A 230,686-nucleotide genomic window follows, 5' to 3' on the forward strand; every position below is an offset into this window, starting at 1 on the left:
ATTTGCACGTGTATTGTCTTACAAGTGCCTGCTTAAGTGGGCTTGAAGGCAATGCAAAAGGCAAAGAAAACAAAATAAAAAAGAAAGATATACTAATATGAACGTTTTAGAACTAAGCGAACAAGAGATTGTAAGAAGACAGAGTCTTCAGGAGCTGCGCAACATGGGCATTGACCCGTATCCAGCAGCCGAGTTCCCAACCAACGCCTTCTCAGAGGATATCAAGAAGGAGTTTAAGGACGAAGACGAGAAACGCGAGGTGGTTATCGCAGGCCGTATGATGGGCCGCCGTGTAATGGGTAAGGCGAGCTTCGTGGAACTTCAGGACTCAAAGGGCCGCATTCAGGTGTATGTAACACGTGATGATATCTGCCCTGGCGAGGATAAAACTCTTTATACCACTGTGTTCAAGCGTTTGCTCGACATAGGCGACTTTATCGGAATCAAGGGTTATGTGTTCCGTACACAGACAGGTGAAATTTCTGTACACGCACAGTCGCTCACTCTTCTATCGAAGAGTTTGAAGCCGCTGCCTATTGTTAAGTATAAGGATGGTGTTGCTTACGACAAGTTTGACGACCCAGAGTTGCGTTTCCGTCAGCGTTATGTAGACCTTGTTGTAAACGATGGTGTTAAGGAAACCTTCCTTCAGCGTGCTACTGTAGTGCGTACACTTCGCCGTGTGCTCGATGAGGCTGGATATACAGAGGTGGAGACACCTACATTGCAGTCAATTGCAGGTGGTGCTTCTGCCCGTCCTTTCATTACACACTTCAATGCTCTTGACCAGGATATGTACATGCGTATCGCTACAGAGCTTTATCTAAAGCGCCTTATCGTAGGCGGTTTCGAGGGTGTGTACGAGATTGGTAAGAACTTCCGCAACGAGGGTATGGACCGTAACCATAATCCTGAGTTCACATGTATGGAGCTTTATGTTCAGTATAAGGACTACAACTGGATGATGTCGTTCACCGAGAAGTTGCTTGAGACTATCTGTATTGCCGTAAATGGTAAGCCAGAACGCGAGATTGACGGCAATATCGTTAGCTTTAAGGCACCTTATCGTCGTTTGCCTATCCTTGACGCAATTAAGGAGAAGACAGGCTTTGACTGCAATGGCAAGACCGAGGAGGAGATTCGTGCATTCTGCCTTGAGAAGGGTATGGACGTAGACGAGACAATGGGTAAGGGTAAGCTTATCGACGAACTCTTTGGTGAGTTCTGCGAGGGCACATTCATTCAGCCAACATTCATTACCGACTATCCTGTTGAGATGTCGCCTCTAACAAAGATGCACCGCTCAAAGCCAGGACTTACAGAGCGTTTCGAGCTTATGGTAAATGGCAAGGAGCTTGCCAATGCCTACTCAGAGCTTAACGACCCTATTGATCAAGAGGAGCGTTTCATCGACCAGATGAAGCTTGCCGACAAGGGCGATGACGAGGCAATGATTATCGACCAGGACTTCCTCCGTGCTCTTCAGTATGGTATGCCTCCTACATCAGGTATCGGCATCGGCATCGACCGTCTTGTTATGCTTATGACAGGCAAGACATACATTCAGGAGGTATTGTTCTTCCCACAGATGAAGCCAGAGAAAAAGATGCCTCAGAGCTCTATCAAGGAGTGGGGCGAGCTTGGTGTACCCGAGAATTGGGTATACGTTCTGCGTAAGGCTGGCTTCAACCTTATTGCCGATATACGCGACCAGAAGGCTCAGGGCTTGCAGCAGAAGATTGGCGAAATAAACAAGAAGTACAAGCTTGGTTACGACAAGCCATCGGTAGACGATATCCAGAAGTGGATTGACGGTGCTGCTACAGCAGAAACTGCTGAATAATAGATATACTTTATAGGGGAAGTGCCGAATATACGGCACCTCCTCTTTAGTCTTAAATTTGAAAGACAATAAGACAAATGTATAATATCGGGAAAATTGCAATCATTGGTGGAGGTAGTTGGGCTACAGCTATTGCCAAGATTGTGGTAGGACATACCCACCACATTGGGTGGTATATGCGCCGTGACGACAGTATAGAGGAGTTTAAGCGCCTAAGCCATAACCCGAATTATCTCACGAGTGTACACTTCAACACCGATGAGATATTCTTCTCGAGCGATATCAACCGCATCGTTGAGGCTTATGATACCTTGGTGTTTGTTGTACCATCGCCTTACCTGAAGAATCACCTCAAGAAACTAAAGACCCGTCTGCGCGACAAGTTTATTGTTACGGCTATCAAGGGTCTGGTACCCGATGATAATATTGCTTGCTCTGAGTTCTTCCATGAGGTGTATGATGTGCCCGATGAGAACCTTGCTTGCATCGGCGGTCCGTCGCATGCAGAGGAGGTGGCTCTAGAACGTCTGTCATATCTAACAGTGGGATGTGCCGACCAAGAAAAGGCACATGCTTTCTGCGAAGTTCTTGACTCAGAATTTATCAAGACAAAAACCTCGTCCGACGTTATTGGTATTGAATACTCTTCGGTGCTTAAGAACGTATATGCTATTGCCTCAGGCATTTGCAGCGGACTGAAATATGGCGACAACTTTCAGGCTGTGCTCATATCAAACGCAGTGCAGGAGATGTCGCGATTCCTTACAGCCATCAATCCAATAGATCGCAGTGTATACGACTCTGTGTATCTTGGTGACTTGCTCGTTACCGGCTACTCCAAGTTCTCACGCAACCGCACCTTCGGTACAATGATAGGTAAGGGTTACAGTGTGAAGAGTGCTCAGATAGAGATGGAGATGATAGCCGAGGGATTCTTCGGAACCAAGTGTATGAAGGAGAAGAACCGACACCACCACGTTAATATGCCAATCCTCGATGCCGTATATAATATATTGTACGAGCGTATAAGTCCGCAGATTGAGATAAAGCTGCTCACCGACTCGTTCAGGTAATTAAATCTATGGGCTATGGGACAGAGAGACGAAAAGGACAAAATGAAAACACGCAAGGAGAAACTTGCAGGGTATTTTTATGATTTGTCGAAATTGATATTTACAGGCTTGGTGTTAGGAGGAATAGTCCCCGTCTTTACTGATGGAACATATACTCCTAAGTTATGGATATTAATTGCTGGAAGTATTGCTACATATCTCACAGCATTTTTTGCAAATAGAATTTTAAAGTATTAGCATAATGGAAGCATTAGGATTAATTTTCACAATAGTAATATTGGTAGTAGGAAGTCTTCTTGCTTGGACTTATACCAAGTCTGGAAAAGAGTGGCTCAAAAACTTGTAACATAATGGAAGGATTAATATTTTCATTAGTTATAGTTATTGTTGGCAGTATCCTTGCCTGGACCTACACAAAGAAGGGTGAGGAGTGGCTGAAAAACCTATAAACAAATAAATAAACTAAAATATAACCATTAAAAAAAAATAAGACATGAAAAGTATCAGCTTAGACATTACAAAGGCTGCCCAGTTCCTCTCAGAGGGCGCAGTCAAAGCTTATGAACCACAGGTTAAGGCTGCTCAGGAGGCTCTTGAGAATGGCACATGCCCTGGCAACGACTTCCTCGGATGGCTCCACTTGCCATCTTCTATCACTCCTGAGTTCATCGCCGAACTTCAGAGCGTTGCAAATACTCTGCGTGAGAAGTGTGAGGTTGTGGTTGTTGCAGGTATTGGCGGTAGCTATCTAGGTGCACGTGCCGTTATTGAGGCTCTTGGCAATTCATTTGCTTGGCTCGTTCAGGACAAGAAGAACCCGACAGTAGTGTTCGCTGGTAACAACATCGGCGAGGATTACCTCGCTGAGCTTACAACATACCTCAAGAACAAGAAGTTCGGTGTAATCAACATCTCTAAGTCGGGTACAACTACCGAGACTGCTCTCACTTTCCGTCTGCTTAAGAAGCAGTGCGAGGACCAGCGTGGCAAGGAAGAAGCTAAGGACGTAATCGTTGCTATTACTGACGCTCACAAGGGTGCAGCTCGTGCTGCCGCTACAAAGGAAGGCTACAAGACATTCGTTATTCCTGACAATGTAGGTGGCCGTTTCTCAGTGCTTACACCTGTTGGCTTGCTGCCTATCGCTGTTGCAGGCTTCGACATCACAGCCCTCGTTAATGGTGCTGCCGATATGGAGAAGGCTACAGGCAAGGATGTTCCGTTCGACGAGAACCCTGCTGCTATCTACGCTGCCGTTCGCAACGCTCTCTATGCAGAGGCAGGCAAGAAGATCGAGATTCTTGTAAACTATCAGCCTAAGCTCCACTTCATGAGCGAATGGTGGAAGCAGCTCTATGGTGAGTCAGAGGGTAAGGACGGCAAGGGTATATTCCCTGCATCTTGCGACTTTACTACCGACCTTCACTCTATGGGTCAGTGGATTCAGGAAGGCGAGCGTTCTATCTTCGAGACAGTTATCAGCATAGAGGCTCCTGAGAAGAAAGTACTCTTCCCACACGATGACGAGAACCTCGACGGTCTAAACTTCCTTGAAGGCAAGCGTGTTGATGAGGTAAACAAGATGGCTGAGCTTGGCACACGTTTGGCTCACGTAGATGGTGGTGTTCCAAACATCCGCCTTTCTGTTCCTCAGCTCAACGAGTACTACCTTGGTCAGGTTATCTACTTCTTCGAGATTGCTTGCGGTATCAGCGGCAACATCCTCGGTGTAAACCCATTCAACCAGCCAGGTGTTGAGGCTTACAAGAAGAATATGTTTGCTCTGCTCAACAAGCCAGGATATGAGGCTGAGAGCGAGGCTATTCAGAAGCGTTTGGCTGACGAGAAGTAAAAATAACTCTAACACGATAATACGTGAATCTATATTAATGAAAAACGGACTGCTCATATAATGCAGTCCGTTTTTTATTCGATAAATTGAAGTCTTACCCACAGCTTCTCCTCAATAGGGAAGGGTTGTGGAAAAGGCAGTATTATGAGATATAATATGATTAAAGATTTGATATTGGCATACAAGCTACAGCACGGCTATAGCAAGTTTGAGCCACGTTGTGTGCTATTTGATATGGATGGCGTGCTATACAATTCAATGCCAAACCATGCTGTAGCTTGGCATGAGGCTATGAAGCAGTTTGACATCCATTTTACAGCTGCCGACTCTTATGCAACAGAGGGTGCTCGCGGTGTAGACACTATACGCAAGTACGTACTTCAGCAGAAAGGTAAGGAGATAACACCGGAGGAAGCACAACGCATGTATGATGTCAAGACCGACATCTTCCACCATATGCCCGTTGCCGAGATATTCCCTGGGGTTATAGATATAATGCAGATGATTAAGTCGGCTGGTCTTACCATTGGCGTTGTTACCGGAAGCGGACAGCGCCCTTTGATACAACGCTTACTTACCGACTTTGATGGATTTCTTACCGAAGACCATATTGTTACAGCCTACGATGTGGAGCGTGGCAAGCCAAATCCCGATCCTTATCTTATGGGATTGCACAAGACAGGCAACAATGAGCCATGGCAAGGTATTGTTGTTGAGAATGCTCCACTTGGAGTGCGTGCGGGTTCGGCAGCCGGATGTTTTACAATAGGTGTAAATAGTGGACCGCTTCCCGACTCGGCTCTTGCTGATAATGGAGCAGATATAGTGCTTGGACAAATGACCGAGCTATGTGATTTATGGGGAGAAATAATAGAAGCAGCTGAATAAAAAAAATTCATATCTTTAAATACTTACACTATCTTGTACGTCGGGCAATCACTGCTCGACGTTCCATGTTTTTTATATGCCGATAGCAATCTTCGTGCTCTTTAGTTTGCCGTTGCTGTCAGCACATTTCTTTATATATATGCCCTTTTGCTGTGGCTCGCCATTAAGACGTTTTCCGTCAAGGTTGAACCAAGTTGTGGATATAATATAATTTGTGCTTATGCCATTTACACTCAACTCGGTGTTGCGTTTATGGCTAAATACCCAATTGAGTCGTTCTTTGGTGTAGCTTTTCTTGCATGTGTCTTCGTGCGACCATCCTTCTTCTGTTTCAAAGCGGTATTCGGCATTGTAGGTATCCATGTCTGCAAGAAAACTTTCTACTGTTGGTATTTTCATCAGTCTATCGGCTGTTCCCATTACGGTGAATAATGGTGTTTGGGCCACATTCTCTGCATTAAGTCCTGACGGATTGCCGGCTACAGGCATAGCGGCTGCGAAGAAATTAGGGTATAGACTCAACATATTCCAAGTACCAGTGCCACCCATAGAACCACCAAAGATATAAACATTGTCGGCAACGCCACGGTCTACAAATGTTTGAAGCATAGCCTTCACTGTAACGAGCATATCGCCTATCCATGACTTGTCTTTAGCACATTGCGGCACAACCATAATAGCTTTGCGGTTGTTTTGTGTGAGCCATTCTGTTATGTAGTTGATGCCTGGTTCTTGCAATTGGGTTTCGTTATCATCGCCCTTGCTTGATCCGCCGTGCAGATATATTATAAGTGATGCTTTGTCACCAATTCCAGGTATTGAAGCCTTGCGATAGGGTAGGGCTGTTCCGTCTGTTGCTGTAAACGACTCCTTAGAGAAAGAAGTCTGAGCAATTGCCCTGTCGACGCAGCCAAGCGCCAACAGAGCCGAAATCAAAAATCTAATTATTATACTCATTTCTACTATACAATTCTTAATTGAAGATTGTCTTTAAAAAGGAAAAGCATTATTACCTTCTTGGCATTCTTGCTCTTGCATGTCTTTTGTTAGCCAAGCGGTTGCGCATTTGTTTCTCTATCTCGTACACACGCTGTATTTGTCGTTGTGTAAGGAATGTAGAGTAGCGCTTGTAGTATTTGGCACGAAGGTCAAGTATTTTTTGACTGCGTTCAAAGTCTTGCTTTGTCTTGGCTTCTGCCTGAGCATCCGTCATCTCACCTTGCTGTCGCTTGCCAGCTCTAGGACCGATGGCCCATAACTCCTTCATATAGTTGCAATATTCGGTGGTGAACTTGGCGCTTGTCTCATCATCCAATGCCAGTTTGTTACATATATGTCGGGCTTGTGTCTCGGCAAGTTGCTCACGTGTCATGCGTTGACGTTCGGTTTTCTGAACACCTGGTTTTGTGTGCTGTGCATTTACTATAGTAGACGAAATTGTCATCATGCACATAACCATAAATAATCTTAATACTAACTTTTTCATAATTCTATAAATTTTAAAACAACTATTCTTTAATTCAAACTTGTGAAAACATCATCTTGATAGATGTTTATAAGAGCATTTTGGTCATCGTCGTCGAGATTGTTGAAAGCCTTCTCTACAGCAGCCATATTATACTGTTCCTTTTTAGCGTCATCACCTTTATTGTTAATTGTTGTGCTTATACCGAAGAACAACAGCAGTGATACGGCTATAGACAGAACCGACATTGTAATGATGCGTGCGTGTTTGTTCTTTCGCTCGCTTGGCAATGAAGCCTTGACCTCTTTCTCCAATTTATCAAAGAAATTGTCAGGAGTGGTGTAGGGCATACGCTTGCCTATTTGGTTGAAGTCAAATTTCTTTTCCATAATTATCTCTATTTCGTTGTTATATTGTTTTAATGTACGCGAACATATTATATATAATATGCTTCGGGTCATTATTTATTCATAAATGCTTCTATTTTCTGTTTGGCAGTATGATAATTGACCTTGGCACTTGCCGGTGTCGAATGCGTTATCTCGGCTATCTCTTCATACTCCAGTTCGTCATAGTAGCGCAAGTTAAATGTTGCCTGCTGTTTGGGTGGAAGCGAGTGTATTGCTTGCTGAAACTTAACAGCGATAGCATCGTCGAAATCAACGTAGTTGTCGGCTTCTATATTGCCTATGGTATGGGCAGATGTAGTGTCTATTGAGCAAGTGTCCGATCGCCTTGAGTTTATCAGTCGTAGTGCTTCGTTGGTGGCAATGCGGTATACCCATGATGTAAGACTGCATTCGCCTCTGAACTTGTCTATCGATCGCAACACCCTAACAAATACTTCCTGTGTTACATCCTCGGCATCATCGTGACTCACAACCAGACGGCGTATGTGCCAATATACTGGTTCGCGGTATCGTTGCATAAACATGGTGAACCCACGTTGCATGTCATGCCTTAGAGCGTTTAATATGTTATTATCTGTCGTTGTTTTATTCATTGTTACTTGTTGTATCGTTGTGTATATTGACGTTTCTTGCGTCGTTCTGTTTATTTGACCTGGCTAAATGGCAAAAGTAAAATTTACAGTGAAAAAAATATTTAGTTGCCTACAAATGTAATAAAAACAATTAATCCTCGTTACTATAATAAACAATGATTGCAAACTTTAAAATTGCCTATGAAACATTTTACCCCTGAAGACATCAAGCCGTCTGAAACGACGCTTAACATTATCCGGCAGATAGCCTACACTTATCGTGTTGCTAAATCGGCTGGAGCAAAAGGCAATGTGTATTGCCTTAACTAAAGTGACAACAAACCTAACAACAACTTTAAACATAATAGCAGAACATATAGAAATGGAGACTCTTATTTCCCCCTCGTTGCTTTCAGCAAATTTTCTCGATTTGAAGTCGGATATCGAAATGATTAACAACAGCGAGGCCGACTGGTTGCACCTCGACATAATGGATGGCGTATTTGTGCCCAATATTTCTTTTGGCTTTCCAGTTATTAACGCATTGGCAAAGGAATGTAAGAAGCCGCTTGACGTACATCTTATGATTGTGCATCCGGAAAACTATATAAAGCAAGTTGCAGCTACGGGTGCCATGATGATGAATGTGCACTACGAGGCATGCGTGCATTTGCATCGTACCATTCAGGAGATACATGCAGCAGGAATGAAGGCGGGCGTAACGCTAAACCCTTCTACACCTGTGTCTATGCTTGCCGACATTATCAACGATGTGGATATGGTGCTCCTGATGAGTGTAAATCCAGGTTTCGGTGGACAAAAGTTTATTCCTCATTCTGTAGAAAAAACTCGTCAGCTGCGTAGACTCATAGACAGTACAGGCAGTAATGCTCTTATCCAGATAGACGGAGGTGTAAATGGCGAGACTGCCAAGTTGCTTGTAGAAGCAGGTGCCGATGTATTAGTAAGTGGCAACTACGTTTTCAAGTCGGAAGACCCGATTGCAACTATACACGGTCTGAAAACAATTCGTAGATAGTATATATTAACTTGTACAAAGGACATTATGTCGGATTTTATGCTTACCTTTGTATAATATTAATATGTATTATCCGACATAAATAACTTATGCATACAAGAGAAGAAAAACTTAAGGCTTTCGGTCGTCTGTTGGATGTGCTCGACGAATTGCGCGAGAAATGTCCATGGGACCGAAAGCAGACCAATGAATCGTTGCGTCCTAACACAATAGAAGAAACATTCGAATTGTGCGACGCTCTGATAAAGAACGATGAGCCAAACATCTGCAAAGAACTTGGCGATGTCCTTCTGCATGTGTGCTTCTATGCCAAGATTGGTCAGGAGAACGAGCAGTTTGACATTGCCGATGTGTGCAACAAACTTGTTGACAAACTTATCTTCCGTCATCCGCATGTCTATCATCCTTCACAGGTTGGCGTGCCAGAACCAAAGCCATTGCCATATGGTGAGGATATTGACGAGCAAGACACATCAGAAGAGGTAAAGACAGCGCAGCAGGTAATAGAGAATTGGGAGCAGATTAAATTGCGCGAGAGAGACGGCAACAAGCGTGTTCTCTCTGGAGTGCCTAATGCTTTGCCTGCACTAATCAAGGCTTATCGTATACAGGATAAGGCACGCAATGTTGGATTTGATTGGGAAGACAAAGGTGATGTGTGGGGAAAGGTGCGTGAGGAACTTGGCGAATTGGAAGCCGAGATTCGAAAGGAAGATAAAGAACGTTCTACCGAAGAGTTTGGCGACTTCCTTTTCTCGCTCATTAATGCAGCACGTCTGTACAAGATAAATCCTGACACGGCTCTCGAGAAAACCAATGCCAAGTTTATAAACCGCTTCAACTATATTGAGGAGCATTCTATCCGCATCGGAAAACCACTTAAGGATATGACTCTCGGCGAGATGGATGCATTATGGAATGAGGCTAAGGCTCAGGAAAAGAAGTAATAACTAAATCAGAACCATTATGAAACACGTTGCAATGCTTTTTGCATCCATTTTGCTTATGGCATTAGTTGGATGCAATGCCAAGAAGGAAAAGCCACAGCCTTTGGCTGAGGCTCATGAGGAAATAGTAGACACAACTGTCTATGGAGTTTGTGGCGACGGCACATCTATGCACTCGCTCCAACTTGTAACCGATGCCGGTGATACTCTGACATATACCATTCTTGATGCTGAAGCCGATTTGGATGGCGAGGTTTCGGGTGGAATTGTCTCAAATGTAGAGGGCGGACTTATGTCAGGTGACAAGGTGGCTGTAACTGGAATGAAGATTGACGGCGAACTGATTGCCAATCGTGTTATAAATGTTACATCACTCTTGGGACATTGGACAAGTCTTGACAAGAACTTCGAAATAGAGGAGGGTGGCACTGTTCGCTCAAATGTCAAGGCCGAAACAAACCCTTGGACATCGTGGAAGATACTTAATGGACAGCTGTTGCTCAATCGCGACACTTTCGACATAACATCACTTGGAGCCGACTCGCTTTATATTGAGAATCAAAAAGGCATATACATTTTTAAGCGTCAGAAATAAATGGAGCCATTCAAGATACACATTCTCGGGTGTGGCTCAGCCCTCCCGACACTCAGACATAATCCGTCTGCACAAGTTGTGGAGCTTCGTGGCAAACAGTTTATGATTGATTGTGGCGAGGGTACACAGACGCAGATGCGTCGTTCTCGCATTGGTTTCAACAAGGTTGTGGCTATATTCATCAGTCATATTCATGGTGATCATTGCTTTGGACTTATTGGCATGCTCTCGTCTTTCGGATTGCTCGGACGCACTATGCCTCTTGCCATATACGCACCAAAGGAATTTAAACCCGTGCTTGACATGATGCTTAAAACCTTCTGCTACGACTTCGACTATGAGATACAGTTTCATGCTGTCGATACAACCAAACAACAGGTAATATACGAAGACCGCAGTCTTACGGTAGAGTCTATTCCGCTCAAGCATCGTTTGCCCACTTGCGGTTTCCTATTCCGCGAGAAGCCAACCTTGCCACATATACGCCGCGACATGATTGACTTTTATCATATACCAGTTTCGCAGATAAACAATATCAAGAACGGAGCTTCGTGGACTGATGAAGAAGGTCGTGAGATACCAAATTCGCGTCTTACAACTCCTGCCGATCCTGCTCGCAGTTATGCTTATTGTAGCGACACTTGCTATTTGCCGTCATTGCACGAGCGCGTTGCTGGTGTTAGTTGTCTTTATCACGAGTCTACATACATCACTGCAGATATCGACCGTGCCGAGATGTACTATCATAGTACAGCTGCACAGGCTGCACAGGTTGCTCGAGATGCTAATGTGGGTCGCTTGCTTCTTGGACATTATAGTTCTAAATACGACGATGAGCAGCAGTTGCTTAAGGAGGCTCAAGAGGTATTTCCTGAGTCGCAACTCACTGCTGAAGGTATGACAATCGACCTTAAGTGATGTTGTATTATATTACACTTTCGACCGTAAATGCTAAATATTGTTAAGTGTTCATGGTCGAAAGTGTTTCGTTAAAACAACTTGTCGAAAAAATGTATATCTTTGCATCATATAGATGTAAATGTATAAGTGCAACAAAAACCGAACGATATGGTAAAATATATACTCTCATTATTTCTTTTGACTGCCTTTGTGGCAACAATGCCGCTTAAAGCATCAGCAAGCCGTATGGCTGAGATAGAGCTTATCGACAACAACGACTTCAATAAGGTTGTTATTACCCTTAACGGCTCTAATCTGCGTGTTACGGGTGCTGAGGGTATGACGTTGTGTATATACAACATTGCTGGTGGACAGCCTGTGATGAAGGCAAAGGTTGAAAGTGCTGACAAGACGTACGACCTTACACTTCCAAAGGGAGTGTACATAGTACAGGTTGGCAATAAGGCTACAAGAAAGATTGTTATCAAATAAAAAAAACAGTAGTCAATTTCGAATACTGCAAAAGTGAACATTCATAAGATTTTTATATTGTTTCTTCTCCTGGTAGGAGTGTTTAGCTCATGCCAAGAGAAGGAATTTCGTATTCCCATAACTCTCGAATCGTTTGCTGATATGGCAGACGTTAAGTATCGTGTTGACGCCGACTTGCTTAGCGAAAGTCTGCGTCATGTTGTCTTGGCAGATACCGATCGTGAGACTCCTGATATTCAAGCTCGTCGTCATTATCTTGATGGTGGACAGCTTGTATGGGTCACTCGTAATGGCATCTCGTCAAAAGCAGATACTTTGCTTACATATTTAGCTACGGTAGACAGTATAGGCTTTTCATCCGAAAAGTTTTGCTACTCTTCTTTAAGTAGCGACCTCCAACGGGCACGAGATCTTGATTTCGATTCCGACAAGGATAGTCGTAATAATATAAATAAGGTGTATGCTCGTTTGGAGTATCGTCTTACAAAGGCTTTCTTGCGATATGTCGAGGGTATGCGTTTTGGTTTTGTCAATCCATACGATGCCTTCAATCGTCTTGATGTGCGTGACAGTAGTGGTGTTTACACATCTTACCGTTCGTTGTACGATGTTCCTACAAAGCGACCTGATGCCAAGTTTGTATCTGAGGCATTTGCTGTAATGGCTGGCAATGATAAGGCTGTAGGCACTTTTCTGGCTGCATCTCGTCCTGAGAATCCTCTTTATCATGTTTTTTATAAACGTTTACACGAGTCACTTTCTACTGCAGAGCGTTGTCTTGTGCTTTGTAATATGGAGCGTAGCCGTTGGCGTCATGGCAACTATCCGCAACAACATAAGAAGTATGTGCTGGTCAATGTTCCGTCATTATATCTTGTTGCCACTGATGGCGACGAGCATCTCACCATGCGTATAGGTTTTGGTAGCTTGAAGACAAAGACACCGTTGCTGACAAGCAAGATAAAACGAATGGACTTTAATCCGCAGTGGATTATACCTAAGAGCATCATCAAGACTTCTGTCAGGCACAATGCTGGCAATACAGCCTATTTTGACAGTCACGATTATTTCATACGCCAGCGTTCAACAGGTCGTGAGGTAGATCCTGCTACTGTTACAGGCGATATGTTGATGAGTTCAGACTATCTTGTGATACAGCGAGGTGGTGAGGGCAACTCGCTTGGACGTATCATATTCCGATTTGACAACGACTATTCTATCTATATGCACGACACGTCAAATCGTAATGTCTTCTCGCGTAGCAACCGTAGTGTGTCGCATGGTTGTATACGTGTAGAGAAGCCTTACGACCTTGCCGTCTTTATGCTTGCCGATAAGGACGAGTCGATGATGAAGAAGATAGATTATTCGATGACGGTCAAGTATGGTCGACATCGTACCGAGGACGACGATGTTAATAGTCCTATCAATCGTCGTATGATGCTTCGCAGCCTCAAGGTTGAGCCACAGGTTCCGGTGTTCATCACCTATTATACACTGTATCCTGATACTAATGGCACCCTTGTAAGGTATGATGATATCTATGGCTTCGATCCTGTTATATACCAGCGTATACAGAAGTATATGTAAATAGTCATTGCCAACTCACGTGAAGGAAGACAATTCGTCAATACAACAAATGGATATGACCGAGAAGCGCAAGCTTTTCGAGTCAATTGTTCCCCAGTACAGCGAGAAGTTGTATTGGGCGATACGTCGTATAGTGTTGTGTCACGACGATGCCAACGACGTGTTGCAGAATGTGTTTATTAAGGTGTGGAATGGCATTGACGATTTTAAGAATCGCTCTAAGTTGTCTACTTGGCTTTATCGCATTGCTGTCAACGAGGCTCTCGACTTTCTAAGGCGTAAGCGCAACGTGGCATCGCTTGATATTTCAGACAATATATCTGTGGCAGACAGCCTTGAAGCCGACCAGTATTTTGATGGCGACAGGGTTCAGGCATTGCTTCAAGAGGCAATAGCTTCACTGCCAGATGTACAGAGGGTGGTGTTCAACCTTCGTTATTATGACGAGATGAAGTATTCGGAGATAAGCCAGTTGCTCGACACTTCCGAAGGAGCTTTGAAGGCAAGTTATCATATTGCGGTGAAAAAAATAACTGCATTTATGAAAGAACATCAGTAATATTTCATTTTTGTTTTAAACCATTACGCTATACAAACGTCAAACATATAGAACTAATAAAGTAATTTGTATGGAATCTGATGAAAGATATATAGAATCATGTTTTGGCAAGAAGGCTCCTTTTACGGTGCCTGAAGGCTATTTCGACAACCTTACGCAAAACATAATGAATAGTGTTGAGGCTGCCGATAAGGTAGTGCCGCATGTACCAGAGGCAACTCAGCAGAATAAAGTCATAACAATTAATTGGTGGCACCGTTGTCGCCGTTATGCGGCAGTGGCTGCTTGTGTTGCTTTTATTGTGGGAGGTGTGTCGGTTTGGCAATTTAAGTCTACTGCAGATACAGGCAAGACACATATTGCAACAGCAACACATCACAGCACATATGATGCTTCGGCATACAATAGTGTGAGCGACGAGGAGATTAACTACTCTATGCTCGACAATCAGGATATGTATACACTTATGGCAAGCAACTGACGATTATGAGTTTAAGAAGATACATCATTTCAATATTGTTGGTATTGTGCGGCGTCTTAGCTATAGCGCAAGAACCAAAGAAGTTTGACCCGGCACAGTTCGAGGCAAACTTAGAGCAGTTTGTTGCTACAGAGGCGCGACTAACTCCTGCTGAGTCAGCCGAGTTTTTCCCTTTATACAGAGAGATGCGCAAAAAGCAAATGGCTTATTTCTGCGACCATCGTCGTTGGCATTATATTGATGAGGCTGACGACAAAGCATGTGCCGATGCTATACGCCGACTCGATAACAATGATCTCGAGATTAAACGTTTACAGCAAGCCTATCACGAGAAGTTCTTGCGTATTCTGCCTGCCTCAAAAGTTTATCGCATTATTAAGGCAGAGGACAAGTTTCACAGACAGCAGTTCAAGCGCATACATGCTAATGGCAAGCGACACCGTCAACATGGTGCCAATTAGCCTATTTTGTTTATTCAATAAGACTATTTGATAATAATGACCAGATATTTTGTGGTGTTTGCTTACGACGGCACCAACTATCACGGCTGGCAGATTCAGCCTAATGGCAATAGTGTACAAGAGGAACTTCAGAAGGCTCTCTCAATATTACTTCGTGAGAATATAGAGGTGGTTGGAGCCGGACGCACAGATGCAGGTGTGCATGCTCGCCGTATGACAGCACATTTTGAAACAGAACGCGCTGTTGATTGCGCTCAACTTACATATAAACTTGGCCGCTTATTGCCTCGCGATATATCAGTTTACGATGTATATCCTGTTGCCCCCGACATGCACGCGCGCTTTAGTGCAACGCTCCGTACATATCATTATTATGTGCACACACGCAAGAACCCATTCTTGCGTCATTATTCATGCCAGTTGCATTATGATCTTGATTATGATCTTATGAACAAGGCTGCGCAGCACCTTCTGCAAGTTGACGACTTTGGAGCTTTTTGCAAAGCACATGCCGATGTAAAGACAACGCTGTGTAATGTAACAGAAGCCCAGTGGATACGCGATGCCGATGACCAATGGCATTTCCGTATATCCGCCAATCGATTCCTCCGTAATATGGTGCGTGCTGTTGTTGGCACGCTGATAGAGGTTGGTAGACATCGTATGACGATAGATCAGTTTGATAAGGTTGTGGCAAGCGGAAGCCGTTCTAATGCAGGCGAGAGTATGCCTGGCAATGCGCTTTTCTTGGAGGATGTGCGCTATTAATATATATATATAATAAGGTATGTGGTTAATATTAGCATTTTGCTCAGCGGCGTTGCTGGGCTTTTATGATGTTTTCAAGAAATTGGCGTTGCGCGATAACGCCGTTTTACCAGTTCTCTTTCTCAACACAATGATATGTTCGTTGTTGTTTCTGCCCTTTATCTTGCTGTCTACTTATACTGGTGTGCTCGATGGCAGTACATTCTTTGTTGAGACTTGCGGATGGCACGAGCATAAGTACATCGTGTTGAAGGCTCTTATCGTATTGTCGTCATGGGTATTTGGCTATTTTGCAATGAAGAATCTGCCCATTACCATAGTTGGTCCTATCAATGCCACACGCCCCGTTATGGTACTTGTTGGTGCTATGCTTGTCTTTGGCGAGCGTCTTAACATTTGGCAGTGGTGTGGTGTGTTGCTTGCCATAGTGTCCTTCTTCCTTCTTAGTAGGAGTGGCAAGAAGGAAGGTGTCGACTTTAAGCACAACAAATGGATATTCTCACTTGTGCTTGCTGCGGTACTTGGAGCTGTCAGCGGTCTATATGACAAGTATCTTATGGCGCCACCCGACAATGGAGGAGTCGGTTTAAGCCGAATGGTTGTGCAGAGTTGGTACAATATCTATCAGCTTTTTATGATGGGTTTGACAATGCTTCTTATCTGGTGGCCCACACGCAATAAGACCACAAAGTTTCAGTGGCGCTGGAGCATCATTTTCATAAGTATCTTCCTTAGCATAGCCGACTTTGTCTATTTCTACGCCCTTAGTCTTCCGGGAGCTATGATTAGCATAGTGTCGATGGTTCGTAGAGGCAGCGTTGTTGTTAGCTTTTTCTGTGGAGCTGCTGTGTTCAAGGAAAAAAATCTACGCAGCAAGGCAGTTGATATGCTGCTCGTATTGCTCGGAATGATATTCCTTTATATAGGAACCCGATAAAAAGTAACAATCCAAACACGTTAAGTGTAGTTTTGTATGTATTTTGATACATGGTTGTTGCAAAATGTACACTCTAAATTGAAAGATGTAACAAATAATTGAAAAACTCTTTCAATTTAGAGTTTTTTCTTTGTCCGTATTGTTCTTTTCTCGATATAAAATCGTAACTTTGTAGCCAAATCGAAATATTCAAAGTTCAATATATTATGGCACGAAACATATTCAAAGGATTGGGTGTAGCCTTGGTGACACCATTTACAACCGAAGGAGAAGTGGACTACAAGGCTTTAAAGCGTCTTGTAGAGTATCTAATACAGAACGGTGCCGACTTCCTTTGTATCCTTGCAACTACAGGTGAGACTCCGTGTCTCTCTACCGACGAAAAGAACAAGATAAAGCAACTCGTTATAGATGTAAACCGTGGACGTGTGCCTATTCTTATTGGATGTGGTGGCAATAACACACGCGCTGTTGTGGAAGAGTTGAAGACTACAGATTGGACCGGTATTGATGGTATCCTTAGTGTTTGTCCCTACTACAACAAACCTTCACAGGAAGGTCTTTACCAGCACTTCAAGGCCATAGCCGAGGCAAGTCCGTTGCCAGTTGTGCTATATAACGTTCCTGGTAGAACCGGCATCAATATGAAGTCGGAGACAACAGTGCGTCTTGCTAATGATTGCGAAAATATTGTTGCCATTAAGGAGGCAAGTGGCAGTCTTGAGCAGGTAGACGAGATTATAAAGAACAAGCCCGATCGTTTCGACGTTATCAGTGGCGACGATGCCCTTACCTTCTCTATGGTGGCAAGTGGCGCTGCAGGTAGCATCTCTGTTATAGGCAATGCGTTGCCAAGAGAGGTGTCTCGAATGATTCGTCTTGAGTTCAAGGGCGAGTACGAGGGAGCACGCACTATACATCATCGCTTTACCGAACTTTATTCACTTCTGTTTGTTGATGGCAATCCTGCGGGTGTTAAGGCATTGTTGCACGAAATGGGCTTCATTGAGAACGTGCTTCGTCTGCCTCTTGTGCCTACACGTATCACCACTCTTCAGAAGATGACTGAGATTCTGAAGACATTGAAGATATAAAATCTTGCATAAGATAGTTGCTTTGAAACACGAAGCTCTAATATTTTTTATGGCTGGCATTGGTGCCGTTGCCTTGTTGCTGCTCAATGTATTTTACGGGGCGGTTAACATACCCATGTCTTCTGTGTGGAGTATCTTGTGTGGGGGCAGCGATACCAATGCCAGTTGGCGTTTCATCATACTCGAGTCGCGTTTGCCTCAAGCTGTCACAGCATTGCTTACTGGTGGCGCTTTGTCGGTATGTGGCCTTATGCTTCAGGCTGTGTTTCGCAATCCTCTTGCCGATCCTTCTATACTTGGCATTAGCTCAGGTTCGGGCTTGGGTGTAGCTCTTGTCATGCTGTTCTTTGGTGGAGGCATATCTATTGGTAATTTAAGCTTAGGTGGATTTGCTGCTGTATTGGCAGCAGCCTTCGTAGGGGCAATGCTTGTCACGCTGCTTATGTTCACGCTTTCGGGCATAATACGCAGTAATGCCATGCTGCTTATTGTCGGAGTGATGACAGGATATCTGTCGTCTTCGGTCATATTGCTGCTCAACTTCTTTGCTTCTGCCGATGGTGTAAGGGCATATATGTTGTGGGGAATGGGCAATTTTGCCAGTGTTTCTGCCGACCGTCTACCTGTATTTGCTACAGTGTCGGTAGTATGTCTTATTACATCTGTCATGCTTGTCAAACCGCTAAATGTACTTGTTCTCGGTCCACAATATGCTCGCAATCTTGGTATCAACACCCGACGGTTGCGCAATGTTATACTCTTAGTTACCGGATTGCTTACGGCTCTCACCACTGCCTTTTGTGGTCCCATAGCGTTTCTCGGTCTTGCTGTTCCACATATTGCCCGTCTGCTATTACGTACCGATGACTATCGCTTGCTTTTGCCTGCCACAATCCTTATAGGTTCTATTGTGGCTTTGCTGTGCAACTTTGCTTGTGTGCTTCCGGCTGATGGGGGAGTGATACCGGTTAATGCAGTAACCCCTATTGTAGGAGCTCCGGTTATAATATATATAATGTTAAGAAAACATCTTTAGATAATTAAAGACTAATTACAGCCTAAATTAAGGCTGAACATATAATAAAGACTAATCACTATTGTCACAATGAACGAAAAAGATCGTATACTATATCTTCGCAAAACGCTGCACGAGCATAATTACAAGTATTATGTTCTTAACCAGCCGGATATATCCGACCAGGAATTCGATTTTCTTATGCACGAACTTCAAGACCTTGAGGCTCGTCATCCCGAACTATACGATGCCAACTCACCTACATTGCGTGTTGGCAGCGACCTTAATCAGAACTTCACCCAAGTGGCGCATAAGTATCCTATGCTGTCGCTTGCCAATACATATAATGAGCAAGACGTTGCCGACTGGTACGACTCTGTGCGCCGTGGACTTGATGGTGAGGACTTTGAGGTATGCTGCGAGATGAAGTACGATGGATTGTCCATCTCTCTTACCTATGTTGATGGCAAGTTGGTGCGTGGTGTTACACGTGGCGATGGAGTGCATGGCGATGATGTAACAGCTAATGTACGCACTATTCGTTGCATTCCTCTTGTGTTGAAGGAAGGTTCGGGTTATCCCCATGAGTTTGAGATACGAGGCGAGATTCTTATGCCATGGAAGGTGTTCGAACGTCTTAATGCCGAGCGCGAGGCTGCAGAGGAACCTCTTTTTGCCAATCCACGTAATGCAGCAAGCGGTACATTGAAGAGTCAGAACTCTCGTCTTGTGGCAAGCCGACAGCTCGATTCTTACCTTTATTATCTTCTTGGCGATACTCTGCCTTCAGATGGTCATTACGAAAATTTGCAGACTGCTGCTTCATGGGGCTTCAAGATTTCGCAAGGAATGAAGAAGGTAAAGACTCTTCAAGAGATTTACGACTATATCAATTATTGGGACACCGAGCGCAAGAATCTTCCAGTTGCAACAGATGGCATAGTTCTTAAGGTCAACTCTTTGCGCCAACAGCGTTCGTTGGGCTATACTGCCAAGTCGCCTCGTTGGGCTATTGCCTATAAGTTTAAGGCAGAGAGGGCATGCACACGTCTTAATGAGGTGTCTTATCAAGTTGGTCGTACTGGTGCTGTAACACCAGTTGCCAATATGGATGCTGTTCAGCTTGCCGGCACCGTTGTCAAGCGTGCCACTCTTAACAACGAGGATTTTATACGCAACTTCGATTTGCATATAGGCGATTATGTGTATGTTGAGAAGGGTGGCGAGATTATCCCTAAAATTGTAGGAGTCGATATAGACAGACGTCCTGAGGATGCTCAGCCTGTTAAGTTTATAGACAAGTGTCCCGAGTGTGGCACACCGCTTGTGCGTTATGAGGGAGAGGCTGCTCATTACTGCCCTAATGATACTGGTTGTCCGCCTCAGATAAAAGGTCGTATTGAGCACTTTATTGCTCGTCGTGCTATGAATATCGATTCCTTGGGACCTGAGACCGTAGACGAGTATTATCGCCGTGGACTTGTGCACAACATTGCCGACTTATATACTATTAAGGTACAGGATATCAATGGCTCAGGCAATCGTGAGCGTTCTGCCCGTAAGATAGTAGATGGCATTGCAGCTTCAAAGCAGGTTCCGTTCGAGCGTGTTGTCTTTGCTCTTGGAATCCGTTTTGTTGGCGAGACATCTGCTCGTTTGCTTGCTCGTCATTTCAAGACAATGGATGCCTTGCAGAATGCTTCTATGCAGCAACTTATGGAGGTTGAGGGTGTTGGTGAGGTTATAGCCAAGAGTGTTATCGCCTATTTCCACAACCCTGTTAATCAGGATATAGTGGAACGTTTGCGTTCATACGGTCTTCAGATGCAGCTTTCTGAGGAGCAAATTACTGGTGCGAGCGACAAGCTTGCTGGTAAGTCTATTGTCATCAGTGGTGTCTTTGCCAAGCATAGTCGCGACGAATACAAGGCTCTTATCGAGCAGCATGGTGGCAAGAATGTAGGTTCTATCAGTGGCAAGACATCGTTTATCCTTGCTGGCGACAATATGGGACCGTCTAAACTGCAGAAGGCCGAGAAGCTTGGTATCCCTCTTGTCAACGAGGATGATTTTCTTGATATGATTGAAGGAGATGTCGTGGCTGATACAGAGAATGAAGCTGCTGCTGAAGATGTAGCTGCTCCCATTCAAGAAGAAAAGCCACGCGCAGATGCCAATGGTCAGCTATCGCTATTTTAAACAACTGCCACGCAATAGAGATTTCTAATAATTCTTGCCTGTGGCATCTAAAATAAAAATTTGAACTTTCGCAAGTTCAGAAGTTATAGAAATTAAAGAAGTTATAGAATTTAAAGCCGTATGTCTTATAGCTGAATATTCAGCAAAAAGAGTAATGGCTATAAATTCTAGCGACCGTAGGGAGCGCTAACTCCTTTAACTTCTGAATTCTCTGAACTTGCGAAAGTTCAGTTATATATATANAGAATTTAAAGCCGTATGTCTTATAGCTGAATATTCAGCAAAAAGAGTAATGGCTATAAATTCTAGCGACCGTAGGGAGCGCTAACTCCTTTAACTTCTGAATTCTCTGAACTTGCGAAAGTTCAGTAAAAATCATTATGCAACTCCAAGTATCCCCCGAGATGCACTCCGTCTGCCCCGAGTTTGTCGGAGCCTGCATCACTGCAAACATATCCAATACCCCTTACTCTGCCGATTTATGGGCCGAGATAGATGCTCTTGGCTCTGATTATCGTGCCACTCTTACAACCGAATCATTAAAGAGCATGACGTCCATTCAAGCCACTCGACGTATATATAAGTTATGTGGCAAGGATCCTTCTCGCTATCGTCCGTCTGGTGAGGCACTTGTGCGTCGTGTTCTTCAAGGCAAGAGCCTTTATCAGATAGATACTCTTGTCGACCTTATCAACCTTGCCAGCATGAAGTATGGCTACAGCATAGGAGCCTTTGATGCCGATAAGTTTAGTGGCGACACGCTTACTCTCGGCATTGGCAAGGAAGGCGAACCTTACGAAGGTATAGGCAGAGGAATGATAAATATTGCTGGTCTTCCGGTCTACCGTGATGCTATTGGTGGTGTTGGTACACCTACCAGCGACCACGAGCGTACCAAGGTTACACTATCTACAACTCGTCTGCTTGTGCTTGTCAATGGCTACGATGGAAGCGAGCAAGGTGTAACCGATACAGCCGAGTATATTATAAAGCTACTCAACAAGTATTGTTCGGCAACAAATTGTGAATATAAATTATATAAGTAGAAACAATATAATATGGGAATAGTAATAGGTATAGATGTGGGCATAAGCACCACTAAGATTGTAGGTATCGACGAGCATGGCAAGGTATTGTCACCCATACGCATACGTGCCACCGACCCCGTAACGTCGCTTTATGGTGCTTTTGGCAAGTATCTTCACGATAATCATATACAGCTTTCTGATGTAGAGAAGGTTATGCTTACCGGTGTAGGCAGCGCCTATATCAACGAACCTGTATACGGATTGCCTACCGACAAGGCAGAGGAGTTTGTTGCCGATGGTTTGGGAGCACGTTATGAGACAAAACTCAACCGCATGCTTGTTGTAAGTCTTGGCACTGGTACATCTATTGTCAAGTGCGATGGCGACGATATCAAGCACATTGGTGGTATTGGTATTGGTGGCGGTACGCTTCAAGGACTTTCTCGATTGCTTCTCAAGACTGATGATATCAAGCAGGTTGCTGCTCTTGCCGAAGAGGGCGACCTCTCTCATATCAACCTGTTGATTAAGGATATCTGCACCAATCCGCTTGAAGGTCTGCCTATGGATGCCATTGCTTCGCTCTTTGGCAATGCCAAGACCAATACATCTCGTGAGGATATCGCTCTCGGTCTTATATGGATGTGTCTTCAGTCTATATGTAGCGCCACTATCCTTTCGTCGCTTGGCAGTGGCATCAAGGACTTTGTCATGATAGGCAATCTTACACTTCTTCCACAGTGTCAACGTGTCTTCCCTGCTACAGAGCGTCTGTATGGTGTCAAGTTCCATATTCCGCAGTATTCTGAGTTCTGTACGGCTATAGGTGCAGCGCTATGCTATAGAAATGTGATGAAATAATAGAATTTCGGGGGGGGGAAAATTTTGATATTTGTTGATTATTTTGAAGTTTTTGGTAATAAAAACCGAAAAAATGGTAATAATGTCTATAATAATGTGTAACTTTGCAAGGCTTGTGTACAGATGGTGTCTGTGCTACAGCTAAAATGAGTTATAATCCCCCTTCATCAAAAGAACAAAAACTAAGATGTTGAAATGAAGCTATTTAGTTCCTTTTTAAATTGGTATTTTGGCAGAAATGCTTTGCCTTATTGGTGCATTGTAATTTTTGATTTCTTGCTCTGTTTCTTCGGAGCTGCGTTTGTAATGTGGTTGCGTCATCCTCTTACTGAGTTGTTGCCGCATGCTTCCGAGCTTACGCACACACTGCTTGTCTTTGGTGTTGCCAATCTTTTAGGCTATCGCATGTTCCATACCTATTCTGGAATATTGCGCTACTCGCAGTTTGTCGATTTGCTGCGTGTGCTCTATGCCACAGTCTTCTCTATGGTTTTGGCATTGCTGTTCAACTATTCGGTGCTTCGTTTTGGTTGGGCTGACATTTTCTATGCTTTGACTGGTCGCAAGATCGTCATTATATACATCTTCACAGGAGCCCTTATGGGATTTTCCCGTGTCCTCATCCGCCTTATTTTCGAGAACGTTCTCGTTAGCAAGAATGCTCAGAACGTACTTATCTACGGCACACATGCAGGCGCTATTTCTATGACCAACGAGGCTCGCAGCAATAAGCCGGTACGTTTCCTTATCGAGGGTTATATTGGCGATAGCAAGCCTCACTACAAGGAACGACTTATGGGCAAGCGCATCTACTCTACTCAAGAGGATTTGCTTGAGGTTATACAGTCTAAGAACATTAAGGCTGTGCTTGTAAGTCCGCTCAAGCACGAAATGTTCTTGCACAACCGCAAGTTGCAAGATTTATTTATCAATGCTGGTGTGCGCATCTATATAGCGCAGAATGCCGAGCAGTGGAACAAGAAGAAGGATTATAAGGAGAAGGTTCTTCTGCGCGAGGTCAAGATTGAGGACCTCCTACCACGCGAAGAAATTCAGGTGGACATGGAGAAGGTTGGTGCATTGCTCCGTGGCAAGAAGGTGCTTATCACAGGCTCAGCTGGTAGTATTGGTTCCGAGATGGTACGTCAGATTGCTATGTATAAGCCTTCTGATATGATGCTTATCGACCAGGCCGAGACTCCTCAGCACGATATCCGCTTGATGATGATGAGCAAGTTCCCCGACATACCAGCCGAGACTGTTGTAACAAGCATTTGCAAGCTCGACCGTATGGAGAAGATATTCTCTACATTCCGTCCCGATTATGTGTTCCATGCTGCTGCCTACAAGCACGTGCCTATGATGGAGGACAATCCAAGCGAGAGTATTCAGAACAATGTATACGGTACAAAGGTCATTGCCGACCTTAGCGTTAAGTATGGCGTTAAGAAGTTTGTGATGATTTCTACCGATAAGGCTGTCAACCCAACCAATGTCATGGGATGCTCTAAGCGTATTTGCGAGATTTACGTGCAGAGTCTCGACAAGGCTATTAAGGATGGCAAGATTAAGGGTATTACCCAGTTTGTTACAACACGTTTTGGTAACGTGCTTGGTTCTAACGGTTCGGTCATTCCTTTGTTCCGCAAGCAGCTTGCAGCAGGTGGACCTCTTACCGTAACCCATCCTAAGATTATACGTTTCTTCATGCTTATTCCTGAGGCTTGTAAGCTGGTTCTCGAGGCTGGCACTCAGGGCAAGGGTGGCGAGATATTCGTATTTGATATGGGCGAGCCTGTTCGCATTGCCGACCTTGCCAAGCGTATGATTTTGCTTAGTGGAGCCAAGAACGTAGAGATTAAGTATACTGGTCTGCGTGAGGGTGAGAAGCTTTACGAGGAAGTTCTCAACGAGAACGAAAACACCTTGCCTTCGTTCCATAAGAAGATTCGCATTGCTATGGTGCGCAATTACGAGTACGACGAGGCTGAGCGTGATATCGAGGAACTTTGCAATATTGCTGCCAAGTACGACGATATGCAGACTGTGCACAAGATGAAGGATATTGTGCCCGAGTATATCAGCAAGCATTCTCGTTACGAGGTGCTGGATAAACAAGAGGATAAAGACAATAAGGAATAATAAAAACAGGAGGGTGTATCAAAAGTCGCAAGTGGTACGCCCCGAAGGGGCAGAAGCTCCTAGCTCAGGGCAGCGCCCTGGGTGTAATATATCCAAAGCAAAGCGCCCTGTAAGGGTAAAAGCGTTGATAATGAACGCTTTTGCCCTTACAGGGCGTATTATTATATTATCCTAACAGATGGTACATTCCTCCTGCCATCAGCTTCACAACTCCCAACATCTCCATATTAAATAGCGCTGAGCTTGTAGCCGGGATAGGCAGTCCAGTAAGCATACTGATAGTGTTCATTTGCAAGTCGTTGTTCTTTTGCAGCAGTTCCACTATCTTCTTTTCGTTTTGGTTCAGTTCTGGGAATAGTTGTCGTTCTATTCCATTCTCCTTAGCTTTTACCAGTTCTTTGTCGTTGTCCCATCCCAGGTCGTGTATCATGTCTTCTGCCGATGTTATCAGCATAGCCTTGTTATCGCGTATTAGTTTGTTGGTGCCTTTGCAGTAAGGCATGTCAATGCTGCCTGGATAGGCAAACACGTCGCGTCCATAGTCTTGCGCCAAGTTTGCTGTTATAAGACTTCCGCCCTTTTCGGCACTCTCTATCACCACTGTAGCGTCTGCAAGTCCGGCAACAATACGGTTTCGCCTTACAAAGTTCATCTTGTCTGCGTTGGTCCCAGTCATAAACTCCGTGGCAAGTCCGCCTTGTCTTAGCATCTCGGTTGCAGTATCACGATGAGCGGTAGGGTATAGATAGTCCAGTCCATGTGCCAATACACCCACAGTGTCCATGCCGTTCTTTAGGGTGTTTCTGTGTGCGCATATGTCCACACCGTATGCCAGTCCGCTAACAATAATGGCGTCTGGGCACAATTTCTTGATATCTGCACAGAATCGTTGTATAATGTCTTGTCCGTATATCGTACAATGTCGCGTGCCAACAACCGATATTATATGTCTGTCGTTTAGGTTCGACGTGCCTCTGTAGTACAGCACAAGCGGAGCGTCCTCGCATCTTCTTAGTCGTTCGGGATAGTTATCGTCGTTAAGCACAAGTGGCACAATGTTGTGTGCCTCATCGAATGCCAGTTCTTCTTCGGCTCTTTTCATAGCTTCTGATACATCCTTCAGTGCTTCTTGCAGACGTGGCGTAGCACAAGGAAGCACCGCCTTTATATCGTGGCGGTGCTCCATTATAGCTGTTGCCGACCCTACTGTTTTATAGAGTTGCAAGCTTGTTGTAAGATTAAAATGATTGATGCGTGTCAGAGCCATCGCATACAATGTTTCTTGTGTAATGTTCATTTACAGTTTTTTGATTACCATACGTGCATTTCGCCCAGAACAAAGAGCAATGCGTAGCCCAGTACCAATCCTATGATACCCATAGTTAGGCCAATCTTCATCATCTCCTTCTGTTCTACCAGACCAGTAGAGTGGGCTATTGCATTAGGAGGTGTAGAGATAGGCAATGTCATAGCTACTGATGCTGCAACTGCAATACCGATGAGCACGGTAGGAGTTCCGCCTATGCTGTTGAGCGAGTCGCCCATACCCTTGCACACTACTGCGAGGATTGGTACAAGCAATGCTGCTGTTGCTGTGTTTGATATGAAGTTTGACAGTATGTAGCATATAATGCCCGATGCAAGCAATATTACAACTGGCGACCATGATCCGAAAGGTATGCTCTTTATAACATTCTCGGCAAGTCCCGAATCGTTAAGTGCCATACCCAATGCAAAGCCTCCTGCCACCATCCAGATAACGCTCCAGTTTATCTCTTCCAAGTCGCGTGCTTTTATTACGCCCGTGAATGCAAACACTACGATTGGAATCATAGCCACAGTATTAGAGCCAACGCCTGTCCAGCGGTCGCATATCCACAACAGTACGGTTATTATGAATGTTATAGCCACAACTGCTGTGCGCCAATTGTGTTGTACCTCGCCTTCTATATCAAGTTCGATAGTCTTCTTCTTGAACGGGAAGAATCTCTTTAGCAAGAACCATCCAATGAGCAACAGTATTATTGTCAGCGGCATCATGTACATCATCCATTCGCCGAAACCAATACCAAGGTTCAGTCCGTTTGGCGCGTTTAGGTATTTCAGTGCAATGGCATTAGGAGGTGTGCCTATAGGAGTACCCATACCACCTATATTGGCAGCTACTGGTATTGAAAGAGTCAGAGCCACACGTCCTTTACCCTCTGGAGGCAGAGCCTTGAACACAGGTGCAAGGAAGGTTAGCATCATTGCCGCTGTAGCTGTGTTACTTACGAACATTGAGAATACGCCGGTTATAAGAATAAATCCAAGCAACACATTCTCACTCTTATTGCCGAAGGGTTTAAGCAGTGTTCTGGCAAGCAGCACGTCGAGTCCCGACTTTGTTGCTGCAATTGCAAGTATAAAGCCACCAAGGAATAGGATGATTATTGGGTCGGCAAATGTGGCCATAAGGTCACTATGGTTTAGCAGTTCACTCTTGTCAATGCCCGAACGGAAAAAATGGAAAGCATTGTCTGATGTTGTCAACAGCAGCAGTCCGATAAGCGATACAGATGTTGCCCAAGGCGATATAGCCTCTGTCACCCATAATATGGTGGCAAGAGCAAACACTGCGATAACGCGCTGTTGAATAACTGTTAGTCCTTCGATTCCGAAGCTGTCGATGGGCAAATTCCAAATTATAAGGCAGATGACCACCGCTGTAGCGAAGAGGAAAGCATTCTTTTTGCTAAAGTCTCCGCTAAGAAGATTTCTTTTTTCTTGTGCCATAGGTTTTTTAGGTTAGATATTTAAATTGATTGTACAAATGTAGCACAAATAAAATAATGCGCAAAACTTTTTAGGGTTTTTATTCTAAAACCTTTGTTTTTCTTTCAAAACCTCCCGTTTTCTTTGCTTGCTTAAGTGTTTATTCTTAATTTTGCAGCCACATTATTATATATACATATATGAGAAACATCTTCGCTTGCATAGCCACTATAGCTCTTGTGGCTGTCTCTATTTCGTGTGGCCATAAAAGTTCGCCGTCTGCATCGTTGGCTGGCGATACTTTGCACTTCAAGTATGCCGAGCACATCACCATGGTACGTCATAAGGATTATACTGAGGTTTCGCTTGCCAACCCATGGAAACCTGGTTCCGAGCTTCACCGTTATCTGCTTGTGTCTCGAGCCGACTCGGCTCGTGTGCGCAATCTGCCCAAAGGCACAGTTGTATATACACCGGTGCAGCGTGCTGTTGTGTCTACTGCTCCTCATTGCTGGTTGATTGACGAGCTTGGGGCATCTGGGGTAATAAGTGGGGTATGCGACTTGCCATATATAAATATGATGTCTGTTCAGAACGCTGTGCGCGGTGGCAAGGTTGCCGATTGCGGCAATAGCATGAGCCCATCCGTAGAGCGTATAGTGTCGTTAGGAGCTCAAGCCATATTAGTATCTCCTTTCGACGGTGTGGCTTACGGTCAGCTCGACCATATAGGCGTGCCTATTATCGAGTGTGCAGAGTATATGGAGACATCGGCACTTGGTCGTGCCGAATGGATGAGATTCTATGGCGCACTTGTAGGAAGAGAGAAGACAGCCGACTCATTATTCGAGGAAGTTGAGCGCAACTATATAGAGTGGAGCGATATGGCACGCAAGGCTAAGACCAAGCCACGTGTTATAACCGAGCGTGTTGTAAGTGGCACATGGTATTGTCCTGGTGGCAAGAGCAGTATGGCACGTCTTATAGCCGATGCGGGCGGCTGTTATGTCTTTGCCGATGATAAGCATACAGGTTCGCTAACGTTATCGCCAGAGAAAGTTATCGACAAGGCAGCCTCTGCCGACCGCTGGCTTTTTGTGGGCAATGGCAAGACGCTGATGACACGTAGCCAATTGCTTGCCGAGTACAAGGGCTATGGCTTGCTGCGTGCTTTTAGCAAAGGTCAGGTGTACGAGTGTTTGCCAAGCAACAGCAATCCATATTTCGAGGAATCATCTTTCCGCCCCGATTTCCTGCTCATCGATTTTATCTGCATCTTCCATCCTGAATTGGCCAAAGGCATAGCCCCACATTATTATAAATGTATAGATAATAGGGTAGAGTAGGACTTTCAATAAAAAATAAACTTTTTATGAAAAAAGTTGACAAAACATTTGGTGGTTTCACAGAATAATACTACCTTTGCACTCGCAATTAAGAAACAGTGCTCCGGTTATAACTTTAATCGTATGGAAGTTTGGGTGAGTGGCTGAAACCAGTAGTTTGCTAAACTGCCGTACGGGTAACCGTACCGGGGGTTCGAATCCCCCAGCTTCCGCTGTTTTCTTGATTCAAATAACCGCGGTGGATTCATCTAATGGTTAGGATACAAGATTCTCAATCTTGGCATAGGGGTTCGATTCCCCTATCCACTACGCTTTAAGAACAAGCCCCAGCAGAGCTTGTTTTTTTATGCCCAAGCGGTCAGGACATATTATCATCTTTATGGTGGATTCATCTAATGGTTAGGATACAAGATTCTCAATCTTGGCATAGGGGTTCGATTCCCCTATCCACTACTTAAAAAGCAGACTTCAAATCGAAGCCTGCTTTTTTTGTGCACGCTCGGCATGAGCATTGTCTAACGGGTGCAAGTCCCAGATCCCTAATAAAAAACCTAACTTCTCAAAAAACTTTATATTCCCTACTTGCAAAATTTGTATTATACATTATAATAATGTATTTTTGCATCCTAAACCAATCAACCTAATGTCTCTCACACCCGAACAATTAGCCAAGATACAGCAAAAGGAGTCCACTCTTCCAGATGCTTTGCGCCGCGATGCTCTCACCAATTACCGCGAGGGCTATTTCTTTGTAACCATCAACACCCGAGGCTATGCTCCCATCCTTAGCTATATATCTGGACGTGCAGATGCCAATGATGGAGCAGAGGATGAACCACGCTGTGTGTATACGGAACTGGGGAAGAGGGCTCAGTGGAAAAGTACTGTGGATGTTTTTTTTGTTTCATAGTATTTTGTATCTTTGCATTATGAACATGCTTGAACAATTAGCCCGTATAGTTCTTCCCAAAGAAATACTGGACAATTTCGATATCGTCAAGATAGAAACAGATGAGTCTGATATTGACTCAATGAGTATGACCATCTATCTAGACGAGCGTATGAATGCTTATCTCCAAAAATCTGAGGACTACGAATCCAAAGGTTTTATGGATGCTGTACGCATAACTGATTTTCCGATTCGTGACCATAAAGTGATTCTTGTACTTCGTCGTCGTAGATGGAGAAACAAGGAAACAGGAGAGACATTTGTCGACCGTATTAGTGTTACCGAATCAGGAACCCGCTACTCGAAAGAGTTTGCGGCTTTTTTAAAAGAGACGTATGGACATATCCCCGACGACCTGCCGTACGCTTGAGCAATACTACCATGTAAACTCCAATACGTTGGATAAACAATACAAGGATGTCTTGAGTGACTATCGTACCTGGTCAGAACTAGAACATGCCGATGAATGGCTTGTCTTTCCTGACAACGTAGGTCGTAATTTGGCAATAGACGAGACCTCTATGTCTAACGGTGAATTGCGCACAATCGTCACCAACAGGGACAGACACGGAAAAGATCAATGTCTGGTTGCAATTGTCAAGGGTGTTAAGTCAGAGGACGTTATCAATGCCTTGAAGCATATACCGGAAGCACTTCTGAATATCGTTGAGGAGGTTACATTAGATTTGTCAGACTCCATGAGAAAGATTGTTCGCACATGCTTTCCAAAAGCAATGAGAGTAATTGATAGATTTCACATACAGAAGCTTGCTTGCGATGCTGTGCAAGAAATGCGCATTAAGCATCGTTGGGATGCTATACAAGAGGCCAATGACGACATGGAGAATGCAAAACTTGAAGGACGCGAATACGTGCCTTTTCGATATGAGAACGGAGATACGAGAAAGGAATTGCTAGCAAGGAGTAGGTATCTTCTTTTCAAATCAGGAGAGAAATGGACGCTGTCACAAAGCAAGAGAGCAGAGATCCTATTTAGAGAATATCCAGATTTGAAGACAGCTTATGGACTCTCGCATTCTTTGAGAATGATTTTCTCAAAAAATACTGTTAAGGATGCCGCAAGACTTTCTATGGCTAAATGGTACAACAAAGTGGAAGAAGCTGGCTTCCGTTCTTTCAATGTTATTGCTGCAACATTCTATGAACATTACGATGATATTCTTAACTTTTATAAAAATAGATCATCTAATGCTGCAGCTGAATCCTTTAATGCGAAAATCAAAGCCTTCAGAGCATCACTAAGGGGTATCGTTGATGAAAAGTTCTTTCTGTATCGACTTGCAAAGATTTATGCTTATCCCCACTAAATTTCCACTGACCCGGGAAGAGGGTGATGGAATGCTGGCGCAACATCCCCAATTTCTATCCTTATGCCGAGGCCATTGATTGTGAGGCTATGCCCGATCATTTTCATGGCCTTATTCATATAAGGCCTGGTGGCAAGCCGCACTTGGGCCAGATGATACGTGGGTTTATGATAGGAGGCACCCATGCCTATTGGGACACGCTGGGTATAGATTGGCGCCCGCAGCCAGGTGTTATAACACGCGATTATAGAGATCATGACCACACCCGTTCCTTCCGCGGTCCCGCCCTCTTTGTTCGTGGCTACAACGATGTAGAAGCCATAACCATTGAGCAGGTAGAAACCAAGCGTCGTTACATCCGCGAGCAGGCGCGTCGCGCTCTTATCAAGGGTTCCATGCCCGATTGTTTCCGTATCTACCGCAACTGCAATTCGTATGGCTGGACCATGGATGCCTTACGCCGTGCCTTCCTTGCCGACCGCTACCTTGCCCTTGATTCTCGTCGTATCGAATCCACCTTGCTTGCCCTCCTTCCCCGTATTCAGATGCTCCCAGGTTCCACTACCCCTGCGCAAAGCTCCAACCAATCTGCCAGCGCCCCCAATATCAAGCCCGTTCTCTCTTTCATCGGCATGCGCGCCCTATTGGCAGCGCCATGCAAGCTGCCCCTTATCTGTCATCGCAGCGACGCTATGCTCTTTGATGTGCAGCGTGATATTGTGTTGCAAGCGGCACGCAAGGGAGCTGTCATCGTCTCGGCATTTATAAGTCCAAAAGAACGAGAAATAAAAAAGCAGCTGCTCATAGAGCAACTGCCTGTTATAGAGATTGTGGACAACGGTTTTGCCGACCGTTATAAGCCCACAGGCAAAAGCTTCTACGCCTGTGCCGAAAATCGTCTCGTGCAGATATCACCTTGGACCTACGCCTACAGCAGAGACATCAAGGTGACACGCGAAATGTGTCTTGTGATGAACCAACTTGTGCGCATAATCACCAATAAGGACGATCATTGGTGGAAGAAATAAAGTTCTTTCGTCCTTATTATGTCCTTTCCTCCGACAGTTATTCCTTGTCGTCCTTGCTTGCCATATTGCCTTGCACGTCCCTATATATTCCGTCCACAATCGAGTCGGCAAGCGATATGTTAGGCACAAGAATATCTTCGCACTTAAGCGAGCGTGCTACAAGCAGGAATATCTCTGCAGCAGGAATGATAACGTCAGCGCGATCGTCCTTTAGTTTAAATTGCTCCATACGCTCTTCGAGCGAGAGAGGCGCCAGCTCGGCATACAGTTGCTTAAGCGTAGCCACTAGCAATGAGCGCGAGTCGCCTTTTATCTTGGCAAGTCGGAACAGACGGTTGATGTTACCACCCGAACCAATAATCTTAGTACCCGGAAAATCCTCGGCATACTTCTCCAACATTCTGCACATAGCATTTCTTTCCTCAGGTGTAACAGCACCAGCAAGCATACGCAGCGTTCCGATATTGAACGAGTGGCTCTCGGCAAGCACACCATCGTGCAAAAGAGATATCTCCGTAGAGCCACCACCCACGTCTACATAAGCAAAGTTGCCCACTCCGCTCTCCGTGTTCTCTACAAGATTGTTGCACAGAAGTTGTGCTTCCTCTGCACCCGGAATAATCTCCAGTTTAATGCCAGTCTCTTTCTCAATGCGTCGCATTACCTTCTTTCCGTTCTCGGCATCGCGCATGGCAGATGTGGCACAAGCACGGAAGTGCTCCACATTATATAATTGCATAAACTGACGAAACCCCTTCATCATGTGCATCATCATACGTTGGCGTTCCTTCGATATCTTGCCAAGTGCAAACACATCCTTGCCCAGACGCAATGGAATGCGTACAAACAGCTGTTTCTTAATACGCGACGATGCCGGAGCATTATCGTCAAAACTCTTTATCAGCAATCTGGCTCCGTTAGAGCCAATATCAATAGCGGCTATGTTCATAGTTGATTATAAGCTTTATGCAATTCTTCCTGCGAGCGGAACGGCTCTTCCCCTTCCTTCGCCTTCTGTATTTCATTAGTGCCACATCCATCCACAATACGTCCATTGGTTGTATCGCGCAGACCGAAGTCTACTGTGCGCATCAAATCCTTCTTCATATCCTCGTCGTACACAGGCGTAAGCACCTCTATACGATTTACCAAGTTGCGAGGCATCCAGTCGGCCGAACCGATGAAATAGCGCGGTTTGTCGTTGTTGCAGAATATCAGTATGCGCGAGTGTTCCAGATATCTGTCTATAATACCCACGATATGGATGTTCTCGCTAACTCCCTCAATGCCGGGCACAAGCGAGCAGTTGCCGCGTACCAATGCGTCTATGCGCACGCCAGCACGCGATGCCGCATACATTTTATTCACAACATCCTGGTCGGTAATATGGTTAATCTTAATTTTTACCCAAGCTGGCTTACCCATTTGAGCGTTCTTTATCTCCGTATCAAACAGGCGCAGAATGCGTGTCTTCATTGAGTTTGGCGACACAAGCAGTTCCTTGAATCGCATAGGCGAGAACGGACGGTCGATAAAGTCGAATACCTTAGCCACCTCCGACACAATGCCCTGTCGTGCCGTCATCATCAGATAGTCGGTATACACACGTGCGTTGCCCTCATGAAAGTTGCCCGTACCCACACAAGCCAGGTCGCCCTTGGTGGTCTTGATATACAGCAGCTTTGAGTGTATCTTCAACCCCTCAACGCCAAAGATAACGTTTACGCCCTCTTCCTGCATGCGCTTACTCCATTTTATGTTGCTCTCCTCGTCGAAACGTGCCATAAGTTCCACCACAGCCGTAACCTTCTTGCCGTTGCGTGCAGCACATATCAGGGCCTTAACCACCTTCGAGTCCTTGGCAAGTCTATACAATGTAGTCTTAATCTCCTTTACGCTTGGACGCAGAGCGGCCTCGCGCAACAATCGTATGTAAGCGTCGAACGAGTGGTAAGGCACATGTATGAATCGGTCTTTCTTGCGTATTTGGTCAAGTATCGACTCCTCGGCAAGAAACTCCGGTTTCATTACTGGCTGCCACTTTTCAAATTTCAGCTCCGAGTGACCACAATCGGGAAACGACATCAGGTCCCTATGATTCTGGTATCTGCCACCTGCAAGCGATGTGTCGAGCTCGCGAACATTCAGTCTGTCGAATACACGCTTCTGCATATCTCTGGGCATGTCCTTGTCGTAAATTACGCGTATTGGTTCGCCGCGCTTACGCGAGTTAACGCCCAAGGCAATCTTCTCCATAGCGCCATAATCCGAGTCGTTGTCCACCTCCATCTCGGCATCCTTGGTAAACTTAAACGAGTAGGCCTCGTAAGTAGACGGCTTTGTGCCGATGAAGATAAGTGGCAGACAGAAGCGGATAACATCGTCAAGGTACATGATATTATCAAATCCATCCGATTGTGGAATGCGTATAAATCGGCCGTACACACGGTCGGGCACCTTTATGATGGCATACTTCACCTTATGGTCGCCGTCGGTATGCGTCTTCTTAACAACAAGGTATATGCGGTTGTCCTCCAATGTGTTGAGGTCGTCTATTGCGTTAAGCCAGATAGGATTGGTCGAGCCGTTGAGTTTGTCGTAATAAAGACGCTTCAGAAACTCTTTCTGCTCGTCGTTCAGTTGCGACTCCTTAAGCAGACGTATATGATGCTCCTCAAGTTGGGCGAACACCTCCTTTATAGCCTTTGTGTATTCTGAAGAATATTCCTCGTTAAGTCTGTTTACCGTCTTCAACGTTTTCTTTATAGCCTTGCGGTTGCGTTCCGACAGGTTCTCATTATCTACAAGTCGGTTTAGCGAAGCCACACGCACGCGGAAGAACTCGTCGAGATTGTTGCTGTAAATGCCCAAGAACGACAGACGCTCAAGTAATGGAACGTTTGTCTTTTCTGCCTCTTGCAGAATGCGATGGTTGAAATACATCCAACTAACGTCGCGTTCGGTATATGTTGATTGCTTTGCCATGATTAAAAAATATTATTTTACTCGCTCAATACCAATGTGTCGCTCTCTATCGTGATATGCAGCATTTTGCGAAACTTCTTCTCCTCGCCCTCAGGCACGATAATCGACATAAGATTGTCGCAGTCGGAAAATGTTGTGCGTGCAATATGCTCGGGTACACCAAGGAATGTAACCTTCTTAAGCCCGTCGCAACTGGCGAAGGCATATGGGTCAATGGTCTTTACAGAAGCGGGTATTGTTACTTCCTCAAGAGCATCGCAGTCGGAGAAAGCGTCGCGACCTATGCGTTCCAAGCCTTCTGGCAACTGCACCTTCTTAAGCTTAGAGCGTCGGCTGAAAGCCAGACTGCCTATAGTTGTAACTGTCTTTGGGATAATTATCATAGTAGCATCGGTAAGGCAAGATATAAGGCGTGTGCGCTCGGCATTGTACAATATCTTGGCGTCTACTACAAAGGCGGCAGACTGGTTCTTCAATACCTTGCTGTCCAAGTCGACAAATGGGTTCTTGCCAAGCTTCTCCACCGTTGGCGGAATATAAACAGAGTTGAGCGAGATGCAATGAGCAAAAGCCTCGTCGCCTATCTTGGTGATAGATGCCGGCATAGCCACACTACGCAAGAAGGCGCAGCCATAGAAGGCGTTGTTGGCTATCTCCTGTGTGTCTTCCTTTACTGCATAGTCGCCCTCAATGGTTTTCTTGGCAGCTATAAGGCGCTTGCCACCCTTAGAATAAAACACTCCCCAACCATCATCGCGTGCGCCATCAGCCTGTTTCAACGCAAGCTCTAATACCTGACTTTCAAACTTGTCTGTACGCTCAAGATGCTTCTTCAGTACATCCAGAACAATCTTTTTCTTTTCTTTCATACGCTGTTGTTAATAACTGGATGCAAAGTTAGGACTAAACAGCGACAAACCGATTGCATGTCAATTACGATAAAGTTACAATAGTGTTACGGTAAATCTCCGTTCCGTGTCACCGAACGTCCGTTCCGTGTCACCGAATGTCCGTTCCGTGTCACCGAATGGCCATTCCGTGTCACGGAATAGAGAATTTGTGTGGTTTAACGATTTTAGTTGACCACTCTAAGTATTATTGATAATACAAGTTGACTCAGTTATTACTTATTTATAATTCACGTTGACTTATTTAATTTTAGTCATACTTATAGTTGACTACTTATGCCTATAGTCACAAATAAAATTACCCTTCATATCTCCGCAAAGAAACATGTTGGGGGATAATGTGTTTATTCCAATAATCTATGTGGTTTAATTGTTTTAGCCTATCACTTTATGTGTGGTTTAACGATTTTAGTTGACCACTCTAAGTATTATTGATAATACAAGTTGACTCAGTTATTACTTATTTATAATTCACGTTGACTTATTTAATTTTAGTCATACTTATAGTTGACTACTTATGCCTATAGACACAAATAAAATTACCCTTCATATCTCCGCAAAGAAACATGTTGGGGGATAATCCTGAGCGTAGCTTCCTTGGTAAGTTTGGGTTGGGCTCGATGCCCAACTCAAACTTTTTACGTTGGTGGCTTAAACCATCACGTAGTTCCTTGGTGGTGCAAAGATACAAAAAGATTCTAAGCAACCTTAGCTTTTATCGCTTTTTCTCTGTAACTTATCCATCTTTTATCAATCTCGCCTCTTTTCTTTGCAGCCTCACGAGGGGTCAAGCCGTCAAGACTCAAATGTGGACGTTCTTCGTTATAGAAGCGGATGGCAGCCTTTACTGCCACCAAGACCTCTGATATAGAAGTAAACGACATGCCTTTCAAAAGCTCGTTCTTGATAGTATTGTTGACTCTTTCTGCAACGGCATTGTCCTTGGGATTGCCTGTTTCCGTCATGCTGATTTGTATGTTGTATTGCTTGAGCAAACCAGTATATTGGTAACTTGCATACTGAACCCCACGGTCAGAATGATGAATCAGTTGGCTAAGGTCATTTCCTTTGTAGTAATCCAAAGCCATCTTAAGGGCTTCTATGGCATGAATAGACTCTAGCGTTGGAGCGACACTATACCCGACTATCTCCTTTGTATAATAGTCCGTAATGAGGGCAAGATAACAGAACTTGTACTCACCGCTCTCGGGGTCGAGATAATATGGTATATACGTTATGTCACTGACAATCAGTTGGCATGGACGGCTGGGAAGCAAATCCTTAACAATATTAGGATACAATGGAAGGTCATGGGCGGAGTCTGTTGTCTTCACCCTACGTTTTACCTTTCGTACCTTAAGGTTGTATTTCTCGACAATGTCATAAAAGCGGTTGTAGCCAACACTTCTGGATACGCCAAATTGCCTTTGGTACATGAACCAAAGCTTATTGCCGCCAATACCTGGGTCTTTCTTGCGAACGCCTTTGATGAACTCTACAACGAACGCCTCTTGCGCAACCTTTAACATGGAACTGTCACCATGTTTGTAATAGGCTTGCTTGGTTACACCAAGTAACCGACACATCGAGATGACTGGATAGAGTTTGCCATCTCGTGTGTGAAGCCTGTTTGCTACTTGGTGCCAGCTTTTTTTAAGTCAATACCATAGACTTCCTTGCCAAAGGCTACCATTTCTTCATAGAAGTCTGCACGAAGGCGCTCCGATTTTACTTGCTTCTTCAGCTCTGCTATTTCCTGAAGCAGTTGCTTATAGTCCTCAGGAATGATTTCTTTACCTTTTTTACTCATTTTTTCTGCCAATTCTGAGTTTTCGGCTTCAAAAGTACGAATTTTACGGTGAACGCTGCTAGGAGCAATACCAACGTTTTCAGAAATTTCAATCATTGTAAGGTGTTCTAAAGCATAAAGACGATAAATCTCCTTGCTTAATTCAACTTCCTTTAATGTCTCTTCTAATGATTTTTTCATTTCACTTACATTTTAGGGAGTCAACCATATTTACAAAAAGACATTGAATATTTTTGACAAGTAAACCATATGTAATTGTTATAGTTTTATGATTTTAAGCAAGTGTTCATATTTAGCTTTATATATGAGTAGCAATCTGTAGGAGGGTATGGCATCCCTGCCATACCCACTCTGCCATAAGGGTCCTGCCGATTTAGTGGAGGGTGTGTTAAAAGCCGCAAGTGGTACGCCCCGAAGGGGCAGAAGCTCCTAGCCCAGGGCAGCGCCCTGGGTGTAATGCATCCAAAAGCCAAGCGCCCTGTAAGGGCAAAAGCGTTCATTATCAACGCTTTTGCCCTTACAGGGCGTATTATTATAATATCCGTTTACCCAGGGCGTTGCCCTGGGCTAGGCGAAATTTGGGCTTTCAGCCCGCATTGTTTGAGTTTTGACACCCTTCTCCTACTTATATGTAAAGACAATTCAGAACTGTTACTTAGTTTTATGATTTTAGTGTTATATTACTATATATATCAGATAAACCAATGGTTTCCCTAATTCATTAATTTTCAATAATTTTAGTCTTAAAATCCCCCCCCCATACGAAAAATATAAAGAAATTATTAAATTTTTACGTCAAAAACTTTTGTGTTTCACGCATTGTTTGTATATTTGCAAAGTCTTATAACAACAGTAATTAACAAAATCTAATTATAAAAACAGAAGCATCAAAAACATAGACAAAACAACATACCACACCCCAACACACCACAACAACAAAACATAAACAAAAACTATACACCCCAACAAACAACGCCCAGTATCAACAACTGGAAGATAAAACAAACCAGTAAAAAAACAAAACGTAAATTAACTAAGGATTGATGTACCAACATCCACTATTCAAACAAAGGATGAAACATCGATTCTGTATATAATATAAGGTATAAAGCAGCAAAGCATGGGATAATGTGCCACAACGGTGTCTGTGGCTCACTAAAGCTGCGCCACATACATTAATATATATGTGAATTTTTATGAAGAAGTTGGCAATTATAATCGTTGCGATATTGTCAATGGCATGCTCGCAACTGTCCGCTCAGAATGTAGCCGTAAAGACTAATTTTCTTTACTGGGCTACTACTACACCTAATATCGGAGCCGAGGTTTCGATAGATAGGAATCATACAGCCCAAATGTTTTTCGGACTAAACCCTTGGAAACAGTCGGGTGGCGACCATTCTACATTGCGTCATTGGTCGTTTACGCCCGAGTATAGATACTGGTTCTGCCAGAGTTTCAATGGTTGGTTTGTTGGAGCACATCTCATGGGAGGTGAGTTTAACGTTAGTGGGGTAGACTTTCCCTTTGGATTGCTATCTACACAGAAGAACCACCGCTATGAGGGATGGTTCATTGGCGGAGGCGTAAGCGGCGGATACCAATGGCCGTTGTCAAGACATTGGAACCTTGAGACATCGCTTGGCATAGGCTACGACTTCATAAAGTACGACAAATATAAATGTGGCACATGTGGCAGAAGACTTAAGAGCAGCCACACCAACTATTTTGGACCCACCAAGGCAGCACTATCGCTGATATATGTATTATAGAACAAAGCTGAAAAACGATATGAAACTGAACTTTCTGTATATATTGCCATTGCTAATGCTTGCCGTTTGTCCATGCCGAGGACAAGAGTGCAAGGGTGTATCCATAGCCAACAGCAGCATAAAGGTGGAGAATGTAAGGGTGAGCCATACCGACAAGCAGATTACGTTGTCCATGACTCTGAACCTCGACAATCTGCAGATGCCTACTAACAACCAGTTTGTTCTTTCTCCATCCATTACAACTGCCGATGGCGATGTGGCTATGCCTAAGATTGTGGTTAACGGCAACCGACAGCACATTATGCAGCAGCGCAACCGCCACAACAACTATGGTGCTGATGCCTACATCGTGAAACGCACCAACGGCAAACCGCAGCAGATAGCCTATCTGCGCTCTGTTACCTACGACAAGAAGCTTGTTGACTATAAGGTGCGTATTAACGAGGACCTTTGCGGATGTGGCGACAACCTTGCCAACACGCAATACGAACTGATGGAGTATCGCCGACCAACTGCCAAGTTTGTAAGACCAGAGGTGGTGGCAGAGAAGATACGCGAGCTGGACAAGCGTGCATACATCGACTTCCCCGTAAACCGCACCGAGCTTAACCCACTATATAGGCGCAACCCGGAGCAGCTTGACAGTATAGTTAAGACTATCAATACGCTTAAGGAAGACAAGAACCTTACGGTGTTGGCTGTCAATATACATGGCTTTGCATCGCCTGAGGGACGATTCGAGAGCAACGACCGCCTTGCCAAGGGACGTGCGCAGACGCTTATGGAATATGTACAGCGTATGGTAAGGCTCGACGAAGACTTGTTCTCCGTATCGCATACTGCAGAAGATTGGGACGGTCTGCGCAAGTTTGTTGCCGAAAGCAACATGGAGCACAAACAGCAGATACTTGATATTGCAAACGATACTTCTATTAAGGAGGATGAGCGTGAGGCTAAGATTAAGACTGCTTATCCCGACGAATACAGATTCTTGCTTGCTGCATGCTATCCTGCTCTGCGCCACTCCGACTACCATATTAAATATAAGGTGCGCCCATTTAATGTAGAGGAGGCTAAGGCTTTGGTAAAGACCCGACCACAATTGCTCTCGCAAAACGAGATGTATATGGTGGCACAAACCTACGAGCCTGGCTCAAAGGAGTTTAACGAGATAATGGAGATAGCGGTACGTATGTATCCTGATGATCCTACAGCCAACCTTAATGCAGCTTGCATACGCCTTAATGCAGGCGATGCAGAAGGTGCAAAGCCTTATCTTGACAAGGCTGGAGACAGCGAGGAGGCTAAGGCTGCAAGAAAAGTTTACGACGAGATTAAATAACATAATTAACATAACATAAATAATTAAACTCTAAGTATTATGAAGTTCTTTAAATTTTTCCCTTTGGCATGCGCTGCTCTGATGATGAGCGCATGTAGTTCGGATGATCCAAGTAATGGTGGCGAAAAACCGAATATTGCTAGCGAAGCCCAGTATCTGGCTGTGAATATTGTTAATGTGGGTACTACGCCGACACGTGCTCTTACTGGTGATTATCAAGATGGTTCAACTGAAGAAAGCACTATCAACAAGATTCGCTTCTACTTCTTCCATAATGATGGTTCTCCATACATTTTGAATGGTACTATTCCTGATATAAACTGGCTTGAAAATAGCTCTATTACAAATAGTGGTAAAGATACCCCTAATGGTATTGAGCAAATCACAAATTCAATACTCGTTATCAATGGTACTGTTAAAACAGCTCCTGCAAAGATGGTAGCCATTATTAATCCTGAAACTTTGACAGAGCTTGATAACACTAAAAAAACTTTAGCACAATTGACAGGTTCTCTTGTGGATACAAAATTCTATAACACAACAGGAACAACACCTAATGATTTTGTGATGAGCAACTCTGTATATGCAACTTCTGAAGGATTAAAAGTTTGTGAAAACAAAATTTCGGGCTTTGTTTACTCAGATGCTACAAATGCTACTGCTCACCCTGTAGACATTTATGTGGAGCGTGTTGCAGCTAAGGTAAAAGCCAGTCTTACTGGTGCAGAATTCCAGGATGGTGCTTCTTCTACATGGGGTGCTGGTAAAAAAGGTATTAAAGTAGGTTCATATTCAACCTATGACATCTATGCAATTGTTGATGGTTGGGGTGTAGCTGACGAAAATGGTAAAGCTAACCTTGAGAAGCAAATTCAGACTTCTTGGAGCGATACAGGCTTGGGATTCTCTACTTGGACTACAGCAGACTATCACCGTAGCTTCTGGGAAACATCTGTACCATTTAGCGCTACAAACAATATTGTAAACCATAAGTTTACCGATTATTCAAAGCAGCCAGATGAGTTCTTGTATACATTGCCTAACACTTCTGCTACAGCAATTCCTGCACCTGCAACCCCTGTAAATCCTTCAGACCCTACTATATACAAAAATGACCGTACAAAGTTCTTGCTTACCGCTCATTTGATGTACAAAGATGGTACATCATGGAAGAATGCAGAATTGTGTACTTACAAGGGCATCGACTATCTTGGTGTAGACGTTTTGAAGAATCAGATTGCATTTGAGAGTGGATATTATGTAAAAACATCTGCTGGTAGTAGTACTTATCAGAGAATTACTAAGGATGATATCACATTTGTAAAACCTACAGGTAAGGCAGATTACTTGGTAGTGCCAGCTCTTGTTGATGATGCTAAGACATACTATATAAACACAGGTACAGAAGCAACTCCTACATGGGAACCTGTTACTGGCGCTGATGCAAATACAGCACTTGCCAACGAGACTGCACAGGTAAGAACTAACGGTATGGCATACTACTATATTCCTATCAAACACCTTGGTACTGACAATACTGTAGGAGAATATGGTATAGTACGTAATCATATTTATGACGTTAAGGTAAATTCTCTCAAGGGCTTTGGTACTCCTGTTTATGATGAAGGCAAAACCATTATCCCTACCATGCCTGACGATTCTAACACCTACCTCGCTGCAAGAATCAACGTTCTCCAGTGGCGCGTAGTTTCTCAGAAAGTAGATCTTGGTAAGTAATCTTATCACTCAAATAGAGTAGATGGATTGTTAAAACTATCAAGTGGTACGCCCCGAAGGGGCATAAGCCCATAGCCCAGGGCAACGCCCTGGGTGTTAACATCAAATATCAATGCGCCCTGTAAGGGCAAAAGCATTGATAATTAACGCTTTTGCCCTTACAGGGCGTACTGCTATAATTATCCATATACCCAGGGCGTTGCCCTGGGCTATGGGCAATTTGGGCTTTCAGCCCGCATTCTTTGACTAATCCATTGCCTAATATGTCACCCCTTATCTAATTGCACAGAACTCACATTTTATACTGCTTATATGAGATACTTTAAGTCTGTCTTGAACATAACAACCATAGCCGCGCTCGCTCTGTTGTTGACTTTCGCTGTTTCTTCTTGCTCGATGATGCACGAAGACATGAGCGGATGCAAGAAAGAGCTGAGAGTTAGGTTCGCATATGATATGAATATGAAGTTTGCTGATGCCTTTGCCTCGCAGGTGAAGACAGTAACCCTTCATGCCTATAACCGAAACGGCGAACTGGCATTCAAGAAGACCGAGAAGGTGAGCGATATAGCTGCAGCAGGAGGCTATATGACGCTGGATATCGACCCCTGCATTTATACTCTGCAAGTATGGGCAGAGGGCGAAGAACGCCAAACTAACTCGTACATATACAATACTGACGGCGATATAAACAACGACGTCACCAAACTCGACTGTAAGATTAACCGTACAGACAGAGACGTTAAGCACGACCTTACCACGCTATACCACGGACTGCTAAAGGATGTAGACCTGAGGATGGAGGACTATGGGGTAAAGACTGTGGTTGTGCCACTTACAAAGAATACAAATAATGTCAAGGTGGTGATACAAAACGCTATTGGCGTGAAACTGAATGCTACCGACTTTGACTTCAAGATAGAAGACGACAACGGATGGCTTGCCTACGACAATTCACCAGTTGTGGACGACTCTATTACTTATCATCCTTGGTCGCAATACGATGGAGTGGTGAACTCGACAAGCGAGGATAATACTCAGGTGTCGGCCGTTGTGGCTGAGATGACAGTTAACAGACTGTTGGCAAGCAAGCACCCACGACTAAAGGTGTACAACAATCTTAACAAGAAGATGGTGTTCAGTATTCCGCTTATCGACTATGCCTTGCTGGTTAAGGGCAACTACAACAAGCAGATGACCGACCAGGAATATCTCGATCGACAAGACGACTACAGCTTCATCTTCTTTGTTGACGACCACCTCGACTGGCTTAGTGCCACTATCTACGTAAACTCGTGGCGCGTGGTGCTGCAGAATGTAGACATGTAGATTTATAATAAAACAGTACAGTATTAAACATATCCATATAGAATAGTGCGGATGTTAACACGTTTTATCGATAAGTTCATTCAGAGGGTTGCCTTTGTCATCATGCTGTGTATGGTGATGGTAGCTTGCTCCGACAGCGATGATGATGCTGTCGGCACAGAAGACGTGTCGGTAGCATTCACACTTACCGTTGCCGATGCCACGTCTACTCGTGCCGAGAACGACGGATGGGACGACTATTCGCCTGCGCAAGATGGTATACTGAACGAGAATCTGGTGAATACCGACGATATTATTATTGCCATTTACGACGATAAAGGCAATAAGGTGGACAATGTTGAGGACTTGCGAGTTACTACGGTTAGCGACCCAAGTATTACTGGGGCTACTGTTTATGCCATTACGGGTGTATGGCGAAACGCTAAGCCTAACGTGGACAAGGCTAAGCGAGTGATGGTTATTGCCAATAGCAATGTCTCGGCATGGGGCGACCCGTCGGCGCTGACCTACGACCTTAACCCAGGTACGCGCAAGTATATACCTATGTGGGGAGTGGTTAAGATTCCAGCCACATTGACGTTGGGCAAGCAAAACAAATTGCATAATATCCAGATGCTTAGGGCTATGGCTAAGGTGAGCGTAAGTCTGCGTACAGATATGACCAAATCCGGTTACGCTATAGGCAGCATGACCGTGAACAACTATAACACCAAGGGATATTGTGTGCCAAAGACATTCAACGAGGTGGATAACACTTCAGAAGTGCAATTCGCAAATTCGCTGAATGTTTTGAATAGCCATGCCGACAAAATAGCATTACCGACCACGGCTCCGCTATACCTGCCTGAGTACGACAATTCGGGAGCTAATCCTACAACAATAACCGTTAACCTCAACCGCAATGAAACACACGAGGGTACGTATACGTTGGAGTTTCGCAACTACGATACGGATGGCAAGCCTACAGGTTCTACCTATCCTATACAGCGCAACCACTACTATCAGTACTGGATTTATAAGGAGTCGGGACAGATTATTGTTACGCTGCACGTTAGGAAGTGGAACCGACGCATATATCCCGAAAACGACGGAATAATAATGTAAAAATCTGAAGTTTCGCATGTGGTTCAAGTACGGGCTGAAGGCCCAAAAGCTCTTAGCCCAGGGCATCGCCCTGGGTATAATGGCAGTCAACAATGCGCCCTGTAAGGGCAAAAGCTTTGTAAATTGCCTGGTACTTGAAAGCTTTTGCCCTTTCAGGGCGACAAACTTGCGTCCATGATTACCCAGGGCGCTGCCCTGGGCTAGGAGCTTCTGCCCTTTCAGGGCGTGTGGAGCTCATTTGCGAAACTTGAATAAAAATCATATAAGAGAAAATAAAAGCCATATGAACAAGCTTTCGATATTCATAATGTCTGTTATTGCATTGCTTGCCTTTGCAGGCTGTACAGCCGATACTGACAACAACAACGATATAGGTGGCAATGGAAAGGTGAGGGTTAGAATCAACATCTCATCGTCGGGCATATCTTCGGCATCGCGTGCCTCGGGCGACTTGTCGTGGCATGATGAGCATGTTGAGCCAGGCGAGAAGATGAAGAACTGCTTTGTGGTTATTGTGCAGAAGGGCAAAATAATCGACTTGCTCAAGAGCGAGGAATATGCTACGGAGCAAGACTATGTGGGCAGACTGGAGTCGACGCTTGACGAGGGCGAGACTACATTTTATTCGTTTGCCAATATCTCGCCAGAAGATCTTGGATTCGTTTCTACCCCAGACTACTATACCAAGTTGCATCCTAACACACCGTTTCCTACCAACTTTGACAGCAAGCTTTATGCTGTAGCGGGCAATGTGGGGGCTGCAATAGTAAAGCCTGCTGACGAAGCGGCGTGGAGAAAGGATGTATTTAAGAAGGGCATTCCGATGAGCAACAAGCAGACTATCACAATAAAGAAGACCACACAGCAGGTGGATCTTGAGGTGATAAGAATGGTGGCTAAGATGAAGCTGAAGCTGACCAACGACACTCATAACGATATTACGCTTAAGAGCATTTCGCTGAGCGATATTACAACTGACGGTACGACGGGTGCCGAAAATCTGTATCTATTGCCCGGCAAGGATAATGGCGTAGCTGTTGAACCGCATCTAAGTCCAAAGGCTACATATAATATATATAAGGTGGATCTTTGGTCGAAGGTGGACGAAAAGGAAGAGCCTTGGATAAAGATTCCTGCCAATACGGCTACTTCAAAGAAGCCTGTGGAGGTGACATTCTACCTGAATGAGTCGGTAGCAAAATCGCCAGAATATTTTATCCTGAATCTGCAGACCGACAATCTTGCAATAAATAGACGTATCACGCTTGCCAAGTGGGACGTGATGGCACGCAACGACTATTTGGAGGTGCCTATAAAGCTTAGCGACTATCAGATAACTTTCGATGTGCAGCAGTTTACTGCCATTGGCGTGCTGCCAAGCATCAGTCAGGTTGACGATAAGTTGACGGTGAAGTTTAAGAATTATGGCGAGTTTCATCTTGTGCCTCATGTTAAGGAGTATTCTACAGGAAAAGAACTTGTTGGAGGCTCAGATGCCGTGGGCAGTTGGACTGTAGCAGGATGGTCTACGATAAAACAAGACCCTGATGGCGCTGATGGTGTGAGCATCTACGACCGCTCGCCAAATTATGTGCCTAAACGATTGACTATAGATGGCGTGATGGGCAACCGTCCAGGATATGCTGTGCACGAGATACTGATACAGATCGGCGGACTGGGATACAACATCCCATATAGAGTGGAAATAATAAAAGAATAAATCTGCTTAATATATGATAAAGAGGTTAAGATATATATATGTATGCGTAATGGCGATGTTGGCATGTTGTGTCAGCACAAGCGTTCGTGCCCAGAGTGTGTTTGAGCATTATAAAGGCGTGAATGGCAGACCGCTTCTTGCCAATCCCTATGGCATAGAGATGCAGCAGGTGCATGAGTATGAATATACTTACTATGTGAAACCAGGAACGAATGTAGACTTGCTATTGCCGTTTGCAGGATATTATAGTTCAAATTATACTACACTACTATATGACGAACCTAAGGGCTACATTCGATGGTACGACTACAAGACAGATATGATGTCTAATAGGCTTGTGAGATGGAGTCCTGGTCATGGTTTTTTGCAGGATGTAAAAGATAAGGACGGTAAGAGTAGAGGTTATTTCGGTTGGAAAAATAACACGAATTCAGAAAACGCTGGACCAACTATAGCTACACACGGTGTGCAATACGTACCACCTGCAGCTGCGGCAGATTCTGACTGGGAAGGTGAAGATATAGCTTGTGATGTGAGCAAATATACTGACTTTGATCCTGTGGTAAGTGGAACAAGCCAATATTTCACTCACGAGCCAACATTGCAGATACGCTATATCTTCCATATTCGCCCGGCAAAGGCTATGGCAGAGAATATCATCAAGACAACATCTACCGACCTTCGCACCGCTGTCTCAGACTTGACGATAGAGGACAACCGTCGTATTGTGTTTGGAGCAAAGGATAAGGATGCGAAAATGTCGATACGCGTAAATTATAAGCCGAGCAATTATTTCTTCTATGCTCTAAAACCAAAAGATGGTAAAAGACATCTTTTCTCTTCGGACGAAGCGCATAGCATAAAACAAGCCGACTACGACAAGAGCACACTATATAATGCCAATAATTTTATATGGATTGCTTATGACGAGACAAAGACCAAGTATACTTTGTTGTATTCAAGTGAAGCCAAACAAATGATTGATAAAACTGACATGGAGACCTTGAATAAAAGCAAATGGTTCGACTTGGACGGAAACAAAGCTACAGCTCCAGATATAACATTCGGAAGTATAGTATATTTTGTGGCTTATGCCTATTATAACGATATATCTGTAAAAGCTCCGATAGCCAACTTTGAGGTGCTGTATCAGAACACTTATCCAAAGACGAGGCAGCAGCTGATAGATGATGGAGATAGCGAACGCATGCTTGACTATTTTGAATCGCACTATAAGCAAGCAACAAAGCCAATATCGTTTGACGACGATAACGACGAGCTTACCGTGGTGCCTCCTACAAAGGAGAACAATATGGCGCATTATGCCTCAAGATGGGACAGACGTGCATATAGCTTTGTATACCCTCAGCTGCGCGACCAAGCAAGCCCTGGTAGGTACGCTTTAATACATGGCGAATATGGATTGTTCAAGAGTGCTAACTTGGCTGGTATTTCTGACAATTCAGTAACTTCAACTGCAGGAAAGACTTTATATAGTTGGAATGCTCCTGGCAATCCTGTGCTTTATGACCGTACTTATGCTATAACTAATCACAAGCAGTATGGATACTTCCTCTATGTGGATGCATCAGACGAAAGCCGACAGATAGCTTCTATCGACTTTAAGGCTGACCTTTGCTCGGGAGCACGTCTGATATTCTCGGCAGCAGTTACTGACTTTACAGCTTCTTCTGCTCCAGTAGAACCTCAGGTGCTGTTCAAACTATATGGCATCATAAAGGATGAGAACGACAAGGTGACACATCAGCGACTGCTGACATCATTTACATCAGGCGACTTTAACTCTAACACGGAAGGCGATAGACAAGCTGGCACGTGGTTTCAGGTGTACAGCCGAATTGTGATGAGAAAGAATTCGGGAGTGGAAAACTATTCCGACTTCCGTATTGTGCTCGATAATATGTGCTCGGGTACTCATGGTGCCGACTATGCCATTGACGATATTCGACTATATATTCAGCATGCAAAGGTGGACGTGATGCAGAATCAGCCTGCTTGTCCTGATGCTACTAACGGAAGCGTGGCTAACTCTAATATTACACTCAAGATAAGCTCGCACTACGAAAATGTGCAGGCTATAACAGGTGTGGGCAAGGAGTCGAAGCTGTTTTATCGTATATGCGATATGGATGGCAATCCGTTTGCGGGCATCGACTATAATGGCGATGGAACAGCCGACGAATATGGCGTGGTGACTATACCTGCCAACTATGATGCAAGTTCAAAGGCGTTTGAGATAGACCCTGAGGGACATGTAATATTGGTGATTGCCAACAGGCACTTCGATTTGCCTTTGGGAAAGAAGTTTTATGTTTCGGTGGCTTATCCTGATGCTAATGGCAAGCCTGAGGAATGGGGTAAGCAAACTGATGCATGCTCGTCGTATAGCGAGGAATTCAGTATTGTGCAACAGAAGGTAGCCATATCCGATGCAAACGGAAGTGTGGTTACTACGGTGAGAGTGTCGTGCGACGGCAATAGTACGCCTGATGTGGATATTACAGCAAAGCTTGAGACTGCCGACAATGTGGGCGGTGGTTCTATCTTGCTTAATAACGTGAAGTTTGACTGGTTTGTGGGAACTCCTGATGGGGCAGACAATAAGTTTTCTGCTATCACAGATTTGCAGCAGGCTTTAAGAAGATTTCGCGATAAGTATCCTGATGCGACTTCTCTTAATGCTGCATTCCAAACATCTAATCCTGACGACTATGCATTGCTTAAAAAATATATCGCAGGCGTAGATGGCGAAGGAACATTGGTATTGGCGGTAAGCAATACTCTTACGGGGTATAAGTTTAGCGAGGTGGGAACCTATAAGATTGCGGCTGTTCCTATTGCAACTAAAATAACGCAAGGAACCGTGACTTACGAAATATGTCCAGCCCCTATGTACTTCACTATTCGTATTGTGAAGGATGGTCCGAAGCTTACACTTGGTTTCGACAAAGTGGCTTATCCTAATGATGACCGTGCCGTGCGCATTGGTTTGCCTCAAATAAAGGCGATGCTGAAAAAGATCGATGATGAGACCGATAATGGCATGCTGATATTACCGGTGGCTGATCTTAATAATGGAAAAGATAAAGATATTGAGATCATATTCCGTGATAAGAATGTATTTATCTCCGACACTAATGACCCTACTTTCACTACTACAAAACAGATTGTTGGTACTTTGAAAGAAACTACTCTTAAGACAGGAGACAAGGAATTGGGACTGGTGTTTGATGATAAAGTCTGGGATATTCTGCACGAAGGATATTGGTATGAATTGAACTTCTCGTATGAGCTTAATAGTAGTACGATTGCTGCATGTCCTGGCGATATGTTTATAACATTTAAGGTGGTGCCCGAATTCCTTACATGGTTTCCTTCTGTTGCAAACAAGCTTAATGCCAACTGGAACAACGACCTGAATTGGAAGAGATCTACGGCAGCTGAGCTATTCGACAAAACTTATGAAGACTATGGTGAGGCAACTTATGACAACCAGGATTATACTAAAACAAACCTAACGAGACAACAGGCTTATACGCCAATGAAATTCTCGAAGGTTGTTATACCTGAAAACAAGTTGGTATATCCAGGTCTTGGCAATATCGTATACCGTGTGGGTAACGATATCGCTACGAAGTTGACAAACTTTAAAGGCGAGGAGGCTACATCGGGTATTGCATACGACTTTGTTGTGTCATGGAACGACAATACTGCCGACCATTCGACAGACGGAAATGGAACGTTTAAATGCGAGACTTTCCATGGTAACCTCTGCGACCAGATATTCTTCAAGGCACGAGCAGAGCTGCTCAACCAACAATACCTTATATATAATAAGGCGTATGTGGAGAAAGAGGTGACTCAGAATAAATGGAATATTATTTCGACACCATTGAAGGATGTATATGCGGGCGACTTCTTTGTACCATTAACAACAGGTAGGGAAGACACAAAAACAGCTTTCCAGACTATGAACTTCGGCGAGACTTCAGATAATAGAGTATATGCTCCAGTATATCAACGCAACTGGGATAGTAATGCCACCCAGATAGTAGATGGAGTTACTAATTATGAAGCTCATGACTATAATGGCACAAATATCAGCATTGATACTATTTCAGATGTTTCGATGAATGTTGAGTCGCTATATTGGAGCCATGTATACAATAAACTCGACGAGAAATATGAGAAAGGCAAGGGCTTTGCACTAAAGGCTGGCGACCAGTATAAACAGTTGTCGGCAAAATGGCTATTCCGTTTGCCAAAGGAGGATGTGGAATATAAATACTTCAAACCAGATGGAGGGTATTCCGACCAAACGGTTACTCTCTCAAGGAGTGATCTCTATAGGCTAAATGTGCTAACATCTAATGAGCCAGGCTTGTTGGGAGAAATATCTCTGCCGCTTACAGGCAATACTCATAGCATCAATCGCTACTACATAGTGGGCAATCCGTATACTGCATCGCTTAGTATGTATCGATTCCTAAACGGAAACCCGGGCTTTGAGCGTAAGGTGTGGACTTTAGTAGATGGGGTTCTTAAGGCACATAGCGTGCCAGAGGGTACATACAACCGCAGTCAAGATTATATCATTGAGCCAATGCAAGGCTTCTTTGTGAAGGTTAAGGAGGGCGAGACGGTTAGTCAAGCTAACTTTACTTTGATGATGACTACAGACCGCTGGATATCTGGTGGTACTGCTGTACAGGAACCTGCTGCAGTATATATCAATGTAGTTAATGATGATAATCTGTGTTCTACAGCTAAGGTTGTGGTTTGCAATGATGCCGACGACGAATTTGTTGATGATGAGGATGTTGAGTTGCTTAACAACTCTGATATTGAAGATGTTCCGCAAGTGTATACTGTCGCGGGCAATCAGGCTGCTGCTTTTAACAAACTCTCAAACATCAACTTCCTGCCGTTGGGCATCATTGCTAAGGAGAATGGAAAGGTGATGAGTAATGGCGCAGCTGTTAATGTAGAAATATCAGCAAACCGCTATGTTACTGATAAGCTGTATGTGTTTGATGCCAAGATGGGAACTTTCACTCCTGCCGATGCTCCAATATCTATTATGGCTAATGAGCATGGTAGATACTACATCACCACATCGACTTACAACTTGAAGCAACATAATGATGAGGCTAATATCAAGTGTTTCTCGCCTAATAGCGGTACTATAACGGTGAGTTCACCTAATATAGCTATTGCCAATGTGCGTATATACAATGCCGAAGGCTTGCTCGTAACATCGGCTTTAGGCATTAATCAAGCATCTTGGACCAAGAATATTGGTTGTGGCTTGTTTATTGTAAAGGCTGAAACTAAGGATGGACAGAGCAAGACATTCAAGCTAAGTGTAATGTAATACACCTATGCAGAGGGGCGAAACCATAACTTCCGATAACTATATATATAATATAAGGTGTATCTTGTGAACGAATGTTAAAAGACGACTTATTTACAAATTTATTATCGGAATGTTTTGGTAGTATGAGAAAAAGTGTTACCTTTGCATCCGCTTTCGAACTTAAAGTAAGAACTAAACAAAGCGAGATACCGATAGGAAGAAGGCAAGTAAAGAAAGAGTTCTTTGAAAAGATTTACATAAGACAGATAAAGTAGTACAAGAAGCGAGAATGATGAAATACTCATTCTTGGGTAGAAGAAAAACGAACCGTCAAGTTTGTTTGGCTTTAAACTCTAATTTGGAAGCTCGTTCTGAAACAGATACAAACAAATGCAGTCTTAGCAATAAGGCAGCAGTAAAAGATATTTTACAATGTAGAGTTTGATCCTGGCTCAGGATGAACGCTAGCTACAGGCTTAACACATGCAAGTCGAGGGGCAGCATGACGATAGCTTGCTATTGTTGATGGCGACCGGCGCACGGGTNATACGTACCTTATATTATATATAGTATGCGTTCTTAGTTGTTTGTGGGTATGTTAACTTCTGTATCATCTTCTTTTTGCTAACTTTTGTTGATATTAATCAAAAAAACTATAAAATATTTTGTTGCAAAAATAATTATTTGTAACTTTGCCAGTAGTTAATAAAAACGCTAATAGTAGCGAAGATTTTTTGATTTGTTTTAGTAGATTAGTTTTTAAGTAGTTTGTTTTTGAAAATCGGATGTCGGGAGACAGCCGATTTTTTTGTGCTTTTAATCGACGTTTCTTTTTATTATTTGTAATTTTGCAGTTGCTAATAATTTCGCTTAATTTTACTTTAAATAAAACAAAAAGATGTTCAAAGATATTTCAATTAAGATATTGGTGTCGTGTATAATAATATGTGTTGGCACTTATATACTAACTAAATCGCTATCCATAACAGCTGGAGTTGCAATCCTCTTATATTGTATTGACCGTTTGTTGTCTGCTTGGGTAGAGAAGAAAGAGCGTCAGTATTTTCATAAAAACGATAATAATGATGATAATGCCTAACTGTTAGACCAAAACTTTAGAAATAATAAAAATATATATAATGGAGAAACTTGTTGAACTATATGATATGTGGCATAATTCAATGCCTGTTAATACAGTACGCTTGGCAGGTGCTGGTAGCAATCGTGCTTATTACCGTCTTTTTGATGAGGAAGGCAATAGTGTTGTTGGTGTTGTAGGAACAAGCCGAGATGAAAATCATGCTTTTATCTATCTTTCAGAGCATTTTACTAAACGTCAATTACCGGTTCCACAGATTCTTGCTGTAAGTGATGATGGTTTACGTTATTTGCAGACTGATTTGGGTGAAGTTTCACTTTTCGATGCCATTCGTGGTGGACGAGAGGCAGGTGGACGATATAATCTTGATGAGCAAGAATTATTAAAGCGCACAATACGCCAGTTGCCTAACATCCAGATACGAGGAGCACGTGAACTTGATTGGCAGAATTGTTATCCGCAACCTGAGTTTGACGAGGACAGTGTGCTTTTTGACCTTAACTATTTCAAGTATTGTTTTTTAAAACCTTCTGATCTTGACTTTAATGAACTGAAACTTGAGGCCAACTTCCGATTGTTTGCAAAAGATCTTACTTCCGAGCAATGCGATTCATTTATGTATCGTGACTTCCAAGCTCGTAATGTGATGCTTGATGCAGGTGGCAATCCCTTCTTTATCGACTATCAAGGTGGTCGTAAAGGTCCGTTCTACTATGATCTTGCTTCTTTCCTTTGGCAAGCATCGGCAAGATATTCAAACAAGTTGCGGCGTGAGCTTGTTTTGGAATATTATAATGCTTTGCAGCAATATATTGAGGTGCCGAGCGTACGACATTTTGTAGCCAGGTTGAGTCTGTTTGTTTTGTTTCGCACATTGCAAGTGCTTGGAGCATACGGCTTCCGTGGCTATTTTGAGCGCAAGAAACATTTCCTTGACTCTATTCCACCAGCAATGGACAACTTACGTGCATTGTTGAAGCTTGGTGAGGATGTATTCCCTTATCCTTATATGATGGATATGTTGCGCCGTCTAACCGACATGCCTCGTTATGCTCACATCGAAGAACCGGCAGTATCGCGTGCGGATGGTTATAAGACCACCGACAAGAATGTTTATGCAGCACATCCACAGGATGGTCCTGCCACTTTCTCTAAGTATGATGGTAAGGGACCGTTGCGTGTTCGTGTATTCAGTTTCTCTTATCGTAAAGGTATACCGGCAGATGAGTCGGGTAATGGTGGAGGGTATGTATTCGATTGTCGCTCGACACATAATCCTGGTCGTTATGAACCTTACAAAAAATTAACAGGACTCGATGAACCAGTAATACGATTCCTTGAAGATGATGGCGAGATTCTGACATTCCTTGAAAGTGTGTATAAACTTGCCGATGCCCATGTACAGCGTTACATAGACCGTGGCTTTACTGACCTAATGTTCTCGTTTGGTTGTACTGGTGGTCAGCATCGAAGCGTATATTCAGCTCAACATCTCGCAGAGCATATACATAATAAATATGGCATAGAAGTGCATGTGTGTCATCGTGAGCAAGGTATAGAGCAGACATTAGAGGCAGAAAAGTAACTATTTTGCATGTTATATTGCTTCAATATTGGGTCTTTTCATCAAATCCCGGTAAAAAGTAGATATAAGTATGCCTATTTTACCGGGATTTTCTGTAACTTTGCATTAACATTATAAATTATCCTTATGATGCAAGCAATGATTTTCGCGGCTGGACTTGGCACACGTCTCAAACCGCTAACCGACACTATGCCAAAAGCGTTGGTAAAGGTAGGTGGTGAGCCGCTCATAAAACGTGTTATCGATAAGCTATCAGCATCGGGCGTTGACCGTATTGTTGTCAACGTGCATCACTTTGCACAACAAATTACCGATTATCTAAATGATAATGCCAATTTTGGTAAGGATATACGCATATCCGACGAGACAGATGGCTTACTCGAAACTGGAGGCGGTATAAAAAAAGCCTATCCTCTGTTTGATAGTTCTTCGCCAATATTGATACACAATGTGGATATTTTGAGCAATGTTGACTTACGTAGTTTTTACCAATTGGCAGAAAAGGCAGAAGGTAAGGACCAAGCAGTTGACGCCGTATTATTGGTAAGTTGGCGTAAGACCAAGCGTTATCTTCTATTTTCGGATGATATGCGTCTAGTGGGTTGGACCAACATAGAAACTGGCGAGGTAAAGAGTCCGTATCCGAATCTCGATCCGTCAAAGTGTCGTATGTATGCCTTTGCTGGAATACACGTGATATCGCCCAAACTTGTAATGACGATGGACGAAATGCCTGATCGATTTGGTATAATCGACTTTTATCTAAAGGAATGTGCAACACATAATATATTAGGTTATGTCAAGGACGCTCTAAAGCTGATGGACATAGGCAAGCTTGACACCTTGGCCCAGGCAGAGGAGTTTTTAGCCGAACTATAGAAACCAGTGACAACCATTGTTAAGAAAAATAATAATTAACAACTAATAATAAAACAATTAAGTAATGCAACAGAAGATTATAATTCTTGATTTCGGTTCGCAGACAACGCAGCTCATCGGCCGCCGTGTTCGCGAGCTTGATACCTTCTGCGAGATTATGCCTTACAACAAGTTCCCTAAGGACGATCCCAGTGTTATCGGTGTTATCCTCAGCGGAAGCCCTTACTCGGTACATGACGAGGAAGCCTTTAAGGTTGACTTAAGTCAGTTTGTGGGGCGTATCCCGGTGCTTGGCATCTGCTATGGCGCTCAGTTTATAAGCTACGCCAATGGTGGAAAGGTAGAGGCAGCAGATTCTCGTGAGTATGGACGTGCCAACCTTGAGCATTTCGATGCAGAAAATCCTCTATTTAAGGGATTCGTTGAGAACTCGCAGGTGTGGATGAGTCATGGCGATACCATTACTGCCATTCCTGAAGACTATAAGTGCATAGCGTCAACTGCCAATGTTAAGTTCGCTGCTTATGCTTCAACCAAGCAGCCAGTATGGGCTGTGCAGTTCCATCCAGAGGTGTTCCATTCTTTGCAAGGCACACAGCTCCTTAAGAACTTTGTGGTAGACATCTGTGGAAGCCGTCAGGATTGGAGTGCTGATTCATTTGTTGAAACTACAGTAGCCGAGCTTAAGGCTCAATTGGGTGACGACAAGGTTATCCTTGGACTTTCTGGAGGTGTAGACTCAAGCGTAGCAGCTGTATTGCTGAACAAGGCTATTGGTAGCAACCTTACATGTATCTTTGTTGACCACGGAATGTTGCGCAAGAACGAGTTCCGTGATGTTATGGAGGATTACAAGTGTCTTGGTTTGAATGTTATCGGTGTAGACGCATCAGAGAAATTCTTCAATGACTTGGCTGGTGTTACCGATCCAGAGAAAAAGCGTAAGATTATTGGTCGCGACTTTGTTGAGGTATTCAATGCAGAGGCCAAGAAGCAGATTGGTGCAAAGTGGCTTGCTCAGGGTACAATCTATCCCGACCGTATTGAGTCGCTCAACATCACAGGCAAGGTAATCAAGAGCCATCACAATGTAGGTGGTCTGCCTAAGGAGATGAATCTACAGTTGTGCGAGCCATTGAAGTGGTTGTTTAAGGATGAGGTTCGTCGTGTAGGTCGTTCTATGGGAATGCCTGAGCACCTTATCACTCGTCATCCTTTCCCAGGTCCTGGCTTGGCAGTACGTATCCTTGGCGACATCACTCCAGAGAAGGTTCGCATTCTTCAGGATGCCGATGATATCTATATCCGCGGTCTGCGCGACTACAAGGTAAAGCTTAGTGGTGAGGATGCACGCCGTGTGCTTGCTGCAGGTGTACCAGCAGATATGCATGATGGCGAGATAGAAGTATCGCTTTACGACCAGATTTGGCAGGCAGGTACAGTACTTCTCTCTACCGTTCGCTCAGTAGGCGTGATGGGTGACGAGCGCACATACGAGCATCCAGTTGCTCTTCGTGCCGTTACATCTACCGATGCTATGACAGCCGACTGGGCACACTTGCCTTACGACTTCATGGCTAAGGTAAGCAACGAGATTATCAATAAGGTTAAGGGTGTCAACCGCGTATGCTACGACATCTCTTCAAAGCCACCATCAACAATTGAGTGGGAATAATCTAAAGAAAAATGAGGAACAACAGGCTTTTGCATTGATGCCTGTTGTTCCTCATTTTTTTTGTATTAAATAATAGGTACGTTATTTTCTCGCTTTTTTTGTTATGTCCTCGAAAATAAGTAACTTTGCAATCTATATATACTTATAATTAGAAATATAAAAAATAATCAAGATATGGCAATAACAGAAGAAAAACCAGTTGAAGAGAAGAAGAGCTTGAGTTTTGTAGAACAGCTCGTTGAGCAGGACCTTGCTGAGGGTAAGAACGGAGGTCGTATACAGACCCGTTTCCCGCCAGAACCAAACGGCTATCTTCACATTGGTCATGCTAAGGCTATTTGTATGGACTTTGGTGTGGCAGAGAAATATAATGGTGTGTGCAACCTTCGTTTCGACGATACCAACCCAACAAAGGAGAACAACGAGTATGTAGAGAATATCCTTAACGATATCTCATGGCTCGGATTCAAGTGGGGCAACATCTACTATGCTTCCGATTATTTCGACAAGCTGTGGGAGTTTGCCATTTGGATGATTAAGAACGGACATGCATATATCGATGAGCAGACAGCTGAGCAGATTGCCGAGCAGAAGGGAACACCTACAACTCCTGGTATTGCTTCACCTTACCGCGACCGTCCTATAGAGGAAAATCTTGAGTTGTTCAACAAGATGAACACACCTGAGGCTGTCGAGGGTAGCATGGTGTTGCGTGCAAAGCTCGATATGGCAAATCCTAACATGCACTTCCGCGATCCGATTATCTATCGTATAATCCATACACCTCACCACCGTACTGGTACAAAGTGGAACGCATATCCTATGTACGACTTTGCCCATGGACAGAGCGATTTCTTTGAAGGAGTAACCCACTCAATCTGTACACTTGAGTTTGTGCCTCACCGTCCACTTTACGACAAGTTTATCGACTTCCTTAAGGAGATGCGTGGCGAGACAGAGAACATTCACGACTTCCGTCCACGTCAGATCGAGTTCAACCGCTTGAACCTTACATATACAATGATGTCAAAGCGCAAGCTTCTTGCTCTTGTTAACGAGGGTGTTGTAGCTGGTTGGGACGATCCACGTATGCCAACTCTATCAGGTATGCGTCGTCGTGGTTATTCACCAGAGTCAATACGCAAGTTCATTGATTCTATTGGCTACACCAAGTTTGATGCACTCAACGACATGGCACTGCTTGAGGCAGCTGTACGTGATGATCTTAACAAGCGCTCATTGCGTGTATCTGCTGTACTCGATCCAGTTAAGCTCGTAATAACCAATTATCCAGAGGGACAGACCGAGGAGATGGTGGCTATCAACAATCCTGAGAACGAGGCAGACGGAACACACACAATAACATTCTCTAAGAACCTTTGGATTGAACGTGGAGACTTTATGGAGAATGCATCTAAGAAGTTCTTCCGTATGACTCCAGGCAAGGAGGTTCGCTTGAAGAATGCTTACATCGTTAAGTGTACTGGTTGCACCAAGGATGCTGATGGCAACGTTATTGAGATTCAGGCTGAGTACGATCCAATAAGCAAGAGTGGTATGGAAGGTGCCAACCGCAAGGTTAAGGGCACACTTCATTGGGTATCTGCCGACCACTGCAAGAAGGCTCAGGTACGTGTATACGACCGCCTTTTCACTGTAGAGGATCTCGGAGCAGACGAGCGTGAATTCCACGAATTGCTCAACCCAGACAGTCTTAAGACCATAGACAACTGTTATGTAGAGGAGTATGCAGCAGAGCGCAAGCCAGGCGAGTATCTGCAGTTCCAGCGCATTGGTTATTTCATGGCCGATCTCGACTCTACACCAGACAATCTTATATTCAACAAGACTGTTGGTCTGAAGGACACTTGGGCTAAAAAGAACAAGTAGTTTATATTTAATGTTTAATGTTTAATGTTTGTAGTTTAACAGGATTGTTTCCGAAACGCCAAACATTGAACATTAAACATTAAACAATTAATTAATGGACAACAAAGAAACTTATTTCAACAGCAAAGAATTTCGCAAGATACTCCAACGTTACGAACAATCTATAAAGATGGAACAACAGGAGTATTTTGAATCGGAAGAGCTGACAGACATTGCCGAGTTCTACTATAAGGAAGGTAGAGTAGGCGAGGCTATCAGCGTTCTCGACTATGCTATACGCTTGCATCCAGGTGCAGCTATGCCTCTTGTTTTTAGAGGACGTATGGCTCTGATAGACGAGAACGATGTAGAGTCTGCACGTCATTATGTAGACATGATTGTCGACCAGCTCGACCTTGACTGCCTTTATCTGCAAGCAGAGATTATGATAGCCGAGAAGGATGTTGATGGAGCCGACCGTTTCTTGCGCTCCAACTTAGAGCGTATCGATGAAGACGATGTGCCCGACTATATTCTCGACATAGCAATGCTGTTTATTGATTATGGTCAGCCGGATAAGGCGGCAGAATGGCTTGAACGTTCTGACGAGACCGATCTTATGGACTATCGTGAGGTTAAGGCACGCATAGCATTTGCCCATGGCGATTACGAGCAAAGCGAAAAGATATTCGAGAAACTTCTTGACGAGGACCCTTACTCTGGCCGTTATTGGAACTCGCTTGCCTCTACACAGTTTATGAGCAACCGTATAAACGATTCTATAACGTCGAGCGAATATTCGATTGCTATCAACCCCAACGATCAGGAGGCTTTGCTCAACAAAGCCAACGGACTCTTTTCGCTTGGCAATTATGCCGAGGCGTTGAAGTATTATTCCCGTTTCTACAAGCTTGCCCCAGAAGAAGGAGCAGCTCCGTTGTTTATGGGTAATTGCTTGCTCAATATGGGTAAGGCTTCCGAGGCGCTGCCACATTATGAAGAAGCATTAAACTTGTTGCGCAAGCGTCAGATCAGCACTTCGGAGGTGTTGCAGTGTTTGGCATTCACTTATTCGCAGCTTGGACGTCAAGACGAAGCTCTTGCAAGTATTGACGAGGCTTTGCAGTTGTCTGATGTCAACAAGGGTGAGGTGTTGGTTGTCAAGGGACACATACTCTTGGAGAACAGCCGTGTTAAGGAAGCCATCAATTGTTTTGTAGAGGCTCTGCGTACAACCTCGTTCTCGCAAGATGTATTCTTTCGTATAGCCATCTCGGTGTTTGATTGTGGCTATCCTACAATTGCCTACCGTATGTTCAAGACATACATCGAGACCAATGACGATACTGGTGGCGAAGGGCTTGCCTATCTTGCCTCATGCTGTCTGCATCTCAACAAGAGGGACGAGTATCTTGAGTATCTTAAGTTGGCATGTGATAAAAATCCGTTAGAGGCTCGCAAGATTCTTGGCGACGAGTTTCCACAAGGTATGGAGCCGAAAGACTATTATAGTTACGCCATAAGTCGCCAATCTATTTAAAACAATAACAAATTATATCATACAGATTATGAATTCTGCAGAACTTTTTCTTTGGATTCTCAACAATCTTAACTATTGGGTTGTTACGCTTTTCATGGCTATTGAGAGTTCGTTTGTTCCATTCCCGTCAGAGGTAGTTGTGCCACCAGCCGCATGGAAGGCTATGGATCCTGATAGCGGTATGAGCTTTGTGCTTGTAATAGTATTCGCTACAATAGGTGCCGACTTTGGTGCACTCATCAACTATTATCTTGCCAAGTGGCTTGGTCGTCCTATAGTTTATCGCTTTGCCGACAGTCGTTTAGGACACATGTGTCTCATAGACCGTGAGAAGGTAGAGAAGGCCGAGGCTTTCTTCCGTGAGCATGGTGCGTCTTCTACATTCTTTGGACGTCTTGTGCCTGCTGTTCGCCAGCTTATCAGCATACCGGCTGGACTTTCTGGCATGCGTGTAGGCAAGTTCTTGCTTTACACTACATTAGGAGCAGGTGTATGGAACACTGTGCTTGCCATTATCGGTTGGGCGATATACAAGTATACCGACTATAAGACTACACATGATGTATATCTTCAGGCTGTAAAGTATAGCCACGAGATAGGATATGTACTCTTGGTGTTGGCTGTTTTGGTAGTAGGTTTCTTGGCTTATAAGGGATTGAAGAAGAAGTAAGAATACACATTATATAATTACTACCATTCTATATTACAATGATAAAGGGCTATGGCTTTAAAGCCATAGCCCTTTATCATTGTAATATCAAATATTTTTTAGTTTTCCTCAGCAAACTGTCGTATGCGCTGTTCCTCAGATAGCTTGCATACAAGCAAGGCGTTGTCCTTTTCGGCAACGATGTAGCCGTCAAGACCTTGTACCACAACCTTCTTCTCCTGGGTGGTGTGCACAATGCAGTTGTGCGAATCGTAGAAGTGGATATTGTCGCCAATGGCAGTATTACCATATAGGTCGTGCTTTGTCTGTATCATAAGTGATGTCCATGTTCCAAGGTCGCTCCAACCAAAGTCTGCCGGGCAAACAAATATCTCCTCAGCCTTTTCCATAATGGCATAGTCTACAGAGATATTCTCGCATTCAGGATATTTCTGGTCTATCATAGCCTGCTCCTCCGGAGTGCCGTAGATGTCGAGCATGCTCTCGAAAATCTTGCTTATTGCCGGGTTGTAAATACGGAAAGCGTTGACGATAGTAGATACGCTCCAGATAAATATGCCAGCATTCCAGAAGTAGTTCTTGTGCGAGATATATTCCTTTGCTGTCTGCAAGTCTGGCTTTTCGCGGAACGAGTCGATGCGGTATATCTCCTTATTGCGTGGCGAAGCTGTAGATAGGTCGGCTTGAATATATCCGTATCCAGTTTCTGGTCGTGTTGCATTCATGCCGAGTGTAACAATAGCATCAGTTTCGGCAGTAAACTTAAGGCACGAAGATATAATGCGGCGGAACTCGTCAGTATCTGTAACGATATGGTCACTTGGGGTCACCACAATGTTAGCCTTTGGATTCTTGGCCTTGATATGCCAGCTAACGTATGCAATACACGGAGCTGTGTTGCGACGGCATGGCTCAAGCAGTATATTGCCTTGTGGAATATCGGGCAATTGTTCGCGTACGATGTCAGCATACTTCTTGTTTGTTACTACCCATACATTTTCGGGCGGACATATTCCTTTAAAACGTTCGTATGTAAGCTGCAAAAGCGTGCGACCAACGCCTAGTATGTCGATGAACTGTTTAGGGCGGTCTACTGTGCTCATAGGCCAGAATCTGCTGCCTACACCGCCTGCCATAATTACCAGATGATTACTTACTTGCGCCATATATTAATTGTATTATGTTTCTAATGTTTTAAGAATAATTTTCAATATTAATATCTACAAAGATAGTCAAAATAAGTTATATAAGGTTGGTTTTATCAATAAAACATTAAAAAATAGTGTTTTTATGTGCTTTTATGCCTTAAATGTATGATTTTTATACCTTTAAATCAATGTTTATTGAGCTTTTAAGGTGTAGTTTGTTACTCTTTTAAAGCGGTATTTTAGAAGTCGAATAGTAAAATTTGTGTATTGTTTTTCTGGTTGTCTTTATAGGTATCTTCATTTTTGTCGTTGTTTTCGCCAAACTGTAGCATAAGTTTTTGCGTTTCATTCGATTTAGGATTTAGGCGATACAATCCTCTTTTCTCGCAATGTTCTACCGGAGCTGTGCTGTGTCTTGAGTTGGCAAGTAGCCATCTCTGCACGTCTATGCGCACATTGTCAAAGTCTATTGGCGAGAATAGCGTATTGCGTTGGTTGTGTACGTGTATAGCTATCTTGTGCACCGACAGTCCGTCGTTGCCAGCCTCGTACAAAGTCTCCAATATCTCCTTTTCGTATTTCATGTGGTTTAGGTCTTAAGCCGAAAAAGGAGCTGTATGCATATCGTTGTCGACATGCGTGCAGCTCCTTTTTTATAGTATAAATGTTATAGTCTCTTCTGATGTAGAGATTAAGCGAGAGTGATGAGGTATTCCTCGTTCTTCACCTTGCCTTCTTTCAAGAGCCAGCCAGTGCCGAGGTATACTTCCTCTGTGCTGATGTTGGCAGCCTTAGCGATTTCGGCTACGCTCATAGGCTTCTCGGCTGCTGCCAATGCCTGATAAACGTCACCGGCACGGAAACCAGCGTTCTCTGCACTAACAGCGATTTCTACTTTCTTGGTAGTAGTGCGCTTGGCAGTAGTTGTCTTTGTAGTTGCAGCCTTCTTTGTTGCAGTCTTCTTTACAGTTGCTTTCTTTTCTGTCATAATTTAGTATAAATACATTAAAACTCTTCTTAATCTCAACGATCTTGAAGTCTACTTTTTTTGATTATATTAAGCTGTTGTGTGTCACTTTTTCAAGTGTTGTTAGCGTTCACAACAACTAACTATGGCAAAAGTAGTCATTTATTTTCAATAAGTTGCGGTATTTTGCACAAAAAAAGCCCGATTGCTCGGGCTTTCTTTTGATAGTATTATTTTTTTTGACGTATATCAACCGTAAAATGACATATTGTATACTTGTATACGTGCAAAATATTATTATTTGGCAATATTTAGTCTTCTTTGATATTAACCTTAAGTTGCAGCTCGTCAAGTTGTTTTGGGTCGAGCACAGAAGGTGCGTCAAGCATAACGTCGCGTCCGCTGTTGTTCTTTGGGAATGCAATGCAGTCGCGTATAGAATCGAGACCAGCCATAATAGACACAAAGCGGTCGAGACCGAATGCAAGACCTGCGTGAGGAGGTGCTCCGTACTTGAAGGCATTGATAAGGAATCCAAACTGAGCCATAGCGCGCTCTTCTGTGAATCCAAGGATGCCGAACATCTTCTCCTGAAGCTTGCTGTCGTGTATACGGAGGCTTCCGCCACCAACCTCGATACCGTTGCATACAAAGTCGTATGCCTTGGCACGTACCTGCTCTGGATGTTCATCGAGCAATGGTATATCTTCTGGGTTAGGCATAGTGAACGGGTGGTGTGTAGCCATAAGGCGCTGCTCCTCGTCGCTCCATTCGAACAGAGGGAAGTCGATAATCCACAAGCACTCAAACTTGTTCTTGTCGCGCAGACCTAAACGGTCTCCCATCTCAAGACGCAGTGTGCAGAGCTGTACACGTGTCTTGTTTGCATTATCGCCTGAAAGGATAAGCACAAGGTCACCGTCCTTGGCACCAGTTGTCTCCTTAACCTTGGCAAGAACCTCAGGTGTGTAGAACTTGTCTACCGACGACTTCACTGTGCCATCCTCGTTGAACTTGATGTATACCAATCCCTTAGCACCCACCTGTGGACGCTTAACAAAGTCGGTTAACTGATCAAGCTGCTTGCGTGTATAGTTTGCGCAACCAGGTACACATATACCACCGATGTAAGCAGCATCGTTGAATACAGAGAAAGTGCCAGTGCCCTTAAGGTCGTCCATCAGTTCTACAAACTCCATACCGAAGCGCAAGTCAGGCTTATCGCTACCAAAGCGGCGCATAGCCTCGTGCCATGTCATCTGCTGCAGCTTAGCAGGCAGTTCGACACCACGTACTTCCTTAAACAGATGGCGTGCCATATCCTCGAAGAGGTTGATTACATCGTCTTGGTCAACAAACGACATCTCGCAGTCAATCTGTGTGAATTCAGGCTGACGGTCGGCACGAAGGTCTTCGTCACGGAAACATTTTGCAATTTGGAAGTAACGGTCGAAACCGCTAATCATAAGTAGCTGCTTCAATGTTTGCGGGCTCTGTGGCAGAGCATAGAACTGTCCTGGGTTCATACGCGAAGGAACAACAAAGTCGCGAGCGCCTTCAGGTGTAGAACCAATAAGAATAGGAGTCTCAACCTCAATAAAGTTCTGAGCATCGAGGAAGTTGCGTATAAGGATAGTCATACGATGACGCAGCTCCAAGTTCTTGCGTACAGTAGGGCGACGCAAGTCAAGGTAGCGATACTTCATACGGATATCGTCGCCTCCGTCTGTGTTGTCCTCAATAGTGAATGGAGGTGTTGCACTCTCAGATAGGATGTTCAACTCAGTGGCTAAAATCTCGATGTCGCCAGTAGGAAGGTTGGCATTCTTGCTCTCACGCTCGTTTACCACACCAGTTACCTGTATGCAGTATTCGCGTCCAAGCTTGCTTGCACGTGCACAAAGCTCGCTGTCGTCAGAGTCGTTGAACACAAGCTGTGTGATACCATATCGATCACGCAGGTCGACAAAAGCCATGCCGCCCATCTTTCTAACACGCTGTACCCATCCGGCAAGTGTCACTGTCTTGCCGTTATCAGAGAGGCGAAGCTCTCCACAAGTGTTTGTTCTATACATTATTTATATTGTATTTTGTATTTTCGCTATTTTAGCACAAAGTTATATCGTTTATTCTGAACTACCAAATTTATCACCCGTAATCTCACGAAAATATATTATCTTTGTAGGCAAATAGGCTAAAGCCGTACAAACCTAAGTGTAACGATAAAAAAGATAAGATATGCCAGTACAAAGTGAAGCTGCCCTCGAAAACGGACTTATAGATACTCTTCAAAAGATGAACTACGAGTATGTTCATATTGAAGAGGAGAAGAACCTGTCTGCAAATTTCAAGAAACAGTTGGAGAAACACAACAAGAAGAAGTTGGAAGAATTGGGTCGTACAGAATTTACAGAGTCTGAGTTCGAAAAAATACTTATCTATCTTGAAGGTGGCACTCGCTTTGAAAAGGCAAAGAAACTGCGTGACCTATTTCCGCTTGAACTGGAAAGCGGTGAACGCCTATGGGTGGAGTTCTTGAACCGCACTCACTGGTGTCAGAACGAGTTTCAGGTTTCCAATCAGATTACGGTTGAGGGCAGAAAGAAATGCCGTTACGATGTGACGATACTTATCAATGGTCTGCCTTTGGTTCAAATAGAACTGAAGCGTAGAGGCGTAGAGTTGAAACAGGCATATAATCAGATACAACGCTATCACAAGACTTCTTTCCATGGACTGTTTGATTACATCCAACTGTTCGTCATATCCAATGGTGTAAACACTCGCTATTTTGCAAATAATCCGAATAGCGGATATAAGTTCACTTTCAACTGGACGGATGCAGCCAATGTGCCTTTCAACGACTTGGAGAAATTTGCCACAGTGTTCTTCGACAAGTGCACGTTGGGCAAGATTATAGGCAAGTACATAGTATTGCATGAGGGCGACAAATGTCTGATGGTGCTTCGCCCTTATCAGTTCTATGCAGTGGAGAAGATTCTCGACCGTGTGGAAAACTCTAATGATAACGGCTATATCTGGCATACAACAGGTGCAGGTAAGACCTTGGCATCATTCAAGGCAGCCCAACTCGTATCAGAGTTGGACGATGTTGACAAGGTGATGTTTGTGGTTGACCGCCACGACCTCGACACGCAGACGCAAGCCGAATACGAGGCTTTTGAGCCTGGTGCCGTTGACAGTACAGACAACACAGACGAATTGGTGAAGCGTCTGCACAGTAATTCAAAGATTATTATTACCACCATTCAGAAACTTAATGCAGCTGTCAGCAAGCAGTGGTATAGCAGTCGTATAGAAGAAATACGTCATTCTCGCATCGTGATGATATTCGATGAGTGTCATCGAAGCCATTTCGGAGAATGCCACAAGAACATCGTAAAGTTCTTCGACAACACGCAGATATTCGGCTTTACTGGCACACCTATCTTTGTTGAGAATGCGGTGGACGGACATACCACAAAGGAAATCTTTGGCAACTGTCTTCACAAATACTTGATAAAGGATGCCATTGCCGATGAAAACGTGCTTGGTTTCCTTGTGGAGTATTACCACGGTAATGAGGATGTGGATAATGCCGACCAAGACCGCATGACAGAGATTGCCAAATTCATCCTTAATAATTTCAATAAGTCAACATTCGATGGAGAGTTTGACGCATTGTTTGCCGTGCAGTCAGTGTCGATGCTAATCCGTTACTACAAGATATTTAAGAGCCTCAATCCGAAGATAAGGATTGGAGCCGTTTTCACATACGCTGCCAACAGTAGTCAAGACGATGAGCAGACTGGTATGAACACTGGCGGTTTTGCAAGCGAAAGTACAGGCGAGGCAGACGAGCTGCAAGCCATCATGGATGATTATAATAATATGTATGGAACGAGTTTTACCACAGAAAACTTCCGTGCATATTACGATGACATCAACCTCCGCATGAAGAAAAAGAAGGCAGACATGAAGCCTCTTGACCTTTGCTTGGTTGTCGGTATGTTCCTTACTGGCTTTGACAGCAAGAAACTCAACACTCTCTATGTTGATAAAAACATGGAGTATCACGGATTATTGCAAGCGTTCAGCCGTACCAACCGTGTGTTGAATGAGAAGAAGCGTTTCGGTAAGGTCGTTTGCTTCCGCGACTTGAAAAGCAAGGTGGACGAGTCTATCAAACTTTTCAGCAACAGCAATAATCTTGAAGATATTGTGCGCCCACCATTTGATGATGTCAAAACCCACTATCAAGAGCTGACAAAGAACTTCTTAGAGCATTATCCAGAACCGCACTATGTGGACTATTTGCAGAGTGAGAACGACAAGAAGCAGTTTATCCTCGCTTTCCGTGACATCATCAAGAAGCATGCAGAGATACAGGTCTATGATGAATTTGAAGAGGATGATCCAGACCTCGGAATGACCGAACAGGAGTTTATGGACTTCCGCAGCAAGTATCTTGATATATACGATTCGTTTGCTGTGCAAAACAAAGAGCAGCCAACAACATACCAAGTATCAGAGGACAATCCCAGCATGGTTGGTGAACCAGACCCTCAACAAGAAGCTGCTACAGGCATGGGAGATATAGATTTCTGCTTGGAACTTCTGCATAGCGACATCATCAATGTTGCCTATATATTGGAGTTGATTGCAGACCTTAATCCATACAGTGAGGATTATTCAGAGAGGCGCAAGCACATCATCGACACAATGATTAAGGATGTCGAACTTCGTAGTAAGGCAAAACTCATTGACGGATTTATCCAGAAGAATGTGGATGATGATCGTGACAATTTCATGGCTCGCAAACAAAAGGCTGATGGTACAAGCGACCTTGAAGAACGGTTGAACAACTACATCGTCACCGAACGTAACAATGCAGTCAATACGCTTGCGAAAGATGAGGATTTGGATGTTTCCGTGCTCAATCATTACCTCTCGGAATATGACTACTTGCAAAAGGAACAGCCTGAAATCATACAAGAGGCTCTCAAGGGCAAGCACCTCGGACTGATAAAGAGACGCAAGGCATTAACAAGAATACTCGATAAATTGCGTTTGATTATAAGAACATTTAGTTGGGAATAATATATGAGTTCGATAAAAGTAATAAATACGATAAGGCTTTGTTCTAAAGGTGTCCTTGCAAAGGATGCCAATGGAAAGTATGTAAAGTTGCATAAACGCCAAGGAGATATGGATGGAGCTTGCTCTGTCTATTCTTTGGCGATGGCATTGCTGTGCCTTGGCGTAGTAACAGAGGATGACTTGAATATTTACAACAAGCCAGATAGACGGACTCAGAAAGGTAAATTTTTAAGTCATTTCCTTGAAGAACAAGGCTTGGTAAGGAACGGATATTACTTTTCAACACTTGCAAAAGAAATCAACGAACAAGACTTTGGAATTATTGCAACACGAAAGTGTCGACAAGATACCAATGACATTATAGATATAATAGCCGATACTCTTGATGAAGAAATGCCTGTTATTATATCAACCGATTTTCCTGATGGTGGGCATGCAATGCTTGCAGTTGGTTATGAAACGAACAATGAAGAAGATGCAATAACAAAAATTCTGTGCTTAGACCCAAGTGAAGAAGCACCTAATTTTTCATCGTGGAACTGCATCATTGATGTTGCACATAAATACAGCAAGTCTGAATATCCATTTGACAACATAACAAAATCCCAGTCTTACAAAGTAGCATTGGGAGATATTTTAATAATAGAAAAAAGGAAATAACGATATGAGCGAAGAATTACAACAGAAACTCCGTGACCAACTTTGGGAAGTCGCTAACAAACTGCGTGGCAATATGTCGGCAAGTGACTTCATGTACTTCACCCTTGGCTTTATCTTCTACAAGTATTTGTCGGAGAAGATGGAGCAACACGCCAATGATGCATTGGTGGATGATGAAGTTACGTTTAAAGAACTGTGGGCAATGGAGAAAGACGAAGATATAGAAGAACTTCAGGAGGTTGTCAAGACCGAATGTTTGGAAAATATCGGCTACTTCATTGAACCAAACTTCCTGTTCTCGTCTGTCATTGAGAGCATTAAGAGAAAGGAGAACATTCTGCCTATGCTCGAACGCTCTTTGAAGCGTATTGAGGACAGTACCCTCGGACAGGACAGCGAAGAAGACTTTGGAGGTCTATTCTCTGACATTGACCTTGCTTCACCCAAGTTGGGCAAGACTGCCGATGACAAGAATACTTTGGTAAGCAACGTACTTCTTGCACTTGATGATATTGACTTTGGTGTGGAGGCATCGCAAGAGATTGATATTCTCGGTGACGCCTACGAGTATATGATTAGCCAATTTGCCGCAGGTGCTGGCAAGAAAGCTGGTGAGTTCTACACTCCTCAGGAAGTGAGCCGTATCTTGGCAGAGATCGTAACCATCGGTCATGCTCGTCTGCGCAATGTCTATGACCCAACTTGCGGTAGTGGTTCGCTGTTGCTACGTGCAGCAAGCATAGGTCATGCAAACGAGATTTTCGGACAGGAGAAGAACCCTACGACCTACAACTTGGCTCGCATGAATATGCTTCTTCATGGCATAAAGTTCAGCAACTTCCGCATAGAGAATGGTGATACCTTGGAGGCTGATGCTTTTGGCGATACTCAGTTTGACGCTGTGGTAGCAAATCCTCCTTTCTCTGCCGAATGGAGTGCAGCCGATAAGTTCAACAACGATGATCGTTTCAGTAAGGCAGGACGCTTGGCACCACGCAAGACAGCCGACTATGCCTTTATTCTCCACATGATTTACCACCTCAATGAGGGTGGCACAATGGCTTGTGTCGCTCCTCATGGCGTGTTGTTCCGTGGCAATGCCGAGGGCGTAATCCGCCGTTTCCTCATTGAGAAGAAGAACTATGTGGATGCCATCATCGGTCTGCCTGCCAATATCTTCTATGGCACAAGCATCCCGACATGTATCTTGGTGTTCAAGAAATGCCGTAAGGAGGATGACAACATTCTGTTCATTGATGCCAGCAAGGAGTTTGAAAAGGTCAAGACCCAGAACAAACTCCGTCCGCAGCATATCAAGAAGATTGTTGACACCTATCGTGAGCGCAAGGAGATAGAAAAATACAGTCATCTTGCCACACTGCAAGAAGTAGCTGAGAACGACTACAACCTCAACATTCCTCGCTATGTGGATACGTTCGAGGAAGAAGAACCTATCGACATCCATGCTGTCATGAAGGAAATCAAGGACCTGGAAGGCAAACGTGCTGACCTTGACAAGGAGATTGAATGGTATTTGAAAGAGTTAGGAATTATTTAAGTGTTAAGTGTTAGTGATTAGTGATTAAGTTATGAGAGATAGTATTTTGAAAAACAAAAGTAAGGCTTTTGCTTTAAGGGTTATACGCTTATATAAATATCTGTGTGATGAGAAGAAGGAATACATTCTCTCCAAGCAACTGATGCGTAGCGGTACAAGTATCGGAGCTAACATTGCAGAGGCTTTCTATGGTCAAAGTGAAGCCGACTTTATTTCAAAACTGTCAATTGCGCAAAAAGAGACAGGAGAAACTATGTATTGGTTAGAACTCTTGCATGAAAGCGATTTTTTAAGACACAACGAATATGATAGCATATATAACGATGCCGAAGAGTTGATAAAATTATTAACTTCTTCTATTAAGACCGTGAAAGAAAAATCACGGCAAGCAAACTTAATCACTAATAACTAAAACTTAATACATAATATGACATTGGCAAGTAATAGCGAGTTTAAAAGCTGGGTCTCGCAGTTGAAAAAAGATATACGCAGCGCACAGGTTAAGGCGGCAATCAAAGTGAACACAGAATTGCTTCGCCTTTATTGGCGTATGGGTGCAGGTATTTGCGAAAAGCAGAAATCTGCATCTTGGGGCGATGGCTGGTTCAAAGAATTGAGCCGTGAGCTTATGGCGGAGTTTCCAGATATGAAAGGGCTTTCATACAGGAATCTACAATACATTAGACAATGGTATCTCTTTTATAATCAAGGAAATATAATTGTGCAACAAGTTGTTGCACAATTACAAGAAGGACATGGGCAACAACTTGTTGCCCAAATTAGCGAGGAGGCTTTCTTCTCCGTTCCTTGGGGGCACCACTTGTATATCATATCGCAATGCAAGGATGTTGATCGTGCCGTGTTCTACTTGAAAAAGACAGTAGAAAATGGTTGGAGCCGTGCTGTTCTGCTCAATTATCTTGATACCAATCTGTATGAGCGACAGGGAAAGGCAGTAAACAATTTCAATAGATTGTTGGCTAATCCACAAAGCGAATTGGCTGCTCAAACATTGAAAGACCCTTATAATTTCGATTTCCTCACACTTGATGGTGAATACAGAGAGCGAGAATTGGAACAGGGACTTACCCAAAATGTCACACGCTTCTTGCTTGAATTGGGTACGGGCTTTGCTTTTGTCGGGAGTCAAGTTCCACTACAAATTGGAGAAGATACGTTATATCCCGACTTGCTTTTCTATCATTTGGAACTGCGCTGCTATGTGGTCGTTGAGCTGAAGATTACGAAATTCAAAGCAGAACATCTGGGACAGTTGGGCGTATATGTGAGTGCAGTCAATCATATAAAAAAGAAGCCTACTGACAACCCTACGATAGGTTTGCTTATCTGCAAAACCAAGAACAATGTGATGGCTCAATATGCTCTCGAATCAACCAATCAGCCAATAGGCATCTCCGAATATCAGTTATCTAAGCTCATGCCTGAAAACATACAGAGCCAGTTGCCTACAATTGAAGATATTGAAGCAACACTTTCTGATATAAAGGAGACTAAGGATTTCAAAAAAGGGTAATGAAATGCTCAAATCTCTATATAATACGCAAATGGTATTTGTTCTATTCTTCACAAATTGATTTTTTGTACCAAACTGGTACAAAATTACAAAAGGTGGATAATGTAACAACCCCAATGCCAGACTAGCAGAATCTGTCTACCAAGTTGGTAGACAAATAAAACAATGTAACAGGCATGTAACTACCATGTAAACTGGTATGTAACAGAGCCATATTGGTGAATTAAAATTAAGGATTAAAAATGACAATGACAATAAATAACGAACATAAGAAACTCAATGTCCCAAATCTCAGATTTAAGGAGTTTCAGGGGGAGTGGAAAGAGAGTACCATTGGAGAAATGTTTGATTTGTATTCTGGCAACACCCCAAGCCGACTTAACAAAGAGCATTTCAAAGGGACTGTTAATTGGATTTCAAGTGGTGAGTTGAAAGAACATTATATATACTCTTCCAAAGAACAAATATCGGAGGAAGCAGCCAAAAGTCTAAAGCTGCTACCTGTGGGTACTTTTGTTATCGCAATTTATGGTTTGGAAGCTGATGGTGTAAGAGGGACAGGCTCAATAACACAAGAACCTTCAACAATTAGCCAAGCATGTATGTCTTTCATCCCAAAAGGAGTGATTGAAAATGAGTTTCTATATTCGTGGTACAAGAAACATGGTAATGTGATTGGCATTAGATACGCACAAGGTACAAAGCAACAAAATCTTAGTTATGACATCTTGGAGAAATTCAGAATTGCATATCCAAATACCAAAGAACAAGAAAAACTGAATAAGTTTATTTCTCTTCTTGACGAGCGCATTGCGACCCAAAACAAAATCATTGACAAATTGCAGTCCTTAATCAAGGGACTGGAGGACAATTTATTAGATAATCCTTTGTGGGAAAAGACATATTTACGTTCATTTATGCAATTCTTCCCTACCAATTCGCTATCATGGGAGCAACTGGGTTATAAAGAAGGTGCAATTAGGAATCTACATTATGGTTTAATACATAGTTTTCAGACACGTGGAATTAACTCTGCCTCTTTACCGATGATTAAAAATGAAGCAGTACCTAAGCAATATGTATTATGCCAAGTTGGAGATGTTGCTTTTGCTGATGCTTCAGAAGATACTGGCGAAATAGCTAAATCCGTAGAATTTGTTGATACTATTGAAGGTGATACAATCTGTGGATTACATACTATTCATGGTCGTGATATAAAGAACAGGACAGTTGTAGGCTTCAAAGGCTTTGCATTTAATTCACGTTATTTCCATAATCAAATCAAGCGATTGGCACAGGGGACAAAAGTGTTTTCAATAACAGCAAACAACCTTTCTTCTTGTTATGTCTATCTCCCTGATTTAGAAAAACAAAAAGCTATAGTTAAATTGCTAAGATCTTATGAAGAGCAACTTATAATTGGCAGAATGATTTTGAAACAATACGAAAAACAAAAGCAGTATCTGCTTCGCCAAATGTTCATATAAACATCTGGCGGAGCAAGTATTGCTTCTGTTTTTGATAGCATTCTCCCAATAGGGTAGCTTTCCTTTCTTTCTCTGTAATGGTATTTAGCATTTTGGCTATAGCCTTTTGTTCTTCGATTACAGGAAAACGATGCTTAGTGTTGAAGTAATCTGTTATAGAAACATTTAACAGGCCATGATTTCTCGCCCCTTCACCAGCAATATCAGACAAGCCTCTATGCCATTTAGTTGATTCGAAGTAATAGGTAAGATAATCAGAATCAACTATGGTTTCATTTATTTTGAAGCATATATAGAGAGTTGATAGAACACCTTCGTCATAATTGTCTAATCGTTTGACGGCTCCCCAATCATATCCAGCAGAGTAACTTCTGTTATAAGCAAATTCTCCTTTATGAAGCAAATAATATCCTGTAAGATTTTCGCTTGCAACGGATTTGTTAAAGAATGATTCTTGATTAACTAGACCATATTGTGCAGCGATAGTTAGCACTAATGAACACTTGGAATCCTTGTTTTTTGTAGCTATGCGAGAACTAAAGTCACTCATCTTGTAAGTAGACAGTGCTTGCTCAAATCCCTCAATACGACACATAGGATTTTTTTGGTTTGGAGAACAAAAGACCTTTTCAATAATCGCGGATTTTAGCTTCTTCAAGTCCTCAATGATTTTGTTTTGGGTCGCTATGCGCTCATCAAGCAAAGACAGAAACTTACCTATTTTCTTTTGCTCTTGTAAACAAGGCCTCTTGTTAGGCAACATTTCAAAGGCAGACTTAGATATTATGGGAACGGCTTGCACAGCAATAGATGACAAATAACGAGGAAAAGCACTCTGTATAGCGTAGTAAACAAACTCATTGTCGTTATTGTCATTGACCACAATAGAATTTATTTGCTGATTTGTTGACATTTCTTTTGTAGCCATTCCTGCTTTACCAATAGTAGAACCTATACATGTTACAAGAACGCTACCTTTTGGCAATGTCCTTGTTTTTGAAAAACCTTGGGCAGACAACATGGTCTTTGTCTCTGTAATTGACTTTATTGTCCCTAAATCAGCAGGAGAAGCCCAAAGATATGTTCCATTTTCGTAATTCTCAATATCTTTAGTTGGAGGAGTGTTGCCTGTTACTACTTTTCCGTAATCTCCCAACTTGCATTTCTCCCACTCCCCCTGAAACTCCTTAAATCTGAGATTTGGGACTTAATGGTTTTCTTTTCTCTAATTATTATATAGACCTTTAAAATTAAGGATTACAATGACAACAAAAACAATTAGAGAAATTGCGTTGGCTTGGAAAAGTGACAAGCAACGCTATGTTAAGCAGTCTACATACGCTGCTTATGTGTTAATTTTGGAGAACCACATTCTGCCATCATTTGGCGATTGTGAGGCTCTGGGTGAGAAACTTGTGCAGGAGTTCGTTTTGCAGAAACTGAATGGCGGTCTAAGCATTAAGACGGTGAAGGATATCCTTATAGTCTTGAAAATGGTGATGAAGTTCGGAGTAAAGAACGAATGGATGAACTATTGCGAGTGGGACATCAAGTACCCTACGACAGAGACCAACAAGGAAATTGAGGTACTGACGGTGGCACACCATAAGAAGATACTCGATTTCATCAAACAGAACTTCACATTCCGCAACCTCGGCATCTACATCAGTTTAACCACCGGATTGCGCATCGGCGAGATTTGCGGCTTGAAGTGGTCGGACATCAACACCGACAATGGTACTATCACTGTGAACCGTACCATTGAGCGTATCTACATTGTGGATGATGAGCGCAAGCATACAGAATTGATTACAAACACGCCAAAGACCAAAAACTCATGCCGTGAGATACCTATGAACAAGGAACTTTTAGCTATGGTGAAGCCACTAAAAAAGGTAGTCAATGCAGACTTCTATGTACTGACTAATGAGGAAAAGCCTACAGAGCCACGCACTTACCGCAACTACTATCATCGGTTGATGAAGCGTCTCGACATACCTCGGCTGAAATACCACGGACTGCGCCACAGTTTTGCTACGCGCTGCATTGAAAGCAACTGCGACTACAAGACAGTAAGTGTATTGCTCGGCCATGCCAACATAACCACGACACTCAATCTATATGTTCATCCAAACATAGAGCAGAAAAGAAAATGTATTAGCAAGATGTTCAAGTCTCTTGGAAAATAGATAAGATAAAAGGCAAGCGTTTCCTCAATCCAACAAGGTTAAAAGAATGAATAAAAGCCTTTTATTGTATAATAAATCTAAAAAAACGGGCTTATAATGTAGTCGAACTAATAGTTTTATTAATTTTGTAGCGATTTTCGCATTGATGCGATATCAACAGGTTAATATAGAGAACTTTAAACAGAAAAAATATGAAGAAGTATTTGATGATGTTTGTTATGCTCTTTGCGAGCCTGACATTCGTTACAGCACAGACAAAGCAGGCGTCAATTAAGTTTGACAAGCTCACTTATAATTTCGGTACATTCTCTGAGAAGACTCCTGTACAGAAGTGTGCATTTACATTCACCAACAAAGGCACAGCTCCTTTGGTTATCAATCAGGCTGTTGCAAGTTGCGGTTGCACAGTGCCTGCCTACACCAAGACACCTATAATGCCTGGCGAGAAGGGCGAGATTAAGGTGACATACAATGGTAAGGGTGCTTTTCCTGGTCATTTCAAGAAGACCATTACCGTTCGTACCAATGGCGAAACCGAGCTTACACGTCTCTATATAGAGGGTGTGATGGAGGAGGCCAAGTAAGGCGAAATCTTCATAAGGGACATTAAATAATAATTAATTGTTAATCGTAACGGGCGGAGACACAGCGTTTCTGCCCGTTTTCTTTTATCACATATATATGATATTCTATTTCTCGGGAACAGGAAATACACTTTGGGCTGCCCAAAAGATGGCGGCAGCTACAGGCGACTGCCTTGTAAACATTGCCGAGGCTATGCTTTCTAACGACAAGGCCTACTGTTCCAACCAATGTCTTAGCTATACTCTTGCCGATGACGAGCGCATAGGTTTCTTCTTTCCGGTGCACGGATGGCGTCCACCTCGCTTGGTGCTCGATTTTATCGACAAGCTTAATATCAATAATGCCGGCAACCATTATGCCTACATAGTGTGCACGGCAGGCGACACCGTAGGCGAGGCTGTCAGCATAATGGAGAACCGTTTGCTGTCTATTGGTATAAAGGTAGATAGTGCCATATCGTTGATTATGCCTGAGTCGTATGTCGGGTTGCCGTTTATGGATGTAGACACACCAGCCAAGGAACAGTGCAAGAAGATGGAAGCCGACACGAAGCTGTCTCGTTTTATTAGCGATGTCATGGAGCGTCGTTGTGGAGTGTGCGACATTACGATAGGACGTTGGCCGCGCATCAACAGCAGGCTTATTGGTTCGGTGTTTGTCAACCATATTGTTACCGATCGTCCCTTCCATGTTATTGCTGACCGTTGCTTGCATTGTGGCAAGTGTGCCTCGGTATGTCCGGTTGCCGATATCCACTTCGATAAGGGTAGCGAGCCTACATGGTTGCACAATGGCAAGTGTCTATCTTGTTTCGCTTGCTACCATCATTGCCCCACACATGCCATAGAGTATGGTGTAAGAACCAAGAACAAGGGGCAGTACTACTATAATAGATAGTGCAAGCTGAGGCTGATAATAAGTAAAAAAAGCATCCGGCATTCATTGTGATTAAAGTATAAATCTATACTTCAATAACCATGAATGCCGGATGAATGTTATTTATATTTCTTTGTAAACAATCCCAGTACCGTTTTTAGTACTATATAACTGGTACTGCAGTTTATATTATATGGTACTGGAGTACCAGTTATATGGTACTGCAGTTTATATTGACTGGTACTGTAGTTTCATTTAACTGATACTGCAATTGATACTGATATGCAATGTAACTTCAATTAACCAACGTATCAGTATCATTTGGATGTTGTGCCTTTAATATACTCTTTCGCCAAATATATAGGTTCCTACTCTAACCATTGTCGACTGGCATTGCACCGCAATCTTATAGTCGTGGCTCATGCCCCAAGAGCGTTCGCAGAAGCTTGGGTCGTTGGCAAAGTAGCGAGCTTTAACCTCGTCGAAGAAGTTGGCAGCCAGTTCAAATTCGCTGCGAATAAGTTGTTCGTCGTCTATATGCGACGCCATCATCATCAATCCGCAAATCTTAACATTGGTAAGGTTTCGCCATTCTCCCTCTTCCAACAGCTGTCTGCAAGCGTCGAGAGACAGTCCATATTTGGTTTCCTCCTCGGCAATGTGCAGCTCGAGCAGTACTTTTATGGTTCGGTTGTGGTTGGCAGCTTGCTTGTTAATTTCGCGAAGCAACTTCATGGAGTCCACTGCGTCAATCATCGAAATGTATGGTGCAATGTACTTCACCTTGTTTGTTTGCAGGTGTCCAATGAAGTGCCACTCTATATCTTTTGGCAGCGCTTCAACTTTCTTAGCCAATTCCTGTTCGCGGCTTTCGCCAAAGATGTGCTGTCCGGCGTTATAGGCAGCCATAATATAGTCGGCAGGATGAAACTTGCTGACAGCCACAAGTTGCACACCTTGTGGCAAGCCGTCCTTCACGTCGTGAAGTCTACGTGCAATGTCTGTTGTTTCCATATTAAGAATGTTGAATGCGTTATCAGTTAATTGTTTTAAAGGATAGGTTTATCCCTCAAATTCGGGCTTATCGTTCTTTTCCTCCTTCTTTACAGGAGCGTTGTGCTCGAATACATCCATAATCTTTGTCTCGGCAATGTTTACGATGATGTAGTCGATGGCTGTCTTGCCCATAGCCTCGTCTATATTCTTAACGGCAGCATTGAATGTTGCGGCCTGTACCAGGAAGTTCACGGCCGAGCGCTTCTCCTTGGCTGTCTTCTCGTCGAGAGTGATAAAGGAGAGCTTAGCCTTGTACCAATGGTCGTCGTTGTCGTTGTCGCTGAAGAAAATCTCGCCATACGATGCTGGTGTGATGTTCTTCACCTCAAACTCGCCGCTTACGAACGGCTCCATTTCCTTGGTAATAGCCTCTTCTGCCTCGCCAAAGCTCAAAGCGTCTACAACATATAGCTCGTTAACCTTCTTCTGTCCTGCATCTTCGGTCTGGCGCTCGTAGCGTACTGTGGTTTCAAACCAGTTTGCTGTTCTTGATCTCATTTCTTTTCGTTTTATTATGTGTCTTTTTATTTTTCGGACAACAAAAGTAATAATTTATTCTGACATATTATACAGGTGGACGTACAAATATTGCTTTTTTAAGATTTGTCATTGTCTTGTGGTTCGGCATATTTGCCTTGCCACGAGTCCATACGCTTCATATAATTGACGAAGCGGTTGGCAAACTCATAGTTCTTTAGTCCCCACTTGGGCGCCACAAGCAGTTCTTTGGGCGATTGACTTACAAATCGTTCGAGCACCATATCGGGTCTCAGGCGCTCGATATAGCGTCGGCACAGGTCTATATACTCGTCGGCTGTGTATAGATTAAAGGGTTGGCGCTCGTATTCGGCAGCAAGCTGGGTGCCGCGTATTATCTGCAGTTGGTGCAGCTTTAGGATGTCTATGGGCAAGGCAGATATGATGTCGGCTTGGCGCACATTGTCTTCTGCCGACTCGTCAGGCAGTCCTAATATAATGTGTGCACCGGTCAGGATGCCTCGGTTATGTGTTTCTATTATGGCGCGGCGCGAACATTCGAAGTTGTGTCCGCGGTTTACACGGCGTAGGGTATCGTCGCTAACCGATTCGATGCCGTATTCCACTATCATGAATGTCTGCTGGTTGAGGCTTTCAAGATAGTTCAGTATCTCGTCTGACACGCAGTCTGGTCGTGTGCCAATCACTATTCCCACAACATCCTCTGCCGATAGAGCCTCCTCGTATCGGCGTTGCAGTGTGTCGAGTGTTGCATAAGTATTGGAGAAAGCTTGGAAGTAGGCCAGGTATTTCATGTCTGGATACTTGTGTCTGAAAAACTCCTTGCCTTCAGTTATTTGCTCGGTTATCGACTTGGAAGGCTGACAATAGGATGGATTAAACGTGCGGTTGTCGCAGAAGGTGCATCCTCCGTGCGATATATGGCCGTCGCGGTTGGGGCAAGAAAAGCCTGCATCTATGGAGATTTTCTGTACGCGAAACGGAAATTGGCGTCTCATCCATGCTCCGTAGTCGTTGTATATCTGGTGTGGCATAATTGGTATGGGTTGGATTGTAAGTGTAAAGTTACGAACAAAAGTCGGTTGTACGAAGAAAAAGCCGTAAAGAAATGCCGAAATAGGGGATTTTTGGCTATATTTGTACAGCTAAAACTTAAACGAAAATAAATATGGAAAAGAAAAAGAAACACTCACTCCTTTTTATATGTCTTGGCAATATATGCCGTTCGCCGGCTGCTGAGGGCGTGATGAAGGCAAAAGTGCATGCCGCAGGACTTGATGCTGATTACTTTATTGATTCGGCTGGTATAGGCGATTGGCATGTTGGTCAGCTGCCAGACAGTAGAATGCGTGAGCGTGCATCGCTACGTGGCTATCGTCTTAACAGTAGAGCGCGTCAGATACGTGTAGAGGATTTTGACGACTTTGATATGTTGCTTGTTATGGATCGTGACAATTACCGCATCGTAACATCTAAGGCTCCTAACGACGAGGCACGTAAGAAGGTGTGTATGCTTACCGATTATCTGTCAATTCATAAAGGTACCGATGTGGTGCCTGATCCTTATTATGGCGACCTATCCGACTTCGACTATGCGCTTGACCTTATAGAGGATGCGTGTGAGGGTTTGCTCGAAATGTATTAATAGGGGTGTCTACAGTGCGCCATTACTTGCGTAGGAAGCAGTATTCGCGCACTGTGGCTCCTTGCTCGTCGGCAAGAAACTTTATGTAGCCTTGTTTGTTGATTGGGTCACCGCTTTCGGTAGCCACAAGCTTGGTTCCATCTATAAGTTTCTGTCCGTTTACACTCACTGTGATGTTATCGCCATTCACGCTTATATTGGCGGTAGACCAGTCGCCAATAGTATCGTACTTGTGCCATTTGCTATCGCCTACAAGCTTAAGTCCCTTTTCTTTGTTAAACATAAGCACAGGCATAGAGCGTAGGCTAAGCGTTAGAGTGCCTTCTGATAGCCAGTCAAAAGCAAGGTTAAAGTCGGCCAGTTGGTCGTGTATAACCCAGAAGCCTCGTTTCTCCATACGTGTCACTTCGGTATGAGCCATATTGTATCCGCCTTCGGCATGCCAGTTGTCTATTGCCGCAAGCACCTGATCGATGCGTGTGTCTACGTCCTTTTCGTCGTAGTGATGTATGTAAGACTGCTTGGCTGCATATAGCATAGCGCTTACCATACGTCCGGCATTGGCTTCGGGTTGATAGGCTATCAGCTCTGTGGTAGCTACAGCAAGCGCGTCGGCATATGCTTTGTTGCCATAGTATTTACGTAGATAGCTTATTGCCTGTGGACAATGTGTGTAGCCAAGAGCAACAATTATACGCTGGCGAATGTAATCGTCGGTTGTCAGTTCATCAGCATCACGCAGTAAAAGATACATTAAGTCACCGCTTGTTGCAGTGCGTTCGGCTGTAATAAGGAAACGTGCTATAATGGCATTGCGCTCGTCTCCTTGTTTTTTAGCTGCAAGCTTTATCAGCAAAGGCATGGCATCCTCAGGCTTATTGTCTATCAGTATTTTGTTTGCATCGTCTGTTGTCTTGCTTGCCACATCGGCTATGACCTTGTCTAGACTTTCTGTCCAGAATGGCAGAGCTTCGGGTTTGGGTTTTGTTACAATTGCAACAGGCGTCTTCTTCTTTCCGGCATGTATGTCGAGTATCTCCTTTACCTTGTTCTTTATGCCAGGTTGGGCGGCAGCAGCATCGGCTATTATGTCATCGATGTCGTTCATATTAAGAAGAATATTGTATGCGGTAGGTGCAAGTTCTGGCACCTCAAGGTACATAGCTATATGCGCAGCGTCGCCTTTTTTGACACAACGTGCAAGTTGGTTCATAATGTGTAGCTGTACGTTGGGTTCGTAGCTGCGGTCGAGAGCCTTCTTTAATCCACTTCTCACTATGTCGGTATAGCGTCGTCCGGTAGTGGTTTGGCTATAGTCTACAATATGGTCTATAAGCTTAAGACATGCAGCCGACTGGCGTTTGTCGTCAGGATCGCCCATTCGGCTAAGCATTTCCACACTAACTTCGGCATTGTTGGCAAGCGAGTCAAGAACATCAACAGTTGGCTTGCGACCGATAAGTGTTATCTGTTTAACCGCTTCGGTAGACCATCGCTCTATGGTTCGGCGACTGGTTTGAGCATTGGCATTAATGGCAAAGAGTGCGAATAATAATATGCCGATAATAGTTATCTTGTTCATCCCTTTAGTTGTTTGTCTTTTATATATATATTGCTGAGTTAGGGTAGGGGGCATTATACAATTAAAGCGGAAATTCCGTAAGGAATTTCCGCTTAGCTTAAAGAGGTACCTAGCAGAGTCGAACTGCTCTACACGGTTTTGCAGACCGTTACCTAACCGATCGGCCAAGGTACCAAATTGCATTTATTATTGAAACATTCTGTCTTGTTGTTTGTTGCAAGTAGTGTTGTTTCTTAATTGCGAGTGCAAAGGTAGTATTATTTATTCAAACTACCAAATATTTATGCGCCTTTTTCCTTAAAACATTCATATTTCTTTGTTTTAGGGTCTTTTTTAGCGTGTTTCTTCATCATTTGTTCCTTTATGGCGCATCCTTTGCATCCGTAGCATCCACTTTTCGACTCGCGAAATGTTTGTCTTATACGACGTATTGTGTATGCAATGGCAAGGAATAGGAGCAGGAAGACAATGGCGTATTGAATCATAATGTATAAAATATAGGTTAAACGTAGGAGGTACGACTTCAAGCCGTACCTCCTATTATATATGTCGCCCTAAGGCGCCTTGTTTACCAAGCAAAGAGAGGATAGTTCTTCATCGTCTCGTTAACTTTCTGGCGAACGCGTGCTATTACAGCCTCGTCCTCAGGAGCATTGAGCACTTCTTCGATAAGTTCGGCAATAAGTACCATAAGATCTTCCTTTGCACCACGTGTTGTTATGGCAGGTGTACCAAGACGTATACCAGATGTCTGGAATGCGCTGCGCGAATCGTAAGGCACCATATTCTTGTTAACAGTGATGTCGGCTGCAACAAGGGCGTTCTCGGCTACCTTACCTGTGAGGTCGGGATATTTAGAGCGCAAGTCTACAAGCATAGAATGGTTGTCGGTACCACCGCTAACTATGGTGAAACCACGCTTTATAAGCTCTTCGGCCAATACACGCGCATTGGTTTGTACTTGCTTGGCCCATGTCTTGAACTCAGGCTTTAGTGCTTCGCCAAATGCAACTGCCTTGGCAGCGATAACATGCTCAAGTGGTCCGCCCTGCTGACCAGGGAACACTGCCGAGTTGAGCAACTGGCTCATCATCTTTGTAACTCCCTTCGGTGTCTTAAGACCCCAAGGATTCTCGAAATCCTTACCCATGAGGATGATACCGCCACGTGGACCACGCAGAGTCTTGTGTGTTGTAGATGTCACAATATGTGCATACTTAACAGGATTGTCGAGCAATCCGGCAGCAATCAATCCGGCTGGGTGTGCCATATCTATCATCAGAAGAGCACCAACCTTATCGGCAATCTCGCGCATACGCTTGTAGTCCCACTCGCGGCTGTAAGCCGAACCACCACCAATAATAAGCTTAGGCTTATGCTCAATAGCAAGTTGCTCCATATGGTCGTAGTTTACACGTCCAGTCTCAGGGTCGAGGTCGTAGCCAATGGCATTATATAGAATGCCAGATGTGTTTACACTTGAGCCATGAGAAAGGTGACCGCCGTGAGCAAGGTTAAGTCCGAGGAATGTATCGCCTGGCTTAAGTACTGCCAACAGCACAGCAGCGTTGGCCTGTGCACCAGAGTGAGGCTGCACATTTGCATACTCTGCACCAAAGAGTTCCTTAATGCGCTCGATGGCAAGATTCTCTACTTCGTCCACAACTTGACAACCACCATAATAGCGTTTGCCAGGATAGCCTTCGGCATACTTGTTGGTAAGGTACGATCCCATTGCTTCCATCACTTCGTCGCTGACAAAGTTCTCTGAGGCGATAAGTTCAATGCCTCTCAACTGACGCTGGTGTTCTTTCTCGATAAGGTCGAAAACTACTTGGTCTCTTTTCATATTGCTTAGGGTTTTAAGGGTTTATATATAATAATGTAGAGAAGCTTATACCAATTCTACATTTTCTATGTATTGTTCCTTGTCGCAGTAGTGGCACTTAAGTATGCCGTGCACCTTGTCTACCACGTTGAAAACGGTGTGCATTGGCTCGTTATTGGTAATGCATTTTGGGTTGTTGCACTTAACAATGCCGCGCAGTTCGTTAGGTGTTACTACGGTTTTCTTCTCAACAACCTCATAGTCTTTGATTATGTTGAGCACCACATTAGGCGCTACAACCGATAGACGTGATATTTCTTCATCTGTGAAGAACTTGTCCGACACCTTGATAATGCCCTTGCGTCCTATCTTGCTTGAAGGATAGTTGTAGCCAATGGTTACAGGATTCTCCAATGTTTGGAGTTTCAGAAGACTAACAACCTCATAAGTCTTCTCTGCTGGAATATGGTCGATAACGGTACCGTTCTTGATAGCGGCTACCAGTCGTTCTGTCTTGTTGTTCATTTTTTTAGATTAATTGATATAATAAAATAAACATTACTACTCAATGATGGTCTTGTCGTTCTTTACATCGTCGAGCGATATACCAAGAACGTCGCAGAAGATAGCCTCGCGAGCAAACAGACCATTGCCTGCCTGCTGAATGTAGTAAGCGTGCTGGCTCTCGTCAACATCGTATGCAATCTCGTTTACACGAGGTAGCGGATGCATAATCTTCATGTTAGGCTTGGCCTTTGCAAGCATCTGGCGCTTTAGGATGTATACATTCTTTACGCGCTCGTATTCCATAAGGTCGGAGAAACGTTCCTTCTGCACGCGTGTCATATAGAGAATGTCGGCATCGGCAATGATGTCTTCGTTGAACTCGGTATGCTCAACATACTTGATACCATGGTTGCGGCAATATATTTTATATTCTTCCGGCATGGCAAGCTCTTTAGGAGCTATGAAGTGGAATGTAGGATTGAAGTGGCGCATTGCTGTGATGAGCGAGTGTACGGTACGTCCATACTTCAGGTCGCCTACAAGATAAATGTTGAGGTTGTCGAGGGTGCCTTGAGTCTTGTATATAGAGTAGAGGTCAAGGAGACACTGTGAAGGGTGCATGTGTGCACCATCGCCAGCATTGACGATAGGCACTGGAGCTACTTCGCTTGCATATTGAGCTGCTCCTTCTACATAGTGGCGCATAACGATGACGTCGGCATAGTTGGAAACCATAAGCACTGTGTCCTTCAGTGTTTCGCCCTTAGAAACGCTCGAAGCCTTTGCGTCAGAGAAACCTATAACACGTGCGCCAAGACGATTGGCTGCTGTTTCAAAGCTAAGACGTGTACGTGTGGACGGCTCGAAGAAGAGAGTCGCTACCACTTTGCCTTTAAGAAGTTCGCGATTAGGATGCTTCTCAAATTCATGTGCCATTTCAAGGAGGTACATTATCTTCTCCTTTGAAAGGTCGGCGATTGTAACAAAATCGTGTCTCATTTGTTTATTTTAGAATTAATGGTTGTTGCTTATTTTCCTTGAAAATCCTTATACGAATGCTCAAGATCCAAATAGTGGAAGTTGTGCTGTCTTTGTTGCTCTAACGGTGGTATTGCCATATAGTTGCCATACTTATTGGATAGGTATGTGTTGTAGTCGGCCACACCGTTAAGCATTGTGTCCTCGAAGGTGTAGGGTGTAGGTGTTCCAAGTGTCGACTTTAGCAATGTGCCTTTGCTGCCATCATCATAGTCGGCAACCAGTCGGCACTTGTCGTAGTCGTATTTCTGTAGCAGAGTCTTGATATGTTCCTGAATCTGCTTCATGTTATATATCTTTCGGCACAGCAGTGGAAGCCATGAACTTGGTCCGTGACCGTGCTTGTATGGGTCGCGATGTATGAGGTAGAGCACACGCTTATAATACTCGTACTTGGCGAAATGCATCTTGCGTTTAAGCCAACCTTCGGGTGCACCGTCAATAGGAAACACATCGAGGTATATGCCACCTATATATTTAAGGTGCATACGTTCGATAAGGGTTGTTGATGCATCCTGTATCTTACCAAATGGCAATGGATATTGATCGTCGTTCTCGGCACATACAAACTCGAATGGTTGCGGCAGCCACTGTTTTGCATTCTTTATAAGAAGATTGTAGTCGGCACGTGGCATAGCAATGTCAATATCGTCGTCCCATGGAATAAATCCCTTATGACGTATGGCGCCAATCATTGTACCTGCCCAGATATAGTAACGCAGGTTGTGCTCTTGGCATACCGAGTGCAGAGTCTTGGCAATGCGAAGTATATGCTTGTGTACATCGTTGATGTTGTAATTCGCCATATTGCAATAGTTTCTGTTAGACAAGTTTTTTTTCAGATGAGGCTTGCTGGTATAAGCTCATTTGCCTGATTGAAGTCTTCTACGGTATCAAGCTCTATAGAGAAGAGGTCTGTGGTGTTGACGGCACGGAACTTGTGTCCCTGAGGTATAAGGCGCTCAAAGGCTCGCTCGTAGAATATGTCTACAAGTTTCTCGTTTTCTATCATCTGCTCAAGTTCGCTATATAGCGCCTTGCTGTATACTGCGTCAATCTTCTCTATGCCAACCGACTCGCCCATTGCCTTTGCTATGTCGAGTGTCTTGCTTATCTCTGTCACCATACCGTCGGCTCCAGCTATAACCTTCATCTCTTCCTCGCCAAGCTTATGTGTATTTACGGCAAGAGCAGTGCCTTCTGTTTGTGCTATGCGTGCAACAATAGCTGGGTCGAAGAGTATGTCGCTGTCTAGTAAAATGAAGTCTTCAGCATCGACACTTGGACGTGCCAGCCACAACGAGTATATGTTGTTGGTGGTTTGGTAGTCGTTGTTCTGTATGAAGGTGAGCTTCATGTCTGGATAATGATTGGTGAGGAAGTTGCGTATCATCTCCTCGCGATAACCAGTAACAACAGTCAAATCGTTTATACCTATTGCTTTGATGCTGTCTACAGTACGCTCAAGCAATGTGCGTGAGCCAACACTAAGCAGGCACTTAGGGCATTTATCGGTAAGCGGGCGAAGGCGCGAAGCCATACCAGCTGCAAGAATCACTGCTTTCATCTTTATTTGTTGTTTAGTGCAATGCGCTTAATTACATCGCACACAAGGCGGTTCTGCTCGCGGCGTCCGAGTGTTATGCGCATATGTGTGTTGATGTCAGGCTCGTTCATAAACTTTACCTTATAGCTTTGGCTAGCAAACTCAGCCTCCAAAGCCTCCTTCAACTCAATAGGATATTTAATTAGGATGAAGTTGGCAATAGACTTGTAAACCTTAAATCCTGGCAAGGCGCCAATCTCCTCGGTATACATAGCGCGTGCCTCGTCCATTACATTGGCTATTTCGCGGTAATGGCTTTCCGATTTAATTGCGGCTATAGCCACCTCTTCGGATAGACGGTCGTAGCCGAGATATTTGTTGGCATAACGGCCAAAGCGTTCCATCATCTCGCCTTTTCCTACAAAACCAAATCCCCAACGCAAGCCAGGGAGGCCATAGAACTTAGACAGTGTGCGGCAGAAGATGATATTAGGATGGCGCTCAATCATATCTTTTATGTAGCTTATGTCGGATGTTACATACGAGGCGTAAGCCTCGTCAACAAGCATTACCGATGTTTCTGGCAACATCTGTGCAAGAAGCTCAAGCTCGTCAACGGTCAGACCGTTGCCGGTTGGGTTATTGGGCGATGCTACAAGCATAATCTTAGGCTGCTCTTCGTCTATCATCTTCTTCAAAGCTTCGAAGTCGTAGGCAAAGGAGTCGTTAGTTTCGTACACGGGATAAAGCATTGTATTACCGTTAACCTCGTCGGCTATAGACTTGTAATACCACCAAGAGAACTTTGGAATGAACATCTTGCGGTTGCCATCTTCGCCTGTAAGGAAGTAGTGAACAGCCATCTTCAGAAGGTCCTCGGCACCATAACCAAGGAGAATCTGTTTTTCGTCGATACCATAGTATTCGGCAAGAAATTCGGAGAATATACTTTTCTTACCCTCATCGTAGATACGGGTGTAGAATGCAAGCTTGCGTATGTCGAAGTTTTTTATAGCGTTCACAACTTCGTCTGATGGGGTGAAATTGAATTCGTTCCTATCGAGATAATTCAACTCTTTATTCATTATAATGATTATTTTTTATTTAGATGCAAAGGTAGTGCAATTTTCTGAGTTAGCAGTAAGTTTGCTCCGAAAAACAAAGAATATTACTGCTAAAGTCACCGAAGCAACGCTGGCGGCTATGGCAATAAGGAAGAATTGACGGTAGCCAATGTCCATTTGTATCAGTCCGGCAAACACTCCAGCTACTATTGTTGTTGTCCAAGTTAAGCTTGCTGCTGTGGCTCGCCTTAACTGGCTTCCGTCTTTTGTTGCAAACAGTTCGACAATGGCTGTATAGGCATTGCTGCCAAAGCCAATAGCTATACCGCATGCCAACATTATGCCACACACATCAAACAGTGAGTAGGCTATGTTGTTGCTTAGATTTTCGAGTAGGATGCTGTATGTAAGTAGTGCTGTAGACATTGGTATAATACACTCTTTCCATTGGCAGCGCCTTATAGCAAGTTTTCCAATCCAGCGTCCTACAAATGTGGCTACTACTCCCACTGTGCCTAAAGCCAGTCCTAACTCTTGTGGGGCAAGGCTCAACCCTCCATTGTGTGTCATATCTATAAGGAATAGGGGTACGATGATAATGGTGAGCGATAGTGGCAGCATAAATATTAAGAAGAAACATAGCATCAGTCGGTTGCGCCAGCCTTGCATCATAAGGTCTACTGCTTTGACATGGTCGTGACCATGCAATCCGAATATATCTTTCTTGGCTACTACAGGTTTCTTGCCACCTGGTAGGAATATGCTATGCCAAAGCCAGATACAGAACTCAACGCCTGCCATTATGTAGAATACAAGGCTCCACGAATAGCGCACGTTGCGCGTAACCACCTCCATATTGCCTGCCAACATTGTCATTACGCCAATGCCAAAAAGCAAGGCAAGGCTCTTGGATAATAGTGCAAACAGACGGTGTTGATGGTTGGCTGTTGCTTCGTCATCGGTGTAGAAGCGGTTGGCAGCAATGCTGTAGAACACTCCTGATACAACAACAAAAGGCATAAAACATAGTGTGCCTTGCAGCCAATATGAAGTTGGCAGCGTGAATGCAACCAACCATAGTGATAGTGCAGATATGAACTCTGCCGAAAGAATCCATACTTTGGTTGTGCCACGGAAGTAAGTTACTACCATTTCGAATAATGGTCGTAGCGTAAAAGGTATGGCTAACAACGATACGTAGAGTGCAATTTGACTGTTATTCAGTCCGTATCTACGCATCATAATAGTGGTAAGCACAAGGACAGACAGCAACATACCGTCGCCGAAGTGCAGCGACGGAAACCATGACCAACGCATACGGCGCGGTGCCGTAGTTTTGGTGTTGTTGGTTGTTGTGTTGTCTGTCATGTGGTTTGTTTTTTTATTTCTTCTTTCCGAAGTCTGGGTCTATCTTCAAGAACGCCGTAACGATGAATGTGATTAGGCAGCATGCCATGACGATGATGAAGAAGGTTTGGTAGCCTACAATATCCTTTATATATCCCGACACCATACCTGGAAGCATCAGTCCGAGATAGGAAATGCCAGTACATATAGAGTAGTGGGATGTTTGAAACTTTCCCTTGCAGTAGTACAGCATATATAGCGTTAGCACCGTAAAGCCTAATCCATATCCAAATTGTTCAACAAATAGGCACGATGATACGAGCCAAATGTTGGAGTTGAGTGTATAGCTTAGGTATATGTACACCACGTCGGGCAATGTTATGGCGCAAACCATAGGCCAAAGCCATTTCTTCATGCCGTCTCTACTAACTAATACGCCACCTATGATGCCGCCAAGAAGCAAGCCTATTATGCCTACAAATCCTTGGGCAAAACCATATTCACCAAGTGTAAGTCCGAGTCCGCCTTCTGTACTTGGGCGCATTAGAAATGTCTTGGTCATTGTATTTAGCAATGCCTCAGGAAAGCGATACAGCAAGAGGAACACCATGGCAAAGATGGTATCCTTTAATTCGAACTTGCTGAAGAATGTTATAAACATCGACTTCAGTTCTCTTGCAATATCGGACGCTTTCTTTTGTGTGGCAACATCTTCGTCAGAGCGTGGCATTACACGACTATGGTAGAGCCATATGCAGATGAACAGACCTGCAAGACCATAGAATACCAAGGTCCATGTGTACACAACACTCATATTGAAATAGTTCTCAAGCTTGTCGGCAAGTTTGGCAAGACCAGCATTGACAAACACAACGGCAAGTCTATAGAAAGTGTTTCTTAGTCCTACATATTTGGTTTGGTTGTGCTCGTCAAGCATCAGCATGTAGTAGCCATCTGCGGCTATGTCGTGTGTGGCACTGGCAAAAGCCATGGAGAAGAAAAAGAACATTGTGCCTTGAAACCAAAATGCTGTTGGCAACGTAAAGGCAATACCAGCCAATGCACCTCCAATGAGCATCTGCATTGTCAGTATCCACCAACGCTTGGTTTTTAGGATGTCTATAAACGGACTCCATAATGGCTTCAACACCCACGGCAGACAAAGCCATCCGGCATACAATGCCACGTCGGCATCACTCAGTCCCATCTGCATATACATAAATACAGACAGGGCTGTTACGATGATGTTGGGCAGTCCCTCAGCAAAATACAGTGTGGGAATCCATGCCCACGGATTGGTCTTCATCATTTGTATATCTTCTTTATCTCCGCGCCACGATAGTAGTGCAGCAAGATGTTGTCGTACTTATAACCTTTGGCACCCATAACAGCAGCACCAATCTGGCACATGCCTACGCCATGTCCCCATCCGGCTCCTGTAAGTTGGAAGGTTTGTGGCACACCATTCTTTATGTCTTCCTTGTCTACCACAAACGCACTGCTATATAGATGCGACTCGCTAAGAGCACGACGAATCTCAAGTTCCTTGCCTACTGTAAATGTACGCTCTGTGCCCACAATCTTCAGTCTACTTATACGTCCGCTTGTACCACGTTCTATTGGTATGATGTCTACAATGTCGCCGAATTCTATCTTCAACTTGTTTGACAAGAGATTCTTAATCTGTTCCTGTGTGTAGGTTACATGCCAGCGATAGAAGTCGGTTGTCTCTTGGTCGTAGTCGTTAAGCACCTCAGACAGAATCTTCTTGTCGTTGGTGTTGCAGAACGACTCAGGTGATGTGCGAATCCATTTATCAGCATTAGCCTCAATAGTTAGATCAGGCAGCTTGGCAGTATCAATGTTCTTGCCGCTGCATCCGTCTTCGCTTGTCACCCAGTCTCTTACTCCAATTAGATAAGGCTTTTTTATATTCTCCCAGCAATACTGGAACTCCTCTGTAGCACCTCCGCAACACTTGGAGAAACGTGCGTCGCATATCTCGTCGCCATCTATAAGAATCTGTCCACGAGTTTCGTGTATAGCCTGTGCAACGTTAGGACTTGTTGCCTTTGTTATACCCTGATAGCGTTGGCAGTGGTCGTCGGCACATACATCAAATATGGTATGGTCCTCACGGTCGTACCATTTTATTAGCTCGTCGTCTTTTCTTATGAACGAGAAGAATCCGTTTTGTCCGGCACCTGTCTGCTGCTTGCGTCGTTGCTCTATTTGTGATAGCAGCCAACTACGTGATATCACAGCATGAGCCTTTAGCAGTTCTAGGCTTGATGTGGCACGCATCTCGCTTGATATAACGCTTTCCAGATACGATTCAACAGGCAATTCGTTTATGGCGCACACCATATCCGAGTCGACAACAAGTCGCAGTGTTCCAAGGAATGTCTGTGTCTCCTGACGTTCCCAGTGATAATTCACGCCTATTGTAACGTCGTGTAATGAGAATGAAGCATCGGTCGACTGTGGATGGAAGGTTAGTTCTCTGTACTGGTTGCCGTTCCACATGATGCCACCCTCATGGAATTCAACAATCTGTTCGCCTTCAATAAGGTTTCCCTTAGCCATATACGGCTTATTGAGCGAGAATGATATCTTGGCTCCGCTTACAATGCCTACTGATACAGATGGTTGCTTTCCGGCAAAGTGAGCAGTAGAGCTGAGCTGGTCTTCAGCACGCATGCGCAGCTTTTCTACTGTTTCCTTGAAATCCTGCTGGCGCATACCACATTCCTTTAATATTTCAAGAGCCTCGTCGGCAGTAATGTTCTCGAAGTCTTCATGTCGTGGTGTAACGATGAATCCCGACATATCTATAGCCCCCGGGCTAATGATTCGCTTGGCATCGTCTTCGGCAAAGTAGCAGTCGGGACGATGTTTAGCACGTGGAATAACAATTGTTATATAGCTGTCACCATCGCGCCATGCCACAATATTCATCATAGGCTCGGTGTCGCCGCCGTGCATAGGCAGTACAGAATGTAGTATACGGAACAGTTGTTCGCCAGTAGCCGTGTCGGTACAGCGTATAACAAATAGCGGAATAGCAGTTGGTATAGCAGCAATCTCGCCTTTATCGTCCTTCTTTATAAGTACCTCCATATCACGGCTAAGTCGAGCCCAATCGGTCTGCAATGGTAACAAGCCTGAGCATATAGCTTGGAAGTGCATATGATCAGGTGCCGATGCTCCACACTTAGGACCGTTATAGAACACGGTTAGAGCCGGATAGATGTTAAGCAATTTGTACATTTCGCCATAGTTGATGCCAATGCTCTGTGGGCGATGTGCACGCAAGGCGATAGTGAAATGCTGCGGCATGATAGGGAATGGATTGACAAGAAGTGTAAAGTTCTTGTCTATCTGCTTCTGCATCTGTTCCTTTGGACGGTTCTGCTCACATAAGAAACAAGGACGCTGAGCTATGCTCTTCTTGTCGATACTTGCTCCGGTAGACACCATTCGTGCCGGGTTAAACTGCAACTTAATTGTTATCTCGCCGCAAGTAAGCTCGCGTGTCTTTACGTTTTGCAGGTCACGGAAGTGTTGACGTGCATCTTCCCACAACTCAAGTTGTCGGTTAAAGAAGCGTTGCAGCGAGCTGTCGGCTGTAGTATCAGTGCATCCAGACGATAGTTGCTGACGTGCGGCAATCTCAAGAGTGCGTAGACGGTCCTTATACAGATTGTTTGCATTCTGTCGTTCAATGCTAAGGGCTGCATCGCTATTGCCGTCCCAACGGCGGCATAGATACAGTTCGTCGAATATTCTGCCTATACGATACTTGCGCGAGAAGGCAAGTCCAAGGGCATAATCCTCGCCGTAGCTTGTATTAGGAAATTGTATCTGGCGCAATATTGGTGTAAAGAAAGCACGTGGAGCGCCAAGTCCGTTTATGCGCAAGGCATTGTTCGGACCATTTAGGTCGGTCCACTCGCGATGGTCTATTAGGCCTGGAGGCAATGTTTCAAGTTGGAAGTTGCACATACGATAGCTTCCTACGATCATGGCAGCCCCTTGACGATGAAACTCATCAACGATGCGCTGCAACGTTTGTGGTGATGAGTATAGGTCGTCACTATCGAGCTGGACGGCAAATCTACCGCATCGCATATCGTCTATTGCAATATTCCAGCAACCGCCAATACCGAGATCGGTGCGTGTTGGTACGATATGTACAAGGCGTTTGTCGGTTTCGGCAATAGAGTTGAGTATCTCTGTTGTGCCATCGGTAGAATGGTTGTCTACAACAATTACATTGAACTTGAATGTTGTCTTCTGTGATAGAGCCGAGTTTACGGCATCTGCCACCGTTTTAGCACGGTTGTATACAGGTATAACTACAGATGCCTCGAAGTCGAAGTCTTGCTCACTGAAGTCGGGACGTGTATAATGTGCCGTGTCTACCAATGCCCCTATGGTGTCAAGATGCTTGGTTGCCACTTGTTCCATCTCAACTTGGACATCGCGGTTGCGTGGATTTACGTAATCAAACTGACGTTCGCCACTCTTGCGCAAGTCGGTTTCTATCTGAGTATATAGATACTCGTTAATGTGGAAAATCTGTGCCTTACGACTGATGAATAGGCGGAAGTCGTAAAGTCCAGCCCATTCGTATGATGTATTTGAGCGTTGTGCTGCATATTCGTGCAACAATGACGAGCGGATAAGCAATAGCTGGCCGAAGTCAAAATCGTCGCGTATGCTTCCCACTTGATAGTCAATAGTGGGATGTTTCTCTACCTTATCCTCCTTTTTAATATAGCTGTCGGCATATACCATACCAGCTCCACTGTCTGTAGCTACGCGCAACAGGCGTTCAAGAGCATGCAAACCAAGGCTTACGGGTGTGGTTTTAAGGCTAAGAAGCACATAGTCGGCGTCGGTATGGGCGTCGATATCAAGCAATGTCTTAGTAGATGCGAGGCTGCCGATTGTAATGAAAGTACAGTCGTCGGCGCTGCTTTTGTCAAGGCTTGCATTTGCTTCATCGTCAATCAGCAGATTTATATGTTGTATGGTCTTGCTTTGTCTTAGCGTTTGCAGCGTTTCCTTTATGTCGGACAAATCGCAACAAGGCATAAAGCAGTCAATTTTCTCTCTCATTGTTATTAGTTTGTATTTATTTCGGTTATTGTATGGCAAAATTACACAAAATATTCTAAGCATCTGCCTTAACAGCGATATTATTTATTGGTGACGATGCTATTTCATTAGTTAATGTAGGTTAATAGGCTGATTTGGATTTTGGCACATTGAAATCAAAAAGCTATTTTTGTCAATGAAAAATACAAACAAACGATTTACAACATGAGGAAATATGTCTTTTTGGTATTCTTTGCGTGTTCGGCAATACTTTGCGCCCAGGATAATGGCAAATGGAGTTTGGTACGAGAACATCAGCAGAAGAGTTTTGCAAATACAATTCCACCTGGCAACTACAGCGGCATCACTCCGCTTGGCGACGATGTCTATGCGATGGTGAGTGATAAGTCGGACTCGGCTCTTTATTTTAATGTACGTCTGTATATAAGCAAACAGACTGGCGAACTGTTGCAGGCCGAATATCTTGGACCGCAAGGAAGGGTGGATACTATATCGCTCGACAACGAGGCTATTGCGCGTGTGTCCGACTCGACTGTGGTTATAGCAAGCGAGGGTAAGTATAGGTTGAAGGAGTATATGCTTAACAGCGATAATGTTGACCAAGGTCTGTGGGAATGGTCTATGCCTAGGTCTGATTTCTATCCCAACTATGTTTTCGAGTCGGCAGCTTACGATAGCGTGCATCACCGACTTTGGACTATAAACGAGAGTACTATGCTACGCGACGGAAAACCGGCTACAACGCAAGACCCGCATAACAATGTACTGCGTCTGATATCCTTCGACTGGACCAATAAGCGCAACGCTTCGCCCGTGTCGTATCTATACAAGATGGATATGCCCACAACGATGAAGAGGGCTATGACGTACGTCATGGGTGTTAGCGAGCTATGTGTCTTGCCAGATGGCAAACTGTTGGTGCTCGAACGCGAGGCTTTCATCCCTCACATTAAGCTTGGTGCTTTCTGCCAATGCAAGTTGTATGTAGTCGATCCGTATATTGAAACACCATATGCTCTTGACAAGGAATTGGAGCCTGGAGCTCCTTATGTAACTAAACATCTGTTGACATCATGGCGCACCAAGCTTGGCATAACCAAATATCAATGGGCTAATTACGAGGGCATGTGTCTTGGACCGAAGTTGGAGAATGGCGACCAGGTGGTAGTGCTTGTAAGCGACTCGCAGGACGGATATGCGGGAGTGCTTAAGGATTGGTTTAAGACTATTGTAATAAAGAAACAATAGGCGAGTCAAATCTGATATTTCTTTTTTTATTTAACGAGCTATACAAAATCGGGTCTAAAGAAAGCCAAGCGACTTTCTTTAGACCCGATAAATATTTAATGACGATTGTCTATTACATTACGCCGTCAGCACGAAGCTTCTCCTGCCACTTCCATGCTGAGCGAAGAACATCGTCGAGCTTAGCTTCAGCCTTCCAACCGAGAACCTTGTTAGCCTTCTCTACGTTGCCGAAGATTTCCTCGATATCGCCCTCACGACGTGGACCGAACTTCCAGTTAAGCTTAACGCCAGTTGCCTTCTCGAATGTGTTTACAATCTCGAGAGTAGAGTTGCCCTTACCAGTACCAATGTTGAAGAACTCTAATGGCTCAGTCTCCTCATCGAGTACGCGGCGCATTGCAGCTACGTGAGCCTTAGCAAGGTCTACTACATAGATATAGTCGCGGATACATGTTCCGTCAGGAGTACTGTAGTCGTTACCGAAGATGGTAAGCTCTTTACGTATACCCATAGCAGTCTGGGTTACGAAAGGAATGAGGTTGTTAGGCACACCGTTTGGCAATTCGCCAATCTCTGCAGATGGGTGAGCTCCTATTGGGTTGAAGTAGCGCAGAACGATACTCTTGATATTTGCACCGCTGTGGATGTAGTCGGTGATAATCTGCTCGTTGATTTCCTTTGTGTTGCCATAAGGAGATGTAGCCTTCTGATGTGGGCAATCCTCCTTTACAGGCAGGTTCTCGAGCTTAGGCTGACCGTAAACAGTGCAGCTTGACGAGAAGATAATGCCCTTGACATTATACTTAGGCATGAGCTCAAGAAGGTTGACAAGCGAGACGATGTTGTTGCGATAGTAGAGCAAAGGTTTTTGTACGCTCTCGCCTACAGCCTTTGACGCAGCGAAGTGAATGATACCCTCGATGTCTGGATACTTAGCGAAGACAGCCTCTGTGGCAGCAAAGTCGCGAAGGTCTACCTGCTCGAATGCAGGACGAACGCCAGTGATCTTCTCAATGCCGTCGAGTACCTCGATCTTTGAGTTTGACAGGTTGTCAACGATAACTACTTTGTAGCCAGCTTCGATTAGTTCTACAGTAGTGTGTGAGCCGATAAAACCGGTTCCACCAGTTACTAAGATTGTTTGTTTCATTTTGTTTAATATTAATGGTTGGTTAAAAATTAAGTCAATATGTATGTGGGGCTTTTCAGAACAATGTATGTTGCTGATATCTTTTGGGCTTTTAGCCCGTGGCGTTTAGTTGCCAAAGATAGCCTTCAGACCATTGTCTACACCGCTGAATCCCATAAATGCCAACGACAGCAAGCCTGCTGTGATGAGCACAATGCTCATGCCGCGCATGCCTTTAGGCACATTGGTAAGTGCAAGCTGTTCGCGCAGACCAGCAAACACAATTAGCGCAAGTGCGAAGCCTATGGCTGTAGAGAAAGCATACACAACACTCTCGATAAGCGAGAATTGCTTTTGTATCACAAGAATTGCCACACCAAGCACGGCACAGTTGGTTGTGATGAGCGGCAAGAATATGCCAAGAGCCTGATAGAGTGGGGGAGATATCTTCTTCAGTATAATCTCTACCATCTGCACCAACGATGCTATTACCAGGATGAACGATATGGTTTGCAGATACTCGATGTGCAGCGGAACCAGCACAAACTGCTGTAAGAGGAACGTTACTATTGTGGCAAGCGTAAGTACGAAAGCCACGGCAGCGCCCATACCCATAGCCGTGTCTACCTTCTTCGACACTCCGAGGAACGGACATATGCCTAAGAACTGCGACAAGACGATGTTGTTTACGAATATCGCCGATATGAAGATTAGTATGTATTCCATTTCTTTGATGTTGTAATGTTATGTCATTTTTATCACGCTTGTGTAGTGTTTAGCCTCTAAGCTTGTTTACTATAGCTATAAGATAGCCAAGTGTGATAAAGGCTCCCGGAGGCAATACAAACAACAATACGTTGCATGTCTCGGGCAGCAAGGCTATGCCGAACAGTGTGCCGGCACCTATCAGCTCGCGCACAGCACCGAGTAATGCAAGTGCAAAGGTAAATCCTAATCCAATGCCAATGCCGTCGCATATGCTTGCAAGTGGATTGTTCTTGCAGGCAAAAGCCTCGGCTCTGCCAAGGATGATGCAGTTTACTACTATAAGCGGTATGTATATGCCCAGCGACTTGTTGATACTTGGCAGATAAGCCTCCATAAGCATTTGCAGCGTAGATACAAAGGCTGCTATCACAACTACAAACACAGGTATGCGCACCATGTCGGGCACTACATTCTTAATGAGCGATATAACGAAGTTGCTGCATATCAGCACAAACATTGTTGCCAGTCCCATAGACATGCCGTTGATGCCCGATGTGGTGGTGGCAAGTGTAGGACACATTCCAAGGAGAAGCACAAAGGTTGGGTTCTCCTTTATAATGCCGTTGGTTATTGTTTTGATATAGTTCATACGTTCGTTGTTTTATTCTGTTGCTTCACATGCCTGTCTAACAGCCTTTAGAAAGGCTCTCGATGTTATTGTCGAGGCTGTTATGCCGTCGATGTCGCCATTGTCTTTTGATACGGCGAAGCTTTTGCTCAGTGGATCTTTACCGATGATGCTTCCCTTGCCGTCCTTCTGAAACCATTCTTCGGCTTTGATGCCTAAGCCTGGAGTCTCTGATGTTTGTCGTATGGCATAACCAAGCACCTTGCCTTGAAGGTCGAGTCCTACAAGAACTGTAAGGTCGCCTCCAAATCCCATTGTGGTACTTTCTACTGCTTTGCCCAATGGGGTGCCGTTTGTCAGGGCCACGTAGTGTACAACAAACTCGTAAGTCTTTCCGTCAAACTCTTTTGTTATGTTCTTTACGTCAGTCTCCTTTACTGTTTTGCCGCCCATAACCTTACTAATGTCGGCGGCAAGTGAACGTTGTTGCTCGGCAAGTTTAGGCGCTTCTGTTACGTGGTTTACCCAAGCAAGCAGGCCACCTGTTATCAGAGCCACACATGTCAATACTATGACCATGTTGGGCAATGTAGACTTTAGCTTCTTCATTTCTTCAGTACCTCCCCAAATCGTTTAGGTTTGCAATAGTTGTTGATAAGTGGCGTAAAGGCGTTCATTATCAGAATAGCGAACGACATGCCTTCTGGGTAGGCTCCCCAGTTGCGTATTACTATGGTTAGCAAGCCAATTGCTGTACCGTATATCAGTTGTCCGCGTCGGGTCATAGGCGATGTGGTATAGTCGGTGGCCATAAATATGGCTCCAAGCATCATACCACCGGTAAGCACAACTGATATTGGGTCGGCATAGATGGGGTTGGCTATGTGCAACACCGATGCAAATACGAATGCCGAGAGGATGATGCTCACAGGTATATGCCATGTGATAATCTTCTTCCAAAGCATAAACGCCAAACCTAACAACAAAGCCAAGGCGCATACCTCGCCTATAGTGCCTGCTCCGCCATTGACATTATTGCCAAGCAACAGATGCAGCGAGCTTGGCATAGAGTCGAGCACGGATGCGTCGCCAGAGCTGATGGCTTTCTTCATAAGGCTAAGTGGTGTTGCTCCAGTTGTAGCGTCAGTATAACTCATCTGCTGACCAACAACAGGCCACGATGTCATTTGTACTGGAAAGCTTACAAGCAGCATGCATCTGCCCACAAGAGCCGGATTGAAAAGGTTGCAACCCAAGCCTCCGAATGTCATCTTGCCTATACCTATTGCCACAACAGCTCCAAGTATAACGATGCCTACAGGCAAGTTACAGGGAAGGTTCATACCAAGCAATAGGCCTGTTATTACAGCCGAACCGTCGTCAAGAGTAGGCTTGCGGTGCAGCATATACTTGGTTATTACCCATTCGGTTAGCATACATGCTGCTATGCTTGACAGGCAGACTATTACCGAGCCTATGCCGAAATAGGCAAACGACACAATCAAGGCTGGCATTAGGGCGAATATCACGCCGTACATATTGCGCTTTGTGCAGTCGCCGCCGTGTATGTGGGGTGATAGTGAAACTATGAGGTTTGACATGCGGTGTATTAAGTGAAGAGTGAAAAGTGAAGAGTGAAGAATCCGTTTGCCGGTATTCTATGTTATGCTCTTGTTTTGTTATTGTTTTACGTTAAAGGGGTTGGCGATGAAATAATTTGTTGTCTCTTATTTCTTAGCCCTTCCCTTTATTATTGCCATTACGCTTTGCTTGCCTATGCGTATATTGTCGAGCAGCGGTCTAAATGCGGGACATGTAAACTGGCACGAGCCACACTCGATGCACGATGTTATAAGTTCTTCCTCGCACTTATCCCACATCTTCATTGATGATGCTGTTGCAAGCAGGTAAGGTTCGAGTCCCATAGGGCAGACATCTACGCACTTGGCACAACGCAAGCATGGTCCTGGCTCATGGCGTTTGGCCTCGCGTCCGCTTATTACGGTTATGCTGTTTGAGCCCTTAACGATAGGAGCGTCGATGGATATAAGTGCCTTGCCCATCATAGGTCCGCCCGACAACACTTTGTTCTCGCTTACAGGCAGTCCGCCGCAAGCCTCTATCAGCTCGCTTGCCGGTGTTCCCATGCGTACAAGAAAGTTGGCGGGCTTTGCCATCTCCTTTCCTGTTACGGTGGTGTAGCGCTCGAACAGCGGTTTATGCTTCATAACAGCCTCGTATACTGCGAATGCTGTTGCCACATTCTGCACAATGGCGCCCACATTTACCGGTATGGCAGGAGGCGCGGGCACTTGTCTGTTTATCACAGCATCTACAAGTTGCTTCTCGCCACCTTGTGGGTATTTCTGTTTCAGTTCAACAATTTCTATATTGTCATTATTCTTTGTCTTCTCCTTGAATAGGGCTATAGCTTTGGGTTTGTTGGCCTCGATGCCAATGTATCCGCGGTTGGTTTTGGCAGCCTTCATCAATAGATCCAGACCAACAAGTATCTCGTCGGCATGCTCCATCATCAATCGGTAGTCGGCTGTTATGTATGGCTCGCATTCCACACCGTTCAATATCACGCATTCGGCTGTGCATCCCGGAGGAGGCATAAGCTTTATGAAGGTAGGAAATCCGGCACCACCCATACCTGTAACGCCAGCCCATTTAATGCGGTTTACAATCTCCTCGGGTGTCAGTTCGGTGTGGTCTGCCACACGCTCAAGTTTTGTAGAGCGGTCGATAGTTTCTTCCCATTCATCGCCTTCTACGTTTATTATGATTGCAGGCTTGCGATAGCCTGATGCATCTATGGTTGTGTCAACCTTGAATACAGTGCCCGACACACTACTATATATAGGTGCCGACACAAAGCCTCCGGCTTCGGCAATGAGTGTACCTACCTTTACGTGGTCGCCCTTTTGTACTACCGGTTTGGCAGGTGCGCCGATATGTTGAGACAGAGGAAACACTGCTTGCTTAGGCAACGGGGCTGCAACAGTAGGTATTTCTGCTGATAGCTTGTTTTCCTCGGGATGTATTCCGCCTATTCTGAATGTTCTCATTATTCTGCTTGTAATGTTTTTAATGGGGGAAAGTTGACGCTCACTATTGCATGTCGTGGACATGCCTTCTCGCATTTGCGACACATGCGACACTTGGTTGGGTCGATGTAGGCCAGATTATTTTCTATAGAGATAGCATCAAAGGCACACTCCTTGGCACATTTGCCACAGGCTATGCACGATACGTCGCAAGCTTTGACTGCAGCTGGACCTCGGTCTTTGTTTTGGCAACTTACGTATAGACGTTTGTCCTTAGGACCGCGTGGCCGCAATTCGATTATGCCTCGTGGACATGCCTTTGCGCAGGCGCCGCATGCTGTGCACAAGTCGGGATCAACCTCGGGTAGTCTGGTTTCCTCGTTAATCTTTATGCCACCGAAAGAGCAGGCCTCGGCACAATCGCCACAACCTAAACAGCCATATCCACATGCTGTCTCGCCCATGCCACATGCATTCATGGCACGGCAGGTATTCAGTCCGTCATACTGGGCTATAGTCTTGCGCTTGTTGCAATCGGCCTGACAGCGCACTACAGCAATGCGTCGTTCGCCTTCTGCAACAGTCATTCCCAGTATGTTGGCTATCTTCTTCATTGTCTCGTTTCCGCCTACAGGGCATGCCAATCCTTCTATAGAGCCATTGTCAGCTGCCTTTACAATGGCGGCAGCCAATCCAGAGCAACCAGCAAAGCCGCATCCGCCACAATTGGCTTGTGGTAAGGCTTGCGCCACCTCGCCTATGCGAGGGTCCTCGGTTACGGCAAAGCGCTTGGAGCATACGTATAGCACAACAGCCGCAATAATGGCTATAGCGCCAAGAACGACGAGTGCTGTAAGGATGTAATTCATAATTGTTGTTATTGTTTCTTGGTTTAAAAATTGTTGGTCGGCGGTTCCTGTTTGTCGGTCAACTGTATATTTACGTTGGTCAACGTTTCTGCTAACTGTTCTTTATTGGCAATCGGCAAGGCGTATTTCGAAGTGCCGGTTGATGCTCTTTCTTGCCATATATATAATAAGGTAATAAACCACAAGCACACCTATTGCGCAAAATGCAGCTGTCTCGTCCTTTGCACCGGCATAGTGAATGGCAAGCAGAGAGGCTACAAATAGCAATAGTGGCAGTCCGAATCCAATAATCACGGCATTGCGTCCCGATTTGGCTGTCATCTCCACATGCACGCGGTCGCCTTTGTTGTATTTTGCAAGACGCTTGTCTTCTACGTCAACATACATTGTTTTACTGCTGTGCACCTTGCATCCGTTGCTTGCCTCGCACGTTTGACATGCCGAGGAGCGCATAATCTGTATGCGTGCGTGGGTGCCGTTTATGCTTTCTATCACCCCGCATTGGCGTATCTTGGTGGTCATATCTTAGTCGTTTATTTGGCTTTATTAAGGGTGCCGATGTGGTCGGCATACTTGTTGAACATTGCAAAAGTACGATTTATATGTGGTAATGGCAAATAAATTGTTGATATTTTGTTACTTTTGTTTGGGCTATACACTAAAAAAGTGTACATTTGCAATATAATCTAAAACACTTTAGCGAAATGATGAAACCTTCTGAACAAACAACACAACAGATTGAGCGTTTTCTTAAGAAAATTGCCCAGAAATTCCCTACCAATGAAGATACCTCTTTAGTGACGGATATTCATGTTAGGGTGTCGCAGGATAGTGGCGAAATGGTGGCATTTGATGATGACGACAAGGAGATAACTCGTTGTGTCGTTGAGCAGTGGATTGGAAACACAGACGAAGACTTCTACGACAACGTAGAGCGTGTGTTGCACAACACCATTGCTACATTCAACATACTTGCCGACAACCTCGGCATATTGAAGCCTTATAGCTTTGTGCTTGAAAACGACGATAAGGAGACGGTTGGCGAACTTTATATTGCCGACGACGATACTGTGATTATCGGCAAAGACCTTATGGAGGGGCTTGACAGCGACCTTAACTCTTTCCTTGATACATTGTTGAAGGAAAACTAAAGAGTGGGTTTGGGCTTGTCATGTTATATAAATATATGTGACTTAATGTGCTGTATATCCCTTAAAAAGTAATATATATTAAATGGCAAAGTAATATATATTAAATGACTAAGTAATATATATTGCTTTGCCAAGTGATATAGACTCATGTCAGCATTCAGAATCTACCTTACATCTGCTTATAAGCGCAAGGCTCGTTTTGGTAAACAATCCGGAACGTCCATTAATACAAAGCCTCATGTGAGTCGTTTTGCGCATATCGGCATCAAAGCTGCCATGGTACAGGCTTGTAAGTCTGCTATGCAGCATAATGCGGTAATCAAAGCATACGCACAGAGGCTGTACGCAAAAGGCAAACATGAGGGAATTGTCATGAATAATGTAAAGAATAAGGTTGTGCACATTATTTTCAAGATGATACAGACACAAACCTTATGGGAACAGGAATACCAACAAAAACACACGAAAGAGGACAAAGCTATTCCGGAAAAAATGAAATAGGAGCCACCGAAGCAGCTCCTATGATTAATGCGGCGTTGAAAACTCCTTCATCTGTTGTTGAATGCACATTTATAGAAGAACATTCTTTTCAAAAGAACAGCAAAAAAACTTCAAGTTTTTCTTGCGTAGAAACATAGAATGCACACCCTTATTGTTGCAATAATCCTCAGTTACTATGCGTAGAGCCTACGTATAGAGAGTGAGCCTTAAATTCTACAACGTTTGATTCTCGACATATAAGAACGCAATGAACCCTTGCTAACACAAAGCAGATCTGATATCTCATCATCGCTTTTGCCTATATGTTTCAACATCAAAATCAATAAATTCTGTGTAGTTAGATTATTATATTGGTGTTCCATTTGAATAAAGAAATCTGCATCAACAACTTTATAAAAAGTCAATATGTCCTCCATAGCCCTTGCATCACGCTTTTCAACAATTTTGCCCAAACATACCCCCTCATACAACTTATGCCCATGCGAAACACTCTTAATATAAGAATCCATTTTTCTCTCCATCTCTCTAATTAGAATCTTCTTCTCCTTATTGCTGTCATTTTTTATTTTATTCAAATAAGCTATTTCATTTGCATAGTTTTCAAGTTCTTTTTTCTTTGACCGTATTTCCCGATTGTTTTTTCGGTAAACTACAATAAATGTAACAGCAATCAATATCAACACACCAACTAAGATACAGAATATATACACCATTTTCGACATTTTATGTGTATTGTTTATAACTACATTCTTATAATCTGCCTTATACTGTATATCCTTCACATTTTCTTTTTGATGCTGTTGAGCTAAAGAATCCATGATATCTATTTCCTTATTGAAAAAGAAAGAAGCCTTATCGTAGTTATTTTGACACTTCATTACATTTCCTAATCCATTTAATGCCTCTGCTTCATGTCTAAGACTTACAGATTCTTTCAATTTCTTTTGGTACATTTTTTCTGCTTTCTCATAGTCCTTCATCCATAAATAATATGCGCCAGCAATTCCACACACAACTGGATCTTCACCCAATTCCAATGCTTTGTTAATATATAATTGTGCTTTAACGGTATCATTTTGAGTAATATAATATGCACAAACTTCTGCAAAATACACTCTTTGTTCTTCCTTAGTGCCATATTTTATATAAGGTATATACTGCTTTGTACATATATTAGCACTATCATGATTCCCTATCATATCAAAACTAATAGATTCGTAGTATTTAGAGAAAAGAAATCGGTCTGGACTTCTTAAATCAATAGCAATCTTACTACTTTTCTTTGCATACTCAAGAGAAATGTGATAATTTTCAGACACAAAATTGCAGAAAGCTAATGATGAATAAATCTTATATTTCACTTGTAAGCTACCTCCTTCTGCTAATTTTTCTGCCTTTTTAAAATATACGATTCCTTCGGAAACATTACCTCTATCATACAACTCACCACCTTTATAGTAATATAGTTCAGATAGTTTTGCTTTGTCGTTATATTTCTCGTAATAAACAATACAGCTATCTATAATACAATTCGGTATCGGCTCATATTTTCGCGAAAGTATCTGGATATGCAGGAGTTTTAAATAATATAATTCTTCTTCCGACATACCATTCTCGTTAATTACCGCAAGTTGTTTTTCGGCTTTATTAATACTGTCATGGACCAAGAGACTATCTACATATGATAGTTTCTGAATAGCTGAGCCTGGTCGACAAGCAAATAAAATAAAAGTAATGAGAATGATAAGTAAATGCTTCATTTTTCTTTTTTTTATACTGTATACAAAAGTAATGGATTTATCCCATCCTAACAAATTAAAGCTTAGAAATTGTTATATCATACAGAAGTCTTTATTGCAATACGTATTGCGAATAGGGGTATTTATCTATAATAAATTAAAGATAACAAACTATATATCAATACATTAATAGCTTTTCAACAATGCAACAGCAACAGTTCTTTTTACGGTCATATAATTGTGACAAAGAGATATTTTTATTAGATTTGCAACAATAACAATCAAAATAGTAAAATTATGAACAAGATTTATTTTTTAATTCTTCTATCCATGTATAGCATAGGTATACAATCTAAGGAGAATAAAATCATACATGAGCATCACGAGAAATCACTGAATGCTTATGTCGAAAACGAATACTATATCGTAATAAACAACGGTGAAAATGTTAAAGAAAAGAATAACGGACAAATCAAACGTCCTCATCGTAATCCTTCAAATGTTGGCATACTTACATTAGTTTTTAATTCGGATTTCTCAAACATATCTATCTGTATAAAGAAAAATGGAGACACTGTTTATTATGACAACGAACTATCCATTAAAACTTTTGATATTATTTCTATTAACATTAAAGAATTTGGTAGTGGTTTATATTCTGTCCAAATCAAAGAAGAAGAAAAAGTGTTATTAGAAAGAGAGATTGAAATAGACTAACTGATTCACCTTTAAAAAGGTACCGTTCAAAACAGAGTGGGGGAACCTCAAAATGCTTACAGTTTAAAACTAAAAAGCATTGAAAGGCCTCTCTGTCTGACAACTTAAATCTTAGAGATTTTTTGACATTATTTATTTTAAACTTATTTATTATGAGAAATTTAGTAATCATGCTGTTAGGATTGTTCCTTTTTTGTTCATGTTCTTCTTCGGATTCGTTCGAAAATGTTGACGTTAATAATGTAATGTCTGAAGAATCATTACAGGAAGATCAATTGGTTTCTGTACAGTCACAAATTGAATCTCTTAATCAAGAGATGTTTACATCGTCTAATGAGACGAGAGGCTTTTGGAAGTTTTTTACAAAGATAGTATGTACGGTTTTTGCAGATGCCGTAGGTGGTCTTGTTGGCGCAGGATTGAGTGGTGGAAATCCCGTTGTTGCAGCTTCGACAGCCGTTTCTGCTTCTGGGCTTGTGGCATTTGCAAATAACGACAAACTATCATTTAATGCGCATGTAAAGACAAATAAAAAAAAGAAAAATGGTATTATAGACTTAGGAATGAATCATGATACTTTGTCCATTAATGCAACATTAATACCACAAGAGTCAAAGTATAAACAATTTGTTACATTAAATGATAAGTAAGTGATCTAAATTATTTATATATATCAGTACTAATATGGTTCATTTTCCGTTTTATAGAAAAAGTAGAATTATGAAACCAATAAAAGTACTTGAATTATCAGAGGTTGATCGCCTCAAATTAGAGAAAGGCTATCATAATGGCCCTACTCATAGTTTTCGTATCAGATGCAAATCCATATTGCTGAAGTCAGAAGGTAAATCAGCTCCCAAAATAGCAGAAATGCTTGAGGTGACTGTACCTACTGTCTACGCATGGGTAAAACGTTATGAAGAAAATGGCATCAAAGGCTTGGAGACACGTCCTGGTCAGGGTCGAAAGCCTATTATGGATTGTTCTGATGAAGAAGCAGTCCGCAAGGCAATTGAGGAAGACCGTCAAAGCGTGTCTAAAGCACGTGAGGCATGGCAGAATGCGACTGGCAAAGAAGCCAGTGACATTACCTTCAAACGTTTTTTAGAAACATTGGTGCAAGATATAAGCGTATAAGAAAACGCCCAAGGGGCAAACCCTCACCGCAGCTCTACGCATACAAGAAAGAGAAGTTGCAAGAACTTGAAGAACTTGATTCCAAAGGGGAACTTGTGCTATATTATGCCGACGAAAGCCATGTCTGTACAAATGGATATGTTCCATATGGCTGGCAATTCAAGAATGAGGATGTTTACATCCCATCCGAGAAAGCTGCCCGGCTTAATATCTTTGGTATGATTACCAAAAGGAACCAATATAAAGGCTTTACCACAAAAGAGTCCATCAACGCAGACAAGATTGTGGACTATCTTGACAGATTCTCTTTCAATGTCACGAAGAAGACTGTAATTGTCTTGGACAATGCTTCTGTTCATAGAAATCGGAAGGTGAAAGAACTGAGGAAAATTTGGGAGAATAGAGGATTGTTCCTCGTCTATCTTCCACCTTATTCTCCAGAACTTAATCCTGCCGAGATTCTTTGGCGTATACTTAAGGGCAAATGGATAAGACCGATAGATTACGAGACTACGGACTCGCTTTTCTATTGTACGAACAGGGCCTTGGCCTCTGTGGGTACGAACTTATTCGTGAATTATTCATATTTGTAAAATTAATTTTGAACAGTTACTTAGTATTGGTTATTATCATAATGTTGTATTGAAAGATTTGAGTCTTTCTTTGGCTAGTAATGATATTCAAGTTGATACATTGATATCAAAAGTTGCTCTTACAACAAGTAAATATTATCAAACACCTGTTAATGATATTCTTGTGGCTTTAAAAAACAAACGTTCTTTTTTTGATGGATTGTTATATATAAAAGGCACTGCTATGGAAAAATGTAATAATCTTCATGACTTAGTTACACTTTTTAAAATGCAAAATAAAGGTTTGAATATAGAATTTGACGTTCTTGAGGAATTTTTTAAAGGTCTCGTAAACGTAGAAGTGGTTGATAATAATGGCGAATTTATGAATAGGGCTTTAATAATTGTAGATAAGTCATCATTGGACGAAATTACAAAAAATAATCTTCGTAATGCTTTTATCGTAGGAAATGCAAGTTATCAATTATGGAATACAGAAAATTGATTTACAACTAAACATCTACCCTTATAAGAATACACAAAAAAAGTAAAATTATGACACGTAGAAAAAACTCGTTAAAATCTCTGGTTATGGGATTGTTATTGGCTTTTGTATGTCCAGTATGCGCTCAAGTAACTGGAAGTAAGGTTTTCCCTTTGCATGTGGAAGCCAGTTTTGAAAGTGGCACTTCTTATCATAAGATGATGCCAATGGGCGCGGTTGCTGATTTAGGCTACTATATTAATAGGTTTTCGCTTCATGCTGTGGCGCAAGGTGATTATTTTCTTCCCAAAGAAGGCAATACATATAAGTATAATAATGCCAGTAATATAGGAGGAGGATTAGGATTTGTCCTCTTTCCCGAGAATTCAGATAATCTGGGAATTATGGAGCTAAGGGCTTTGATGACGACATCTGTGAGTGGAAGCAAGTCAATGGAAAACAATTCTTATAAAGTGGGATTGTATTGGTATGGAAGTTCAAAGTCAAGGAAAGCGGTTCCATTGGTTAGCTTAGGCTATACGATTAAGAACTTCCATAGTAATGGAGTTCCAACTTATCGTGGTGCTTATGTTTCGCTTGGAGTGCGTTTCTAATGATGTAAGTAACAGTTCTGAATTATCTTTATATAAGTAACAATTCAGAATTATCTTGCCATGTACTCCTCCTATAGAAAGTAGCTCATATATAAACCTTAATTCCGCAATACTATAAATTTTAACTTTTATATCAATATCCCGCACCACTAAGTAAGTACCGGGAATTGCTGCCGGATAAATGGAAACAAAAAAATATCGCTCAAGTTTTTATTCTTGAGCGATATTTTTTTCTGATTGTATATTCAAGTCTTTTGTTGATGCCCTGATGTCAGTCTGTCGCAAAAGCTTTGACAGATTAGTGTCAACAGCTATTGTTCTACTTCTTTACAGCCTGCTCAATATCCTCCTTATAGTTGAGGCCCTTAAGTCGGTAAATGTCATGAATGTGGAGCATACGCTGTAGGAACGAGTCGAGATTGCGTTGTTCCTTCTGTGTCCACTGAACCTCGCACAGTGCGGCAAGACGTGGCAGTAGTTCCCATTCCAGTTTCTTGCTGTCCTTAACCCATTCTGTCCAGATACAACCCTCGGCTCCAATTACGTTCTTCTGCTCTTCGGCTGTAAGTCCATCCTGATATGGATCGAGGTTGTACACGCGCTCAATGCTCGGTATGCCGGTGATTTTGTTTATGCGGAGGTTGCTGAAGTAGAAGTTCTGTATAGGAGCAATAACGGTAGGATGACCTTCCTTTGCAGCGCGAACCGTAGCCTTCGGACTTGTCCATCCAATAACGGTGATGTCCTTGGATGGAGTTCCGTCTAGAATCTCGTCCCATCCAATCATCTTTCTTCCGCGAGCACGTATGTCCTTAGCCACCTCGTCCATGAACCAAGTCTGTAACTGGTCTTCCTTAGAGTGACCTTCCATGTCCTTTAATCCCAATTCGGCAATCTTTGCCTGACAATTTGTGCACTCCTTCCAACGGCCTTTCGGACACTCGTCGCCACCGATATGGATGTACTGCGAAGGGAATATGTCCATAATCTCGTTGATAACATCCTTGGCAAATTGCAAGGTCTGAGCCTTTCCGGCACACATCACTTCCTTGATAACGCCGAAATGCTGGCACACGTCATAAGGACCACCTGTGCAACCAAGTTCGTTGTATGACGCAAGAGCCGCCTGAGTATGGCCAGGCATGTCTATTTCGGGTATCACGGTAATGTAGCGTTCGGCTGCATAGCGCACAATCTCGCGTGCGTCGTCTTGTGTATAGTATCCAGAAACAGGCACCTTGTCGTACTGTTCAGAGCGAGGAGCCGTAATGGTGCCAGAGCGCTTTGAGCCAATTTCGGTAAGCTTAGGATACTTCTTAATCTCGATGCGCCAACCCTGGTCTTCGGTGAGGTGCCAGTGGAAGTAGTTGATGTTGTGCATGGCAAATACGTCGATAAGCTTCTTCAGGTAGTCTACACTAAAGAAGTGGCGTCCACAATCTATCATGAATGCGCGGTAGGCAAAGCGTGGAGCATCGCTTATGTTGGCTGCTGGCAGCATTACCTGCTTGGCGTCTTTAACTATAGGTAGCGCCTTCATAATGGTTTGCATGCCGTAGAACACGCCTGCATGTGTGGTACCTTCCAGCACAACGGTCTTTTTAGTAACGTCAAGACGGTAGGCCTCGTTGCCTCCCGTAACGTTGGCTATGCCTAATTGTATCTGGTTATTACCCTTACGGGTTGTTGTAGCCACGTTGATGCCGGTAATCTCCTTTATATACGAGGCAAGGAATTCGGCATTGCGCTTCTGTTTAGCATCGCCGTTGGCATAATAGATAGTGGTCTTGCCACTTAGGGCGAAAGGCTGTCCGCCTGTGGTTGTCACCTGCTTGGGCAATGGTATTATTTGCCAAGTGGCTGTGGCTGCTGTCTTTGCCGAAAGACAAAGGCAGAATAATGAAACGAAAATTGTTGTGATTAATTGTTTAAACATAATAGGTTTGTTTTAGGATTAATTTTCAGTGCAAAGTTACAATAATTTGGCGGAATTATCCACTTGCTTATTATTTTATTGTGTTTGTACAAGAATTATTTGTAACTTAGTGGCATAAAAAAAGAAACGACCCAATCAAGGAGGATAAAGGTTATGGCAGAAATAAGAAAATATCCGGTAGGAATACAGACTTTCAGCGAGATTCGTGAGCGCAACTATATATATGTTGACAAGACACAGTATCTTGCCGACTTTATTGGTAATGGCTACAAATATATATTTCTGAGTCGTCCAAGACGATTCGGCAAGTCGCTCTTTGCCTCAATGATTCACTCGTATTACGAAGGTCGCAAGGAGCTGTTCGAGGGTCTTGCTATCAGTAAGAAAGAACGTGATTGGACGTGCCATCCGGTGTTGCACTTTGACATGAGTACAGCAAAGCATTGTGCAGAAGAAGATCTCAAATCAGAACTTGATTACAAACTTACTGTCTACGAGGAAATATATGGTTGCGTTGGTAAGAATGTAAATCTTAACCAACGTTTTCAAAACATCGTAAAGGCAGCCTATGAGCAAACACATCAAAAGGTAGTGCTTATTATAGACGAGTACGACGCTCCGCTTCTTGACGTTGTGCACGAGGAACAGAACCTTGCTGCATTGCGCCGAATAATGCAGAACTTCTATTCGCCTATAAAGTCGCTCGACCCGTATTTTGAGTTTGTCTTCCTTACAGGCATCACCAAGTTTTCACAGCTAAGCATCTTTAGCGAACTGAACAATCTGTACAACATATCGATGTACGACCAATATTCGGCTATTTGCGGTATAAGCAGTGACGAATTGCATACACAGATGCTTCAGGATGTAGAGAGGCTTGCCAAACATCTGCATATAAGTGTAGATGAAACCTTTGCTCTGTTGAAGAAGAAATATGACGGATATCATTTCAGTAAACATTCAGAGGATGTTTACAATCCATTTAGTTTGATTAAGGCTTTTGCTTCTGGTGATATTGGCAACTATTGGTTTGAGTCGGGAACACCAACATATATCATTAAACTTCTTCAGAAGTATAATGTCAGTCTGCGTGATGTGTCAGGGCGTGACGCAAGTGTTGAGGAGTTTGATATATCTCCTGAGAATATGACAACAGCCTTGCCCTTGCTCTATCAGAGTGGCTACCTCACCATTAAGCATTACGATCCGATGTTCGGTGTGTACACCCTTGCTTATCCTAATGAGGAGGTTGAAATGGGTATGGTGCGTTCGTTTGCAAGCAACTATCTTATACCTGCATCTGGTTCGAACAGTAGCTTTGTTGTAAAGTTTGTCAAGGCTCTTCTTGCCGATGATATGGAGGAGGCTCTTATACAGATGCGTGCTTATCTTGCTGGTTTGAGCTATCGTTTGTCAAACAAGACGGAACGCGATGTGCAGACTATCTTCTATCTGCTGTTCTCGCTTATAGGAGCTTATGTAAAGGTGGAGGAACAGAGCGCTCATGGCCGTGCCGACATCGTGATAACACTCCCTAATGTTGTGTATGTTATGGAGCTTAAGTTTGATGGTTCGGCAGATGCAGCCATTAAGCAGATTGACGATAAGGGTTATCTTGTTCCGTATATTGCAGATGGCAAGCGTATAGTTAAGGTTGGGGTGAACTATAGTAGCGAGGAACGCACTATTACGGATTGGATAATAAAGTAAAAATAGAGTTATATTAGGAGGTACGGTCTCCGAACCGTACCACTCAAGCTGCTATATATTATTGATAGCCAATTATTTGAGTGGTACGGTTTGTAGACCGTACCTCCTATTTTTCTTAAACATTGTTTGCTCGGCGAACAGTTGTCTGCTTATTCTTCTCCATTTCTAAACGCAGATGGCTGTATCTTATAGGTGTCCTTAAAGCACTTGCAGAAGTAGCGTGGCGATGAGAAACCATTGGCATAGCTCACCTCTGATATACTCATTTCTCGTCGGTTGCGCAACATATCTGCAGCCTTACGCAGTCGCATATTAAGGATAAAACCCTTAGGCGTATCGCCTGTAAGGTCTTTCCATTTGTTGAAGAACGCTGTGCGCGACATGCCAATCTCTTTGGCAAATGTGTCAACGCTAAATGACGAGTCGGTGTAGTACTTGTCTATAATCTTCATTGCGCGGTCGAGCAGGTCCTTATCCAAAGGATTCGTTGCAAGCACATCGGCCTCTGTATGCGGATGCTCGCTGAACTTGCGTTGCAACAAACGCCTTGTATTTACAAGGTTGTTACAACGTGATATCAACACATCGCTGTTGAAAGGCTTTGTAACGTAGTCGTCGGCACCCGTCTTAAGTCCTTCTATAGTCTGCTCAACAGCAGTTCGTGCTGTGAGAAGCACCACTGGAATATGGCATATAGAGAAGTCGCGTTTAATGGCTCGGCACAATTCTATACCCGACATATGCGGCATAAGCACATCGCTAAGTACAAGATCGGGCTTTTCGTCTGCTACCATCTCGAGCGCTTCTCTTCCGTCTACAGCAGTAGATGTGCGATAATAAGGACAGAACAGAGTGACGAGCAACTGTCGTATGTCGTCGTTGTCCTCGACTATGAGTATAGATGGTCTACTCTCGGCTTCTGAATCATCGGCTGATACATGCGCTTCTGGTTCTGATTGCACAGTTGTTACCGGCAGGATAGATGATTCGGCTGTATCGGTCTGCATAGCAGGTGTATCGCTAATCTCAGATGGGTTGAATGCTTCGCGCTGCATAGGTAGTATTACGGTGAAGGTAGTTTCCTTGTCTGGAGCAGAGTCAACGCTGATGGTTCCATGATGCATCTCTACGATACCCTTGGTAAGGTCGAGTCCGATGCCAGTACCTATATCAGAGAACGACTCAAGCTTGCGTGACTGATAGAAACGCACAAAGATATTCTTAAGATCGTCTGGTGCGATGCCCTTGCCAGTATTGCTAACCTTAAATATAGCCGTGCCATCGGCATTGGCTTTAGCATTCACGCTTACGGTACCTCCTTGCGGAGTGTGTTTAAGAGCGTTGGATATAAGGTTGCTTGCTACCTTCATCATCTGCTTACGGTCGAACCACATAGGCATAGATGTAGGTACATTAAGCTCGAGAGCAATATCGTTGCTTGTGGCATACTCCTTAAAGAGCATAACATTCTCGCGCAAGAAGATGGCAAAGTCGTTTTGCTGTACGTATATGCGTGTATGACCTTGCTCTTGCTTGCGGAAGTCGAGCAACTCGGATATCAGTCCGCGCAGCTGCGAACTGTTGCGGTAGATGCCAAGAATCTTGTTGTGCACGTCGTTGGCAAAAGCCGATGACTTGAGCAACGATTCTGACAGGCCTATGATAACCGTAAGTGGTGTGCGTATCTCGTGCGACACATTGGTAAAGAAGCGCAACTTAGACTGATTCTGTTCTTCTATGTCCTTGACATGCTGCTGCTCAAACTTAAGCGATTCGCCCAAGCGTATGCGGTCGCGATATTCGCGAATGAGCCACCAGCCAGCTCCGCCAATCAAGGCTATATATATAATGTATGCCCACCACGACATATACCATGGTGGCAGAATCTTGATGCGAAGACTTACTGGCTCGATGTCGCTGCCAGGGCAACTCAGTTCGAGCGTGTAGGTACCGGCACTAAGTCCGTTGAACGATATAACCTTAGTGCGGATGGTTATCCATTGGTCGGACACACCTTTCATTCTATATTGCAACGGCATGTCGTATGTGCGGATGAAGTTGGTGGTAAACGGCTCAACGCTGAATACCTTGTCGTCGTGGCTCAGCACAATCTCCTTGGTAAAGCGTAGCGCTTCGTCGAGTATGCCACTATCATCTCCAGGCTTTATCTCCTCGCCATTAACGTAGAGTTCGCCAAATCCTATATAGTAAGGTTGCGGTCTTTTGTATAGATCACGCTCATTGAACTTGGCCATGCCATCTATACCTCCAAGGTATATATCACCGTTTTTAGCTACATAGAGTGCATTTTCGTTGATGCTCTCAAGCGGAATGCCAGACGTGCGGTCGTAGTTGTGGAAGCGGTGTTCCTTGCTGTCGAACACGGAGAATCCGCGGTTGGTGATAAGCAGAATGTCACGATTGTTGAGCGATGACGGCGCTGTGGCATATACAGCATCGCCCGACGGGCCCTCGGCACCGCCATAACTACTGAATGTATCATCATTGTCGTTGTAGGTGCAGATGCTGTTGTTGGCCATGGCAAACCATAAACGTCCATTGCGGTCGACAGATATGTTGTTGATATAATTGCTGACAATGGATGTTGGAGTGTTGTGCTTATGCAGATACTGTTTGGTCTTGCCGTTCTTTGGATTGACGCAGAACACGCCGTCACCCTCGGTGGCAATCCACAGTTGCTGCTTATTGTCGACACATACACTTGGTACTGGCACGCTAAGCTTGCCTACAAGCAGAGGTGTGAAGCTATTTTGACTGAGTGTGGAAGGATTGAGCATGGCCACGCCACTTTGGGTGCCTATTACAAGTTTGTCGCCATAGGCTGTAATAGACCTAACCATATCAGAAGGTAGTGTGTGGCTGTTGCCTCTCTGATGTTTGTATACATAGGTCTTGCCAGTAGAAAGATCGAGTCGGTAGAGTCCGCCGAGGTGCGTTCCAACCCACATGGTGTTTCGCTTGCTGTCGAAATGTACAACCTTTAGATTGGCAATGTTTATACTGCCAATACGTTCAATCTTGTTGGTGCGTATATCAAGCACGTTCATGCCACCTCCCTCTGTGCATATCCACAAACGTCCACGGTTGTCCTCGGTCATGCTACCCACAACTGGGAATGACAGACCTGCATTGGAACCTGCAATGGCACGATAGCGTGTGTATATCTCGTTTTCGGGATTAAAGTAGTTTACACCACCAAAGTAGGTGCCAATCCATAAGGTTCCCTGGCGGTCTTTGATGATGCTCCAAATGCTTGAGTTGGTAAGGCTACCCGACATACCGTCGGCAGTAAACAGACGATGAGTGCCAGTGGAAGGGTTGTAGCTCATCAGTCCATGGTAAGTGCCAATCCAAATATTGCCGCGATTGTCCTCGCTGAAAGTGCGCACAAAGTTGCTCACAAGCCACTTTTGGGTGGTTGTGTTCTCTATTTTGCCATTAGGCGATATAGTCCAAAGGCCACGGTTCCAGCTGCCCACCCAAATATTGTGCTTGCTGTCCTCGTATATGGTGGTGATGTGTGCGTCGTTGATTACATGGCTCAGTTTGCCCTTGGCATAGCAATAAAGACCTCCGTTATAGGTGCCAATCCACAGACGATTGCGGCTGTCGCAAGTCATCGACTCAATTAGTTCGCCTTTAGGCAGGCGTGTAAGTACGGTGCTTTTCTTGCAGTCGGCGTCAAACTTTTGCACTACGTTGTGCGTACTCATGTATAGCACGTCCTTGAAGCATATAGCCTCGCTGCTGCCATGGTGCAGAGTGGTGAATACCTGCGTACGTATGTCGAACTGTACCACACCCTCCGAGCACACAAGGTATAGCATACGCTTGCCGTCACCCGTTATGTGGCGTATGTTGTTGCAAAATAGCGAGCGTGGATTGCCCGGCTGATAGCTGTAAACATGTATAGAGTTGCCGTTGTAGCTGTCGAGTCCAACGCGTGTGGCTATCCACAGCACACCATCGCTGTCGGCATATATGCTGTTGACAGATATCTGCGACAGGCCATCTGCAGGTGTAAGATGGTTGAAGTATGTATTTTGTGCATTTGCGCAGAGCGATACCAAAAGGCAAATCAGTGTTATGGCTTTTCTTATCATGGTCGTGTAGCCTTTTTAGTTGCGGTTTATAAATAAAAGTCGGATGTTAGGTTTATGTACCAGTCAGACCGTGAGCCATCAGGGTTCATAAGGCACTGTTCTTCGTTTGTAGCATTACTTACAGAAGAGATATGGCCGAAAGACACAAGGAGGCGTTTGGGTTGTTTTCTTGGTGTGGTTCGTATAGCGAGTCGTCTTATTGGCACAAGATGTGCAAGGTAAGCCTCGGCTATGAATGATGTAAGACAGTTGGACGGTATGATTGCACTGAATTCCCCATCCTCAGCAAGCAATCTTTTTACGGCTGTAAATAGGTCGCGATAGGGTAGGGTATCGGCATGGCGGGCTGTTGCACGCTGCGAGTCGGGGTTCTTCAAACTATCTGTAAAGAATGGCGGGTTGGGTACAATGCTGTCAAACAGTTGGGTGCCATGTACTTCCAAGTTCTGTATACTTGTTTCCACAATGCCAATGCGACTGGCAAAAGGCGAACAATTGGCATTGTTGCATGCCTGTAGTGCGGCGTTGTGATCAATCTCAACAGCCGTGACATGCGCATCGGCAAAGCGTTGTGCCATCATAATAGCCACGAGTCCAGTGCCGGTGCCAATGTCAAGTATACGCTTTCCTCCATGTGCCCATGCTCCAAGCAATACCCCATCGGTGCCCACTTTCATGGCGCACCGATCTTGATGTATTGTGAATTTTTGGAATGTGAAAGAATTGTTAGACATTGTTTATATTATTTCCAATTAAGCCACCCTTTTTTATATATAGCGGTCTATATAATATAATAAGGTGTAGATTTGTTTGCAAGATATTCCATCTTGTTTGCTTAGAGACTCAGCTTTTTCTGTATGGCCTTGCTCCAAGCCTGAAACTTGCGTGTGCTGTTGTTTATCTCTTCTCGAATGTCGTGTATTTCGTTAAACAGTTCGGCTGCGGCATTCTGTAGAGCATTAGGTTGGCGTTCGCTGCGGTCGGCAAACGAATTGACAACAATCTTTATGCCTTTAGGCTTAAGCTCAACGTCAATATCCTCGCCCGTCATGACTGGGTCGCCGTCGTAATGTATAACGCCAGGCTTGTCGCGGTGGATGTGTAGCTTTTGACAGCGAAACGACTTAATCTTAGAGTTCTTGTCGAGTGTTTTGTTGAACATCTCAATACTAATCTGCGGTGCTTGCAGCAGGTCGAACGGTTCCATAATGATGACATCCATCAGTCCGTCGCTCATAGATGCTTGTGGCGCAATATAGGCATTGTTGCCATATTGTGAAGCATTGGCGCAAGAAATTAGGAACGCCTTGTGTTGAGTTGTTCCGTTTTCGTCTTGTATGGTGTATGTCTCGGGTTTGTACTTAAGACCCTCGCGCAACACATTCTCGACGTATGTTATAGGTCCACGTTTGCCAGCCTCTGCAAACTTCATACTTACGAAGGCATCAAATCCCATTCCGCATGTACAGAAGAATGGGTAGTTGTTGATAATGCCATAGTCGAGGTCGCGTATCTCGCATGTGTTTATTATCTCTATTGCCTTACGTGCGTTAATGGGTATAAGCAGATGGCGGGCAAGTCCGTTGCCCGAACCACATGGAATGATGCCTAAGGCCGTGTTAGAGTGTACAATAGCTCGTGCAACCTCATTTACGGTACCGTCGCCACCGACAGCCACCACTACGTCAACGCCATTGTTCTTAGCCTTTTCGGCTATTTCGGAAGCGTGTCCTGCATATTGTGTTATGGCAATTTCATAGTCAAACTTGTCTCTGTCGAGTGTTGAGGCAATTATGTCTGGTATGGCAGCCTTGTCGGATGTGCCAGATTTGAGATTGATTATGAAAACAGCTTTTCTTTTCATACGTGTTGTTTAATCTACATAAAATATATACAAAGTTAATAATTTAAAGTTTCATTTTGGTTTTTTCTTGATTAAAATTACTCAAAATACCACATTTCTTAGGAAAAAGGTTATTATATTGGTTTTTATTTGTAACTTTGCACCTTGGAAATAACAATATTGGGTTTTTTGATACCTATATAAAATTAAAATGGGACAATTACAGGAAAAATACAAGAGCTATCGTCTTCCACAGAAGTACATGGCAGAGGGCGTGTATCCCTATTTTCGTGAAATAACGAGCAAGCAGGGCACAGAAGTGGAAATGGGTGGACATAAGGTCCTCATGTTTGGCTCTAATGCTTATACTGGTCTTACTGGTGACCAGCGAATTATTGATGCAGCAAAGGCGGCTTTGGACAAGTATGGTTCGGGCTGTGCTGGTAGCCGTTTCCTCAATGGTACTCTCGACTTGCATGTGCAGCTCGAGAAGGAACTTGCCGAATATATAGGCAAGGACGAGACATTGTGCTTCTCTACAGGTTTCTTTGTAAACTCGGGCGTTCTTGCGGTAGTGGTAGGACGTGGCGACTATATCATCTGCGACGACCGCGACCATGCAAGTATTGTTGACGGACGTCGTCTGTCGTTTGCCACACAGTTGCACTACAAGCACAACGATATGGACGATCTTGAGCGTGTGCTCAAGAATCTGCCACACGAGGCTATCAAGCTTATCGTTGTTGATGGCGTGTTCTCTATGGAGGGCGACTTGGCTAACCTGCCTAAGATTGTGGAGTTGAAGCATAAGTACAACTGCTCTATCATGGTAGACGAGGCTCATGGTCTTGGAGTATTTGGCAAGGAAGGTCGTGGTGTATGCGACTATTTCGGATTGACAGACGAGATAGACCTTATCATGGGTACTTTCTCTAAGTCAATGGCAAGTATAGGTGGCTTTATCGCTAGCGACAAAGATACTATCAACTATCTTCGTCATACATGCCGTACATATATCTTTAGTGCGTCTAACACTCCTGCTGCTACAGCAGCTGCTCTTGAGGCATTGCACATCATCAAGAATGAGCCTGAGCGCATTGAGAAACTCTGGAAGGTTACCAATTATGCATTGCGACGCTTCAAGGAAGAAGGATTTGAGATAGGCGAGACACAGAGCCCAATCATTCCTCTTTATGTACACGATGTAGACAAGACATTCCAAGCTACAGCTAAGGCTTTTGAGTATGGCGTGTTTATCAATCCGGTTATTCCGCCAGCTTGCGCACCTCAGGACACTCTTGTACGCTTCGCATTGATGGCTACTCATACTGAGGAGCAGGTAGAGCGTGGTGTGCAGATATTGAAACGTGTGTTCAAGGAGCTTGATATCATCAAGGACTAAGTAGAATTTCGTAAAAATAACGTATTCGTAACAACGTAATACATTATATAATATACGGATATAATATGCTGATGGGCATTAATAACTAAAATGATAGTTGTTAATGCCCATATTTTTTAAAGTTTTTGCTAATTTTTTTTAGCAAAATGTTTGGTAGATACAATTATTATTTATACCTTTGCACTCGCAATCGAAAAACGGGGTGTAGCGCAGTCCGGTAGCGCGCCTGGTTTGGGACCAGGTGGTCGCAGGTTCGAATCCTGTCGCCCCGACCTCTTTCGATGTAAAAGTCTCTTTAAGGTTTGTATTTAATGTCAGACTATAGAGACAAAAATGATGAAATCCTCCAACGGGGTGTAGCGCAGTCCGGTAGCGCGCCTGGTTTGGGACCAGGTGGTCGCAGGTTCGAATCCTGTCGCCCCGACAAACAAAAAAGGCTCTTCTTATTTAGAAGAGCCTTTTTTGCGTAGTACGCTCGGCATGAGCATTGTCTAACGGGTGAAAGTCCCGAGCAAGCCCTAATAGCGGGAATTGCATAGTCAAAGGNGTAGTACGCTCGGCATGAGCATTGTCTAACGGGTGAAAGTCCCGAGCAAGCCCTAATAGCGGGAATTGCATAGTCAAAGGCAAGGGTGTTCATCGCGAGATGAAATCTGAAGGAAGCCCAAGACAAACATCTGACCTAACGGACAGAAACTTCATATAAGGCATGTGACCGTGGGTGAGGTTGCTATTCAAACCAAAGCCCAATAGCTATTCGGAACGGTCGGTGTAAATGAAGTAGGTATAAGATGGAAAGACAACGCCCTTATCCGAGGAGGTCTCACGGACGCTTCAAATAGTTGTTTTTACGAAAGAAGTGGAGTAAAGCTTGCCGTGAGAAGTCAGCAGACGTCATAGTAGTGCAACAATCGATAACGTTGCACGAAGGGCTGAACCTAACAATTAAACGATAGTAATTGAAACATACCTTATGAAGGAAAGAATGCAGAAAACATTATCCCAAGTTAATGGCTGCCCCCAAAGAAATAGGTCGGAAACCGAATGGTATGGGGGAGTGCAGACCTTCATGTGGATGTGTGAAGACAACATCGTGGAAGTACCATTCGACAAGGAACACCTTTTCGAGCAAATTCTTAGTCCCACAAATCTCAATCGAGCATACAAAGCAGTTATGAGAAACAAGGGCTGTGGTGGTATCGACAAGATGTCGTGCGAGCAATTGTTCCCATGGCTCCTGACCAATAAGGATGAACTCACCCGTTCCTTGATGGACGGTTCTTACCGTCCGAACCCAGTAAAAAGGGTAGAAATACCCAAGGACAATGGCAAGATGCGCCTGTTGGGAATACCTACAGTAGTAGACCGTCTGGTGCAACAAGCCATCAACCAAGTATTGACTCCCATCTATGAGAACCAATTCTCCAAGACGAGCTACGGCTTCCGTCCGAGAAGAGGATGCCATGACGCACTACGAGGAGCGCGAAGGATAGTCAACGAAGGCTACATATATGTAGTCGACCTTGACCTTGAACGCTTCTTCGACACGGTGAGCCATAGCAAACTCATAGAAATCCTCAGCCGTACGATAAAAGACGGCAGAGTGGTCAGTCTTATACACAAATATCTCCGAAGTGGTGTAATGAACAAAGGTTTGTTTGAAGCGAGCGAGGAAGGAACTCCCCAAGGCGGTCCGCTAAGTCCATTGTTGAGTAACATAATGCTCAACGAATTGGACAAGGAACTTGAACGCAGAGAACTCCCCTTTGTGCGCTATGCCGATGACTCGATGATATTCTGCAAGTCCAAAAGGGCTGCAATGCGAGTGAAGGAGTCTATAACCCGATTTATAGAGAATACTCTATATCTCAAAGTCAACAAGGAAAAGACCGTAGTGTCGTATGTGCGCGGAGTGAAATACCTCGGCTACTCCTTTTATGTGATGAAAGGCGAATGCCAACTCACGGTGCACCCAAAGTCCAAAGCCAAGATGAAGTCAAGGTTGAAAGAACTGACAAACCGCAGCAATGGATGGGGATATGCCAAGAGAAAGCAGAAGCTGAAAGAATACATACGAGGTTGGGTCGGCTATTATCACTTTGCCAATATGAAGCGTCTCTTGCTTGTAACAGACGAATGGTTAAGACGTAGAATACGCATGTGTATATGGAAAGCTTGGAAGAAAGTCAAGACAAAAGTGGCAAACCTCATTAGATGCGGTATCAATAAATACCAAGCATACGAATGGGGTAACACTCGCAAGGGCTATTGGCGAATAGCTGACAGCCCTGTTCTAAAAAGGGCGATAGATAACAATAAACTACGCTCCGCAGGGTATGCTACTTTAATGGAGGCGTATCTCGAATGGTATCCAAAATAGGAACCGCCGTATGCGGAACCGCACGTACGGTGGTGTGAGAGGTCGGAAAACGAAAGTAGGAAGAAAACTGCTTCGTTTTCCTCCTACTCGATTTGTATGTTGCTATACTTATTTCATTATCTTGACAGTCTTGCTGCCTTGCTTCATGATATAGAGACCCTTGGCATTGCCATTAACCTTCATACCCTGGAGGTTGTAGAATGTTGCAGGTTCGTCGGCATTGGCATTTATACCCTTAATGGCTGTTACAGTAGCATCAACGAAAGAGTCGTATGTCACCTTCATGTATGGTAAGTATGCATCCTCGTCAGAGTCGTAATCCGACTCAATGTCTTCGGTCATCTCTCCGTGAGGTCCATCGTACTTGTATTCGTGCTTAATGCCATCAACAAGTACAGCACCAGTTTTGCTGTTTTCGGCATACATATTCTCTTCCGAAGTTTCCCATTCTTCTTGTAGGATGCTATTGCCATGGTCATCAAACTTCTCTTCAATATAGTTGGCGCTTACTACCTGGTTATAATTATAAATATACATACCATATCGGTAGCTTCCGTTGTTGTCTGTGAATTCCAACTTTTCCTCTGCATATATCACAGAAGCTGGGTATCCATCATATGTGACTCTGATGGTGAAGGCTCCATTGTCCTTTGCGTCTACATTAAACTTTAATGTAATATCGTCTTCAGGAATAGTGCATGACTTCAGTTGGTTGGTTTCACTGATAAGGTCTAACGGGTCGGTACTGGTTAATTGTCCATCCGACTTAGTCCAAGTCATGTCGGTGTATGTCTCTGTTATGCCATATGTTGCATCGTCCTCGTCATAACCATAGCATGTGATGGTTGTAGGAGCATTTCCGCCATTGGCATATTCAATCTCCATACGTTCGCTTTCGGCGTATTCGCCACCGCTCATTGTGTATTTGGTCAGTTTGGTAATATTGCCATTGCTATTTCGCTCGATAGTTGTGTAGTTGGAGCCTCTACCAGTCGTTGTGCCACCTTCTCCATCGGATACTTTAGATTCATATTTTGTGGTATATCCAGTTTGCTCGTCATATTCCTGAACACGTTCCGAGTAAGTTTCGTATGTTTTACCGTCCTCAGAAATAGACATAATTTGGTGGGTTATTTGACCTTTAGAGTTGTATGTATTCTCGAGCTTTGTAAAGTCACCACCTGCATCAAGTACCTGAGTCAGTACAAGACCTTGTGCATTGTAGGTATAATTGTTCTCTGCATCCTTATCCCAACCCTCATCGTACGAGTACTGGATGTCGTGCTGTGGTTTCCATATAGCAGCCTCATTGGCACGTTTGGCGCGCATAGTCTTAATTGTTGCCGGCATGGTTTTAACGGCATGCATATTCTTTTCAAACTTCTCAAGCAGAGCTTTAGTTTTTACTGGCAGTATGTTCTTGTCGGCAGATGTCTGTGCAAAAGCGCCAGTGGCGACGAATGTAGCCGTAAGTACGGCAAGTGTAAAATTTTTCATAAGCATTGAATTTTTTTGTTTGTGATATTGAGTTATTTTATAATCTTCTTTCCGTTTATGATGTATATGCCGTGGGGTAGTGTGGCGGTATCCGATTGAGCAACCTTTACACCTTGCAATGTGTATACTCCGTTGGCGTTATGCTTGCTTTTCTGTTGTATTGTGCAGTGGCTTATTCCTGTTGAAACATTTGTAAAATCGTCGGCAACAACCTTTGAGTCGGGCATATACTCATTGTCGTTGTAGCTGAAAGTCCATGTAGTGGTCTGGGTTATCTCGCCATGTTCTCCACCGTAAACGTATTCGTTGCGTATGCCGTCGGCAATCTTAGCGTTTTCAATGCCGGTTTGCGACACATTGCGACTTTCGTACAACACAATGTTTTTATGGTCGTCGTATGAAGTCTCAATTATTGTACCCTGATATAGATCGTCGTCGGTTGCGGCATTGCCCTCAATATTGAAATAGAAGAGATCGCTGTATTTGAAACTGCCGTTATCATCCAAAGTCTCGTATTTCTGTATTTCCTTCTGCGACTTTAGACTTTCGGCTGTGTATGTCTGCTCTACCTCATACGAGCCGTTGCCCTTGTCTGTAGCTGTTAGGAGAATATCGCCATAGCTATCGCTTTTAATAGTTGCCGACTCCAGGAAGTTGCCGTTAGTAAACCAGTTGGTAGAGTAGGCACCAAGGTATTCGCCTGTGTTTTTTGCCCATTTCAGATCCACGTATTTGGCAGATGTAGTTAGCGTGCTACCATTAGATGTTTGGTATTCGTATGAAACGGGAGCCTTGCTTGTACCATTATATGTGAACAGACTCTTTATCTGGTCAGTGTAGTGGTCGGGAGCATCAAGAATCGACTTAGTTATGCTTGTAACTCTGCCTTGGTTGTCGCGCTCAATAGTTCGTTTGTAGCAACTGCCATAAAAGTGTTGCCACTCTCCGTTGCTGATGGTACTAAAGAAAAAAGACGTGGCAAGGTCGTGGATATAAGGATCGTATGTGTATTCTTTCATCATACGAGGTTTTAGTTCGTCCGAACCATTGTCTGTGCGATAAGTGGTTTCGGTAAGAAGCTGTCCATTTTCGTCGTATGTGCTTACAATCTTTATCTTCTGTTTTCCATCGTCGGATAGTGATACAAGTATATTGCCAGATGTATTATATGTGTAATAGTGTTCAGAGTCCTTAGTCCAACTATCGTTGTCATTGGGCATATAAAGAGTTTCGTGTGATGGCTTCCATAAGTCGTTGGCTTCTTTGGCGGCCGTCTTTATCTTTTGTGTATCTATTAGTTTGCTTTGCAGTAGGCTTGGTATCTGTGCAGAAGTGCTATAAGTGCAACCCAATGCTAAAGCAACAGAAAGTGTAAATTTTCTCATAATCTTTACATTTTATTGTTTGTTGTTGGTGAACGATGATGCAAATGTAATAAAAATAATTATAAATGCAATAAAATGTAACGAAAAATATAAATAATATTGTAAATAGACATAATTATGTCTTTATGTAACAAAAAGCGGAGGCCTATGTCCTCCGCTACCTTATTATATATATTACTGAACTTGCGAAAGTTCGGTTCATAATATACAGTAGTTCATTGAATACAGTATTTCGTTAAATATAGTACTCATTGAATACAGTAGAATAAAATACCACGTGTCAAGGATTTTTATAACAATCCATTACACGTTCTTCAAGATGTCAAGCAAGTGATCCCATACCATTTGTACGGTTGGGATATACAGGCGCTCGTCTGGTGTATGAACATCGCGCAGTGTAGGACCAAACGAAACCATGTCGAGGTTAGGATAGCGCTCTGAGAACAATCCGCACTCAAGACCGGCGTGAATGCCCTTAACGATAGGCTCTTTGCCGAAGAGTTTCTTATAAGACTCAACTGCAACCTTTGTGAGTTTGCTGTCTGGGTTCATCTTCCATGCAGGATAGCCGTCGCTCATCTTAACCTCGGCACCGGCGAGTTCGAAAGCTGCCTTAACGGTGTTGGTTTCGTTCTCGAGGTTGCTCATAACGTTAGAGCGCTGCGAAGTAACGATATTTATCTCGTTATCAGAAGTAGCTACGCTTGCCACATTGTTAGATGTCTCAACCATATATGCAAGAGCCTCGTCCTGGCACATAGCAAACACGCCATTGTCAACAGCCTGCATAGCAAGTATGAAGCGATGGCTTACGCCCTTTTCGATAACGGCAGTTGCTTCTGCGCTTTCGAGATTGAACTCCATTGTTGTATCAGAAACGTGATATTCTTCCTCAACATTGGCAGTAAATACGTTCCAGTCTACACGTATAGTTTCCTTCTCGCTTGCAGGTACAGCAAATACGATAACACCATCGCGAGGAATAGCGTTGTGCAACTTGCCAGAGTTGAATGATGCAAGATGTAGATCCATCTTCTCCTGCTCCTTGTAAAGGAAGCGTGTGAGAATCTTTATGGCATTAGCGCGCTTCTTGTTGATATCGTCGCCAGAGTGGCCACCCTTCAAACCCTTGATAGAAGCCTGGAGGAAGAAGTAACCCTCAGGAGCTTGCTCGCGTGTGAATGTAAACTTGGCAGATGTTGTCTTGCCACCAGCGCAAGAGATAAAGATCTGTCCCTCGTCCTCAGAGTCGAGGTTGATAAGCATATCGCCCTTCATGAAACCAGCCTTCATGCCCATAGCACCAGTGAGGCTTGTCTCCTCATCGCGTGTGAAAACACACTCGATAGGTCCATGTTCTATATCGTCGCTGTCGAGGATAGCCAACTCAATAGCGCAGCCAATACCGTCGTCTGCACCAAGTGTTGTGCCTTTAGCTGTAAGCCACTCGCCGTCAACGTATGTCTGGATAGCATCTGTTTGGAAGTTGATGTCAACGTCTACAAGCTTGTCGCATACCATGTCCATGTGGCTCTGAAGGCTTACCATAGGAGCATTCTCGTGCCCCTTGGTGGCAGGCTTTCGGATAATGACGTTGCCAGTCTCGTCTACCTCGTGCTCAAGGTTGCGCTTCTCGGCAAACTCCTTAAGATAATCAATCATCTTCTCCTCGTGCTTAGAAGGACGAGGAATCTTGTTGATTTCAGCAAACTGCTCGAATACGCGAGCAGGTTTCAATTCACAATTACTCATTTTTTCTTAATTTCTTTATGTTGAAACAATATTAATCTGAATTTTCAATAATTTATTTTGATATGCGGCGGATTTACTATACCTTTGCAGCGAGTAATTTGTTTCGCTGTGCTTTGCCCGCTGGGGTGGGGTATGTCGAAACCATATATAATATATAAGGTATAACAAATATATTGGATGTGGTTTGCTGCATTCCGATACAAAGTTAGTAAAAATGATTAAACTTTTGCTTTTAAGCCTGTTAATTATTGCTATAGCATTTGCATTGCTTTCAATAAAGTTGCTGCTCAAGCGCAATGGTAAGTTCTCGTCACAGCACGTACACGACAATCCGGGTTTGCGTAAACTCGGAATACACTGTGTTATGGATCAAGACAGAGAGGCAAGAGACAAGAACAGAGCCTATTAAGAGTTTTGACTTTTGAGTTGAGAGTTTTAATTCAATTTGATAATAATAAATAATAGATATGAACAAGAAAAACATTTTTGGTACACTTGTCGTTGCAGCTATGGCAGCAATGACAATGACTTCTTGCGACAAGTCAAAGTCGCAGACAGATGACAAACCAGTTGCTACACAGACAGCTTCTACTGACACAAAGGTTGCCTTTGTAGAGGTAGACAGCATTATGTCACAGTATAAGTTCTGTAAGGACTATTCGCTTATTCTTCAGAAGAAGGGTCAGAATATCCAGAACACTCTTGCACAGAAGCAGCAAGCTCTTGAGGCAGCAGCTGCCAACTTCCAGCAGAAGGTACAGCAGAATGCATACACACGTGAGCAGGCACAGCAGATACAGATGTCTCTTCAGAAGCAGAACAATGATCTTCAGGCTCTTAACCAGCGTCTAAGTTCTGAGTTCCAAGCAGAGACAGAGAAGTACAACAACGCTCTGCGCGACTCTATCCAGCACTTCCTCGCTGTATACAATAAGGACAAGAAGTACAGCCTTATCCTTTCAAAGGCTGGCGATAATATCCTTTATGCTGACAAGACACACGACATCACCAACGAGGTTATCGCAGGTCTTAACAAGGCTTACAAGCAGGCTCCTAAGGAGGCAAAGGCTGCAGATACAAAGAAGAAGTAATAAATACATTATATAATAAGTAGCGCCGCCGAAGATATTATCGTCTTCGGCGGCGCTGTCTTTATAAGCTATAAGGATAAGTGGGGTGTTGTTTCTGCTGTGTGTTATTTGCTGAAGATCAGTCACTCAACGTGGTTGTGCTGCTGATCTTGTGCCCGACAGCATCGGCTAAGAAAAAGACCGACAGCCTGGAGATTGTAAAGCTCAAGAGCAAGATAGAGCATGTGATTATTACAAACGGACAACAAAAAAACAACATCATCTATACTTAAAGTAAGACGATGTTGTTTTATGTTATTCCTTATTCTGCTGCATCTTCTCGCGCAACTCCTTCAGATTGAGCTTTCGATGTGCCTTGACACGGTCGAATCCCTGTCCGTATACACCTACAACGGCCGACTGTGCTACGAAGGCATTAGGGTCTATCTCATCAATTAGTTCGAAGATAAAGTTCGACTCGCTCTTCTTTGCTATGCAGAATATCACCTTGATGTCTTTCTTCGTAAAGAATCCGCTACCGTTTAGCATAGAGCAACCTCGGTCGGCTATCTCGTTGATGGCCTCGCCTATCTCCTGATATTTGTCAGAGATGATGAAGAACTGCACACTTTGGCGCAACGAGTTTACCAAATGGTCTACAACAAACGAGATGACAAACAGTAGCACGTAGCCATATAGTACCTTCTCCCAGTCTTGCAACACTACATACGAAGATGTAATAATTGTAAGATCGCAGAACAGGATGATGTGGCCTAACGAAACATCGCGATATTTGTGTATCATAGCCGCTATAACGTCCGAACCACCAGTAGAGCCTCCTGCAGATAGACCCATACCAATGCTTGTACCCAAGAACACAGCTCCTACCATACATGCCATAAACTTTTGGTCGGCAAGCAGATGCAGTCCTGGAGGTATAACGCTCTGCAGTATAGCCGAGCCTACTGTGAATACTACTACTCCATAAATAGTTTTGGCACAAAAGTGCCATCCTAGTACCTTTAAGGCTATAATTAGCAGCACGCCGTTAAGCGCAAAGAAGGTGTTTTGTACTGGGATGCCAGTTCCCCAATACACAATCGATGCCACACCCATAATGCCGCCAGTGGTTATCTCGTTTGGCAGCAGGAATAGGTTGAGGCCGATAACGCCTAACATCATTGCGATAGTGATGATGCCATAGTCGCGCAACTGGCGCAACAACTTACCTTTGTTTCTTCTTGATTGCATAAATTGTGGTATCTTTAGATTAGTTTCATTTTTATCTCTGTATGCAAAGTTAATAAGAATAAATAAAAACGGCAAGAATTTTTGCTGACAACGTTTTGTTGGATAGTTTAATTTTCTGTTTAGGAGTTGGAAAATAATGAAATCGTAGTGTTTGGCAATATTAGTATCTTATAAAAAATATCTTTAAAGAGACGTACGTATTTCATTAAAAAGTTGTATCTTTGAAATTCAAAATACTTCCAATCAATATAATGCTATTGGATGATTACGAAAGAAGACAGATATGACAAAGAAACAACTATATACCTACGTACTCGACTATTTTCGACAGCTTCATCCCGAGGTTACAACCGAGCTTGAGTTTGGTTCCATATTTCAGTTGCTTGTAGCCGTTGTGCTTAGTGCGCAATGTACCGACAAGCGTGTCAATCAGGTAACACCCGAGTTGTTTGCACATTATCCTGACGCTCAATCTATGGCTGAGGCTGATGAGGCAGAGATATACGAATATGTAAAGAGCGTGAGCTATCCCAATGCCAAGGCACGTCATCTTGTAGAGTTGTCGCAGATGCTGGTTAATGATTTTATGGGAGAAGTGCCAGCCGACTTTGACAGCTTGCTTAAGTTGCCTGGTGTAGGTCGCAAGACAGCTAATGTTATGCAGGCGGTTGCTTTTGGACAGGCGGCAATGCCAGTAGACACTCATGTGTTTAGAGTCAGCCATCGTCTTGGACTTGTTCCGCGTACAGCCGACACTCCTTTTAAAGTAGAGCAAGAACTTGTAAAGCATATTCCGGCATCTGATCTTGCTCGTGCTCACCATTGGCTTTTGCTTCATGGCAGATATGTATGCACATCGCGCAAGCCGCATTGCGATAAATGCGAATTGGCTAATGTGTGTCCCAAGCGTATTGAAGGTTCCAAACTGCAGAAGTAATGTATATGAACAGCACGTTGCAGCTTAATCCGCTTGTCTGGGTTGTGGCAATGCTTATCTTAGGCATTGCCTTGGGCGATGTGCTTGCCGATGTTGTGGGTGTGCGTATATGGCTTGGCATCTTTGTTGTGGCTGTGGCTGCGGCATTTGTAGCCTATAACACTAATGTAAGGCCAATGGTGCAAAGCCTCATGCTTTTTGGCTGCATCATAATAGGTGGCGCTTTGCGCATGAGCATGAGTGTAGAACGGTCGCATTTCTATTTTATCCAAACCTCCGAACCTTTCTCGGCTGTAGTGTCTTCATTGCCGGTTGAGCGCACAAAGACATTGCGTTGCGAGTTGACAATAGCCGACGGACGTTTTGCCGGTCATCGTGTATATGCCTATCTACCTAAAGGCAAAGATGCGAACAACATATCTGCTTTGTCTATAGGCGATGGCATTGTTGGCTATACGCAATTCTTGGATATTGACGATTATTCAAGCCAACATGGTGCATATAATAAAGGTGGAGCATATAATATAGCAACCCACTTCGACTATCAGCGTTGGCTAAAGGTTCACGATATTGTGGCGCGTTGCTTTCTGCGTGATGGAGCATGGCAACGTGATGTTGTACAACTTGACCATTTGTCGGGAGTGCAACGTGTGCAACTTAGGTGCATGACATTGCGCGAGAAACTGCTTAAGCGTTATCGTGAGCTTGCCATATCCAATGAGGCATATGGAGTAGTGGCAGCTATGACACTTGGCGACAAGAGCAGTCTTACGGCCGAGTTGCGCGAAAGTTTCTCGGTATCAGGTGCTTCGCATGTTTTGGCACTATCGGGTCTGCATCTTGGCATACTATACGCTTTGCTTGTAATGATTTTCGGTAGAAGGAGGCATAACATACTGATGTCGGCATTCATCATTATTGCCGTATGGGGATATACAGCAATGGTTGGCATGCCATTGAGTTTGCTGCGTTCGGCTTTTATGCTCACATTGTTTACGTTTGCACAGATGTTGCAGCGCAATAATATGTCGCTCAATTATCTTGCCTTTGCAGCATTGGTGTTGTTGCTTGCCAGTCCGTGGAGCTTGTGGGATGTAGGTTTTCAGATGTCCTTCCTTGCTGTTCTTGGCATTCTGTTGTTCAACGAACGGTTGCGTGTGTTTGTAAGCCATAAATATCTTGAAACACATCCATTGGTTAATTGGTGTTTCTCTATGATAGTTGTTTCGTTGTCAGCTCAACTTATGGTTGCACCGCTCGTGGCATATTACTTTGGACGTTTCTCATGCTATTTTCTTCTTTCCAATTTCATAGCCATCCCATTGGCAACAGTCCTTATTTATCTATCGGTAGTTATGTATGCGTTGTTCTTCGTTCCATGTCTTCAGGGTTTGGTTGCAATAGCTGTAGGATGGATTGCTAAGGCATTGACATTGTCGCTTGCTTGGGTGTCATCGTTGCCGGCTGCAAGTGTCGACGGTATTGAGCTTAGCAATGTGCAGCTATGGCTTGTCTATCTTGTTGTGGCAGTGGTGTATGCCTTGCTGTTCTATTTGGAGAAGATTTATAAACCCTTTGACAATTTCCGACCGAGAGTATAATTGTTCCAATATTGCCGAACCGGCACCATTTTGTCTTGAAGCCTCATTATTTTGTTTTACGTGTTTGCCGAATCCAAACACATAGGTAGCTCCCAATTTTATATAGCAATGACTATCCACTCCATAACCAGACTGCTTGCGGTCGAAATACTTGCTGTTCATCTCATTACTTGAATTCTTCCAACTCCATGTGAATGGATTTGCAATCAAAGCTGATACATAAAACGATTATATCCTGCCGCAAATTACTAAAAAAGCATAGCTGCGGCAGAATATAGTATATTGTATTTTGCCGCAAACTATATTTTTTGTACTTTTGCGGCAGAATATAATAAGTTTTGAGACTATGATAGTAGGAAGAAAAGAGGAAATTGCAGAATTAGAAAAGTTGTATTACAGTGACCGACCTGAGTTTGTCGCCGTATATGGCAGACGACGTGTGGGCAAAACGTTTCTTATCAAACAGGCACTGAAGGATCGCATTACCTTTCAGCATACAGGGGTTTCGCCAGTTGACCAAGATAGTGACAAAAGTCGGATGAAGGTTCAACTGGAGAGCTTCTATTATGCGCTTCTTAATCAAGGACTTGAGGGATATAAACAACCTAAGTCTTGGATGGAGGCATTCTTCCAGCTGGAACAGTTGTTGCAGCACTTGGATACAGGTGAGCGGCAAGTTGTCTTTATAGATGAACTGCCATGGATGGATACGCCTAGGTCTGGCTTTCTTCCTGCTTTCGAGAACTTTTGGAATGGATGGTGCAGTGGCAGAGATAACATCATGCTGATCGTTTGTGGCAGTGCTACCTCATGGATTCTTAGCAATTTGTCGAGAAACAAAGGTGGACTTTATGGCAGATTGACTGCGGAAATCAAACTGTCTCCTTTTACCTTGCGAGAGTGTGAGGAGTATTTTGAGCATGCTCAAATCCAAATGAGCCAATATGATATCTTGCAAAGTTATATGGTGTTTGGAGGCATACCTTATTATATAAGCTATTTCCAAAAAGGATTGAGCTTCGAGCAGAATGTGGATAAGATTCTGTTTGGTAGCAAGCCTCGTTTGCGTGATGAGTTCAACCGACTTTTTGCTGCCATCTTCAACAATCCAGAGGAAAGCAAGAAGGTAGTCAGGCAGTTGGCTACTCGTCATGCAGGTTTCACTCGTGAGGAAATCAGTAAAGCCACCGGTATTCCTTTGGGTGGTGGATTAACGAATACGCTTGCAGCTTTGGTGGAGAGTGATTTTATTAAGAGATATCATCCTTATGGTAAGGCGAAGAGTGTGGAATGCTATAAGTTGATGGATAATTTCTGCCTCTTTTGGCTGAAATATGTGAAAGCTAATGCATGTGATGCAGGTTTTGCCAATGATAACATGACTTCAGACATTCTGAAGGCTTGGCATGGGGTGGCTTTTGAGGAGGTTTGTTGGCAACATATAGAGCAAATCAAGCGTGCTCTTCAGATTGCTGGTGTCAAATCTTCTGTTTCTGCCTGGAGTGTGAAGGGAGATGATGAACAAGAAGGCGTGCAGATTGACTTGTTGATTCTTAGGGATGACAACGTGGTCAATTTGTGTGAGATGAAGTTTGCCAGTGCTCCTTATCATATAAGTAAGGATGAAGAAATGCGTTTGCGCCATCGCATAGAGGCATTGAAGAGCACTTTGTCGCCCAAACAGACTGTTCATCTTACGATGATTACCACTTATGGCGTGGCGTATGGCAAGCATAGTGGAATTGTGCAGAAAGAAGTTACAATGGAGAATTTATTTAAGTGATAATATAGTATTGCCTTTGGTCTCGTCAACGCACAAATGCTATCCAAAATATTACTTGCTCATTTAATATATATTACTTGCCCATTTAATATATATTATTTGTCCATTTAATATAATATAAATTGCTAAGTAATATAAGGCTCTTTTGGGGGTAAAAAACGATAACGTTATCGTAAGCCGATGATAACGTATTCGTTTATTGAAGTGCTAATAACAAAACAGGAGGCAAACACTTGTTTGAAGTGTTTACCTCCTGTTTTGTTATTTGGCAATTGCCGTCTATTCAGCTATCAATGCAAACTCGGCAGCCGAAGCATAGTCTACGCCATAGTGTGCGCTAAGTGCACGGAAGCGTATGAAGCGTGCCTTGACAGGCTTGTCAAACATCACCTTCTTCATTTCTGCGGTGCGGTCGAATTCGCCCTTGGCAATAGGCTCACCCCAATTCTTGCCGTCGTTGCTTACATATATCTCATAATCCTTGATACGGCCATAACCAGAGTCCTGACGAGGTGTAAGCTTGAATCCCTTCATTGTCTTTTCCTCCGAAGCATCGAAGTCAATCCAGTGAGGATATTTAGCCAGCGTGATAGAGTACATAGTGTGCCATATTGTAGACTCATCGCCATCGGCAATGTTTGCGGCATCACCCTCCTCGGGCTCCTCTGACGAGGCGAAGACAACCTGCAGAGGCACAAAGTCTACCTTGTCAAATGTCATGGTTGTGCGAAGTTTCGGATTCTCCTTATACCATGTTGTTATGGTTCCACCATTACGCATGTTTATCGGTTCGTTATAAGCAACAGCTTTCTTGGCTCCATTAATGCTGTACATTATGGTGCGGTTCTGTGCCGGACTGCTAAGTGTAACCATACCAGTGGCTTTGTGCTCAATGCTTATAGGCTGTTCGCCAGAGAGCGATACTTGTGCTGCCTTAAGCATAGCCTCGTTTCCTACTGCTGTGGCAGGACGAATAACGAAGCCAAAGTTATAGTTACGTGCGTATGTGCGGTCGGGAGACAATGGTCCGCCTTGTCCACAGCTTGCACCACCAAGACCAGTTACCTTGGCATCAAGATGCAGATAGGTGCCGTCTGTCTCAGGCAATTCATTGGCATGGGCTACAACTGTCATTTGCTGAGCACTCCAAGGCAATGCCGATACAGACATGGTGTTGTCGGCTACGAATACAACTGCAGGCTTGCCGCTTTCGCTAAGTGCGCACCAGCGAACCTCTTCGCGGTTGCCCATAGATTGTGGTTTTGGCAGAATTATGTCCTGTTCGCCCACGATGCCATGGTGATGTTCAATGAACTGACCCGTTTTGCGGTCGTTGTAGTTGTTAACCGGACCACGACCATAATAGTCGAAGTTGTTGTATGTCTTAGGCAACTTCATTGCGTAGCCTATACGAGGCAGTATGACACTAGGACGGTTAGAAGAGATTGCACTTTGCAATTCTATTGAACCATCCTTATATATAGTGTATATCTGGTTGGTTGCAAACTTCAGGTCGTCCTTGCCCAGAGCGTGCTTGTCGGTATTGAAGGTGTAGGCCGACTGCGGGTCGCGGTCGCGATTGCCGTATACCTGCTTGCAACCCTCCTTGCCTTGGCTCTCCACAGTAAGGCTTATCTGCAACGCTCCATCCTTAAGCTTTGACACTATAGGCTGGCCTACCACCTTGTGGTCAAGGTTGTAAAGACCGTACTTAAACCATGCATTGGGGTAGCCAATACCGGCATCGTTGTCGGTAGGAGCGCGGAAAGCGTCGAGTTTTGGTCCGTTGCCATCGGCAAATACAGTATTTCCTGCGTACGACAGAGATTCAATTGCACCAGTCTTTAGGTCGAATGTAGCGTTGAAGTTGTCGCCCTTAACCTTTATGCTCTTTGCGTCCTGTGTGTAGTAGATATTGCTGTCGTCGGCAGCTGCAGTTGCAAGAGGCTCGTGCTTGACTGTGGCTTCCTTTACCAGAAGCTGCTCTTCCATCTGTGCGTAGCCCTTTTCTGCCCAAGGCATATCCTTGCCCTGCAGGAACTGAATCTTTACAAAGTACTCGCTCTGAGCGTCGAGTTTTGCAAAGTCATAGTCGAGAGTATACTCCTGACGTTCGCGTGGACCAACAATGTTCTTGGCTCCCATCAGACTCTTATTGCTCTCTATGCACTCGCCATCCTTCCATAGCGACCATACTATCTGGTATCCGCGCAACGGCTCAAAGTAGTTCTTGTTGAATATCTCTATTCTGCCCTTGGTCATGTCAATAGCCTTGACACCAACATTCTGGTATACCTTCTTAACTTCGAAGTACTGAGCCTTGGGCGAGAGATCAGGGCGCATAATGCCGTTCATACAGAACATACCATCGTTAGGCTTATTGTCCATGCCGAAGTCGCCACCATATCCCCAATAGCGTTTGCCGGTCTTTGGGTCGATATTGTATATTGCCTGGTCTACCCAGTCCCATATGGCACCACCCATAAAGAAGTTGGTGCTCTCGATAGCGTTCCAGTAGTCAACAAGGTTGCCTACTGCGTTGCCCATAGAGTGGGCATACTCCGAGATGTGATATGGATACTTTATGTCGTACTTGCCCTTAACAGCCTCTTGAACCCAAGGAATAGACGGATATTGGTTTGAACCCATATCCACGATATTGTTGTTGCGCTCGTACTGCACTGGGCGACTTGTGTCGTAAGCCTTGATGGCGGCGTAGCAGTCTTTAAAGGTGTCGCCAGGACCAGCCTCGTTGCCAAGACTCCATATCACAACAGACGGACTGTTAACAGTAGCGTGAACCATCTCCATATTGCGTGCTACATGTGCGTTGCGGAACTCCTTAACGTGCGACAACGATTCTTTGCCATAGTAATATTCGTGGCTCTCAATGTTGGCCTCATCCTCAAGATAGATGCCATACTTATCGCATAGGTAGTACCAATATGGAGCATCAGGGTAGTGGCAATTGCGTACGTGGTTGATGTTGCCGCGTTTCATAAGGAACACCTCATGTTGCATCTGCTCGCGCGAAACATAATGACCGGTAGCCGGATTGTTCTCGTGGCGGTTAACACCCTTCATCTTTATAGGCTGTCCATTGAGATAGTAGTAGCGGCCAGCAAGTCCAAACTCGTCCTTATCGGCAGGTGTATCCTTAATCTCTATCTTACGGAAACCAACAATGGTAGAGAATGTCTCAACTACATTACCCTTTTTGTCCTTAAGTTGACCCACTAATGTGTAGCGGTGAGGAGCCTCTGCGCTCCAAGGCTTAACGATGTTGCCAGCGTTTAGCGTAACATCGGCTGTAAGGCGACCGTTCTTGCCAACCTCGCCTACAGTAGCTGTTGCGCCGATATTTGGCACCAAAGTGTTCTCGTCAGAATACAGACGGTTTTCGTATAACTTGTAGTCAATGGTGTAGCCCTTGGCTGCCTTGGTTGTAAGGTTTCTTACCTCTGCCGAAATCTTAAGCGATGCATTGGTGAAGGTAGCGTCATAATCGGGTATAGCCTTTATGTCGCGCACCTGAACCTTAGGTTTGGCTGTGAGCGATACCGAGCGGAAGATACCCGGAAGGCGGAACATATCCTGACTCTCAAGGAATGAGCCGTCGCTATGGCGGTAAACCTCAACAGCCACAATATTCTCGCCCTTACTATTTAAATAAGGTGTAATGTCGAATTGAGCCAAGTTGCGTGAGTTCTTTGAGAAACCTACGTACTTGCCATTGATGTAGATATAGAAGAAAGAGTCTACACCATCGAAGTTGATGTATATCTCTTTGCCTTGCCAATTGGCGGGGATAGAGAACGAACGACGATACGATCCCACCTCGTTGCGGTTGCGATATGTCATCCAGTTGGTTTGTGGCGCGCGCATAACACCACCACGCCAATCGTCTACCTTTACCTTATGCTGGAAGATGACACGCTGGTTAGAGTATAGCGGATAGCCATATTTAAACTCGCCCTTATCATTCATTCCGGCTGTATTCCAGTTCATAGGCACCTGTACACGGTCCCATGTTGAGGCATCAAAATCGGTGCGGAAGAAATCCTTAGGACGTTCATCTGGGTTCTTGGCCCAATGAAATTGCCATTCACCATCAAGTGTTTGCCAAAGTGAAGAGTTTTCAGGCAACACACGTCTTGCCTCGTCGCTATTGGCAAACGAAAAGAACCATGCATGTGGTTGCTGTTTGTTGTAGGCTACAGAATCGGGACTCTGCCATTCCCATCCCGAAGGCTGGGGCATTTGTCCGTAGTAGAAGCCACCGAGCGGTGCTACTTGAGCATACATAGGTGCTGCTAAAAGGGCAGCGAGCATTGTTAAAGTAGATTTGTTCATAGGTTTAAGCTATATACGTTTTATAGTTTTGTTGCTTTTATATATACACTCTGCAAAGGTAAGCATTTTATTTCATACAGCATGCTATGCGCTGCATTACTAAACGTTAAAATACTCTTCAAGTTTTTCCTCGGCTTTGCCTTCCGAGTTGTCGAGGTTGGCTATTATCTTACCATGCTCAAGCAGAGCCACACGTGTAGATATCTCTACGGTGTGTTGCAGGTTGTGGCTCGACACAAGTATAGTGGCGCCAGTTTGTTTGTTGAAATCGGTAATAAGACGTTTCAACTGGTTTTGGCTACTTGGGTCTAAGAAGTTGAACGGTTCGTCAAGAATAACGAGTTGGGGTTGGTTAAGCAGAGCTGCAATAATACCTACTTTCTGCTTGTTGCCAGCCGAAAAGTCGCGTATGTATTTCTTCTGTTCCAACACCTCACCATTCATGAATGTGTCAAACATCTTTAGACGTTCGGCTATTACATCCTTAGATAATCCCGAAATCTTGCCAACAAACTCGAAGTATTCTTCTGCGGATAGAAAGTCGATAAGAAAGCTGGTGTCGATGTAGGCACCAGTCATAGTCTTCCAGTCTTCCGACTTGGCAGGATTTATCTCCTCTATTACTTCTACGTCTGTGTCGTTTGCTTTGGGCATCATAGTAACGCTGCCTTCGTCGGCTTTCAGCAAGTCGAGCATCAGTCGAAAGAGAGTGGTTTTTCCGGCACCGTTGTTGCCCACCAGACCAATTATCTCGCCATTGTCTATTTTGAAATCAGGAATGTCGACGGCTGTCTTATCCCCAAAGCATTTCTTTAGATTATTTATCTGTAACTGCATAGTTTCTTGTATTATAGTTTATTCTCCCAATTCCATTTTTAAGAATTTAGGCGTGTATCCTTCCTTAGACATTGCCACTTCCTCTGGTGTTCCGGCAGTCAATACACGACCTCCACCACGTCCGCCTTCCGGACCTATATCAATAATATAGTCGGCAAGTTTTATCACGTCAAGGTTATGCTCGATAATGACAACCGTATTGCCACGGTCGACAAGTTTTTGCAGTACATCCATCAGTATGCGTATGTCCTCAAAGTGCAGACCCGTTGTAGGCTCGTCGAGGATGTATAGAGTCTTGCCTGTGTCGCGCTTGCTAAGTTCGGTAGCAAGTTTTACGCGCTGGCTTTCTCCACCTGATAGAGTAGTGGATGGCTGTCCCAACTTGATATATCCCAATCCAACGTCCTGTATTGTCTTTATCTTTTGTAGTATGGAAGGAACATTCTCGAAGAACTCAACTGCCTGGTTTATTGTCATGTCCAATACGTCGGCAATACTCTTGCCTTTGTATCGCACCTCCAATGTCTCTCGGTTGTAGCGTTTGCCGTGACACACCTCGCAAGGCACAAGCACATCGGGCAAGAAGTTCATCTCTATAGTCTTGTATCCATTGCCCTTGCATGTCTCGCAACGCCCACCTTTAACGTTGAATGAAAAACGTCCCGGCTTGTAGCCACGTATCTTGGCCTCTGGCAGAGCTACGAACAGGGAGCGTATATCAGAGAATACACCCGTATATGTTGCAGGATTGGAGCGTGGAGTACGTCCAAGAGGCGACTGATCCACATTTACCACCTTATCTATATATTCAAGACCTTCCACACGGTCGTATGGCATAGGTTTCTTGAGCGAGCGATAGAAGTGTTGCGAGAGTATAGGTTGCAACGTCTCGTTAACAAGAGTCGACTTGCCCGAACCGCTGACACCAGTAACCACAATAAGCTTGCCAAGCGGAAACTGCACATCCACATTCTTTAGGTTATTTCCCCTTGCACCGTATATAGTAAGGGCTTTGCCGTTGCCCTTGCGCCGTTCGGCAGGAATGGCAATCTGTCTAACCCCGTTAAGATAATCGGACGTAATGGTGTGTTGTTTCAGCATCTGCTTTGGTGTGCCTTGGAAAACCACCTCGCCACCGTGCATTCCGGCACGCGGACCAATATCTATAATCCAGTCGGCAGCAAGCATCATGTCTTTATCATGTTCTACTACAACCACGGTGTTGCCAAGGTCGCGCAACTCTTTAAGCGAGTGGATAAGTCGCTCGTTATCGCGTTGGTGCAGACCAATACTTGGCTCGTCGAGTATGTATAACACATTGACAAGTTGTGAACCTATTTGTGTGGCAAGACGTATGCGTTGACTCTCGCCACCTGATAGCGTAACCGACTGTCGGTTGAGCGATAGATAGTCGAGACCCACATCGAGCAAGAACTTAAGACGAGTGCGTATCTCGTGCAATATCTCTGTGGCTATAGAGCGTTGCTTGTCGTCAAGATGCTCTTCGGCCTCGTCAAGCCACTCGCATAATTGCTTGATGTCGAAGGAAGAAATCTCGGATATATTCTTGTCCCATATACGATACGACAACGACTCACGGCATAGACGCATGCCATGACACTCGGGACACTCGCAAGTGGCAAGAAATTGGTCGGCCCATTTCTGGCCGCTTGTAGAGTCGTCGTTCTCTATTACTGTGCGCAGATACTTAATTACGCCGTCGAAGGTAGTGAAGTAGTCGGATGATGTATGCACTAATGCCTTGTCTATGCGCACCTGCTCGAGCGAACCATAAAGTATCTCGCTCATGGTGTCATCTGGTATCTCGGCTACAGGAGTCTTGATGTTCAGCCCTATCTTCTCAAGTATGGCGTCTATCTGCCAGAATATCATCTGGTTCTTGTATTTGCCAAGCGGCACAATTGCACCGGCATGTATTGAGAGCGAATTGTCGGGTATTACCTTCTTTAAGTCAATCTCGTTGACATAACCAAGTCCCTTACAATGTGGACAGGCACCTTCTGGCGAGTTGAACGAGAACATATTGGGTGCTGGGTCACGATAGGATAGACCAGTTGTGGGACACATAAGTCGCTTGGAAAAACTCTTGGCTTCTCCAGTATCCTTGTCAAGAATCATCACAATGCCATCGCCTTGCTTCATGGCAGTAGTAATAGTCTTTCGCAGACGGTCGTCAAAACCCTCACGCATTTGCATCTTGTCAATAACCACCTCGATATTATGGTTCTTGTAGCGGTCGGTCTTCATGCCTGGCGTTATATCCACAATCTCGCCGTCTACGCGTGCATATAGGTAGCCCTTGCGTCGCAGACTCTCAAACAATTCGCGGTAGTGTCCCTTGCGTTGTCTTACAACAGGAGCGAGTATGTATATGCGGTGTCCGGCATAATTAGTGTTTATCATTTCGACGATGCGCTCCTCTGTATACTTCACCATACGTTCGCCCGTGTTGTAGCTATATGCAATTCCGGCACGTGCGTAAAGTAGACGCAGATAGTCGTATATCTCGGTTGTAGTGCCAACGGTAGAGCGTGGATTCTTGTTGGTGGTCTTTTGCTCTATGGATATAACAGGGCTTAAGCCTGTTATCTTGTCGACATCAGGGCGCTCCATACCACCAAGAAAGTTGCGTGCATATGCCGAGAAAGTTTCAATATAGCGACGTTGTCCTTCGGCGTATATTGTGTCGAAGGCAAGCGACGACTTACCCGAACCACTCAGTCCGGTAATGACGGTAAGCGATCCGTGCGGTATCTCAACGTCGATGTTCTTAAGATTGTGGACGCGTGCGCCCCAAACACTAATCTTACCTTCTTCTTGATTGCTATTCATGAATTATATTGAATTCGATAAATTATTACCCTACTAAACAATAATGATAGTTATGCGTTGTATGTTTATTGCTCGCCTCCGTTGCCGGATGTCTCGGTATAGCCGCGCAGCAGATTGACATCCTTCTTAATGTCATATTTGCGTCCATCGGCACCCTTAGCCTTTACCAGTACATAGTATACGCCTTGCTTAACATCCTTGCCATGATACTTGCCGTCCCAACCATCGGCAGGATCGGTCCATTCGTACAGTTTCTGTCCCCATCTGTTAAAGATGTAAGCATGAAACTCCACAATACTCTGGTATCCGCTTTTAGCCTTGTATATATCGTTTATGCCGTCGCCATTGGGCGAGAAAGCGTTTGGAAATTCAAGACTACTCTCAGATATAGATACCTTTATTGGTTCTGCATCTGCCCAATAATCGGCTGTATAGGCAATGGTGTCGGTTCCGTTGACAAAGGTGGCATACAGCACAACGGTACTGACACCCGCTTCGGTGAATGTGTACTCGGTATCCTCGTCGTACCGTATGAGGTAGGGCGTGTTAGTACCTTCCTTGCAGAAACGCCATTCATAGTGTGGGGTATATATACCAATATTGGTGGCGTTGGCAGCAAAGCGCACTGTTAGTGGGGCAGAGCCCGAATAGCTTGTGCCAGTCTCCTCGCCCTCAGGTGTAAGGAATGTGGCTTGAGGGTCGATAGTGGGCACTTCATCGGCATGTACTTGAAGGGTGAGGCATGCTATGATGAAAAGTAATAATCTGATGTGGTTCATACGTGCAAAGTTATATAATATATCCCACATCACAAAACTCAATGGCTGTTTAATAACGTTATTTATAGACAAACATTTCTTTGTACAAGTTATTTTGTGTACTTTTGCAGAATAAAAACAAAACAATGTTAACTTAAAAAGTATGAACATTATGAAACGCAATATCAGATTGTTTCTTTGTCTGTGCGCTCTTGTCTTTGCTGCCGCGGTGTCGGCGCAGACAATGAAGTATCAGGACCTTTACAAGGTTAAGAAGAAGGATACCATTTACGGCATTGCCAAGAAATACAACATCACGATAGACCAGCTTATTTCTGCCAATCCGGATATGCAGAAGCCTGACTATACATTGCAGAAGGGCGACCAACTTGTTATACCTGCGCCTGTAACAACGACACCTCAACCGGTGCAGTCTACTCAGCAACCCGCAACACCGGCAGTAAAGAAGAGCAGCTCGGCTGTACGTATAGGCGTGATGTTGCCATTGCACAATGTAGATGGCGACGGTCAGCGTATGGTAGAGTATTATCGTGGCATACTTATGGCTTGCGACAGTCTTAAGGCTCATGGCATAAGCACAGATGTAAAAGCATGGAATGTGCCTATCGATGCAAATGTTCAGCAGACTTTGGCCGACAACAATGCCAAGGATTGCGACATTATATTTGGTCCGCTTTACACTAAGCAGGTAAAGTCAATGGGCGACTTCTGCCGTCGCAACAACATTAAGCTTGTAATACCGTTCTCTATCAGTGGCAACGATGTGGCATCCAACGACCATATCATGCAGGTTTATCAGTCGCCGCAGTTGCAGAACGAGTTGGCTGTTAATGCATTTGTTGAGCGTTTCAAGGGATGTCATGCCGTGATTATCGATTGCAACGACACAACAAGTCGCAAGGGTGTGTTCACATCTGCATTGCGTAAGCGTATGGAGGCAGCGGGCATAGGTTATAGCATAACCAATCTTAAATCGTCGGAGGCAATGTTTGCCAAGGCTTTCGATGCCTCTAAGCAAAACGTGGTAGTGCTTAATACAGGACGCTCGCCAGAACTTAACGTGACTCTTGCAAAGCTTAACGGACTAAAGGTTACGGCGCCTGCCATGCGCATCTCGCTATTTGGCTATACCGAGTGGCTTATGTATACCAAGGTTTACCTTGAATATTATCACCGCTACGACGCATATATACCAACATCGTTCTACTATAATCCGCTTGCTTCGCGCACAGCCAACTTGGAGCGTTCTTATCGTAGATGGTTCAAGTCTGATATGCGTCAGGCTTTGCCTCGATTTGCTATCACGGGCTACGATCATGCACAGTTCTTTATACGTGGACTGCATAAGTATGGTGGCAAGTTCACAGGCACAAGTCAGCAGAGCACATATACACCATTGCAGACTCCGTTGAAGTTTAAGTATGTGCAAGGTGGCGGTATGCAGAACTCGGCGTTTATGCTGGTTCACTATAAGACGAATCATACGATGGAGTCGATATCGTATTAAGTTGGAATATTAAGACAATAATATACCTTATTATATATATGTTATTAAGATTTAGATTAGGACATGTTGCGCTGGGTGCTGTGCTTAAGTTTGTGGCTCCAGTTGTGTTGATGCTAATGCTTCCTACTGTTATGCAGGCTCAGATAGGCGACCATCGCAACGACCTCTCGATAGGCTTCAGTGGCGGATACGTTATGAGTAACGTAGGTTTTACGCCAAAAGTGACGCAAGACAGTCATACCGGCATTACGTTTGGACTATCGATGCGATACACTTGCGAGAAGTATTTCAATACGATTTGCTCTATTGCCGCCGAGGTGAACTATGCGCGTATAGGTTGGAAAGAGAGTATATTGACTACCGACGACCAACCAGTGATAAATCCAACAACTGGCATAGCTGAGGCTTATCAGCGCGATTTAGACTATATCCAGGTGCCTATCTTTGCACATCTGGCATGGGGTAGGGAGCAGAAAGGAATGCAGTTCTTCTTTAAGGCAGGTCCGCAGTTTGGCTATCTTATTAGCGAGAAGACAAAGACCAACTTTAGTTATGACAACCGCAATACTGCCGACCGCTCCAACCAAACGGCCGAACAGTATAATATGCCAGTAGAGAATAAGTTCGATTATGGTATTGCAGCCGGAATGGGTGTTGAGTATAGTCATCCAAAGGTAGGTCACTTCCTGCTTGAAGGCCGCTACTACTATGGTTTGGGCAATATCTATGGCGACTCAAAGCGCGACTACTTTGCAAAGTCAAACCACTCAAACATTGTTGTCAAGCTGACCTATCTGTTCGATGTAATACGAAGCAAATAGATATATTCTTAAATTAATAACAACAATCAAACAAGTTTTTATGTTCGAAAATCAACCAAAAGGTCTATGGGCCTTGGCATTAGCCAACACAGGCGAGCGTTTCGGTTATTACACAATGCTTGCTGTATTCTTGCTCTACCTCCAGGCAAACTTCGGTTTTGAAACTGGTCTGGCAAGTACAATCTATTCAACCTTCCTAATGATGGTCTATTTCCTTCCGATTATTGGCGGTTTCGCTGCCGATAAGTTCGGTTTTGGACGTATGGTTACCACAGGTATCTTCATTATGTTCATAGGCTATCTCGTGCTTTCACTGCCTCTTGGCAAGGATACAGTAGCTATTGCTGCTATGGGCCTATCGCTTATCCTTATAGCCTTGGGTACAGGTCTGTTTAAAGGCAACCTGCAGGTAATGGTAGGTCGTCTATATGACGCTCCCGAGTATGCCAGCCAGCGCGACTCAGGTTTCTCACTCTTCTATATGGCTATCAACATTGGTGCTATGTTTGCACCTACAACAGCCATTAAGATTATGGACTGGGCACAGCAAAGTCTTGGCGTAAGTGTAGAGGATTCATACCATTTCGCTTTTGCTGTGGCATGTGTTTCTCTTATCATTAGTATTGCTATCTATTACATCTTTAGCTTCACTTACAAGCACGTTCTTGCAAATGAGTCAAAGGACAAGGCTGCCGACGCAAAGAAAACAGCTGTAGTAGAGCTCTCGCCTGCCGAGACAAAGGAGCGCATCATCTGCTTGTGCCTTGTGTTTGCTGTGGTTATCTTCTTCTGGATGGCATTCCATCAGAACGGTAATACATTGACATTGTTTGCACGCGATTATACCTTGACTACTTCAACTGGTATCCAGTCAATGGCGTTTGACGTAACCAACCTTGTAGCTTGTATCTTCGTTGTTTACGGTTCGTTTGGTGTAGCCCAGAGCAAGACAGGTAAGGGCAAGGGCATTTCATTGGCTATCATCGTTGCAGCTATTGCCTTCTTGTTCTACAAGTATAATGGTCTTGAGGGTGCTGTAGACGTTAAGGCTCCTATCTTTCAGCAGTTCAATCCTTGCTATGTTGTTGCTTTGACTCCAGTAAGCGTTGCTCTCTTCTCTTGGCTTAACAAGATGGGCAAGGAACCTACATCTCCTGAGAAGATTGGTCTTGGTATGCTTGTTGCAGCTCTTGGCTTTATCTGGATGGCTGTAGGCTCTATGGGTCTTGAGCTTCCATTGGCACAGGGCAACCCTGCAACTGAGGGTACACGTGTTAGTGCTAACTTGCTTATCTCTACTTATCTTATCCTTACTTTTGCCGAGTTGTTGCTTTCGCCGATTGGTATCTCATTCGTAACTAAGGTAACACCTCCTAAGTATGCAGGTTTGATGATGGGTCTTTGGTTTGGTGCTACAGCTATCGGCAACCAGCTTGTTATGGTTCCTGGCATTATGTGGGGTGCAAACTTCAGCCTTGTTACAATCTGGGGAGTTCTGGCTGGCATCTGCCTTGTATCAGCTCTCTTTATCTTCTCTATCATCAAGAAGCTTAACAAGGTTAGCTAATAAGCATTATTCAATCATTAGAAATAAAAAAAACTCGTTGTATATCCAAGCATGGATATGCAACGAGTTTTTTTTATTGATGTTTTTTGCGTTAACGCTTAATATATATATTAGGTGTTAAACACCAAATACACAAAGATAGATAGCAAATAATGCCACTGCAACGGCTAATATGGTCAATACCCAAAACAGGTATTTAGAGCATAGCTTGCGACGGCGTATGGCACGTAGGCTTTGCTCTCGAAAAATGTCAGCGTCATCCTTATGATGAGCTTTGCTCGAAGATTGATTAATAAACTTATTCATTTCAGTTTAATTAATAATGTTGTTAATTGGTTTTATGAATATAGTCTTTAAATAGGTTTTCTCCGATTTATTATATCATAAAAAAAAGGAGAAGGAGAAAATTTTGATTTTTCCCCCCCCCCCCATAAAAAATTAAGAGTCTAACTATTTTTCTGTTTCTTTAAGTCTGTTGGAAACCCTTTTAGAACTTTACGTCAAGTTCTACATCCACCATATTATAGTCGTGCTTCTTCAAGCTGCGGTCGTTTACACGCACATACTCGGCACCAATCATTATCGACTTGCCAATCCAGTAGTTGGCACCAATCTCGTAGTTGGTCTTAGATGTAGACCATTCGGCACGTGGACGATATATGTCGTAACGAGCCTTGGCATACAACTTCTTCGATACAACCGGAGCAATCATAAGAGCATAGAAGCCATCGGCCTTGTCGCCTGCTGCATAGTTTATGTTGCAGTCGGTCTCCTTGCCACTTGACATTGATTGCTTGAAACCATAACCCTGGCTATGGATATATTCAGAGCGTACTGTCCAGTCGTTTGCAGCATATTCGGCACTAAAGGCATATCGGTTTTTTGATACAGAGCGCACACCACTCTTGTCATGTGTATTGCCATTGGCGTCAACCTCAGTCCATGTACCCTTGCGTGCATACGAGCCTGTCCATCCAAATGCACCAATACGCAATCCCTTTATAGGCATAACCCATGCGCCACCGATAATATCCTTGCGCTGGTCTACATCCTTCTGGTTTGTACCTTGTCCATTGAATACACCTACCTGATAGTGTACAAGGTTGCGTCCTGCGTTATTCTTTAGGAAGTCGCCTTGAATCTGTACACCTACGTCACGACCGTTGCTTGCATGTTCGCCAACACGGTCGCTAAAGCCAGACAACTTGGTTATATTCTGAGAGTAACCCATAAATCCCTGTGTGATAGGGTGCATAGGATTCTCAAAAGAGAATGGGCGCTTAAACTGACCAGCCTTTATCTTAAAGGCGTCGTACTTCTGCCATTCGGCAAAGGCATCCACCATACGAGGCGAAGAACCAAGGTTAGATGTGTTGCCGTTTGCCTGAATCTGTACCTTCCAATAGAAGTCTTGCAACAGTCGGCCCTCAAGAGCCATACGCACCATACGTATGTTAAACGAGTTGCTTTCTTTGTCTTCCTGGTCGCTTGCCTGGAATTGTGTCATTACGTAGCCGCTGAACTTGATGTCGCTAAGCACTTGTATCTGTGGCTTTTTGTCTTGTGCCGATGCGCTGATAGTTGCGAGTGCGGCAAGAGCGAGTGAGGTTAGTATTTTCATTTTTGAATTTTGAATTTTGAATTCTGAGTTGTCGGCTTTGCCGATTTTGAATTATAAAGTTATGAGTTATAAATTATGGAGTTATGAGTTTTGAATTAATTGCCGAGAATAATTCCTAATTCAAAACTCCTAACTCCTAATTCTATTATTTCTTTTCTTCAAGTAGCACAACATTCTCTACATGTGGTGTATGTGGGAACATATCCACGGGCTGAACCTCCTTTACGCTATATGCCACATCAAGGGCTTGCAGGTCGCGTGCCTGAGTAGCAGGGTTGCAGCTAACGTATACAATGCGCTTTGGGTGAGCACGCAATATGGTCTCTATTACATCTGGGTGCATTCCGGCACGTGGTGGGTCGGTAATGATAACATCCGGACGTCCATGCTCGGCAATAAACTCGTCGTTAAGGATGTCTTTCATATCGCCTGCATAGAACTTAGTGTTGTCGATATTGTTTACCTGAGAGTTTACCTTTGCATCCTCTATTGCCTCAGGCACATACTCGATACCTATAACCTGACGAGCCTGACGAGCCACAAAGTTGGCTATGGTTCCAGTTCCTGTATAAAGGTCGTATACCAGTTCGTTACCAGTAAGTCCGGCAAAGTCGCGAGCTACAGAGTATAGATGATAAGCCTGCTCTGTATTGGTTTGGTAGAAACTCTTTGGTCCTACCTTAAAGCGCAGGTTCTCCATTGTCTCAAAGATATGGTCGTTGCCCTTGAACACATTGAGGTCGAGGTCGCCAAATGTATCGTTGCATTTTTGGTTGTCAACATACATAAGCGATGTAATCTCAGGAAACTCGTCGGCTACATGCTGCAACAATCCCATTGCACGTTCCTCATCGCCTGGCTCGTCGTAATGGAACTGTATAAGTACCATCCATTCGCCTGTATTAGAGTTGCGCATCATAATGTCGCGCAATAGTCCATGCTGCTGACGTAGGTCGAAGAAAGTCATGCCAGTAGAGAATGCATAATCGCGTATAGAGTTGCGTATGCGGTTGTGCAGGTCGTCCATAAGCCAGCACTTCTCTATAGGTAGAATCTTGTCGAATGCTCCAGTGATATGGAATCCGATGCCGTTCATATTGTCAAACTTGGTTCCTTCGGCTACCTGCTCGCGTGTAAGCCAACGCTTGTTGCAGCAACCAAATTCCAGTTTGTTGCGATATTCCTTTGTATGTACACTTCCCATAATAGGACGGAACTCGGGCAATTCAATCTTGCCGATACGTGTTAGTTGGTCGTGTACCTGCTTTTGCTTAGCCTTGAGTTGCTCCTCATAAGGCAGGTTCTGCCATTTGCATCCGCCACATACACCGAAGTGCTCGCACATAGGTACTTCGCGCACATCGCTCTTCTTAATGAATCTTATAACTTCAGCCTCGCAATAGCTGTGCTTCTTCTTGCGTACCTGTAGGTCGACAACATCGCCTGGTACTACAAAAGGTACAAACACAACCATGTCGTTGACATGTGCCAACGACTTTCCTTCGGCTGCTACAGCTTCAATCGTAACGTTTTCAAGTATAGGAAGTGGTTTCTTTTTTCTTGCCATAAACTATTTTGAAATTCTTATTAGAATGCAAAATTAGGCATTTTTATTGAGATTAACCGACTAATTGCCTCTAAATCTCGTAAATGGGGTAGAAATATTCTCTACATCACTAAGGCATTAGACAGTTGTTGCAAAGATGCTTATGCCGAGTATTACTGCCGATACAATAAAACCTATCGGCAGCAAGATGCGATACTTCAAACCAACAACAAGCGACAGAAGCATAATAGTCCATGCCGAAAGCAGCATAATATCATACTTGTTAGCCATAGGCAGCGAGCCGTTTATGGTCTTAAGCAGATACAGATAGTAGCTTATTGTGGCAAAAGCTATTAGCATAACAAGGCGCGAGGCCAATGTTATGGCTGTGTCCATACGCGATTTTCTGCCGGCACGCACGTCGTGGTTCTTCTTTAGCCAGTATTGTCTGCCCAGACGTGATATAGTATATAATAAGGTGGAAACGCCCATAGCAATGCATACGATAAAGATTATTGTGGCAAAGGGTATGTTGTTGCATGTGCGCTCGGCATGTATCTGCTTGGCAGATGGTAGTGAAGTGCCGCCATTTGCTCTTTGGTACTTTAGCATCTTGTCCACAATCAGGTCCATCTGCTTGTAGTTATTTGTCTCGGCATTGTCGAAAAGTTGTGTAAAGACCGTTTGTATAAACTCCTGGTGCTTAAAGTCCATAGCCTTTGGCAAGTCTTCGGTTGGGGCATACCATATTGTAGAGTCTTTAATGGAGTAGGGGAATATCTTGAGCGACAGTCCGCGTCGCAGATTCATAAGCAACTGTATCTTGTTGTCTACAGACATCACTTGCTTATGAAACTCGTCCTTATTACCTTTATTATATGCCTTTACATACTTGTCGATAGTGTATATACTGTTGTCGCGCTTGAAGAAGGTGTTGGCAGACACATAGTTGCGCAACATCATCCTCTGCTTCATCTCGCCGTCCTTCATCTTAAGCATAGGCTCGTCCATCCATTCCTCTCCCCAGAATATCCAGCCCGTAAGCACTTGCTCGGCAGTTAATCCTTGGTAGGTGTCCGAACCATATAGCTTCTTTGTGAAGTATATAGCGTATGTTTGCATCTGACAGATGCGGTTGTTATGTAAGATGTTAAGCTCGCCAAACCGTGCTGCTGTTTCTTCTGGCAGATAATGTGCCTTAACACTCTCTGTACCGTTGACGGCAAGGACGGTAGTGGTTGTTGTTGCCAATAAGCATACAACAAAGAGAGTACGAAGAGAGAATAATAGTTTTTTCATAATATCGTAAGCCCCACCACCAATCCCTCCCCCATAAGGAAGGGGGAGTGATATGTAGCTATTGTTTAAAAGACGTTAGGGGTGGGGCTTTTTCTTTTTTATTTACGCCTTTTTCTTCAATGGGTTGAACAAATCGAATGATGCATCCCAATCTTTCCATACAGGCTCGCGCCCTATCTCACGCAGACGACGGTCTATCTCTTTTGCTGTGCGCTCATCACTAACACTGAACTGTTCGAGTGCTTGGGGATAAGTGTGATAACCTCCAGGATTAACCTTCGACTCAGCCGACATGGTTGTTACACCAAGTGTAGCCATATTGTCGCGTATAAAGGCAGGCTCGCGTGTAGAATAAGAGATGTCTACATCATGGTCGAAGATGCGCATGGCAAATGTAGCCTGTGCAAGCTCACGGTCGCTCATATAGCAATTGGGATGGAATCCCTCGTTCTGTGCAGGACGCATACGTGGGAAGTTTACACTATACTTAGTGCGCCAGTAATGCTTCTGCAGATAACGCAGGTGATAGGCCATCATAGTAACGTCAGTACGCCAATCCTTCTCAAGACCAATAAGCACACCCATACCTATAGAATGAACACCAGCCATACCCATACGGTCGAAACCATCGCAACGCCATTCAAACTTGCTCTTCATTCCACGTGGATGATAGATGTTGTAATGCTCGCGGTTGTAGGTTTCCTGGAAACATATTACACCGTTCATGCCATGTTGTGCCAATGTGCGATAATCCTCTGTTGATAGAGGCATCACCTCTATCTTGATATTCGAGAAGTACTTCTTGGCAATGTCAATAGCCTTGGCAAGATAAGGAGTGCCTGCTTTTGCTGGATTTTCGCCAGTAACGAGAAGGATGTTCTCGAAAGGAGCGAGCTGCTTGATAGCCTTGTATTCGTCCTCTATCTGCTCAGGGGTGAGGATGGTGCGTGCCATAGGGTTCTGTACATGAAATCCACAGTAGACACACGAGTTTGAACAAGAGTTTGTTATATATAAAGGAATGAACATCGACATTGTCTTGCCGAAGCGTTCCTCGGTATATTTGCGTGACAGTCGGGCCATCTCCTCAAGATAAGGTTCGGCTGCGGGCGATAGCATAGCCATAAAGTCGTTTATATCACAATGACTCTTGCTCAGAGCACGTCGCACATCATTGGCGGTCATGCTCGCGATGCGTTCCGTGGTCTCCTGCCAACTAATCTTTTTTAATTCGTCTGAAAACATTGTTTTATTTCTTTTTTACATCTCAATTACATAACTCATCATCGTACTTAGGTCAACAGTCCAAAGCTTATCGATGAGAGGTTCGCCAAATTCAGCTGCAAGCATAAGTACTTGACATGCTTCTACACTTCCCACTACAGCAGGTGTTGTGCCGAGTACAGCTTTGCCTGGATGGGGCATACTTAATGTAGCCTCTTCGTCAGGAAGCAATGATCGATAAGTGGTATGTCCCTTGCATAGCACAGCCACTTGTCCGTCGAGTCCACGTATGGCACCATAGACATAAGGCTTGCCTTGTAGTTTGCATTCATCACTCACGATGTAGCGAGTCATGAAGTTGTCCATGCCGTCCACCACTATGTCGTAGCGACTTATCAGCTCATGAGCATTCTCCTTGGTAAGTCGATAAGGATAGGCGTCTATCTCTACCTCGCTGTTTAGAGCTTGTAGTCTGCGCTTGGCACATTCCACTTTAGGCAGTCCAGCCTCTTTCTCTGTGTAGAGAACTTGGCGATGAAGATTGGTAATATCGACAACATCATCGTCGATAATACCAATGCGTCCGATGCCTGCGCCTACAAGATAGGTGGCTATCGGAGAACCAAGTCCTCCGACACCCACAAGCAGCACCTTGGCTGTACGTATCTTCTTCTGACCCTCCTCGCTTATTTCGGGGAGCATAATCTGACGATTGTAACGATTGATTAATTCCATTTATTTCAGTTTACGCAAGTCATGAGTCAGCTTGGCTGCACAGAAGTTAGGACCGCACATTGTGCAATACTCGCCATCTGTATGACCTGCTTCCTCAAAATACTTTAGAGCCAAGTCCGGATCAAGTGATAGATGGAACTGGTCGCGCCAACGGAACTCGAAGCGAGCTTTTGATAAAGCATTGTCACGAATAGTAGCACCAGGATGACCCTTGGCAATGTCGGCAGCGTGGGCAGCTATCTTATATGTTACAACACCCGTGCGCACATCCTCCTTATTAGGCAATGCGAGGTGCTCCTTAGGAGTGACATAGCAGAGCATAGCCGTGCCAAGCCATGCTATCTGTGCAGCACCGATGGCAGAAGTTATGTGGTCGTAGCCTGGAGCAATATCTGTTACGAGCGGGCCAAGTGTATAGAAAGGAGCCTCATGACAATGGTCGAGCTGACGTTCCATATTCTCCTTAATCTTATGCAATGGCACATGACCAGGACCCTCAATAAATGCCTGTACATTCTTCTCCCAAGCACGTGTCACAAGTTCGCCCATAGTGTCGAGCTCAGCAAACTGGGCAGCATCGTTGGCATCGGCAATACATCCAGGACGCAATCCGTCGCCAAGAGAAAGGGCTACGTCATACTGAGCCACGATGTCGCAGATGTCGTCAAAATGCTCATAGAGGAAACTCTCTTGGTCGTGTATTAGACACCACTTGCTCATAATGCTACCGCCACGGCTCACGATGCCACAAAGGCGGTTGTCTGCCAAGTGTACATTGTGGCGACGAATACCTGCATGGATGGTGAAATAGTCTACACCTTGCTCACATTGCTCGATAAGTGTGTCGCGGAATACATCCCAGTTAAGGTCTTCTACCTTGCCATTCACCTTCTCAAGCGCCTGATAGATAGGTACAGTACCTACAGGCACAGGACAGTTGCGCACAATCCACTCGCGTGTCTCATGTATATTGTCTCCAGTAGAGAGGTCCATCAAGGTGTCGCCACCCCACTTGCACGACCATACTGCCTTGTCTACCTCCTCGTCTATGCTCGAAGTAGTGGCAGAGTTGCCTATGTTGGTATTAATCTTCACAAGGAAGTTGCGTCCGATAATCATCGGCTCGCTCTCAGGGTGATTGATGTTGGCTGGAAGAACGGCACGACCGCGTGCTATCTCGTCGCGCACAAACTCAGGAGTGATATTCGACTTAACACCAAGTTCCTCGCAGTTCATATTCTCGCGAATGGCAACATACTCCATCTCGGGAGTGATGATACCTGCCTTTGCATAAGCCATCTGAGTGATATGCTTACCCTCACGTGCACGACGCGGCAAGCAGATATGCTCAAAGCGAAGATGGTCGAGCGAGTGGTCGGCAAGACGTTGTTTGCCATACTCGCTTGTTATCTCTGACAGCTGCTCTGTATCGTTGCGGTCGATAATCCACTGCTCACGCATACGTGGAAGACCCTTTTTGAGGTCAATCTCTATATTAGGGTCGCTATACGGACCACTTGTGTCGTAGATGTATACAGGCTCATTAGGTGTCATGTGCGGCAGTCCCTTCTCGTCTCTGACTACTGTGGGAGTGAGGTTAACCTTTGTCATTCCTACCTTTATCTCAGGGAAGAGTTTTCCCGGCATATACGCCTTCTCTCTCTTGGCGTAAGCTTTGTTGTCGTTTGGCATAATTTATTTTAAGTGAAGAGTGAAGAACGAAGAGTGAAGAATCATATAGCTTCTACTGCGCTCTGCACTCGTTGAATAATATTTATTTTTATATATATGTGAGTGGCAATCTGTAGGAGGGTATGGCATCCTTGCCATACTCACTCTGCCATGATTGTCCAACCTGTTTTTTAGTGGGCATGGCAAGGATGCCATACCCTCCTACTATATGTAAAGATAATTCTGAACTATTACTTAACGTCCATTACACGAAATAATAATTAACGTCCATTACACGTGAATTTTATTATACGTGTACCCGTTTACATGAGGAACTGTGTGAGTGGCGAGCTTGCTTCAGCACAATCGCTTATAGCACCAAGGCCAGCCTCGTAAGCACGTCGTCCGCATACTACAGCCTCCTTGAATGCCTTTGCCATTTCCACAGGATTGCCTGCTACAGCAATGGCAGTATTAACAAGACATGCACTTGCACCCATCTCCATAGCCTCGGCAGCATGGCTCGGAGCGCCAATACCAGCATCAACCACTACAGGCACAGTAGCCTGCTCGATGATAATCTGCAAGAAGTCCTTCATGCGTAAGCCTTTATTTGTGCCGATAGGAGCGGCAAGTGGCATAACGGTAGCAGCTCCTGCCTCCTCAAGATGCTTGCATAGTGTAGGGTCAGCCTGGCAATAAGGCAACACAACAAATCCCATCTTCACAAGTTGTTCGGTTGCCTTAAGTGTTTCTACTGAGTCGGGCAACAGATAACGTGGGTCGGGATGTATCTCAAGCTTAAGCCAGTTGGTACCGAAAGCCTCACGTGCCATCTGTGCAGCAAATACAGCTTCCTCAGCATTGCGTACACCACTGGTGTTTGGCAGCAACTGGATGTTTGGGTTCTGTATGATGTGTGACAGTAGGTCGTCATGCTCGTCGTTAAGCTCAATACGCTTCATAGCCACTGTCACCATCTCTGTCTCTGAAGCCTTTATAGCTTCAGCCATAAGTGTGTTGTTGTTAAATTTTCCTGTACCAAGAAACAGGCGCGAGTTGAACTCACGTCCTGCGATTGTCAGCTTTTCCATAATTATTATTTAGTTTTTTTATTAGTTGCTTATATCGTTTCAATTCAAAAATCAAAAATCAAAACTCTTAACTCTTAACTCTTAATTCCACTATCCTCCGCACACAGCTTTGATGACAACAACATTGTCGCCTTCTTTAATTGCTGTCTGGTTCCAGTCAGTACGTGTTACCATACGGTTGTTTACAGCTACAGCCACGCCTTTCTCTGGCAACGACAATTCTGTAGCCAGTTCTTGCAACGACGTAGCCTTTACCTCCGTCTCCTTGTTGTTAATCTTGATATTCATAGTTCGCCTTAATTTGGTTATATAAACAATGTGATAAACCTCACTAAGGGTATCCGTCTTTTGGACTTTGCAGGATGTTCTCCCTACATGTATACTTTGATTGAAGTTATATCATTTTCCCTTCGGCGGCATTATCCGCATCAGGTGCTATGGGTATAATCTCAGCCGAAGACATTCGGCACCCCGTGATAGTTCTCTAAAATGCAAAGTAACAAATAATATTTCAGCTGTGCAAATTATTTAGTTTAAACTTCATTAAGTTTTTTGCTTGATTTTAGCATTTAAAGCATTTGGCTTCGCTCGGCTTTGCCGCTTGCTTGCAAGAACTTCTTAACTCCTTTAACTACTGAATTCTCTAAACTTGAGAAAGTTCAGTAAAATATGTCTTTTTGTAAATATGGTTGACTCCCTAAAATGTAAGTGAAATGAAAAAATCATTAGAAGAGACATTAAAGGAAGTTGAATTAAGCAAGGAGATTTATCGTCTTTATGCTTTAGAACACCTTACAATGATTGAAATTTCTGAAAACGTTGGTATTGCTCCTAGCAGCGTTCACCGTAAAATTCGTACTTTTGAAGCCGAAAACTCAGAATTGGCAGAAAAAATGAGTAAAAAAGGTAAAGAAATCATTCCTGAGGACTATAAGCAACTGCTTCAGGAAATAGCAGAGCTGAAGAAGCAAGTAAAATCGGAGCGCCTTCGTGCAGACTTCTATGAAGAAATGGTAGCCTTTGGCAAGGAAGTCTATGGTATTGACTTAAAAAAAGCTGGCACCAAGTAGCAAACAGGCTTCACACACGAGATGGCAAACTCTATCCAGTCATCTCGATGTGTCGGTTACTTGGTGTAACCAAGCAAGCCTATTACAAACATGGTGACAGTTCCATGTTAAAGGTTGCGCAAGAGGCGTTCGTTGTAGAGTTCATCAAAGGCGTTCGCAAGAAAGACCCAGGTATTGGCGGCAATAAGCTTTGGTTCATGTACCAAAGGCAATTTGGCGTATCCAGAAGTGTTGGCTACAACCGCTTTTATGACATTGTCGAGAAATACAACCTTAAGGTACGAAAGGTAAAACGTAGGGTGAAGACAACAGACTCCGCCCATGACCTTCCATTGTATCCTAATATTGTTAAGGATTTGCTTCCCAGCCGTCCATGCCAACTGATTGTCAGTGACATAACGTATATACCATATTATCTCGACCCCGAGAGCGGTGAGTACAAGTTCTGTTATCTTGCCCTCATTACGGACTATTATACAAAGGAGATAGTCGGGTATAGTGTCGCTCCAACGCTAGAGTCTATTCATGCCATAGAAGCCCTTAAGATGGCTTTGGATTACTACAAAGGAAATGACCTTAGCCAACTGATTCATCATTCTGACCGTGGGGTTCAGTATGCAAGTTACCAATATACTGGTTTGCTCAAGCAATACAACATACAAATCAGCATGACGGAAACAGGCAATCCCAAGGACAATGCCGTTGCAGAAAGAGTCAACAATACTATCAAGAACGAGCTTTTGAAAGGCATGTCGTTTACTTCTATATCAGAGGTCTTGGTGGCAGTAAAGGCTGCCATCCGCTTCTATAACGAAGAACGTCCACATTTGAGTCTTGACGGCTTGACCCCTCGTGAGGCTGCAAAGAAAAGAGGCGAGATTGATAAAAGATGGATAAGTTACAGAGAAAAAGCGATAAAAGCTAAGGTTGCTTAGAATCTTTTTGTATCTTTGCACCACCAAGGAACTACGTGATGGTTTAAGCCACCAACGTAAAAAGTTTGAGTTGGGCATCGAGCCCAACCCAAACTTACCAAGGAAGCTACGCTCAGGATTATCCCCCAACATGTTTCTTTGCGGAGATATGAAGGGTAATTTTATTTGTGACTATAGGCATAAGTAGTCAACTATAAGTATGACTAAAATTAAATAAGTCAACGTGAATTATAAATAAGTAATAACTGAGTCAACTTGTATTATCAATAATACTTAGAGTGGTCAACTAAAATCGTTAAACCACAATATATTATTTGTACAAACAATATAAATCTCCGTTCCGTGTCATAGAATGTGTATTCCGTGTCACGGAACGGCCATTCCACGACACGGAACGGCCATTCCGTGACACGGAATAGAACTTTAAGTTATTATCATAAGTAAGTATTCATATTTATCTTTATATATGAACAGCAATCTGTAGGAGGAGGGTGTGTCAAAACTCCCAATATAAATAACTAAAAACTCGTTGTACATCCACACAAGAACGTACAACGAGTTTTTAGTTATTTATATTGGGAGTTTTGACACACCCTCCTCCTACTATATGTAAAGATAATTCTGAACTGTTACTTTCATTATTGTCCTTATATTAACGGGACATTAATGTAGCTAATTTGCTTGTGCATTAAGCATAGCTGTGCATTCCACCCAAGAAGTAGTTCACGCCAAAGTAGGTCATGATGATTGTGCAGAATGCCACTACCATAAATATATGATACACTATGGGCTTGTGCAATTGTGGCAGCGTCTTTGGGTGCAATGCCGCTGCATACACCATAAATGTAATAAGTGCCCATACCTCTTTGGGGTCCCATCCCCAGTATTCGCCCCATGATACGTTTGCCCATATTGCTCCTACGAATATGCCTATGCCCATTGTTGCAATGGCTGGATATAGAAATAGCAATGATAGTTGCTGAAGTGCAAGCATTATATCTGCGGAATTGTGGTTGAGGTATCTCACAATAAGTGCTGTCAGACCGCAAATGAATGTCAGCGACAATAAGGCGAAGCCTATCATGATGATTGACACATGTATGCTGAGCAATGGCGAGTTGAGCACAGGCATGATGTGTGTTATCTGTGGATCCATCTCGCTAAGATGACTCACAAGCAAGAAGAATCCTGACATCAAGAAACCACAAGTAAGCAGTATACGGAACCTAAAACTTAGTGCAAGCGATACCAGCATCACAATCCATGTTACAAATAGCATTGTCTCGTATCCGTTTGCCATAGGCATGGTGCCGCTGATAGTCCAGCGCAGATACTCGCAATAGCTTAGCGATATGAATGCTGCCAGCATTATGCCACGCGATAGCCATACTATAATGATGTCGGCATGTGTGTCAAGGCTGTTGCCTGTCCTGCACTTTCGGCATAGTCGTGCTACGGTATACATAAATGTTACGAATCCCATGGTTAGGCATAACATAAAGAGGTTGTTGGCAAACGGAATGTCGTTGTATGTGCGTTCGGCTGCTACCTGATTGGCTGTAGGCAGCGATGTGCCAGCGTTGCTTGCCTGATACTTCAGCAACTTGCCTACAATTTCGTCCATCTGCTTATAGTTCTTTGCTTCGGCTTCGCTGTAGAGTAGGGCAAGTACAGATTTAATGAACCTCTTATTCTGAAGACTCATTGTTTGTGGTTGCTCGTCGGTTGGTGCAAGCCATGTTGTCTTGCCTTGTTGTGTATACGGAAAAATCTTAAGCACAACTCCGCGTTGCAGGTTGACAAGCAACTGTATCTTGTCGTCTATTGCAACAGCCTGGGTGTTAAACTTATCGTGATTGCCGTCATAATACTCCTTGACATAGGGTCCGATGGTATATCCGCCCATCTCTTTATTAAAGAAGGTGTTTGCCGATACATAGTCGGGCAGTTGTAATGTATTCTTCAGCTCGCCGCCCTTAATCTTAAGCATAGGCTCGTTCATCCAATCGTCTCCCCAGAATATCCATCCCGTCAGCACTTGCTCGGCTGTCAGTCCTTTGTAGCTATCAGCTCCATATAGTTTCTTTGTAAAGTCGATGGCAAATGTCTGCATTGGGCAGATGCGGTTGTTGTACAGTATGAATAGATTGCCAAACTGTTCGGCTGTCTCTTGTGGCAGGGATCGTGCTTTTACATCTCCCGACTTGTCTTCGGCATAAGCACCATTTTCATTAGGTGCATACATGCCAAAGAGCATCGCTATAAGCAATGCTCCACGCTTTAGCATCTTGCTGTGCAAAAGCTTACGGTATGCTCCCCTTGGGTCGAGGAGCATACCAACAAGCGATATAAAGAGAAGAGCATAGCCAGTGTATGTCACCGGAATGCCAATTGGGTCTGAATTGGTTGATAGCGATGCTCCAAGCATGTCGTTGTCGTAAGACGCCTGGTATAGTCGCATAGAACCATAACTGAAAATTTTGTTCATCGACACTTTGCCTTTTACTGACTTGCCGTCATCGTTGATAGTGAATATCGATACATAGTCTTGCGCCGCATCTGTTCCGGCATGATACTTCACTTCAAAACTGTCGAGACGTATTTCGAAGGGAAGCGTAGCCTCGTGATACTTGTTGTCTTTGTCTACAATGGTGTACTGGTTGCTGAATACTCCTTTGCGCAGGTGTATCTGGCCTCGTTGCGAACTAACATGTGTAACAAATGCACCAACAAGTATTATGACAAATGCCATGTGCAAGGCAATGCCGGTCCATGCCTTAGTCATGTGTCTTACAAAATACACTATCGACAATGCGGCAAGTACAGCCCACAAGAGCACAAACCACCATGAGCCATATATACATGATGCAACATAATCGCTGCCCATATACTTCTCTATTACTGTTGCTGCCCCCATGCACACAACGACGAGAATGTATATGGCAAACAGTAGGGTCTTTGTGGTTTTTTGCATAATGTGTGTCTTTTTTTTAGATTGAACGCAGGAACATTACCACAGCATCGCGGTCGCTCTTGCTCAGATTATAGAACTTCAAAGCCGAGTTGTAGGCATGCGAGTTCTTTGAATATGCGTGCCACATGATTGCCTCTACCTCATTGCGTGCGCGGCAGTCATGCAAACGCTCTGTACCCGAACCATTTACACCTGCCAATCCTCTTCCCCACAATGGAGTAGTGCGGCACCATGAACCATGTATATCGTTTATCATATAGAGTTTGTGTTGCATCATGTCCGAGTAAGGATAGATGGTCTGGTTGGCATAGCGCGGCAACTTCTTGTCGGCAATCATGTTTGGAGTCCAGTAATTGTCAGAACCTGTCTTCCATGACGGACGATGACAGCTTGCGCAACCTATCTCCATAAATACCTTCTTGCCCTGCTGAACGCGAGCATCATTAAGGTTACGTGCACGTGGAATAGCCAAACCGCGATGCCATACCATAAAGTCGTAGAACTTGTCAGCCGACATCTCAGGCTCGAAGTTGTGCCATTCGTTGTCAAACTGGTTAGTACCTGGCTTAAGCAGATTTTCTACCTTTGTTGCTATCTCGTCGTCGGTATTAGCCCAGAAAGGTGATGTAGGGTCTTTCTTTATATTCTCTATCACTTCCTTGTCGGCTGCCATTGCTGCTGCCCAAGCATTTGTAGTGTAAAGCTTTGGACGGTCGGGACGTGTAACGTTGGTGATATTCCATATAGCATTGGCTCCAGGTCCGTCCTGAAGTGAGGCACGTGTCAAGGCATAGGTGAAACGCTTAATCATCTTCTTGCCTTCCTCACCGTTGGCATACTTACCAGCACCTATTGTTGCTGTATACCATGCGCCGTTGGCAAAGTCGTTGGCATTGGCATCCCAGAAGTTAGGGTTTACATATTCGCTCACATCAGCCACCTTTGCAATGTTCTTGTAGTAGTTGGCTGTTGATGCATATTGTGCCTTGATATCATCCTCGGTAATGGCATCGAGCAGACCGGTACCCATAACACCTATGGTTGACTCCATACGCACAGCTACAGCCTTGTTGCCAGTATCGTATGGGTTAGGACTTGTGCGGAAAGCAGAGCGAGGGATTGTAATCTCAGGATAGATAAGTGAGTATTTCTCGCCATCGGGAAACTGCATCGGCAATCCGCTCTCCATTGCTGTCACCTCATGCCATTGGAGATTTATCTGACTCTCATCTATTGGCGCCTTAAATGGTTCTGTAGCTTGTGTCTGTGGCATGCCAGTTACTTCAGCCACATATCCTCCGTCGTTGCTGTTGGCTCCATCAGTAGGATGATAAACAGCAAGCAGATAACCATTGCCGTTGCCATACTGTGTGGTGTAAGAGTCCATACGTCTGCCATGTCCGTAGTTAGGATGGCAGTCGAGACAAGAACGGCGTACTGAAGCAGGACCAAGACCACCAAAGCCTGACGCTGCTGATGTAAACTGACGCTCAAAGAACTTCTCGCCTGCATTAAAGTTGTCGATAAGTCCCTGCTCAGTTACTGCAGGAGCCTCGTCTTCATAACAACCCGAAGTGACATTGTCGGTTGTGCCAAGCTCGCCACCTGGATACCATTCATCTTTAGAGAAGTTGCCTACAGCCTGACCTACGTACTTACCGTCCGACTCCATAGGCTCGAATTTATCCACTGGTGTAGGGTCGTCGTCATTACATGAAAGCAATGACATCGATAAGCACATTGCCAATGAACCGAAGAGGTATATTTTCTTATTCATAATGTATTATTTTATAAATGTGTTCAAATAATAATAGGTGGGTATGACATACCTGCCATACCCACGCAAGTAGTTAATATTGATTTGTTAGATAGCGTCCTGCAGGTTAATCCATGAACCGGCATTGTTAAGCTCCTCGTCAAGTGCCGATACAGCATCGATGCAATCCTTAACGCGCTGTGCTCCCGGCTCCTCAACAAACGACTTACCGCTGTTCTTGGCTGTCTCAAGTGTCTGGATAGCTGTGTTGAGTGCGTTTACAAGTTTGTCATAACCAGAGTAGTTCATCTTCTTCAGAAGGCTCAACATAGAATTCTCAGCAGGTGTTGTGGTGTTTATGTCGCGTGTGCCATATAGAGAGTTCTTGATTGAGTAGATATTGTCCTGGTAGTCGATGAACGAACGGTGGCTGTAGGGAGACTCGATATAGTCGATTGACTCCTTCTCGCCATCCTCTGTTGTGCCACCATGACCGGTAGCAACACGATAAGCCTGACCCAACTTCTGGTCGGCTACCTCAGCACAGATGTTTGAGCAACCTCCTACGAAGATTTGATTCATAGTGCCCTGCCATGAGGTATAGCCTGTTGTTGACGACGGAGAAAGCAAGTTTTGGCCAAAGCACATTGTACCATTTGAAGCAAGACCATTGTAGCGAAGTGTGCTGAACACGTAGCTACCCTCGCCGCTGAGGATTGCCTTTGTCTCGTTGCTTGCTGCGCTACCCATCCATGTAAACTCAAGAAGAGCTGTGATGTTGCGAACGTCAGCAGCTACAGCCTGAAGGAAGGCAAGCTCGTCGATACCCTTTACTGATGTAACACCTTCGTCTGTGTCATTAGCCTTAAGAGCCTCAACAGTACGATGTGCACCATTGCGGAAGAGCACGAACTCCATACCATGGAAACCAAGTACCGACTGGAACTGTGTGTTGTGCTCAGAAACAAACTTGGCAGGGTTCTCGCTCTTGAAACCTGCGATAAGGGTCTCGTTCTTGAGCGCCTTCTCAAGTTCGTCACGGTCGAGTGGCCATGAGTCAATATGTGGATCAAGCTCATTGTCTGTTGCCGAACCAAAGAGGAATGCCTCGCTGCGCTCCCACTCACGACGTGTGTTCTTGAATGCTTCGCATGCTGCATTAATCTCGTCCTGTGTCATTGTACCAGCCTCAGCCGACTTATAAAGGGTCTGTGCTGCACTATACAATGTGCGTGCGTTTGTGGCAAGAGCCTGATAAGTTGGGTAAACAACTGCCTGAACATAGTTCTTTGCCACTTTTTGCATCTCCTTGTCCTGGCTGCTTACTGATGTTGTAGCCTGACCTACTTCAGGAAGGTTGAACACTTCGTCGCCGCCGTTATCGCTGCCACATGCTGTGAATCCAAGGGTCATGGCACCAAGAAGGAATGCCATAACGAATTTCTGAATTTTTTTCATCTTTTTGCTATTAATTATTAATGTTAGTTACTTATAAGAACATTCCCTGATATGCCACGCCTATGTTTATTGCAGGCTCATCGTTGTACTGCGATTTAAACTTGCGATAGCTGTATTCTGCCTTTACACAAATCTGTGGCAATGGATAATAATTTATGCCACCTGCGAATATCTTCTTGCTTGTGTATTCCTTCGAACTGCCAAGGCACGAGTTGTAATACTCAAAGTGACCAAACACATATAGCTTTTGCTTGTCGGCGCGAAGCTTTGCTATCTGCGAGAAAATGTCGTAGCCTATCTCTATGCCTGTGGCTATAGCGTGCGATCCAAATGTCTGGTTGCTCTCGTAAGGCTTAACGTATTGTGTGCCTGGCTTGCGTATAGCGCTTATTGTCTTCGCGTCGCTTACATATCCGTAGTCGGCGTTGCCGCGTGCAATCCAGTTGTGTGCGTTGTATGTAAAGTCTACTGCTCCAAGGTAAATGTTGCCTTTAATGTTCTTGTTTTTGCCTGTCTCCATGTCGTGAGGCACGGCATTATGCATCGATTGTCCATAATATCCGCTCAATCCTACTCTAAGACCTGGGATTGTGTAGTTGTCTACTCGTGCTGAGAAGCCATATTTATTGGCTGTCTCAAACTCGAATGGCTTTGTTGTTCCTGGTTTTATCCATTGGTCGCGCGAGAATTGCCAAGCATCCAAACCTGCTATCATCTGCAACTCATAACGGAAGTCGCCCGTGCGTCCCCAAAATGAAATGCCTGTCTGATGCCATGTACATGGCAGTATGGTGTTTTCTCCCTCGGGACGATATACCGTGAAGAAGTTTAATGGCTCATGGTGAGCATTGGTCAAGCCTACTGGCACTACGATATGTCCTACACGTATATTGGCAAACCTGCCAAACGATTTCTGAATCCAGAACTGCTCAAGTTCTACCTCACCGCCACGTTCTTGTTCTTGCTCAAACTCTATAGCTTCCTCGGCCTCGTATTCTATTGCCGATCCCGTACCTCCATGCTCAAACTCTATCTCGGTGCCAAGCGTCCAACCCTTGCCAAAGTCATATCCAAGATATATCACGGCATGTGGTATGTCGAAGCGTCCATGACTTGGATCGTTCTTTCTACTGCTTGCCGAACTGTAACGGTTACCAGAGTCGCTGTAGAAGTTGCGGCTTAATGCTACCTCACCGTATCCGCCAATACTTAGTCTATTACCACTGACATGTTGCATCACACTGTCGGCAGTCGCAGTCTGTGCATTTGCGGCTAACGGAGCGCATATTGCAGCTGCGCAAGCCATAGAAACAATTGTCGATTTATTCATGATTTTTAATATTTATTTGCGACTGCAAAGGTATCGCTAATGCCTAAACATGACAATACTCAATATTTGGTAAATAGCAAAGGGGTAGTTTTATCATCATATTTAGGTAATATTGTCAAAAAACGAATTATTAAAAATATAAAATACCTATATATGATGATTGTAGGTTTCGTGTTTTTTTTGTTATTTTGCAAGTGTTATATATATAATGTATAATACATATTTATAATATACCTGCAAGTCGTATTGTGGGTACAAGGACATAACAATAGGTATAAGCATACAATAAGATGAAAAATCAGAAAATGTATGAACCCGACGACAAGATGATATCTCTTATCCGGGACAACTACAACTTGCTTCAGAGTCTTGGCAGTTTTGGTATAAGCCTTGGCTTTGGCGACAAAACAGTTAGTCAGGTGTGCGAGGAACAGCACGTTGATACATATACGTTCCTTGCTGTGGTCAATTTCACTATCAATGGTTATCGCGACTTCGACGATGCTACTCGTCTTTCCATGCCAACCCTTTTGCAATATCTCAAGGCAAGCCACGATTATTTCATAGGTTTCCAACTGCCATTTATACGCAAGGAACTTGTAGATGCGCTTGACGATAAGGATAATCTTGCTCGACTCATCCTTAAACTCTACGACGAGTATGCTCGTTCAATCACCGCTCACATGAAGTACGAGGAGAAGAATGTGTATCCTTATGTCGAGGCTTTGCTGCAAGGCAAGCCCGTTAACGACTTCGAGATAGACATGTATTCCAAGCATCATGGCCAGGAGAGTAGCAAGTTGCGCGAGCTAAAGAGTATTATCATCAAGTATCTGCCAAGCGATGGTCTGCACAACAATCAGCTATCTGCCACATTGTATGATATATATAATAATGAGGAATGGCTGTCGCTGCATGCCCAGGTAGAGGACGAGATATTTATACCTGCGGTGCGTCGTTTAGAACAGAAACTTAAGCAGAGCGATGTTACAGCCAAAATATCCAACATGATTGGCAAGAATGTAGATGGAACCGAGGCTCTTGGCGAACGCGAGAAGGATGTAATTGTGGCTCTTGTGCAAGGTATGACCAATAAGGAGATAGCCGACCATCTGTGCATATCGGTCAATACCGTTATCACTCATCGTCGTAACATTGCACGTAAGTTACAGATACACAGTCCGGCAGGGCTTACCATTTACGCAATAGTTAACAACCTTGTCGATATTAGTTCGGTTAAGTTGTAAATTAACATTGGTTTTAACAAGATTTAAGGCGGAAAATTTTTCCGCTTTTTTTGTGCTTATACTGTACGCAAGTCGTTTTTTTATAGTATCTTTGCAATCGGTTTTAAGAATGAAAGACGGGAAACTTTTTAGCCTTAAGTTTTCCAAAAGTTTTCCAAAACGGAAAACTTTTTGCATTTTAGAAACTTGAAAGTTGTCAAAAACATATTACTAAATATAATGAAAGATTTTAATATTACCAAGCGCGACGGTTCGCAAGACCGTTTCTCTTTAGACAAGATAATGAATGCCATAATCAAGGCATTCCAGTCGGTTGGACAAGATGCTGATTTAGGTGCTATCTCTAAGATTATCAGTCATTTAGATATCTATGAGGGTATTACCGTTGAGGATATCCAGAACCAAGTAGAGGAGGCTCTTATGCGTGAAGGATTCTACAAGGTAGCTAAGTCATTTATGCTCTATCGTCAGCGTCATAACGAGGATCGCGAGACTATGGATAAGTTGAAATTTTTGACAGACTATTGCAAAGAGGCTAATGCTGCAACAAGTTCAAAGTATGACGCAAATGCAAATGTTGAGCATAAGAATATCGCCACTCTTATTGGCGAGTTGCCTAAGTCAAGTTTCATCCGTCTTAACCGTCGTTTGCTCACCGATCGCATCAAGCAAATGTATGGCAAGGAGCTTGCCGACGAGTACATCGAAAAGCTCAATCATCATTTTATATATAAGAATGATGAGACCTCGCTTGCTAACTATTGTGCATCTATAACCATGTATCCATGGCTTATTGGTGGCACATCGTCTATAGGTGGCAACTCTTCTAAGCCAACTAATCTTAAGTCGTTCTGTGGTGGCTTTGTCAATATGGTGTTCATGGTGTCAAGTATGCTTAGCGGCGCTTGTGCCACTCCCGAGTTCCTTATGTATCTTAATTACTTCATTGGCAAGGAATATGGTAAGGACTATTGGCAGAATGCCGACAAGGTAGTCGACCTTTCTCTCAAGCAGCGCACAATCGATAAGATGATTACCGATTGCTTCGAGCAGATAGTCTATTCTATCAACCAGCCTACTGGCGCACGCAACTACCAGGCTGTGTTCTGGAATATTGCCTATTACGATAAACCTTACTTCGAGAGTCTCTTCGGCAACTTTATGTTCCCTGATGGCTCTCAGCCAGATTGGGATGGACTCTCTTGGTTGCAGAAGCGATTTATGAAGTGGTTCAATAAGGAGCGTACCAAGACTGTGCTTACATTCCCAGTCGAGACAATGGCTCTTCTCTCTAAGGATGGAGATGTTATAGATAAGGAGTGGGGCGACTTTACTGCCGAGATGTACTCAGAAGGTCATTCGTTCTTTACTTATATGAGCGACAATGCCGACTCGCTTAGCTCTTGCTGTCGTCTGCGCAACGAGATTCAGGACAATGGCTTCAGCTATACTCTTGGCGCGGGTGGTGTGTCTACCGGTTCTAAGAGTGTGCTCACCATCAACCTTAACCGTTGCATTCAGTATGCCGTTAAGAATAATATGGACTATATGGAGTTCCTTGCTCATATCATCGATCTCTGCCATAAGGTACAGACTGCCTACAACGAGAATCTTAAAGAGTTGCAGAAGCAAGGTATGCTTCCGCTCTTCGATGCCGGATATATCAATATGAGTCGCCAATATCTCACCATCGGTGTAAACGGATTGGTTGAGGCTGCCGAATTTATGGGTCTGAAGATTAACGATAATCCCGACTACCTGCATTTTGTACAGAAAGTGCTTGGTCTTGTGGAGAAATACAACAAGCAGTACCGCACCAAGGAACTGATGTTCAACTGCGAGATGATTCCTGCCGAGAATGTTGGTGTTAAGCACGCTAAATGGGATCGTGAGGATGGCTATTTCGTTCCGCGCGACTGTTACAATAGCTACTTCTATATTGTAGAGGACGACTCGCTCAATATTGTTGACAAGTTCAAGCTTCACGGCGCTCCATATATCGAGCATCTAACTGGTGGATCAGCTCTGCATATGAATCTTGAGGAACATCTCTCTAAGCCCCAGTATCGTCAATTGCTTCGAGTGGCTGCCAAGGAGGGATGCAATTACTTTACATTCAATATTCCTAACACCATCTGTAACGATTGTGGCTACATCGACAAGCGTTATCTCAAGAAGTGTCCTCACTGTGGAAGCGAGAATGTGGACTATATGACCCGCATCATCGGTTACCTTAAGCGTGTAAGTAATTTCTCAGAGGCTCGTCAGCAAGAGGCTAAGCGCCGCTACTATGCTGAGGTGGAGAAGTCTATACAAGACTAATAGTATCACAATTCAAACACCCCTTTAAAGCAATCCAATTATGCTAAATTATCTCAATACAGGAATCGTTTTTCAGGAAATACCCGACGAGGTGACGTTGTCTATCAATATCACTGGTTGCCCTTGCCATTGTCCGGGTTGCCACAGCCAATATCTGTGGGAGAACATTGGCCAACCACTCACCCCTATGGTGCTCGACCAGTTTATGAAACAGTATGACGGCGAGATAACCTGCATTTGCTTTATGGGTGGAGACGCCGATCCTAAGTATGTTAGCTTGCTTGCACAGTATCTGCATCGTGAGCATCAGGATATCAAGGTTGCATGGTATAGTGGCCGACAGCATTTCCCAAAGTCGATACGCAAGCGTGATTTCGACTACATTAAACTAGGTCCGTACATCGAGCATCTTGGATGCTTAAAGGATCGTACCACCAATCAGCGCCTTTATAAGCGCGCTGTGGGCGACGACTTCACCGATATTACTTCACGTTTCTGGAAGAAATAATATGAATAATATTCCACGTATAGCTATAGTCGACCCCAACACTCTTGCGGTGTTGGGGTTAACTAATTTATTGGAGTCGGTAATGCCAATGCTGCAGATAGATTCCTTTGGATCGTTTGCCGAACTTCAAGCAAACCATCCCGAACAGTATTTCCATTACTTTGTCGACGTGCGTGTTGTGCTCAACAATATGCCTTTCTTTCAGCAGATGCGCCATAAAACCATTGTGTTGTCCAGCTCGGCTGCCGACGATATGGCTGCTCTCAGCTCTTTTCATACTATTTGCACCAATCTTCCGCCTAAGCTTCTGCTGCGTTCCTTGCTTATGCTCGAGCAACATGCTCATGCCAACGGGCGCAATCTACCTCCAGTTCAGTCTGCTGATACCAATAGTGCCACACCATTGTCTACGCGCGAGATAGAGGTTTTGTCGCTTATTGTCAAGGGATATATCAACAAAGAAATCGCCGACAAACTACATCTTAGTCTGCCGACGATTATCACTCATCGCAAGAATCTCATGTCCAAACTTGATATTCACAGTGTGTCTGCTCTTACGATATATGCCGTTATGCACGGGTATGTAGGGGTGAACGAGATATAAAGGTTTTAGAAGTCCATTACCTTTAAAAGTCTACAACCGTTATTCCCGCTCCGCCAAACTGCACATGCTCGTCCTTACAGCTTGTTACATTGGGTACCGACTGTAGATATTGCCTTATCAGTTGGCGCAATATTCCGTTGCCCTTACCATGCAATATGCGTACACGCGACATACCTACAAGTATGGCATCGTCTATAAAGTGCTGCACAGCATTCAGAGCCTCGTCGCCACGCATGCCGCGCACGTCCAAATCCTGATGGAAATTCAATTTGTGCGAGTCTATAGTCTGTCTTGTCTCCTTGCTTATGCCGAATGTGGCAGGTTGTGTTGTCTCTGGAGTCTTTGTTGTATGCTCCAGTCTCGACATCTTCACCTTTGTTCGCACATCTCCAAATATCACAGTGGCTTCCTTTCCACTTATAGCCTCAACAGTACCAACCGTAGTAAGTCCGCGCATACGCACATTGTCACCCACACAGAAGGTTTGTTGCTCTGCCAATGCCGATGGAGTAGGAAGCTTGGTGCCTATAGTTGTTGGCTTGCCCGTATTCTCCTTCTTCTCCTTCTTTCGTTTCTCTCGGCGTTCCTTGCGTTCCATAATCTGTCGCATCTTCTTTTCTATTAGGTCGTCGGCCGATTTAGTATCTATCTCGCTCACGTCCTCCTTAAATGCGTTCAGCTCCTCACGCAGTCGCTTCGTTTCTTCCTTTTCGGCTTGGCACTCACGTATCTCGCGTATAGTGTTCTCAATATTGCGGTTGCTCTCCTTCAGCAGTTCTTGTGCCTGCTCTTTAGCCTGTCGCAATATCTCCTTGCGTTTCTGTGCCAGTTCCTTTATTTCCTCCTCATACTTCGCTATTGTCTTCTCAAGGTCTTTCTCGCGTTGATGCACGTTCTGTCGCTTGTTTTCCCAGTAGCGTTTATCGCGAACAATGTCCTGCAGATATTTGTCACTCTGTATATAGTCAGAGCCAACAATGTCGCTTGCCTCGCGTATCACCTCATCGGGTATTCCCGTCTTGCGTGCTATTTCTATTGCAAACGACGATCCTGGCTGACCAATAGCCAATTGGAATAATGGTCGCATCTCGTGTCTGTCATATAGCATGGCACCGTTTGCTATGCCGTCATGCGAGTCGGCATAATGCTTTAAGTTCTGATAATGGGTTGTTATTACGCCCCATGCATGTTTCTTTACAAATTGGTTTAGCACAGCTTCTGCCATGGCACCACCTATCTGTGGTTCGGTACCAGTACCAAACTCATCTATTAATAATAATGTGTTCTCGTTGGCTTGCTTCATCATGTTCTTCATGTTCAGCAAGTGAGAAGAGTAGGTAGATAGGTCGTTCTCTATACTCTGCTCATCGCCAATGTCTATCATTATGTCTGCAAAGATGCCCACCTTAGAACGTTCGCTTACAGGAATAGATAGTCCGCATTGCAGCATATACTGCAACAATCCAACCGTCTTAAGACATACCGATTTGCCGCCAGCATTAGGTCCCGAGATAATAAGTATATGGCGGTCTTTCGTCAGCATTATGTCAAGAGGAACTATAGGCTTATCCTGCTTCTTAAGCGCAAGCCACAATAAAGGATGTTTAGCCGTAATCCAGTCTACAACTGGCTTTGCACTAACTTCCGGCTCAATACCATTGGTTAGACGTGCAAATTCGGCACGCGCACGTATAAAGTCAATCTCTGCCAACAGCTGATAGGCGTATATAATGTCATCCACATGCGGACGCACCAGCTTCGAGAATTCGGTAAGTATCACTATAATCTCTCTTCTCTCGTCTGCCTCAAGCTCTCTGATGCGGTTGTTGGCTTCAACCACTTCGGTAGGCTCTACAAACACCGTCTTACCAGTCGACGATTCATCATGTACAATACCTTTAATGCGTCGTTTCATAGCTGGCACAATAGGCACAACCAATCTGCCGTCACGTAGGGTAGGCGTTACGTCCTTTTCTACAAGACCCTCGCTTTGTGCCGCACGCAGTATATTATATAATGTACGCGAGACGCTGCCTTCTGCCTTACGCAGTTGCGAACGTATCTCTGCAAGTCGTGGTGAGGCTGTATCCTTAATCTTTCCATACTTGTCCAGAATCTGGTCAATACGTCTTATAAGGTCAGGAAAGGTCAGCACGTTCTCTGTAAGAGCGTGCAGAGTAGGGTAGTCGTAGTTGCCATCGTCATCGCTTCTGTTCAGAAACTTCACAATACCAGCAATCGTCTCCAATGAGCGTCGCAGGTCAAATATCTCGTTTTCCTCCAAATGCGTACCTTCTATGCGTATTCGCTTAATAGAAGCACGCATGTCAAAGAAATACTGAAGCGGAAAGTCATCAGTTTCCTCTTGCATGCGTCTAAACTCGCGCGTCTGTCTTAGTGCAGTGTTTATCAGCTCTGCATCATTGCCGAAAGCCATGACATCCACCTTGTCTTTACCAAGTTGACTAAGGCAGTATCCCTTCAATAGCGATCGTATTTCGCTAAACTGTATCTTGTTTTCAAAATTGCTTGGATAAATCATGCTGCAAAGTTACTTATTTTCATCCAAACAATCCCCATTAATCCTATTTTATCTAATTTATTGTTTTCCTCTCAGCTCTTCTATCAAGTCATTAACGATATATGTATCACTCATCAGATGCAATCCAAGCTCTTTGTCATGCAACATACGGCAGACATCCGAGTCGTAGAATATCTGTAGTGCACGGTCTGTAGATATATGCAACGTATAAGCCAATTGCGCTATTATACGAGCTATTTTGTTCCATAATAAGAAGTCTAACATAACTATACCCTTTCGTATGATTTAAACAACAAATATTTATCTACAATCTCTTGGCTTAATATACAAATCTGGTAGTTGGGCTTGTGGTAAACCAACTGTCGAAGAGTGTGCTCTACATCAGCATAACCATTTATATAGGCTTCTACTGCATCAATGACACGGTCGTCAGCAACACCGCCTTCAATAACGTCATAACCGTTCCAAGGCTGCTTGCCTTTCCTGCTGTCAACAATGAAGTCAAGCCATTCCTTATCGTAAGCATCTAATCGTTTTACCTTGCAGTCTTGTGGTAGAGTGAATTCATAAGTATTCACTATTGAATTTTCCGCTCGTCTGACCATTTTTATACGGACAGCCCATTTGGATGCTTGCTCAAATAATGGTGTAAGGTAGAAACCTGAACCGAAATCCAAGTCTTTTCTGCCAATGCTTACCACGGGATGCTCAACAATGACATTTGAACCGTGATATAATATTTGCTTTTCCACTATTCTTCTCTTTCCCAATTTTTAAGAGCCTCTACCACTTCATTTGCTACGGCTTCACGACTCTCGGTATGTAGCGTGTCATAGCAATTTTGAATAAGATTCTTTATTAGTCCAACTTTATCTAACCTTCTTCTCATTTCAGATGGTGATATTCCCATTTTCTGTGCCGAAGCCTCGATTGCCAATACCGTGAAGGCTAGACGATCGAAGTCGGGCGTACTTTTCAGTAATAATTCTCTATCCTCCATATATTTATTATAAAAAATAACGACCGTTTATGCCGTAGGAGGCACGGTCTCCGAACCGTACCACGCAAGTAGCATGTTTTATTGTCCTTTGCTTATAAATGATATTCTGTGCAAATATATCGATTTCCCTTGATACACCACTCGTTTTGTGGTTAAATAAACGAAAAAAAGGAAGTCATTTTTGACTTCCTTTATAGCGGAGAGAGAGGGATTCGAACCCCCGGTACCTCTCAGTACGCCGGTTTTCAAGACCGGTGCATTCGACCACTCTGCCATCTCTCCATAGGGTGCTGGATCCGATAGATATAGTCTTGCTATATGTTACGACTCGTTATGTCGTCTTGCTTATTTGCGGGTGCAAAGGTAGTAGTTTTTATTTAATCTGCAAAACTTTTCGCCACTTTTTTTTGAAAAACATGAAAAAATGTTGAATGAGGGGACATAAGAACAAGATTCGTTGCTTGCGGTTTTAAGACATGAGAACATAAGAACAAGAGAACATGATTTCCTAGCGGTTTTTAATTTCTAACTAAATAATTCACAATGCGCATCGCGCATAATTCAAAACTCAAAACTCTTAATTCCTAATGCGCACCGCGCACCAACTCGTAATTCGTAATTCAAAACTCCTAATTCATATTATATTATTATATGGCAACAATTAAATTAAAATTTCGTCCCTCATCCGTTCCCACCACTCAGGGAACCATCTATTATCAAGTGATTCACAACCGAAGTGTTAAGTGGCTCACCACTCATTGTCATGTCTACTCATGCGAGTGGGATAGCCTTAATGCCTCAATAATTATTCCTCCCGACACCTCCCGACGTCAGGAACTGCTATATATGCAGAGCTGCTTGTCTTGGAATCTGCGTCAGCTTAAGACTATTGTCAGTAGGTTGAGTGCCAGTTCAGAAGGCTTTTCTTTCGACTCCATGACCGAAGCCTTCCTTCATATCCCTCCATACAAGTCGGTCTTCATGTTCCTGCACGAGCAGGTGCTACGACAAGAGCGCATGCAGAGATATGGCACCCTCAAGACCTACACCAACGCCTTTCTGCGGTTCAAGGAGTTTCGCAACGACATCGATCTCACCTTCAACCTCCTCACCCCCGATATGATAGAAGAGTACGAGGCATGGCTCATCAACCGAAACCTGAAGCAAAACACCATCCGCTTCTACCTACGCACGCTCAACACCCTATTCCATAAGGCAATAGTCGAGGGACTAATGCCCGATGACAGCCGACTCTTCAGCAGAGTGCGCCTTGCATATGTCACTACTACCAAGCGAGCCATCTCCGAAACAGCCATCCGCGCCATACAAGGGTTGCAACTGCCTCATGGCTCCATCTTGTCTTTAGCCCGTGATATATTCATGTTCAGCTTCTATATGCGTGGAATGCCCTTCGTCGACATCGCCTTCTTGCGCAAGTCTGACCTAAGGAATGGCATGTTGGTATATTGCCGTAAGAAGACCAACCAACAGCTGATGGTGGAGTGGGAGAGCGAACAGCAAGAGATTGTAGAGCGATATGCCCGCCAAACAGAGTCGTCGCCTTATATGCTGCCCATAATAAACAAGGTAGATGGCACAGAGTATCGCCAGTACCAACGAATGCAAGAGAATGTCAACCGTGCGTTAAAGAGGATAGGCAAAATGATAGGCTTAAAGATGCCACTTACCACGTATGTCGCCCGCCATTCATGGGCAAGTATGGCACGAGATATGAATATCCCCATACCCATTATCAGCGAAGGCATGGGGCACCAGTCGTATAAAACCACACAGGTTTATCTCAACTCCATCGACACGTCTCGTATAAACCAGGCAAACCGTGACATAATACGACGAATAAGTAAAAGGAAATAAATATGGTGCGTGTCTTCTAATGTAAGACAAGATTTGATTTACAAAGGTACGCTTTTTCTTGTATTTACGATTATTTTAATCTGTTTATTTTTCTCCTTTATATAAAATAGTATAGAAATGTTTAACAAATGTGATACTATTTTCATGATAAAGGCTTGATATTATGAGGAATTGCAGCTTAATCTTGTCTTACATTAGGAGACACGATACTACATATCGAGACACAAAGCCATAAAGTTGTAGATTGTGCGACAGTCAACCTCGTTTGTAATGTCAATCATTCCGCATCCTTGACTGGACAATATGTACATATCAAGAGTATGATTTTATGAATACTGTTATTGTGAGAATGGAACAGTCGCCTCAGGTGGTGGTTGCCAACAGAAACATAAAGTAGAACAAGAAAATGACGCAGGTATGCTCTCTTCCTTCTTCTACAGCCGACGTGAACGATACATATAACAACAAGCGTTTACCAAAGGGCATCCATATAGTCGGAGCTGATAATAAGTCGGCTTCGAAAGTAGGAGGAATGTCCAATAACGAGACTTCCACCGAAGCTCCATGGGGTTATATATACATACAGCATATGTCGGCTGGCACATTTGAACAGAAACTCGAGACTCGTAAACTTGAAGGTGATTATAAGCCAAAGTGCTTCATCCATCGCACTCTGCATTATAAGAAGAAACCAAACGGCAAGGGCATAATGAAAGAGGAAAAACCCACCATCAGTGGTCTTGTCTTCTTGCAAGGCACCACCAATCAGTTACGATCTTTCCTCTCACTCAACTTCCCCAAATACTATTTAGTCAACAATTGCAGTACTGGCCAGGCAGCCAGTATCCCCGACAGCTTGATGCGTCCCTTTATGAAGATAATGTCAGAAGAGCCAGAGCGCATCACCTTCTTGCGCGACCCCTTCATCAAGTTTGCCAAAGACCATGTCAAGTTACGTGTTCTCACTGGCATCTTCAAAGGCCGCGAAGGCTATGTAGTACGAGTATTACGCGACCGTCAACTCGTTATGGATTTCTGTGGCTATGCGGTAGCCATAAGCAATGTACATAGAGAGGATTTCGAAATCGCAGAGTAACATAAAGACATAAGATCATGTTTTTTTAGACATAAGAACATAAGAACATGATTCGTTGCTTGCGGGGTAAAGACATGAGAAATGAAGTATCATATATTACTTTGCCATTTATATTATATTAAATGCCACTTTAATATATATTAAATCACCAAGTATATTATATTACTTTTCTTACGTTGTCCGCAAGGAACGTAAGACTCCTTATATCCTCCAAAAGTGCCGATACAAAGGACTATGCCCTAAATTGAGTACAAACGAAAATTCTTGCTCAGGCAAGCGGCAAAGCCGATTACAAAAATCAAAATTCAAAATATGCGAGATTTTAAAGACATTAAAGTTGCAGTAGCTGGTACTGGCTACGTAGGACTTAGTATTGCGACCCTTTTGTCGCAGCATCATCATGTAACAGCAGTAGACGTAATCCCCGAAAAGGTGGAGAAGCTCAACAATAAGATTTCACCAATTCAGGATGATTATATCGAGAAGTATTTGGCTGAAAAGCCATTGAACCTTGTAGCCACTCTTGATGGCAAATCGGCTTATGCTGATGCCGACTTTGTGGTAATCGCAGCTCCTACCAATTATGATCCAGTAAAGAATTACTTCGACACCACTCATGTAGAGGAAGTCATCGACCTCGTATTGGAAGTTAACCCTGATGCCATTATGGTCATCAAGAGTACAATCCCCGTTGGCTATACCCGCAACCTCTACTTAAAATACGCCCAGAAAGGAGTAAAGAAGTTCAACCTCCTCTTCTCCCCAGAGTTCCTTCGTGAGAGCAAAGCCCTCTACGACAACCTCTATCCAAGCCGCATCATCGTTGGCTACCCTAAGATTATCAATAAACCCGAGTTCGAAGCCGAGAACAATGCCATCGAGTCTGTAACAGATGTAGAAATGCTTAAAGAAGCAGCTCATACATTTGCTGCTCTCTTGCAAGAAGGAGCCATTAAGGAAGAAATTCCGACATTGTATGTCGGAATGAAGGAAGCCGAGGCCGTGAAATTGTTTGCTAACACTTACCTTGCACTTCGCGTCAGCTACTTCAACGAGCTCGATACTTACGCAGAGGTTAAAGGTCTTGATTCAAAAGCTATCATTGAAGGTGTAGGTCTTGACCCACGTATCGGCACACATTACAATAATCCTTCATTCGGTTATGGTGGCTACTGCTTGCCAAAGGACACCAAGCAGCTATTGGCTAACTACCAGGATGTACCTCAAAACATGATGTCCGCTATTGTAGAGTCAAACCGCACACGCAAGGACTACATTGCCGATGCAGTACTTCGTAAAGCAGGCTGGTACGATTATTCAAGCAACAATCAATACGGAGTAGAGCAAGGCAACTGTGTTATCGGAGTCTATCGCCTTACAATGAAGTCTAATTCAGATAACTTCCGTCAGTCAGCCATCCAGGGTATCATGAAGCGCATCAAGGCAAAAGGTGCAGAGGTAATCATTTATGAACCCACATTGGAAGATGGTACAACATTCTTCGGAAGCAAGGTTGTTAACAATCTTGATGAGTTCAAGGAACAGAGCAAAGCCATCATCGCCAATCGCTTTGACGATTGCCTCAAGGATGTAGAAGCAAAGGTATATACACGCGACATCTTCCGCCGAGACTGATTCAACATTGCGCACAGCGCAAAGTAAATCAGTAAAATCTGCAGAATCTGTATTCAAAAAACGAATACGGATAATTCTGATTATTCTGATGCTTCGCCTTGAGCCAGTATATCAGTAAAATAAGCAGAATCTGTATTCAAAAAACGAAAGCGGATTATTCTGATGCTTCGCCTTGAGCCAGTAAATCAGTAAAAATATGCAGAATCAGTATTCAATAATATATGAATACGGATTATTCTGATTAAACTGATGCTTCGCCTTGAGTCAGTATATCAGTAAAATCAGACAAATCCGTATTCAATCTTAATAGTAGCAGCGGTATCTTACCGCTGTCTCCAGCAAGCAACTCTCTATGCTCTTGCATCAAGGTTCCTGTCCTCTGTACTCCCTCACCACATCAAACCCAGGACAAAAGGGTTTGTGTGGATCAAGGTCAGAGTGTCCTACTATCAACGCTTTCGGATAACGTTTATGCAACTCACTAAGCAACCTTTTCAACGCACTCTTCTGTGCTTCCGTTCTGGTGTCGCAAGGAGTTTTGCCGTCAACGGCAAGCCCTCCTACATACGCAACACCGATTGAATGGTTGTTATGATTCTTGCAATGCGCTCCGATCTGCGTTTCAGACCGTCCTCTCTCAATGGCACCGTCAGTAGGAATCACATAGTGATACCCACATCCACGCCAACCGAGCGAGCGGTGGTAGCGGTCAATATCCGCCATTCTGATAGTGCAGCCCGCCTTATTGGCGGTGCAATGCACTACAATCAAGTTTATCGTTCTCATACGATAAGCATTCTACATTTGTGTCATGGCACCGCCAGCGGCGCCCGACACAATCAGTTCAATCACTCGCAGCACATAGAGTGCCACACGTTTCCAGTTGATTTTCATACTTGTAGTCTTTAGATACATTAATAAAATGAGTTTCATAATTCACTATCAGTTAAAGGTTACTTTTCAGCCGAAGAAGTGATAGAGGTAGGCTTTAGTTTTCCGTTCGGAGTGAGATACACATCGCTTACACCCCCGTAGCTGTCAACAGCATTCAGATACGCTTCCTCGCCCTGATACTCAGCCAACAAGTTGTTCTCACAAATAAGGCACTGTGTGGAGATTAGCGTCTTACCGCTCTGTTTGCGTGAGTGAATCCACACCATACCATGGTCGCCGAAGTCGTTGTCTGCCTGTGCTGCAAGATGTTCCTCCTGCACCGAGAAACCTTTTGCGTCAACAAGTGAAAGGAGCTTTGCCTCGCTACTCTTGTCGAGTACAATACAACAGGCATCCACCTCCGCCATAGGGATGTTGGTCACTTCGTTCACCACTTGATGTACCAAGAAATAAGTTATTTGGTCACCATAATTGTACTGCTTGTTGTTCTGCACCACAGCATTAGAGAACTCTGTAACAGTAGTCGTTTCGGTGATGTTAAGATTCCCCAGTTTGATGTCTGTTACAGCCTTCTTGCCCTTTCCGCTTACGGCAATCGACCTAACAGTACCGTGAGTAATCTCGTAAGGGGCTACGATGCACATTCCTGCATTAACCTCAGCCTTGGTCAGGTACACAGGAGTCATCGAGAGATTGGTCGACATAAACTTGTTGTAGTCGTTGCGACCGTTACGAGTACCACCAAAAGCAAGTTTCATGTAAGGTTGCAGCACTTGATACTCGCGAATGATGTTTGCCCACTTCAAGCGCTGCTTTTGTTGAAGTTCGGTCTTCGCATTTGTAGTTTGGGTGATTTTCTCAGACACTACGGTCTGACCACCGTTCTGTCTGAAGGTAAGGTTACCTGCAGAGCCATTGAGTTTGGAAATAATTCCAGTAAGTCTTGCCATAATAATTTGAATTTAAGTGATTAAAAAATACAGTTTGGTTACGTTTTCGTTTTGTTAGTTTCCATTTCGTACTTCGCTGTCTCTTCGTGTTTGTTCCGATGTATTGTCGATGTATCTATCATTGTTCTTCGATCCCCGAACGGAGCTCGAACGGAGCCATAACGGAGGATGAACGGAGTTCGAACGAGAACCGATCGAAGAGCGAACGAGAACAGAACGAAGAGCGATCGAGAAACAATCAAGAACTGATCGAAGAATAAAGCGTAGCATAACGCTTCATTACATGCTTGTTTGTTGGATTACGATTTCTTTTCATTGTCTTGAATTTTAGAAAGTTAATACGATAGTTTTGAACCAATACGGCTATTGATGCCTTCTTGATTACACTGGCAAAATTAATATGCATTTTAAGGATTTGTTCTCTTTTATGTTGGTTTGCGTAAAAAAGAGATGATAGGCACGAAAAAAATGCGGCAAAAACACGGAATGTTAAAAAAAGAATAGTTATGTCAGAAAACAATACATCAAATACCAATAATCTCGGATTGGAAAATGTGGAAGAATTAACACTCTATTCCTACATTCCCAATGAGGCAAGTGTGAGACGTTATGTCAAGCTATTTTGCGAGTGTCACGCTATGAACGAAGTTTATAGTGTCATATTCTTTATGTTACTGAATGAGGAGGATGTCTCTTACAGTGTGGCTATGTCAAAGAACTTCATGCATGCCGTACAGCCATTCGTGTCCCACATTAAGAATGACATCAAGTACAGCACCTGGCGAGACAATATACAAAGACTATACGATAAAATCAAGGCGAGTCATCAAGCCAGTATCGTTTATAAGACAAAAGGTACACATTCTATGAGGCAAGTGGATGTCCCGTCTCGCCATGTCAACGGCAATGTGTCTGTATTAGTTAAGGGTAAGTCAACTGAAATTGTTGATGTATTGCGTTATGGCGCAGAATTTAAAGGCGTGAAATGTCAGATAGCAAAACCGAGAACATTGGCGGAGAAGAGATTAAAAGGTGTGGTAATCAAAGCAATACAATTAAGTGGCGACGCGCGGAAGGTAGCTGGGGTAGTATTTCCGTGGGTTAACGCCCAAAAGCAGTTGAAACAAGCTATCCCCATAACTACAATGGCTTCAGAAATTGCTGCCCATAGTGTTGTTCTTGGATCCGGAACTCCTGACATTTATATAACCAAGATGGTCAAGAAAAAAGAAAAGAGTATGACATTTAAGATTCTAGGCAAGCGGTTGTATTAACAGAAGTAAAAAAATGAAATCATAACTCCTAACTCTTAACTCAAATATGACTCCTATAGATAGAAAAGAAATGCGCAAGCAGATGTTTGCAGAAATGGAAGAGAAACTGTTTAAGGACAGCAAACCCGAAGACAGTTCCTTCTACTATCACTCTTCCGAAGATCGTATAGTGTTATCTCATGCTCTTTTCTGGGTAATGACACAAAACATAAAAGGCAAGATGGCAAAGCAGAAGTTCCTCTTGTTGCTCCGTCAATATCAGGAAGAGATGCTCGAAGCATACCTCACTTTATCCCCCAACTTCAACGACTTGCTTCACTATTGCAATGTATTTTACGATATGCTGCCCAATATCCTTATGAGTAGCACATTCCGTAACGACAAAGATGCCCGCAGATTGTCTGCAATAGCTCTTGTTGCCTGTGGTTATGGTGGCGACATGCCCGAATCTCTTTGCAATGAACTGCTCGACGACATAGACTTCTATTATAACAAAGTTAAATGTCGCAAGATAGAACGTATGCTGCCAGCACTTAGCAAGATGGTGATAGAAGAGCAAAATGACTTTGCAAAACGACATCCCGGCATATTGTAAGAACATTCAACATTGCGCACAGCGCATAATTCAACATCGGCTTCGCCGACAATTCTTGCTTAGGCAAGCGGCAGAGCCGATTACAACATTCAAAACTCAAAACTCAACATTGCCGTAGGCTTCAATTCTCAATCGCATGCGTAGCAGCGAATAACTCAAAATTCAACATTCAAAACTCAAAATTCCTAATTGGCATTGTCGAGCGAAGAATTTTCGTGCCAACGAGTGCAGAGCCAAACTTGTTTGAGCTATGCCGAGTGCAGCCGAAAATCACTTGCGTGTAAAATGTATGAAACTTTTTCGATAAGTCATGAGCAAAGCAAGCTTGCTTGAACTTTGCCATGGCGAGAAAAAGTATGTAATACTTAATAAACAAGTAAAATTTTTAACATCTCAATATATAGGCACTTGCAAAAGTGCCTATACAAAGGGGTATGCCCTAAATTGAACTCTAACATCTAATATGGAGAGACAAGAATATATTGATACAATAACAGAGCTTAAAGCTATGATAAGTAGCCTTAAGCTGACGATAGATACACTTCGCCAAACGATAAGTTCTCAGAATACAACGATAGTCTCATTGCAGGAGTCAATGGACAGACTTCAGTGGGCATACGACAAGGCTGTCAAGGAGCGTGATGCTTGCAAATCAGCAGACTTATAGAGGGGGAGAAGGATTACGAAAAGCTTCTCCCCAGTGCAGTCGCACGGTAAATTCAAACAAACAAAAGTTAAAACAAAAATAATCAATGGCTTTCCAACCCCTGTTTATAAGGGGTTGGAAGCAATTGAGTGCTTACCGATTAATGTTTACAACCTATATGAACGACATTACAATCAACATTAACGGAGGTAACAATCAAATTCTTCCCAATGCTACCGAAGCCGTACAAAACTTCTATGGTGACCAGTTTGCCGAGAAAATACTCAGTAACACAGTTGTCGACAAAGAGTCATGTCCCGAAGTCGGCAAGCTGTCCCTATATGTAGATAAGGTGAATCTTCCTGACTATATCGCCCAACTCAGTGAGTGTCAAAATGCCACCGAACTTGCTAAAGTAGTAATTTACATGTTCGAGCAGGAACCAAAACTTACCGAAGAAGAGATAGTAAAGGAGCGTTTCATAAGTATCCTCCTTCCTTTAGCTACTAAGCTTACCAAGGGTAGAAGCATTGACAACCTACGTGCTCGCATCAACGACGCCTTATTGTCACGCCCCAAACCCAATCGCATAAAATAATCAAAATCTATAGCAAAAAGTATATTATATTACTTTGCCATTTATATTATATTAAAGTGGCATTTATATTATATTAAATCGCCAAGTATATTATATTACTTTTTCGTTAAACTACAACCCATGTGAATTTATCATGACAACAGAAACAATTACCATCAATGGAGGCAGCAACCAGATACTGCCCAACGCCACCCAGTCAATCCAGATCTTCATCGGCGACGAGTTCCTTAACCAAAAGTCGAACGTCGCAGACAAGCTCAAAGTAGAAGTAGTTAGCACCCCATTCTTCAGCATGAAGTTCAACTTCTTTCTATTCACCCTAAAAATAAATTGGAAGTTCTCCCTCAATAGACGGTAAAGTGGGAGCGGGGACGCCCTCGTCCTCGACAAAGCAATAGATTCTCCCAAATTCTTTCGGGGACGAGGGCGTCCCCGCTCCTATACAAAGGGCTATGCCCTAAATTGAACACTAACCTTACGAATAAAATTCTATATAAGCAATTATGGCAATAAATATATCTTTACTTCCTGCCGAACATGGTGATTGCATATTCGTTTCTGCATATGATTACAATGTTCTCATAGATGGAGGTGTCGCCCAAACTTATCAGGATTTGCATGACAGAAGAGATCCAGATAAACCATTGAAACAGTTGATAAACAAGTTGCATGAAGAGAATAAGCATATAGATTTGCTTATTGTTACGCATGTTGACGATGATCATATAGGAGGAATCATAGAATGGTTTGAAGATGAGTTCCCTAAAGAAGATTTTGTGAGAGAAATCTGGATGAATGACGATGTTATTCTATCCGATAAATCCAGTTTGCAAAATTCTCCAACCCAAGCAGGGAAACTACTTGAATTGTGGAGAGACAAAGGACGCTGCTATAATAATAATATAGTGCAAGGAGAAGAATTTGATAGAGGACCCTTCCATATCAAAGTGTTAGCACCATTGTCAAAATATCGAAACAGTATTGCCGAGAAGATAAGTGCTTCATTGCAAAATACAGGTACTGCCAATGGTACAGATTCTGTCTCATTAAAAGAATTAGTAGCTCAACCATGGAAGAATGGAACCCTCACAAAAGAGAATAGAGCTTCTATTGCTTTTGAACTCTCTACAATAGATGGTGATAAGGTATTGTTGCTTGGTGATGCTCATATTAAAGATATTATGAATGGTCTTGATTATTTTTACCCAAAGCAAGATCACCCCATCAGATACAAAATCATAAAACTCTCACATCATGGTAGTAAGAACAATTTTAGTCCAACCTTTATACAAAAGGTACATGCAGATACTTTTCTTGTTTCTACCAATGGAGATTTCTTTGGGCATCCAGATAAAGAGGTTATTGCTCAAATAATCTGTAATACAGATTCAATTATAGGCTTCAATTACAGAGAACGTAAGGATAGCTTGTTTACTAAGCAGGACTTTATGGATTTCCCTAATTTGAAGGAACGTGTATTTACCACTATATCATGCTTGGAATAGACGATATAAAACAGAAACTTACAGTCAGGGTTAATGATGGAACAGGGGTTCTTGTTTCTCCATTAGACAAGGACATTTTGTATGTATTTACATGCAGACATGTTGTGTTAGATGAAGGTAAAAACATATTGCCAATAGACAATATTTCCATCAGCTATGATGAGGCTAATAGTAAACAGGCACATGTCTTTACCATTCAAAGTGTTGAAGTCTCCGAACAAGTAGACAATGATATTGCAGTATTGGTTGTGAAACGTGACATAGATATTCCACATCTTTATATATCTTCTGATAGAATAGGATGTTTTCATATAGGCTTTCCAAAATCTCGAAAGAACGCAGAAGATAAAATAGGAAATACCTTGGTACTGCATATTGCACATTTTGATAGTAACAGTGAAACAGATATTGTTGAATATCAATATGATGTAAATAATAAAGAAAATGAAATCAAAGGTATGTCCGGAGGTGGTATTTTAAATAAAGATTGTAAACTGGTTGGTATTCATACTCAGTCTGCCATGCATGACAAACAGGAAATGCTTGGCAAGTGTGGAATGATACCGATATCCCTCTTTTTGCAACTTATTGCTGAAAAAAAGTTACCGCCAGTCCTTAAATTTGATTTAAGTTACTTTGGCAAGATGGTTGGATGGGTGTTTGACTTCAGTTGTGAACGCTTTGTAGACGATAGAACTGCTCAATTTACATCTGATTTAGACCAATATAAAGCCATAGTTGAGCAATGGTCTCCTATTCGGATATTTGATGTATTGATAAAGAAAGGTAAAATCAATGAAGGAACAAAATTGGAAGGCTTGGACCAAAGATATTGGCAAGCATTCACCTTGTTTATAGTTGGTGTTATAGCCTTGCTTGACTTGAATGAGCCTGATGGCGAAAAAGCAATAGTCTCTTTGTATGAGAAATTCCACTATTGCTATTCCAACGAAGAGTTGGATGTATATGATGTAAGGGAAAAACTTGAAGCCAAGTTGGTTGTTGGAAAAATTAAGGGAGCATATCTTGTAGTGGGTGGACTCAATAAAACCGTATTTTATGGAAACTATGCTGCTCCAAAAGCACAGGTACCCGACCTCAGAAAGGCGGAAATCATAGAAGAAAATGATATTTCAAGGTCTCGTTCAAATGTATTCAATCAGATGACAATTATCAATAATAACATCTTTGAGACTGCTGTCAAGGATTGCGCCAATACAATAAAGGAAGTTACGATAGAACATTATCGTAACAAGTTGAAAGAAATTATAGAAGTGTAGGTATGGAAATCACTCTTGATGTTTGGAAAAAAGACTGTTTTGGAATCGGTCGGGAATTTGTAGTTGCTGTAACCCCAGTTCTAACAGAAAAAGAACTGCGCCAGTATTGGAAAGATTTCAGAAATCTTCTTATTCATGACTACCAAATTGAAGATATAGATGAGTTTACTCGTTGGAACTTCTATCTTTTTTATGTTGTTCCAGACAAAAACATGATAGACCGTTCGCTGAAATACAAAATTGAGCATGATACAATATCCTCTCGTAAAATTATAGTCAACGAAAGTGACATAAAAGAAGGTGCGGACAATTTAATAGACCTATACATAAGGTATATTATAAAACCTACAGAGCAAATGAAAAAGGGATTTGCAATGTATGACAGTAATCCAGAACTCTTAAAGATATATCAAAGCAATGAAGATAAATAAGGTGAACATACATGCTTTCCGACTTTTTGGAGATGAGTCGGTTGATTTTTCTGCTAAAAAAGATAGCAGAAAAACAGCAAACTTTGTTGCTCTTTATGCTCCGAATGGATTTGGCAAGACAAGTCTCTTCGATTCAATGGAATTCTGTATGACAGGAAAAATTCATCGTCTTGATGATAATCTTCCAGAAAATGCCAGTGAGGACAAATCTCATTCTGGCAATAAATCTTTTATACATAACAAGGATTTACCAGGAGAGCATATAAAAGTCGAAATGGATTTCGACGACAGAAATTCTATCGTTAGAACTTGCAATCCAGATGAAGAATATCAGATATTACAAGGTGATGGAGAAAACGCATTTTTCACAAATGCCATTCTGTCACAGGATTTCTTCTCTGAATTTATTTCAAACAAGGATGCCAAAAGTCGTTTCGAGATATTTACGAAAAGGTTTAGGGAAACTGAAGGATTGTTGGATTATAGGCTTTGGTTAAAAGAGAAGTACACAAGCAGTGGGCGCCAAATCACTTCATTGGGCAGACAAATAAAGGATAAAACAGCCCAATTGAATCAGGAAATTGTAAATGTAGATTTGAAGGCAAAACTATCAGATGTCTTAGTCTCTTTAAAATCTGTGGGTATCTCTGTTGATATCAAAGAGTCTTTCTCTGACAAATACTTGAAGGAACTCATGTTTCAAGCAGAGATTTGGCAGGAACAAGCTTCTAAACGTCATGAGGTGCTGGTATCATTAATTACTGCTTACCAGAAAGTGGAAAGCGGTACAGATGGATTGAGCAGTATCTATCAGCTTCCTTCACTTGTTGAAAGAAAGAATGCAATTCAAGAAGACGTGAATGACCTTTTGCATCGTATTGCTGACATTAAAAGATATACGGAATTGTCTGAACAGTTGATTAGACTGCAAGAATTTGAAGTAGAATCAAAAGGAAAAAGTAAAAGGTTAGAATTCTTGATAGCCCATTATTTGCAATTCTGCGAAATAGCCAAAGAATTAACAAGTAAGAAGCTATATGTAGAAAAACAAAATGTCCAAATCGAAGAAGTTTTAAAAAACAAAGATATAACCGCCAAGCAATTGTCTCTTTTGCAAGATGAATTGTCTAACCTTGCGAGACAACAAATTGCTGTAATTGAGAAATTGGAGCATCTTCACGAAAGTTATAAGGAAATGAGCAAGCTAAGAATTTCACTTGATGAAGAGTCTAAGAAATTGGCAATAGCTCAATCTAAAAAAGAAGATTTAGATAAGGAAGTTTTATCGTTACGTAGCAAGTTAAGCAAACTTCATTCCCTATACGAAACTTTATGCGAACGAAAAGTTAACTTTACTGATAACCTGTTCGTAAAAGAAATGAAAGGCATCGTTGATGTCTTAAATGAAATTGGGAAAATAGACAAAGAAATTAAAGATGTAGATAATTCGATTGCTGAAAAGAAAAGCTACCTTGGAGATATAGAAACATTAGTTGCCAACTCACGTGCTATTCTTTCAAAAATAGAAGGAGGAGTGTGCCCTTTGTGTGGCTATGATTATCATTCTCAAGAAACTCTTTTGAAAAGTATATCAACGAATACAATTGTAGAGAAGTCCTTGCAATTAGATATTCAAAAGAGAGAACTTCTTGTTTCTTCCAAGGTAGAACTTTATTCAAAAAAAGAGAAACTTTTTACAGATTTGATAGCCACTGTTGATGAACAATTGCAGAAAACAGAGGCTCTACTTAAGGAATCAAAAATCAATTTTGATAAAACAACCAAGAGTATATCTGAATTGACTATTGGTATAGAAAAAAATCAAAGTCGTTTAAAAGAATTATACACCGAGTTGGCTGATATTTCTGAAGATAAAATACGTCAAGTTTTAGAAGCCAATAAGGAAATGTATGCTAACAGCATTCTTGAAAAACAAGGTTGTTTAAAATCACTTGAAGAGGAACTTTCTAAAAAAGAACTTCAACTTACAGAAATTAAAAAAAATATAGAAATAGCATATAAAGAAATTACAACTATCAAATCTGGCGATTTCTATATGGGGTATGTAAGCAAGTTGGAAACTGCTCGTGTGACAGATGAAACGTTTACGCAATGGAAAGAAACGCTTAAAGAGGAAAATATAAAACAAGAAAAGATAAAAGCGGAAATTCAAAAAAACAATCAAGAATTGGCTATTCTGAAAGAAAAGAAAGTGCTTGTAGAACGAATAGATGTTTTACAAAAGCAATATGATGAAAGAATAGCGCAAATACATAAAATTGAGAAGGAAAGAATGCAGATACTAGATTATCTTGAAACAGAATGCCGTTTAATCGATACTCATACTCAATCTTCTGATCAGGAAATTGTCTCTAAATTTGAGTATGGACTCAAGCAACAGAAGACCTTGAAGGCAGAACAAGAGAAACGGCAAATGGTATTAGGTGATTATATCTCGGTTCTGCACCTTATTGAGATATTTCTGGGTAATAAACGCATAGAGACAGAACTTTTTAATTTGAGAAAACAGGAAGAAAAGATAAAACATTTAAAGGAGTCTTTTAAGGAAGAGATAGATGGCATTCAACATTATCTTGAAAAATTCGTGGATAGTTATTTTGAGCTTGACCTTATCAATAGGTTGTACAATGCCATTGATCCTCATCCCGATTACAAGGAGATACAGTTCAAATGTGATTTCAAGCTAAAAAATCCACGATTGAAAGTTTTAGTAAATAGCAGGGAAGATGGAAAAGAAAGTATTGTGCCAAACTTGTATTTCAGTACTGCCCAAATCAACATTCTTTCTTTTTGCATATTTCTAGCAAAGGCATTGTTTGCAACCGATGATGAAGGAAAAAGCATGGATTGTATATTCATTGATGATCCTATTCAAGCTTTGGATGACATCAATATCCTTTCCATCATAGACCTTTTGAGAAATGTTGCCTTTTCAATGGACAAACAGATTGTATTGACAACACATGATCGTAACTTCTTCGAATTGTTGCAAAAGAAAGTACCTGATACACTTTTCAACTCTCGTTTCATAACGTTGCCAGAGCGTGGAAAGTTTGCGTATGTCTAACTTCTAAGAATACGATATGACAACATATAAATATAAAGATGGAGATAAAGAGCTTTTTGCTAATGAAATGGATGAGGTTGAGAACGTATCTTATAGGGATACGGTGATTAAATTTCAAGCTTCTTCAATAGCTCCAGTTTTGAAAGCATACCTTGATAAAGATAATAAATGTACGTTTTCATACAATGATGACACTGTTTATAATGCTGCATTGGAGATTGCAGAAAAGACGTATGAAGACTTTATTAAAAGTAGTTTTGATAGTTGCTTCAATAACCTTTTAAAGAAAGAATTTAGCAAAAAAGAACAAATACGTCTATTAAAGGGTGCTCAACTCACAGAAACTCAATTATCTTCTTTGTTCAACTTTGCTGAAGAATGTGGGTATAAGTTTAGCCATTATAAATGGCAAGGCGATCCTAAAAGTGTAAAAGAAGAGAAACTGCCTTCATTTATGCATCTTAAAGATGATGGCTCTGTAGAATATGTTGGTGACACAACTTTAACAGAAGGTCAAATGCGAACAATCATAAATCAAGCAGATGTTTTGATTGCGAGAATATTTGATAATGGTATTCATTGGCATTGCTTTTTACAAACATATAAAGGTTTGAAAGGAATGGAATCTGGTATACAAGGCAGCAGACCGCACTTGCATTATCTTTCAGATTCTTTCGGCATATCAAGAGACGATTTGGTGAAAATGATAAAAATGGGTAGATACCCAAATACCCCTGTACATATCCCTTTATTAATAGATAAATCTGAAGACTAAATTCAAAATGTCAACTCAAACATTAAATTTCGAAAAGTGGTGTCGCTATATAAGGAGCTGAAGAATAAAGAATGTTCAAATAATCGTGGATATTATGAATGAACAACAATACAACGAATTGCTGAAGACCTATACCAAGGAGGCTTTGGCAAACATGATAAAGGCAGATATACGCAATAGGTTTCCTGAACCTTATGCAAGTATGTATTGCCAGCAGTTTGATAATTTCAAGAATGTTGCAGACTTCTTTGAATTTGCTGCAAAGTTAATGAGGAAATATCAAATTCTCAATAGTAACGGGCATTAATGTTCACTCTACGCCCAAACATTAGCAACAGAGAATCAGAAAGTTAATTCATGAAATAATTTATGGATAATTTATGATGATTCATGTTTAAAGACGATCAATTCACAATTGACCAACTCACAATCGCAGGTGTAGCTGTGACCAACTCGTAACTCGTAATTCCTAACTCCTAACTCCTAATTTTCTTTATGGCTATATATATTGCACAATTACCGAGCAGCTCATTACCAGTAAGATTCAGAGCTCAGATCTTGATAAGCTCAAGAAGACGGCAGTTGAATGTATGAAAGATTACATCGAACACTCTGATTTTTCTACATAAGAGAAAGAGGAGCTGAAGAATAACTATGAGCATTGGGCTGACGTTACATTGAAGGGTATTAAACAAAGGTTACGTGATAGTGACAAATTGCTTGAATAATCAAGATAAAAGTCAAGGATCAATTCAAACCATATTAATTCGTGGCATAATTCATGGCCAATTTATTATGATTCATGTTCAAAGACAATTAATTCACAATTGACCAACTCTCAATCGCATGCGTAGCAGCGAATAACTCAACACTCAACATTCAAAACTCCTAATTGGCATTGTCGAGCGAAGAATTTTCGTGCCAACGAGAGCAGAGCCAAACTTGTTTAAGCTATGCCGAGTGCAGCCGAAAATCATGAAATAAATCGGATTGGCAATATGTCAATAGTTAATAAACATGTGAAATTTTTAACATCTCAATATATAGGCACTTGCAAAAGTGCCTATACAAAAGTCTATGCCCTAAATTGAGCACTAACTTACTATTAGAAAAGTATAAATATATGTCATACATATTATTAGGATTTGAGATAATTATAATTCTGTTCATCTTCTATGCAAAGAAAAAGATTGAACAGGGGGTAAAACGTGAGACTTCGTATGAGTCGGAAAAAGGTAAAAACATTGCAACTAAAGAGGACATAGAAGCAATAACCGAGAAAATAGAAACAGTAAAGAATGAAATATCCTACGAGAAACAACGGAATCATGAGTTTGTAAAGGAACGTGAGAAACGTTTGCTGAACATTCTTTTTTATGCTGAGGCTGTGGCGAATGCTGTAAATCGGCTGTATGTTTATGGGCATAATACCAATAATACAAAACGTGTGTATGACTTGATAGACGACATTGCAAAGAATGCATTGCTGATTCGTCATACTTCATCTGTGTGTATTGCTGCATATAGTGACATAATGAAAGATAACAAAAGCATGACAAAACTTGTGGACGACATACAGCTTTTGTGTGCTGAATTACAGACGAAAGCTAATAATGTAGCAAATAACATCACTATGTTTAAGCATTTGTTTGAGAAGGCACAACAAGAGAATTATGATAAGGATGCCTTTAAGAATGCGATACTAATAGGAATGTCGAATAATAAATTGCTTGATACTCCATTGCAATATAAGGATGCCGTGAATGAGGATATAAACCAATATGTTTTGTGGTTGAACAATTTGTATGGTGAGGGATTGGCTATAAAGTATAAGGTTGAGACTATAAAAGAAAAGTAAGTATCCAACCTCTATTTAAGCGGTAAACTTAAAAGGTATTATTCGGATTGGCAATATGCCAACTTTTTCGATAAGTCATGAGCAAAGCAAGCTTGCCTGAACCTTGCCATGGCGAGAAAAAGTATGTAATACTTAATAAACAAGTGAATTTTTAACAACTCAATATATAGGCACTTGCAAAAGTGACTTACAAAGGGCTATGGCCTAAATTGAGTGCTAACGTTTGGCGATAAAATAAAGAAAATGATAGATACTATATATTTTTGGATATTGTTTGTTCTTGTGTGTATAATAGCTATAGCTCCTGCTACGATCTTTTATATAGCCTTTTTCAATGATGAGAATAACGATGCCGGTGGTGCAAGTTATTTAATGGCTTTGACAGCTCTGTTGCTGGGATTGGTACCTGTTGTGGGAGGAAATGTATTGCCTGTAGATATCCTGAATCTGTCTTTTTGGATAGCTGAGGGTATAATAGGAGTAACTCTTTTCTTGATTTTTATATTTCATGTTAAGAGAAATTCTCACTATTTGTTTAGCACATTGTTGACCTTTGGTATTTTGGGAACTTTGTGGTTTACACATACAAATATGCGGCTAAAACACGACTTGCCTTATTATGGCAATTTTTCATTTGCTATACCTGAATCTCTTTATTCTATATGGCTTCCATTTGCTGTGATATTGGTTTTGTTTGCATTAATGCTTAGACGAAAGGAAATTAATTATGTAGAGATACCAAAAGAGAACAGTTCACCAAAAACAGTTAATGTAGAAAACTCATTTGGAAATGTCTTAATGAGAAAAAGCATAGAAGAACTGACTGAGAGATTGGCAGAGCAAAATGAAAAAATAGAGGCTCACTTAGCTTATTTGCTTAGTGAAATAAATAGTGTTAGAATACATAATGTGGTGAGTGATGATAAAAAAACATCCCCAAAGTTTGACAAGGCAATGTATGAGTGCTTGCAACAAATATCATCCAAGGTTGATGCCATCATGGATATTTCTTCCATGAGAGTGCCTGCAAATAATTCGACTCATTCAAACATAATGCTTATACGCGAAATAACCCATTTCATAGCAACACCTTTAGCAAGTATAGAAGGTAATGTGGAGCTTTTAGGCAAAACCTTGAGCCAGAAGAAGGCAGATAAGAATCTCGTTAATTATATAGATAGAATAAAGACGAGCCTTACTATATGTAAAGGCATTCTTGAAACTTATCGCGAAATCTATCTCTGCTCAAAAAGTGATGATAAGTTTGGATTGCGGGAGCTGATTGAAGAGACTTTTGAATTATATAGGGAGCGAGAACATAAAAAGTTAGTATTGAATACAAACATTCAAAGTTCATGTCCTTCCTATAGTAATTATTTCATGATGTCTTTGTTGCTTCCTATACTTTCAAATGCGGTAACAGCTTCTTCTGAAAACACAACAGTAGAACTTATAGAAAGCAAAGGTGTTGTGAAAATATCTAATACCTATGTTGATGATGTTGACATAGATAAGATGGAAGTAGATGGATATTCTAGTAAACCAGAACATTATGGACTCGGGTTATATACCGTAAGGCATCTGTTGTCTACAAGAAAATTAGGCAAACTAAAGTGTTATAAGCAGAATAATAGGGTATATTTTGAGATACCAATCAAATAAAAAAAATTATGGATAAAAATGTAGAAGTACTGGTTGTAGACGATGATTTGGCGGCTGCTCAGACTTTTTCAGAACTTATATCTACAAAATACAGTTTCCGTACAGAAGCTTACTCAAACCTTGAGAAAGTTTTGGAGGTTGTTAGGACGGGTGCTGTAAAAGTGGTTGTATTGGATGAGCGTATGCCGGATATGAATGGAACGGATTTATTTAAAAAGATACATCAGATTAATCCAAATATCAAAGCTGTGCTTTTGACGGGTGAAGCAGATCGCTTAGACATCATGAAAGCTGCTAAATTAGGATATAGTGATTATTTGGAGAAATCGAATATATCCGAACTTCCAGGAAAGGTTTTGGTAGCTTATACTCAATACGAAACTAGTATAGTCAATAAATCTAATGAAGAGCAATTGTTGAATATTTTTAATCCTCTAAAACCTCAAACTTGGTTTTATTGTTATACAATAGGTTCCGTAGAATTGGTGGATAAAAACTTTACTTTTGAGGAGGGGTGGAAAACAATATTAGCCTTAGTCTCATCAGAGCAAACGCAAGAGTATTCCTATGAATATACAAAAGAATGTAAGGTAATGGCTGGAACGGAATTCAAAGAGAGTGCAAACATGGTGTTAGAAGCTGGAAAGCTTGCATCTTTGAAGAGTCAGTTGGACTCAGTTGTTACAAGTCATATTGATAGCTCGCTGTCTCTTTCTGTAACACAAAAAAAGAAGATAACGCAAACATATAAACTTCAAGAAGGTATAGAGGAGGGAAAACAAGCTGTTAAAAAAGTTTTTGAAAGCAATCCAATATATTATAAGTTCAATGTTTTACTAAAGAAATATTGTCGTTTTTGTGGTAGTGTTCACATTTTTCCCATTGAGGTTTATAAGCGTATTCCAAAGGAGATGACAAGGGTGCATATTTTCTATGCAGATGGTTCAAATAGAACAATTGATACCGGGTCTGTTTCCATACAATAATTTGAGCATTAATAGTCTATTCTTTAAACATTATAAGATATGAAAGGTATAGTATTAGCAGGTGGTAGTGGTACACGTTTGTACCCCATTACCAAGGGCATCAGCAAGCAGCTTATGCCTATTTACGACAAGCCAATGGTGTATTATCCAATCAGTGTGCTGATGCTTGCTGGCATTCGTGATATACTGATAATCTCAACTCCTTACGATCTCCCAGGCTTTAAGCGTCTTCTTGGCGATGGTTCTGACTATGGAGTACACTTTACTTATGCCGAGCAGCCTTCTCCTGACGGATTGGCACAGGCTTTTACTATTGGCAAGGACTTTATAGGCGATGACAGTGTATGTCTTGTTCTTGGTGATAATATATTCCATGGTTCTGGCTTTACTGCCAAACTTAAAGAAGCAGTACGAGCTGCTGAGGAAGAGAAGAAGGCTACTGTATTTGGCTATTGGGTGAACGACCCAGAGCGTTATGGTGTGGCTGAATTTGATAAGGATGGTAATTGTCTATCAATAGAAGAGAAACCAGAGCATCCTAAGAGCAACTATGCAGTTGTAGGTCTTTACTTCTATCCAAATAAAGTGGTGGATGTGGCAAGTAAGATTGAACCATCGGCACGTGGAGAATATGAGATAACAACAGTAAACCAGTGGTTCTTGCGTGATAATGAACTTAAGGTGCAGACCCTTGGACGTGGTTTTGCTTGGCTTGATACTGGCACACACGATTCTTTGTCAGAAGCCTCAACATATATAGAGGTGTTGGAAAAGCGTCAAGGCTTAAAGGTAGCTTGTCTTGAAGGTATTGCATATCGCCAGGGATGGATAGACGAGGAGCGTATGCGTGAATTGGCAAAGCCAATGTTAAAGAATCAATATGGACAGTATCTGCTTAAGGTTATTGATGAGATAAAGCAGACTGGAAATCCAAATTTATAGTTAGAAACGATGAATATACTTGTAACAGGAGCTAACGGACAGCTTGGCAATGAGATGCGTATCATTGCCAAGCATTCCGCAGACAATTATATCTTTACTGATGTCAACCAGATAGAAGGTGTCGAGACTACTTATCTTGATATTACTGATCTGGAGGCTATCAGAAAGATGGTGAGTGAGAACAATGTAGATGTTATTGTCAACTGTGCTGCATGGACTAATGTTGACGCTTGCGAGAATGACGAAAAGCTTGCTGCCCTTGCAGAAAAGCTGAATGCCGATGCACCAGAGAATCTTGCCAAGGCAATGAAAGAGGCAAACGGTCTGCTTGTGCAGATTTCAACGGATTATGTATTCGGTAAGGAACCATACAACACTCCTTGCAAGGAAGACCAAAAGGGTACTCCAACTGGTGTGTATGGCACAACAAAGCTTCATGGTGAGCAGAAGATTATGGCAACAGACGTTAAGAATGTCATCATCCGTACTGCTTGGCTTTACTCTGAGTTTGGCAAGAACTTCTGCAAGACTATGCTCAATCTTACTGCTACCAAACCAACATTAAAGGTTGTGTTCGACCAGTGTGGCACTCCTACTTACGCCTATGACCTTGCCAAGGCTATTGAGGTGATAATAGAGGATTATAAAAAGGAAAACTCTTCGTCCGAGTATTCAAAGACAGGCATTTATCATTTCTCAAACGAGGGAGTGTGCTCATGGTTCGACTTTACAAAGATGATTGCCGAGTATAGTGGTCATAAGGAATGTGAGATTAATCCATGTTATAGTGCAGAATATCCAAGTCCGGTTAAGCGTCCTGCATATTCGGTATTGGACAAGAGTAAGATAAAGGAGACATTTGGAGTGAAAGTGCCTTATTGGACTGACTCATTAAAAATATGTATTAACAACTTACAGAACTAAAATAGAAGATGGAAGTAATAAAGACAGCAATAGATGGAGTGGTAATCATTGAGCCAAAAGTGTTCAAGGATGCCCGTGGATATTTCTTTGAGAGCTTTTCGCAGAGAGAGTTTGAAGAGAAGGTCCGTAAGATAAACTTTGTGCAAGACAACGAAAGTATGTCAAGCTATGGCGTTATGCGTGGCTTACATTTCCAGCGTCCTCCATTCACACAAAGCAAACTTGTTCGTTGTGTAAAAGGCAGAGTACTTGATGTGGCAGTAGACATCCGCAAGGGAAGTCCTACTTACGGACAGCATGTGGCGGTAGAACTTACAGAAGACAACCATCGCCAGTTCTTTGTGCCAAGAGGTTTTGCTCATGGTTTTGCTGTATTGTCGGAAACTGCTGTATTCCAATATAAGTGTGATAACTTCTATGCTCCACAGGCAGATGGTGGCATCAGCATCATTGATGACAGTCTTGGTATAGACTGGCAGATTCCAACAGAACATGCCATCCTTAGCGAGAAAGACACAAAGCATAAGCTTCTGAAAGACTTTGACAGTCCTTTCTCTATTGACATGAATCTCTATCCAGAATTTTAATAATAAACAGACATGACACAATATAAGCGTACAATCGTAATCACAGGTGGAGCTGGCTTTATCGGTTCACACGTAGTAAGACTTTTTGTAAACAAGTATCCTGAGTATAAAATCATCAACATTGACAAGTTGACTTATGCTGGCAACCTTGCTAATCTTAAGGACATTGAGGACAAACCCAACTATAAGTTTGTCAAGATGGACATTTGCGATTTCGATGCTTTCTATCAGTTGATGCAGGATGAGCATATTGATGGCATCATTCATCTTGCAGCTGAGAGCCATGTAGACCGTAGTATCAAAGACCCATTTACATTTGCCCGTACAAACGTAATGGGTACATTGACTCTACTTCAGGCTGCCAAGCTCTATTGGGAGTCGTTGCCAGAGAAGTATGAAGGCAAGCGTTTCTACCATATCTCAACTGATGAGGTGTATGGAGCATTGCAGATGACACATCCAGAAGGTATCAAGCCTCCTTTTACTACAAAGGCAAGTTCTGAGGAGCATCACCTTGCATACGGAGAGGATTTCTTCTATGAGACAACCAAGTTCAATCCTCACTCTCCTTATTCAGCATCAAAGGCAAGCTCCGACCATTTTGTACGTGCTTTCCATGACACTTACGGAATGCCTACGATTGTAACTAACTGCTCAAACAACTATGGTCCTTATCAGTTCCCTGAGAAGTTGATACCTCTCTTTATCAACAATATCCGTCATCGCAAACCTCTTCCAGTTTATGGCAAGGGAGAGAATGTGCGTGACTGGTTGTATGTAGTAGACCATGCACGTGCTATTGACCTTATCTTCCATGAAGGCAAGGTGGCTGAGACTTATAATATTGGTGGTTTCAACGAGTGGAAGAACATTGACATCATCAAGACTGTTATCAAGACTGTTGACCGTTTGCTTGGTCGTGCCGATGGTGAAGACCTCAACCTTATCACATACGTAAAAGACCGTCTTGGTCATGATGCTCGTTATGCTATAGACTCAACAAAGCTTCAGAAGGAACTTGGTTGGGAACCGTCCTTGCAGTTTGAGGAAGGAATTGAGAAGACTGTTAAGTGGTATCTTGATAACGAGGAGTGGCTTGAGAATGTGACTTCTGGGGATTATCAGAAGTATTATGAGAAGATGTATGAAATTAGATAAATTTATTTAGATATTAATTAAACAAGTTTACGTCATATTTAATAAATGTGAATTTATTTGTCTTGTATTTGGAAACAATAGTATATGAGCGAAATTCAAAATAAATGCCAATCAAACAATAAACAGATAGCCAAAAATACGTTATTTCTGTACTTTCGCATGTTTGTGATGATGGGTGTGAGTTTATTTACATCACGTGTAGTCTTGGATGTGCTTGGAGCAGAAGATTATGGTCTTTGTAATATTATTAATGGTGTGGTTGTGATGTTTTCTTTTTTGAACACTGCACTATTATCTGCGACTCAAAGATTTTTAAATTTCAATCTCGGAAAAGGAAATCTAAAACAAACAAATAATGTGTTTTGTATGAGTCTGAACACTTATTTGATTTTGTCTGCTATTATATTGTTGATAGGCGAAACTGTCGGACTTTGGTTTATAAATACACACTTAAATGTACCTGATGGTAGAATGTATGCAGCAAATTGGGTTTATCAGTTTACCCTCATGCAATTTATAATAAATCTAATCCGAGTACCATATAATGCTTCCATTATTGCGTATGAGAAGATGGATTTCTATGCTTATATTTCATTAGCCGAGGTTGCCCTTAAATTAGCAGTAGTTTACTTACTCTATATATCAACATATGATAAATTAATCACATATTCTTTCTTATATACGTTAATACCTTTGTTTATAGCATATTTATATATGCTGTATTGTAAGAGACAATTTCAAACCACAAAATATAAACTGTATTGGGATAAGAAAACTTTTAAGGAATTATTTTCTTTCTCCAGTTGGACTCTATTTGGGGCTTTAGCAAATGTTCTTGCAATTCAAGGTCTTAATATTATGATTAATATTTTCTATGGTGTTACAGTTAATGCTGCAGCAGGTGTTGCAACTCAGGTCTCGAATGCTGTAAATGGTTTTATAACGAATTTCCAAACGGCATTTCAACCACAGATTGTAAAGACATATGCAAATGGTGAAACTAAACGCTTTTATAATATTATTTATACAACATCTAAGTTCTCATTTTTCTTATTATTCGTAATAGCTTTCCCTATTATTTGTGGAATTGATAGCATTCTTAATTTGTGGCTTGTTGACGTTCCTAAATATACCGCAGATTTTTGCACGTTAATATTTATATTTTTATCTATTGATGCTTTTTCTGCACCACTTTGGATGGGTGTTCAAGCTATAGGTAAAATCAAAACCTATCAAGTGTTGATGACCTGTATTGCATATCTTAGTTTTCCATTAGGGTATATTGCCTTAAAAATGGGATTTGCTCCATATTGTATTTGGATAGTGCGTATTCTTGTGAATGTTGTAATGGTGTTAGCAAGATGTATTTTTGTCCAACGTAAATTTGGTTTCCCCATAACTGCATATTTAAAGCAAACGGTTGTGCCAATATTCAAGGTAATAATTATTTCTACACCTATACCATTAATCATAGCAAGGTTATTTCCTATAAACAATAGTGTTTACGGATTGTTGATATCATTCCTGGCTTTTTTTGTTATTGTTCCAACGATTATGTTTGTTGGTTTAAATACAAACGAGAGGATTTTACTCAAAGAAATGGTGGGTAAAAAAATACCATTTATTAATAAAAGATTTAAATAATATGATTCAAAAATTAAATGAACTACTTAGCATTCTTAACATTGATAGTGTTATATGCGAAGAATATGTAAGTCAAGCTTTAAAATATTCATATAATTATAGAATTGTCAAAGACGTTCGTTCTGCAACATTCGAGGCACTTGGAATTTCAAAAATGAAAGATGATAGAGTTGCATTGATAGTTGATGAGCGTTATCTTTCAAGTGTCTATACTGGTATTACCGAAGCATGGTTTCAAAGAACCAACATTTTAGTAGTTACTTATAATGCAAATCTGTATCAACCTCTTGAGTATATAGATCGTTGTATTGTAGGTAAAGCTCTGTTGCTTGATTCTTCAGAAATAAGTACTTTGGCAAATACTATTAGAATAAATAATGGTCCATTCCTTTTAAGAAGTTCTATAACTATTGATAATGACAAGCCTATAGACTATAGTTTTTTAAATAGAATAATAAAAGGCGTGGTATCAGAAAACGATACAGTGTTTCTATATAATCCTGTAGAAAATATTGTTGAGAGCAAAGCTAATGTTCAAACTATAAAACCAGAACATAAATATTGTGTCATTTCAAAGTATATAGGATTTATATTAGGAAAATCTAACAGTAATTGTATTCTATGTATCCCAGAATCATTACTTGCTTATGATTCGAATATTTTTAATTTCAGATGTATACCCGACAATTTCTGTATTATAGTATATGCAGACACGTCTGGTTTGATGAAACGTATTAGACCTTGGATAGAGTCTAATAATATTTCACTTAAAGTGGTAGATTCTGACAATTTTGACTTTTCAGGTAGAAAAGAAATTATTTATATTAAAAACAAAGAATAATGTATACACATATAAAACAAGTCCAGATTATTATATCATTACTGAAACAGTATAATATTCGTCATTTTGTGATATCTCCTGGAACACGTCATGTTCCGCTTGTACATTCTGTTGAGATAGATCCTTTTTTCACTTGTTATTCTGTAGTGGATGAACGTAGTGCAGCATACGTGGCATTGGGTCTTGCAGAATCTCTTCATGCTCCCGTGTGTGTCACATGTACATCATCAACAGCAAGTTGCAATTATATGCCTGCAATGCAAGAAGCATATGAAAAGAATATACCTCTTGTGGCTCTCACTTCAGATAGAGCAAGATATCAAAGATTTCATGGAGAAAATCAGTGCATCAATCAGGTTGATATGTATCGACCGTTTTGTAAATATGCGGTAGACCTTCCTTTGGTAACTAATGATGATGAATATTGGTACTGTAATAGATGTGTTAATGAAGCTTTTATGGCTATTCGAAAAGGAATATGGGGTCCTGTACAGGTAAACTTCTTAGAGCCGCTTCGTATTTTTGAATTATCGACATTTGATGTAAAAGAAATACCAACAACAAGAAAAATAAATCTTTTAGAAGGTGATATTAGATGGGAAAAATATGCTTCATTCCTACAAAATAAGAAAGTGCTTGTAGTTTGTGGGGATAATAAAATTGTAAATAAATCTCTACATGAAGCTCTTTTGCGTTTCAACGAGAAGTATGAGACTGTAATCACAGTTGATCATTTTGCAAATGTAAATGATAATCACTTTGTGCATACACCAGGACTTGATAATGTGTTAAATTTTTATGAAATAAGAGATTTACAGCCAGATGTTGTAATTTCTTATGGATCAAAAGTTTATTCGGGTTTCGGTGTTCTATATCGAGGTAAAAATATTCCACACTGGTATATTAGTGAAGAAGGTAATTTATATGATCCGATGAGGACGCTTAAAAATATCTTTGCTACTACACCTGAGACATTTTTTAATAGTATGGCAACTGTTTCTACAGGAAAAAACTCTAAAGCATATTATAAAATGTGGATGAAGCAAGTAAATAAGTTACATTTGGTTCCTCGTACATTTACAAACTTTTATGCTATAAGGGAAACTCTTGCAAAACTTCCCCCAAATTCCTCGTTACATGCAAGTGTATTGAATGCAATGCGTTTTACTAATTTTTGTCCGTTGCCCGCAAACACTACTTATGTAGGTAATCTTTGTGCAGATGGTATAGATGGGGCTTTGTCCACATTTATAGGCCAGGCCATTTCAACTAATAATATTGCTTTACTTGTTATTGGAGATTTGAGTTATCTATATGATTTGAATGCTTCTATTGACACATTACCTTCTAATGTCCGTATTCTTTTGGTGAATAATAATGCTGGAGCAGAATTCCATTTCAATATCAGTCTGGATAGAATTTCTACACTTAATTTGCATATTGCTGCATCACATCAAAATCAGTTTAAAGAAGTATCAGAACTTGGACAGTTAGAATATTTTAGGGCTGTGAATTCTGACGAACTTCATAAGTGTTTGCAACATTTCTTTGAACCTTCAAATAGAGCAAAGCTTCTTGAAGTTATTACAAACGCAGATAATGATGGTAGAGAGCTTAGAGCCATATTAAATGACAACCGTAATAACATTTCATTACAGAGAAGAATCGTTGAAAAAATTAAACGTATAATGAAATAAATATTATGAAGCTATTGAAAACAATAAAAAGAGCACTACGCTATATACTAAAAGGAGTGCCAACTCAAACAATAACAGCACAGGTTAATGTTAGTAAATCAAGAAACATTCTTGAAGGAAAACATATTGTCATAACTGGTGGTTCAAAGGGTATCGGTTATGCTATTGCCAAGAAATGTATCGACGAGGGGGCTATAGTGTTGATATGTGGTAGAGGCATGGAAGCATTGAAAGAATCTCAAAATACATTAGGAGGTTCAGATAAATGCAAAATAATTCCTTTTGATATTTCTGATATAGAGAATATTGATGTTTTTTTGGAAAAATGTTATATTGCTTTAGACGGGAAAATAGATTGTCTTGTTAACAATGCAGGAGTGTCTTTTCATGAAAAAGATTTTAGAACAGTTACTTCTGATGGATTTGATAAGCAGTTTAATGTCAATTACAAAGGCTCTTATTTTCTTGCTCAGCGATACATCCTTCAGCAGGAAAAAAGAAACTCTATCAGTTCTACAAACATTCTATTTATTAGTAGTGAAAGAGGATCTTTTCATACAGATATTCCCTATGGCTTAACAAAAGCTGTTATTAATAGTCTTGTAGGCGGCTTGAACAATCGTTTATCTTCTTTGGGTGCAAGAGTAAATGCTCTTGCTCCTGGAATAACAGTTTCAGAGATGACGGGTAGAACAGCCGATGACCTTACTTATAAACCATCTCCTTGCGGAAGGGTGTTCCTTCCTGAAGAAATGGCAGAGGTTGCTGCTTTTCTCCTAAGTGATATCTCAAATTGTATTTCCGGAGAAGTTATAAATTGCGATTATGGTTCGCATTTAAAATGTATATAATTTTAATAATGATTACAGATGCAAAAAGCTCAAGTTATAATAAAAGATAGACATTGGGTTCTGTATAAGATGGTGTTGCTAATTATGGTTTTCTATTCATTGAACTGTTGGCTTTTCTTTGAAGTCGACAATTTGATGATGAATTTCATATTTTTAGGCATTAGTATGCCATTTTTTATGACATCCTCAATGTGGAATATAAGTCGTTCAAGAAGTAAAATTGCAATAATTCTAGTTTTACTCAAATTGTATGTTGCGGGTATTGGCAATATTAACCTTTATATTGTTGCATTTATAAGTTCACTTCCTCTATTGGTTGTGGTTATGTTGCGTAGAGAATATCTTGAGGATTTGTTTAATGCTTTTCAAAATGTGTTGAGTTTTATCCTTGGCCTTGGGGTGGTTTTTTGGATATTACATTTAATTGGGTATGATTTTTTGCCTTCTCAGGATATTGCATTTGGAACTATAGAAGATTATACTGGACGTCTTGTTGATCAATATCTTTTTGAAAACCACTATTTGTATTTGGTGGATATAACTTGGATAATTAGGCCTTTTTCAGATATACCTTCATTTGTTCGTTTCAATAGTATATTCCTAGAACCAGGTTACCTTGCAATATTGATGATGTTCCTACTATTTATCAATAAGTTTGATTTAAAAGACTATCGAAATAAGTTATACTTAGTAACATTGATTCTAACTCTTTCTTTGGCTGGCTTCATCATGACAATCTTGGCATTTATAGCACATAAAATGCAATACTCACGAAGGAGAATATCAATTTTGGTAGGTATAGGATTATCATTATTTGTAGCATACTATTTTTTCTCAGAATATAACGGGGGAAAAAATGTTATTAATGAAGCAATAATCTCTCGACTGGAAGTTGATGAAGAAAAAGGTATTGCAGGAAACAATCGTACTTCAGAGGCTATGGATGAACAATATGTTTCATTTTTAGCTTCTCCTGATATCGTATTTGGCTTACGAGATAGAAAAAAGTTGGAATTTGGTGTAGGCTATAAGGCATACTTACTTAAAAACGGTCTTATTGGAATGATATTGTTTATTGTCTTTTTGTTATGGATTGCAAGGCTTAAGAACAATTATCGTTCGTTTGTTCTTATGGCTCTTTATTTATTAATGTTTGCCAGAGGAGAGGGTACTATGTTCTACACGGCTTTCATTATGGTATACTTAGTAGGAGTTCTTAAATCTACAAACGAAATACAATTAGCAAAATGAAAATAGCACTATTCACTTGTCATCATGATCCTAATTATGGCAGTATGCTTCAAGCATACGCATTGGCAAAAGCTTTGAGTAAACTTGGTGTGGAATCAGAATACTTGAACTATTCAACCTCGCCAGATCCTTACAAACTAATTCGAATAATAAAGGGACTTATAAAAACTCCTTTAGTTAGGTTATTTAGTATAATTAGAAAAAGAAAGTCAGGCGGGGAGTATGCTTTCTTCCATACTCCAGAATTTTCATCTACAATAGATGCATACGAACGATTTCACAAACTTTATATACCAGTGTCATCTAAAAAATACTATTATGACACCATTAAACAAAAACTGAATGTGAAAGATTACGATGCTTATATGGTAGGAAGTGATCAGTCGTGGAGCCCTCATCTTTATAAACCAAATAATCCATATTTCTTGGACTTTGCAAATCTTCCAAAACGGTGTTCTTATGCTCCAAGTTTTGGAACAACTGATTTGAAAGATGATTATCTGCAACTATTAAAACAAAAACTCTCGTATTTTGATTTTCTATCATGCCGAGAAGCAGCAAATAGTAAACTGTTAACTGAAACTTTGGGAAGAAAGGTAACCCATGTGCTCGATCCAACACTTCTTCTTACATCTGATGATTGGAATAAAATAGCTAAGGCTCCAAATATTAAGGGAGATTATATTCTTGCCTATATCCTTGGGGAGAAAGATACTGTTGTGAAATTTGCAGAAAAGCTAAGTGTAAAACATAATCTTCCTGTATATTATGTAGTAACTAGGCCCAAATATCTGAATAAAAAAAATGCAATTAAAGGTGTTGGACCCGATGATTGGCTAGGACTAATTCGTGGAGCCAGGTATGTGGTAACAGATTCATACCATGGTTGTCTGTTTTGCATAAATTACAATGTAAATTTCTATGCTTTCAGTAAACGTAAGGGGGACTTAAATGTACAAGATAATGCTCGTATTGTGGAGTTTTTAGGAATATTGGGATTACAGCATCGTTCCCAGAACGATAAAGACAATCCACAAATGATGCAAGATGTTGATTTTATTCCAGTTAACAAACGTATTGAACAATTAAGAGAACGTTCTGTTGGATATTTAAAACAATGTATTGAAGATTAATATGAAGATATTATATTTATTACATTCCTCAGGTATATCTGAAGGATCTTCGATTGCTGTTATTTCTATTATAAAGGAAATGCAAAAGAAAGGCCACCAAATATATGCAGTCTGTCCAAAGCAAGGTCCGTTAGTGGATACGCTTAAGAACTTAGGAGTACAAGTATCAGTGATTTATTATGCAAATGCAATATATCCAAGTGTTTATACTTTTAAATCTTTTATCTCTTGGCCAAAGCGTTTGTTTGATTTATTATGGAAGAATCATTTAGCAGAAATAAGTTTAGAAAAACTTGTTAAAGACATCCAACCAGACATTATTCACACAAATGTTGGAGTGTTAAAAGTTGGTTTTGATGTGGCAAGAAAATTGAAAGTTCCACATGTTTGGCATATAAGAGAAACAGACAAAGGCATAAAATCTCATCATTTTCCATCCAAAGTATTTCAAAAGGCAGTATTGAAAACAAATGATATAAATATTGCTATAACAGAAGCAGTTCAACGTTATTATATGTTGTCATCTCAAAATACAAGGATTGTATATGATGGAGTTTTTTCCAAGGATTATAAACCACAAAAATTAACCAAGAAATCCAACTATTTTCTCTTTGTTGGTAGAGTCTCGGAATCGAAAGGTGCAGATTGGGCTGTTGAGTCTTTTCTTCGAATTGCAAAACAATTTCCAGATAAGGAATTATGGTTAGCAGGTGGTGATAACAATAAGTTTGCCAATATGCTGAAAACAAAAGTAAGTAAAAGTCCCTATAGTAAAAGAGTAAAATTTCTCGGTACTCGCAGCGATATTTACGAATTAATGTCTCGTGCACAAGCAGTACTTGTACCTTCTGTCATGGAGGGCTTTGGATTTATAACTGTAGAAGCGATGGTTAACAAAACCATTGTTATCGGTCGTAATACCGGAGGAACTAAAGAACAATTTGACAATGGCTTGAAAATGACAGGACATGAGATAGCATTAAGATGTGAAGATATAAATGGCATGACCCAACACATGCTTAATGTATGTAAAAACGGACAGATTTATTATAGTGATATGATATCGTCAGCATATATGGTAGTACGAAATTTATATACCATTGAACGTAATGCTGATCAATTAGAAACAATTTATAAAGAAATAAAGAAATAAAAAAATGAAAACAAAAGCAAGAGTTATAGCTATGTATTTGCCTCAGTTTCATCCAATACCAGAGAATGATCGCGTTTGGGGTAAGGGTTTTACAGAATGGACAAATGTTGCACAAGCAAGACCAATGTTTAAAGGACATTATCAACCGAGAATTCCTGCAGACCTAGGTTTTTATGATTTAAGAATGCCAGAGATTCGGAAAGCTCAAGCAGATTTAGCAAGAGAATCCGGAGTGGAAGGTTTTATGTATTGGCATTACTGGTTTGGAGAAAAACGTATGTTGCTTCAGCGTCCATTTGAAGAAGTTCTTCATTCTGGAGAGCCAAATTTTCCTTTTTGTTTAGGTTGGGCTAATCATAGTTGGATGACAAAAACCTGGAAAAAGGGCGGAGCCTTTTCTAAAGATCCTATGATTATGGAGCAAAGGTATCCAGGAAAAGAAGATTGGATTGAACATTTTAATTATTGCTTGCCTGCTTTTCTTGACAACAGATATATAAAAGTAGATGAGAAGCCTTTATTTACCATTTTTGATCCTTTGAATATCCCAAATGTTAAAGAATTCATTGAATGTTGGCAATTCTTGGCTCGTAAAAATGGTCTTAAAGGAATTCATTTTGTAGGTCTAAAATATGGTAAAGCTACAAAAGAAGAAATCTTAAACAAAGGTTTTGATGCTATAAATGAAAGAAATATGTCGGCTGCCATGAAATCACTAGATCGCAATAAATATTGGACTATACTTAAGTTCAAATTGCGCAAATATGGATTTATACATAAATATGACTATAGTAAGGTTATGGATAAAATGGTAACAGAGGATTTGGCAAGTTCTACAACTTATCCAACTATAGTATCAGGTTTTGACAGAACAGCACGTTCAGGAAAAGATGCTACAGTTTTATACAACTGTTCTCCAAGTACCTTCAAAAAACATGTACAGCAAATCATCGAAAAAGTTTTAAATAAAGATTATGAACATCGTATTGTTTATTTAATGTCATGGAATGAATGGGGAGAAGGAAACTACATGGAACCAGACATTAAATATGGTCATGGTTTTTTAGATGCTTTAAAAGAAATTATAAAAAAGTAATTTATGAGATTAGGAATTTGTTTTTTTGGATCTATTTTTGAAAGAACAGGAGCCGGAAAGGTTGTTTTGTCATTTAAGGAGGGTGATAATATTTTTAAAAGTCACGGCATATCAAAGTCTACAATATATTCATTGGATGAAGAAGATAAGGATATTATTTCATCACCGATAAATGAAAACAAAATAACTAATGTTGGAAAAAAAATTATATCAAACCTTTTAAGTTTTACCTCTATAGGTTCTTATCTTCTGGTTGATAAGTTATATTTTGGAAAAGGAGAAAGAGTTATCTCTAAATATTGGGACAATTTAAAGAATGATGATGTTCTTGTTTTTCATGAAATATATACATGTTCGGCATACATAGATAAATGCAAAAGTAATAAAATTAGTCCTAAACCATATATCTTGATCCTTCATACAAATGGTGAAATCTTCAAGATGACTATGATATATTATCCCAAATTAAAGGGTAGTAATTATGAAAAAACACTTAACAAACGAGCTTATAGATGTCTTAAATCTGCAACAAAAATAGTTTTTGTTGCAGATGAAGCACTAAATAATTTTGTTTCTCATTTTCCAGAATTTGAATCAAAAGTACATGTTGTACATAATGGTATTACAAATATTTCCAATAATATAAAACCTAAATTTGATGGTTCTGTAAGAATGGTTACTGTTGGAACTGTAAATAAAAGGAAAAACCAAATTCTTCAAGTTGAAGTATTGGCTAAGATACGAAATAAATGTAAAGTGCATTTAGATGTTATAGGTAGTGGTGATCAATTAGAAGCTTGTAAAATTATGGCTAAAAACCTTGGTGTTGAAGATCTTATTACTTTTTGGGGAGCGCGAGACGATGTCTCACAATTATTACCCAAATGCAATTTATTTGTTATGACATCGTATGATGAAGGATTGCCTATCTCTGGTATAGAAGCTTTAAGAAGTCATCTGCCAGTTATACTAACTGATGTAGGAGGAAATAGAGAACTTATAAAGCAAAATGGTTTTTTGATACGTCCTACAATGCAAGATTTATATTCCGCCATATTGTCTTATTCTTTGAGTATTGATAGGCAGAAAGAAATGTCTGATAATTCATATAATCATTATTTGAAAAGTTTTAGTATTGAAAGTATGATTGGTGGATATTGCGATCTAATAAAAGAAATGCAAGCTTATAGTTAAAAAGCAGACAAATAACCCAAATTTTACTGTGACATTCTAATTTATAGTCATATAAAAGGCAATTTAATATATAACAATAACAAAAACATATTATAAATATAAAATTATGAACATTGGTATTATCGTTCAGGCTCGAATGGGGTCAACCCGTTTACCTGGCAAAATTTTAAAGCAATTCTATGGAGATAAAACCCTCCTTGAAACTCTTCTTGAAAACCTTCACAAAGTACAAGGTTCAAAGGTTATTGTTGCTACATCAGTAAATGAAAACAATGATCAGTTAGAAAGGTTTTTAACAGAAAAGGGAGAACTTGTATTCCGTGGTTCTGAGAATGATGTTCTTGACCGATTCATTAAAGCAGCAGAGGCAAATAATGTAGATGGTATTGTGCGTATCTGCTCTGATAATCCCTTTATGGATTGGCATGGAATAGCACAACTTGTAGAGAAAGCAAAGGCAAGTGATGCGGATTATATTGGATTTCGTATAAACGACAAGCCTTCTATTCTTACCCACTTTGGTTTTTGGGGGGAATTTGTACGTCTTTCTGCTCTCAAACGTGTAGCAAAAACAACAGAAGAAGGAACGCCTGCCCATGAACATGTTACTTATCATATATACAATCATCCCGATGAGTATAAATGTGAGTGGATTATATGTCCTGATTTCCTACAAGGTCGTAATGATATACGTCTTACAATAGATACACCTGAAGATCTCGTAAATGCCTTGAAAGTGTATTCGGACCTTAAAGCACAAGATGAGAACTTTACCCTTCAAGATGTTGTCGATTATCTTGACTCTCACGAAGATATCAAACAATCCATGATATCAAATATTTTCCAAAACAAAAAATAACTATAAATATATATAATTATGATAACTAAAGGTGAAACCTACATCATTGGTGAAATTGGTCAAAACCATAATGGTTCAGTTGATATTGCGAAACTTATTGTAGAACTTGTTGCACGTCCTGTTCATGAAGATGTTTTTAATTTGGATTTAAAGCCAATGAACGCTGTCAAGATGACTCGTCGTGACTTGAATGAAGAATTGACAACAACTCAAATGAATCGTCCATACAACACTCCTAATTCATTTGGTAAAACTTATGGAGAACATCGAGCTTTCCTTGAACTTGATGACGAAGCGCACTTTGAAGTATATAAATTTGCAAAGGAAAAAGGACTCGATTTTGTTGAAACTCTGTGTGCAAAAGGATGCCTTTCTCTTTTAAAGCTCTTTACTCCCGATTATTTGAAGGTTGCTTCTCGTGATCTTACCAATCTTCCTCTTCTTGCTGCAATGGCAGAAACCAAGATTCCTATTATTTTATCAACAGGTATGGCAGGTAAGAAGGAGTTGGATGATGCTTTGGAAGTTATTACACGTTACCATTCTAATATATCTATCCTTCATTGCGTATCTCAGTATCCTACTCATCCTGATAATTTAAATCTCAATACAATAAATTATCTTAAGAAACACTATGGTCAATATCATATAGGATTTTCTGACCATACAATTGGTATTTCTGCTCCTGCCATTGCAGTTGGAATGGGCGCTGAGATTATAGAGAAGCACATTACTATTGATCGCCACATGAAGGGTACTGACCAACCTGGTTCTCTTGGTCCTGATGGCGTAAATCGTATGGTGCGTGATATCCGTATGGTAGAACGTTGGCTTGGAACAGAAGATCTTTATATAGACAAGAGCGTTGCTGGGTCAAAGGAAAAATTGGAGCGTTCTATTGCATCTCTTGTTAATATTAAGGCTGGTGATGTTATAACTGAAGATATGATACATATGCTTAGTCCTGGTGATGGTTTCAAATGGGCAGAAAAAAATATGGTTGTAGGACATAAGGCTCTTAATGATATTCCTGCAAACGAAATTATATATAAAAATATGATAGATTAATAAATGAATAATAAGCTTCCTAAACTCATTCTAACAGACATTGATGGTGTTTGGACGGATGGAGGTATGTATTATGATGGCACTAACGTAGAGTTGAAGAAATTTCATACCTACGATAGTGCCGGTGTGTTGTTTGCACACTATTTGGGTATTCCCGTCGGTATTCTTACTGGCGAGAACACCCAAATTGTAAAAAGACGTGCCGATAAATTAAAAGTGGATTACTGTTATCTTGGATGCAAGGATAAGGTTGCTGTAACACGTCAATTGTGTGAAAATCTACATATAACTATTGATGAAGTTGCATATATTGGTGATGATTTGAATGACTTAAAGCTTCTCAAACTTGTTGGATGGGCAGGTGTTCCTTCTTCAGCACCATATTATATACAAACTTTATCAACTGTTCCTCTAAAAAAAGAAGGAGGAAACGGTGTTTTTCGAGAATTTGTTGAAACAATTTTAGGAGAAGAAATAATTATGACTATATTAGATGATTTAACGCTTGAGAGACAATAGAAAACTTTTTAAGTATAGTCACTTGTTTTTATTCATATACTAAAATTCACTTTATATTTTGTCTTAATTTTATATTGTGCAATTTTGGCAATGACATGAATATCTGTTGTTTTTGATAATTATGTTATCTTTAGAACTTAATATGGTTAGAGTAATATTTACTAAAATCAAAATAAATGGAAAATAAGGAAATAAAAATTTTGGTAATAGCTAAAAAGTATAATGATATATATTATGCCATTTCATTACCAGAATGGAAAAGAAGTAGTCGCAAATCATTAATTGTTATAACCCAAAAATTAGCACTATCAAATTATCCTATGCAGGATTTATTTGATGAGGTACATTGTATTACACCAAGGAGTGGATCATTGGGAATATTACAAACCTTATTAGATTTGAAGTTTTTATTGCCTAAAATAAATTTTGACACTGTAGTATTATCGAATATTTCTTTGGTTTCTAATAAATACATTCTTTCGTATAAGAGATGTAGACAATCTATATTAATTGAGGATGGCTATATGAATTATTATAAATTCAAAGAACCAGATAGTATTCCTAAAAGATTTCTTATGCAATTATTTGGAATTAAACAAATTGATGTTACGTCTAAAATTATAAAAACTTATTTGTTGAAACCAAAAATAGCTGAATATTTTTTTGGTGAAAAATGTCAGTTGAGAATAGCAATAGATTTATTCAAGTCAAAACTTGGCGAAATTCCAAATTTACAAGGAAAAAAGATATTTGTTGGTCAACCTTTATATCATTCTTATACAGGAAACAGTATAACATTAGAACAATATAATAAATCTATAAATAAGGTTATTAAAAAATATGATATAGACTATTATGTTCCTCATACAATGTCAGATGCTAACGAGATGATTAATTGTAAGAAGTTAGATATAGGACTTATCAAATGTACTTTTGAGGTACTCGCTTCAATGTATGATATGGAATTTTATTCAGTATCTTCAACGATTCTATATTCATCAAAGATTGTGAATCCAAAATGTAAAAGCGTGATGGTACAAATACCAAATGTAAAAGAGCTTCCAAAAGATAATATAATGTATAAGTATGCTGATAATATAGTTCAAATTAATCTAACATAAAAAATAAAAACATGAAAGATGTAACTATTCTTATTCTTACAAAAAATGAAGAACTTAATTTGGGAGACTGTTTGGAATCTGTTAAAGGTTTTGCCAGTCGTTGTGTTGTAGTGGATAGCTATAGTACAGATAAAACCAAAGAGATAGCTTTAAAATATGGTGCGGATTTTTATGAGCACAAGTTTGAGAATTATGCTCGTCAGTTTAATTGGGGGCTTGACAATACTAATATCACTACTAAATGGACCTTCCGTCTTGATGCTGATGAAAGGTTAACACCTGCATTGTGTGAAGAATTGTCCTCATTAATGACCGAACATGAAACAGATGATGTTAATGGTATAACCATGTGTGCATGGCTTTATTTTATGGGTAAAAAACTTGCACATAACAAAAAAGCAAAGCATAAGTTGATGCTGTTTAAAACGGGTATAGGTAGAATTGAAGACCGTAAGATGGATGAGCATACTATTCTAAGTAGTGGTACATCAATTATGGCACATGAGAGATTTCTACACTATGACTTTAAGAACATGACTTTTTGGATTAATAAATTGAATTGGTATGCTACACGTGAAATGCAGGACTATTTCGAATTTAAAAATGGCAAGAAAGCGAGTATTGAAGGAAATGATAATGGAATAAACTCTACTAGATATAAAAAATTTGGAGTCTATTATAAAATGCCCATATTCCTTCGTGCAATATTACTATTTTTTCTTACCTTTTTCAAGGAAATGCGTTTTCTTGATGGAAAGGAAGGTTTCATTTATACATTTATGTATAGCTGCTGGTATCGTCTGCTTGTAGATGCAAAAATATATGAGCAAATGAAATATAATAAACCATTTGAAGATACGGGTGATTTAAAGGGTTAGAAATGTTTTATAGTAAGAATTATCATCTTATAAGAAAATTTTCTTCCATTGTTCATAAGATTAGTATTAGATTTAAATTAAAGTATAACATTAGATGTCTTATAGTGACATCTTTTGTGGGCTTTATCTTTCAAATATTCCAAGCAGATATTAATGCTTGGCTAACAAATATATGGATAGGAAATGCATTAGGGTTGTTGTATAAGAGAATGATGGACTCTGTGCTGTTTTCTGTAATTATAGCGATAGCATTGAGTTTCTGTTTAGGACGGATGGCTTTCTATTCGTATAAGAGCAGTGCGAAATCATTCTTTATACAACTCCTTATATATGGAATAGCTTTCTTGGTGATAACGGATGATTATTGGTTGTTACCTGATTTAATTCCTGATGTTCTTAACTATAAACAGTATTGGAGGTTTGCTCTTTATTTATTGGGTATAGGTTCTTTCTTTTCTTACGGATATGGGGTGTGTAAAAGCAGATTTCAAAAGATTGAGTTTGCGAATAATGGTAAGGGCTTTGTTACAAAACATTGTTTAGAAGAAAGTAATACTATTGATAAGTTTGCAAAAGGAATTGTTGACAGACTGCTTAGAACTAAAATGCATGAAGAAGCTTTTTCGCTTGGAATAGCTGGTGTTTGGGGCTCGGGCAAAACAACCTGTTTGGAAGCCTTGAAGAAGGAATTTGGTAGGAAAGTATTGTATATAGAGTTTATGCCATGGAACAGCAATTCTCCTGAAAAGATAATTGAAGATTTCTTCTTGTTGTTTCGTAAAGAGGTTTCATCACAAATAAACCCATTCTTGAGTGGTACTATAGCAAAGTATGCAAGGCAGTTGTTGTCAATCAACAGAATGGATCCGTGGCTTGCTTTGTTTCGTAGTTTGGCTGTTTGGTATAGTGAGGAGGACTCCAATGTATTCAAGAGTAAGATAGCAGATAAGCTGAAAGATATAGACAGTAAGATAGTTGTAGCAATTGATGATATCGACCGATTAGATAGTAATGAACTGTTTGAGGTATTGCGATTGATAAGGAATACTGCCAATCTTCCAAATCTGATTTTCTTAGTAACCTATGACAAGGATTATGTTATCAAACAGCTGAAGAACAAAGGAATCTCTAATCCCGATTTGTATTTGGAGAAGATTATTAATGTGGAAGTGATGTTGCCTAAAGTTATGGGGTATGAACTGATTTCTATGTTATATTCTGACTTAGAGAAGATGGTAGACGAAAATGTTGTTTTGTCTATAATGAATACAGTTGGAAAGAATAAAAAAGGCACAAGAACAATAGTTGCTATTCTTACCAATTATAGAGAGATTGAGAGGTTTGCCAAGCAGTTGGCTGTACATGTTGCGTATGCCCAAGAAAATCTGAAGAACGAAATCTCTATTCAGGATTTATTTTGGTTGGAGCTAATTAGGTATGCTGACTTCAATTTCTACATGAGGTTGTCAAAACAGGTAGATACTATTTTTCAGTTAAGTAAAGGAGATAAAAAGCAACTGATTTTAGATAATGCTTTTAAGAAACAATTTGAGCCAGATTATGCTGATACCCCTTATACTTCAAAGAAAGTGTTTGATGTGTTGAACTATCTTTTTCGAGAAGAGGATAGGGATGAGTTGAGTATGTCTATCGTTTATACAAATAATTATTCACGTTACTTCTCTTTAGGTTTGGAAAAAAGAAAATTCTATAAGTTCGACCTTGTTAAATTACTTAATGGTGAAGGTGTGGATTATGATGCAGTTCTTAAAAGCTTCTTTGAAAACGAAAAAGCTGAAGACAATTATGATTTGAATTCTCTTCTCTTTTTAATAAGCAATAATGATAATGCTGAACTTGATTTGAGTCTATACCAAAGAATTATCAGATTGTTGTGTGCATTGTTTAAGTATGAGAAGGATAATGAAGTGCATCGGATATTATATCATTTTGTCTGTGATGAGGAAATTATTAGAAAAGATAATGGTAAATGGACAAAATTGTTTTTAGCATATTATAAAGAATTTCTCTCTGAATATTGTGGATATAATGTAGCATACATATTAAGAAACGTATATGATACGATTAGAGATATTAAAGAACAAAATGATAATATAACGAAAGTAAAGCAGCTGATGTCCGATAATTTCTTAAAGTGGGCTGAGAAAGAAAAGCCAGATGCTATTCAGATTATTTATCCAAACTCTATGTTGTATAAGATATACAATAAATCAAATATTAAATATCATTACGTGGATAAATTTGAAAATTACATGTATAGTGATATAGAGTGTTTGATATGGAACTCTATTCTTGATTATTTCAAAGATCATAGAAGTACTAAATATAAAGAGTTCGATGAATATTTTAATTATGATATTACTGATGAGGATGATCCATTTACCGACATGATTCGGCAAGAGGAAATAGATTCGGCAAATAAGAAAGTAGAAGATATATTTGGTAGTGATAGTAAGTTCAAGCAATATCGCGATAATTGTTTTGCTGATAAAGCATGTAGCAAGACGTGTAAACACTAATATTAAAAATTTGATATAGATATAATGTCACTAAAAAGAAACATTTTGTTAATCAATGCAGAAGGTGTACAAGCCATCTGTATGGCTCGTTCATTGCGCAAGCAAGGACATCGTGTCGTTGGATTCTGCAATCATAAGATGACGAGCGGATATGCAACGAAGTGGCTGAGTGAAAAACATGTATCACCAGATGTTACGTTGCAAAGAAATGAGTTTGAGAAGTTTCTGTTTGCTTATATCAAAGCAAACAAAGTGGATGCAATTATTCCATTGGCTGATGATGGAGCGGAGTTCTTAAGCAAGAACAAGGAGCGTATCAAAGCTATGGGGGTGATTTGCGCCATACCGTCGTTTGATGTATTCAACATAGCAAATGACAAGCAAAAACTCATGGAGTTGTGTGAGAAGTATAACTTATCACATCCGAAGACACGTGAGCTGAATCCCCAGGACTTAAAGCCTACTGCCGATTATGTTGGTTTCCCGGCAATGATAAAGCCCAATCTCTCGCAAGGAGCAAAAGGTATTGTGAGAGTGGATAATATGAAGGAACTGGAAGAAAAGTTCCTGGACATATACAAACAGTTTGGTGCTTGTACTTTGCAACAATATGTCGACCAACCAGACTATTACTATAATGTGATGATGTATCGCGACAAGCGAGGACGCATTGTAGGACAGACAATCATTAAGATTAGAAGATTCTTTCCGTTGAAGGGTGGAACAAGCTGCTATAGTGAAACAGTGGAGCATCCTTTCCTTTTGAAAGAATGCGAGGAGGTGCTTAATAAGCTTGGTTGGGTTGGCTTTGCCGACTTTGATGTATTGGAGGATAAGCATAGCGGTGAGCTGAAGATTATAGAGATAAATCCTCGTGTGCCTTCAAGTTTCCAGGCTGCTTTTGCTGCAGAAATGGACTTTGGGCGTATATTCATGGCAGATTTGTTTGATGAACCAATGCCTAATTTTGAATACAAGACAGGTAAACAAGTAAGATGGATGGGATTGGACGTAATGTGGTTCTTGTTCTCTCCTGACAGATTTAAGTTTAAACCTTCTTGGTTTAAGTTCTTTGGTAAGGACGTCAGCTATCATGACGGTGCATGGAATGATCCATTGCCTATGTTGGCAGGAATGTTTGCTGGAGTAGTGAAGTATTTAAACCCTGAGTTTAGAAAAGCAAAATTAAAAGGATAATGAAAAAGATATTGATAACAGGTGCCAACAGTTTTGTTGGTACATCGATAGAACGATGGTTGATGCGTGATCCGAATAATTATAAAGTGGACACGGTTGACACGATGAATGGTGTATGGAAACAGGCTGATTTTTCAAAGTATGACGCTGTGTTTCATGTGGCAGGCATTGCGCATGTTGACCCGAAGCCTGAAATGGCACCTTTATATTATAAGGTGAACCGTGACTTGACTATTGAGATAGCCAAGCACGCAAAGGAATGTGGAGTGAAACAATTTGTGTTTATGTCGTCAAGAATTGTTTATCATGCAAGTAAGTCATTGAAGGGTGATGTGACTAAGCGTGACACAAAACCTAATCCGAATGATTTTTATGGCGACAGTAAGCTGCAAGCTGAGAATGGCTTGAATGAATTGGCTTGCGACACGTTTAAAGTGGCTAACCTGCGTCCTTGCATGATATATGGTCCTAATTCCAAAGGAAACTTCTTGCGTTTGGGATGGCTTGCTACCAAAACTCCTATATTCCCTGCATGGCACAACAAACGCTCTATGTTGTTTATAGACAATTTGGCGGAATTTGTAAAGCAGGTAATAGATCGTGAACTTGGTGGTACGTTCTATCCGCAAAATGCTGAATTGGCTGATACGGTAGAGATAGTGAGATACTTTGCAAAGAAGTATAACCATAAGATTTGGATTAGCAGACTGTTTAATCCTTTCGTTTGGCTCGGCTCTTTCTTCCTGCCACAGTTGCCTAAGATGTTTGCAAGCAGCTACTACGAACCAGAGATGAGTAAGTATGACTTCGATTACCAGATTGTAAGTTTTGAGGAATCGCTTAAAGGTTTGGAGATTTCTGATGCAAACAAGAGGATGAAATAATGACTCTATTTAAAGAACTCATACTGATATCATTAGGGAAACGAGATGGTTTCTCTCGCAGATTGAACGAAGCGGATTGGATCTCACTTTACACGGAAGCACAAAGACAGGCTATTGGTGGCATATTGCTGGATGGCGTTGAAAAGGTTATTGCTTCTGGGGAAGACAAGCCAAAATTCTTGATGCAATGGATTAGCCAGGTATTAGCTTTGGAGAATAGAAACCGACTGCTTAATGCAAGATGCAAGGAGATTACCAAAGTCTTTAATGAATTAGGCTTGCGCAGCTGTGTGCTGAAGGGACAAGGGGTTGCAAGGCTTTATCCTAATCCGTTGCGACGCCAATGTGGAGACATTGACTTATGGGTGGAAGGAAACAGAGATGATATTTACAAGACGTTGAAAGCAAGATGGAAGGTTGGAGATACTGTTATTCACCATGCTGACGTGGAGATTTTTAAGGATACGCCTACAGAGATTCATTTTATTCCGAGTTTTACTTACAGTCCTTTTGTTTATCGAAGATACAAAAAGTTTTTCAAAAAGTGTGGAGACAGACAGTTTGCCAACTATAATGAGTCGGTAGGTTTTGCTTGTCCAACGCCCGACTTCAATGCTGTGTATTCGTTGATGCATATCTTTCATCATGTGTTGCATGAGGGAATAGGATTGCGACAGTTGCTTGACTATTATTACATATTAAAGAGTCTGGATAAGGAGCAACGTGGGCAAGTGTTTGAGGAAATGAGGCACTTGGGATTGGCTAAGTTTGCTGAGGCTGTGATGTATGTGGAACAGCAGATGTTTGGACTGGAACCGGAGTTCTTGTTGTGTAAACCAGATGGAAAGACAGGAAGACGTCTGCTGGCAGAGATAGAACTAGCAGGAAACTTCGGGAAGTATGACAAACGCTACCAACATGTAGACAGAAAGAGCAGAATGGATGTGTATCTGCATAATGTAAAGAGAAACTTTGTGTTCTTTAAGTTTGCTCCAAGCGAAGTGTTGTGGGCTCCCATATGGAAACCTTGTCATTTTGTGTGGAGAAAGACAAAAGGATATTCATAATAGAAAACTATAATCATGATTTATAAATTCTTTAAACGTATTTTTGACTTTGTATGTGCCTTCCTTGGCATTGTGGGTACTTCACCGATTTGGATTGTTTCCATTATCCTTACGGAACTGAGTGACCCTGGACCTTTGTTCTACTTCGCCAATCGTGTGGGTAAGGACAATAAGAAGTTTAGGATGTGGAAGTTCCGCTCCATGCGTGTGGCAAGAGGGGCTAATGAGGCTTCGCTGCGTCCTGACCAGGACCGCATATTCTGGTGGGGTAAGATTATGCGAAGACTGAAGATTGATGAGTTACCTCAGTTGATGAACATATTGAATGGTACTATGTCGATTGTTGGTCCGCGCCCTGCTGCTGTTGATCAAGTGGATATCACTCGTGGTGGAGCGAATGCTATTGCTGCAACTGTGCCTTGTGGCTTAACGTCACAGTCAAGTCTGTGGGATTATATTTATGGAGACCAATTCCCCGACGAGCAGGAATACAACGAGAAAGTGTTGCCCATTCGCTTGAAACTTGACGTGTATTATGTTAAGCATGCTTCGTTCTTTGGTGATATCAAACTGATTATCTGGACTGTCATTGCTATCCTATATACAGCTTGCGGAAAGTATCCACAGTGGATGCATGATAAGTTGGTGGGGTATGCTCAAAAAGTTCACTAATATGAGAATAAACGATTCATTTTCAAAAGTCAATCTCTGCTGTAACGAACTTCTAATCATCAAGGAAATCCTTAAAACGAAGGAAGCTGATGATTTCTGTTCCCGTATACTGGCTATTTATGCGATGGTCAGGGTTGACGACATTATGAAGATATGGGGGAATACGATACCCAAAAGCGACAAAATCCGTTCTGATTATGAGAACATATTATGTTCGTATAATGATGGTCTTCGCAAGGGGAGGGATAAACTGGGGGCACATTTTCAATCTCCCTCTACAAGTGTGGATTTGTTTGGAAGTGTGAAAATATTTAAGGAAATAGACTATGCCAACACATTGTGTCTAATAGACCAAATCTTTGAATTTCAGGAGAAACGTGTTGGAACGGAGGTCAAAGATACCAAGCTAAACAACGATGAAGACAGAGACAAAGTTGTAGGGATTCTGAGGAATCTATATTCCGATGACAAAGCATATATAACTAATGGGGTTTTGGACTTGTTTGGAATAAATAAAGGCGGACTCATTTCATGTTCTGAAGCCCAAGGTAAAGGTCAATACCTAAGAAGCATCGAACAGATGGTCAAGGTGAGCTATGCGCTTGCATGTGGGGATTACATAGACAAGTTTGTTGCAAATCTGTTCAAGAGACTATTTGTGTGTACTGTGTATAATTTCCACGACAACCTCATCACACGCACAGACATAAATACCAATGCAGTACAATACGAAAAAGGATTTGACAAATTGTTTCTGGGTTTAATAACAGCAAAAGACAACAAGGCGGAATTAGAAACTGCTTTTGATAAGTTTGAGAACTTATATCATGTAGATGATTTTATAAAGAAGAATCGAATTGTTCGGGATCACGCTTGCGCTCATTTGGACGAGAAGAGTGATATAGTGAAAATAGAAACTGAGTTGGATAGATTTGATGTTAAGGCATTATACGAAGTATACATAAAGATGCTTGATATGTTCAACTATATCTGCAACAATGTGTTTTTGTTAAAAGCAATCGCCATTCCAAATAGAACAAGAATATATGATGCGCAGATTGAGTCGTTTCCGAACGTAGAGAACTATTATGGTGAGAAGTTTGTGTCGGAGCATAAGACAACTTTGAACGTAAAGGCTATGTTTCGTTCCATAAGGAGACATGACCAATGGTTTGATGAAGCGATAGACAAATTAAACCAATGTTTGATGTCATTAAATGAAGCAGAGTATAATGAAATCATAGATGCCATTACAGATAGACTTAGTCAGGCATATATTCCAGAAGTAGAATTATCTACCATAATAAACGCTTTATGCAATGCAAAGCGTGGATATCCTGAAAGATTGCAGCATAGCATACTTGCCATGCTGGATAACAAAGGAATAGAAAAATCCAACAAAATTCATCTGTTATGGGTGCTTTCAAGCATCTGTGTTGAGGATAAACAATATGATATTGACCACTATCTAGACTCTTTGGTTATGAAGAGAATACCCGTCTTAACAGGATATGCTACATTGGCTTACCTTCATAAGACAGTAGAAAAAACGAGGTCATGTTTTGTAAAACGAAACAGAGCACATGAAGTAAATGAACAATTCGTGAACTATTGCAAGTCACTAAATAACGTTACGGAAACGCTTGCTTTATTGCTTATGATGAATCAAAGATGGTTTCATGACACAGAATATAGCTATTACAGAAGTTACGAAACACATTATACGGAGTTTTTAGAACGTGAGATTTCCATATTCCTTGAAAAGTACTTTACCTACATAAAGCTCACAGACGATAGTGTGCGCGAGATATGTATAAAATATCTTCAAACAAAACATTATCTGTTGTTACTTTATTGGTTGGCTATTTTGGAAAAAGAGCGAAGACAAAGCCATAATGTATTTCTTGAATTATGGAATAGTAACTGTTTTTATAGAACCAGATTTGATATTCATGAAGCATTGGGAGTCGGTCTAATGACAGAATTATTTGGTCAAATAGATGTAGCGAGAGACATTTTTGAGTCTATTGTAAAAGACAATCCTATTAATGAAGACGCTATAAAAACGCTAGATCAGTTTAACAAAAGACATGAAAAATAGAATAAATCATAAAAATCAAATGAAATACTTATTAGTAGTAGCCCACCCCGATGACGAAGTTCTCGGAGCTGGTGCATCAATGTGGAAATGGAGCCATGAAGGTGACGAGGTGGATGTTGCAATTATGTGTACGGAGGCAAAGGCAAGAGCATTTCGTCCTTCGGATGCAGAGTTGGAAGGTGATACGGATGCTGCAACTAACTATGTTGGTGTGAGCAAGAAGTATGAGGCTACATTCCCGAATATCGAGATGAATACTGTGCCGCACTTGAAATTGGTGCAGTTCATTGAGAGTGCTATCCGTGAGAGCGAGCCTGACATTGTGATTACTCATCATCCTGCAGACACGAACAATGACCACTTGCAAACCTCAATGGCTTGTCAGGAGGCTATACGTTTGTTCCAGCGTCAACCGACAGTGAAGCCTGTGAAGGAGTTTTGGTATATGGAAGTACCGTCATGCTCAGAATGGGCTATCAACGATGCTATGAATCTGTTCCGTCCTAACTGTTATGTGGAGGTAGGTCAGAACGGAATACAGGCTAAGTGCAAGGCTCTTTCTATGTATCGTGGCGTAATGCGTCCTTATCCTCATCCTCGAAGTGTAGAGTATATCACAGGCTTGGCTGCTATGCGCGGAAGTCAATGGGGATGCAACTATGCTGAAGCATTCCAAGTTGTGTTGCGCAGATATTAATTAGCATGAAATTATTAAAGGCTATTTGGGCATTCTGCTTCTACCTCTTTGTTCCAAGGAGGGCGAAGCGAATGCCCAATGATAGATTATAGAGAAGGAATATATAGGTTATGGAAATAAACAAGGAATTGCTTGATAAATTATTTGAGCAGGCTAAGGAGAATCCTCGTTTGCGTCAGAACTATGACTTGCGCACTTCATCGTCTGATACCAGCCAGCGTATGCTTAATGCGCTGTTGCCAGGGACGGTTGTTCCTATTCACAGACATGAAGACACAACAGAGTCGGTAATCTGCTTGTGTGGCAAATTGGACGAAGTGATATATGAGGAGGTAGTGACATACGAGAATGCTTCATCCGACGCTATGCCTATGGGTATGGATTCGCAGGATGTTGCACGCAAAGTGGAATATCGTGAGGTGCAACGCATTCGTCTTTGCCCAGCGGAAGCAAAGTATGGATGCCAGATAGCTAAAGGGGCATGGCATACAGTGGAAGTAATTGAGCCGAGCGTGATATTTGAGGCTAAGGATGGGGCGTATAAAGGGTGATGTTGAGTTTTGATTTTTGAATTATTCTTGGCTAAGAATAAGGTAAAGTAGGTATGTGCTTTGCAAAACTTACAAGGGATATCCTTAATAAGAATTCAAAATAATAGGTATTTTATGGCTTAAATCATTTCTGTCTCGCAAATAATGTATATCTTTGCATAAGATAGGCTGCACCTCAGCATAATATTCAAGCAAGCTTGATATTCTGCATTCGATTTGCACTATCTTTGCATAAGATAGGTATATACATCTCTTTATAATTAATAAAATTAGGAGGATTTATTATGATACTGACAAATAACAATATACAGAACACTCCAATTTGGAATGAAGTGAAGAATTGGGCAAAGGAGGATAAAATAACGTTGATTACTTTATTGTCGCAATCATTGGCAGAAACTCCGGCATTGGAAGGCTCTGAAGAAAACAATCATCACTTGTCTTCCAACATTTCTCGTTTTAAGAATGGGAAGATAACGGAAAGTGTAGAATATAAAAATGCTTTGGCACGTATGAAAATGCTTTCAGGTAAGGGTGGCAGACCGGTACCTGCAGATGAGAGCGGACTGGACGCATTGATTGAAAAAAAATATCAGTTATGAAGATTTTTGTAGACACAAACATTTTAATAGATTTTGTTTGTAGTAGGACAAATTTTGTAGATGATGCAGAGCGCCTATTTGCATTAGGATGTGTGGAGGATATGCAGCTCATGACCTCTGCTCTTTCGTATGTTACGGCTATGTATGTGGCTCATAAGTATGACTATAAAAGTGTTACAGAGACATTGCTTGCTGTCTCGGAATTTATAGAAGTTATTGATTTGAAAGGGCGTACTGTAGTTGAAATGCTGTCGTCAGATTGGAAAGATTATGAAGATGCTACTCAAAATAAAACAGCGATTATTGCTAATGCGGATTGTATTGTAACGCGTAATAAAAAGGATTTTAGTAACTCCTCTTTACCCATATATACAGTGAGTGAATTGTTTGAAACTCTATTTTAAAGTTATTTGAACTATGTATTCAAATAGAACTTTATTTAGGAATGATATATTTATGCGACACACAGAAGAACGAAATATAAGTTTGCTTACCGATTTTGGTTTCAAACGAATCTTTGGCACTAAACCCAATAAGGACAGTTTTAAGGCTTATCGCGACATAAAGATTTTTTTGGATAGTGCAGAAGAAAAAGGTAAAAAAGATAAAGCTATAGAGATAGCTAAAAATCTTCTTGAAATGGGAATGCCTATTGGCTCTATAATGAAAGCAACAGGCCTTTCACAGGAAGAAATTGCTAAGTTTTAAGTTTTCAAAGACAATTCAAAATTATATTTGCCTCATCCGAGTGGCGGCATAGTGCAGAGCGATACTGCGATGGGGTTCTAATCTTTTATTTTTTTTATTCATTAATAATAGGCACTTGCATGGGTGTCTATAAAGTTGGTGTTTCATTTAACCAACTATGTTGGTGTGAGCAAGAAGTATGCAGACAAACGTATAAAGGGTGATGTTGAGTTTTGATTCAGTCGGGGACGAGGGCGTCCCCGCTCCCAGTCCACTTAGTTGCTATCACTTATTCAGAAAAAGATGAAGAATATTCAGCTATACGATTATCAAAGAGAAATGATAGAACGGATTGAGACGGCTTTCAAGTCGTATCGGTCCGTGATGGTACAGATGCCAACTGGTACTGGAAAGACGATACTTCTTGCAGAAGTAGTGAAAAGTGAAAAGTTAAAAGCAAGTGAAGAGAAAAGTGAAAAGTTAAAAGTGAAAAATCCATGTGTGTGGATTGTGGTGCATAGAAGGGAATTGGTGGAACAGATAAAGGAAACACTTGCAAAGCAATTGGATTCTTCACTTTTCCCTCTTCACTTTTCACTTCCTACGGATTCTTCACTTTTCACTTTTCCCTCTTCACTTAAACCATCGGATTCTTCACTTTTCACTTTTCACTTTTCACTTCCTCTGCGGGTTTTCTCCATCCAGTGGTTATCTCGTCATTATCATGAATTGGATGAGCGTCCGTCATTGATTATTATTGATGAGGCTCATCATGCTGTGGCTAAGACATATAAGGAGGTGATGGATGCTTATCCGGAGACAAGGAAGTTGGGACTGACTGCTACACCTTGCAGATTGAATAAGCATGGCTTTACCGACTTGTTTGATGTGCTGCTGCAGTCGTGGTCGTATAATAAGTTTATTGCGGATGGATGGTTGTCGCTGTACGACTATATGTCTGTTAAGGCGGATAGCTTGGATCAGCAGATTGTGTTTGGTTTGACTAAGCGTGGGGCTGATGGAGATTTCTCGTTGAGAGAAATGAGTGAGAAGCTGGATGTTAGACCGAGCATTGAACGGCTTTGTGATACTGCGATAAGATATGCCAAGGACAAGAAGGGTATTGTGTATGCTATTGACATTAAACATGCGGAGCATATTGCGGAGTATTATAGGGAACGGGGATTGTATGCGGTGGCGATTAGTTCGAAGACGCCTGCGGAGGAACGGAAATCTATAATTGATAGGTTTAGGAACTCGAATGATTCTTTGAAGAATACGAATTGTCAGGTATTAGACTCTCCGATTAGGATTTTGGTAAACGTTGACTTGTTTGGTGAGGGCTTTGATTGTCCTGATGTGGAATTTATACAATTGGCTCGTCCTACGTTGTCGTTATCAAAGTATTTGCAGCAAGTAGGACGTGGCATGCGTGTGTATGAGGGTAAGAGATATTGCCTGATATTGGACAATGTGGGATTGTACCGCTTGTTTGGTATGCCGTCGGATGATAGGGATTGGCAGGCTATGTTTGAAGGGAAGTTGGCTGGCAAGGGAAACATTGCCAGTGCTGAGGAACGATATAGTGTGGCGTATGCGTTGCGTGACGAGAGTAGATGTATTATATCTAACGAGCAGACCGAACTGATTACCGTTATGACTCATGAGGGACAGAGAAAGGACCTGGATGAGGCTTACGGTTATGAGGTGAAGAAGAACGAAATGGGGCTGTTGGGAGTAATAGACAAGGACGGCAATGAGGTTTTGCCTTATATATATAATAAGGTGGAATTGAAGGCTCGTGGATTGGCTAAATTGTACTCGAAAAAGAAGTTTGACCGTGAACGTCCATGGATGGACTTGAAGAATGGTGTGAGGTTTGTTAGAAGACCTAAGATTGTGAGATATGGTTTTCTTGATTTTAGCACAACGGATGGAAGGATGTTGTATCCGAGAGTGAAGACTCGAAGGATGGACGAGAATTGTTTTGTTATGCTGGATGCCTTGACTAATGGTATTGAAAAGGGTCTGCAATTCCGCACGTTCTATATTCAGCCTTCTGAACCTGAGCGTCTATATATATATAAGGAGAAGATTGACGACATGCAACTGTGGGAGGATGACTCTGGCGGATGGGCTTATAGAAAGGATAATGAGTGTTTGTTGCATCCAGTAAGTAGGGAGGTATGGCTGACAAGAAAGGATGCATGGACAGAAGAGATGAGGAGGTTTGAACAGGATGTGAATGAAAACACCTGGTTATTTGAACCGAGAATAGAAATGAAATACACCTATGCATACAGCGAAAGGCAGTTGGCCGATTTTGAAGAGATTGACCTAAGAATAGAGCATAGGGCTGATGGCACCGAGCAGGCATATTGCCGTGAGTATGAGTATACCAAGTGGAAACCAGTTGGTGTGTTTGCCAAGATATATCCTCAGGCATATGATATAAGAGTGGTGCTGAACCTGAATGGCAAATATATTGTACGCACCAAATGGTTTGAACCATTTGAGAACCCAGAACAGGAGTATGATTTTGCAGAACTATTAGACAACGTCATTTTGCATATTGTTCAAAATGGCAAAGAATATTGGGTATACCTTGAAAACAAAGTTTGTTTCGCAAAGAAACCGGAACTCGTAACCATAGGTTTTTTGAATTTTCTGAAAATGGATGACGTATATGTGGAGATGAGTCCGTATAACAATAGAAAATACAGAAGAAAAGAAATAAGGATGGGCAAGGACATATGCTTCTTGGGCAGCAACGATGTTCTGCTGAAACCATCATCAAGAGAATGGCGCAACCATTTCTATATCCATCGTCGTTATGCTGACGGCAAGCATTACTTGCTGAGCAAGACTATGGATGAGGAAGACTATGCCACATTGTATGAATTGTATTATGACGGTGTGAATGCACCTAAGTTGAAGAAACAACAGAAATAGATTTTAACGCTAAATATTGACAAAGGGAAAATGTGAACAACTTGTGATATTTTATGAATATACCTTAACGGCTATAAATACGTAACTTTGCAGTCGAAAAAAATAAAGGTATGAAAAGAATATTGTTCACATTTTCCTTGACACTTCTTGCCTCGTATTCGATGGGGCAGGAAGTGTTGTCGTTGAGTAGATGCCTACAGATGGGCATTGAAAGAAATCTTAACTTGAAGACATATGAGGGTAATGTGCTTAAGGGTAAGCACAATATCAGTGAGAACCGTTCGCGCCTATTGCCACAGATTAATATCGGTGCTGCGCTAAACGATAACTTCACTCCTCCGGTGTCGGTTACTGACGGTTCGGCTTATGGTAAGCCATACAATGTTACTAAAACGTTGCAGTATAACTCGTCGGTAAGTATCCAATTGCAAATGCCGTTATATAGCCAGACGGCTCTTACTGCCTTGGACATTTCCAAGACACTCGACCAAATCAACAATCTTTCTTACGCGAAGGCAAAGGAGGACTTGATAGTGCAGATAAGTAAGATGTATTATCTTGCTCAGAACACTGAGGAGCAAATAGGCATTATCAAGGACAATATCAAGCGCCTTGAGGAGTTGCGCGATATTACACAGGCTTTCCATGATAACGACATGGCCCTTAGTGTGGATGTGAAGCGTGTGAACGTGAACCTTGAGAATCTTAGCGTGCAGTATGACAATGCCAAGGCAATGCTTACTCAACAGTATAATATGCTGAAGTATGTAATAGACTATCCTGCCGACCAAGCTATTGCTGTGGAGAAGGCAGACATAGACAAGACGGATATGGCTGCGCTTACCGGACTGAATGAGAACCTGTATGAGCTTCAGCTTTTGCGCACTCAGCAGAGTTTGGCAGAGAAACAGAAGAAGCTTGCCAAGGATGGATATATGCCTACGCTTGCGTTGATGGGCAATTGGACATATGCGGCATTTACTGATGAATTTAAAAACTGGTTTCATTCGGGTGAATCGAACCATTGGTATAAGTCGAACGGTATAGGTATATCATTGCGTATTCCGGTGTTCGACGGTTTTGAGAAGCGTTCGAAGATAAGAAAGGCGCAGGTGGATATTGACAATGCCAAATTGAAATACGAGGATGCGTTGAAGGGTATGCAGACTCAATATGCCAATGCTGTTAACGACCTTGCAAACAACCAACGCAACTATAGCAAGCAACGAGACAACTATCTGCTTGCTGAGGATGTGTATAAGGTGACAAGCGACAGATATCGCGAGGGTATTGCATCTATGACTGAAGTGTTGCAGGACGAAATGAGCATGAGTGATGCTCAGAATAATTATCTAACGGCTCATTTTAATTATCAGGTGTCGAACTTGACATTGCTGAAACTGACGGGAGAGTTGAAAAAACTCACGAAGTGAGTTTTTCTGAATTAGGAATTTTGAGTTAGGAATTAGGAGTTTTTCTGAATTAGGAGTTAGGAATTACGAATTAGGAGTTGTTCTCGGCTTCGCCTGCGATTATGAATTATTCAATTTGGTATTTTATAGTAGCGGAGGTCTCCGGCCTCCGCAGCATCAAACGATAAGCTATAAAGTATCTTGACATCACCGCTTGCTGCGGAAATTGAAGACCTCCGCTACTATACAAACAGCATTTTGACATTGCATATAAACTGTAAGTTGCATTGCATTATAAAAACAATATAATTAAATAAAATGGAAACAAATAACAGCAACACAAACAATATAAATAACAACGAGGTAAACAACAGTGAGAATGGCAATAAGTCGACACACGAGCTTACTGCCAAGCAACTTAAGCGCCAGCGCATACGCCAATTGGTTGTGAGTATGATTGGTGTGGCTATCCTTGTATGGGGAATTGTAAAGATAGGCTGTATGTTTATGGACTATAAGAGCAACGAGAAGAGCGACGACGCGCAAGTGGAACAGTATATCTCGCCAGTGAATATGCGTGCCTCGGGATATATAAAGAAGATATACTTCAAGGAACATCAGGATGTAAAGAAGGGTGATACACTACTTGTTCTTGACGATCGTGAGTATCGTATACGTGTGATGGAGGCTGAGGCTGCACTTAAGGACGCTATGGCAGGTGCCAATGTTGTGGATGCTTCGTTGCAGACAACACAGACATCGGCTACTGTTTACGAGGCTTCGATTGCCGAGATTGAGATACGTCTTGCAAAGCTTGACAAGGACCGTCAGCGATATCAGAATCTTGTGGCACGTAATGCCGCTACACCTATTCAACTTGAACAGATTGAGACTGAATATAACGCCACAAAGAAGAAACTTGATGCTGTGCGCCGTCAGCAGAAGGCTGCATACTCGGGTGTTAACGAGGTGCAGACACGCAAGAAGAATACTGCTGCTGCAATAGAACGTGCGCAGGCTGCTTTGGAAATGG

194 protein-coding genes, 7 tRNA genes, 3 pseudogenes and 1 riboswitch (1 of these 205 only partly in view) are annotated in these 230,686 nt (G+C 42.3%); of the genes and pseudogenes, 132 read left to right on the forward strand and 72 right to left on the reverse strand.

Translation table 11 applies throughout. From position 1 onward, the window contains the following. Positions 1-97: 97 nt before the first annotated feature. The 5 genes from lysS to C9991_RS12795 all read left to right on the forward strand — a co-directional run bounded on the left by lysS (position 98) and on the right by C9991_RS12795 (position 5,656). On the forward strand, positions 98-1,843 hold the full coding sequence (lysS, locus tag C9991_RS12775) for a lysine--tRNA ligase (RefSeq protein ID WP_106812920.1): 1,746 nt from the start codon (positions 98-100) through the stop codon (positions 1,841-1,843). 77 nt (positions 1,844-1,920) lie between these two features. After that, complete coding sequence (locus C9991_RS12780) at positions 1,921-2,916, forward strand: NAD(P)H-dependent glycerol-3-phosphate dehydrogenase (RefSeq protein WP_106812921.1); 996 nt, start codon at positions 1,921-1,923, stop codon at positions 2,914-2,916. 15 nt (positions 2,917-2,931) lie between these two features. After that, positions 2,932-3,153 (forward strand): DUF6722 family protein, encoded by a 222-nt coding sequence (locus tag C9991_RS12785; RefSeq protein ID WP_106812922.1) that lies wholly within the window; start codon positions 2,932-2,934, stop codon positions 3,151-3,153. A 256-nt stretch (positions 3,154-3,409) separates the two neighbouring features. Further along, entirely contained in the window at positions 3,410-4,768 is a 1,359-nt protein-coding gene (locus tag C9991_RS12790) for a glucose-6-phosphate isomerase (protein ID WP_106812923.1), read from the forward strand. 156 nt (positions 4,769-4,924) lie between these two features. Beyond that, positions 4,925-5,656 carry an inorganic diphosphatase gene (locus tag C9991_RS12795; RefSeq protein ID WP_106812924.1) on the forward strand — a complete coding sequence of 244 codons (732 nt, stop codon included), beginning with the start codon at positions 4,925-4,927 and terminating at the stop codon, positions 5,654-5,656. A gap of 72 nt (positions 5,657-5,728) precedes the next feature. Here the strand turns inward: C9991_RS12795 and C9991_RS12800 are convergent, their stop codons facing one another. The 4 genes from C9991_RS12800 to C9991_RS12815 form a co-directional block, all read right to left on the reverse strand. Next, entirely contained in the window at positions 5,729-6,613 is an 885-nt protein-coding gene (locus C9991_RS12800) for a carboxylesterase family protein (protein WP_157949471.1), read from the reverse strand. A gap of 52 nt (positions 6,614-6,665) precedes the next feature. Continuing rightward, on the reverse strand, positions 6,666-7,142 hold the full coding sequence (locus tag C9991_RS12805) for a hypothetical protein (RefSeq protein WP_157949472.1): 477 nt from the start codon (positions 7,140-7,142) through the stop codon (positions 6,666-6,668). A gap of 29 nt (positions 7,143-7,171) precedes the next feature. After that, entirely contained in the window at positions 7,172-7,510 is a 339-nt protein-coding gene (locus C9991_RS12810) for a hypothetical protein (protein WP_157949473.1), read from the reverse strand. A gap of 71 nt (positions 7,511-7,581) precedes the next feature. Then, entirely contained in the window at positions 7,582-8,124 is a 543-nt protein-coding gene (locus tag C9991_RS12815; RefSeq protein WP_106812928.1) for an RNA polymerase sigma factor, read from the reverse strand. A 180-nt stretch (positions 8,125-8,304) separates the two neighbouring features. On the opposite strand from C9991_RS12815, the gene C9991_RS17180 reads away from it, so the two are divergent. The 18 genes from C9991_RS17180 (at position 8,305) to C9991_RS12900 (ending at position 25,211) form a co-directional block, all read left to right on the forward strand. Beyond that, complete coding sequence (locus C9991_RS17180; RefSeq protein WP_255414801.1) at positions 8,305-8,433, forward strand: hypothetical protein; 129 nt, start codon at positions 8,305-8,307, stop codon at positions 8,431-8,433. Between the two features lie 52 nt (positions 8,434-8,485). Continuing rightward, entirely contained in the window at positions 8,486-9,142 is a 657-nt protein-coding gene (gene rpe, locus C9991_RS12820; RefSeq protein WP_106812929.1) for a ribulose-phosphate 3-epimerase, read from the forward strand. Between the two features lie 89 nt (positions 9,143-9,231). Further along, positions 9,232-10,089, forward strand: coding sequence for a nucleoside triphosphate pyrophosphohydrolase (mazG, locus tag C9991_RS12825; RefSeq protein WP_106812930.1), 858 nt, complete (start codon positions 9,232-9,234; stop codon positions 10,087-10,089). Between the two features lie 19 nt (positions 10,090-10,108). Next, complete coding sequence (locus tag C9991_RS12830) at positions 10,109-10,684, forward strand: lipocalin-like domain-containing protein (protein ID WP_106812931.1); 576 nt, start codon at positions 10,109-10,111, stop codon at positions 10,682-10,684. Beyond that, on the forward strand, positions 10,685-11,602 hold the full coding sequence (locus C9991_RS12835) for a ribonuclease Z (protein ID WP_106812932.1): 918 nt from the start codon (positions 10,685-10,687) through the stop codon (positions 11,600-11,602). 150 nt (positions 11,603-11,752) lie between these two features. Beyond that, on the forward strand, positions 11,753-12,076 hold the full coding sequence (locus C9991_RS12840; RefSeq protein ID WP_106813131.1) for a T9SS type A sorting domain-containing protein: 324 nt from the start codon (positions 11,753-11,755) through the stop codon (positions 12,074-12,076). Between the two features lie 141 nt (positions 12,077-12,217). After that, positions 12,218-13,666 (forward strand): L,D-transpeptidase family protein, encoded by a 1,449-nt coding sequence (locus tag C9991_RS12845; protein WP_106813132.1) that lies wholly within the window; start codon positions 12,218-12,220, stop codon positions 13,664-13,666. Positions 13,667-13,715: 49 nt separating this feature from the next. Next, positions 13,716-14,225: an RNA polymerase sigma factor gene (locus C9991_RS12850; protein ID WP_106813133.1), complete on the forward strand. Its 510-nt coding sequence runs from the start codon at positions 13,716-13,718 to the stop codon at positions 14,223-14,225. 70 nt (positions 14,226-14,295) lie between these two features. Next, positions 14,296-14,706: a hypothetical protein gene (locus C9991_RS12855; RefSeq protein ID WP_106812933.1), complete on the forward strand. Its 411-nt coding sequence runs from the start codon at positions 14,296-14,298 to the stop codon at positions 14,704-14,706. 5 nt (positions 14,707-14,711) lie between these two features. Beyond that, positions 14,712-15,167: a hypothetical protein gene (locus C9991_RS12860; protein ID WP_106812934.1), complete on the forward strand. Its 456-nt coding sequence runs from the start codon at positions 14,712-14,714 to the stop codon at positions 15,165-15,167. A gap of 36 nt (positions 15,168-15,203) precedes the next feature. Beyond that, a complete protein-coding gene (gene truA, locus C9991_RS12865; RefSeq protein ID WP_106812935.1) occupies positions 15,204-15,935 on the forward strand; it encodes a tRNA pseudouridine(38-40) synthase TruA in 732 nt (243 codons plus the stop codon). A gap of 19 nt (positions 15,936-15,954) precedes the next feature. After that, a complete protein-coding gene (locus C9991_RS12870; RefSeq protein ID WP_106812936.1) occupies positions 15,955-16,872 on the forward strand; it encodes a DMT family transporter in 918 nt (305 codons plus the stop codon). Positions 16,873-17,078: 206 nt separating this feature from the next. Beyond that, positions 17,079-17,966, forward strand: coding sequence for a 4-hydroxy-tetrahydrodipicolinate synthase (dapA, locus tag C9991_RS12875; RefSeq protein ID WP_106812937.1), 888 nt, complete (start codon positions 17,079-17,081; stop codon positions 17,964-17,966). Between the two features lie 22 nt (positions 17,967-17,988). Beyond that, entirely contained in the window at positions 17,989-19,002 is a 1,014-nt protein-coding gene (locus C9991_RS12880) for an iron chelate uptake ABC transporter family permease subunit (RefSeq protein ID WP_438269209.1), read from the forward strand. Positions 19,003-19,071: 69 nt separating this feature from the next. Continuing rightward, positions 19,072-21,180 carry an NAD-dependent DNA ligase LigA gene (gene ligA, locus C9991_RS12885; RefSeq protein WP_106812939.1) on the forward strand — a complete coding sequence of 703 codons (2,109 nt, stop codon included), beginning with the start codon at positions 19,072-19,074 and terminating at the stop codon, positions 21,178-21,180. Positions 21,181-21,560: 380 nt separating this feature from the next. After that, positions 21,561-22,226, forward strand: coding sequence for a B3/B4 domain-containing protein (locus C9991_RS12890; protein WP_106812940.1), 666 nt, complete (start codon positions 21,561-21,563; stop codon positions 22,224-22,226). A gap of 12 nt (positions 22,227-22,238) precedes the next feature. Then, positions 22,239-23,069, forward strand: coding sequence for a type II pantothenate kinase (gene coaW, locus C9991_RS12895; protein WP_106812941.1), 831 nt, complete (start codon positions 22,239-22,241; stop codon positions 23,067-23,069). A 195-nt stretch (positions 23,070-23,264) separates the two neighbouring features. Continuing rightward, positions 23,265-25,211, forward strand: a complete 1,947-nt coding sequence (locus tag C9991_RS12900; RefSeq protein ID WP_106812942.1) for a nucleoside-diphosphate sugar epimerase/dehydratase — start codon at positions 23,265-23,267, stop codon at positions 25,209-25,211. 166 nt (positions 25,212-25,377) lie between these two features. Here C9991_RS12900 and dprA read toward each other — a convergent pair whose 3' ends face one another. After that, on the reverse strand, positions 25,378-26,508 hold the full coding sequence (gene dprA, locus C9991_RS12905) for a DNA-processing protein DprA (protein ID WP_106812943.1): 1,131 nt from the start codon (positions 26,506-26,508) through the stop codon (positions 25,378-25,380). A 14-nt stretch (positions 26,509-26,522) separates the two neighbouring features. After that, positions 26,523-27,986, reverse strand: coding sequence for an SLC13 family permease (locus C9991_RS12910; RefSeq protein ID WP_106812944.1), 1,464 nt, complete (start codon positions 27,984-27,986; stop codon positions 26,523-26,525). A gap of 179 nt (positions 27,987-28,165) precedes the next feature. On the opposite strand from C9991_RS12910, the gene C9991_RS12915 reads away from it, so the two are divergent. The 8 genes from C9991_RS12915 (at position 28,166) to C9991_RS12950 (ending at position 32,616) form a co-directional block, all read left to right on the forward strand. Continuing rightward, complete coding sequence (locus tag C9991_RS12915; protein WP_106812945.1) at positions 28,166-29,311, forward strand: ABC transporter substrate-binding protein; 1,146 nt, start codon at positions 28,166-28,168, stop codon at positions 29,309-29,311. Between the two features lie 125 nt (positions 29,312-29,436). Continuing rightward, positions 29,437-29,523, forward strand: a tRNA-Ser gene (locus tag C9991_RS12920). 25 nt (positions 29,524-29,548) lie between these two features. After that, positions 29,549-29,620: transfer RNA gene (locus C9991_RS12925), tRNA-Glu, on the forward strand. A gap of 72 nt (positions 29,621-29,692) precedes the next feature. After that, a tRNA-Glu gene (locus C9991_RS12930) sits at positions 29,693-29,764 on the forward strand. Positions 29,765-29,954: 190 nt separating this feature from the next. Further along, positions 29,955-30,221, forward strand: a complete 267-nt coding sequence (locus C9991_RS12935) for a hypothetical protein (RefSeq protein ID WP_106812946.1) — start codon at positions 29,955-29,957, stop codon at positions 30,219-30,221. A gap of 19 nt (positions 30,222-30,240) precedes the next feature. Then, positions 30,241-30,630: an ISAon1 family transposase N-terminal region protein gene (locus C9991_RS12940; protein ID WP_106810743.1), complete on the forward strand. Its 390-nt coding sequence runs from the start codon at positions 30,241-30,243 to the stop codon at positions 30,628-30,630. Beyond that, positions 30,596-31,588 carry an ISAon1 family transposase gene (locus C9991_RS12945; protein ID WP_106810744.1) on the forward strand — a complete coding sequence of 331 codons (993 nt, stop codon included), beginning with the start codon at positions 30,596-30,598 and terminating at the stop codon, positions 31,586-31,588. Before C9991_RS12940 ends, C9991_RS12945 begins: the two co-directional genes overlap by 35 nt. A 23-nt stretch (positions 31,589-31,611) precedes the next feature. Next, positions 31,612-32,616, forward strand: coding sequence for a hypothetical protein (locus C9991_RS12950; RefSeq protein ID WP_157949474.1), 1,005 nt, complete (start codon positions 31,612-31,614; stop codon positions 32,614-32,616). A gap of 37 nt (positions 32,617-32,653) precedes the next feature. Here C9991_RS12950 and C9991_RS12955 read toward each other — a convergent pair whose 3' ends face one another. From C9991_RS12955 to C9991_RS12975, 5 genes and pseudogenes are all read right to left on the reverse strand, one after another. Then, positions 32,654-33,565, reverse strand: a complete 912-nt coding sequence (locus tag C9991_RS12955) for a Ppx/GppA phosphatase family protein (protein WP_106812948.1) — start codon at positions 33,563-33,565, stop codon at positions 32,654-32,656. Beyond that, a complete protein-coding gene (locus tag C9991_RS12960) occupies positions 33,562-35,601 on the reverse strand; it encodes an RNA degradosome polyphosphate kinase (RefSeq protein WP_106812949.1) in 2,040 nt (679 codons plus the stop codon). The genes C9991_RS12955 and C9991_RS12960 overlap by 4 nt, the downstream gene beginning before the upstream one ends. A gap of 17 nt (positions 35,602-35,618) precedes the next feature. Beyond that, positions 35,619-36,470 carry a leucine-rich repeat domain-containing protein gene (locus tag C9991_RS12965; RefSeq protein ID WP_106812950.1) on the reverse strand — a complete coding sequence of 284 codons (852 nt, stop codon included), beginning with the start codon at positions 36,468-36,470 and terminating at the stop codon, positions 35,619-35,621. A gap of 737 nt (positions 36,471-37,207) precedes the next feature. After that, positions 37,208-38,104: pseudogene (locus C9991_RS12970) on the reverse strand (IS3 family transposase); the annotation flags it as partial. Positions 38,105-38,142: 38 nt separating this feature from the next. Then, positions 38,143-38,499 (reverse strand): helix-turn-helix domain-containing protein, encoded by a 357-nt coding sequence (locus C9991_RS12975; RefSeq protein ID WP_106810835.1) that lies wholly within the window; start codon positions 38,497-38,499, stop codon positions 38,143-38,145. A 1,016-nt stretch (positions 38,500-39,515) separates the two neighbouring features. Between C9991_RS12975 and C9991_RS12980 the strand changes: the two genes are divergently transcribed. The 13 genes from C9991_RS12980 to C9991_RS13040 all read left to right on the forward strand — a co-directional run bounded on the left by C9991_RS12980 (position 39,516) and on the right by C9991_RS13040 (position 62,017). Further along, positions 39,516-40,091: a DUF3575 domain-containing protein gene (locus C9991_RS12980; protein WP_106812951.1), complete on the forward strand. Its 576-nt coding sequence runs from the start codon at positions 39,516-39,518 to the stop codon at positions 40,089-40,091. Positions 40,092-40,110: 19 nt separating this feature from the next. After that, positions 40,111-41,433, forward strand: coding sequence for a DUF3868 domain-containing protein (locus C9991_RS12985; RefSeq protein WP_157949475.1), 1,323 nt, complete (start codon positions 40,111-40,113; stop codon positions 41,431-41,433). A 39-nt stretch (positions 41,434-41,472) separates the two neighbouring features. Further along, positions 41,473-43,170, forward strand: coding sequence for an Mfa1 family fimbria major subunit (locus tag C9991_RS12990; protein WP_106812953.1), 1,698 nt, complete (start codon positions 41,473-41,475; stop codon positions 43,168-43,170). A gap of 312 nt (positions 43,171-43,482) precedes the next feature. Further along, the gene (locus C9991_RS12995; protein ID WP_106812954.1) at positions 43,483-44,499 is read left to right on the forward strand and encodes a FimB/Mfa2 family fimbrial subunit; all 1,017 of its coding nucleotides are present in this window, start codon (positions 43,483-43,485) and stop codon (positions 44,497-44,499) included. 51 nt (positions 44,500-44,550) lie between these two features. Beyond that, positions 44,551-45,603 (forward strand): hypothetical protein, encoded by a 1,053-nt coding sequence (locus tag C9991_RS13000; RefSeq protein ID WP_157949476.1) that lies wholly within the window; start codon positions 44,551-44,553, stop codon positions 45,601-45,603. Positions 45,604-45,886: 283 nt separating this feature from the next. Then, positions 45,887-47,323, forward strand: coding sequence for a cupredoxin domain-containing protein (locus C9991_RS13005; protein WP_106812956.1), 1,437 nt, complete (start codon positions 45,887-45,889; stop codon positions 47,321-47,323). Positions 47,324-47,336: 13 nt separating this feature from the next. Next, a complete protein-coding gene (locus C9991_RS13010; protein WP_157949477.1) occupies positions 47,337-52,718 on the forward strand; it encodes a hypothetical protein in 5,382 nt (1,793 codons plus the stop codon). Positions 52,719-53,839: 1,121 nt separating this feature from the next. Next, positions 53,840-55,384, forward strand: coding sequence for a RapZ C-terminal domain-containing protein (locus C9991_RS13015; RefSeq protein WP_106812958.1), 1,545 nt, complete (start codon positions 53,840-53,842; stop codon positions 55,382-55,384). 126 nt (positions 55,385-55,510) lie between these two features. Beyond that, a complete protein-coding gene (locus C9991_RS13020) occupies positions 55,511-56,263 on the forward strand; it encodes a nucleotidyltransferase family protein (protein WP_106812959.1) in 753 nt (250 codons plus the stop codon). 64 nt (positions 56,264-56,327) lie between these two features. Beyond that, a complete protein-coding gene (gene guaA, locus C9991_RS13025) occupies positions 56,328-57,938 on the forward strand; it encodes a glutamine-hydrolyzing GMP synthase (protein ID WP_106812960.1) in 1,611 nt (536 codons plus the stop codon). 174 nt (positions 57,939-58,112) lie between these two features. Next, the gene (locus C9991_RS13030; protein WP_106812961.1) at positions 58,113-59,828 is read left to right on the forward strand and encodes a glutamine--tRNA ligase/YqeY domain fusion protein; all 1,716 of its coding nucleotides are present in this window, start codon (positions 58,113-58,115) and stop codon (positions 59,826-59,828) included. 94 nt (positions 59,829-59,922) lie between these two features. Then, positions 59,923-61,347 carry a tetratricopeptide repeat protein gene (locus C9991_RS13035; protein ID WP_106812962.1) on the forward strand — a complete coding sequence of 475 codons (1,425 nt, stop codon included), beginning with the start codon at positions 59,923-59,925 and terminating at the stop codon, positions 61,345-61,347. Between the two features lie 25 nt (positions 61,348-61,372). Then, positions 61,373-62,017: a DedA family protein gene (locus C9991_RS13040; RefSeq protein WP_106812963.1), complete on the forward strand. Its 645-nt coding sequence runs from the start codon at positions 61,373-61,375 to the stop codon at positions 62,015-62,017. 98 nt (positions 62,018-62,115) lie between these two features. On the opposite strand, the gene C9991_RS13045 is transcribed toward C9991_RS13040, so the two are convergent. The 4 genes from C9991_RS13045 to aspS all read right to left on the reverse strand — a co-directional run bounded on the left by C9991_RS13045 (position 62,116) and on the right by aspS (position 66,207). After that, entirely contained in the window at positions 62,116-63,183 is a 1,068-nt protein-coding gene (locus C9991_RS13045; RefSeq protein ID WP_106812964.1) for a mannose-1-phosphate guanylyltransferase, read from the reverse strand. A 221-nt stretch (positions 63,184-63,404) separates the two neighbouring features. Then, positions 63,405-63,749 carry a hypothetical protein gene (locus tag C9991_RS13050; protein ID WP_106812965.1) on the reverse strand — a complete coding sequence of 115 codons (345 nt, stop codon included), beginning with the start codon at positions 63,747-63,749 and terminating at the stop codon, positions 63,405-63,407. 107 nt (positions 63,750-63,856) lie between these two features. After that, entirely contained in the window at positions 63,857-64,153 is a 297-nt protein-coding gene (locus tag C9991_RS13055; protein ID WP_106812966.1) for a winged helix-turn-helix domain-containing protein, read from the reverse strand. Positions 64,154-64,443: 290 nt separating this feature from the next. Then, a complete protein-coding gene (gene aspS, locus C9991_RS13060; RefSeq protein WP_106812967.1) occupies positions 64,444-66,207 on the reverse strand; it encodes an aspartate--tRNA ligase in 1,764 nt (587 codons plus the stop codon). A gap of 163 nt (positions 66,208-66,370) precedes the next feature. Here aspS and C9991_RS13065 point away from each other — a divergent pair, with 163 nt between their 5' ends. The 6 genes from C9991_RS13065 to C9991_RS13090 all read left to right on the forward strand — a co-directional run bounded on the left by C9991_RS13065 (position 66,371) and on the right by C9991_RS13090 (position 74,471). Beyond that, a complete protein-coding gene (locus C9991_RS13065) occupies positions 66,371-69,232 on the forward strand; it encodes a type I restriction endonuclease subunit R (RefSeq protein ID WP_106812968.1) in 2,862 nt (953 codons plus the stop codon). Between the two features lie 3 nt (positions 69,233-69,235). Continuing rightward, the gene (locus C9991_RS13070; protein ID WP_106812969.1) at positions 69,236-69,892 is read left to right on the forward strand and encodes a C39 family peptidase; all 657 of its coding nucleotides are present in this window, start codon (positions 69,236-69,238) and stop codon (positions 69,890-69,892) included. Between the two features lie 4 nt (positions 69,893-69,896). Further along, positions 69,897-71,450 (forward strand): type I restriction-modification system subunit M, encoded by a 1,554-nt coding sequence (locus tag C9991_RS13075; RefSeq protein ID WP_106812970.1) that lies wholly within the window; start codon positions 69,897-69,899, stop codon positions 71,448-71,450. Between the two features lie 31 nt (positions 71,451-71,481). Next, positions 71,482-71,862 (forward strand): four helix bundle protein, encoded by a 381-nt coding sequence (locus tag C9991_RS13080; protein WP_106812971.1) that lies wholly within the window; start codon positions 71,482-71,484, stop codon positions 71,860-71,862. Between the two features lie 15 nt (positions 71,863-71,877). Continuing rightward, the gene (locus C9991_RS13085) at positions 71,878-72,984 is read left to right on the forward strand and encodes a PDDEXK nuclease domain-containing protein (RefSeq protein WP_106812972.1); all 1,107 of its coding nucleotides are present in this window, start codon (positions 71,878-71,880) and stop codon (positions 72,982-72,984) included. 242 nt (positions 72,985-73,226) lie between these two features. Then, positions 73,227-74,471, forward strand: a complete 1,245-nt coding sequence (locus C9991_RS13090; protein WP_106812973.1) for a restriction endonuclease subunit S — start codon at positions 73,227-73,229, stop codon at positions 74,469-74,471. On the opposite strand, the pseudogene C9991_RS13095 reads toward C9991_RS13090, so the two are convergent. Next, positions 74,464-75,633: pseudogene (locus tag C9991_RS13095) on the reverse strand (restriction endonuclease subunit S); the annotation flags it as partial. The gene C9991_RS13090 and the pseudogene C9991_RS13095 overlap by 8 nt on opposite strands. A gap of 100 nt (positions 75,634-75,733) precedes the next feature. On the opposite strand from C9991_RS13095, the gene C9991_RS13100 reads away from it, so the two are divergent. The 3 genes from C9991_RS13100 (at position 75,734) to C9991_RS13110 (ending at position 78,142) form a co-directional block, all read left to right on the forward strand. Next, complete coding sequence (locus C9991_RS13100) at positions 75,734-76,660, forward strand: tyrosine-type recombinase/integrase (protein WP_106812975.1); 927 nt, start codon at positions 75,734-75,736, stop codon at positions 76,658-76,660. 191 nt (positions 76,661-76,851) lie between these two features. Then, a complete protein-coding gene (locus C9991_RS13105; RefSeq protein WP_106812976.1) occupies positions 76,852-77,244 on the forward strand; it encodes a DUF1573 domain-containing protein in 393 nt (130 codons plus the stop codon). 97 nt (positions 77,245-77,341) lie between these two features. Further along, on the forward strand, positions 77,342-78,142 hold the full coding sequence (locus C9991_RS13110; protein WP_106812977.1) for an EFR1 family ferrodoxin: 801 nt from the start codon (positions 77,342-77,344) through the stop codon (positions 78,140-78,142). 315 nt (positions 78,143-78,457) lie between these two features. Here C9991_RS13110 and C9991_RS13115 read toward each other — a convergent pair whose 3' ends face one another. The 3 genes from C9991_RS13115 to mnmL all read right to left on the reverse strand — a co-directional run bounded on the left by C9991_RS13115 (position 78,458) and on the right by mnmL (position 80,709). After that, entirely contained in the window at positions 78,458-79,135 is a 678-nt protein-coding gene (locus C9991_RS13115; protein ID WP_106812978.1) for a YggS family pyridoxal phosphate-dependent enzyme, read from the reverse strand. Positions 79,136-79,183: 48 nt separating this feature from the next. Continuing rightward, complete coding sequence (locus C9991_RS13120; RefSeq protein ID WP_106812979.1) at positions 79,184-79,675, reverse strand: DUF4494 domain-containing protein; 492 nt, start codon at positions 79,673-79,675, stop codon at positions 79,184-79,186. 98 nt (positions 79,676-79,773) lie between these two features. Then, the gene (mnmL, locus tag C9991_RS13125) at positions 79,774-80,709 is read right to left on the reverse strand and encodes a tRNA modification radical SAM protein MnmL/YtqA (RefSeq protein ID WP_106812980.1); all 936 of its coding nucleotides are present in this window, start codon (positions 80,707-80,709) and stop codon (positions 79,774-79,776) included. A 134-nt stretch (positions 80,710-80,843) separates the two neighbouring features. Here mnmL and C9991_RS13130 point away from each other — a divergent pair, with 134 nt between their 5' ends. Then, positions 80,844-81,320 (forward strand): low molecular weight protein-tyrosine-phosphatase, encoded by a 477-nt coding sequence (locus C9991_RS13130; RefSeq protein ID WP_106812981.1) that lies wholly within the window; start codon positions 80,844-80,846, stop codon positions 81,318-81,320. A gap of 22 nt (positions 81,321-81,342) precedes the next feature. Here the strand turns inward: C9991_RS13130 and C9991_RS13135 are convergent, their stop codons facing one another. From C9991_RS13135 to C9991_RS13185, 12 genes are all read right to left on the reverse strand, one after another. Beyond that, a complete protein-coding gene (locus C9991_RS13135) occupies positions 81,343-82,902 on the reverse strand; it encodes a LamG domain-containing protein (protein WP_106812982.1) in 1,560 nt (519 codons plus the stop codon). 103 nt (positions 82,903-83,005) lie between these two features. Then, positions 83,006-83,076 (reverse strand) — tRNA-Cys (locus C9991_RS16755). Positions 83,077-83,183: 107 nt separating this feature from the next. Continuing rightward, the gene (locus tag C9991_RS13140) at positions 83,184-83,387 is read right to left on the reverse strand and encodes a FeoB-associated Cys-rich membrane protein (protein WP_106812983.1); all 204 of its coding nucleotides are present in this window, start codon (positions 83,385-83,387) and stop codon (positions 83,184-83,186) included. 83 nt (positions 83,388-83,470) lie between these two features. Continuing rightward, positions 83,471-84,751: a serine hydroxymethyltransferase gene (glyA, locus tag C9991_RS13145; RefSeq protein ID WP_106812984.1), complete on the reverse strand. Its 1,281-nt coding sequence runs from the start codon at positions 84,749-84,751 to the stop codon at positions 83,471-83,473. Between the two features lie 45 nt (positions 84,752-84,796). After that, entirely contained in the window at positions 84,797-85,255 is a 459-nt protein-coding gene (gene pyrI, locus C9991_RS13150) for an aspartate carbamoyltransferase regulatory subunit (protein ID WP_106812985.1), read from the reverse strand. Positions 85,256-85,291: 36 nt separating this feature from the next. Beyond that, complete coding sequence (gene pyrB, locus C9991_RS13155; RefSeq protein ID WP_106812986.1) at positions 85,292-86,236, reverse strand: aspartate carbamoyltransferase; 945 nt, start codon at positions 86,234-86,236, stop codon at positions 85,292-85,294. Positions 86,237-86,265: 29 nt separating this feature from the next. Further along, positions 86,266-87,081, reverse strand: a complete 816-nt coding sequence (locus tag C9991_RS13160; protein ID WP_106812987.1) for a LicD family protein — start codon at positions 87,079-87,081, stop codon at positions 86,266-86,268. A 32-nt stretch (positions 87,082-87,113) separates the two neighbouring features. Then, a complete protein-coding gene (locus C9991_RS13165; RefSeq protein WP_106812988.1) occupies positions 87,114-87,842 on the reverse strand; it encodes a phosphocholine cytidylyltransferase family protein in 729 nt (242 codons plus the stop codon). A 2-nt stretch (positions 87,843-87,844) separates the two neighbouring features. Further along, complete coding sequence (locus C9991_RS13170; RefSeq protein WP_106812989.1) at positions 87,845-88,906, reverse strand: pyridoxal phosphate-dependent aminotransferase; 1,062 nt, start codon at positions 88,904-88,906, stop codon at positions 87,845-87,847. Positions 88,907-88,921: 15 nt separating this feature from the next. Then, positions 88,922-90,253 carry an MFS transporter gene (locus C9991_RS13175; protein WP_106812990.1) on the reverse strand — a complete coding sequence of 444 codons (1,332 nt, stop codon included), beginning with the start codon at positions 90,251-90,253 and terminating at the stop codon, positions 88,922-88,924. Between the two features lie 13 nt (positions 90,254-90,266). Continuing rightward, positions 90,267-91,541, reverse strand: coding sequence for an MFS transporter (locus tag C9991_RS13180; protein WP_106812991.1), 1,275 nt, complete (start codon positions 91,539-91,541; stop codon positions 90,267-90,269). Then, positions 91,538-95,356, reverse strand: a complete 3,819-nt coding sequence (locus C9991_RS13185) for a DUF4922 domain-containing protein (protein WP_106812992.1) — start codon at positions 95,354-95,356, stop codon at positions 91,538-91,540. The genes C9991_RS13180 and C9991_RS13185 overlap by 4 nt, the downstream gene beginning before the upstream one ends. Before the next feature lie 204 nt (positions 95,357-95,560). On the opposite strand from C9991_RS13185, the gene C9991_RS13190 reads away from it, so the two are divergent. Beyond that, complete coding sequence (locus tag C9991_RS13190) at positions 95,561-96,604, forward strand: esterase-like activity of phytase family protein (RefSeq protein WP_106812993.1); 1,044 nt, start codon at positions 95,561-95,563, stop codon at positions 96,602-96,604. A gap of 112 nt (positions 96,605-96,716) precedes the next feature. On the opposite strand, the gene galE is transcribed toward C9991_RS13190, so the two are convergent. The 8 genes from galE to C9991_RS13230 all read right to left on the reverse strand — a co-directional run bounded on the left by galE (position 96,717) and on the right by C9991_RS13230 (position 103,510). After that, entirely contained in the window at positions 96,717-97,754 is a 1,038-nt protein-coding gene (gene galE / locus C9991_RS13195; protein WP_106812994.1) for a UDP-glucose 4-epimerase GalE, read from the reverse strand. Positions 97,755-97,859: 105 nt separating this feature from the next. Continuing rightward, positions 97,860-98,459 (reverse strand): electron transport complex subunit RsxA, encoded by a 600-nt coding sequence (gene rsxA / locus C9991_RS13200; RefSeq protein ID WP_106812995.1) that lies wholly within the window; start codon positions 98,457-98,459, stop codon positions 97,860-97,862. Between the two features lie 49 nt (positions 98,460-98,508). Next, complete coding sequence (gene rsxE, locus C9991_RS13205; RefSeq protein WP_106812996.1) at positions 98,509-99,090, reverse strand: electron transport complex subunit RsxE; 582 nt, start codon at positions 99,088-99,090, stop codon at positions 98,509-98,511. A gap of 12 nt (positions 99,091-99,102) precedes the next feature. After that, the gene (locus tag C9991_RS13210; protein WP_106812997.1) at positions 99,103-99,678 is read right to left on the reverse strand and encodes an RnfABCDGE type electron transport complex subunit G; all 576 of its coding nucleotides are present in this window, start codon (positions 99,676-99,678) and stop codon (positions 99,103-99,105) included. Further along, entirely contained in the window at positions 99,675-100,670 is a 996-nt protein-coding gene (locus C9991_RS13215; RefSeq protein WP_106812998.1) for an RnfABCDGE type electron transport complex subunit D, read from the reverse strand. Before C9991_RS13215 ends, C9991_RS13210 begins: the two co-directional genes overlap by 4 nt. Before the next feature lie 126 nt (positions 100,671-100,796). After that, on the reverse strand, positions 100,797-102,140 hold the full coding sequence (gene rsxC / locus C9991_RS13220) for an electron transport complex subunit RsxC (protein ID WP_106812999.1): 1,344 nt from the start codon (positions 102,138-102,140) through the stop codon (positions 100,797-100,799). Further along, positions 102,140-102,988: an RnfABCDGE type electron transport complex subunit B gene (locus tag C9991_RS13225; RefSeq protein ID WP_106813000.1), complete on the reverse strand. Its 849-nt coding sequence runs from the start codon at positions 102,986-102,988 to the stop codon at positions 102,140-102,142. The genes rsxC and C9991_RS13225 overlap by 1 nt, the downstream gene beginning before the upstream one ends. Before the next feature lie 102 nt (positions 102,989-103,090). Continuing rightward, on the reverse strand, positions 103,091-103,510 hold the full coding sequence (locus tag C9991_RS13230) for a SoxR reducing system RseC family protein (protein WP_106813001.1): 420 nt from the start codon (positions 103,508-103,510) through the stop codon (positions 103,091-103,093). A 185-nt stretch (positions 103,511-103,695) separates the two neighbouring features. Between C9991_RS13230 and C9991_RS13235 the strand changes: the two genes are divergently transcribed. Both C9991_RS13235 and C9991_RS16760 read left to right on the forward strand, forming a co-directional pair. Continuing rightward, positions 103,696-104,139, forward strand: coding sequence for a hypothetical protein (locus C9991_RS13235; protein WP_106813134.1), 444 nt, complete (start codon positions 103,696-103,698; stop codon positions 104,137-104,139). Positions 104,140-104,573: 434 nt separating this feature from the next. Further along, the gene (locus C9991_RS16760) at positions 104,574-104,777 is read left to right on the forward strand and encodes a hypothetical protein (protein WP_157949478.1); all 204 of its coding nucleotides are present in this window, start codon (positions 104,574-104,576) and stop codon (positions 104,775-104,777) included. A gap of 69 nt (positions 104,778-104,846) precedes the next feature. Here C9991_RS16760 and C9991_RS13245 read toward each other — a convergent pair whose 3' ends face one another. Further along, positions 104,847-106,400: a tetratricopeptide repeat protein gene (locus C9991_RS13245; RefSeq protein ID WP_106813003.1), complete on the reverse strand. Its 1,554-nt coding sequence runs from the start codon at positions 106,398-106,400 to the stop codon at positions 104,847-104,849. A 276-nt stretch (positions 106,401-106,676) separates the two neighbouring features. On the opposite strand from C9991_RS13245, the gene C9991_RS13250 reads away from it, so the two are divergent. The 6 genes from C9991_RS13250 to C9991_RS13275 all read left to right on the forward strand — a co-directional run bounded on the left by C9991_RS13250 (position 106,677) and on the right by C9991_RS13275 (position 109,903). Continuing rightward, the gene (locus C9991_RS13250; protein ID WP_106813004.1) at positions 106,677-107,096 is read left to right on the forward strand and encodes a T9SS type A sorting domain-containing protein; all 420 of its coding nucleotides are present in this window, start codon (positions 106,677-106,679) and stop codon (positions 107,094-107,096) included. Between the two features lie 152 nt (positions 107,097-107,248). Then, the gene (locus C9991_RS13255) at positions 107,249-107,746 is read left to right on the forward strand and encodes a hypothetical protein (RefSeq protein WP_106813005.1); all 498 of its coding nucleotides are present in this window, start codon (positions 107,249-107,251) and stop codon (positions 107,744-107,746) included. 70 nt (positions 107,747-107,816) lie between these two features. Next, positions 107,817-108,233 carry a helix-turn-helix domain-containing protein gene (locus C9991_RS13260; protein WP_106812837.1) on the forward strand — a complete coding sequence of 139 codons (417 nt, stop codon included), beginning with the start codon at positions 107,817-107,819 and terminating at the stop codon, positions 108,231-108,233. Further along, positions 108,230-108,826 carry an IS630 family transposase gene (locus C9991_RS13265; RefSeq protein WP_232823346.1) on the forward strand — a complete coding sequence of 199 codons (597 nt, stop codon included), beginning with the start codon at positions 108,230-108,232 and terminating at the stop codon, positions 108,824-108,826. Before C9991_RS13260 ends, C9991_RS13265 begins: the two co-directional genes overlap by 4 nt. 49 nt (positions 108,827-108,875) lie before the next feature. Then, positions 108,876-109,310: a hypothetical protein gene (locus C9991_RS13270; RefSeq protein ID WP_106813006.1), complete on the forward strand. Its 435-nt coding sequence runs from the start codon at positions 108,876-108,878 to the stop codon at positions 109,308-109,310. 50 nt (positions 109,311-109,360) lie between these two features. Next, a complete protein-coding gene (locus C9991_RS13275; protein WP_157949479.1) occupies positions 109,361-109,903 on the forward strand; it encodes a hypothetical protein in 543 nt (180 codons plus the stop codon). A 319-nt stretch (positions 109,904-110,222) separates the two neighbouring features. On the opposite strand, the gene C9991_RS13280 is transcribed toward C9991_RS13275, so the two are convergent. Continuing rightward, on the reverse strand, positions 110,223-111,839 hold the full coding sequence (locus C9991_RS13280) for a beta-N-acetylhexosaminidase (protein ID WP_106813008.1): 1,617 nt from the start codon (positions 111,837-111,839) through the stop codon (positions 110,223-110,225). 153 nt (positions 111,840-111,992) lie between these two features. Here C9991_RS13280 and C9991_RS13285 point away from each other — a divergent pair, with 153 nt between their 5' ends. Beyond that, positions 111,993-113,549 carry an ATP-binding protein gene (locus C9991_RS13285; protein WP_106813009.1) on the forward strand — a complete coding sequence of 519 codons (1,557 nt, stop codon included), beginning with the start codon at positions 111,993-111,995 and terminating at the stop codon, positions 113,547-113,549. A 149-nt stretch (positions 113,550-113,698) separates the two neighbouring features. On the opposite strand, the gene C9991_RS13290 is transcribed toward C9991_RS13285, so the two are convergent. The 3 genes from C9991_RS13290 to C9991_RS13300 all read right to left on the reverse strand — a co-directional run bounded on the left by C9991_RS13290 (position 113,699) and on the right by C9991_RS13300 (position 119,537). Continuing rightward, positions 113,699-117,673, reverse strand: coding sequence for a hybrid sensor histidine kinase/response regulator transcription factor (locus C9991_RS13290; protein WP_106813010.1), 3,975 nt, complete (start codon positions 117,671-117,673; stop codon positions 113,699-113,701). Between the two features lie 26 nt (positions 117,674-117,699). Further along, complete coding sequence (locus C9991_RS13295) at positions 117,700-118,407, reverse strand: tRNA1(Val) (adenine(37)-N6)-methyltransferase (protein WP_106813011.1); 708 nt, start codon at positions 118,405-118,407, stop codon at positions 117,700-117,702. A gap of 101 nt (positions 118,408-118,508) precedes the next feature. Then, positions 118,509-119,537 carry a diacylglycerol/lipid kinase family protein gene (locus C9991_RS13300; RefSeq protein WP_106813012.1) on the reverse strand — a complete coding sequence of 343 codons (1,029 nt, stop codon included), beginning with the start codon at positions 119,535-119,537 and terminating at the stop codon, positions 118,509-118,511. Between the two features lie 190 nt (positions 119,538-119,727). Here C9991_RS13300 and spt point away from each other — a divergent pair, with 190 nt between their 5' ends. The 4 genes from spt to ltrA all read left to right on the forward strand — a co-directional run bounded on the left by spt (position 119,728) and on the right by ltrA (position 123,298). Beyond that, complete coding sequence (gene spt / locus C9991_RS13305) at positions 119,728-120,918, forward strand: serine palmitoyltransferase (protein ID WP_106813013.1); 1,191 nt, start codon at positions 119,728-119,730, stop codon at positions 120,916-120,918. A gap of 198 nt (positions 120,919-121,116) precedes the next feature. After that, positions 121,117-121,190 (forward strand) — tRNA-Pro (locus C9991_RS13310). A 78-nt stretch (positions 121,191-121,268) separates the two neighbouring features. Then, positions 121,269-121,342: transfer RNA gene (locus C9991_RS13315), tRNA-Pro, on the forward strand. A 549-nt stretch (positions 121,343-121,891) separates the two neighbouring features. Continuing rightward, positions 121,892-123,298 (forward strand): group II intron reverse transcriptase/maturase, encoded by a 1,407-nt coding sequence (gene ltrA / locus C9991_RS13320; RefSeq protein WP_106810824.1) that lies wholly within the window; start codon positions 121,892-121,894, stop codon positions 123,296-123,298. 108 nt (positions 123,299-123,406) lie between these two features. On the opposite strand, the gene C9991_RS13325 is transcribed toward ltrA, so the two are convergent. The 3 genes from C9991_RS13325 to C9991_RS13335 form a co-directional block, all read right to left on the reverse strand. Beyond that, positions 123,407-124,795, reverse strand: a complete 1,389-nt coding sequence (locus tag C9991_RS13325; RefSeq protein WP_157949480.1) for a hypothetical protein — start codon at positions 124,793-124,795, stop codon at positions 123,407-123,409. Positions 124,796-124,827: 32 nt separating this feature from the next. Beyond that, a complete protein-coding gene (locus C9991_RS13330) occupies positions 124,828-126,180 on the reverse strand; it encodes a hypothetical protein (protein ID WP_157949481.1) in 1,353 nt (450 codons plus the stop codon). Positions 126,181-126,483: 303 nt separating this feature from the next. After that, positions 126,484-127,932, reverse strand: coding sequence for an aminoacyl-histidine dipeptidase (locus tag C9991_RS13335; protein WP_106813016.1), 1,449 nt, complete (start codon positions 127,930-127,932; stop codon positions 126,484-126,486). Positions 127,933-128,146: 214 nt separating this feature from the next. Between C9991_RS13335 and C9991_RS13340 the strand changes: the two genes are divergently transcribed. The 3 genes from C9991_RS13340 (at position 128,147) to C9991_RS17185 (ending at position 129,295) form a co-directional block, all read left to right on the forward strand. Then, a complete protein-coding gene (locus tag C9991_RS13340; RefSeq protein ID WP_106813017.1) occupies positions 128,147-128,341 on the forward strand; it encodes a hypothetical protein in 195 nt (64 codons plus the stop codon). 58 nt (positions 128,342-128,399) lie between these two features. After that, positions 128,400-129,023 (forward strand): OmpH/Skp family outer membrane protein, encoded by a 624-nt coding sequence (locus C9991_RS13345; RefSeq protein ID WP_106813018.1) that lies wholly within the window; start codon positions 128,400-128,402, stop codon positions 129,021-129,023. A gap of 137 nt (positions 129,024-129,160) precedes the next feature. Further along, the gene (locus C9991_RS17185; RefSeq protein WP_255414802.1) at positions 129,161-129,295 is read left to right on the forward strand and encodes a hypothetical protein; all 135 of its coding nucleotides are present in this window, start codon (positions 129,161-129,163) and stop codon (positions 129,293-129,295) included. 22 nt (positions 129,296-129,317) lie between these two features. Here the strand turns inward: C9991_RS17185 and C9991_RS13350 are convergent, their stop codons facing one another. After that, the gene (locus C9991_RS13350; protein ID WP_106813019.1) at positions 129,318-130,253 is read right to left on the reverse strand and encodes a YitT family protein; all 936 of its coding nucleotides are present in this window, start codon (positions 130,251-130,253) and stop codon (positions 129,318-129,320) included. A gap of 283 nt (positions 130,254-130,536) precedes the next feature. Between C9991_RS13350 and nth the strand changes: the two genes are divergently transcribed. From nth to C9991_RS13365, 3 genes are all read left to right on the forward strand, one after another. After that, positions 130,537-131,190, forward strand: a complete 654-nt coding sequence (gene nth, locus C9991_RS13355; RefSeq protein ID WP_106813020.1) for an endonuclease III — start codon at positions 130,537-130,539, stop codon at positions 131,188-131,190. Positions 131,191-131,195: 5 nt separating this feature from the next. Continuing rightward, positions 131,196-132,791 carry a ComEC/Rec2 family competence protein gene (locus C9991_RS13360; protein ID WP_157949482.1) on the forward strand — a complete coding sequence of 532 codons (1,596 nt, stop codon included), beginning with the start codon at positions 131,196-131,198 and terminating at the stop codon, positions 132,789-132,791. Positions 132,792-133,137: 346 nt separating this feature from the next. Continuing rightward, complete coding sequence (locus tag C9991_RS13365) at positions 133,138-134,574, forward strand: AAA family ATPase (protein ID WP_106813022.1); 1,437 nt, start codon at positions 133,138-133,140, stop codon at positions 134,572-134,574. Positions 134,575-134,853: 279 nt separating this feature from the next. Here the strand turns inward: C9991_RS13365 and C9991_RS13370 are convergent, their stop codons facing one another. From C9991_RS13370 to C9991_RS13385, 4 genes are all read right to left on the reverse strand, one after another. After that, positions 134,854-138,927: a glycoside hydrolase family 2 TIM barrel-domain containing protein gene (locus C9991_RS13370; RefSeq protein ID WP_106813023.1), complete on the reverse strand. Its 4,074-nt coding sequence runs from the start codon at positions 138,925-138,927 to the stop codon at positions 134,854-134,856. A 99-nt stretch (positions 138,928-139,026) separates the two neighbouring features. Further along, positions 139,027-139,764: an ABC transporter ATP-binding protein gene (locus C9991_RS13375; protein WP_106813024.1), complete on the reverse strand. Its 738-nt coding sequence runs from the start codon at positions 139,762-139,764 to the stop codon at positions 139,027-139,029. An 18-nt stretch (positions 139,765-139,782) separates the two neighbouring features. Then, complete coding sequence (gene uvrA, locus C9991_RS13380) at positions 139,783-142,617, reverse strand: excinuclease ABC subunit UvrA (RefSeq protein WP_106813025.1); 2,835 nt, start codon at positions 142,615-142,617, stop codon at positions 139,783-139,785. Between the two features lie 65 nt (positions 142,618-142,682). After that, the gene (locus C9991_RS13385; protein ID WP_106813026.1) at positions 142,683-143,396 is read right to left on the reverse strand and encodes a T9SS type B sorting domain-containing protein; all 714 of its coding nucleotides are present in this window, start codon (positions 143,394-143,396) and stop codon (positions 142,683-142,685) included. 142 nt (positions 143,397-143,538) lie between these two features. Here C9991_RS13385 and C9991_RS13390 point away from each other — a divergent pair, with 142 nt between their 5' ends. From C9991_RS13390 to C9991_RS13400, 3 genes are all read left to right on the forward strand, one after another. Further along, on the forward strand, positions 143,539-144,903 hold the full coding sequence (locus tag C9991_RS13390; protein WP_368356639.1) for an amino acid ABC transporter substrate-binding protein: 1,365 nt from the start codon (positions 143,539-143,541) through the stop codon (positions 144,901-144,903). Between the two features lie 110 nt (positions 144,904-145,013). Then, positions 145,014-145,724 carry a porin family protein gene (locus C9991_RS13395; protein WP_232823354.1) on the forward strand — a complete coding sequence of 237 codons (711 nt, stop codon included), beginning with the start codon at positions 145,014-145,016 and terminating at the stop codon, positions 145,722-145,724. A gap of 40 nt (positions 145,725-145,764) precedes the next feature. After that, positions 145,765-147,291, forward strand: a complete 1,527-nt coding sequence (locus tag C9991_RS13400) for a peptide MFS transporter (protein WP_106813028.1) — start codon at positions 145,765-145,767, stop codon at positions 147,289-147,291. Between the two features lie 487 nt (positions 147,292-147,778). On the opposite strand, the gene C9991_RS13405 is transcribed toward C9991_RS13400, so the two are convergent. From C9991_RS13405 to thiS, 8 genes are all read right to left on the reverse strand, one after another. After that, positions 147,779-148,912 carry a porin gene (locus C9991_RS13405; protein WP_106813029.1) on the reverse strand — a complete coding sequence of 378 codons (1,134 nt, stop codon included), beginning with the start codon at positions 148,910-148,912 and terminating at the stop codon, positions 147,779-147,781. 145 nt (positions 148,913-149,057) lie between these two features. Next, positions 149,058-150,479: a 23S rRNA (uracil(1939)-C(5))-methyltransferase RlmD gene (gene rlmD / locus C9991_RS13410; RefSeq protein WP_106813030.1), complete on the reverse strand. Its 1,422-nt coding sequence runs from the start codon at positions 150,477-150,479 to the stop codon at positions 149,058-149,060. Between the two features lie 117 nt (positions 150,480-150,596). Further along, a complete protein-coding gene (locus C9991_RS13415) occupies positions 150,597-151,757 on the reverse strand; it encodes a hypothetical protein (RefSeq protein WP_157949483.1) in 1,161 nt (386 codons plus the stop codon). Positions 151,758-151,859: 102 nt separating this feature from the next. Then, positions 151,860-153,002 carry a 2-iminoacetate synthase ThiH gene (gene thiH, locus C9991_RS13420; RefSeq protein ID WP_106813032.1) on the reverse strand — a complete coding sequence of 381 codons (1,143 nt, stop codon included), beginning with the start codon at positions 153,000-153,002 and terminating at the stop codon, positions 151,860-151,862. A gap of 15 nt (positions 153,003-153,017) precedes the next feature. Then, on the reverse strand, positions 153,018-153,707 hold the full coding sequence (locus C9991_RS13425; protein ID WP_106813136.1) for a HesA/MoeB/ThiF family protein: 690 nt from the start codon (positions 153,705-153,707) through the stop codon (positions 153,018-153,020). Between the two features lie 9 nt (positions 153,708-153,716). Next, the gene (gene thiC, locus C9991_RS13430) at positions 153,717-155,408 is read right to left on the reverse strand and encodes a phosphomethylpyrimidine synthase ThiC (RefSeq protein ID WP_106813033.1); all 1,692 of its coding nucleotides are present in this window, start codon (positions 155,406-155,408) and stop codon (positions 153,717-153,719) included. A 302-nt stretch (positions 155,409-155,710) separates the two neighbouring features. Then, positions 155,711-156,481: a thiazole synthase gene (locus C9991_RS13435; RefSeq protein ID WP_106813034.1), complete on the reverse strand. Its 771-nt coding sequence runs from the start codon at positions 156,479-156,481 to the stop codon at positions 155,711-155,713. A gap of 90 nt (positions 156,482-156,571) precedes the next feature. Further along, complete coding sequence (thiS, locus tag C9991_RS13440) at positions 156,572-156,769, reverse strand: sulfur carrier protein ThiS (protein WP_106813035.1); 198 nt, start codon at positions 156,767-156,769, stop codon at positions 156,572-156,574. 100 nt (positions 156,770-156,869) lie between these two features. Next, a riboswitch (TPP riboswitch) is annotated at positions 156,870-156,965 on the reverse strand. Between the two features lie 229 nt (positions 156,966-157,194). Here thiS and C9991_RS13445 point away from each other — a divergent pair. Both C9991_RS13445 and C9991_RS13450 read left to right on the forward strand, forming a co-directional pair. Next, the gene (locus C9991_RS13445) at positions 157,195-157,551 is read left to right on the forward strand and encodes a helix-turn-helix domain-containing protein (protein ID WP_106810835.1); all 357 of its coding nucleotides are present in this window, start codon (positions 157,195-157,197) and stop codon (positions 157,549-157,551) included. A 38-nt stretch (positions 157,552-157,589) separates the two neighbouring features. Beyond that, positions 157,590-158,486, forward strand: a pseudogene (locus tag C9991_RS13450) (IS3 family transposase); the annotation flags it as partial. A 688-nt stretch (positions 158,487-159,174) separates the two neighbouring features. Here C9991_RS13450 and C9991_RS13455 read toward each other — a convergent pair. The 4 genes from C9991_RS13455 to C9991_RS13470 all read right to left on the reverse strand — a co-directional run bounded on the left by C9991_RS13455 (position 159,175) and on the right by C9991_RS13470 (position 166,004). Beyond that, complete coding sequence (locus C9991_RS13455; protein WP_106813036.1) at positions 159,175-161,460, reverse strand: cytochrome c biogenesis protein CcsA; 2,286 nt, start codon at positions 161,458-161,460, stop codon at positions 159,175-159,177. A 16-nt stretch (positions 161,461-161,476) separates the two neighbouring features. Then, entirely contained in the window at positions 161,477-163,237 is a 1,761-nt protein-coding gene (locus C9991_RS13460) for a di-heme oxidoredictase family protein (RefSeq protein ID WP_106813037.1), read from the reverse strand. An 87-nt stretch (positions 163,238-163,324) separates the two neighbouring features. Next, positions 163,325-164,674, reverse strand: coding sequence for an imelysin family protein (locus tag C9991_RS13465; protein WP_106813038.1), 1,350 nt, complete (start codon positions 164,672-164,674; stop codon positions 163,325-163,327). Positions 164,675-164,705: 31 nt separating this feature from the next. Beyond that, complete coding sequence (locus C9991_RS13470) at positions 164,706-166,004, reverse strand: putative porin (RefSeq protein WP_106813039.1); 1,299 nt, start codon at positions 166,002-166,004, stop codon at positions 164,706-164,708. A 290-nt stretch (positions 166,005-166,294) separates the two neighbouring features. On the opposite strand from C9991_RS13470, the gene C9991_RS13475 reads away from it, so the two are divergent. The 4 genes from C9991_RS13475 (at position 166,295) to C9991_RS13490 (ending at position 170,685) form a co-directional block, all read left to right on the forward strand. Beyond that, positions 166,295-167,251, forward strand: a complete 957-nt coding sequence (locus tag C9991_RS13475) for a LuxR C-terminal-related transcriptional regulator (RefSeq protein WP_106813040.1) — start codon at positions 166,295-166,297, stop codon at positions 167,249-167,251. A 219-nt stretch (positions 167,252-167,470) separates the two neighbouring features. After that, the gene (nrdD, locus tag C9991_RS13480) at positions 167,471-169,573 is read left to right on the forward strand and encodes an anaerobic ribonucleoside-triphosphate reductase (protein WP_106813041.1); all 2,103 of its coding nucleotides are present in this window, start codon (positions 167,471-167,473) and stop codon (positions 169,571-169,573) included. 40 nt (positions 169,574-169,613) lie between these two features. After that, a complete protein-coding gene (gene nrdG / locus C9991_RS13485) occupies positions 169,614-170,081 on the forward strand; it encodes an anaerobic ribonucleoside-triphosphate reductase activating protein (RefSeq protein ID WP_106813042.1) in 468 nt (155 codons plus the stop codon). 1 nt (position 170,082) lies between these two features. Continuing rightward, positions 170,083-170,685, forward strand: a complete 603-nt coding sequence (locus C9991_RS13490; protein WP_106813043.1) for a response regulator transcription factor — start codon at positions 170,083-170,085, stop codon at positions 170,683-170,685. Positions 170,686-170,707: 22 nt separating this feature from the next. Here C9991_RS13490 and C9991_RS13495 read toward each other — a convergent pair whose 3' ends face one another. From C9991_RS13495 to C9991_RS13515, 5 genes are all read right to left on the reverse strand, one after another. Continuing rightward, positions 170,708-173,227, reverse strand: coding sequence for an endonuclease MutS2 (locus tag C9991_RS13495; protein WP_106813044.1), 2,520 nt, complete (start codon positions 173,225-173,227; stop codon positions 170,708-170,710). Positions 173,228-173,284: 57 nt separating this feature from the next. After that, positions 173,285-173,491: a DUF3791 domain-containing protein gene (locus C9991_RS13500; protein ID WP_106813045.1), complete on the reverse strand. Its 207-nt coding sequence runs from the start codon at positions 173,489-173,491 to the stop codon at positions 173,285-173,287. A 2-nt stretch (positions 173,492-173,493) separates the two neighbouring features. Then, positions 173,494-173,997 carry a DUF3990 domain-containing protein gene (locus C9991_RS13505; RefSeq protein WP_232823350.1) on the reverse strand — a complete coding sequence of 168 codons (504 nt, stop codon included), beginning with the start codon at positions 173,995-173,997 and terminating at the stop codon, positions 173,494-173,496. Beyond that, a complete protein-coding gene (locus C9991_RS13510; protein WP_106813046.1) occupies positions 173,979-174,227 on the reverse strand; it encodes a DUF3791 domain-containing protein in 249 nt (82 codons plus the stop codon). The genes C9991_RS13505 and C9991_RS13510 overlap by 19 nt, the downstream gene beginning before the upstream one ends. 197 nt (positions 174,228-174,424) lie before the next feature. Continuing rightward, positions 174,425-174,509, reverse strand: a tRNA-Ser gene (locus C9991_RS13515). A 369-nt stretch (positions 174,510-174,878) separates the two neighbouring features. Here C9991_RS13515 and C9991_RS13520 point away from each other — a divergent pair. The 3 genes from C9991_RS13520 to C9991_RS13530 all read left to right on the forward strand — a co-directional run bounded on the left by C9991_RS13520 (position 174,879) and on the right by C9991_RS13530 (position 178,833). After that, the gene (locus C9991_RS13520; protein WP_106813047.1) at positions 174,879-176,102 is read left to right on the forward strand and encodes a tyrosine-type recombinase/integrase; all 1,224 of its coding nucleotides are present in this window, start codon (positions 174,879-174,881) and stop codon (positions 176,100-176,102) included. A 406-nt stretch (positions 176,103-176,508) separates the two neighbouring features. Further along, the gene (locus tag C9991_RS13525) at positions 176,509-177,198 is read left to right on the forward strand and encodes a hypothetical protein (RefSeq protein WP_106813048.1); all 690 of its coding nucleotides are present in this window, start codon (positions 176,509-176,511) and stop codon (positions 177,196-177,198) included. Between the two features lie 312 nt (positions 177,199-177,510). Next, on the forward strand, positions 177,511-178,833 hold the full coding sequence (locus C9991_RS13530) for a UDP binding domain-containing protein (RefSeq protein ID WP_106813049.1): 1,323 nt from the start codon (positions 177,511-177,513) through the stop codon (positions 178,831-178,833). 363 nt (positions 178,834-179,196) lie between these two features. On the opposite strand, the gene C9991_RS13535 is transcribed toward C9991_RS13530, so the two are convergent. Genes C9991_RS13535 through C9991_RS13540 form a run of 3 tightly spaced genes read right to left on the reverse strand, consistent with a single transcriptional unit; the run spans position 179,197 to position 180,677 of the window. Beyond that, positions 179,197-179,619 (reverse strand): N-acetylmuramoyl-L-alanine amidase, encoded by a 423-nt coding sequence (locus C9991_RS13535; RefSeq protein ID WP_106813050.1) that lies wholly within the window; start codon positions 179,617-179,619, stop codon positions 179,197-179,199. 12 nt (positions 179,620-179,631) lie between these two features. Further along, entirely contained in the window at positions 179,632-179,766 is a 135-nt protein-coding gene (locus C9991_RS17190) for a hypothetical protein (protein WP_255414804.1), read from the reverse strand. A gap of 20 nt (positions 179,767-179,786) precedes the next feature. Next, on the reverse strand, positions 179,787-180,677 hold the full coding sequence (locus C9991_RS13540) for a hypothetical protein (RefSeq protein ID WP_106813051.1): 891 nt from the start codon (positions 180,675-180,677) through the stop codon (positions 179,787-179,789). 506 nt (positions 180,678-181,183) lie between these two features. Between C9991_RS13540 and C9991_RS13545 the strand changes: the two genes are divergently transcribed. The 46 genes from C9991_RS13545 to C9991_RS13775 form a co-directional block, all read left to right on the forward strand. Next, positions 181,184-181,951: a hypothetical protein gene (locus C9991_RS13545; protein WP_157949484.1), complete on the forward strand. Its 768-nt coding sequence runs from the start codon at positions 181,184-181,186 to the stop codon at positions 181,949-181,951. A gap of 46 nt (positions 181,952-181,997) precedes the next feature. Further along, positions 181,998-182,546: a hypothetical protein gene (locus C9991_RS13550; RefSeq protein ID WP_106813053.1), complete on the forward strand. Its 549-nt coding sequence runs from the start codon at positions 181,998-182,000 to the stop codon at positions 182,544-182,546. Between the two features lie 463 nt (positions 182,547-183,009). Continuing rightward, complete coding sequence (locus tag C9991_RS13560) at positions 183,010-183,213, forward strand: DUF3450 domain-containing protein (RefSeq protein WP_106813055.1); 204 nt, start codon at positions 183,010-183,012, stop codon at positions 183,211-183,213. Between the two features lie 157 nt (positions 183,214-183,370). Continuing rightward, a complete protein-coding gene (locus C9991_RS13565) occupies positions 183,371-183,790 on the forward strand; it encodes a hypothetical protein (protein ID WP_106813138.1) in 420 nt (139 codons plus the stop codon). A 133-nt stretch (positions 183,791-183,923) separates the two neighbouring features. Beyond that, positions 183,924-184,148 carry a hypothetical protein gene (locus C9991_RS13570; RefSeq protein ID WP_106813056.1) on the forward strand — a complete coding sequence of 75 codons (225 nt, stop codon included), beginning with the start codon at positions 183,924-183,926 and terminating at the stop codon, positions 184,146-184,148. Between the two features lie 145 nt (positions 184,149-184,293). Next, on the forward strand, positions 184,294-185,295 hold the full coding sequence (locus C9991_RS13575) for a ComEC/Rec2 family competence protein (protein ID WP_106813057.1): 1,002 nt from the start codon (positions 184,294-184,296) through the stop codon (positions 185,293-185,295). Then, positions 185,283-186,575 (forward strand): S1 family peptidase, encoded by a 1,293-nt coding sequence (locus C9991_RS13580; protein ID WP_106813058.1) that lies wholly within the window; start codon positions 185,283-185,285, stop codon positions 186,573-186,575. The genes C9991_RS13575 and C9991_RS13580 overlap by 13 nt, the downstream gene beginning before the upstream one ends. Before the next feature lie 2 nt (positions 186,576-186,577). Continuing rightward, positions 186,578-187,006: an ABC-three component system middle component 1 gene (locus C9991_RS13585; RefSeq protein WP_089544610.1), complete on the forward strand. Its 429-nt coding sequence runs from the start codon at positions 186,578-186,580 to the stop codon at positions 187,004-187,006. Further along, positions 186,993-190,094 (forward strand): AAA family ATPase, encoded by a 3,102-nt coding sequence (locus C9991_RS13590; protein ID WP_106813059.1) that lies wholly within the window; start codon positions 186,993-186,995, stop codon positions 190,092-190,094. Before C9991_RS13585 ends, C9991_RS13590 begins: the two co-directional genes overlap by 14 nt. A 16-nt stretch (positions 190,095-190,110) precedes the next feature. Next, positions 190,111-190,869: a hypothetical protein gene (locus tag C9991_RS13595; RefSeq protein ID WP_106813060.1), complete on the forward strand. Its 759-nt coding sequence runs from the start codon at positions 190,111-190,113 to the stop codon at positions 190,867-190,869. Positions 190,870-190,963: 94 nt separating this feature from the next. After that, the gene (locus tag C9991_RS13600) at positions 190,964-191,176 is read left to right on the forward strand and encodes a hypothetical protein (RefSeq protein ID WP_157949485.1); all 213 of its coding nucleotides are present in this window, start codon (positions 190,964-190,966) and stop codon (positions 191,174-191,176) included. Positions 191,177-191,992: 816 nt separating this feature from the next. Next, a complete protein-coding gene (locus C9991_RS13605) occupies positions 191,993-192,727 on the forward strand; it encodes a hypothetical protein (RefSeq protein WP_157949486.1) in 735 nt (244 codons plus the stop codon). A gap of 243 nt (positions 192,728-192,970) precedes the next feature. Further along, positions 192,971-194,389 (forward strand): sensor histidine kinase, encoded by a 1,419-nt coding sequence (locus C9991_RS13610; RefSeq protein WP_157949487.1) that lies wholly within the window; start codon positions 192,971-192,973, stop codon positions 194,387-194,389. 8 nt (positions 194,390-194,397) lie between these two features. Continuing rightward, the gene (locus C9991_RS13615) at positions 194,398-195,375 is read left to right on the forward strand and encodes a response regulator (RefSeq protein ID WP_106813064.1); all 978 of its coding nucleotides are present in this window, start codon (positions 194,398-194,400) and stop codon (positions 195,373-195,375) included. Positions 195,376-195,414: 39 nt separating this feature from the next. Then, positions 195,415-196,317 carry a glucose-1-phosphate thymidylyltransferase RfbA gene (gene rfbA, locus C9991_RS13620; protein WP_106813065.1) on the forward strand — a complete coding sequence of 301 codons (903 nt, stop codon included), beginning with the start codon at positions 195,415-195,417 and terminating at the stop codon, positions 196,315-196,317. A 9-nt stretch (positions 196,318-196,326) separates the two neighbouring features. Then, positions 196,327-197,241 (forward strand): dTDP-4-dehydrorhamnose reductase, encoded by a 915-nt coding sequence (gene rfbD / locus C9991_RS13625; protein WP_106813066.1) that lies wholly within the window; start codon positions 196,327-196,329, stop codon positions 197,239-197,241. Between the two features lie 8 nt (positions 197,242-197,249). Beyond that, a complete protein-coding gene (gene rfbC, locus C9991_RS13630) occupies positions 197,250-197,828 on the forward strand; it encodes a dTDP-4-dehydrorhamnose 3,5-epimerase (RefSeq protein ID WP_106813067.1) in 579 nt (192 codons plus the stop codon). A 12-nt stretch (positions 197,829-197,840) separates the two neighbouring features. Then, the gene (locus tag C9991_RS13635) at positions 197,841-198,986 is read left to right on the forward strand and encodes a dTDP-glucose 4,6-dehydratase (protein ID WP_106813068.1); all 1,146 of its coding nucleotides are present in this window, start codon (positions 197,841-197,843) and stop codon (positions 198,984-198,986) included. A gap of 84 nt (positions 198,987-199,070) precedes the next feature. After that, positions 199,071-200,630, forward strand: a complete 1,560-nt coding sequence (locus C9991_RS13640) for an MATE family efflux transporter (RefSeq protein WP_106813069.1) — start codon at positions 199,071-199,073, stop codon at positions 200,628-200,630. 1 nt (position 200,631) lies between these two features. After that, complete coding sequence (locus C9991_RS13645) at positions 200,632-201,471, forward strand: hypothetical protein (RefSeq protein ID WP_106813070.1); 840 nt, start codon at positions 200,632-200,634, stop codon at positions 201,469-201,471. Then, positions 201,471-203,168, forward strand: coding sequence for a thiamine pyrophosphate-binding protein (locus C9991_RS13650; RefSeq protein ID WP_106813071.1), 1,698 nt, complete (start codon positions 201,471-201,473; stop codon positions 203,166-203,168). The genes C9991_RS13645 and C9991_RS13650 overlap by 1 nt, the downstream gene beginning before the upstream one ends. A 5-nt stretch (positions 203,169-203,173) precedes the next feature. After that, the gene (locus C9991_RS13655) at positions 203,174-204,019 is read left to right on the forward strand and encodes an SDR family NAD(P)-dependent oxidoreductase (RefSeq protein ID WP_106813072.1); all 846 of its coding nucleotides are present in this window, start codon (positions 203,174-203,176) and stop codon (positions 204,017-204,019) included. 18 nt (positions 204,020-204,037) lie between these two features. Next, positions 204,038-205,270, forward strand: a complete 1,233-nt coding sequence (locus C9991_RS13660) for a hypothetical protein (RefSeq protein WP_106813073.1) — start codon at positions 204,038-204,040, stop codon at positions 205,268-205,270. Then, complete coding sequence (locus tag C9991_RS13665; RefSeq protein WP_106813074.1) at positions 205,267-206,403, forward strand: polysaccharide pyruvyl transferase family protein; 1,137 nt, start codon at positions 205,267-205,269, stop codon at positions 206,401-206,403. The genes C9991_RS13660 and C9991_RS13665 overlap by 4 nt, the downstream gene beginning before the upstream one ends. Before the next feature lies 1 nt (position 206,404). After that, complete coding sequence (locus tag C9991_RS13670) at positions 206,405-207,556, forward strand: glycosyltransferase family 4 protein (RefSeq protein WP_106813075.1); 1,152 nt, start codon at positions 206,405-206,407, stop codon at positions 207,554-207,556. 4 nt (positions 207,557-207,560) lie between these two features. Continuing rightward, entirely contained in the window at positions 207,561-208,652 is a 1,092-nt protein-coding gene (locus tag C9991_RS13675; RefSeq protein WP_106813076.1) for a glycosyltransferase WbsX family protein, read from the forward strand. A 3-nt stretch (positions 208,653-208,655) separates the two neighbouring features. Further along, positions 208,656-209,846: a glycosyltransferase family 4 protein gene (locus C9991_RS13680; protein WP_106813077.1), complete on the forward strand. Its 1,191-nt coding sequence runs from the start codon at positions 208,656-208,658 to the stop codon at positions 209,844-209,846. 106 nt (positions 209,847-209,952) lie between these two features. Further along, positions 209,953-210,705, forward strand: coding sequence for a cytidylyltransferase domain-containing protein (locus C9991_RS13685; RefSeq protein WP_106813078.1), 753 nt, complete (start codon positions 209,953-209,955; stop codon positions 210,703-210,705). 18 nt (positions 210,706-210,723) lie between these two features. Further along, on the forward strand, positions 210,724-211,773 hold the full coding sequence (locus C9991_RS13690) for an N-acetylneuraminate synthase family protein (RefSeq protein WP_106813079.1): 1,050 nt from the start codon (positions 210,724-210,726) through the stop codon (positions 211,771-211,773). Positions 211,774-211,776: 3 nt separating this feature from the next. Continuing rightward, complete coding sequence (locus C9991_RS13695; RefSeq protein ID WP_106813080.1) at positions 211,777-212,292, forward strand: 3-deoxy-D-glycero-D-galacto-nonulopyranosonate 9-phosphatase; 516 nt, start codon at positions 211,777-211,779, stop codon at positions 212,290-212,292. Positions 212,293-212,468: 176 nt separating this feature from the next. Then, positions 212,469-213,413, forward strand: a complete 945-nt coding sequence (locus C9991_RS13700) for a glycosyltransferase family 52 (protein WP_106813081.1) — start codon at positions 212,469-212,471, stop codon at positions 213,411-213,413. A gap of 11 nt (positions 213,414-213,424) precedes the next feature. Then, positions 213,425-214,291, forward strand: coding sequence for a glycosyltransferase family 2 protein (locus C9991_RS13705; RefSeq protein ID WP_106813082.1), 867 nt, complete (start codon positions 213,425-213,427; stop codon positions 214,289-214,291). A gap of 116 nt (positions 214,292-214,407) precedes the next feature. Beyond that, the gene (locus tag C9991_RS13710) at positions 214,408-216,831 is read left to right on the forward strand and encodes a KAP family P-loop NTPase fold protein (protein ID WP_157949488.1); all 2,424 of its coding nucleotides are present in this window, start codon (positions 214,408-214,410) and stop codon (positions 216,829-216,831) included. An 81-nt stretch (positions 216,832-216,912) separates the two neighbouring features. Then, complete coding sequence (locus C9991_RS13715) at positions 216,913-218,028, forward strand: carboxylate--amine ligase (protein WP_198643820.1); 1,116 nt, start codon at positions 216,913-216,915, stop codon at positions 218,026-218,028. Further along, on the forward strand, positions 218,028-218,912 hold the full coding sequence (locus tag C9991_RS13720) for an NAD-dependent epimerase/dehydratase family protein (protein WP_106813085.1): 885 nt from the start codon (positions 218,028-218,030) through the stop codon (positions 218,910-218,912). The genes C9991_RS13715 and C9991_RS13720 overlap by 1 nt, the downstream gene beginning before the upstream one ends. Further along, complete coding sequence (locus tag C9991_RS13725; RefSeq protein ID WP_106813086.1) at positions 218,912-219,979, forward strand: nucleotidyltransferase family protein; 1,068 nt, start codon at positions 218,912-218,914, stop codon at positions 219,977-219,979. Before C9991_RS13720 ends, C9991_RS13725 begins: the two co-directional genes overlap by 1 nt. A 15-nt stretch (positions 219,980-219,994) precedes the next feature. Further along, positions 219,995-220,651: a sugar transferase gene (locus C9991_RS13730; protein WP_106813087.1), complete on the forward strand. Its 657-nt coding sequence runs from the start codon at positions 219,995-219,997 to the stop codon at positions 220,649-220,651. Between the two features lies 1 nt (position 220,652). Next, on the forward strand, positions 220,653-222,752 hold the full coding sequence (locus tag C9991_RS13735) for a hypothetical protein (RefSeq protein WP_157949490.1): 2,100 nt from the start codon (positions 220,653-220,655) through the stop codon (positions 222,750-222,752). Positions 222,753-222,771: 19 nt separating this feature from the next. Further along, on the forward strand, positions 222,772-223,449 hold the full coding sequence (locus C9991_RS13740) for a PIG-L deacetylase family protein (RefSeq protein ID WP_106813089.1): 678 nt from the start codon (positions 222,772-222,774) through the stop codon (positions 223,447-223,449). Positions 223,450-223,559: 110 nt separating this feature from the next. Next, a complete protein-coding gene (locus C9991_RS13745; protein WP_106813090.1) occupies positions 223,560-224,000 on the forward strand; it encodes a WbuC family cupin fold metalloprotein in 441 nt (146 codons plus the stop codon). 284 nt (positions 224,001-224,284) lie between these two features. Further along, entirely contained in the window at positions 224,285-224,602 is a 318-nt protein-coding gene (locus tag C9991_RS13750; protein ID WP_106813091.1) for a hypothetical protein, read from the forward strand. Beyond that, positions 224,599-225,006, forward strand: coding sequence for a PIN domain-containing protein (locus tag C9991_RS13755; RefSeq protein ID WP_106813092.1), 408 nt, complete (start codon positions 224,599-224,601; stop codon positions 225,004-225,006). The genes C9991_RS13750 and C9991_RS13755 overlap by 4 nt, the downstream gene beginning before the upstream one ends. Before the next feature lie 52 nt (positions 225,007-225,058). Further along, complete coding sequence (locus C9991_RS13760; protein WP_198643827.1) at positions 225,059-225,310, forward strand: Rpn/YhgA-type helix-turn-helix domain-containing protein; 252 nt, start codon at positions 225,059-225,061, stop codon at positions 225,308-225,310. A 282-nt stretch (positions 225,311-225,592) separates the two neighbouring features. Beyond that, positions 225,593-228,241, forward strand: a complete 2,649-nt coding sequence (locus C9991_RS13765) for a DEAD/DEAH box helicase (protein WP_106813094.1) — start codon at positions 225,593-225,595, stop codon at positions 228,239-228,241. 110 nt (positions 228,242-228,351) lie between these two features. Beyond that, positions 228,352-229,674, forward strand: a complete 1,323-nt coding sequence (locus tag C9991_RS13770) for a TolC family protein (protein ID WP_106813095.1) — start codon at positions 228,352-228,354, stop codon at positions 229,672-229,674. A 297-nt stretch (positions 229,675-229,971) separates the two neighbouring features. Beyond that, a protein-coding gene (locus tag C9991_RS13775; RefSeq protein ID WP_198643821.1) for an HlyD family secretion protein crosses the window boundary here: on the forward strand, positions 229,972-230,686 show its 5' portion. 422 nt of this gene lie beyond the right edge of the window; 715 of the gene's 1,137 nt are visible here — the first part of the coding sequence; it begins with the start codon at positions 229,972-229,974; its stop codon lies off the right edge, out of view.

This window comes from Prevotella merdae, assembly GCF_900290275.1.
GTDB lineage: Bacteria > Bacteroidota > Bacteroidia > Bacteroidales > Bacteroidaceae > Prevotella > Prevotella merdae.

Excerpts from the sequence above, each read along its gene's own strand:
- lysS (WP_106812920.1), top strand. The coding sequence starts at position 98 with ATGAACGTTTTAGAACTAAGCGAACAAGAGATTGTAAGAAGACAGAGT.
- C9991_RS12780 (WP_106812921.1), top strand. The coding sequence starts at position 1,921 with ATGTATAATATCGGGAAAATTGCAATCATTGGTGGAGGTAGTTGGGCT.
- C9991_RS12785 (WP_106812922.1), top strand. The coding sequence starts at position 2,932 with ATGGGACAGAGAGACGAAAAGGACAAAATGAAAACACGCAAGGAGAAA.
- C9991_RS12790 (WP_106812923.1), top strand. The coding sequence starts at position 3,410 with ATGAAAAGTATCAGCTTAGACATTACAAAGGCTGCCCAGTTCCTCTCA.
- C9991_RS12795 (WP_106812924.1), top strand. The coding sequence starts at position 4,925 with ATGATTAAAGATTTGATATTGGCATACAAGCTACAGCACGGCTATAGC.
- C9991_RS12800 (WP_157949471.1), bottom strand. The coding sequence starts at position 6,613 with ATGAGTATAATAATTAGATTTTTGATTTCGGCTCTGTTGGCGCTTGGC.
- C9991_RS12805 (WP_157949472.1), bottom strand. The coding sequence starts at position 7,142 with ATGAAAAAGTTAGTATTAAGATTATTTATGGTTATGTGCATGATGACA.
- C9991_RS12810 (WP_157949473.1), bottom strand. The coding sequence starts at position 7,510 with ATGGAAAAGAAATTTGACTTCAACCAAATAGGCAAGCGTATGCCCTAC.
- C9991_RS12815 (WP_106812928.1), bottom strand. The coding sequence starts at position 8,124 with ATGAATAAAACAACGACAGATAATAACATATTAAACGCTCTAAGGCAT.
- C9991_RS17180 (WP_255414801.1), top strand. The coding sequence starts at position 8,305 with ATGAAACATTTTACCCCTGAAGACATCAAGCCGTCTGAAACGACGCTT.
- rpe (WP_106812929.1), top strand. The coding sequence starts at position 8,486 with ATGGAGACTCTTATTTCCCCCTCGTTGCTTTCAGCAAATTTTCTCGAT.
- mazG (WP_106812930.1), top strand. The coding sequence starts at position 9,232 with ATGCATACAAGAGAAGAAAAACTTAAGGCTTTCGGTCGTCTGTTGGAT.
- C9991_RS12830 (WP_106812931.1), top strand. The coding sequence starts at position 10,109 with ATGAAACACGTTGCAATGCTTTTTGCATCCATTTTGCTTATGGCATTA.
- C9991_RS12835 (WP_106812932.1), top strand. The coding sequence starts at position 10,685 with ATGGAGCCATTCAAGATACACATTCTCGGGTGTGGCTCAGCCCTCCCG.
- C9991_RS12840 (WP_106813131.1), top strand. The coding sequence starts at position 11,753 with ATGGTAAAATATATACTCTCATTATTTCTTTTGACTGCCTTTGTGGCA.
- C9991_RS12845 (WP_106813132.1), top strand. The coding sequence starts at position 12,218 with ATGGCAGACGTTAAGTATCGTGTTGACGCCGACTTGCTTAGCGAAAGT.
- C9991_RS12850 (WP_106813133.1), top strand. The coding sequence starts at position 13,716 with ATGGATATGACCGAGAAGCGCAAGCTTTTCGAGTCAATTGTTCCCCAG.
- C9991_RS12855 (WP_106812933.1), top strand. The coding sequence starts at position 14,296 with ATGGAATCTGATGAAAGATATATAGAATCATGTTTTGGCAAGAAGGCT.
- C9991_RS12860 (WP_106812934.1), top strand. The coding sequence starts at position 14,712 with ATGAGTTTAAGAAGATACATCATTTCAATATTGTTGGTATTGTGCGGC.
- truA (WP_106812935.1), top strand. The coding sequence starts at position 15,204 with ATGACCAGATATTTTGTGGTGTTTGCTTACGACGGCACCAACTATCAC.
- C9991_RS12870 (WP_106812936.1), top strand. The coding sequence starts at position 15,955 with ATGTGGTTAATATTAGCATTTTGCTCAGCGGCGTTGCTGGGCTTTTAT.
- dapA (WP_106812937.1), top strand. The coding sequence starts at position 17,079 with ATGGCACGAAACATATTCAAAGGATTGGGTGTAGCCTTGGTGACACCA.
- ligA (WP_106812939.1), top strand. The coding sequence starts at position 19,072 with ATGAACGAAAAAGATCGTATACTATATCTTCGCAAAACGCTGCACGAG.
- C9991_RS12890 (WP_106812940.1), top strand. The coding sequence starts at position 21,561 with ATGCAACTCCAAGTATCCCCCGAGATGCACTCCGTCTGCCCCGAGTTT.
- coaW (WP_106812941.1), top strand. The coding sequence starts at position 22,239 with ATGGGAATAGTAATAGGTATAGATGTGGGCATAAGCACCACTAAGATT.
- C9991_RS12900 (WP_106812942.1), top strand. The coding sequence starts at position 23,265 with ATGAAGCTATTTAGTTCCTTTTTAAATTGGTATTTTGGCAGAAATGCT.
- dprA (WP_106812943.1), bottom strand. The coding sequence starts at position 26,508 with ATGAACATTACACAAGAAACATTGTATGCGATGGCTCTGACACGCATC.
- C9991_RS12910 (WP_106812944.1), bottom strand. The coding sequence starts at position 27,986 with ATGGCACAAGAAAAAAGAAATCTTCTTAGCGGAGACTTTAGCAAAAAG.
- C9991_RS12915 (WP_106812945.1), top strand. The coding sequence starts at position 28,166 with ATGAGAAACATCTTCGCTTGCATAGCCACTATAGCTCTTGTGGCTGTC.
- C9991_RS12935 (WP_106812946.1), top strand. The coding sequence starts at position 29,955 with ATGTCTCTCACACCCGAACAATTAGCCAAGATACAGCAAAAGGAGTCC.
- C9991_RS12940 (WP_106810743.1), top strand. The coding sequence starts at position 30,241 with ATGAACATGCTTGAACAATTAGCCCGTATAGTTCTTCCCAAAGAAATA.
- C9991_RS12945 (WP_106810744.1), top strand. The coding sequence starts at position 30,596 with ATGGACATATCCCCGACGACCTGCCGTACGCTTGAGCAATACTACCAT.
- C9991_RS12955 (WP_106812948.1), bottom strand. The coding sequence starts at position 33,565 with ATGAACATAGCCGCTATTGATATTGGCTCTAACGGAGCCAGATTGCTG.
- C9991_RS12960 (WP_106812949.1), bottom strand. The coding sequence starts at position 35,601 with ATGGCAAAGCAATCAACATATACCGAACGCGACGTTAGTTGGATGTAT.
- C9991_RS12965 (WP_106812950.1), bottom strand. The coding sequence starts at position 36,470 with ATGAAAGAAAAGAAAAAGATTGTTCTGGATGTACTGAAGAAGCATCTT.
- C9991_RS12975 (WP_106810835.1), bottom strand. The coding sequence starts at position 38,499 with ATGAAAAAATCATTAGAAGAGACATTAAAGGAAGTTGAATTAAGCAAG.
- C9991_RS12980 (WP_106812951.1), top strand. The coding sequence starts at position 39,516 with ATGAAGAAGTTGGCAATTATAATCGTTGCGATATTGTCAATGGCATGC.
- C9991_RS12985 (WP_157949475.1), top strand. The coding sequence starts at position 40,111 with ATGAAACTGAACTTTCTGTATATATTGCCATTGCTAATGCTTGCCGTT.
- C9991_RS12990 (WP_106812953.1), top strand. The coding sequence starts at position 41,473 with ATGAAGTTCTTTAAATTTTTCCCTTTGGCATGCGCTGCTCTGATGATG.
- C9991_RS12995 (WP_106812954.1), top strand. The coding sequence starts at position 43,483 with ATGAGATACTTTAAGTCTGTCTTGAACATAACAACCATAGCCGCGCTC.
- C9991_RS13000 (WP_157949476.1), top strand. The coding sequence starts at position 44,551 with ATGTTAACACGTTTTATCGATAAGTTCATTCAGAGGGTTGCCTTTGTC.
- C9991_RS13005 (WP_106812956.1), top strand. The coding sequence starts at position 45,887 with ATGAACAAGCTTTCGATATTCATAATGTCTGTTATTGCATTGCTTGCC.
- C9991_RS13010 (WP_157949477.1), top strand. The coding sequence starts at position 47,337 with ATGATAAAGAGGTTAAGATATATATATGTATGCGTAATGGCGATGTTG.
- C9991_RS13015 (WP_106812958.1), top strand. The coding sequence starts at position 53,840 with ATGGAGAAACTTGTTGAACTATATGATATGTGGCATAATTCAATGCCT.
- C9991_RS13020 (WP_106812959.1), top strand. The coding sequence starts at position 55,511 with ATGATGCAAGCAATGATTTTCGCGGCTGGACTTGGCACACGTCTCAAA.
- guaA (WP_106812960.1), top strand. The coding sequence starts at position 56,328 with ATGCAACAGAAGATTATAATTCTTGATTTCGGTTCGCAGACAACGCAG.
- C9991_RS13030 (WP_106812961.1), top strand. The coding sequence starts at position 58,113 with ATGGCAATAACAGAAGAAAAACCAGTTGAAGAGAAGAAGAGCTTGAGT.
- C9991_RS13035 (WP_106812962.1), top strand. The coding sequence starts at position 59,923 with ATGGACAACAAAGAAACTTATTTCAACAGCAAAGAATTTCGCAAGATA.
- C9991_RS13045 (WP_106812964.1), bottom strand. The coding sequence starts at position 63,183 with ATGGCGCAAGTAAGTAATCATCTGGTAATTATGGCAGGCGGTGTAGGC.
- C9991_RS13050 (WP_106812965.1), bottom strand. The coding sequence starts at position 63,749 with ATGAAATACGAAAAGGAGATATTGGAGACTTTGTACGAGGCTGGCAAC.
- C9991_RS13055 (WP_106812966.1), bottom strand. The coding sequence starts at position 64,153 with ATGACAGAAAAGAAAGCAACTGTAAAGAAGACTGCAACAAAGAAGGCT.
- aspS (WP_106812967.1), bottom strand. The coding sequence starts at position 66,207 with ATGTATAGAACAAACACTTGTGGAGAGCTTCGCCTCTCTGATAACGGC.
- C9991_RS13065 (WP_106812968.1), top strand. The coding sequence starts at position 66,371 with ATGCCAGTACAAAGTGAAGCTGCCCTCGAAAACGGACTTATAGATACT.
- C9991_RS13070 (WP_106812969.1), top strand. The coding sequence starts at position 69,236 with ATGAGTTCGATAAAAGTAATAAATACGATAAGGCTTTGTTCTAAAGGT.
- C9991_RS13075 (WP_106812970.1), top strand. The coding sequence starts at position 69,897 with ATGAGCGAAGAATTACAACAGAAACTCCGTGACCAACTTTGGGAAGTC.
- C9991_RS13080 (WP_106812971.1), top strand. The coding sequence starts at position 71,482 with ATGAGAGATAGTATTTTGAAAAACAAAAGTAAGGCTTTTGCTTTAAGG.
- C9991_RS13085 (WP_106812972.1), top strand. The coding sequence starts at position 71,878 with ATGACATTGGCAAGTAATAGCGAGTTTAAAAGCTGGGTCTCGCAGTTG.
- C9991_RS13090 (WP_106812973.1), top strand. The coding sequence starts at position 73,227 with ATGACAATGACAATAAATAACGAACATAAGAAACTCAATGTCCCAAAT.
- C9991_RS13100 (WP_106812975.1), top strand. The coding sequence starts at position 75,734 with ATGACAACAAAAACAATTAGAGAAATTGCGTTGGCTTGGAAAAGTGAC.
- C9991_RS13105 (WP_106812976.1), top strand. The coding sequence starts at position 76,852 with ATGAAGAAGTATTTGATGATGTTTGTTATGCTCTTTGCGAGCCTGACA.
- C9991_RS13110 (WP_106812977.1), top strand. The coding sequence starts at position 77,342 with ATGATATTCTATTTCTCGGGAACAGGAAATACACTTTGGGCTGCCCAA.
- C9991_RS13115 (WP_106812978.1), bottom strand. The coding sequence starts at position 79,135 with ATGGAAACAACAGACATTGCACGTAGACTTCACGACGTGAAGGACGGC.
- C9991_RS13120 (WP_106812979.1), bottom strand. The coding sequence starts at position 79,675 with ATGAGATCAAGAACAGCAAACTGGTTTGAAACCACAGTACGCTACGAG.
- mnmL (WP_106812980.1), bottom strand. The coding sequence starts at position 80,709 with ATGCCACACCAGATATACAACGACTACGGAGCATGGATGAGACGCCAA.
- C9991_RS13130 (WP_106812981.1), top strand. The coding sequence starts at position 80,844 with ATGGAAAAGAAAAAGAAACACTCACTCCTTTTTATATGTCTTGGCAAT.
- C9991_RS13135 (WP_106812982.1), bottom strand. The coding sequence starts at position 82,902 with ATGAACAAGATAACTATTATCGGCATATTATTATTCGCACTCTTTGCC.
- C9991_RS13140 (WP_106812983.1), bottom strand. The coding sequence starts at position 83,387 with ATGATTCAATACGCCATTGTCTTCCTGCTCCTATTCCTTGCCATTGCA.
- glyA (WP_106812984.1), bottom strand. The coding sequence starts at position 84,751 with ATGAAAAGAGACCAAGTAGTTTTCGACCTTATCGAGAAAGAACACCAG.
- pyrI (WP_106812985.1), bottom strand. The coding sequence starts at position 85,255 with ATGAACAACAAGACAGAACGACTGGTAGCCGCTATCAAGAACGGTACC.
- pyrB (WP_106812986.1), bottom strand. The coding sequence starts at position 86,236 with ATGAGACACGATTTTGTTACAATCGCCGACCTTTCAAAGGAGAAGATA.
- C9991_RS13160 (WP_106812987.1), bottom strand. The coding sequence starts at position 87,081 with ATGGCGAATTACAACATCAACGATGTACACAAGCATATACTTCGCATT.
- C9991_RS13165 (WP_106812988.1), bottom strand. The coding sequence starts at position 87,842 with ATGAAAGCAGTGATTCTTGCAGCTGGTATGGCTTCGCGCCTTCGCCCG.
- C9991_RS13170 (WP_106812989.1), bottom strand. The coding sequence starts at position 88,906 with ATGAATAAAGAGTTGAATTATCTCGATAGGAACGAATTCAATTTCACC.
- C9991_RS13175 (WP_106812990.1), bottom strand. The coding sequence starts at position 90,253 with ATGACAGACAACACAACAACCAACAACACCAAAACTACGGCACCGCGC.
- C9991_RS13180 (WP_106812991.1), bottom strand. The coding sequence starts at position 91,541 with ATGATGAAGACCAATCCGTGGGCATGGATTCCCACACTGTATTTTGCT.
- C9991_RS13185 (WP_106812992.1), bottom strand. The coding sequence starts at position 95,356 with ATGAGAGAGAAAATTGACTGCTTTATGCCTTGTTGCGATTTGTCCGAC.
- C9991_RS13190 (WP_106812993.1), top strand. The coding sequence starts at position 95,561 with ATGAGGAAATATGTCTTTTTGGTATTCTTTGCGTGTTCGGCAATACTT.
- galE (WP_106812994.1), bottom strand. The coding sequence starts at position 97,754 with ATGAAACAAACAATCTTAGTAACTGGTGGAACCGGTTTTATCGGCTCA.
- rsxA (WP_106812995.1), bottom strand. The coding sequence starts at position 98,459 with ATGGAATACATACTAATCTTCATATCGGCGATATTCGTAAACAACATC.
- rsxE (WP_106812996.1), bottom strand. The coding sequence starts at position 99,090 with ATGAACTATATCAAAACAATAACCAACGGCATTATAAAGGAGAACCCA.
- C9991_RS13210 (WP_106812997.1), bottom strand. The coding sequence starts at position 99,678 with ATGAAGAAGCTAAAGTCTACATTGCCCAACATGGTCATAGTATTGACA.
- C9991_RS13215 (WP_106812998.1), bottom strand. The coding sequence starts at position 100,670 with ATGTCAAACCTCATAGTTTCACTATCACCCCACATACACGGCGGCGAC.
- rsxC (WP_106812999.1), bottom strand. The coding sequence starts at position 102,140 with ATGAGAACATTCAGAATAGGCGGAATACATCCCGAGGAAAACAAGCTA.
- C9991_RS13225 (WP_106813000.1), bottom strand. The coding sequence starts at position 102,988 with ATGAATTACATCCTTACAGCACTCGTCGTTCTTGGCGCTATAGCCATT.
- C9991_RS13230 (WP_106813001.1), bottom strand. The coding sequence starts at position 103,510 with ATGACCACCAAGATACGCCAATGCGGGGTGATAGAAAGCATAAACGGC.
- C9991_RS13235 (WP_106813134.1), top strand. The coding sequence starts at position 103,696 with ATGAAACCTTCTGAACAAACAACACAACAGATTGAGCGTTTTCTTAAG.
- C9991_RS16760 (WP_157949478.1), top strand. The coding sequence starts at position 104,574 with ATGGGAACAGGAATACCAACAAAAACACACGAAAGAGGACAAAGCTAT.
- C9991_RS13245 (WP_106813003.1), bottom strand. The coding sequence starts at position 106,400 with ATGAAGCATTTACTTATCATTCTCATTACTTTTATTTTATTTGCTTGT.
- C9991_RS13250 (WP_106813004.1), top strand. The coding sequence starts at position 106,677 with ATGAACAAGATTTATTTTTTAATTCTTCTATCCATGTATAGCATAGGT.
- C9991_RS13255 (WP_106813005.1), top strand. The coding sequence starts at position 107,249 with ATGAGAAATTTAGTAATCATGCTGTTAGGATTGTTCCTTTTTTGTTCA.
- C9991_RS13260 (WP_106812837.1), top strand. The coding sequence starts at position 107,817 with ATGAAACCAATAAAAGTACTTGAATTATCAGAGGTTGATCGCCTCAAA.
- C9991_RS13275 (WP_157949479.1), top strand. The coding sequence starts at position 109,361 with ATGACACGTAGAAAAAACTCGTTAAAATCTCTGGTTATGGGATTGTTA.
- C9991_RS13280 (WP_106813008.1), bottom strand. The coding sequence starts at position 111,839 with ATGTTTAAACAATTAATCACAACAATTTTCGTTTCATTATTCTGCCTT.
- C9991_RS13285 (WP_106813009.1), top strand. The coding sequence starts at position 111,993 with ATGGCAGAAATAAGAAAATATCCGGTAGGAATACAGACTTTCAGCGAG.
- C9991_RS13290 (WP_106813010.1), bottom strand. The coding sequence starts at position 117,673 with ATGATAAGAAAAGCCATAACACTGATTTGCCTTTTGGTATCGCTCTGC.
- C9991_RS13295 (WP_106813011.1), bottom strand. The coding sequence starts at position 118,407 with ATGTCTAACAATTCTTTCACATTCCAAAAATTCACAATACATCAAGAT.
- C9991_RS13300 (WP_106813012.1), bottom strand. The coding sequence starts at position 119,537 with ATGAAAAGAAAAGCTGTTTTCATAATCAATCTCAAATCTGGCACATCC.
- spt (WP_106813013.1), top strand. The coding sequence starts at position 119,728 with ATGGGACAATTACAGGAAAAATACAAGAGCTATCGTCTTCCACAGAAG.
- ltrA (WP_106810824.1), top strand. The coding sequence starts at position 121,892 with ATGAAGGAAAGAATGCAGAAAACATTATCCCAAGTTAATGGCTGCCCC.
- C9991_RS13325 (WP_157949480.1), bottom strand. The coding sequence starts at position 124,795 with ATGAAAAATTTTACACTTGCCGTACTTACGGCTACATTCGTCGCCACT.
- C9991_RS13330 (WP_157949481.1), bottom strand. The coding sequence starts at position 126,180 with ATGAGAAAATTTACACTTTCTGTTGCTTTAGCATTGGGTTGCACTTAT.
- C9991_RS13335 (WP_106813016.1), bottom strand. The coding sequence starts at position 127,932 with ATGAGTAATTGTGAATTGAAACCTGCTCGCGTATTCGAGCAGTTTGCT.
- C9991_RS13340 (WP_106813017.1), top strand. The coding sequence starts at position 128,147 with ATGATTAAACTTTTGCTTTTAAGCCTGTTAATTATTGCTATAGCATTT.
- C9991_RS13345 (WP_106813018.1), top strand. The coding sequence starts at position 128,400 with ATGAACAAGAAAAACATTTTTGGTACACTTGTCGTTGCAGCTATGGCA.
- C9991_RS13350 (WP_106813019.1), bottom strand. The coding sequence starts at position 130,253 with ATGCAATCAAGAAGAAACAAAGGTAAGTTGTTGCGCCAGTTGCGCGAC.
- nth (WP_106813020.1), top strand. The coding sequence starts at position 130,537 with ATGACAAAGAAACAACTATATACCTACGTACTCGACTATTTTCGACAG.
- C9991_RS13360 (WP_157949482.1), top strand. The coding sequence starts at position 131,196 with ATGAACAGCACGTTGCAGCTTAATCCGCTTGTCTGGGTTGTGGCAATG.
- C9991_RS13365 (WP_106813022.1), top strand. The coding sequence starts at position 133,138 with ATGATAGTAGGAAGAAAAGAGGAAATTGCAGAATTAGAAAAGTTGTAT.
- C9991_RS13370 (WP_106813023.1), bottom strand. The coding sequence starts at position 138,927 with ATGAACAAATCTACTTTAACAATGCTCGCTGCCCTTTTAGCAGCACCT.
- C9991_RS13375 (WP_106813024.1), bottom strand. The coding sequence starts at position 139,764 with ATGCAGTTACAGATAAATAATCTAAAGAAATGCTTTGGGGATAAGACA.
- uvrA (WP_106813025.1), bottom strand. The coding sequence starts at position 142,617 with ATGAATAGCAATCAAGAAGAAGGTAAGATTAGTGTTTGGGGCGCACGC.
- C9991_RS13385 (WP_106813026.1), bottom strand. The coding sequence starts at position 143,396 with ATGAACCACATCAGATTATTACTTTTCATCATAGCATGCCTCACCCTT.
- C9991_RS13390 (WP_368356639.1), top strand. The coding sequence starts at position 143,539 with ATGAACATTATGAAACGCAATATCAGATTGTTTCTTTGTCTGTGCGCT.
- C9991_RS13395 (WP_232823354.1), top strand. The coding sequence starts at position 145,014 with ATGCTAATGCTTCCTACTGTTATGCAGGCTCAGATAGGCGACCATCGC.
- C9991_RS13400 (WP_106813028.1), top strand. The coding sequence starts at position 145,765 with ATGTTCGAAAATCAACCAAAAGGTCTATGGGCCTTGGCATTAGCCAAC.
- C9991_RS13405 (WP_106813029.1), bottom strand. The coding sequence starts at position 148,912 with ATGAAAATACTAACCTCACTCGCTCTTGCCGCACTCGCAACTATCAGC.
- rlmD (WP_106813030.1), bottom strand. The coding sequence starts at position 150,479 with ATGGCAAGAAAAAAGAAACCACTTCCTATACTTGAAAACGTTACGATT.
- C9991_RS13415 (WP_157949483.1), bottom strand. The coding sequence starts at position 151,757 with ATGAAAAAACTATTATTCTCTCTTCGTACTCTCTTTGTTGTATGCTTA.
- thiH (WP_106813032.1), bottom strand. The coding sequence starts at position 153,002 with ATGTTTTCAGACGAATTAAAAAAGATTAGTTGGCAGGAGACCACGGAA.
- thiC (WP_106813033.1), bottom strand. The coding sequence starts at position 155,408 with ATGCCAAACGACAACAAAGCTTACGCCAAGAGAGAGAAGGCGTATATG.
- C9991_RS13435 (WP_106813034.1), bottom strand. The coding sequence starts at position 156,481 with ATGGAAAAGCTGACAATCGCAGGACGTGAGTTCAACTCGCGCCTGTTT.
- thiS (WP_106813035.1), bottom strand. The coding sequence starts at position 156,769 with ATGAATATCAAGATTAACAACAAGGAGACGGAGGTAAAGGCTACGTCG.
- C9991_RS13445 (WP_106810835.1), top strand. The coding sequence starts at position 157,195 with ATGAAAAAATCATTAGAAGAGACATTAAAGGAAGTTGAATTAAGCAAG.
- C9991_RS13455 (WP_106813036.1), bottom strand. The coding sequence starts at position 161,460 with ATGCAAAAAACCACAAAGACCCTACTGTTTGCCATATACATTCTCGTC.
- C9991_RS13460 (WP_106813037.1), bottom strand. The coding sequence starts at position 163,237 with ATGAATAAGAAAATATACCTCTTCGGTTCATTGGCAATGTGCTTATCG.
- C9991_RS13465 (WP_106813038.1), bottom strand. The coding sequence starts at position 164,674 with ATGAAAAAAATTCAGAAATTCGTTATGGCATTCCTTCTTGGTGCCATG.
- C9991_RS13470 (WP_106813039.1), bottom strand. The coding sequence starts at position 166,004 with ATGAATAAATCGACAATTGTTTCTATGGCTTGCGCAGCTGCAATATGC.
- C9991_RS13475 (WP_106813040.1), top strand. The coding sequence starts at position 166,295 with ATGAAAAATCAGAAAATGTATGAACCCGACGACAAGATGATATCTCTT.
- nrdD (WP_106813041.1), top strand. The coding sequence starts at position 167,471 with ATGAAAGATTTTAATATTACCAAGCGCGACGGTTCGCAAGACCGTTTC.
- nrdG (WP_106813042.1), top strand. The coding sequence starts at position 169,614 with ATGCTAAATTATCTCAATACAGGAATCGTTTTTCAGGAAATACCCGAC.
- C9991_RS13490 (WP_106813043.1), top strand. The coding sequence starts at position 170,083 with ATGAATAATATTCCACGTATAGCTATAGTCGACCCCAACACTCTTGCG.
- C9991_RS13495 (WP_106813044.1), bottom strand. The coding sequence starts at position 173,227 with ATGATTTATCCAAGCAATTTTGAAAACAAGATACAGTTTAGCGAAATA.
- C9991_RS13500 (WP_106813045.1), bottom strand. The coding sequence starts at position 173,491 with ATGTTAGACTTCTTATTATGGAACAAAATAGCTCGTATAATAGCGCAA.
- C9991_RS13510 (WP_106813046.1), bottom strand. The coding sequence starts at position 174,227 with ATGGAGGATAGAGAATTATTACTGAAAAGTACGCCCGACTTCGATCGT.
- C9991_RS13520 (WP_106813047.1), top strand. The coding sequence starts at position 174,879 with ATGGCAACAATTAAATTAAAATTTCGTCCCTCATCCGTTCCCACCACT.
- C9991_RS13525 (WP_106813048.1), top strand. The coding sequence starts at position 176,509 with ATGACGCAGGTATGCTCTCTTCCTTCTTCTACAGCCGACGTGAACGAT.
- C9991_RS13530 (WP_106813049.1), top strand. The coding sequence starts at position 177,511 with ATGCGAGATTTTAAAGACATTAAAGTTGCAGTAGCTGGTACTGGCTAC.
- C9991_RS13535 (WP_106813050.1), bottom strand. The coding sequence starts at position 179,619 with ATGAGAACGATAAACTTGATTGTAGTGCATTGCACCGCCAATAAGGCG.
- C9991_RS17190 (WP_255414804.1), bottom strand. The coding sequence starts at position 179,766 with ATGAAACTCATTTTATTAATGTATCTAAAGACTACAAGTATGAAAATC.
- C9991_RS13540 (WP_106813051.1), bottom strand. The coding sequence starts at position 180,677 with ATGGCAAGACTTACTGGAATTATTTCCAAACTCAATGGCTCTGCAGGT.
- C9991_RS13545 (WP_157949484.1), top strand. The coding sequence starts at position 181,184 with ATGTCAGAAAACAATACATCAAATACCAATAATCTCGGATTGGAAAAT.
- C9991_RS13550 (WP_106813053.1), top strand. The coding sequence starts at position 181,998 with ATGACTCCTATAGATAGAAAAGAAATGCGCAAGCAGATGTTTGCAGAA.
- C9991_RS13560 (WP_106813055.1), top strand. The coding sequence starts at position 183,010 with ATGGAGAGACAAGAATATATTGATACAATAACAGAGCTTAAAGCTATG.
- C9991_RS13565 (WP_106813138.1), top strand. The coding sequence starts at position 183,371 with ATGAACGACATTACAATCAACATTAACGGAGGTAACAATCAAATTCTT.
- C9991_RS13570 (WP_106813056.1), top strand. The coding sequence starts at position 183,924 with ATGACAACAGAAACAATTACCATCAATGGAGGCAGCAACCAGATACTG.
- C9991_RS13575 (WP_106813057.1), top strand. The coding sequence starts at position 184,294 with ATGGCAATAAATATATCTTTACTTCCTGCCGAACATGGTGATTGCATA.
- C9991_RS13580 (WP_106813058.1), top strand. The coding sequence starts at position 185,283 with ATGCTTGGAATAGACGATATAAAACAGAAACTTACAGTCAGGGTTAAT.
- C9991_RS13585 (WP_089544610.1), top strand. The coding sequence starts at position 186,578 with ATGGAAATCACTCTTGATGTTTGGAAAAAAGACTGTTTTGGAATCGGT.
- C9991_RS13590 (WP_106813059.1), top strand. The coding sequence starts at position 186,993 with ATGAAGATAAATAAGGTGAACATACATGCTTTCCGACTTTTTGGAGAT.
- C9991_RS13595 (WP_106813060.1), top strand. The coding sequence starts at position 190,111 with ATGACAACATATAAATATAAAGATGGAGATAAAGAGCTTTTTGCTAAT.
- C9991_RS13600 (WP_157949485.1), top strand. The coding sequence starts at position 190,964 with ATGAATGAACAACAATACAACGAATTGCTGAAGACCTATACCAAGGAG.
- C9991_RS13605 (WP_157949486.1), top strand. The coding sequence starts at position 191,993 with ATGTCATACATATTATTAGGATTTGAGATAATTATAATTCTGTTCATC.
- C9991_RS13610 (WP_157949487.1), top strand. The coding sequence starts at position 192,971 with ATGATAGATACTATATATTTTTGGATATTGTTTGTTCTTGTGTGTATA.
- C9991_RS13615 (WP_106813064.1), top strand. The coding sequence starts at position 194,398 with ATGGATAAAAATGTAGAAGTACTGGTTGTAGACGATGATTTGGCGGCT.
- rfbA (WP_106813065.1), top strand. The coding sequence starts at position 195,415 with ATGAAAGGTATAGTATTAGCAGGTGGTAGTGGTACACGTTTGTACCCC.
- rfbD (WP_106813066.1), top strand. The coding sequence starts at position 196,327 with ATGAATATACTTGTAACAGGAGCTAACGGACAGCTTGGCAATGAGATG.
- rfbC (WP_106813067.1), top strand. The coding sequence starts at position 197,250 with ATGGAAGTAATAAAGACAGCAATAGATGGAGTGGTAATCATTGAGCCA.
- C9991_RS13635 (WP_106813068.1), top strand. The coding sequence starts at position 197,841 with ATGACACAATATAAGCGTACAATCGTAATCACAGGTGGAGCTGGCTTT.
- C9991_RS13640 (WP_106813069.1), top strand. The coding sequence starts at position 199,071 with ATGAGCGAAATTCAAAATAAATGCCAATCAAACAATAAACAGATAGCC.
- C9991_RS13645 (WP_106813070.1), top strand. The coding sequence starts at position 200,632 with ATGATTCAAAAATTAAATGAACTACTTAGCATTCTTAACATTGATAGT.
- C9991_RS13650 (WP_106813071.1), top strand. The coding sequence starts at position 201,471 with ATGTATACACATATAAAACAAGTCCAGATTATTATATCATTACTGAAA.
- C9991_RS13655 (WP_106813072.1), top strand. The coding sequence starts at position 203,174 with ATGAAGCTATTGAAAACAATAAAAAGAGCACTACGCTATATACTAAAA.
- C9991_RS13660 (WP_106813073.1), top strand. The coding sequence starts at position 204,038 with ATGCAAAAAGCTCAAGTTATAATAAAAGATAGACATTGGGTTCTGTAT.
- C9991_RS13665 (WP_106813074.1), top strand. The coding sequence starts at position 205,267 with ATGAAAATAGCACTATTCACTTGTCATCATGATCCTAATTATGGCAGT.
- C9991_RS13670 (WP_106813075.1), top strand. The coding sequence starts at position 206,405 with ATGAAGATATTATATTTATTACATTCCTCAGGTATATCTGAAGGATCT.
- C9991_RS13675 (WP_106813076.1), top strand. The coding sequence starts at position 207,561 with ATGAAAACAAAAGCAAGAGTTATAGCTATGTATTTGCCTCAGTTTCAT.
- C9991_RS13680 (WP_106813077.1), top strand. The coding sequence starts at position 208,656 with ATGAGATTAGGAATTTGTTTTTTTGGATCTATTTTTGAAAGAACAGGA.
- C9991_RS13685 (WP_106813078.1), top strand. The coding sequence starts at position 209,953 with ATGAACATTGGTATTATCGTTCAGGCTCGAATGGGGTCAACCCGTTTA.
- C9991_RS13690 (WP_106813079.1), top strand. The coding sequence starts at position 210,724 with ATGATAACTAAAGGTGAAACCTACATCATTGGTGAAATTGGTCAAAAC.
- C9991_RS13695 (WP_106813080.1), top strand. The coding sequence starts at position 211,777 with ATGAATAATAAGCTTCCTAAACTCATTCTAACAGACATTGATGGTGTT.
- C9991_RS13700 (WP_106813081.1), top strand. The coding sequence starts at position 212,469 with ATGGAAAATAAGGAAATAAAAATTTTGGTAATAGCTAAAAAGTATAAT.
- C9991_RS13705 (WP_106813082.1), top strand. The coding sequence starts at position 213,425 with ATGAAAGATGTAACTATTCTTATTCTTACAAAAAATGAAGAACTTAAT.
- C9991_RS13715 (WP_198643820.1), top strand. The coding sequence starts at position 216,913 with ATGGCTCGTTCATTGCGCAAGCAAGGACATCGTGTCGTTGGATTCTGC.
- C9991_RS13720 (WP_106813085.1), top strand. The coding sequence starts at position 218,028 with ATGAAAAAGATATTGATAACAGGTGCCAACAGTTTTGTTGGTACATCG.
- C9991_RS13725 (WP_106813086.1), top strand. The coding sequence starts at position 218,912 with ATGACTCTATTTAAAGAACTCATACTGATATCATTAGGGAAACGAGAT.
- C9991_RS13730 (WP_106813087.1), top strand. The coding sequence starts at position 219,995 with ATGATTTATAAATTCTTTAAACGTATTTTTGACTTTGTATGTGCCTTC.
- C9991_RS13735 (WP_157949490.1), top strand. The coding sequence starts at position 220,653 with ATGAGAATAAACGATTCATTTTCAAAAGTCAATCTCTGCTGTAACGAA.
- C9991_RS13740 (WP_106813089.1), top strand. The coding sequence starts at position 222,772 with ATGAAATACTTATTAGTAGTAGCCCACCCCGATGACGAAGTTCTCGGA.
- C9991_RS13745 (WP_106813090.1), top strand. The coding sequence starts at position 223,560 with ATGGAAATAAACAAGGAATTGCTTGATAAATTATTTGAGCAGGCTAAG.
- C9991_RS13750 (WP_106813091.1), top strand. The coding sequence starts at position 224,285 with ATGATACTGACAAATAACAATATACAGAACACTCCAATTTGGAATGAA.
- C9991_RS13755 (WP_106813092.1), top strand. The coding sequence starts at position 224,599 with ATGAAGATTTTTGTAGACACAAACATTTTAATAGATTTTGTTTGTAGT.
- C9991_RS13760 (WP_198643827.1), top strand. The coding sequence starts at position 225,059 with ATGCGACACACAGAAGAACGAAATATAAGTTTGCTTACCGATTTTGGT.
- C9991_RS13765 (WP_106813094.1), top strand. The coding sequence starts at position 225,593 with ATGAAGAATATTCAGCTATACGATTATCAAAGAGAAATGATAGAACGG.
- C9991_RS13770 (WP_106813095.1), top strand. The coding sequence starts at position 228,352 with ATGAAAAGAATATTGTTCACATTTTCCTTGACACTTCTTGCCTCGTAT.